The 219,087-nt window shown below is 64.8% G+C and carries 197 protein-coding genes, 1 tRNA gene, 3 rRNA genes, 12 pseudogenes and 3 riboswitches (1 of these 216 cut by a window edge); of the genes and pseudogenes, 104 read left to right on the plus strand and 109 right to left on the minus strand.

Translation table 11 applies throughout. The features are described from left to right. Positions 1–1,667: the 5' portion of a vWA domain-containing protein gene (locus ACQCSV_RS18060; protein WP_426938901.1), read on the minus strand. 337 nt of this gene lie to the left of the window's left edge; only the first 1,667 of its 2,004 coding nucleotides appear in the window; its start codon is at positions 1,665–1,667; its stop codon lies beyond the left edge, outside the window. Between the two features lie 42 nt (positions 1,668–1,709). Next, positions 1,710–3,098 carry a sigma 54-interacting transcriptional regulator gene (locus tag ACQCSV_RS18065; RefSeq protein ID WP_354154430.1) on the minus strand — a complete coding sequence of 463 codons (1,389 nt, stop codon included), beginning with the start codon at positions 3,096–3,098 and terminating at the stop codon, positions 1,710–1,712. Positions 3,099–3,334: 236 nt separating this feature from the next. Here ACQCSV_RS18065 and ACQCSV_RS18070 point away from each other — a divergent pair, with 236 nt between their 5' ends. From ACQCSV_RS18070 to ACQCSV_RS18095, 6 genes are all read left to right on the plus strand, one after another. After that, the gene (locus ACQCSV_RS18070) at positions 3,335–3,928 is read left to right on the plus strand and encodes a TetR/AcrR family transcriptional regulator (protein WP_354154429.1); all 594 of its coding nucleotides are present in this window, start codon (positions 3,335–3,337) and stop codon (positions 3,926–3,928) included. A gap of 74 nt (positions 3,929–4,002) precedes the next feature. After that, complete coding sequence (locus ACQCSV_RS18075; RefSeq protein ID WP_426938902.1) at positions 4,003–5,541, plus strand: aldehyde dehydrogenase family protein; 1,539 nt, start codon at positions 4,003–4,005, stop codon at positions 5,539–5,541. Then, a complete protein-coding gene (locus ACQCSV_RS18080; RefSeq protein WP_354154428.1) occupies positions 5,542–7,197 on the plus strand; it encodes a GMC family oxidoreductase N-terminal domain-containing protein in 1,656 nt (551 codons plus the stop codon). A gap of 121 nt (positions 7,198–7,318) precedes the next feature. After that, the gene (locus ACQCSV_RS18085; protein ID WP_354154611.1) at positions 7,319–8,896 is read left to right on the plus strand and encodes an APC family permease; all 1,578 of its coding nucleotides are present in this window, start codon (positions 7,319–7,321) and stop codon (positions 8,894–8,896) included. A 145-nt stretch (positions 8,897–9,041) separates the two neighbouring features. Beyond that, positions 9,042–9,596: a hypothetical protein gene (locus tag ACQCSV_RS18090; protein WP_354154427.1), complete on the plus strand. Its 555-nt coding sequence runs from the start codon at positions 9,042–9,044 to the stop codon at positions 9,594–9,596. Then, on the plus strand, positions 9,593–12,424 hold the full coding sequence (locus ACQCSV_RS18095) for an ATP-binding cassette domain-containing protein (protein WP_354154426.1): 2,832 nt from the start codon (positions 9,593–9,595) through the stop codon (positions 12,422–12,424). The genes ACQCSV_RS18090 and ACQCSV_RS18095 overlap by 4 nt, the downstream gene beginning before the upstream one ends. On the opposite strand, the gene metH is transcribed toward ACQCSV_RS18095, so the two are convergent. From metH to ACQCSV_RS18115, 4 genes are all read right to left on the minus strand, one after another. Then, positions 12,414–16,064, minus strand: coding sequence for a methionine synthase (metH, locus tag ACQCSV_RS18100; protein ID WP_426938903.1), 3,651 nt, complete (start codon positions 16,062–16,064; stop codon positions 12,414–12,416). The two genes, ACQCSV_RS18095 and metH, sit on opposite strands and share 11 nt — an antisense overlap. A gap of 183 nt (positions 16,065–16,247) precedes the next feature. After that, complete coding sequence (locus ACQCSV_RS18105) at positions 16,248–16,541, minus strand: type II toxin-antitoxin system RelE family toxin (RefSeq protein ID WP_426938904.1); 294 nt, start codon at positions 16,539–16,541, stop codon at positions 16,248–16,250. Further along, a complete protein-coding gene (locus tag ACQCSV_RS18110) occupies positions 16,538–16,813 on the minus strand; it encodes a type II toxin-antitoxin system Phd/YefM family antitoxin (RefSeq protein WP_426938905.1) in 276 nt (91 codons plus the stop codon). Before ACQCSV_RS18110 ends, ACQCSV_RS18105 begins: the two co-directional genes overlap by 4 nt. Before the next feature lie 767 nt (positions 16,814–17,580). Further along, positions 17,581–18,243, minus strand: coding sequence for a GntR family transcriptional regulator (locus ACQCSV_RS18115; protein WP_426938906.1), 663 nt, complete (start codon positions 18,241–18,243; stop codon positions 17,581–17,583). A 186-nt stretch (positions 18,244–18,429) separates the two neighbouring features. Here ACQCSV_RS18115 and ACQCSV_RS18120 point away from each other — a divergent pair, with 186 nt between their 5' ends. The 8 genes from ACQCSV_RS18120 to ACQCSV_RS18155 all read left to right on the plus strand — a co-directional run bounded on the left by ACQCSV_RS18120 (position 18,430) and on the right by ACQCSV_RS18155 (position 25,494). Continuing rightward, positions 18,430–19,482 (plus strand): Rieske 2Fe-2S domain-containing protein, encoded by a 1,053-nt coding sequence (locus tag ACQCSV_RS18120; protein ID WP_426938907.1) that lies wholly within the window; start codon positions 18,430–18,432, stop codon positions 19,480–19,482. An 8-nt stretch (positions 19,483–19,490) separates the two neighbouring features. Further along, complete coding sequence (locus ACQCSV_RS18125; RefSeq protein ID WP_354156367.1) at positions 19,491–19,931, plus strand: hypothetical protein; 441 nt, start codon at positions 19,491–19,493, stop codon at positions 19,929–19,931. Between the two features lie 55 nt (positions 19,932–19,986). After that, positions 19,987–20,913, plus strand: coding sequence for an ABC transporter substrate-binding protein (locus tag ACQCSV_RS18130; RefSeq protein ID WP_426938908.1), 927 nt, complete (start codon positions 19,987–19,989; stop codon positions 20,911–20,913). A gap of 14 nt (positions 20,914–20,927) precedes the next feature. Next, positions 20,928–21,878, plus strand: a complete 951-nt coding sequence (locus ACQCSV_RS18135) for an amino acid ABC transporter permease (RefSeq protein ID WP_426938909.1) — start codon at positions 20,928–20,930, stop codon at positions 21,876–21,878. A 23-nt stretch (positions 21,879–21,901) separates the two neighbouring features. After that, positions 21,902–22,672, plus strand: a complete 771-nt coding sequence (locus ACQCSV_RS18140) for an amino acid ABC transporter ATP-binding protein (protein ID WP_426938910.1) — start codon at positions 21,902–21,904, stop codon at positions 22,670–22,672. Position 22,673: 1 nt separating this feature from the next. Beyond that, positions 22,674–23,633, plus strand: a complete 960-nt coding sequence (locus ACQCSV_RS18145) for a PDR/VanB family oxidoreductase (protein ID WP_354156371.1) — start codon at positions 22,674–22,676, stop codon at positions 23,631–23,633. A 68-nt stretch (positions 23,634–23,701) separates the two neighbouring features. Then, positions 23,702–24,472 carry an IclR family transcriptional regulator gene (locus ACQCSV_RS18150; protein ID WP_426938911.1) on the plus strand — a complete coding sequence of 257 codons (771 nt, stop codon included), beginning with the start codon at positions 23,702–23,704 and terminating at the stop codon, positions 24,470–24,472. A 455-nt stretch (positions 24,473–24,927) separates the two neighbouring features. Further along, entirely contained in the window at positions 24,928–25,494 is a 567-nt protein-coding gene (locus ACQCSV_RS18155) for a recombinase family protein (protein ID WP_426938912.1), read from the plus strand. Between the two features lie 30 nt (positions 25,495–25,524). Here ACQCSV_RS18155 and ACQCSV_RS18160 read toward each other — a convergent pair. Then, a pseudogene (locus ACQCSV_RS18160) lies at positions 25,525–25,671 on the minus strand (IS3 family transposase); the annotation flags it as partial. Between the two features lie 398 nt (positions 25,672–26,069). On the opposite strand from ACQCSV_RS18160, the gene ACQCSV_RS18165 reads away from it, so the two are divergent. The 6 genes and pseudogenes from ACQCSV_RS18165 to ACQCSV_RS18190 all read left to right on the plus strand — a co-directional run. Continuing rightward, positions 26,070–27,101: an alkaline phosphatase family protein gene (locus tag ACQCSV_RS18165; protein WP_354156389.1), complete on the plus strand. Its 1,032-nt coding sequence runs from the start codon at positions 26,070–26,072 to the stop codon at positions 27,099–27,101. Positions 27,102–27,882: 781 nt separating this feature from the next. Next, positions 27,883–28,749, plus strand: coding sequence for an alkaline phosphatase family protein (locus tag ACQCSV_RS18170; RefSeq protein WP_426938913.1), 867 nt, complete (start codon positions 27,883–27,885; stop codon positions 28,747–28,749). Between the two features lie 112 nt (positions 28,750–28,861). Then, positions 28,862–29,626 carry a glycoside hydrolase family 32 protein gene (locus ACQCSV_RS18175; protein ID WP_426938914.1) on the plus strand — a complete coding sequence of 255 codons (765 nt, stop codon included), beginning with the start codon at positions 28,862–28,864 and terminating at the stop codon, positions 29,624–29,626. A gap of 173 nt (positions 29,627–29,799) precedes the next feature. Further along, positions 29,800–30,000 (plus strand): GH32 C-terminal domain-containing protein, encoded by a 201-nt coding sequence (locus tag ACQCSV_RS18180; RefSeq protein ID WP_426939582.1) that lies wholly within the window; start codon positions 29,800–29,802, stop codon positions 29,998–30,000. Between the two features lie 99 nt (positions 30,001–30,099). After that, positions 30,100–30,977: pseudogene (locus ACQCSV_RS18185) on the plus strand (PfkB family carbohydrate kinase). A 23-nt stretch (positions 30,978–31,000) separates the two neighbouring features. Beyond that, positions 31,001–31,980, plus strand: a pseudogene (locus ACQCSV_RS18190) (IS3-like element ISAar46 family transposase); the annotation flags it as partial. A gap of 92 nt (positions 31,981–32,072) precedes the next feature. On the opposite strand, the gene ACQCSV_RS18195 reads toward ACQCSV_RS18190, so the two are convergent. The 3 genes from ACQCSV_RS18195 to ACQCSV_RS18205 all read right to left on the minus strand — a co-directional run bounded on the left by ACQCSV_RS18195 (position 32,073) and on the right by ACQCSV_RS18205 (position 35,280). Further along, positions 32,073–33,113, minus strand: a complete 1,041-nt coding sequence (locus tag ACQCSV_RS18195; RefSeq protein WP_426938915.1) for a tyrosine-type recombinase/integrase — start codon at positions 33,111–33,113, stop codon at positions 32,073–32,075. After that, positions 33,110–33,850, minus strand: coding sequence for a tyrosine-type recombinase/integrase (locus ACQCSV_RS18200; protein WP_426938916.1), 741 nt, complete (start codon positions 33,848–33,850; stop codon positions 33,110–33,112). The genes ACQCSV_RS18195 and ACQCSV_RS18200 overlap by 4 nt, the downstream gene beginning before the upstream one ends. Positions 33,851–34,065: 215 nt before the next feature. Beyond that, positions 34,066–35,280 carry a tyrosine-type recombinase/integrase gene (locus tag ACQCSV_RS18205; RefSeq protein WP_426938917.1) on the minus strand — a complete coding sequence of 405 codons (1,215 nt, stop codon included), beginning with the start codon at positions 35,278–35,280 and terminating at the stop codon, positions 34,066–34,068. A gap of 166 nt (positions 35,281–35,446) precedes the next feature. Here ACQCSV_RS18205 and ACQCSV_RS18210 point away from each other — a divergent pair. Together ACQCSV_RS18210 and ACQCSV_RS18215 are read left to right on the plus strand one after the other, a co-directional pair. Beyond that, positions 35,447–35,887 (plus strand): annotated as a pseudogene (locus tag ACQCSV_RS18210) (transposase); the annotation flags it as partial. Positions 35,888–35,908: 21 nt separating this feature from the next. Beyond that, the gene (locus ACQCSV_RS18215; RefSeq protein ID WP_426938918.1) at positions 35,909–36,109 is read left to right on the plus strand and encodes a hypothetical protein; all 201 of its coding nucleotides are present in this window, start codon (positions 35,909–35,911) and stop codon (positions 36,107–36,109) included. Between the two features lie 324 nt (positions 36,110–36,433). Here the strand turns inward: ACQCSV_RS18215 and ACQCSV_RS18220 are convergent, their stop codons facing one another. Then, positions 36,434–37,330: an ABC transporter ATP-binding protein gene (locus ACQCSV_RS18220; RefSeq protein ID WP_354156374.1), complete on the minus strand. Its 897-nt coding sequence runs from the start codon at positions 37,328–37,330 to the stop codon at positions 36,434–36,436. 151 nt (positions 37,331–37,481) lie between these two features. Beyond that, positions 37,482–38,558 (minus strand): annotated as a pseudogene (locus ACQCSV_RS18225) (amino acid permease); the annotation flags it as partial. A 30-nt stretch (positions 38,559–38,588) separates the two neighbouring features. Between ACQCSV_RS18225 and ACQCSV_RS18230 the strand changes: the two are divergent. After that, positions 38,589–39,347 (plus strand): SDR family oxidoreductase, encoded by a 759-nt coding sequence (locus tag ACQCSV_RS18230; RefSeq protein ID WP_354224562.1) that lies wholly within the window; start codon positions 38,589–38,591, stop codon positions 39,345–39,347. Further along, positions 39,344–40,459, plus strand: coding sequence for a threonine aldolase family protein (locus ACQCSV_RS18235; RefSeq protein WP_426938919.1), 1,116 nt, complete (start codon positions 39,344–39,346; stop codon positions 40,457–40,459). The genes ACQCSV_RS18230 and ACQCSV_RS18235 overlap by 4 nt, the downstream gene beginning before the upstream one ends. A gap of 144 nt (positions 40,460–40,603) precedes the next feature. On the opposite strand, the gene ACQCSV_RS18240 is transcribed toward ACQCSV_RS18235, so the two are convergent. After that, on the minus strand, positions 40,604–40,753 hold the full coding sequence (locus tag ACQCSV_RS18240) for a hypothetical protein (RefSeq protein WP_191080013.1): 150 nt from the start codon (positions 40,751–40,753) through the stop codon (positions 40,604–40,606). A 164-nt stretch (positions 40,754–40,917) separates the two neighbouring features. Between ACQCSV_RS18240 and ACQCSV_RS18245 the strand changes: the two genes are divergently transcribed. After that, positions 40,918–42,357 carry a GntR family transcriptional regulator gene (locus tag ACQCSV_RS18245; protein WP_426938920.1) on the plus strand — a complete coding sequence of 480 codons (1,440 nt, stop codon included), beginning with the start codon at positions 40,918–40,920 and terminating at the stop codon, positions 42,355–42,357. Positions 42,358–42,378: 21 nt separating this feature from the next. Here the strand turns inward: ACQCSV_RS18245 and ACQCSV_RS18250 are convergent, their stop codons facing one another. Then, positions 42,379–44,199 (minus strand): glycoside hydrolase family 15 protein, encoded by a 1,821-nt coding sequence (locus ACQCSV_RS18250; protein WP_426938921.1) that lies wholly within the window; start codon positions 44,197–44,199, stop codon positions 42,379–42,381. A 234-nt stretch (positions 44,200–44,433) separates the two neighbouring features. Here ACQCSV_RS18250 and ACQCSV_RS18255 point away from each other — a divergent pair, with 234 nt between their 5' ends. After that, a complete protein-coding gene (locus ACQCSV_RS18255; protein WP_354224564.1) occupies positions 44,434–44,583 on the plus strand; it encodes a hypothetical protein in 150 nt (49 codons plus the stop codon). 17 nt (positions 44,584–44,600) lie between these two features. Here the strand turns inward: ACQCSV_RS18255 and ACQCSV_RS18260 are convergent, their stop codons facing one another. Together ACQCSV_RS18260 and ACQCSV_RS18265 are read right to left on the minus strand one after the other, a co-directional pair. Further along, the gene (locus ACQCSV_RS18260; RefSeq protein ID WP_354224566.1) at positions 44,601–46,640 is read right to left on the minus strand and encodes an ABC transporter ATP-binding protein; all 2,040 of its coding nucleotides are present in this window, start codon (positions 46,638–46,640) and stop codon (positions 44,601–44,603) included. Further along, on the minus strand, positions 46,637–48,385 hold the full coding sequence (locus tag ACQCSV_RS18265; RefSeq protein WP_354224568.1) for an ABC transporter ATP-binding protein: 1,749 nt from the start codon (positions 48,383–48,385) through the stop codon (positions 46,637–46,639). The genes ACQCSV_RS18260 and ACQCSV_RS18265 overlap by 4 nt, the downstream gene beginning before the upstream one ends. On the opposite strand from ACQCSV_RS18265, the gene ACQCSV_RS18270 reads away from it, so the two are divergent. Beyond that, positions 48,314–48,760: a hypothetical protein gene (locus ACQCSV_RS18270; RefSeq protein ID WP_426939588.1), complete on the plus strand. Its 447-nt coding sequence runs from the start codon at positions 48,314–48,316 to the stop codon at positions 48,758–48,760. The genes ACQCSV_RS18265 and ACQCSV_RS18270 overlap by 72 nt on opposite strands. Before the next feature lie 588 nt (positions 48,761–49,348). Here the strand turns inward: ACQCSV_RS18270 and ACQCSV_RS18275 are convergent. After that, positions 49,349–49,474, minus strand: coding sequence for a hypothetical protein (locus ACQCSV_RS18275; protein WP_426939589.1), 126 nt, complete (start codon positions 49,472–49,474; stop codon positions 49,349–49,351). Between ACQCSV_RS18275 and ACQCSV_RS18280 the strand changes: the two are divergent. Next, positions 49,473–50,779 (plus strand): annotated as a pseudogene (locus tag ACQCSV_RS18280) (IS30 family transposase). The gene ACQCSV_RS18275 and the pseudogene ACQCSV_RS18280 overlap by 2 nt on opposite strands. A 364-nt stretch (positions 50,780–51,143) precedes the next feature. Then, positions 51,144–51,446 (plus strand): DUF4193 domain-containing protein, encoded by a 303-nt coding sequence (locus ACQCSV_RS18285; protein WP_282331931.1) that lies wholly within the window; start codon positions 51,144–51,146, stop codon positions 51,444–51,446. 63 nt (positions 51,447–51,509) lie between these two features. Here ACQCSV_RS18285 and ACQCSV_RS18290 read toward each other — a convergent pair whose 3' ends face one another. Beyond that, positions 51,510–51,839, minus strand: coding sequence for a hypothetical protein (locus tag ACQCSV_RS18290; RefSeq protein WP_354156384.1), 330 nt, complete (start codon positions 51,837–51,839; stop codon positions 51,510–51,512). A 230-nt stretch (positions 51,840–52,069) separates the two neighbouring features. Next, positions 52,070–52,333 (minus strand): GlsB/YeaQ/YmgE family stress response membrane protein, encoded by a 264-nt coding sequence (locus ACQCSV_RS18295; protein WP_354156385.1) that lies wholly within the window; start codon positions 52,331–52,333, stop codon positions 52,070–52,072. Between the two features lie 153 nt (positions 52,334–52,486). Here ACQCSV_RS18295 and ACQCSV_RS18300 point away from each other — a divergent pair, with 153 nt between their 5' ends. Continuing rightward, a complete protein-coding gene (locus tag ACQCSV_RS18300) occupies positions 52,487–52,660 on the plus strand; it encodes a CsbD family protein (protein WP_160675163.1) in 174 nt (57 codons plus the stop codon). 108 nt (positions 52,661–52,768) lie between these two features. Here ACQCSV_RS18300 and ACQCSV_RS18305 read toward each other — a convergent pair whose 3' ends face one another. The 5 genes from ACQCSV_RS18305 to ACQCSV_RS18325 form a co-directional block, all read right to left on the minus strand. After that, positions 52,769–53,464: a hypothetical protein gene (locus ACQCSV_RS18305; protein WP_354156387.1), complete on the minus strand. Its 696-nt coding sequence runs from the start codon at positions 53,462–53,464 to the stop codon at positions 52,769–52,771. A 164-nt stretch (positions 53,465–53,628) separates the two neighbouring features. Beyond that, the gene (locus tag ACQCSV_RS18310) at positions 53,629–55,383 is read right to left on the minus strand and encodes a thiamine pyrophosphate-dependent enzyme (protein WP_354156388.1); all 1,755 of its coding nucleotides are present in this window, start codon (positions 55,381–55,383) and stop codon (positions 53,629–53,631) included. A 55-nt stretch (positions 55,384–55,438) separates the two neighbouring features. Then, entirely contained in the window at positions 55,439–56,959 is a 1,521-nt protein-coding gene (locus tag ACQCSV_RS18315) for an amino acid permease (protein WP_426938922.1), read from the minus strand. Between the two features lie 72 nt (positions 56,960–57,031). Continuing rightward, positions 57,032–57,964: a glutaminase gene (locus ACQCSV_RS18320; RefSeq protein ID WP_426938923.1), complete on the minus strand. Its 933-nt coding sequence runs from the start codon at positions 57,962–57,964 to the stop codon at positions 57,032–57,034. Continuing rightward, entirely contained in the window at positions 57,961–59,559 is a 1,599-nt protein-coding gene (locus tag ACQCSV_RS18325) for a PucR family transcriptional regulator (protein ID WP_426938924.1), read from the minus strand. The genes ACQCSV_RS18320 and ACQCSV_RS18325 overlap by 4 nt, the downstream gene beginning before the upstream one ends. Positions 59,560–59,971: 412 nt before the next feature. Here ACQCSV_RS18325 and ACQCSV_RS18330 point away from each other — a divergent pair, with 412 nt between their 5' ends. Further along, positions 59,972–60,370, plus strand: coding sequence for a thioredoxin family protein (locus tag ACQCSV_RS18330; RefSeq protein WP_426938925.1), 399 nt, complete (start codon positions 59,972–59,974; stop codon positions 60,368–60,370). 15 nt (positions 60,371–60,385) lie between these two features. Beyond that, entirely contained in the window at positions 60,386–60,889 is a 504-nt protein-coding gene (locus tag ACQCSV_RS18335; RefSeq protein ID WP_426938926.1) for a cytochrome c biogenesis CcdA family protein, read from the plus strand. Here ACQCSV_RS18335 and ACQCSV_RS18340 read toward each other — a convergent pair. Then, positions 60,771–61,580 (minus strand): annotated as a pseudogene (locus ACQCSV_RS18340) (response regulator transcription factor); the annotation flags it as partial. The gene ACQCSV_RS18335 and the pseudogene ACQCSV_RS18340 overlap by 119 nt on opposite strands. 532 nt (positions 61,581–62,112) lie before the next feature. On the opposite strand from ACQCSV_RS18340, the gene ACQCSV_RS18345 reads away from it, so the two are divergent. Then, positions 62,113–63,105, plus strand: a complete 993-nt coding sequence (locus ACQCSV_RS18345; RefSeq protein ID WP_354155063.1) for a hypothetical protein — start codon at positions 62,113–62,115, stop codon at positions 63,103–63,105. Between the two features lie 80 nt (positions 63,106–63,185). Here ACQCSV_RS18345 and ACQCSV_RS18350 read toward each other — a convergent pair whose 3' ends face one another. Next, a complete protein-coding gene (locus ACQCSV_RS18350; RefSeq protein WP_354155064.1) occupies positions 63,186–63,350 on the minus strand; it encodes a hypothetical protein in 165 nt (54 codons plus the stop codon). A gap of 5 nt (positions 63,351–63,355) precedes the next feature. Continuing rightward, complete coding sequence (locus ACQCSV_RS18355) at positions 63,356–64,405, minus strand: glycosyltransferase family 2 protein (protein ID WP_354155065.1); 1,050 nt, start codon at positions 64,403–64,405, stop codon at positions 63,356–63,358. A gap of 466 nt (positions 64,406–64,871) precedes the next feature. Between ACQCSV_RS18355 and ACQCSV_RS18360 the strand changes: the two genes are divergently transcribed. Together ACQCSV_RS18360 and ACQCSV_RS18365 are read left to right on the plus strand one after the other, a co-directional pair. Next, on the plus strand, positions 64,872–65,345 hold the full coding sequence (locus ACQCSV_RS18360) for an ATP-binding protein (RefSeq protein ID WP_354155066.1): 474 nt from the start codon (positions 64,872–64,874) through the stop codon (positions 65,343–65,345). Positions 65,346–65,515: 170 nt separating this feature from the next. Beyond that, positions 65,516–65,650 (plus strand): hypothetical protein, encoded by a 135-nt coding sequence (locus ACQCSV_RS18365; protein WP_258524227.1) that lies wholly within the window; start codon positions 65,516–65,518, stop codon positions 65,648–65,650. A gap of 166 nt (positions 65,651–65,816) precedes the next feature. Here ACQCSV_RS18365 and ACQCSV_RS18370 read toward each other — a convergent pair whose 3' ends face one another. Both ACQCSV_RS18370 and ACQCSV_RS18375 read right to left on the minus strand, forming a co-directional pair. Further along, entirely contained in the window at positions 65,817–66,146 is a 330-nt protein-coding gene (locus ACQCSV_RS18370) for a hypothetical protein (RefSeq protein ID WP_354155067.1), read from the minus strand. 2 nt (positions 66,147–66,148) lie between these two features. Beyond that, the gene (locus ACQCSV_RS18375) at positions 66,149–66,463 is read right to left on the minus strand and encodes a hypothetical protein (protein WP_354155068.1); all 315 of its coding nucleotides are present in this window, start codon (positions 66,461–66,463) and stop codon (positions 66,149–66,151) included. A 402-nt stretch (positions 66,464–66,865) separates the two neighbouring features. Between ACQCSV_RS18375 and ACQCSV_RS18380 the strand changes: the two genes are divergently transcribed. Both ACQCSV_RS18380 and ACQCSV_RS18385 read left to right on the plus strand, forming a co-directional pair. Continuing rightward, positions 66,866–67,204 (plus strand): hypothetical protein, encoded by a 339-nt coding sequence (locus ACQCSV_RS18380; RefSeq protein ID WP_354155069.1) that lies wholly within the window; start codon positions 66,866–66,868, stop codon positions 67,202–67,204. Positions 67,205–67,437: 233 nt separating this feature from the next. Next, the gene (locus tag ACQCSV_RS18385) at positions 67,438–67,971 is read left to right on the plus strand and encodes a thymidylate kinase (RefSeq protein WP_354155070.1); all 534 of its coding nucleotides are present in this window, start codon (positions 67,438–67,440) and stop codon (positions 67,969–67,971) included. 60 nt (positions 67,972–68,031) lie between these two features. On the opposite strand, the gene ACQCSV_RS18390 is transcribed toward ACQCSV_RS18385, so the two are convergent. Beyond that, positions 68,032–68,430, minus strand: a complete 399-nt coding sequence (locus ACQCSV_RS18390; protein WP_354155071.1) for a cupin domain-containing protein — start codon at positions 68,428–68,430, stop codon at positions 68,032–68,034. A gap of 317 nt (positions 68,431–68,747) precedes the next feature. Between ACQCSV_RS18390 and bcp the strand changes: the two genes are divergently transcribed. Then, positions 68,748–69,227, plus strand: coding sequence for a thioredoxin-dependent thiol peroxidase (gene bcp / locus ACQCSV_RS18395; protein WP_354155072.1), 480 nt, complete (start codon positions 68,748–68,750; stop codon positions 69,225–69,227). 283 nt (positions 69,228–69,510) lie between these two features. Here bcp and ACQCSV_RS18400 read toward each other — a convergent pair whose 3' ends face one another. Further along, positions 69,511–69,912 carry a hypothetical protein gene (locus tag ACQCSV_RS18400; protein WP_354155073.1) on the minus strand — a complete coding sequence of 134 codons (402 nt, stop codon included), beginning with the start codon at positions 69,910–69,912 and terminating at the stop codon, positions 69,511–69,513. A gap of 223 nt (positions 69,913–70,135) precedes the next feature. Between ACQCSV_RS18400 and ACQCSV_RS18405 the strand changes: the two genes are divergently transcribed. From ACQCSV_RS18405 to ACQCSV_RS18420, 4 genes are read left to right on the plus strand one after another with little or no spacing between them, the layout of a single operon-like run. Next, on the plus strand, positions 70,136–71,260 hold the full coding sequence (locus ACQCSV_RS18405; RefSeq protein WP_354155074.1) for a SpoIIE family protein phosphatase: 1,125 nt from the start codon (positions 70,136–70,138) through the stop codon (positions 71,258–71,260). After that, positions 71,257–73,227, plus strand: coding sequence for a glycosyltransferase family 2 protein (locus ACQCSV_RS18410; RefSeq protein WP_354155075.1), 1,971 nt, complete (start codon positions 71,257–71,259; stop codon positions 73,225–73,227). The genes ACQCSV_RS18405 and ACQCSV_RS18410 overlap by 4 nt, the downstream gene beginning before the upstream one ends. Next, a complete protein-coding gene (locus ACQCSV_RS18415; protein ID WP_185261765.1) occupies positions 73,217–73,549 on the plus strand; it encodes an STAS domain-containing protein in 333 nt (110 codons plus the stop codon). Before ACQCSV_RS18410 ends, ACQCSV_RS18415 begins: the two co-directional genes overlap by 11 nt. Continuing rightward, positions 73,542–73,964: an ATP-binding protein gene (locus ACQCSV_RS18420; RefSeq protein WP_354155076.1), complete on the plus strand. Its 423-nt coding sequence runs from the start codon at positions 73,542–73,544 to the stop codon at positions 73,962–73,964. The genes ACQCSV_RS18415 and ACQCSV_RS18420 overlap by 8 nt, the downstream gene beginning before the upstream one ends. Here the strand turns inward: ACQCSV_RS18420 and ACQCSV_RS18425 are convergent, their stop codons facing one another. Beyond that, positions 73,965–75,200, minus strand: a complete 1,236-nt coding sequence (locus ACQCSV_RS18425) for a GAF domain-containing sensor histidine kinase (RefSeq protein WP_354224482.1) — start codon at positions 75,198–75,200, stop codon at positions 73,965–73,967. 166 nt (positions 75,201–75,366) lie between these two features. Between ACQCSV_RS18425 and ACQCSV_RS18430 the strand changes: the two genes are divergently transcribed. The 3 genes from ACQCSV_RS18430 (at position 75,367) to purM (ending at position 78,623) form a co-directional block, all read left to right on the plus strand. Next, positions 75,367–75,675: a hypothetical protein gene (locus ACQCSV_RS18430; protein WP_354155078.1), complete on the plus strand. Its 309-nt coding sequence runs from the start codon at positions 75,367–75,369 to the stop codon at positions 75,673–75,675. Between the two features lie 102 nt (positions 75,676–75,777). Further along, positions 75,778–77,466, plus strand: a complete 1,689-nt coding sequence (gene purF / locus ACQCSV_RS18435; RefSeq protein ID WP_354155079.1) for an amidophosphoribosyltransferase — start codon at positions 75,778–75,780, stop codon at positions 77,464–77,466. Continuing rightward, on the plus strand, positions 77,463–78,623 hold the full coding sequence (gene purM / locus ACQCSV_RS18440; RefSeq protein ID WP_354155080.1) for a phosphoribosylformylglycinamidine cyclo-ligase: 1,161 nt from the start codon (positions 77,463–77,465) through the stop codon (positions 78,621–78,623). Before purF ends, purM begins: the two co-directional genes overlap by 4 nt. Here purM and ACQCSV_RS18445 read toward each other — a convergent pair. Together ACQCSV_RS18445 and ACQCSV_RS18450 are read right to left on the minus strand one after the other, a co-directional pair. After that, positions 78,620–79,399 carry a VOC family protein gene (locus tag ACQCSV_RS18445; RefSeq protein WP_426938927.1) on the minus strand — a complete coding sequence of 260 codons (780 nt, stop codon included), beginning with the start codon at positions 79,397–79,399 and terminating at the stop codon, positions 78,620–78,622. The genes purM and ACQCSV_RS18445 overlap by 4 nt on opposite strands. Positions 79,400–79,633: 234 nt before the next feature. Next, a complete protein-coding gene (locus ACQCSV_RS18450) occupies positions 79,634–79,867 on the minus strand; it encodes a DUF3073 domain-containing protein (protein WP_185263854.1) in 234 nt (77 codons plus the stop codon). A 274-nt stretch (positions 79,868–80,141) separates the two neighbouring features. On the opposite strand from ACQCSV_RS18450, the gene ACQCSV_RS18455 reads away from it, so the two are divergent. After that, positions 80,142–80,783, plus strand: coding sequence for a septum formation family protein (locus tag ACQCSV_RS18455; RefSeq protein WP_426938928.1), 642 nt, complete (start codon positions 80,142–80,144; stop codon positions 80,781–80,783). Between the two features lie 29 nt (positions 80,784–80,812). Here ACQCSV_RS18455 and ACQCSV_RS18460 read toward each other — a convergent pair whose 3' ends face one another. From ACQCSV_RS18460 to ACQCSV_RS18485, 6 genes are all read right to left on the minus strand, one after another. Next, on the minus strand, positions 80,813–81,100 hold the full coding sequence (locus ACQCSV_RS18460) for a LapA family protein (RefSeq protein WP_426938929.1): 288 nt from the start codon (positions 81,098–81,100) through the stop codon (positions 80,813–80,815). A 336-nt stretch (positions 81,101–81,436) separates the two neighbouring features. Further along, a complete protein-coding gene (gene clpB, locus ACQCSV_RS18465; protein WP_426938930.1) occupies positions 81,437–84,094 on the minus strand; it encodes an ATP-dependent chaperone ClpB in 2,658 nt (885 codons plus the stop codon). Between the two features lie 207 nt (positions 84,095–84,301). Further along, positions 84,302–85,363 carry an ABC transporter ATP-binding protein gene (locus tag ACQCSV_RS18470; RefSeq protein WP_354155182.1) on the minus strand — a complete coding sequence of 354 codons (1,062 nt, stop codon included), beginning with the start codon at positions 85,361–85,363 and terminating at the stop codon, positions 84,302–84,304. Beyond that, positions 85,360–86,223: an ABC transporter permease gene (locus tag ACQCSV_RS18475; protein WP_354155085.1), complete on the minus strand. Its 864-nt coding sequence runs from the start codon at positions 86,221–86,223 to the stop codon at positions 85,360–85,362. Before ACQCSV_RS18475 ends, ACQCSV_RS18470 begins: the two co-directional genes overlap by 4 nt. Before the next feature lie 18 nt (positions 86,224–86,241). Then, positions 86,242–87,012 carry a molybdate ABC transporter substrate-binding protein gene (gene modA, locus ACQCSV_RS18480; RefSeq protein WP_354155183.1) on the minus strand — a complete coding sequence of 257 codons (771 nt, stop codon included), beginning with the start codon at positions 87,010–87,012 and terminating at the stop codon, positions 86,242–86,244. Positions 87,013–87,056: 44 nt separating this feature from the next. Continuing rightward, the gene (locus tag ACQCSV_RS18485) at positions 87,057–87,467 is read right to left on the minus strand and encodes a TOBE domain-containing protein (RefSeq protein ID WP_056341185.1); all 411 of its coding nucleotides are present in this window, start codon (positions 87,465–87,467) and stop codon (positions 87,057–87,059) included. 163 nt (positions 87,468–87,630) lie between these two features. On the opposite strand from ACQCSV_RS18485, the gene ACQCSV_RS18490 reads away from it, so the two are divergent. The 3 genes from ACQCSV_RS18490 (at position 87,631) to ACQCSV_RS18500 (ending at position 89,715) form a co-directional block, all read left to right on the plus strand. Further along, a complete protein-coding gene (locus ACQCSV_RS18490) occupies positions 87,631–88,257 on the plus strand; it encodes an FAD-binding oxidoreductase (RefSeq protein ID WP_354224491.1) in 627 nt (208 codons plus the stop codon). A gap of 230 nt (positions 88,258–88,487) precedes the next feature. Continuing rightward, a complete protein-coding gene (locus ACQCSV_RS18495; RefSeq protein ID WP_354155086.1) occupies positions 88,488–88,811 on the plus strand; it encodes a BBE domain-containing protein in 324 nt (107 codons plus the stop codon). A 34-nt stretch (positions 88,812–88,845) separates the two neighbouring features. Next, positions 88,846–89,715: a DUF4031 domain-containing protein gene (locus tag ACQCSV_RS18500; RefSeq protein WP_426938931.1), complete on the plus strand. Its 870-nt coding sequence runs from the start codon at positions 88,846–88,848 to the stop codon at positions 89,713–89,715. A gap of 11 nt (positions 89,716–89,726) precedes the next feature. On the opposite strand, the gene ACQCSV_RS18505 is transcribed toward ACQCSV_RS18500, so the two are convergent. The 3 genes from ACQCSV_RS18505 to ACQCSV_RS18515 form a co-directional block, all read right to left on the minus strand. Beyond that, complete coding sequence (locus ACQCSV_RS18505) at positions 89,727–90,713, minus strand: plastocyanin/azurin family copper-binding protein (RefSeq protein WP_354155088.1); 987 nt, start codon at positions 90,711–90,713, stop codon at positions 89,727–89,729. Positions 90,714–90,976: 263 nt separating this feature from the next. Continuing rightward, the gene (locus tag ACQCSV_RS18510) at positions 90,977–91,378 is read right to left on the minus strand and encodes a YccF domain-containing protein (protein WP_354155089.1); all 402 of its coding nucleotides are present in this window, start codon (positions 91,376–91,378) and stop codon (positions 90,977–90,979) included. A 21-nt stretch (positions 91,379–91,399) separates the two neighbouring features. Then, a complete protein-coding gene (locus ACQCSV_RS18515) occupies positions 91,400–91,999 on the minus strand; it encodes a phosphoribosylanthranilate isomerase (protein WP_354155090.1) in 600 nt (199 codons plus the stop codon). Between the two features lie 100 nt (positions 92,000–92,099). Here ACQCSV_RS18515 and ACQCSV_RS18520 point away from each other — a divergent pair, with 100 nt between their 5' ends. From ACQCSV_RS18520 to ACQCSV_RS18550, 7 genes are all read left to right on the plus strand, one after another. Beyond that, a complete protein-coding gene (locus tag ACQCSV_RS18520) occupies positions 92,100–92,741 on the plus strand; it encodes a HutD/Ves family protein (RefSeq protein ID WP_426938932.1) in 642 nt (213 codons plus the stop codon). A gap of 85 nt (positions 92,742–92,826) precedes the next feature. Next, positions 92,827–93,357 carry a ferritin gene (locus ACQCSV_RS18525; RefSeq protein ID WP_354155092.1) on the plus strand — a complete coding sequence of 177 codons (531 nt, stop codon included), beginning with the start codon at positions 92,827–92,829 and terminating at the stop codon, positions 93,355–93,357. A gap of 71 nt (positions 93,358–93,428) precedes the next feature. Further along, a riboswitch (guanidine-III (ykkC-III) riboswitch) is annotated at positions 93,429–93,493 on the plus strand. Positions 93,494–93,502: 9 nt separating this feature from the next. Then, entirely contained in the window at positions 93,503–93,826 is a 324-nt protein-coding gene (locus tag ACQCSV_RS18530; protein WP_354155093.1) for an SMR family transporter, read from the plus strand. Further along, positions 93,826–94,215: a multidrug efflux SMR transporter gene (locus ACQCSV_RS18535; RefSeq protein WP_354155094.1), complete on the plus strand. Its 390-nt coding sequence runs from the start codon at positions 93,826–93,828 to the stop codon at positions 94,213–94,215. Before ACQCSV_RS18530 ends, ACQCSV_RS18535 begins: the two co-directional genes overlap by 1 nt. A gap of 9 nt (positions 94,216–94,224) precedes the next feature. Next, positions 94,225–94,872, plus strand: coding sequence for a nucleoside/nucleotide kinase family protein (locus ACQCSV_RS18540; protein ID WP_354155095.1), 648 nt, complete (start codon positions 94,225–94,227; stop codon positions 94,870–94,872). Between the two features lie 73 nt (positions 94,873–94,945). After that, entirely contained in the window at positions 94,946–95,941 is a 996-nt protein-coding gene (locus ACQCSV_RS18545; protein WP_354155096.1) for an aldo/keto reductase, read from the plus strand. A 26-nt stretch (positions 95,942–95,967) separates the two neighbouring features. Then, positions 95,968–96,618, plus strand: a complete 651-nt coding sequence (locus tag ACQCSV_RS18550) for an MBL fold metallo-hydrolase (RefSeq protein ID WP_354155097.1) — start codon at positions 95,968–95,970, stop codon at positions 96,616–96,618. An 85-nt stretch (positions 96,619–96,703) separates the two neighbouring features. Here the strand turns inward: ACQCSV_RS18550 and ACQCSV_RS18555 are convergent, their stop codons facing one another. Continuing rightward, positions 96,704–98,626, minus strand: a complete 1,923-nt coding sequence (locus ACQCSV_RS18555; protein ID WP_426938933.1) for a DEAD/DEAH box helicase — start codon at positions 98,624–98,626, stop codon at positions 96,704–96,706. 339 nt (positions 98,627–98,965) lie between these two features. Between ACQCSV_RS18555 and ACQCSV_RS18560 the strand changes: the two genes are divergently transcribed. After that, positions 98,966–99,691, plus strand: coding sequence for an SAM-dependent methyltransferase (locus tag ACQCSV_RS18560; protein WP_426938934.1), 726 nt, complete (start codon positions 98,966–98,968; stop codon positions 99,689–99,691). A gap of 66 nt (positions 99,692–99,757) precedes the next feature. Here the strand turns inward: ACQCSV_RS18560 and ACQCSV_RS18565 are convergent, their stop codons facing one another. Both ACQCSV_RS18565 and ACQCSV_RS18570 read right to left on the minus strand, forming a co-directional pair. Beyond that, positions 99,758–101,134, minus strand: coding sequence for an MFS transporter (locus tag ACQCSV_RS18565; RefSeq protein WP_426938935.1), 1,377 nt, complete (start codon positions 101,132–101,134; stop codon positions 99,758–99,760). 1 nt (position 101,135) lies between these two features. Beyond that, positions 101,136–102,476: an MFS transporter gene (locus ACQCSV_RS18570; RefSeq protein WP_426938936.1), complete on the minus strand. Its 1,341-nt coding sequence runs from the start codon at positions 102,474–102,476 to the stop codon at positions 101,136–101,138. A gap of 153 nt (positions 102,477–102,629) precedes the next feature. Between ACQCSV_RS18570 and ACQCSV_RS18575 the strand changes: the two genes are divergently transcribed. Further along, positions 102,630–103,025 carry a hypothetical protein gene (locus tag ACQCSV_RS18575; RefSeq protein WP_354223724.1) on the plus strand — a complete coding sequence of 132 codons (396 nt, stop codon included), beginning with the start codon at positions 102,630–102,632 and terminating at the stop codon, positions 103,023–103,025. A 116-nt stretch (positions 103,026–103,141) separates the two neighbouring features. Next, positions 103,142–104,065: a tRNA (guanosine(46)-N7)-methyltransferase TrmB gene (trmB, locus tag ACQCSV_RS18580; protein WP_354155103.1), complete on the plus strand. Its 924-nt coding sequence runs from the start codon at positions 103,142–103,144 to the stop codon at positions 104,063–104,065. A 15-nt stretch (positions 104,066–104,080) separates the two neighbouring features. Here trmB and ACQCSV_RS18585 read toward each other — a convergent pair whose 3' ends face one another. From ACQCSV_RS18585 to ACQCSV_RS18595, 3 genes are all read right to left on the minus strand, one after another. Beyond that, on the minus strand, positions 104,081–104,479 hold the full coding sequence (locus tag ACQCSV_RS18585; protein ID WP_354155104.1) for a hypothetical protein: 399 nt from the start codon (positions 104,477–104,479) through the stop codon (positions 104,081–104,083). Positions 104,480–104,578: 99 nt separating this feature from the next. Next, entirely contained in the window at positions 104,579–105,055 is a 477-nt protein-coding gene (locus tag ACQCSV_RS18590; RefSeq protein ID WP_354155105.1) for a hypothetical protein, read from the minus strand. Then, a complete protein-coding gene (locus tag ACQCSV_RS18595) occupies positions 105,048–105,224 on the minus strand; it encodes a hypothetical protein (protein ID WP_354155106.1) in 177 nt (58 codons plus the stop codon). Before ACQCSV_RS18595 ends, ACQCSV_RS18590 begins: the two co-directional genes overlap by 8 nt. 266 nt (positions 105,225–105,490) lie before the next feature. Here ACQCSV_RS18595 and ACQCSV_RS18600 point away from each other — a divergent pair, with 266 nt between their 5' ends. Together ACQCSV_RS18600 and ACQCSV_RS18605 are read left to right on the plus strand one after the other, a co-directional pair. After that, the gene (locus ACQCSV_RS18600) at positions 105,491–106,357 is read left to right on the plus strand and encodes a DUF1206 domain-containing protein (protein ID WP_354155185.1); all 867 of its coding nucleotides are present in this window, start codon (positions 105,491–105,493) and stop codon (positions 106,355–106,357) included. Between the two features lie 30 nt (positions 106,358–106,387). After that, positions 106,388–106,579 (plus strand): annotated as a pseudogene (locus ACQCSV_RS18605) (SRPBCC family protein); the annotation flags it as partial. Positions 106,580–106,614: 35 nt separating this feature from the next. Here ACQCSV_RS18605 and ACQCSV_RS18610 read toward each other — a convergent pair. Both ACQCSV_RS18610 and ACQCSV_RS18615 read right to left on the minus strand, forming a co-directional pair. Continuing rightward, complete coding sequence (locus ACQCSV_RS18610; protein WP_426938937.1) at positions 106,615–107,280, minus strand: anti-sigma factor family protein; 666 nt, start codon at positions 107,278–107,280, stop codon at positions 106,615–106,617. Beyond that, a complete protein-coding gene (locus ACQCSV_RS18615) occupies positions 107,277–107,777 on the minus strand; it encodes a sigma-70 family RNA polymerase sigma factor (RefSeq protein ID WP_354155108.1) in 501 nt (166 codons plus the stop codon). The genes ACQCSV_RS18610 and ACQCSV_RS18615 overlap by 4 nt, the downstream gene beginning before the upstream one ends. Positions 107,778–107,987: 210 nt before the next feature. On the opposite strand from ACQCSV_RS18615, the gene ACQCSV_RS18620 reads away from it, so the two are divergent. Further along, the gene (locus tag ACQCSV_RS18620) at positions 107,988–108,527 is read left to right on the plus strand and encodes a hypothetical protein (protein ID WP_354155109.1); all 540 of its coding nucleotides are present in this window, start codon (positions 107,988–107,990) and stop codon (positions 108,525–108,527) included. Between the two features lie 42 nt (positions 108,528–108,569). Here the strand turns inward: ACQCSV_RS18620 and ACQCSV_RS18625 are convergent, their stop codons facing one another. The 4 genes from ACQCSV_RS18625 to ACQCSV_RS18640 all read right to left on the minus strand — a co-directional run bounded on the left by ACQCSV_RS18625 (position 108,570) and on the right by ACQCSV_RS18640 (position 111,653). After that, on the minus strand, positions 108,570–109,295 hold the full coding sequence (locus tag ACQCSV_RS18625; RefSeq protein ID WP_354155110.1) for a hypothetical protein: 726 nt from the start codon (positions 109,293–109,295) through the stop codon (positions 108,570–108,572). Continuing rightward, the gene (locus tag ACQCSV_RS18630; protein ID WP_426938938.1) at positions 109,288–109,866 is read right to left on the minus strand and encodes an RNA polymerase sigma factor; all 579 of its coding nucleotides are present in this window, start codon (positions 109,864–109,866) and stop codon (positions 109,288–109,290) included. The genes ACQCSV_RS18625 and ACQCSV_RS18630 overlap by 8 nt, the downstream gene beginning before the upstream one ends. Positions 109,867–110,021: 155 nt before the next feature. After that, entirely contained in the window at positions 110,022–110,666 is a 645-nt protein-coding gene (locus ACQCSV_RS18635; RefSeq protein ID WP_354155112.1) for a protein tyrosine phosphatase, read from the minus strand. A 135-nt stretch (positions 110,667–110,801) separates the two neighbouring features. Beyond that, positions 110,802–111,653, minus strand: coding sequence for a DMP19 family protein (locus ACQCSV_RS18640; RefSeq protein WP_354155113.1), 852 nt, complete (start codon positions 111,651–111,653; stop codon positions 110,802–110,804). Between the two features lie 192 nt (positions 111,654–111,845). Here ACQCSV_RS18640 and ACQCSV_RS18645 point away from each other — a divergent pair, with 192 nt between their 5' ends. After that, on the plus strand, positions 111,846–115,295 hold the full coding sequence (locus tag ACQCSV_RS18645; protein WP_354155114.1) for a DEAD/DEAH box helicase: 3,450 nt from the start codon (positions 111,846–111,848) through the stop codon (positions 115,293–115,295). A 25-nt stretch (positions 115,296–115,320) separates the two neighbouring features. Here the strand turns inward: ACQCSV_RS18645 and ACQCSV_RS18650 are convergent, their stop codons facing one another. Further along, the gene (locus ACQCSV_RS18650; protein ID WP_354155115.1) at positions 115,321–115,893 is read right to left on the minus strand and encodes an HNH endonuclease family protein; all 573 of its coding nucleotides are present in this window, start codon (positions 115,891–115,893) and stop codon (positions 115,321–115,323) included. Between the two features lie 291 nt (positions 115,894–116,184). Between ACQCSV_RS18650 and ACQCSV_RS18655 the strand changes: the two genes are divergently transcribed. The 3 genes from ACQCSV_RS18655 (at position 116,185) to ACQCSV_RS18665 (ending at position 118,764) form a co-directional block, all read left to right on the plus strand. Then, the gene (locus tag ACQCSV_RS18655; protein WP_426938939.1) at positions 116,185–117,807 is read left to right on the plus strand and encodes a DUF222 domain-containing protein; all 1,623 of its coding nucleotides are present in this window, start codon (positions 116,185–116,187) and stop codon (positions 117,805–117,807) included. A gap of 378 nt (positions 117,808–118,185) precedes the next feature. Further along, positions 118,186–118,596 carry a hypothetical protein gene (locus tag ACQCSV_RS18660; RefSeq protein ID WP_354155117.1) on the plus strand — a complete coding sequence of 137 codons (411 nt, stop codon included), beginning with the start codon at positions 118,186–118,188 and terminating at the stop codon, positions 118,594–118,596. A 36-nt stretch (positions 118,597–118,632) separates the two neighbouring features. Next, positions 118,633–118,764, plus strand: coding sequence for a hypothetical protein (locus ACQCSV_RS18665; RefSeq protein WP_354155118.1), 132 nt, complete (start codon positions 118,633–118,635; stop codon positions 118,762–118,764). 147 nt (positions 118,765–118,911) lie between these two features. Here the strand turns inward: ACQCSV_RS18665 and ACQCSV_RS18670 are convergent, their stop codons facing one another. Then, positions 118,912–120,201, minus strand: a complete 1,290-nt coding sequence (locus ACQCSV_RS18670; RefSeq protein WP_354155119.1) for an ammonium transporter — start codon at positions 120,199–120,201, stop codon at positions 118,912–118,914. Between the two features lie 339 nt (positions 120,202–120,540). After that, entirely contained in the window at positions 120,541–121,878 is a 1,338-nt protein-coding gene (gene gdhA / locus ACQCSV_RS18675; RefSeq protein ID WP_426938940.1) for an NADP-specific glutamate dehydrogenase, read from the minus strand. Positions 121,879–122,039: 161 nt separating this feature from the next. Between gdhA and ACQCSV_RS18680 the strand changes: the two genes are divergently transcribed. Continuing rightward, positions 122,040–122,897, plus strand: a complete 858-nt coding sequence (locus ACQCSV_RS18680) for a prephenate dehydratase (protein WP_354155121.1) — start codon at positions 122,040–122,042, stop codon at positions 122,895–122,897. Positions 122,898–122,909: 12 nt separating this feature from the next. On the opposite strand, the gene betT is transcribed toward ACQCSV_RS18680, so the two are convergent. The 9 genes from betT to ACQCSV_RS18725 form a co-directional block, all read right to left on the minus strand. After that, positions 122,910–125,201, minus strand: coding sequence for a choline BCCT transporter BetT (gene betT / locus ACQCSV_RS18685; protein ID WP_354155122.1), 2,292 nt, complete (start codon positions 125,199–125,201; stop codon positions 122,910–122,912). A gap of 62 nt (positions 125,202–125,263) precedes the next feature. After that, a complete protein-coding gene (locus tag ACQCSV_RS18690) occupies positions 125,264–127,219 on the minus strand; it encodes an FAD-binding monooxygenase (RefSeq protein ID WP_426938941.1) in 1,956 nt (651 codons plus the stop codon). 157 nt (positions 127,220–127,376) lie between these two features. After that, positions 127,377–127,748, minus strand: coding sequence for a hypothetical protein (locus ACQCSV_RS18695; protein ID WP_354155186.1), 372 nt, complete (start codon positions 127,746–127,748; stop codon positions 127,377–127,379). A 116-nt stretch (positions 127,749–127,864) separates the two neighbouring features. After that, positions 127,865–128,290, minus strand: coding sequence for a heat shock protein transcriptional repressor HspR (locus ACQCSV_RS18700; protein ID WP_256468729.1), 426 nt, complete (start codon positions 128,288–128,290; stop codon positions 127,865–127,867). Positions 128,291–128,305: 15 nt separating this feature from the next. Continuing rightward, positions 128,306–129,280, minus strand: coding sequence for a DnaJ C-terminal domain-containing protein (locus ACQCSV_RS18705; protein WP_354155124.1), 975 nt, complete (start codon positions 129,278–129,280; stop codon positions 128,306–128,308). A gap of 85 nt (positions 129,281–129,365) precedes the next feature. Beyond that, positions 129,366–130,052 (minus strand): nucleotide exchange factor GrpE, encoded by a 687-nt coding sequence (locus tag ACQCSV_RS18710; protein WP_354155125.1) that lies wholly within the window; start codon positions 130,050–130,052, stop codon positions 129,366–129,368. Positions 130,053–130,054: 2 nt separating this feature from the next. Next, a complete protein-coding gene (gene dnaK / locus ACQCSV_RS18715; RefSeq protein WP_282330488.1) occupies positions 130,055–131,926 on the minus strand; it encodes a molecular chaperone DnaK in 1,872 nt (623 codons plus the stop codon). A gap of 222 nt (positions 131,927–132,148) precedes the next feature. Next, the gene (locus ACQCSV_RS18720) at positions 132,149–132,508 is read right to left on the minus strand and encodes a hypothetical protein (protein WP_354155127.1); all 360 of its coding nucleotides are present in this window, start codon (positions 132,506–132,508) and stop codon (positions 132,149–132,151) included. A gap of 114 nt (positions 132,509–132,622) precedes the next feature. After that, positions 132,623–133,354, minus strand: coding sequence for a TetR/AcrR family transcriptional regulator (locus tag ACQCSV_RS18725; RefSeq protein WP_426938942.1), 732 nt, complete (start codon positions 133,352–133,354; stop codon positions 132,623–132,625). 126 nt (positions 133,355–133,480) lie between these two features. On the opposite strand from ACQCSV_RS18725, the gene ACQCSV_RS18730 reads away from it, so the two are divergent. Next, on the plus strand, positions 133,481–134,326 hold the full coding sequence (locus ACQCSV_RS18730; RefSeq protein ID WP_354223737.1) for an NAD-dependent epimerase/dehydratase family protein: 846 nt from the start codon (positions 133,481–133,483) through the stop codon (positions 134,324–134,326). A gap of 9 nt (positions 134,327–134,335) precedes the next feature. Here the strand turns inward: ACQCSV_RS18730 and ACQCSV_RS18735 are convergent, their stop codons facing one another. Continuing rightward, positions 134,336–136,552: an MMPL family transporter gene (locus ACQCSV_RS18735; RefSeq protein WP_426938943.1), complete on the minus strand. Its 2,217-nt coding sequence runs from the start codon at positions 136,550–136,552 to the stop codon at positions 134,336–134,338. Between the two features lie 188 nt (positions 136,553–136,740). On the opposite strand from ACQCSV_RS18735, the gene ACQCSV_RS18740 reads away from it, so the two are divergent. From ACQCSV_RS18740 to ACQCSV_RS18775, 8 genes and pseudogenes are all read left to right on the plus strand, one after another. Further along, positions 136,741–137,250 carry a MarR family winged helix-turn-helix transcriptional regulator gene (locus ACQCSV_RS18740; RefSeq protein WP_426938944.1) on the plus strand — a complete coding sequence of 170 codons (510 nt, stop codon included), beginning with the start codon at positions 136,741–136,743 and terminating at the stop codon, positions 137,248–137,250. A gap of 44 nt (positions 137,251–137,294) precedes the next feature. Continuing rightward, the gene (locus tag ACQCSV_RS18745; protein ID WP_354155131.1) at positions 137,295–138,116 is read left to right on the plus strand and encodes a methyltransferase domain-containing protein; all 822 of its coding nucleotides are present in this window, start codon (positions 137,295–137,297) and stop codon (positions 138,114–138,116) included. Positions 138,117–138,175: 59 nt separating this feature from the next. Continuing rightward, on the plus strand, positions 138,176–138,487 hold the full coding sequence (locus ACQCSV_RS18750) for a type II toxin-antitoxin system prevent-host-death family antitoxin (RefSeq protein ID WP_354155132.1): 312 nt from the start codon (positions 138,176–138,178) through the stop codon (positions 138,485–138,487). Further along, on the plus strand, positions 138,487–138,876 hold the full coding sequence (locus ACQCSV_RS18755; protein WP_354155187.1) for a type II toxin-antitoxin system VapC family toxin: 390 nt from the start codon (positions 138,487–138,489) through the stop codon (positions 138,874–138,876). The genes ACQCSV_RS18750 and ACQCSV_RS18755 overlap by 1 nt, the downstream gene beginning before the upstream one ends. Positions 138,877–138,917: 41 nt before the next feature. Then, complete coding sequence (locus ACQCSV_RS18760; RefSeq protein WP_354155133.1) at positions 138,918–139,541, plus strand: LysE family transporter; 624 nt, start codon at positions 138,918–138,920, stop codon at positions 139,539–139,541. Positions 139,542–139,543: 2 nt separating this feature from the next. After that, a pseudogene (locus tag ACQCSV_RS18765) lies at positions 139,544–139,666 on the plus strand (bile acid:sodium symporter family protein); the annotation flags it as partial. Between the two features lie 170 nt (positions 139,667–139,836). Further along, positions 139,837–141,225: an IS1182 family transposase gene (locus ACQCSV_RS18770; RefSeq protein ID WP_426939583.1), complete on the plus strand. Its 1,389-nt coding sequence runs from the start codon at positions 139,837–139,839 to the stop codon at positions 141,223–141,225. A 274-nt stretch (positions 141,226–141,499) separates the two neighbouring features. Beyond that, positions 141,500–143,581 (plus strand): chorismate-binding protein, encoded by a 2,082-nt coding sequence (locus ACQCSV_RS18775; RefSeq protein WP_426938945.1) that lies wholly within the window; start codon positions 141,500–141,502, stop codon positions 143,579–143,581. 22 nt (positions 143,582–143,603) lie between these two features. Here ACQCSV_RS18775 and cls read toward each other — a convergent pair whose 3' ends face one another. Next, the gene (gene cls, locus ACQCSV_RS18780; protein WP_426939584.1) at positions 143,604–145,076 is read right to left on the minus strand and encodes a cardiolipin synthase; all 1,473 of its coding nucleotides are present in this window, start codon (positions 145,074–145,076) and stop codon (positions 143,604–143,606) included. Positions 145,077–145,171: 95 nt separating this feature from the next. On the opposite strand from cls, the gene ACQCSV_RS18785 reads away from it, so the two are divergent. The 8 genes from ACQCSV_RS18785 (at position 145,172) to ACQCSV_RS18820 (ending at position 152,226) form a co-directional block, all read left to right on the plus strand. Continuing rightward, a complete protein-coding gene (locus ACQCSV_RS18785) occupies positions 145,172–146,113 on the plus strand; it encodes an aminodeoxychorismate lyase (RefSeq protein ID WP_354155135.1) in 942 nt (313 codons plus the stop codon). A 68-nt stretch (positions 146,114–146,181) separates the two neighbouring features. Further along, entirely contained in the window at positions 146,182–146,649 is a 468-nt protein-coding gene (locus ACQCSV_RS18790) for an NUDIX domain-containing protein (RefSeq protein ID WP_354155136.1), read from the plus strand. Positions 146,650–146,733: 84 nt separating this feature from the next. Further along, the gene (locus ACQCSV_RS18795) at positions 146,734–147,198 is read left to right on the plus strand and encodes a pyridoxamine 5'-phosphate oxidase family protein (RefSeq protein WP_426938946.1); all 465 of its coding nucleotides are present in this window, start codon (positions 146,734–146,736) and stop codon (positions 147,196–147,198) included. A gap of 19 nt (positions 147,199–147,217) precedes the next feature. Next, positions 147,218–148,483 carry an acetyl-CoA C-acyltransferase gene (locus tag ACQCSV_RS18800; RefSeq protein ID WP_354155138.1) on the plus strand — a complete coding sequence of 422 codons (1,266 nt, stop codon included), beginning with the start codon at positions 147,218–147,220 and terminating at the stop codon, positions 148,481–148,483. Positions 148,484–148,530: 47 nt separating this feature from the next. Beyond that, positions 148,531–150,114: a long-chain-fatty-acid--CoA ligase gene (locus tag ACQCSV_RS18805; RefSeq protein WP_426938947.1), complete on the plus strand. Its 1,584-nt coding sequence runs from the start codon at positions 148,531–148,533 to the stop codon at positions 150,112–150,114. A gap of 98 nt (positions 150,115–150,212) precedes the next feature. Then, positions 150,213–150,328: riboswitch (SAM riboswitch) on the plus strand. 13 nt (positions 150,329–150,341) lie between these two features. Beyond that, positions 150,342–150,611, plus strand: a complete 270-nt coding sequence (locus ACQCSV_RS18810) for a DUF1737 domain-containing protein (RefSeq protein WP_354155140.1) — start codon at positions 150,342–150,344, stop codon at positions 150,609–150,611. Beyond that, entirely contained in the window at positions 150,608–151,021 is a 414-nt protein-coding gene (locus ACQCSV_RS18815; RefSeq protein WP_426938948.1) for a rhodanese-like domain-containing protein, read from the plus strand. Before ACQCSV_RS18810 ends, ACQCSV_RS18815 begins: the two co-directional genes overlap by 4 nt. Then, positions 151,018–152,226, plus strand: coding sequence for an O-succinylhomoserine sulfhydrylase (locus ACQCSV_RS18820; protein ID WP_426938949.1), 1,209 nt, complete (start codon positions 151,018–151,020; stop codon positions 152,224–152,226). The genes ACQCSV_RS18815 and ACQCSV_RS18820 overlap by 4 nt, the downstream gene beginning before the upstream one ends. Before the next feature lie 18 nt (positions 152,227–152,244). Here the strand turns inward: ACQCSV_RS18820 and ACQCSV_RS18825 are convergent, their stop codons facing one another. Further along, entirely contained in the window at positions 152,245–153,147 is a 903-nt protein-coding gene (locus tag ACQCSV_RS18825; protein WP_426938950.1) for a LysR family transcriptional regulator ArgP, read from the minus strand. 70 nt (positions 153,148–153,217) lie between these two features. On the opposite strand from ACQCSV_RS18825, the gene ACQCSV_RS18830 reads away from it, so the two are divergent. Beyond that, complete coding sequence (locus ACQCSV_RS18830) at positions 153,218–153,841, plus strand: LysE/ArgO family amino acid transporter (RefSeq protein WP_426938951.1); 624 nt, start codon at positions 153,218–153,220, stop codon at positions 153,839–153,841. Positions 153,842–153,853: 12 nt separating this feature from the next. On the opposite strand, the gene ACQCSV_RS18835 is transcribed toward ACQCSV_RS18830, so the two are convergent. Then, the gene (locus ACQCSV_RS18835) at positions 153,854–154,075 is read right to left on the minus strand and encodes a hypothetical protein (RefSeq protein WP_426938952.1); all 222 of its coding nucleotides are present in this window, start codon (positions 154,073–154,075) and stop codon (positions 153,854–153,856) included. On the opposite strand from ACQCSV_RS18835, the gene ACQCSV_RS18840 reads away from it, so the two are divergent. Further along, on the plus strand, positions 154,061–154,615 hold the full coding sequence (locus tag ACQCSV_RS18840; protein WP_426938953.1) for a hypothetical protein: 555 nt from the start codon (positions 154,061–154,063) through the stop codon (positions 154,613–154,615). The two genes, ACQCSV_RS18835 and ACQCSV_RS18840, sit on opposite strands and share 15 nt — an antisense overlap. A gap of 45 nt (positions 154,616–154,660) precedes the next feature. On the opposite strand, the gene ACQCSV_RS18845 is transcribed toward ACQCSV_RS18840, so the two are convergent. From ACQCSV_RS18845 to ACQCSV_RS18865, 5 genes are all read right to left on the minus strand, one after another. Then, the gene (locus ACQCSV_RS18845; RefSeq protein ID WP_354155146.1) at positions 154,661–155,887 is read right to left on the minus strand and encodes a glutamate--cysteine ligase; all 1,227 of its coding nucleotides are present in this window, start codon (positions 155,885–155,887) and stop codon (positions 154,661–154,663) included. Between the two features lie 64 nt (positions 155,888–155,951). Beyond that, complete coding sequence (locus tag ACQCSV_RS18850; RefSeq protein ID WP_426938954.1) at positions 155,952–157,475, minus strand: UDP-N-acetylglucosamine 1-carboxyvinyltransferase; 1,524 nt, start codon at positions 157,473–157,475, stop codon at positions 155,952–155,954. Positions 157,476–157,609: 134 nt separating this feature from the next. Next, complete coding sequence (locus ACQCSV_RS18855; protein ID WP_426938955.1) at positions 157,610–158,404, minus strand: energy-coupling factor transporter transmembrane component T family protein; 795 nt, start codon at positions 158,402–158,404, stop codon at positions 157,610–157,612. After that, on the minus strand, positions 158,401–160,041 hold the full coding sequence (locus ACQCSV_RS18860) for an ABC transporter ATP-binding protein (RefSeq protein WP_354155149.1): 1,641 nt from the start codon (positions 160,039–160,041) through the stop codon (positions 158,401–158,403). Before ACQCSV_RS18860 ends, ACQCSV_RS18855 begins: the two co-directional genes overlap by 4 nt. Then, positions 160,041–160,691 (minus strand): ECF transporter S component, encoded by a 651-nt coding sequence (locus tag ACQCSV_RS18865; protein WP_426938956.1) that lies wholly within the window; start codon positions 160,689–160,691, stop codon positions 160,041–160,043. The genes ACQCSV_RS18860 and ACQCSV_RS18865 overlap by 1 nt, the downstream gene beginning before the upstream one ends. A gap of 64 nt (positions 160,692–160,755) precedes the next feature. Then, positions 160,756–160,897, minus strand: a riboswitch (TPP riboswitch). 56 nt (positions 160,898–160,953) lie between these two features. On the opposite strand from ACQCSV_RS18865, the gene ACQCSV_RS18870 reads away from it, so the two are divergent. Then, on the plus strand, positions 160,954–161,496 hold the full coding sequence (locus ACQCSV_RS18870) for a heme-degrading domain-containing protein (RefSeq protein ID WP_354155151.1): 543 nt from the start codon (positions 160,954–160,956) through the stop codon (positions 161,494–161,496). Between the two features lie 41 nt (positions 161,497–161,537). Further along, entirely contained in the window at positions 161,538–161,801 is a 264-nt protein-coding gene (locus tag ACQCSV_RS18875) for a DUF4235 domain-containing protein (RefSeq protein WP_282330513.1), read from the plus strand. A gap of 117 nt (positions 161,802–161,918) precedes the next feature. Here ACQCSV_RS18875 and mnhG read toward each other — a convergent pair whose 3' ends face one another. From mnhG to ACQCSV_RS18905, 6 genes are read right to left on the minus strand one after another with little or no spacing between them, the layout of a single operon-like run. Continuing rightward, a complete protein-coding gene (gene mnhG, locus ACQCSV_RS18880) occupies positions 161,919–162,341 on the minus strand; it encodes a monovalent cation/H(+) antiporter subunit G (RefSeq protein ID WP_354155152.1) in 423 nt (140 codons plus the stop codon). Beyond that, the gene (locus tag ACQCSV_RS18885) at positions 162,331–162,609 is read right to left on the minus strand and encodes a monovalent cation/H+ antiporter complex subunit F (RefSeq protein WP_111908152.1); all 279 of its coding nucleotides are present in this window, start codon (positions 162,607–162,609) and stop codon (positions 162,331–162,333) included. The genes mnhG and ACQCSV_RS18885 overlap by 11 nt, the downstream gene beginning before the upstream one ends. Then, positions 162,606–163,151, minus strand: a complete 546-nt coding sequence (locus tag ACQCSV_RS18890) for a Na+/H+ antiporter subunit E (RefSeq protein WP_354155153.1) — start codon at positions 163,149–163,151, stop codon at positions 162,606–162,608. Before ACQCSV_RS18890 ends, ACQCSV_RS18885 begins: the two co-directional genes overlap by 4 nt. Beyond that, a complete protein-coding gene (locus ACQCSV_RS18895) occupies positions 163,148–164,755 on the minus strand; it encodes a Na+/H+ antiporter subunit D (protein WP_354158817.1) in 1,608 nt (535 codons plus the stop codon). The genes ACQCSV_RS18890 and ACQCSV_RS18895 overlap by 4 nt, the downstream gene beginning before the upstream one ends. Continuing rightward, positions 164,752–165,345, minus strand: a complete 594-nt coding sequence (locus ACQCSV_RS18900) for a Na(+)/H(+) antiporter subunit C (protein WP_354155155.1) — start codon at positions 165,343–165,345, stop codon at positions 164,752–164,754. The genes ACQCSV_RS18895 and ACQCSV_RS18900 overlap by 4 nt, the downstream gene beginning before the upstream one ends. Next, positions 165,342–168,386, minus strand: a complete 3,045-nt coding sequence (locus tag ACQCSV_RS18905) for a Na+/H+ antiporter subunit A (RefSeq protein WP_426938957.1) — start codon at positions 168,384–168,386, stop codon at positions 165,342–165,344. Before ACQCSV_RS18905 ends, ACQCSV_RS18900 begins: the two co-directional genes overlap by 4 nt. Before the next feature lie 193 nt (positions 168,387–168,579). Between ACQCSV_RS18905 and ACQCSV_RS18910 the strand changes: the two genes are divergently transcribed. The 3 genes from ACQCSV_RS18910 to ACQCSV_RS18920 all read left to right on the plus strand — a co-directional run bounded on the left by ACQCSV_RS18910 (position 168,580) and on the right by ACQCSV_RS18920 (position 171,714). Next, on the plus strand, positions 168,580–169,983 hold the full coding sequence (locus tag ACQCSV_RS18910) for an MFS transporter (protein ID WP_354155157.1): 1,404 nt from the start codon (positions 168,580–168,582) through the stop codon (positions 169,981–169,983). Between the two features lie 61 nt (positions 169,984–170,044). Next, positions 170,045–170,527: a TrkA C-terminal domain-containing protein gene (locus ACQCSV_RS18915; RefSeq protein WP_354155158.1), complete on the plus strand. Its 483-nt coding sequence runs from the start codon at positions 170,045–170,047 to the stop codon at positions 170,525–170,527. Between the two features lie 5 nt (positions 170,528–170,532). Beyond that, a complete protein-coding gene (locus ACQCSV_RS18920) occupies positions 170,533–171,714 on the plus strand; it encodes a cation:proton antiporter (protein ID WP_426938958.1) in 1,182 nt (393 codons plus the stop codon). Between the two features lie 48 nt (positions 171,715–171,762). On the opposite strand, the gene dcd is transcribed toward ACQCSV_RS18920, so the two are convergent. Next, on the minus strand, positions 171,763–172,338 hold the full coding sequence (dcd, locus tag ACQCSV_RS18925; RefSeq protein ID WP_185261861.1) for a dCTP deaminase: 576 nt from the start codon (positions 172,336–172,338) through the stop codon (positions 171,763–171,765). A gap of 137 nt (positions 172,339–172,475) precedes the next feature. Here dcd and ACQCSV_RS18930 point away from each other — a divergent pair, with 137 nt between their 5' ends. Next, positions 172,476–174,200 carry a CAP domain-containing protein gene (locus ACQCSV_RS18930; RefSeq protein WP_426938959.1) on the plus strand — a complete coding sequence of 575 codons (1,725 nt, stop codon included), beginning with the start codon at positions 172,476–172,478 and terminating at the stop codon, positions 174,198–174,200. Positions 174,201–174,203: 3 nt separating this feature from the next. On the opposite strand, the gene ACQCSV_RS18935 is transcribed toward ACQCSV_RS18930, so the two are convergent. Further along, positions 174,204–174,647: an SRPBCC family protein gene (locus ACQCSV_RS18935; RefSeq protein ID WP_354155161.1), complete on the minus strand. Its 444-nt coding sequence runs from the start codon at positions 174,645–174,647 to the stop codon at positions 174,204–174,206. A gap of 249 nt (positions 174,648–174,896) precedes the next feature. Here ACQCSV_RS18935 and ACQCSV_RS18940 point away from each other — a divergent pair. Further along, positions 174,897–174,970 (plus strand) — tRNA-Gly (locus ACQCSV_RS18940). Positions 174,971–175,010: 40 nt separating this feature from the next. Here ACQCSV_RS18940 and ACQCSV_RS18945 read toward each other — a convergent pair. Beyond that, on the minus strand, positions 175,011–175,448 hold the full coding sequence (locus ACQCSV_RS18945) for a hypothetical protein (protein ID WP_426938960.1): 438 nt from the start codon (positions 175,446–175,448) through the stop codon (positions 175,011–175,013). A gap of 140 nt (positions 175,449–175,588) precedes the next feature. Here ACQCSV_RS18945 and ACQCSV_RS18950 point away from each other — a divergent pair, with 140 nt between their 5' ends. Next, positions 175,589–175,726 (plus strand): hypothetical protein, encoded by a 138-nt coding sequence (locus ACQCSV_RS18950; RefSeq protein ID WP_185261864.1) that lies wholly within the window; start codon positions 175,589–175,591, stop codon positions 175,724–175,726. Then, on the plus strand, positions 175,723–176,877 hold the full coding sequence (locus ACQCSV_RS18955; RefSeq protein ID WP_354155163.1) for a N(5)-(carboxyethyl)ornithine synthase: 1,155 nt from the start codon (positions 175,723–175,725) through the stop codon (positions 176,875–176,877). Before ACQCSV_RS18950 ends, ACQCSV_RS18955 begins: the two co-directional genes overlap by 4 nt. Positions 176,878–176,971: 94 nt before the next feature. Here the strand turns inward: ACQCSV_RS18955 and ACQCSV_RS18960 are convergent, their stop codons facing one another. Then, positions 176,972–178,348: an MFS transporter gene (locus ACQCSV_RS18960; protein ID WP_426938961.1), complete on the minus strand. Its 1,377-nt coding sequence runs from the start codon at positions 178,346–178,348 to the stop codon at positions 176,972–176,974. A gap of 161 nt (positions 178,349–178,509) precedes the next feature. Between ACQCSV_RS18960 and ACQCSV_RS18965 the strand changes: the two genes are divergently transcribed. Both ACQCSV_RS18965 and ACQCSV_RS18970 read left to right on the plus strand, forming a co-directional pair. After that, positions 178,510–179,364: a LysR substrate-binding domain-containing protein gene (locus tag ACQCSV_RS18965; RefSeq protein ID WP_354155165.1), complete on the plus strand. Its 855-nt coding sequence runs from the start codon at positions 178,510–178,512 to the stop codon at positions 179,362–179,364. Between the two features lie 157 nt (positions 179,365–179,521). Next, positions 179,522–179,839 carry a hypothetical protein gene (locus tag ACQCSV_RS18970; protein WP_354155166.1) on the plus strand — a complete coding sequence of 106 codons (318 nt, stop codon included), beginning with the start codon at positions 179,522–179,524 and terminating at the stop codon, positions 179,837–179,839. A gap of 152 nt (positions 179,840–179,991) precedes the next feature. Here the strand turns inward: ACQCSV_RS18970 and ACQCSV_RS18975 are convergent, their stop codons facing one another. Beyond that, entirely contained in the window at positions 179,992–183,510 is a 3,519-nt protein-coding gene (locus tag ACQCSV_RS18975; RefSeq protein ID WP_426938962.1) for a bifunctional proline dehydrogenase/L-glutamate gamma-semialdehyde dehydrogenase, read from the minus strand. Between the two features lie 303 nt (positions 183,511–183,813). Beyond that, on the minus strand, positions 183,814–185,277 hold the full coding sequence (locus ACQCSV_RS18980) for an amino acid permease (protein WP_354155168.1): 1,464 nt from the start codon (positions 185,275–185,277) through the stop codon (positions 183,814–183,816). A 153-nt stretch (positions 185,278–185,430) separates the two neighbouring features. Between ACQCSV_RS18980 and ACQCSV_RS18985 the strand changes: the two genes are divergently transcribed. The 3 genes and pseudogenes from ACQCSV_RS18985 to ACQCSV_RS18995 form a co-directional block, all read left to right on the plus strand. Continuing rightward, the gene (locus ACQCSV_RS18985) at positions 185,431–186,357 is read left to right on the plus strand and encodes a LysR substrate-binding domain-containing protein (RefSeq protein WP_354155169.1); all 927 of its coding nucleotides are present in this window, start codon (positions 185,431–185,433) and stop codon (positions 186,355–186,357) included. Positions 186,358–186,464: 107 nt separating this feature from the next. Next, complete coding sequence (gene panD, locus ACQCSV_RS18990; RefSeq protein WP_354155170.1) at positions 186,465–186,890, plus strand: aspartate 1-decarboxylase; 426 nt, start codon at positions 186,465–186,467, stop codon at positions 186,888–186,890. Between the two features lie 51 nt (positions 186,891–186,941). Further along, a pseudogene (locus tag ACQCSV_RS18995) lies at positions 186,942–187,443 on the plus strand (AEC family transporter); the annotation flags it as partial. Positions 187,444–187,474: 31 nt separating this feature from the next. Here the strand turns inward: ACQCSV_RS18995 and ACQCSV_RS19000 are convergent. The 10 genes and pseudogenes from ACQCSV_RS19000 to ACQCSV_RS19045 all read right to left on the minus strand — a co-directional run bounded on the left by ACQCSV_RS19000 (position 187,475) and on the right by ACQCSV_RS19045 (position 200,056). Beyond that, positions 187,475–187,675: a hypothetical protein gene (locus tag ACQCSV_RS19000; RefSeq protein ID WP_426938963.1), complete on the minus strand. Its 201-nt coding sequence runs from the start codon at positions 187,673–187,675 to the stop codon at positions 187,475–187,477. Between the two features lie 2 nt (positions 187,676–187,677). Beyond that, positions 187,678–190,319: pseudogene (locus ACQCSV_RS19005) on the minus strand (trehalase-like domain-containing protein). A 182-nt stretch (positions 190,320–190,501) separates the two neighbouring features. Beyond that, complete coding sequence (locus ACQCSV_RS19010) at positions 190,502–192,607, minus strand: hypothetical protein (protein WP_426939585.1); 2,106 nt, start codon at positions 192,605–192,607, stop codon at positions 190,502–190,504. Between the two features lie 5 nt (positions 192,608–192,612). Beyond that, positions 192,613–193,698: a glycoside hydrolase family 130 protein gene (locus tag ACQCSV_RS19015; protein WP_426938964.1), complete on the minus strand. Its 1,086-nt coding sequence runs from the start codon at positions 193,696–193,698 to the stop codon at positions 192,613–192,615. A gap of 3 nt (positions 193,699–193,701) precedes the next feature. After that, entirely contained in the window at positions 193,702–194,457 is a 756-nt protein-coding gene (locus ACQCSV_RS19020; RefSeq protein ID WP_354155190.1) for a carbohydrate ABC transporter permease, read from the minus strand. 178 nt (positions 194,458–194,635) lie between these two features. After that, the gene (locus ACQCSV_RS19025) at positions 194,636–195,601 is read right to left on the minus strand and encodes a sugar ABC transporter permease (RefSeq protein WP_354223747.1); all 966 of its coding nucleotides are present in this window, start codon (positions 195,599–195,601) and stop codon (positions 194,636–194,638) included. An 11-nt stretch (positions 195,602–195,612) separates the two neighbouring features. After that, the gene (locus tag ACQCSV_RS19030) at positions 195,613–196,923 is read right to left on the minus strand and encodes a sugar ABC transporter substrate-binding protein (RefSeq protein WP_354155173.1); all 1,311 of its coding nucleotides are present in this window, start codon (positions 196,921–196,923) and stop codon (positions 195,613–195,615) included. 62 nt (positions 196,924–196,985) lie between these two features. After that, positions 196,986–198,035: a LacI family DNA-binding transcriptional regulator gene (locus ACQCSV_RS19035; RefSeq protein ID WP_426938965.1), complete on the minus strand. Its 1,050-nt coding sequence runs from the start codon at positions 198,033–198,035 to the stop codon at positions 196,986–196,988. A 255-nt stretch (positions 198,036–198,290) separates the two neighbouring features. Beyond that, positions 198,291–199,280 (minus strand): LLM class flavin-dependent oxidoreductase, encoded by a 990-nt coding sequence (locus ACQCSV_RS19040; RefSeq protein ID WP_354155175.1) that lies wholly within the window; start codon positions 199,278–199,280, stop codon positions 198,291–198,293. 185 nt (positions 199,281–199,465) lie between these two features. Beyond that, positions 199,466–200,056, minus strand: coding sequence for a hypothetical protein (locus ACQCSV_RS19045; RefSeq protein ID WP_354223749.1), 591 nt, complete (start codon positions 200,054–200,056; stop codon positions 199,466–199,468). Positions 200,057–200,275: 219 nt separating this feature from the next. Between ACQCSV_RS19045 and ACQCSV_RS19050 the strand changes: the two genes are divergently transcribed. Continuing rightward, positions 200,276–202,003 (plus strand): helicase HerA-like domain-containing protein, encoded by a 1,728-nt coding sequence (locus ACQCSV_RS19050; protein ID WP_426938966.1) that lies wholly within the window; start codon positions 200,276–200,278, stop codon positions 202,001–202,003. 129 nt (positions 202,004–202,132) lie between these two features. Continuing rightward, on the plus strand, positions 202,133–203,125 hold the full coding sequence (locus ACQCSV_RS19055) for a hypothetical protein (RefSeq protein ID WP_354155178.1): 993 nt from the start codon (positions 202,133–202,135) through the stop codon (positions 203,123–203,125). Between the two features lie 101 nt (positions 203,126–203,226). On the opposite strand, the gene ACQCSV_RS19060 is transcribed toward ACQCSV_RS19055, so the two are convergent. The 6 genes from ACQCSV_RS19060 to ACQCSV_RS19085 all read right to left on the minus strand — a co-directional run bounded on the left by ACQCSV_RS19060 (position 203,227) and on the right by ACQCSV_RS19085 (position 213,886). Beyond that, positions 203,227–205,278: an NHL domain-containing thioredoxin family protein gene (locus ACQCSV_RS19060; protein ID WP_426938967.1), complete on the minus strand. Its 2,052-nt coding sequence runs from the start codon at positions 205,276–205,278 to the stop codon at positions 203,227–203,229. Further along, positions 205,278–207,431: a cytochrome c oxidase assembly protein gene (locus ACQCSV_RS19065; protein ID WP_354223753.1), complete on the minus strand. Its 2,154-nt coding sequence runs from the start codon at positions 207,429–207,431 to the stop codon at positions 205,278–205,280. Before ACQCSV_RS19065 ends, ACQCSV_RS19060 begins: the two co-directional genes overlap by 1 nt. A 102-nt stretch (positions 207,432–207,533) precedes the next feature. After that, positions 207,534–207,821, minus strand: a complete 288-nt coding sequence (locus tag ACQCSV_RS19070; protein ID WP_056341443.1) for an HU family DNA-binding protein — start codon at positions 207,819–207,821, stop codon at positions 207,534–207,536. A 492-nt stretch (positions 207,822–208,313) separates the two neighbouring features. Next, positions 208,314–208,430, minus strand: a 5S ribosomal RNA gene (rrf, locus tag ACQCSV_RS19075). Between the two features lie 237 nt (positions 208,431–208,667). Next, positions 208,668–211,815 (minus strand): 23S ribosomal RNA (locus ACQCSV_RS19080). A gap of 548 nt (positions 211,816–212,363) precedes the next feature. Continuing rightward, positions 212,364–213,886: ribosomal RNA gene (locus tag ACQCSV_RS19085) — 16S ribosomal RNA — on the minus strand. Together the 16S, 23S and 5S rRNA genes form the textbook arrangement of a ribosomal RNA operon. 63 nt (positions 213,887–213,949) lie before the next feature. On the opposite strand from ACQCSV_RS19085, the gene ACQCSV_RS19090 reads away from it, so the two are divergent. After that, the gene (locus tag ACQCSV_RS19090; protein WP_426938968.1) at positions 213,950–214,306 is read left to right on the plus strand and encodes a hypothetical protein; all 357 of its coding nucleotides are present in this window, start codon (positions 213,950–213,952) and stop codon (positions 214,304–214,306) included. Between the two features lie 288 nt (positions 214,307–214,594). Here ACQCSV_RS19090 and ACQCSV_RS19095 read toward each other — a convergent pair whose 3' ends face one another. The 3 genes and pseudogenes from ACQCSV_RS19095 to ACQCSV_RS19105 all read right to left on the minus strand — a co-directional run bounded on the left by ACQCSV_RS19095 (position 214,595) and on the right by ACQCSV_RS19105 (position 216,128). Further along, positions 214,595–215,029, minus strand: a complete 435-nt coding sequence (locus ACQCSV_RS19095) for a class I SAM-dependent methyltransferase (RefSeq protein ID WP_354156525.1) — start codon at positions 215,027–215,029, stop codon at positions 214,595–214,597. Between the two features lie 279 nt (positions 215,030–215,308). Next, positions 215,309–215,670 (minus strand): annotated as a pseudogene (locus tag ACQCSV_RS19100) (ISL3 family transposase); the annotation flags it as partial. Positions 215,671–215,915: 245 nt separating this feature from the next. After that, positions 215,916–216,128 (minus strand): hypothetical protein, encoded by a 213-nt coding sequence (locus ACQCSV_RS19105; RefSeq protein WP_354224852.1) that lies wholly within the window; start codon positions 216,126–216,128, stop codon positions 215,916–215,918. Positions 216,129–216,142: 14 nt separating this feature from the next. Between ACQCSV_RS19105 and ACQCSV_RS19110 the strand changes: the two genes are divergently transcribed. Beyond that, the gene (locus tag ACQCSV_RS19110; RefSeq protein WP_354224854.1) at positions 216,143–216,274 is read left to right on the plus strand and encodes a hypothetical protein; all 132 of its coding nucleotides are present in this window, start codon (positions 216,143–216,145) and stop codon (positions 216,272–216,274) included. Positions 216,275–216,361: 87 nt separating this feature from the next. On the opposite strand, the gene ACQCSV_RS19115 is transcribed toward ACQCSV_RS19110, so the two are convergent. Both ACQCSV_RS19115 and ACQCSV_RS19120 read right to left on the minus strand, forming a co-directional pair. Next, the gene (locus tag ACQCSV_RS19115; RefSeq protein WP_426938969.1) at positions 216,362–217,105 is read right to left on the minus strand and encodes a putative transposase; all 744 of its coding nucleotides are present in this window, start codon (positions 217,103–217,105) and stop codon (positions 216,362–216,364) included. Continuing rightward, complete coding sequence (locus tag ACQCSV_RS19120; protein ID WP_426938970.1) at positions 216,990–218,603, minus strand: putative transposase; 1,614 nt, start codon at positions 218,601–218,603, stop codon at positions 216,990–216,992. The genes ACQCSV_RS19115 and ACQCSV_RS19120 overlap by 116 nt, the downstream gene beginning before the upstream one ends. Positions 218,604–219,087: the final 484 nt, after the last annotated feature.

Genomic DNA, 219,087 nt, shown 5'->3' on the forward strand with positions numbered 1-219,087 from the left:
GGGTGCTTGCGGAAGAACCGGCCGGCCAGCAGTAAACCGTGGTGCAGATTGGTTCCCTTGCTCTGGAAGGGCGGCAAGGCGGTGAGCTCGCCAATGTCCATGGGCTGCGCGTAACGGCCGAACGTGATCAGCTGCAGCCGGTCGCCGCGGAAGCGCGTTGTAATGAGGTGGTGCAGGGCGAGCGCGGTTCGTTTCATGGGCACCCAGCGTCCTTGGGCGGCCATCGAGAAGGACACGTCCACGAGCAGGACCACGGCGGCCTGGGTGCGCGCCTCAGTTTCCGCCACCTCAATGTCGTCCGCGGCGAGGCGCAGCCCGCTGCCCGGGTCTCCGCCGTCGGCAATCGTCCGGCGGATCGCGTTGGTGATGGTCCGCGTAACGTCCCACGGCTCGGCGTCACCGAACTCCCACGGGCGGCTGGAGCCGGTCTGCTCCCCCGCTGCCCCGGCAACGCGCGTGTCCCGGCGCCCCTGCCGGCTGGAGAGTCGCTTCGCCGTATCCCGCAGCAGCGCCCGCCCGAGCCGCCGCATAGACTGCGGTGACAACCGGAGATCGCCGTCCGCCCCGCGTTGGAGGTACCCGCCGTCGTGCATTGCGCGCTCAATCTCCGCAAGGGTGCGTGCCGTCACGGCGGCATCCTGCCCGAGCTGGCGGGCGAGCGCGTCGAGGTCCAGGTCGTCCAGGCTGGATCCGTTGTAGGACTGGGAGAGCTGCTCGGACAGCTCGTCCAGCTCGGCGAGGTCCTGCAGCATACCCGTGCCGTCGCCCAGGCCGAGCCCCTCCTCGCCCTCGAAGCGTTCGGAGCCGGTCCAGTCCTCGCCGGGGCGCAGAGCGCGCAGGTTGTCGTCGAGTTGGCCGAGCTGGGCCATGAGTTGGGGCGAGCCGAACGCCTGGGCGGAGAGGTTCATCAGCTCCTCCCGCTGCTCCTTGGACATGGATTGCAGCATCCGCTGGGCTGCGGCCGCGCGCTGGGCGAGTGCGTCGATCAGATCCTCGACGGACTGTGGACTCTCGGGAAAGTGGTGGCCGTGTTTGGCCATGAAGTTCTGGAAGTCCGTGTCGGTGTCCTCGCCGCGCCGGTGTTTGTCGAGGAGCCCGTTGAGGTCCTGCAGCATCTCGTTGACGGCCGCACGGTCCTCATCGGTGGCGTTCTCCAGCGCCTGCTTCATGCCGGCGAACCGCTGGTCAAGGACCTCGCGGCCCAGCAGGTCCTTGATCCGCTCGTAGGCTTCCCGGGCCGTGCTCGACTGCCAGTCATAGGAGGCCAGTTCGTTGACCGCTGCAGCCGTGGACCGGGGCAGGTTCTGCAGCTGCATCTCCCGGAGGGCGCGGTCGGTGTTGTCCATCATGGCGTCGCGGGCCAGCTGTTTGCGTTCCTCCAGCACCGCGGTGTCCAGCAGTTTCTGGACTTCGTTCAGGGTGCCGTCCAGCTTGTGCCGGCCCAGGAGGTCCTTGCGGCGCTGCTGGACGCGGCCGGCGAGGTCGTCCAGGCCTTCGCGGCTGCGGCCGCCGCGGCGCAGGTACTCCTGGAGGGCGTGCCGGGGTGAGTAGCCGGCCATGACGTCCTCGGCCACGGCGTCCAGCGCTTCCGCCAGGTCCACCGGCGGCGCGAGCGGATCCGGCCCGCCCCTGTACCGGCTGTACCTGGACCGGTTGTGAACGCTCATGGCCCTCCTGTCCTCAAGCTTTCGAACTACGCGAGGTAGCTTTTAGCCGTAAACCGTCGCCTCGTCGTCGGACTCCTTGGCGATCCGCCGTGCGAGGTAGAGGCCTTCCAAGGCCAGTTCGACGGCGGCGGCTCGCTGCCCGTCGTTCGTCGCCCCCAGGCGCTCACTGATGTCGTCGTAGAGGCGGGAGCCGTTGAGCGACGGGAGGTTGTCCAGGAACTCCCGCGCGGTGACCAGTTCCCCGGTGGTCACCGTGGTGTGGCCGTCGAGCGCGGCCACAAGCTGCCCCATGTCGATGCCATGGAAGTGCGCCCGCACAGCTTCCGCGGTGGCCATGCGCAGGAGATGGTCCAGAATCTCCTGTTCACGCCCTTCCTCACCGGACTCGAACTCAATCTTGCCGCCAAGGACTTCCACCGCCGCGTCCAGGTCGATGATCCGGGCCACGGCCTCATCCTCGCCGCGCACACTGGCCCGGCGAAGGGCTGCCGCGGCGACGGTTTCGGCGCCCGCGATGGCGAAGCGTGCGGACACCCCGGAGGTCTGGTTGATCGCCGGGGACTGCCGCAGCGCCCGGGTGTAACGGGCCAGGATCTCGAGGATGACGGGCGGGACGCCGGCCACCAGCTGCCCCTCCTGCTTGATGACGGCCACCTCGTCGTCAAGCTCCAGGGGGTAGTGGGTGCGGATCTCGGCGCCGAAGCGGTCCCGCAGCGGCGTGATGATCCGGCCGCGGTTCGTGTAATCCTCGGGGTTGGCGGACGCGACCACGAGGACGTCCAACGGCAGGCGCAGCACGTAGCCGCGGATCTGGATGTCGCGTTCCTCCATCACGTTCAGCATCGAAACCTGGATGCGCTCGGCGAGGTCGGGCAGCTCGTTGATGGCTATGATTCCGCGGTTTGAACGCGGGACCAGGCCGTAGTGGATGGTTTCCGGGTCCCCGAGGCGTCGGCCCTCGGCCACGCGCATCGGGTCGATGTCCCCGATCAGGTCGGCGACGGAGGTGTCCGGCGTCGCGAGCTTTTCGACGTACCGTTCGGAGCGGTGGCGCCAGGCCACCCGCAGCCGGTCCCCTTCGGTGAGGACGCGGGCACGGGATTGCTCGGTGATGGGTTCGTACGGGTGTTCGTTGAGTTCCGATTCCTCGATCACCGGCGACCACTCGTCCAGCAGCCCGGCCAGGGTGCGCAGCAGCCGGGTCTTGCCCTGCCCCCGTTCGCCGAGCAGGACGATGTCGTGGCCGGCGAGCAGGGCCCGCTCGAGCTGGGGCAGGACGGTCCGGCTGAAACCGAACATCCCGGGCCAGGGATCGGTGCCGGCGGCGAGCGCGGCGAGCAGGTTGTCGCGGATTTCGCGGCGCAGGTCCTTGTGCACGTGGCCGGAGGCACGCAGTTCACCAACGGTGAAGATATCGGGGCGATCACTCACTCCTCTACGGTAGACCTCTACAGGGCGGGGATCGAGAGATTTGTCCAGATTCCCTGCTCTCAGGCCGCTGTGCGTCTTACGCTTGATCCTGATGACTGCAGCCATGCCGCCGGAATCGCCGGCACCTCCTTCGGGTCCGGCTGGCACCCCCGCTTCTTTTGGTGCGCCACGGGGAGACCCCGGTCATGCGGCCCCTGAAAGTGCACTTGGTAGGGCTTAGGCAATAGTCTGGCCAGATGGGGACCAAGGCCGTGAACACCGGCGAACAGATGGACAGACAGTCGCGTATTCTCGAGGCGGCGCTGGATCTGCTGTCCCGCCACGGCATCTCGGGTGTGAGCATGCGGGCTGTGGCCCGCGAAGCTGGCGTCGCGCTTGGCCTGGTGAACTACTACTACGACGACAAGACGAGCCTGATACGGGCTGCCCTGCGCCGGGTCGACGAGCACGACCTTCTGCTGGTGGCGCCGGACCCGTCGTCAGGCCCGGAGGAACAGTTGCGCCAGGCCCTGCGGCGAGTGGCAGCCGCTGACCTGCTGACCACCCGTTATCTGTCCCTGCGCCTCCACCTTTGGGCCCTGGCCCAGGCGGACGAGGGCTATGCCCAGATCAACGCCGAGGCCTTCGACCGCTATCTCGACGGCCTCGCTGCACTGGTTTCCAACGCCCTACCCGGCCTCTCCTGGGAGGCCTGCCGGGAGCGGGCGGCCGACATTGTGGTCATCCAAAACGGCATGTGGCTGACGGCGCTTCTCGGCGTTGATGAGGCCTCCATCCAGAGAAGTATCGCCCGCACGGAACAGATCGCCTTCGCGCCGCTTAAGGAGTAGGCCCGCCACGTAGCATTGAACGAGTGTTCAAAAAAGTATTGAACACTCGTTCAATGTCAGCTACTGTCCTTCCTATGACTTACGCCACACCCCTTCGGGACGTCCCCCACACCAAAAAAACTGAAACAGCCTCCACCCTGTTCATCAACGGTGCTTGGGAGGCAGCCGCCTCGGTCGCTGTCCGCGAAATCCGAAACCCCGCCGACGGCGAACTGGTAGCCACGGTCTCGGAGGCCGGCCGGGAGGATGCGGAACGCGCCATTGCCGCAGCCCGTGCAGCCTTCGACTCCGGAACCTGGTCGAACATCCCGGCCCCCGAGCGCGGCACCTTCCTCCTGAAAGTCGCCGCCGGACTGCGCGAACGCCGGGAAAAGTTCGCCCGCGCCGAGTCGCTGGACACCGGCAAGCGCATGGTCGAAAGCCGCATCGACATGGACGATATTGCCGCCTGCTTCGAGTACTTCGGCAGGCTCGCCGGGCAGCAGGCGGGCCGCATGGTCGACGCCGGGAACCCCGCCGTCGTCAGCAAAATCGTCTACGAACCCGTTGGCGTCTGCGGCCTGATCACGCCGTGGAACTACCCCCTGCTCCAGGCGGCGTGGAAGATCGCGCCCGCACTGGCCGCCGGCTGCACGTTCGTCCTCAAGCCCTCCGAGCTGACCCCGTCCACAGCCATCCTGGCCATGCAACTGCTTCAGGACCTCGGCCTGCCGGACGGCGTCGCCAACCTCGTGACCGGCGCCGGCGCGGAGGCGGGCGCACCGCTCTCGGAACACCCAGCCGTCGACCTCGTGTCCTTCACCGGCGGGCTGGAAACCGGCAAGCGCATCGCGGCGGCCGCCGCCGGCACCGTCAAGAAGGTGGCCCTGGAGCTTGGCGGCAAGAACCCCAACGTGGTGTTCGCGGACGCGGACTTCGATGCCGCCGTCGACAATGCCCTGAATGGCGCGTTCGTCCACTCCGGGCAGGTCTGCTCCGCCGGGGCGCGGCTGGTGGTGGAGGAATCGATTGCCGAACGCTTCGTGGACGAGCTGGTCCGGCGTGCCCGGGACGTCCGGCTCGGCGGGCCATTCGATGACGCGGCAGAAACCGGCCCGCTGATTTCGGGGGCCCACCGCGACAAAGTCCACGCCTACGTTCAGCGCGGCATCCAGGAGGGTGCTCGGCTGCGGACCGGCGGCGCGGCGCCGCAAGGAGAAAAATACGACGGCGGGTTCTACTACCAGCCCACCATCCTGGACCGGGTGGAAAGAGGCATGTCCGTGGTCATCGACGAGGCGTTCGGCCCGGTGGTGACGGTGGAAACGTTCCGCACCGAGGACGAAGCGGTAGCTACCGCCAACGACACCATCTATGGCCTGGCCGGCGCAGTCTGGACCCAGGACGCCGGCAAGGCGCAGCGCGTGGCATCCCGGCTGCGGCACGGCACGGTCTGGATCAACGACTACCACCCCTACCTCCCCCAGGCCGAGTGGGGCGGCTTCGGGCAGTCCGGCGTCGGCCGCGAGCTTGGCCCCACAGGGCTGGCCGAATACCAGGAAGCCAAGCACATCTACCAGAACACCAGCCCGCAGGTGACCGGCTGGTTCGCCGACCACGGCAAGGAGAACTAGATGCACTACGACACCATCGACGACGCCACCGAGCGTGGGTTCGACTACATCGTCATCGGCGGCGGATCCGCAGGTGCCGCCGTCGCCGCCCGGCTGAGCGAGGATCCGGACGTCACCGTGGCCCTCGTGGAGGCCGGCCCGGATGACCGCAACCTGCCCGAAATCCTGCAACTGGACCGCTGGATGGAACTGCTCGAATCCGGCTACGACTGGGACTACCCGGTGGAACCGCAGGAAAACGGCAACTCCTTCATGCGCCACGCCCGTGCCAAGGTGATGGGCGGCTGCTCGAGCCACAACTCCTGCATCGCCTTCTGGGCACCGCGCGAGGACCTGGACGAGTGGGAGTCAAAGCACGGCGCCACCGGCTGGAACGCCGATGCCGCCTGGCGCCTCTACAAGCGGCTGGAAACCAACGAGGACGCCGGCCCGGACGCACCCCACCACGGGGACTCCGGACCCGTGCACCTGATGAACGTGCCCCCGGTGGACCCTGCCGGCGTCGCGCTTCTGGACGCCTGCGAACAGACGGGCATTCCCCGTGCGAAGTTCAACACCGGAACCACCGTGACCAACGGGGCCAACTTCTTCCAGATCAACCGTCGCGCGGACGGCACCCGGGCCTCCAGCTCGGTCTCCTACATCCATCCCATCATCGACCGCGAAAACTTCACCCTGCTCACGGGCCTCCGCGCCCGCCAGCTGGTGTTCGACGCGGACAAGCGCTGCACCGGCGTGGACGTGGTGGACTCCGCCTTCGGCCGGACCCACCGGCTCTCCGCCCACCGCGAGGTCATTCTGTCCACCGGCGCCATCGACTCCCCCAAGCTGCTGATGCTCTCCGGGATCGGCCCGGCAGCCCACCTGGCTCAGCACGGCATCGAGGTGCTGGTGGACTCCCCCGGCGTGGGCGAAAACCTGCAGGACCACCCCGAAGGCGTGGTCCAGTTCGAGGCTAGACAGCCCATGGTGCAGACCTCCACCCAGTGGTGGGAGATCGGCATCTTCACCCCCACCGAGGAGGGCCTGGACCGCCCGGACCTGATGATGCACTACGGTTCGGTTCCGTTCGACATGAACACCCTGCGGTACGGCTACCCGACCACCGAGAACGGCTTTTCCCTCACCCCGAACGTCACGCACGCCCGCTCCCGCGGCACCGTCAGGCTGCGCAGCCGCGATTTCCGCGACAAGCCCATGGTGGATCCGCGCTATTTCACGGATCCCGACGGCCACGATATGCGGGTCATGGTGGCCGGCATCCGCAAGGCGCGCGAAATCGCCGCCCAGCCCGCCATGGCCGAATGGACCGGCCGCGAGCTATCGCCCGGCGTCGAGGCGCAGACGGACGAGGAGCTGCGGGAGTACATCCGCAAGACCCACAACACCGTGTACCACCCGGTGGGTACGGTCCGGATGGGGCCGCCCGACGACGGGATGTCACCGCTGGATCCCGAGCTGCGGGTCAAGGGCGTCACCGGCCTGCGCGTGGCGGATGCCTCCGTGATGCCTGAACACGTCACCGTCAATCCCAACATCACCGTCATGATGATCGGCGAGCGTTGTGCTGATTTGATTCGGGCCGACCTCATCCGCGCCGGCCACACCGATGGCGCTGTAAGGGAAGGGGTGGAGCTCAGCCCGTCCTTCGCCTGAGAGGCGAACTCTGGAGGCTTTTTGATCCCGCGTCCAATGGTGGCCGCGGGGTGCATCGTCGTACTTTTCTGACATAGGAGTTCACATTTTGGAACCCAGCAAGAGTATTGATTCAAGCGGCATGGACGAATTTGGCTACACCCAGACCCTGGACCGGAGCATCGGCAAGTTTGCCAGCTTCGCCGCAGGTGTCAGCTACATCTCCATCCTCACCGGCGTCTTCCAACTGTTCTACTTTGGTTTTTCCATGGCCGGACCGGCGTACGCCTGGTCCTGGCCCATCGTCTTCGTCGGCCAGCTGATGGTGGCGCTGTGTTTTGCCGAACTGGCGGGCCGGTACCCCGTCGCCGGGTCGGTGTACAACTGGGCCAAGCGGCTCTCGTCCGGGACCTCGTCCTGGCTGGCCGGCTGGCTGCTGATGCTGTCCTCCATCATGGCGCTCGGGTCAGTGGCGCTGGCCCTGCAGCTCACCCTGCCGCAGCTCTGGTCCGGCTTCCAGTTCGTCGGTGACGGCACCGGTCCCTACGACTTCGCCATGAACGGCGTGGTGCTGGCCACCATCATGATCACCATCTCCACGCTCATCAACGCGTTCGGCGTGAAGCTGATGACCAGGATCAACAGCATCGGCGTCTTCGTAGAGCTGACCGCGGCCGTGCTGCTGATCCTGGCGCTGGGCTGGCACGTGGTGCGGGGCCCCGAGGTCTTCTTCGACACCGCCGGCTTCGGCGAGGGCCACGACCTGGGCTTCTTCGGCGTCTTCCTGATCGGCGCCATGGCGTCCGGCTACGTCATGTACGGCTTCGACACCGCCAGCTCCCTCGGCGAGGAAACGAAGGACCCCAAGCGCACGGCACCCAAGGCCATCCTGCGCGCCGTCACGGCCTCGTTCGTGCTGGGCGGGCTGATTCTGTTCTTCGGCATCTTGGCCGCACCGGACCTGAACGACCCCCTGGTGGGATCTGCCGACGGCGGCCTCCAGTACATCGTGCTCTCCGTCCTCGGCGGGCCTTTCGGCAAGGCCTTCCTGGCATGCATCGTGGTGGCCGTTGTGGTCTGCACCCTGGCTGTCCACGCTGCCGCCATCCGCATGATGTTCGCCATGGCCCGGGACAACAACCTGCCGTTCAGCCGGCAGCTCAGCAAGGTGGACCCGGTCCGCAGGACCCCCAAGGTCGCGGCGATCGTGATCGGTGTCATCGCCGTCATCCCGCTGCTGGTCAACGTCACGCAGCCTGCCATCTTTACCATTCTGTCCAGCATCAGCATCGTCCTGATCTACCTGTCCTACCTCCTGGTCACGGTTCCCCTGCTGCGGAAGCGGCTCCTGAAGCAGTGGCCGCTGCGGGATGAACAGTCCGAATCCGGGTTCACAACAGGCAAATGGGGACTGCCGGTGAACATCGTGGCGGTCCTCTGGGGCGGGGCCATGACGGTGAATCTGGTGTGGCCCCGCCCGGAGATCTACAACTCGGTGCCGCCCTTCGAGTGGTACCTGCAGTGGGGCGGGGTGATATTCGTGGCCGCCGTGATCATTGGCGGGACCCTGCTCTACCGCCTGAAGATCCGCCACCAGACCGGGGTGCTGGCCGAGCACGCCGCGGCAGTCGCAGCGCATCCGTCGTCGGCGGGCGCCGTGCCGCACGAAGCCCCGGAGGATGCCCTAAAAGTCAAGGTAGCCGCGTCGGAAGCGCAGTAACGCCCAGCAGCAAGGCCGACGACGGCACTCACGTGAGTGCCGTCGTCGGCCTTTTGTGCCGGTGGCCCCCGCGCATATGAGTGACCTAACGTCACACAACGTGACGGCCTCCGGATCCGGACAAGCAACGCCCTACCCTTGAAGCGTGACTTTGACTACGATCCGCACCGCCGCCGCGAGCTCCCTCGCCGCCGCCGGTCTCCTGTTTACCCTCGCCGCCTGTTCCGCACCGGCCGCGACCCAGCCAACCACCGCTGCCCCCACGACGACGGCAACGGCCTCACCCAGCGCCTCTGGACCCTGCGCGGGCGTGAAGGTCATCGTCGATTCGGGCGCCCTGAAGCAGGCTGCTGCCGATACCTCCGTGTGCGTGGCTGTGGACGCGGCGACTCCCGTTTCCAAGGTGCTCGACGAGGCTAAGGTGAAAACCGTGGGCACTACCGACTACCCCAATGAACTGGTGTGCCGTGTGAATGGTGTGCCCGCCGCAGACTTCGACATCACCCACAAGGGCGGCACGTACCGGGAAGAGTGCGGCAAGATGCCCGCCGCCTTCGCCTACTGGTCTCTCTGGGTTAAGCCGGCCACCGGCGACTGGGCCTACGCGCAGGAAGGCCTCGCCACCCTCCAGGTAAGCCCGGGTGAGAGCCTGGAACTGCTGTACACGCTCGACGGCGAACCGGCCGCACCGGCAGCATGACCTTTCGACCCGCGCCGTTACGCGCAGCGGCGGCTCTGGCCGTCGTCTTCATCGCGGCGCGGGTCATCTACCGCATCCTTTTCAACGGGGCGGGCATTGGCGAACCGGTCCTGCTCGACCTGCCGGCGGTTCGGCTGCCTGCCCCCTACGCGCATGTGGTCTTCCTCGGTCCGGTCACCGGATCTGGCCTGTGGCAGGCGGTCCTGTCCGCCCTGCCGATTGCCGGGATGTTCCTCGCTTTCGGTCTGCTCAACGCCTGGGTAGATGTGGCCCGCGGCTTTGTCCACCTGGCCCGCCGCGGTCCCATGCAGGGCCTGGCCCGGACGCTTGTGGTGGCGTGGGCGGCGCTCCCGGCACTCTCCGACGCCGTGACCTCCGTCCGCCTGGCGTTCCGGTTGCGGGGCGAACGCTTCGGACCGCGCGCCCTAGTGCCCGTGCTCGAGCGCACCCTGGAGCACGCCAGCCGGGTTGCCGCGGCCCTGGAGCTGCGCGGGTTCGGGAGCCGGGCAGCACACCAATCCGCGCAAGGTACCGAAGCGCCGGTTACCGTCCGGGACGCAGAATTCCGCATCGGTGATGCGCAGGTGCGCGTTGCTGGTTTCACGCCGTCCAGCGGGTCCATAACGGTCATTACCGGGCCGACGGGCTCCGGCAAGTCCACCATCCTGCGGGGCATCGCCGGCCTCCTCTCACACGTTGACGGTGGAGAAATTGCCGGCACGGTGCTCGTCGCCGGAACGGACCGTGCCACCACGCCGCCGCGCGATACCGCCCGCCTCATCGGCGTCGTCCTGCAGAATCCCCGCGCCGCCTTCGCCTCCACCCGGGTCCGGGACGAAATCTCCCTGGCCCTTGAGCTGCGCTGTGTGGCTTCCGGTACCGCCAAGGCCAGGGTCCTGGAGGTCGCCGAGCGGATCGGTGTGACGGCGCTGCTGGACCGCACCATCAGCACCCTCTCCGCGGGTGAGGCAACGCTCGTAGCCATCGCCGCCGCAGTGGTGGAGCATCCGGCCCTGCTTTTGGTGGACGAGCCCCTGGCCGACCTTGACACCGCAGCACGCACACACGTTATCGCCGTGCTCCACGCCCTCGCCCGGGACGCCGGTGTCTGCGTCATCGTGGCGGAGCACCGGGCCGCGCCGCTCGTCCCGGTTGCCGGCTCCTGGTGGACCATTGACGACGGCGCCCTGGTACCCGGTGCCGCGCCGTCCGCTTCCCCGACGGTTGGGCACCCTACGCCGGCGCCGCCGGCGGAGCACACGCCTGTGCTGACGGCGGCAAACCTTGCGGTGCACCGCAAGGGCAAGCCGCTCGTGCTGGATGCGTCCCTGACCCTGCACCGCGGCGAAGTGGTGGCCTTGGTGGGGCCGAACGGGGCCGGGAAGTCGTCCCTCCTGGTGGCGCTCGCCCTCGGTGAAGGGACGGTTCGTCAAGGGACGGTCGACGGCGGCCGCGTCGCCCTCGTGCCGGACGCCTCGGACGACCTTTTCACGAGGGATACGGTGGCAGCAGAGCTCCACGCCGCCGAACGGCGCCAGACTCGCCGAAAGCACGTCGGGCACCCTGCGCCTGGCTCCGCGGCGTCACACCTGGCCCGCTTGCGGGGAGACGTCCGGATGCCCATTGGGCACGAGCATCCCCGGGACCTCTCTGCCGGGGAGCGCAGGATCCTGGCCATCGCGCTGCAGACCATGGACAATCCTCAAGTGCTCCTGATCGATGAACCCACCCGCGGACTCGATCCTGCCGCGCGCACCGCAGTCTCGGCGGCGCTGCGGGCCGCAGCGGACTCCGGTGCGGCGGTCCTGATCGCCACGCACGACCACGACTTTGCCCACGGCCTCGGCGCCCGGATCCTCCCGATGCGTGACGGCGTCGTGCCCTCCGTGGTGGCCGAAGTCCCGGAACCGCACCTACCGCTTCCCCGGCAAGCAGGTGCAAGACCAAAACCACGGGTCATCGAACCAGACATCCAGAGCGCGGCCAGACAGCACCGCATCCGGATGCCGCGCGGCGTTGAGCTCCCTGTCCTCGCCGCGGCCAACCTTCTTGCCCTCGCCGCGTTCTGCTGGCCGCTGCTCGCGGCGGCCTTCCCGGAGGATGCAGCCGCGGCCCTCCCCTACGCGGCGCTGGCCATCGCGCCGCTCGCTGCCGTCGCCGTCGTTGTGTCCATGGATGGCTCGGTCCGCTCCGCACACACGGTGGCGCTGCTCGGCGTCCTGGCCGCCGTAGGTTCCGCAGTTCGGGTGGCGAGCACCGGCGTCGGGGGCGTGGAGGCAGTCTTCATCCTGCTGGTCCTGGCCGGCCGGGCGTTCGGTGCCCGTTTCGGCATGCTCCTCGGCGCCGCCACCATCGCCCTCTCAAGCGCACTGTGGGGTGGCATCGGGCCCTGGACACCGTTCCAGATCTTCGCCTGTGCGTGGGTGGGCGCCGGGGCCGGCCTGCTCCCGCGCCGGGTGCGCGGGAAAGCAGAACTGTGGATGCTGGCCGGCTACGGCGCCGTGGCGTCTTACCTGTTCGGCCTGCTCACCAACCTGTGGTTCTGGCCCTTCGCGGTCGGTGCCGGCACGGGCATCTCCTACGTGCCCGGCGCGTCGCTGGGGACCAATATGAGCAGCTTCCTGCTCTACTCGCTGGTGACCTCGACGGCGGGCTGGGACACCCTGCGTGCCATCACCACCATCGTCGGAATCGCCGTGGTGGGGCGGGCCATTCTTGCCGCCCTGCGGCGGGTGAAGCCGGTCTCCAGCGCGGTTTCTGGACCCGGCGGGCAAGCCGGGCAGGCTCAATCCGACCAGGCCAAAGACCGGCTTCAACCTACACCTTGAAGTACTTCGCCTCCGGGTGGTGGAACACAAACGCGTCGGTGGACTGTTCGGGGTGCAGCATCAGCTCATCGCTCAGGACCACGCCCATCCTTTCGGGCTTCAGCAGCTCCGTCACCTTCCGGCGGTCCTCCATGTCCGGGCACGCAGGGTATCCGAGTGAGAACCGCGCACCACGGTAGTCGAGCTTGAACAGGCCGGCCTTGTCCTTCGGCTCCTCGGCCGCGAATCCCAGCTCCGAGCGGATGCGTGCATGCCAGAACTCCGCGAGCGCCTCGGTGAGCTGCATGACCAGGCCGTTGAGCTCGTAGTAGTCGCGGTAGTGGTTCCCGGCGAACAGCTCGGACGTCACCTCCTCGATCTTTGAACCGGCGGTGACCAGCTGCACCGGCAGGACGTCCACCTGCCCCGTCTCGCGCGAGCGCACAAAGTCGGCCAGGCACAGGTGCCGGTCGCGGCGCTGGCGCGGGAAGTCGAACCGCAGCCGCTCGGTGCCGATCGGACCGCCGGAACCACCGTCGGGGGCGAGCAGCCCCGCGGTGCCGAGGACGCCGTCGTGATCCTCCCCGTGGTGCAGCACCACCACCTGTTCCCCCTCGGAGACCACCGGGAAATAGCCGTAGGCGACGGACGCATCAAGCATGCCCTCGCCGAGGATGCGGTCCAGCCAGTACCGCAGGCGCGGCCGGCCCTCGCGCTCCACCAGTTCCTCGTAAGATGCGCCGTCATCGCCGCGGCCGGGCTTGAGCCCCCACTGCCCCATGAAGGTGGCGCGCTCGTCGAGCATGGCGGCGTAGTCGTGGAGTGCCACGCCGCGCACAATGCGCGTGCCCCAGAACGGCGGCGCGGGCACGAGGTTGTTGGCGGCCACGTCGGACCGGCCGGGCATTGCCTCCGGTTCGGTCACCGTGAACTTCGGGCCGCCTTTATGGATCCGCTTCTTCAGCGGCGGAAGGCCGACGGCGTCCGGGTCAGCGCCGCGGGCCACCTGCACCAGCGGTTCCATGAGGGCCAGGCCCTCAAAGGCGTCCTTGGCGTACCTGACGGTTCCTTCGAACTGCTCCGCCAGGTCCTGCTCCACGTAGGCGCGGGTCAGGGCTGCGCCGCCGAGGATGATGGGCCACTTCTTCGCCAAGCCGCGGGACTGGAGTTCCGCCAGGTTTTCTTTCATCACCACGGTGGACTTCACCAGCAGGCCGGACATGCCGATCACGTCGGCATTGTGCTCCTGCGCTGCGGCCATGATCTCGGCGATCCCCTGCTTGATGCCGATGTTGATGACTTTGTAGCCGTTGTTGGTGAGGATGATGTCCACCAGGTTCTTGCCGATGTCGTGCACATCGCCGCGCACGGTGGCGATCACCATGGTGCCCTTGCCCGAGGAATCCGATTTCTCCATGTGCGGCTCGAGCAGGGCCACCGCGTTCTTCATCACCTCGGCGGACTGCAGCACGAACGGCAGCTGCATCTCGCCGGCTCCGAAGCGCTCGCCCACCACCTTCATGCCCTCAAGCAGGTAGTCGTTGATGATGCCGAGCGGGGTCATGCCCTCGCCGCGAGCCAGGTCCAGGTCTCCTTCGAGGCCCTTGCCTTCGCCGTCGATGATGCGCCGCCCCAGGCGTTCGCCGGTGGGCAGCGCCGCAAGTTCTGCCGCGCGCTGGTCTTTCAGCGCCGCGGTGTCGACGCCGGCGAACAGGTCCAGCATGCTGTTCAGGGGGTCGTACGTGATGTTGCCGTCGGCGTCGTATTCGCGGCGGTCCCAGATGAGGTCCAGGGCAACTTTGCGCTGTTCTTCCGGCAGGGAGGCGAGCGGAACGATTTTTGCGGCGTCGATGATGCCGCTGGTCAGGCCGGCCTGCACGGCCTCGTGCAGGAACACCGAGTTCAGGGCCATGCGCGCTGCCGGGTTCAGGCCGAAGGACACGTTCGACACGCCGAGGGTGGTCTGGATGCCGGGATATTTCGTGGTGATCTGGCGGATGGCCTCGATGGTTTCGATTCCGTCCCGGCGGGTCTCTTCCTGGCCGGTGGCGATGGGGAAGGTCAGGGCGTCCACGATGATGTCCTCGACGCGCATCCCCCATTCGCCCACCAGGGCGTCGACGAGGCGCGAGGCGATGGCCACCTTGCCTTCAGTGGTGCGTGCCTGGCCCTGTTCATCGATGGTCAGCGCGATCACGGCGGCGCCGTGTTCCTTCACCAACGGCATGATGCGCGCGAAGCGGCTGTTGGGGCCGTCGCCGTCCTCGTAGTTGACGGAGTTGACCACCGGGCGTCCGCCGATGTGTTCGAGCCCGGCCTGCAGCACGGGCGGTTCGGTGGAGTCGATGACGAGCGGGAGCGTGGAGGCCGACGCGAACCGTGAGACGATCTCCTTGATGTCGGCCACGCCGTCGCGCCCCACATAGTCGATGCAGACGTCGAGCAGGTGCGCGCCAACACGGACCTGTCCGCGGGCAATATCAACGCAGTCATCCCAGCGCTCTTCGAGCATCGCCTGGCGGAACGCCTTCGAACCGTTCGCGTTGGTGCGCTCGCCGATGGCGAGGTACGCGGATTCCTGGTCGAAATTCACGTGGTGGTAGAGGGAAGCGATGCCGGCTTCCCGCTCGGTGGGAACGCGGCCGCCGTCGGCGCCCCTGCCGCCACTGGTGACGGCGCCGCTGGCGCGGAAGGGCGCAAGACGTTCGACGACGGCGGCCATGTGCTCCGGCGTCGTACCGCAGCAGCCGCCCACCAGGCCCAGACCGAATTCGCGCACGAACTGCTCGTGCGCGGTGGCGAGTTCGCTGGGTGAGAGCGGGTAGTGCGCGCCGTTAGGACCGAGCACCGGGAGGCCGGCGTTGGGCATGCAGGCGATCGCGACGGAGGACTGCTTGGAGAGGTGGCGGAGGTGCTCGCTCATCTCGTCCGGCCCGGTGGCGCAGTTCAGGCCGATGGCGTCGACGCCGAGCGGCTCGAGCGCGGTGAGCGCGGCGCCGATTTCGGAGCCCATCAGCATGGTTCCGGTGGTTTCGACGGTCACCTCGACGAAGATGGGGAGTCGGATACCGCGGGTGACGATGGCCTGCTTGCAGCCATTGACCGCGGCTTTGGTCTGCAGGAGGTCCTGGCTGGTCTCGATGAGGAAAGCGTCCGCGCCGCCGTCGATGAGGCCCTCGGCCTGCAGCGCGAAGGTCTGCTTGAGGTAGTCGTAGCTGGTGTGGCCCAGGCTGGGGAGCTTGGTGCCCGGCCCCATCGAGCCGAGGACCCAGCGCATGCGGCCGTCTGTTGCTTCTGCCGCTTCTGCGCGCTCGCGGGCAATTTCTGCGCCTTTGCGGGCGAGCTCTTCGATGCGGTCGTCGATGCCGTAATCGGAGAGGTTGGACCAGTTGGCGCCGAAGGTGTTGGTTTCCACGGCGTCGATGCCGGTGGCGAAGTACGCGTCGTGGATGTCCGCGAGGACATCGGGCCGCGTGGCGTTGAGGATTTCGTTGCAGCCTTCGAGCCCCAGGAAGTCTGTTTCGAGCGAGAGGTCCCGGCCCTGCAGCATGGTGCCCATCGCGCCATCGGCAATGACTACCCTTTGGTTTACTGCGTCCAGAAGCACCTGGGCGCGGACGGGGCGGGGGACGGACTCAATATCAAGCGCAAAACGAGGCATCTAAACAGATTACGGGTGTGGTCCGAACATTGCGCCGTGTTTCCGTGTACTACGACGGCGGGCGGTCGCCTCGCTAGGACCTTCGGCAGCGCCCGTGAGTTAACGCATAACGCCGATAACGGTCGCTTCGTCGGCCTGAGCTGGGGGAGAAGCGTCCTATTGGCACATTTCCTTGAAGTTCGGCTAACGCGGTTTGTATACGTCGGATCGGTGTTCGATGCGGTCAAGGTACAGGATGTGCGTTTCGGTGTCGAGGGTGAACAGGACCCTGTAGTCTCCTCGGCGTGCGGTGCGCAGGCCGGGCAGTACGTTCGTGAGGGGCTTACTGAGCCGGCGAGGATTATCCGCCAGGACACCGGTGACAAATTCGACGATTGCGGCGGCAGCCTTCTCCGGCAGCCGACGAAATCCCTTCAGCGCAGGGCTGGTGACTTCGATTTTCCATGGCCCTGGCGCGTTGGATGGTTCCTCGGTCACCTCGGCGGCAGTCCAAACTCACGGCGCAGGTCATCGGCGCTGACCGTGCTGCCTTCGGCGATGTCGCGTCGCGCCTGGGCCAGGTCTTCCCGAATGCCCGGCTGCGAGAGCCAGTGGATAGTTTCCTGCAGTGACTCCAGGTCGTCGGCGGACATCAGCACCGCTGAGGGGTGCCCGTGGCGGGTGATCTGGATGATCTCATGCGTCTTGTCTGCTTCCTCTACAAGCGCGGAAAGCTTGTCCTTGGCTTCGCTGAGCGGTACCGTTCTCATGGTTCAAATATAGCCTGAAGTTCGGCTAATCACTAGCCTGACTTTTAGCCGATAATAACGATTATTTCAATTAAATTAGTTGAAGCGTAAACTTTCAAGAAATTGCGTTCTGTTCTGTCGCAGTTTTGTTGGCAAAATCTCCACATACTTGGCAATCTACGGTTCCGCTACTTTGTCTCAATTAAGGTGGCAACATGGGGCCTTGAGGTCGTTGCCGCCGAATGCCACGGATTCCGCGCTCGTGTTGGGTCGTTTTGAGACCGGGAACTTCGACGCGTCGCTGCTGGGAGCGCTAAGCCTTCGTCGAAAGAGCGCCCTTGGAGCGATGAAGCGCCAGGTCGGATACACGTGGCGGCTGTCCGAGCTGATGGCCTCCCGGGGCCTCCACAACAACACCGACCTCATCCCTCTGCTCGCCGAGCGCGGAATCATTCTGTCCAGCCCCAGGTCTACCGCATCGTCAATCAGCAGCCCGAACAGGGCCTCTGCAGGTCATCGCAGCGATCTGCGACGTCGTCTCCAGGCGATCCGAAGACTTCATCACCGTCAACGCCGCCGATGTCCGGGCCCGCAAGACCGGAACCGCCAACTCCCCCAACGCCGAGGACCTCAATCGCGAGGGCTTCGTTTCTTCTCGCTGGAGTCTGTCACTAACGAAGTCTGGGATTCCGTTACTGAGGCGCCAATGGAGGTGATGGACACCCCCACTGGCCCGTGCTGCGCTGGTTCAGTGGGCACCAATCCACTATCGAGGCGTCCTTTTGCCCTCAAAGCTCAACAGGACTTTGTTCACGATTAGGATCGGTTACGTCATGGCAATGGCGCAGGAGCTCAATTGCCCGGTTGGCGTCCTTAGCCCTGAGGGCGTCGAGAATTTGACGATGGTCGTCCACGACCTTGTTTTGGTAGTCCGCGCCCTGGCGGTAGGTCATGGTAATGCGCTTCTGTATCGGGTGATTCCAGACTGAGGTGAGCACGCTAAGCAGGAAGCTGTTTCCCGCCTGCTCCACAAGGGCGATGTGAAAGGCCTGACCAAGCCGGAAAAGCTCGAGGTTATCGGACGGGTCAATGAGCGCGGTCTCTTCGGTGAGGCTGCTCATGCGCAGCAACTGCTGCGGAGTGTAGTGGCCGCAGGCGCGCTGCACCGCCAATGCTTCGAGGGCGTAGCGGACGTCGAAGACATCTGAAATCTCGGTCTCGTCAAGCTGGTTGATGATGTACCCGCGGCCTGGAACAAGGGTCGTAAGCCCTTCCAGGGTCAAGCGGGTCAGGACGTCACGCACCGGGGTCCGCGACACCCCATACTGGGCGGCAACCTGCTCCTGCACCAAGGCCGTGCCGGACGGAATCCGGCCGGTGGCGATATCAGCCGTAATGAGCTCATAGACCTTCTCGGCCAAAGGCCTGAGATCTTTCGGTTGTACGGTCATGGCCACCCCTCCTTTCAGTTTCTGCAATTTTGGCACGAACTCCGCGCCGGCCAAGCCGTCCACTCGTGTGCGCGAGCCAACCTCGACTAACGGCGGACGCAATCTTGCAGGGCTTTAGGAAACTACTTGACCTGCATCACACCTCTGAATACAGTGTATACAGATCAATTTCTAGGAGGAACAAAGATGTTCGTATTGAATACCTGGTACGTAGCTGGGTGGTCCGCCGATGTGTCGCGCAAACCGATTCGCCGGGTGATCTGCACACAGCCCATCGTGCTTTTCCGGACCCAGGACAACGAAGCGGTGGCACTGGCCGACCGTTGCGCACACCGGGCCTTTCCACTTTCTGAAGGACGAACCGTCGGCGACTCGGTGGAATGCGGTTATCACGGCTTCGCGTACGGGCCCGACGGTGCCTGCACCCGTGTCCCTGCGCAGACCTCCATTCCGGAGCGGGCCCGCGTCCGCAAATACCCTGTCGTGGAAAAGGACGGCTGGGTCTGGGTCTGGACTGGGGAGGCCGAACTTGCAGATCCGGCGCTGGTTCCGGACACACATTGGATGGCAGACCCTGAGTGGGCCACTGTCACGCACTCCTACCACTTCAAGTGCCGGGCAGATCTGATCCACGACAACTTGCTTGACCTGACCCACGAGTCCTTTCTGCACCAGACGACCGTCGGTGATGACTACATCTACGAGCACGGGATCACTGTTGAAGTTGAGGGGGCCGTTGTAAGCGTGGACCGCCTGATGCCTTCCGTTGTTGCACCTCCGCTCTACGCGGAGACAATGGAGGCACGCGGCCTGTTCGACCGCTTCCATTGCACCGAATTCTTCGTTCCTAATCTGCACGTTTTGCATTCAGGCATTACTGGCGAGGGCAGGCCCCGGGAAGAGGGATACCTGATCAAGGTGCTCAATGGCATCACGCCTATTGACGAGCACAACACCTGGTACTACTACGCCTTCAGCCGCAACTTCGCCGTCGATAATGCACAGGCTACGGAGGATCTCCGCATCGGGCTGGCTACCGTCCTGGACGAGGACGCGGCAGCACTCGAGGCCCAGGAAATAGGCATGAGCACCAGGCCGGCCGGTGAGCATGACGTGCTCATCGCCCAGGACGGAGGCGTGGCGAAGGCCCGGAGGATCCTTGCAGCCTTGCTCCGAAAGGAGCAACAGGCACTTCCGGCCAACCCCACCCGCGTGCCTGCCGCTGTGGGAAGGGACTAGGCATGTGGATGCTGATCAGGGCCAATGATTTCGGCGCCGCGAGAGCGCCCTCCGGGGCCCGCATCCTGGCGGCCAACCCTGACTCGGCCGAGCGCGGAGACCCTTGGCGCTGGGCCGTGGAACTCGATGAGTCAACTCCACAAGCGGATCCAGCTGTGACCGTGAACGATGACCATGTCTCATACCGAAGCACCCGCTATGACGGCAATTTCACCGGCGTCCTCCGCCGGGATGCCGGTGAACAGATCGTTCTGGCCGCACTTTCGGGGGAAGCCCTCGTCGCCGCGGAGGACGGACCCTGGAAACGGTGGCTCCGGACGGGCGACACCTTCATCGTCGAAGGTGAAGACCCGGAAGCAATACGTCTTTCCCTGACCGCCGGCGAATCAGCCGTGCAGGTCATCACTCTCTCCCCCACTCGCGCCAAAGTTCTCCGTTGGGTTCCCTGACCCACCGTAAGACTCGTTTTGATCTCAGTACGTTTCAGCGTCGAAAGGTATTACCTTGAGCAATTCCCTTAGTCCGTTTCTCCTGACCGGAGTTCTCCTCGTGGCCCTGTCCGCCACCTCCTGCGCGGCGGTATCGGACGCCTCCCCGCAAAGCACCGGGAAAGCCTCAGCCGTCGCCACTTCACCGGCACTCCCCGTCGATGAGAAAGCACGTGAACTTCTTCCCGAGAATATCCGCGCCGCCGGGGTGCTGCGCGTTGCATCAGACCCCACCTATGCCCCTTTTGAGTACTTCGACACGGACAACAAAACCATGATCGGCTGGGACGTCGATTTCACCGATGCTGTAGGGGCGACCCTGGGACTGAAAATCGAACACGTGCCCGCAACTTTCGACACCATTCTTCCCGGACTGGCCTCCGGCAAGTACGACATGGCGGCGTCCTTCTTCTCCGTAACCCCCGAACGGGAAAAGATCGTTGACTTTGTCCAGTACATCAACAGTGGATCCGGCGTCGCTGTCCTTAACGGGAACCCTCACAAGATCACCATGGACCCCGTGACGATGTGCGGCAGAACCATCGCCGGCCAGAAGGGCTCCATCCAGTCCATGGAAATCCTGCCGGCATTCTCCACCAAATGCACCGATGCGGGCCACGAACCTGTCAACATCCAGAACTTCCCCTCCCAGTCCGACGCCAACCTGGCCCTCGTCTCAGGGAGAGTCGACGGCGTCGCGGCTGACAGCGTCACCCTCGCCTACCAAGCCAAAGAAGCCAACGGGAAGTTCGAACTCGCCAAGGGTGAGGATTACCAGCCCGAGCCCATCGGGCTGGCCCTGAACAAGAACTCCGGGCTCAAGGCAGCGGTCACGGAGGCTGTACGGGACGTGCTCAATAGCGATCACTACCAGGCCATCAGCGAAAAATGGGGCGTCCCGGACAGCGTCCTAGTGCGCGCTGACGTCTTGGCTGCGAAGTAAACAGGAATCCCGACATGACAACCACCACGCCCCGCTTGGCAGCAGGTAGAACCGGCGACCAATTTACGGTCGTCAAGGCAAAACACCCCGGTCGCTGGGTCTCGGCGCTCATCATCGCAATCATCGCCGGGCTGCTCCTGGAATCGGTGCTGACGAACCCCAATTTCGGATGGGACGTCGTCGCAGCGTATCTCTCTGAAGCGTCCATCCTTCGCGGCATTCTGGTCACCCTTGAACTGACCGTCATCAGTATGGTCATCGGGACGATCCTGGGCGTCGTTTTCGCTGTCATGCGACTCTCACCCAACCCGGTGGTCCAGGCTGCAGCGTTCGCCTACGTCAGCTTCTTCCGCGGTACACCTGTCCTCGTGCAGCTGCTTTTCTGGTTCAACCTCGCCGCGCTGTACCCGGTCATTTCCCTGGGCATCCCGGGGCTGCACCTGGACGCTAACCAGCTCATCACCCCCCTCACCGCGGCTATCCTGGGTCTTGGCCTCAACCAGGGCGCTTACATGTCCGAAATCGTCCGGGCGGGCATACTCTCGGTCGACAACGGCCAGATAGAAGCCGCCGAAGCCTTGGGCATCACCCGTATGCAGACCATCCGCAGGATCGTCTTGCCGCAAGCCATGCGGGTCATCATCCCCCCTACCGGCAATGAGACCATCGGGATGCTCAAGTCCACCTCACTGGTCAGCGTCATTTCAGTGCCGGAACTTCTCTACTCGTCTCAAGTCATCTACGCCCGAACCTTTGAAACCATACCGATGCTGATCGTCGCGAGCCTCTGGTACCTCCTCATCACCTCGGTCCTGACCATTGGCCAGTACTACCTCGAACGCAGGTTCGCCCGCGGCAACCAACGCAATCTTCCTCCCACACCGCTTCAACAGCTCCGCAGATTCTTCCGCACCCACGACGCCCTGTCCTTGAAGGGCCCAACCTTGAAAGGCGGCCCGCGATGACGGTCCAGGCAACGCCCACGCCGATGGTCAAGGCAAATTCAATCTCCAAAAGCTACGGCAGCAATGACGTGCTCAAAGGGATCGACATGGAAGTCGCGCAAGGCGAGGTCGTCTGCCTCATCGGTCCCTCAGGCTCCGGGAAGAGCACCTTCCTGCGCTGCATCAACCACCTCGAAACCGTTGACGGCGGCCGCATGTGGGTCGATGGAACCATCGTCGGCTACGACCTCAAAGGCACGAAACTCCACGAACAGAACCACCGCGATATATGCCGCCAACGCATGGACATCGGCATGGTCTTCCAGCAGTTCAACCTCTTCCCTCACATGACCGTGCTCGAAAACCTGATCGAGGCACCCCGCGTCGTCAGAAGAGAGAAGAAGAGCACAGCCACCGCGCGTGCTCTCGCGCTGCTCGAAAAGGTAGGCCTCAGCGACAAAGCAAACGCGTATCCGCGACAGCTTTCCGGCGGACAGCAGCAGCGCGTCGCTATCGCCCGCGCACTCTGCATGGAGCCAAAGCTCATGCTGTTTGATGAACCAACCTCTGCCCTTGATCCGGAACTGGTCGGCGAAGTCCTGAAAGTCATGAAAGACCTCGCGCTGTCAGGCATGACCATGATCGTCGTGACCCATGAAATGAACTTCGCCCGTGACGTCGCAGACCGTGTCGTATTTATGGCCGACGGCCGGGTCGTGGAACAGGGCCCGGCCCGCGAGGTGATCACCACCCCCACCAATGAACGGACCAAAGCATTTCTTGCATCCGTCACTGCGGAAAAGGTTGAGAACTGAGATGGAGAACGACCGCTTCTTCGATGTGCTGGTCCATTCGGTGGATCAGCTGTCCGACAAGGTAGTTTCACTAACCCTGACGCACCCGTTGAAGGGAGAACTGCCCGCATGGGAACCGGGCGCCCATATCGATGTCCTCCTTCCCAATGGAATACTTCGCCAGTACTCCCTCTGCTCCACACCAGAAGAAACACACGAATGGCGTATTGCTGTGCTCCGGGAAACGCACGGGCGCGGCGGTTCGGCATTCGTGCACGACGAACTGAAACCAGGCACAAAGCTCCAGGTCCGGGAAACAAGAAACAACTTCCCGCTGCGCCCCGCCGAACGGTACCTGTTCGTCGCGGGGGGCATCGGCATCACACCGATCCTTCCAATGGTCTGGTCCGCCCTGAAAAAAGACGTTCCCTGGGAACTGCTCTACCTAGGTCGCAACCGCAGCTCCATGGCGTTTCTCCAAGAGGTCGCGGCGCTCGGAGACCGTGCCACGATCCATACCAGCGAGGAACTCGGGGCGTTTCCCCTCAATTACCTGGTCAATCACCTTGAGGACGGAACCGGGGTCTACGCATGTGGCCCACAGAAACTTCTCGACGCGCTCGAAACCGCCTCACAGACATGGGCAGACCCCTCCACTTTCCACTGCGAACGGTTCTCCCTCGATCCCACTGCCCCACGCACACGGCCAGATACTGACTCCTCCTTCATCGTTGAGTTGGCCGACGGAACGGAGGTACCAGTTCCAAACGAGTCATCCGTCCTGGAGGCCCTTGAAGCGGCCGGCATCAACCCGCCGAACTCCTGCCGCGAGGGCATCTGCGGCACATGCGAAACCCCTGTGATCCAGGGAAGCATCGACCATCGAGACACGTTGCTGTCGCCACAGGAGCATGAAAAAAGCGCCACCATGATGATTTGCGTCTCCCGCTGCAACAGCCCTCGCCTCATTTTGGACCTATAAGCGACGCACCGGAACCTACCCAATACGGGAAACACTGTCGTCGCAGCCAACAACACAAGAGAAGACCCATGACACTAAACGCAGCCGACAGGATCAAGGGCCGCGAAGGCAAAACAGTATCCAAAGTCCCCGGTTCAGAGAACACACTCCGCATACTCAGGCATCTCGCCTCTAAGAGGTCACCAATGCTCGCCTCTAGGATCGGCAAAGAGTTGGACATACCCCGCTCCAGCATCTACGACCTACTCCGCGTCATGGAGGAAAACGGATTCGTCCAACACCTCCGCGAAGAAGGTCGCTTCGGACTGGGGCCTGCCGCACTCGAAATCGGCTCCGCCTATTCCCACCACCAAGCACTGACCAGCGCCGGCAGGCCTTTGCTCGCATCCTTGGGCAAAGCGACGGGCGAAAGCGCACATCTGGCCGTACTCGTCACCGATGTCGGAGTGCAGCTGCCCAGCCATCTGACAGCCAGCGGCCGTGCCATTCTTGCTGCCGCACCAAGAGCGCATGTCCGGGCACTTTATCCCAATGCCGCGGCCTTCAGCTGCCGCCACGTGGCAGAAGAGTCATCGATCACGAAATACGTGACACTGTCCTCCCACCTCGATCATGTGCGCCAGCGAGGCTATGCCACAGAATCCGGCCAGGTCACACCTGGATTCGGGTCCATAGCGGCTGCCGTGAAGGACGACCACGGCTGGCCTACAGCCGCGGTCTCAGTGACGTTCATCGAAAAGGATTTTGCGCAAGATTTACGGCCACAATTGGCGCAGATGGTCAAGGATGCCGCGAATAGACTCTCCCGCCACATCCATGGAAACAGAACTGCAGACTAAGAAGCCATCCACCCACGATCCCGCCGGCTTCACCACCCGCCGTCAGGGCTGCTAACTCGGGAAACGACCGAAGGATCCCGAGATGCCTCTCAAAAGTCCGCCTGAACTGCCAACCCCTCTCGTACGGCCGGGCGAACAATCCGACCGTCTACAACGAAGGTACAAAAAATGATTCAAGCGACGCCCATGCATCCATCTGAGGCAACGCTCCTTGCAGAGCGGCCCACGCAACGAATAATGAACAGAGCTGAGGCGCTGGAAGCACTTTCGATGCCGGCACCAACGGGCCTTCCCGCATAAGTGGTCCCGGACCTTCGCGAGTAGGACCAACAGCACGTCCTGCGGGTCACGTCCAGTTAGGGCACACCCCAATCTGACGACGGGCGGCCGGGTTATTGACTTCCTTGTAAGGACGGGTCTAGAACTCAACTTCACAGCGAAGGGTTGGAACGACAGTGGCCGGACAGCGGATCGGGTATGTGCGCGTGAGCACGCTGGACCAGAACGAGAAGCGCCAGCTCGATGGCCAGGTCCTTGACCGGGTCTTCACGGACAAGGCCTCGGGTAGGGACACCACCAGACCGGAACTTACGGAATTACTGCGGTTCGCCCGCGACGGGAACACCGTCGTGCTGCGCAGCATGGACCGCCTCGCCCGCAACCTCGATGACCTGCGTGCGCTCGTCCAAGGCCTCACACGCAAAGGGGTGCGGGTGGAATTCGTCAAAGAGAGCCTGGTCTTCACCGGGGAGGACTCCCCCATGGCCAACCTCATGCGGTCCGTCATGGGTGCCTTCGCTGAATTTGAACGCTCCCTCATCAGGGAGCGGCAGCGGGAAGGTACCGCATTGGCCAAGCAGCGCGGCGCCTATAAAGGGCGGAAAAAGACCCTCACGCCGGAACGAGCGGACGAACTGGTTCAGCGCGCCGGCAGCGGCGTTCCGAAAGCAGTTCTTGCCCGTGATTATTGGATCAGCCGCGAGACGGTTTATCATTACCTGCGCCACGCCAAGCTGGAGTGAACCGCTTGTCCTGTCTCAATTTAGTTGGCCACGTTGACGTGGGGAAATGCCATGTTTCTTTTGCAGCAGCGAGAAGAACGATTCCATCGCGGCGTTGTCTACGCACCGACCCTGCCCATCGATTCTGTTGGGGCCGTGGTGGCGGAGTGATTCGACGAAGCGACGAGAGCGGAACTGGCCGTATTCAACCGGTCGAAGCAACAGTTGCTTTTGGGACTGAGTTTAGCTGGCCCCAACTCGTGCGCAACGTACCCTGCTTCGCTCCCGATATGACCCGGCACGAAAGGGCTGCTTCGGATCCCTTGCACCCCTTCAAAGCTGCTTCCGATCGCAGGGCAGGTACCCGGTCGTGACGGGGTACCGGTGAAGTCCCCGACGAAGAACCGGATTCACGGTGAACTCCCAGCACTTACCCTGCCAGTGGCCTGCTTCCTTATGAGACTGTTTACTATCGGCTAGTCCTGCATCCCGTCCACTAGGAGGGCCCCATCAACGTCCACGCCCCGTCGGGCAGCGCCGCGGGGAAAAAAATGCGGTCCCGGTGTCACGCGCGTGGGACCTTCCTCTCTCTGGCCATGCTTGTGGCAGCCTTGGTTGCTTGCCAGCCCTCACAACCCATCACAATCACCCCGGCCCGGCTTGCAGGCACGCCCGGGCATGTTTTTGTCATCAACCTCGAGAACAAGGGCTACGACCAGGTGTGGGGCACGGGATCGCCAGCCCCCTACCTGGCCAGGACGCTGCGGCAGCAGGGTGTGCTGCTGAGCAGCTATTACGGGATCGCGCACCACTCGCTGCCGAACTATTTGGCGCAGGTTTCAGGGCAGCCGCCCAACAGAAGTACCATGCAGGATTGTCAGACCTATTCTGCCTTTAGCCCTTCGGGCACCGACTCCCGGGGACGACTGCTGGGCAGCGGGTGCGTCTTTCCGGAAAATGTCCCCACCTTGGCCGGACAGCTCACGTCCGCCGGACGATCGTGGCGGGGTTACATGGAAGACATGTCCTCGCCCTGCCAGCACCCGATGCTTGGTGCTGCCGACACGCACCAGAACGCCACTGCAGGCGACCAGTACGCGACCCGCCACAACCCCTTCGTCTATTTCCGTTCCATCACCGCATCTCCGGACTGCACCACCCACGTGGTGAATTTGTCCGCCCTGCAGCAGGACCTGAAGACAGTAGACACCACCCCGAACCTTTCTTACATCACCCCGAACCTGTGCCACGACGGACACGACAACCCCTGCGCGGACGGGACCTCCGGCGGCCTGGGCGTCGCCGATTACTGGCTCCGTGACCAGGTCCCCACGGTTTTGGCCTCTCCCGCATTCCAAAAAGACGGGATGCTCGTGATCACCTTTGACGAGACCGACGGCGGCACCACCGGCCCTCCGGTCGGGGTCACCGGGGGGACGGGCGGGGGGAAGGTCGGTGCACTGGTCATCTCCCCGTTCGCTCCGGCGGGTGCGACCTCGGACCGGCCCTACAACCACTACAGCCTGCTCGCGAGCATCGAAGATTTCTTCTCACTCCCCCGCCTCGCCGGTGCTGCCGAGCCAGGCGTTAACACTTTCAGTGCGGATGTTTACCAGAGCGGAAAATAGCCCATGGCCATAGAGCCACACCCCGGGACGCCAGCTCAGCAGGGCGCGGCCAGGGCGCCCGCACGACAACGGTCGGTGATGCGGGGGCGCCGGGTCCTGGCATCCGCCCTGGCCGTGGTCATCCCGTTGCTGCGTACAGTCATGAGCGGTCAGATCCGGCCCGTGATCGCTTCCCAGGACCAGAGGTACGGTATTTCGAAGATCAAGATCCCGATGCAGAACGGGGTTCCCACGGTCTGCCTCCCCGACCCCGCCCACGGAGGTTGCGCCCAGCCCTTCCACAACGCGGCAGACAGTAACGTCGGTGCCCCCACAGTTATGCGGATAAAATCGCAGACATCAACAACGGCCAGTAGGGCATTTACACCTGCCCTGCTGGTGCTTGCGGGTCCAGAAGCCTACGACGAAATCGCAGCCGTTAAGGTTCCAGCGTGGCGCCCGGTATGCCATAGTGTCAGAACGGCCAGCACACGGGCGGGCTTCAGGTCCACATTTTCCAGCCGCCGAAATCCTGGTCGGAGAGTAGTCCTCTGGGGTGAATGGAGCACAGCAGGTGATGTTTTCCTTTCAAGCTAGGCCCAGGGCCAGCACAGGAGTCTCTCGTCGGCTCGCCCATGGCGTTGGGCTGCTGCTCCTGGCTCTGGTCACGGTTTCAGCCTGCCAGCCCCAAGCGGGACCGGTGCAGCCCACAGCTCCGGCCCCAACTGCCCAGACGCAGAGCAGCCCAGCGACGGCGACCCCTACACACAGACCCACGCTGACACCGCAGCCCGCCAATGGTATGTGCGGAGCAACCGGACCGGCACCGGCACAGTACCAGCACGTCATCTGGATCACCTTTGAGAATCTGACACTGCAGCACGCCCAGCAGAGGATGCCGTACTTCAATGGCACCGTAGTGAAGAACTGTGGACTCGCCACCAACTTCACGACCGAGCTGCACCCGTCCCTGCCAAATTACATCGCCATGACCTCCGGCTCGACCCAAGGCATCACCGGGGACTCATCGGGCATGTTGAGTGCGGACAACATCTACAACCAGGTCAAGCAGTCCGGGCGGCAGTGGCGGAACTACGCCTTCGGGATGCCCTTCAACTGTGCCCACAACGACAGCGCCAACAAAATCTACACGGCGCACCATCAGGCACCAAACTACTACTCGAATATCGCCGAGGACTGCGCCAACTGGGATGTTCCGGTCGGAAGCCAGAACTTGGTCACCGACACCAAGGACGTGATCAATTCACCCCTGGCCACAGCCTTGGATACCGACACCCTGCCAGCCTTTGCCACTCTCGGTCCAACCGATGACGGCGGATGTTCCTCCTGCGGCGGCGAAGTTGACCCCGGGCCCGGCGACCTGTTCCTGCAGCGCTGGATACCCAAGATCACCAGCAGCGCGGCCTACAAGGCAGGTACCGTACTGGTGTACGTGACCTGGGATGAGCCGGAGGACTTCACTACTATCCCTTCCCCCCAGGTCGTCGCTACAGCCGTGATCGCCCCGACCATCCCGGCTGGGACAACGTCAGGTACAGCGTTCAACCACTACTCGATGCTCCGTGACACGGAGGACGTCCTGGGCATCACCAACCACCTGGGGAACGCGGCCACCGCACCGTCCATGCGGAGCGCCCTCGGCTACTAAGTAAAAATCCCCGGCGTGCCCGGTCCTTCGGGGCCTGACATTGCTATGTCAGGATGGCGCTAGATGCCTTGTCATCGACGAACGGAACACCGCCGGATACGGCGAGAATGCTGTGATAGCCCTCGTAACGCAGGCACCCCAAGGCCGCCAAGCCCAATACCTCTGGTATTCGACTGACCGTGGGCGCTCATTCCAACCCGATGGCACAGCCCCGGTACTGCCGAACCCAGGTGTGCAGGACTTCCGCGACCCAAAGGTAATCTGGGACGCCGACCGGGGGCAGTGGTTCATGGTCAACGCCGAAGGGCAGAAGCTTGGCTTCTACACATCTCCCAACCTGCGTTCATGGCAGCGCGTCGGCGAATTCGTCCGCACGGATCTAGGGCTGCTTGAGTGCCCCGACCTATTCCGCATGACCGTAGACGACGGTACTTCCCACTGGATCCTTGGCACCAGCGCCAACGGCAAAAGCCGGGGCCTGCCGGCAACCTACGCGTATTGGACAGGGGCCTTCAGCGGCACCACCTTTACTCCCGACCATGCCGAACCGGAATGGCTCGACTACGGCTATGACTTCTACGGAGCAGTGACCTATCCCCATCACGACGCCTCCGGTGCAGAGGATGCCACCCTACGCAGGGCGCTCGGATGGGCGAACTTCTGGGACTACCCCCACAACACACCGACCCTCGCGACCGACGCGTACAACGGCGATGACATGATCGTGCGCGACATCCGCCTCAAGAAGGGAAGCGGAAGCTACCACCTCGTCTCAGCCCCCACAGCCGGCCTGGACAACCACGTCAAGCGCAGCCACCGCCTTGGTGACGTCGCTGTAACGGGCACCCATGACCTCGATATCTGGCCTATGACCTGAACTGTGAGCTGGCATGGGACCCGGCCACACCGCCCGCCAACATCGGTCTCGAGATATGCCGTGCAGCCGGCGGGGGCCGGCACGTCGCCGCCGGTGCGTTCCTCCGCGGCCCTTTCGCGTACCTCAACCGGAGACCCACCATCAACCCAACCGGCGGCGAAAGCCAGACGCCGATCGATCCCGCGGCAGGGCGCCTCACACTCCGTGTCCTGGTGGACCGCACAAGCGTCGAAATGTTCGTAGGAGACGGACGAGTCGTGCACTCACACCGGGTGTTCCCCCTTGAAGGGGACAACGGCATCCGTCTCTACGCACATGAAGGAACTGCCACTTTCCGCAACCTCACGATCAACGAAATCAAAGCGGCGCCTTAGCCCGACCCGAAACGTTCCCGGCAGGTCATTTTGCCGCGGCCACCGGCCAGCAGAATGACCTGCCCGCTCCCCCTACCATCACCTGCCCGAGAGACAAACATGGAAAACCTCAAAGCAGCACGGCATGACGCCCAACAGCCCCTAGATGTCGTCGTTGTCGGAGAATCGCTGATCGATGTGGTCACCACCCCGAACAGCCAGGTGGAGCATCCCGGCGGATCGCCCGCCAACGTCGCCTACGGCCTCGGGCTCCTGGGCGTCACCACGGGCCTACTCACGGCCATCGCACCCGATGCACGGGGAACATCGATAGAAGACCACCTCCGCCGGGCAGGAGTAACTCTCCTGCCTGGATCAAAATCCCTCGCCCGCACGGCAACAGCCACAGCAACCCTTGGACCCGACGGGTCCGCCGCATACGACTTCGACATCTACTGGGACCTGCCACCGGCAACGCCGACCTCTTTCCCAAAATTCTCCACACAGGTTCCATAGCCACCTTCCTGAACCCCGGTGCCAGTGCTGTCAAAGCCCTGCTCGAACAAGCCCATGAGCATTGCCTCATCACCTACGACCCGAACATCAGGCCATCCCTGCTTGGCAGCCAGGCCGAAGCGAAATCAACCTTCGAAAAACTCGTCTCCCTGACCGACGTCGTCAAACTCAGCGACGAGGACGCCCACTGGCTCTACCCCGGGAACACACTGGAGGAAACCGCGGACCATATCCTCCGACTGGGCACCGGGCTGACTGTGATAACCAAGGGGGCCGAAGGCTCCCAATTCACGTCCTCCGCCGCAAGCATCACCATCCCTGCAGTCAAAGCCACGGTCGCGGACACCATAGGCGCCGGAGACTCCTACATGGCCGCACCCCTACGTGTCAGGCTGGAACGGTACCAGGGGCTCGTAGCAAGTCCGTTTAATCGCGTGGGGCGAGAGCCAGGAATCCAGTCATCATGTCCAGTCCAGTTTTGAGTGCAGTACGCGAAGATAGTGCTGTGAGTAGTAGTAGTAGTAGTAGTAGTAGTAGTTCTGGGCCGCGGGCCGGCGGGCCGCGGCCTCGCCGGTCATTCACCCCGGCCCAGAAGCTCGAGTTCTTGGCGGCATATGAGAATGCCTGCGAGAGCAATGAGGGTGGTGCTTTCCTGCGCACAGAGGGCCTGTACTCGTCGCAGATGACCGAATGGAGGCGGCTGAGGGACGCCGGCGTCCTGGCCGGAAAGAAGGCCGGGGAATCGATCGGGAAACTCTCGGCGGACCAGGCCGAGAACGCGCGTTTGCGCCGCCAGTTAGAGGTGAGCGAGAGCCGGTTGAAGAAGACCGAGGCAGCCCTGGACCTGATGGGAAAACTACAGGCGTTCTTAGAGAGCGCCTCAGAGGATATGCCGGACGAGCCCCGATCCAAGAAACGCTGATGGCAACGTACCGGTCGATGCTGGAACTGAAGATTCCATCACGCCGGGCGGCGGCATTGACCGGCGTTTCCAGGACGACCGCGAACCGCAAACCGGCACCGCCGCGGGACCACCATGCGGTGTTGCCGCAGAACAAGCTCAGCGCCGCTGAGCGGGCGGAGATCCTGGCCGCGCTGAACTCGCTGGAGTTCGTGGACCTGGCACCCATGCAGGTCTATACGAAGCTGCTGGACGAGGGAATCTATCTGGGATCCCTGTCGACCTTCTATCGTGTGCTGGAGGAAAACAAGCAGGTCAAAGAACGCCGCCGGCTGGCTAAGCACCCGCCCCGGACGGTTCCTGAACTGGTCGCCACCGCCCCGGGGCAGGTGTTCACGTGGGATATTACAAAGCTTGCGGGCCCGGTCAGGGGCAAGTACTTCGACTGCTACATGATGATCGATATCCATTCCAGATTCATAGTCGGCGCGCACGTCCACGCCACCGAATCCGGGGCGCTGGCGGTGGAAATGATGAAGGGAATCTTCGGAATCCACGGCATCCCCCAGGTCGTGCACGCGGATTATGCCGAGGAAAACGCTAAGCCGAGGAACTGTGTTGTGGGCCGTGCTACTCGGGGAATCGGGATTCTTTCTTCGGCTTAGCATTTTTGAGGTTACCGGAGCGTGTAGAGGATTTGTAGTCTTTCTTCGCTGAGCCATTCGGTGTCAGCGTGGCTGATTCCGGGGGTTGCGGCGTTCATGGCTTTCGTCATCATGTCCAGGGTGGCAAAGGCGTAGAAGGCCGAGGTGGTGCTCATGCTTTCGTGTCCGAGCAGTTGCATGATGATCGGCAGCGGAATCCCTTGCTTGTAGAGGTCCATGGCCTTGGTCTTGCGCAGCATGTGGCAATTTAGCTTGTCCGGAATTGACGGACAGGATCCCCGCGCGATTTCCCCGGCCTTCTTGAGGATCGCCGAGACACTGTCTTCCGAGAGCCTGGTAGGTTCCCCGAAATGGGTGCTGTTGAACAGCGGGCGCGTGGCCGGCAGGCTCGCCCGCCGGGAATGAAACTCCTCCAGATAGACCTGCAGGTGCTCGACCGTTTTATCGCCCAGGGGGACGACGCGGCTCTTGTTCCCTTTACCGGTCAGCGTCAGGTGCGCCGACCGTGCCAGCTGCAGGTCCCCGAGGGTCAGACCGGTGATTTCACTGACGCGTGCCGCGGACTCGTAGAGGAGTATCAGGAGCATGCGGTTGCGCCGCGACTTCACGCTTGCGCCGGTGAAGGCCGCAAGGATCGCCGCGGTTTCGTGCTGCTCCAAGTATTCGATGGGCTTCTTCGCCACGGCTGGGGCCTTGAGTGTCTTGGCCGCATCATGCAACGCCACCAACCGAAGGTCCTCTTGGGAGGCGTAGCGCAGGAACGCCCTGATCGCGGTCAGACGCAGACCCAGGGTTTTTGGCTGATAGTTTTTGCTCTCCCGCATCCAGATCAGCCAGCCCTTGAGGAAGCGTCGTTCGAAGTGGTCAAAGCCGATGTCCTCGTGCTGGATATGCTGCTCGGTGACGAGGTAGTCCACGAAGCACTCCAATGAGATCCGGTAGGCTTCGATGGTTTTTGGGGACAGGTCCCTGACTTTGGGCATGTATTCGTGCAAATAGTTACGCGCGTATCCCCAGAAGTTCGGGGTATCGCTGCTGGTGTCTCGTTTCATTCGAATCCCACCTCAGGCAGTATCTTCTGGCCTTCACGGACGATGTCGGCGTAGCCGCCCATGAAATCCGCGGATGTATGGATGTAGTAATAGGTGCTGTCTAGCGACGCGTGGCCCATGTACCGGGCCAGGTAGGGCAGCATGGCATTGACGTCAACGCCTTCGGCCATCCACCGCTCGATGTTGGCATAGGCATAGTGATGTCTCAGGTCATAGGGCCTCGGTTGCTTCCCTTCAAGGGGCCGCGGCAGCCGGGCCTGGTCCCAGATCCTGGTGAACATCACCCCAACGGATACCGGGTCTACCGGGTTGCCGGTGGAGGAAGCGAAGAATGCGGCTCGTTTTTTGCCCAGGGTCCGCTCCAACGCCCGATCGCATTCAGCCAGGATGCCAACGACCTGATCGGTGATCGGAAGCTGGCGGCTGCGGTTGCCCTTGGACCAGCGCACGTCGATGAACCTTTCATCAAGGTTCACATCGTTTACTGCCAGGCGGCGCACCTCGCAGGTGCGCAGCCCGCACGAATGCATGAGGGCGAAGAACGCGAGCCCCTGCCACTTCCATGGCGAGATGCTTTCCAACCGTGCCGCGGCATCGAAGAACCTGCTGACTTCTTCGTGCGAGAACAGATACGGCTGGATGCGGATGCGTTTGCTCTTCCACTGATCCGATAACACGTACGCATTCTCGTTGCCGTTGATGCGCTCCCAGCGCCCGAAGTCTCTGATGTATGACATCCACGACCGGCAGGAATTCGGCCGGCCCGAAAGCCTTGAGGTGACCCATCCTTCAAGGGCGGACCGGTCAAAATTCTGCAGGCCGTGGTCTGTGCAGTAGCGATCGAAATTCTTCAAATACCACAGCCGGGATGCGCAATGAATGCCCATGCTTTCCTTGAAGCCAAGGAAACGTTCAAGATCGGGCGCGAACACACTGGTGAACCTGGGCCCGTTCACCGGATGACTCCTTGCCGGATCGGGAGCGGGAGCACGCACGCGCGCATATGCTCGGTGTCAGTACTCAAATAGACGTCGGTGGAATCAGGGCTTGAATGGCCCAAAACCGCCGATATCGTTGGCAGCGGTGTCCCTGCACGCAGGAGCTTGGAGGCCGCATTGTGGCGTAGCAACCTTGTCCCCACCCTTGTACGTTCCAACCCTGCTGTTTTGAACACCCGCGCGGTCACTCGATAAATCGCCGCGTGGCCCGCCAGTTCAGTATGGGGCGCCACCACACGCAAAAACACGTGCTCGTCCACAACGTTCGGCCGCTCACCAAGGACGTACTCTGCAAGTTTCCCCGCGATCGCAGGAGGCAACGGCATTGTCAGCGGATTGCTGGTCTTCTGTTGGACGATCCCGACCGTCCGCCCTCGCCAGTCGATGTCCTGCAAACGCAGGGAAACAAGATCACACGCCCTCAGGCCGGTCACCAGCGCCAGCAGTGTGATCGCTGCGTCACGTGCGGAAACTTGCCCATTCATGCAGGCTTGAACAACAATTTCTTCTTCGTCGTTGCCCAGCAAGGGAACGATGCCGTGGTGACGTTTCACCCCGGCCATTTTCAGTGCATTGAGCAGGTCGACACGTTGGGTGAAGTTCAGGAACGGACGGAAACTCGTGACCGCAGACCACAACGCAGTTTTCGCCCAGCGATCGCTCAATGATTCCAGGAACCCAAATACACTGGCCCCGTCGGCCTCCTGAAGGGACATGATTCCGTTGGCCTCCAAATAGAGGAGGTAATCGCACGCGGCACGACTGTAAGCGCTCTGGGTGGCCACTGCCAGACCGCGCTGCTCCATCTCCGCCGACCACGCAGCCAAGAGCACGGTGAAATCCTTTGACTGCGGAACAACCCGACCACCGCCGTGCCTTTTCGCCGAAAGGTCCACCTGCCCGGTGAACACGTAGGAGTCGAAGACTCCAGCCAAGCGGGCAAAGTCCGCACGCGGCCTCGGACTGAATACCTTTCCAGTGCGTGGGTCTGCAGTCATCACGGCAAAGTCGGCACCTAACGCAGGCGAATATTCTTCACCACGATCTTGAGCGAGTATTTCCAACCACCGAATTGCGTTGCGGTACTGGACAATCGTTAGCTTCGCATGGCCGTCGGCTTCCAACGCAGCAACAACCCGCTCGCCAATCTCTCTGACCTTCGTATCCATGACATTCCCCTTTCACCGGGTCTATGGATACGACGACGGTAACCCCGCAATGAGTCCCCAGCACTAAGCCGAAGAAAGAATCCCGATTCCCCGAGTAGCACGGCCCACAACACAGTTCCTCGGCTTAGCGTTTTCCTCGGCATAATCCGCGTTAAGCCGAATTCGGCTTAACGCGGACCGTGGAACGTCCATGACATCCAAAACCGTCGCCGCGCTGCTCTCGGATCTGGAAGTCACCCGATCCCATTCCAGACCCCGGGTGAGCAATGACAATCCCTACAGCGAGGCGCTGTTCAAGACGCTGAAATACGGTCCGGAATTCCCCGAACGCTTCGCCTCAGTCCACGATGCCGGCGCATTTATCAGCGGGTTCGTGGACTGGTATAACCATCATCACCAGCACTCCGGCATCGGCTTCCACACGCCCGCCAATGTCCATTACGGCCACGCCTCCACCGTGGCCAAGGAACGCTCTGCAACCCTCGCTGCAGCCCGCGCGAGACACCCCGAACGCTTCACCAAGAAAACAGATCCCAAAATCCTCGCACTCCCAGGACCAGCCTGGATCAACCAGCCAAAGGAAATCACCGAACAGTCAGCCGCCTAACTCCCACTGGTACCGCTCAGCTTGAAAAATTCCGCACTGATCCTGGGCCTCCTCACCCGCGGCACAGAAGGCTTCGCCCCCGCAGTCCTGGAGCAACTGGGACGCACCGCAGCCGCAGCAGCGGCCATTACTGTACAACGAGCCGGAGCAAACCCGCCGACTCTGGACGAATTGAAATCTGCAGTCGAAGCACCCACGCCCCGGTCCCACGCAATCGCATAAAGTCGCGGATTCGCACATCGGAATAAGCTCGATGGTTAGCCTTGCTGAGCTACACCCCAGCCTGACGTCAGGCGGTCATTTCAAACACCGTCGGGATAGGGTCCAAAAGCTGGTTCCCGTACGCCCCCAGCGGACACTCTTGAATCTCAATCTGACACAGGCCACGGAACGCCTGACTATCTGGCTGGAACTTGCCAGTCTTAAGTTTGATGATGACGTAACGCGAGTTAATCGCATGTGAACGAGAAGCAGGCCGACGCGGAAGCGGTCGGTGTGATCATCTGCGCGCTGCTATACCTCCGCCACCGGGGCCGCGAACTCCTCCTACAGCCGCGCATACGCCCCACCCGCAGCCAGCAATGAAGCGTGCGTCCCCTGGTCCACGATCTGCCCGGCCTCCATCACGAGGTCGGCGTCGCGGATGGTGGATAGGCGGTGCGCGATCACGAAGCTCGTCCGGTCGGACCGCAGCGCACGCATGGCTTTCTGCACCAGCACCTCGGTCCGGGTATCCACCGAAGATGTCACCTCATCGAGAATCAGCACCGAATGCCGTGCCAGAAACGCCCGGGCAAGGGCCAGGAGCTGTTTCTCGCCCGCGGAGACATTGGCACCCTCATCCTCCAGCACGTGTCGTACCCCTCGGGCAGCGAGTGCACGAACCGGTCCGCGTACGTCGCCCGCGCCGCCTCCAATATCTCGGCCTCGGTAGCCCCGGGCCGGCCGTAGGCGATGTTGTCCCGGACGGTCCCGGCCGAACAGCCACGTATCCTGCAGCACCATCCCCAGCCGCGAGCGCAGCTCGTGCCGCGGCACCGAGGTGACGTCCACGCCGTCGAGCGTTATACGCCCCGCGTCCAGCTCGTAGAACCGCATGATCAGGTTCACCAGCGTGGTCTTCCCCGCCCCGGCGGGCCCAACAATCGCCACCGTCTGCCCCGGCTCCGCCACCAGAGACAGCGAAGAGATCAGCGGTTTGTCCGGCGAATACGAGAAGGACATGTCCTCGAACACCAGCCACCCCCGTCCGAAACCATGGGACGAAGAAACACCCCCAGCAGGATCCGGCAACTCCTCGTCCTCGTCCAACAACGAGAACACCCGCTCCGCCGACGCCACCCCGGACTGCAGCAGGTTCGCCATGGACCCCAACTGCGCCAGCGGCATGGTGAACTGCGCCCCGAAGCTCGGTGCCTTCCCGGCACGGCTCCTCCTGCGCATCTCGTTCGGCCCGGTGGCGCAGTTCAGGACGATGGCGTCAAGGTCGAGCGGCTCGACGGCGGTGACTGCGGGGCTGATCTCGGAGCTACTGACCTGGGGGAGGAGCGAAGCCGGGTGCTGTTCTCACCCGGCTTCCCTCGTTCTGGCCTAGTTACTGGGTGGCGGCCCTCAGTTCTTCCTCGACGTCCTTAGGTGCGGTGAGATCCATCTCGAGCAGCGGCACTACTTTGGACTTGGTGATGTGGCGGTGACCCAGCCATAGAACGACGAAGACTGGCAACCCGATGTAGGAGGAAAGCACCTCCACGGACCGTCCGGCAAGCACAGCCTCGTAATTCTGTCCCGCGATGACCAGTATGAGCAGGGCGAAGGCCAACAGCGGGCCAATGGGGAACAGGGACGCTTTGTACGGCAGGTCGCTGACCCTGTTTCCCTGGGCCAGGAAACCGCGCCTGAAACGGTAGTGGGAGACCGCGATTCCCGCCCAGACAATGAAGCCGCATAGGCCCGACATGTTCAGCAGCCAGGAGTAGGCTGCACCCTGCCCGACGATCGCGGAGAGGAACCCGAAGAGTCCCACGGCCGCCGTCGCGAGCAACGCCGCGATCGGCACACCACGCGCATTGGTTCGGCCGAAGATCTTCGGGGCCATGCCGTCATGGGCCATGGCGTAAAGCATCCGAGTGGAGGCATATAGTCCGGAGTTGCCCGCGGACAGGATTGCGGTCAGGATCACGGCGTTCATCAAGGCCGCTGCGAAGGCGATTCCGGCGCGAGAGAAGACCAGGGCAAAGGGCGATGATGCAATTTCGGACTCACCGGAGGCCAGCAGGCTCGGATCGGTGAACGGAATGAGGCAGCCGATGATAAAGATGGCGCCAATGTAGAAAAGCATGATGCGCCAGAAGACAGTGCGGATTGCCTTCGGCACCTCGCGGCGCGGGTTCTTCGCTTCGCCGGCGGCGACTCCTACGAGCTCTGTGCCCTGGAAGGAGAACCCGGCAACCATGAAGACCGAGATGATCGAGACCCACCCCCCGTGGAACACGTCATCGCGGTTTTGCCAGTTGCTCAGTCCCGGAGAGTTATCCCCGAGGATGCCGAAAATCATCAGCACGCCGGCGATCAGGAAGAGTACCACTGCGCTGACCTTGATCAGTGAGAGCCAGAACTCCGACTCACCAAAGGACTTGGCCGAGAGGGCATTGAGCCCGGTCACCGGGCAGAGCCCTGTGAAGACTGAGGGCGAGGCGGGCGCATGAGCCAGGACCTCTCGGAGCGTACGGTCGTCGTCGCCGGTTCGACAAGCGCCGCAGGCGTCGCGGTAGTCCATGCCCTCTCGCAAGCAGGGGCACGCGTGGCCGCCGTCGACATCCTTGAGGACCGGGTGCAGGAGCTCGCGGTGGCATACAACAACGTCACGGGCTATGTCTGCAACCTCGCGGACCTGCAAGCCGTTGAGGACTTGGCGACGTCTGTCCGGAACGATCTGGGTCCAGTGGACGGCCTGATCCATCTTGTAGGAGGGTGGCGAGGCGGCACCGGAATTACAGGCCAGACGGATGAAGACTGGGACTTCCTGCACACCAGCGTCCTCACCACACTGAGGAACACCAGCCGCGCCTTTTACGACGATTTGGCTGCCTCCCCTGCAGGTCGCCTGGCCGTCGTTTCCGCACAGTCCGCCTCAACGCCGACAGCGGGCGGCGCCGCTTATGCCGCCGTCAAGTCCGCCGCCGAGGCATGGACCCTGGCCGTGGCCGACGGATTCCGGCACCTGCAGGGAGGAAATGAAAGCCCCCACTCCGCTCAGCACTCAGCCGCCTTGGTCTTCGTCGTCAAGGCTCTGGTCGATGACCGGATGCGCGCAGCCCAGCCGGAACGGAAATTTCCGGGCTACACCGATGTCAGTGTCCTTGCCGACGCTGTACAGCGGATCTTCGATCTGGAGGCAGAACAGATCAACGGGCAGCGCTTGCCCCTCACGGCCGGCCACCTCGCGGGTGCACCGGCATGAGCGTCAGCGTTGATACAAAAGCAGGCGTCCCACAGGTACCGGCGAGGCGCCTGCACGACCCGGCCTACCGGGGCTTCGCCTCGGATAACTACGCCGGGGCTCACGCCGAAATCATCGAAGCAGTTCAGGCAGCCAACGAAGGCCACGTCACCGCATACGGCGAAGATGTCTACACAGCAGCACTTCAAGTAGTCATCAAGTCCCACTTCGGGGCAGCTGCTACCGCATATCCGGTCTTCAATGGGACAGGGGCCAACGTCCTTGCCCTGCAAGCACTGCTCCCGCGTTGGGGCGCTGTCATCTGCGCAGCAACAGCGCATATCAATACCGACGAAAACGGCGCCCCGGAACGGATTGGCGGAATAAAGCTCCTCCCTGTCCCCACACCGGATGGCAAACTCACCCCGGAATTGATCGACGCCGAAGCCTGGGGGTGGGGAGACGAGCATCGGGCGCAGCCGCTGGTCGTATCGATCACCCAGACCACCGAACTGGGCACCTGCTACACGCCGGAAGAAATCCAACGGATCGCTGAACACGTCCATGCGAAGGGAATGAAACTGCACCTGGACGGAGCAAGGCTGGCCAACGCTGCAGCACATCTCGGGCTTCCTTTGCGGGCATTCACCACCGACGTCGGTGTCGACATCCTGTCTTTTGGCGGCACCAAAAACGGGCTGTTGTGCGGCGAAGCCGTTATCTGGCTCAGCTCACAGTCCGACCCAGGCATGAGCTACCTGCGCAAGATGAACATGCAGCTGGCCTCAAAGATGCGTTTCGTCTCTGCGCAACTCGTAGCCCTGCTAACGGATGGGTTGTGGCTGCGGTCCGCCTGTCAGGCCAACGAAATGGCTCAAATTCTCGGCAAAGGAATCTCGGCCATTGACGGCGTCTCGCTGACGCAACCAACTCAGTCCAATGGCGTCTTTGCCGTCCTTCCAACCGGGGCAGCGGTGAAGGTCCGGGAGTCCTTCCGCTTCTATGACTGGGACCAGGCACGCGGGGAAGTCCGGTTTATGTGCTCTTGGGACACCACCGAGACCGACGTCCACTCTCTCGTTGCTGCAGTGAAGGCTGCCGTAGGCTCTCCAGCTTCACAACGAAACGCCTAAGTAAGGAGAGTTAACGGCCATCCAGGGGTCAGCAGCTATTTCTCGCTTGCGGACACATCGAAGGTTGCTGCACGACGGGTGGAAGGGCCATGCGGTGCTTCAGCCTCTGACAGGCTGAGCTGCCAGGTTGGTCACGCGCCCAATCTAGTGGTGGGTGCCGCGCCTGCTGCGGGGCAGGCAGGTGAAGAAGGAGGGCTGCTCAACGGGCGCAAGCGGGACCACAAGCCACTGGCCTCCGTAGAACTCCACGTACGAGTCTGAAGGGCAACCTGCATAGGCTTCTTCACGTGTCATGCCGATCATTCCTTTCAAAACCCGGTTGGGGAGACGTCTGCATCTCTCATGTTCTTCTACAAGTCTTAGACCTTTAAGGTTACATGTCAATAGACATTTGAAGTTAAAGGTTAGAGAATGAAGATGGCGTCCGCCGGGCACGCCTGACGAAGGAGCAACCGTCCATGACCACGTGGAGAGAGCAGCTCGCCTTCGCCCCCTTGGCCACCTTTGACCGGGGGGAAGAGGTGGGGAGGCGCCTCAGGTACGCCATCGAACTGGGAGTGCTTGAAGACGGGACCCAGCTGCCCAGCGAAAACGAGCTGGCAGCCAGGATGGGCGTCTCGACACTGACTCTTCGCGCGGCGCTGGCCGACCTGCGCGGGCGCGGCTTGCTCGAGACGCGTCGCGGCAAGGGCGGCGGAAGCTTCGTCAAAGCCAGCACCGGCGACATCATCAAAGCGGAGCGTGAGTCACTCATGGCCTACTCTCTTGACGATTTGCGCGACATCCGTGACTACTGGGTCTTCCTGGCGGGCTCGGCAGCAGCAGCCGCAGCGGAGCGGAGCGGGAGGCTCTCCCTTGGGCGCCTGGCATCGATGGCCGTGAAGATTGAAGAAGCTGAGGATTCTGCGCAGGCCATCCGAGACGACAGCAGGTTTCACATCGAGCTTGCCGCCAGCTCCGGTTCCGTGCGGCTCACGCGCGAGGAAATGGCGATGCAAGCCGAGGTCGGGCCGCTGGTCTGGGCAGCCCCTGCCGGATACGGCAATGCGGCAGCAGAACATGCGTCTATCGTGGAGGCAATTCGGTCCGGAGACGGGATGCTTGCCCGGGCTCTGGCCGAGGAGCATGTCCGTTCGGATATGAACCGGGTACTCGATTTGCGAATGAGCGTCGATACATCCCGCGAAGAATCCTTTCCTGACCCCGGCAAGGAAGAACGCGAACTGGCCTTGATCGGATCCTTCACCGAGCTTCTGGCAGATACGGCCTCAGCTTCGATCCGTTCGATCGAACACGCGGTGCACGTTCAGCTCAGCTCTAAACGGCAGGGAGACAGCTCTGACCTGGACGCAATCTACGACGCTTCGCGACAGACTCTTGAGGGAGCCGTTCCACTCTTGTACGGAGCGGGCTTCCTGCCTGACGTCTCATTCGGCCCTGCGGGCGCGGCCTGGTGCCACGCCCCGTCTGGACCCCAGTCACTTCAGCGGCTCGTGATCGACTGGGACCTCTATGAAGGCGGTACCGCAACGTGGCGCCCCGAGGACTACGGCGACGGAGCCGTCCACATCAGCCATGCGTACCTGGATGCCAACGGGAGCAACGAAAACATCGTCACCTTCAGCAAGGCCGTTTTCGTGGGGGAACAAATGGTCGGGATCGTCGCTGCGGATGTACTGGTCCGGGGAATCCAGAGCCAGCTCGAACCGCACCTCCGGGCCTTATCCCCGAATACGTGCCTCGTCGACCAGAACGATGTGATCATCGCAACCAACACCGGCCGCTTCATGGGGGGAATCTACTCACCCGCGCAATACGCCGGGAAGCAGATCGACCTCCACGCCATGCCCTGGAGACTCTTCGTGGGCACCCCTACCCCCGGCTCCCCAGGAGAATGAGGCACCCCCCACGAGGAGCCACTAAACGAGAGCGTCGACGGCAAGACTGAGGCGGTCAACCCCGTGCATGGCATCTGCCGCCCGGACCAGGGTCAGGTGCGAGAAGGCTTGCGGAAAGTTCCCCGCCATCCTATCCTCGTCCGTTGCGTACTCCTCGCTCAGCAGACCAAGCTCGTTGGCAAACCCCACAAGCCTGTCCATCAAGACCTTTGCCTCGGGTTGGCGACCGGTGCGCGCGTACTGCTCCACAAGCCAGAAGGAGCAGGCGAGGAAAGGATGTTCACCCGGTTCCAAGCCGTCAACGCCGCTCTCTGTCCGGTAGCGCAGCAAAAGGCCGTCGTCAGTCAGGAGTTCCTGTTCCAGCCGTTTGACTGTGCTGAGCATGTGCTCGTCGTTGTAGGGAAGAAACCCGACCTGGGGCATAACGAGCAGGGCCGCATCTGTTTGCGTTCCGCCATAGGTCTGCGTGAAGGAATTGATGCTCCGGTTGAAGCCCTGCCGCATGATCTCTTCCCGTAAACGGTCCCGGAGTTTCTCCCACTTTGTGGCATCGCCAGGCAGTCCGTGGACCTGTATGGCCCGGATCCCGCTGTTGAAGGCAGCCCACATCATCACGCGCGAGTGCGTGAAGTACTGCGCGGCGCCGCGCATCTCCCACAGGCCGAAGTCCTTGTCATCGATATGTTTTTCGACAAATCCCAGGAGCGCGTTCTGAAGGGCCCAGGAGAAATGGTCTTCCTTACCTCCGGCCATCCGCAGCCGTTCCAATGCCACCATCACTTCGCCAACAACATCAGCCTGGAACTGCGAGACTGCGGCGTTTCCAATACGCACAGGCTTGGAGTTTTCGTAGCCGGGGAGGTGGGCCAGTTCGCGTTCAGGGAGTTCCCGTTCTCCTCCCACCCCGTACATGATCTGCATCTGCTCAGGATCGCCAGCGAGGGCCCGAAGAAGCCAGTTGCGCCACTGCAGCGCCTCCGTTTCGTAGCCATGGGTCAGCATTGATTCCAGTGTCAGAGCCGCATCGCGCAGCCAGCAATACCGGTAATCCCAGTTCCGCGGCCCGCCGAAATCCTCGGGGAGGGAAGTTGTGGGCGCCGCGACGATGCCGCCCGTTTCAAAGTGCGTCAGTGCCCGCAGCACCAGCAACGAACGCTTGACCGCACCGCCATAAACGCCGTCCTGCCGGCAGTGGCTTCCCCAGCGGCTCCAATAGTCGGTGGCTTCTTCGAGTGCCGCATCAACGTCAGTGGCTGGGGGCAAGGGGCGGTGCGAGGGGAACCACGTCAGTTCGAAATCAAGCTCCTCACCCTTCGACACGACGAATTCTCCCTCGTGCCCGTGCGCGTGGGCATGCGGAAGATGAGGCCCCCTCAGTGCGAGGGCATCCGGACCGGCCATCGCCAACAGGACCGGTGCCGCCGTCGGCTCGTGGTCGCGAACCCGGCTCATCCAGGGAAGAACCGTTGAATATCCTGGCCGGATCCGAAGTTCCTGGCGCATTTTTACGCTGCCTTCCACACCGGTCACGCGGCGAACAAGGGAAGATCCGCTGTCCCCCAGCGGCATGAAATCGGTGACAATTACGGATCCGCTGCCGGTCTTCCAGATGGTTTGCAGCACAAAGGTGGAGTCAATGTAGCGCCGGTCGACAACGGCAGCGCCGGCTTCGCTGGGCGCCAGCAGCCAGTGGCCGTGCTCATCGGTGCCCAGGATTCGGCTAAACACGGACGGCGAGTCGAAACGGGGGAAACAGAGCCAGTCCACGCTGCCATCCCGGGAGATGAGAGGCCCAGTCTGAAGGTCCGATAACAGCGCATAGTCCTCGATGGGGGAAGCCATGCTCCACTCAATCACAATTTTTTCATCCGGGTGAGGCCCGACCGCACGCGTTCAGCTGTCGTACCGGCCCGCCCACAAAGCCACCTACCAAAAGGGGTGGTTCAAACCGTCCGGAATCAGCGTTTCGCCTACCTGCCGATAACGGGACGATGGATGGCAAGCCCACCTCCGGCGAAAGAAGAAGAGCAGTTCCCATCCCACCAACGCATTACCTAACGGGAAAGACTGAGCGACATGACACGAGAAGAAGCCTACGCACGGTGCCCCTCGGATTCGTATGTGGAATTTTATGGCGGCCAGTGGCTGGTTGTCCCACTCGCACCCGTCCAGCAGCCTGTCTTTTTCACGTGCCTGCCCGGCGAACGCCGCAGCACCCGCCATTGATCGCAAGGGCAGAAGCCCTAAACCTCCGCCACCGGAGCCGCGAACTGGGCCTCATACAGCCGCGCGTACGCCCCGCCGGCGGCCAACAGTGAAGCGTGCGTGCCCTGCTCCACGATCTGCCCGGCCTCCATCACCAGGATGAGGTCGGCGTCGCGGATCGTGGACAGGCGGTGCGCAATCACAAAAGAAGTACGGTCGCTCCGCAGCGCACGCATCGCCTTCTGCACCAGCACCTCAGTCCGGGTATCCACCGACGACGTCGCCTCATCCAGGATCAGCACCGACGGCCGGGCCAGGAAGGCCCGCGCAATCGTCAGCAACTGCTTCTCCCCCGCGGACACATTCGAGCCTTCATCCTCCAGCACAGTGTCGTACCCCTCGGGCAGCGAATGCACGAACCGGTCCACATACGTCGCCCGCGCCGCCTCCAGAATCTCGGCCTCGGTAGCCCCTGGCCGGCCGTAGGCGATGTTGTCCCGGATGGTCCCGCCGAACAGCCACGTATCCTGCAGCACCATGCCCAGCCGCGAGCGCAGCTCGTGCCGCGGCACCGAGGTGACGTCCACGCCGTCGAGCGTTATCCGTCCCGCATCCAGCTCGTAGAACCGCATCATCAGGTTCACCAAGGTGGTCTTGCCCGCCCCGGTCGGCCCCACAATCGCGACCGTCTGCCCCGGCTCCGCCACCAACGAAAGCGAAGAGATCAGCGGCTTGTCCGGCGAGTAGGAGAACGAAACGTCCTCAAACACCAGCCGCCCCCGCCCAAATACAGGCTCAGCAGAAGGCGCAGGCTCAGCAGACTCCTCGTCCTCATCCAACAACGAGAACACCCGCTCCGCCGACGCCACCCCGGACTGCAGCAGGTTCGCCATGGACCCCAACTGCGCCAGCGGCATAGTGAACTGCCTCGAGTACTGGATGAATGCCTGCACATCGCCCAGCTGCATGGCCCCGGACGCGACCTGCAGGCCGCCCACCACCGCAATCCCCACATACACCAGGTTCCCAATGAACGTCATGGCCGGCATGATCAGACCCGAAATGAACTGCGCACCGAAACTCGCGTCGTACAGCTCCACATTCTTCTGCCGGAACCGCTCCTCCACCTCACGCTGCCGGCCGAAAACCTTCACCAGCGCATGCCCGGTGTACGTCTCCTCGATCTGCCCGTTCAGCTCCCCCGTGTGCTTCCACTGCGCCACAAACAGCTTCTGCGAGCGCTTGGCGATCAGCGCCGTGATCCCCAGCGTCAGCGGAATGGTGACCAGCGCGATCAGCGCCAGCGTGGGCGAGAGGATCACCATCATCACCAGCACACCCACCACGGTCAGCACCGATGTGACCGCCTGGCTGATGGACTGCTGCAGGCTCTGTGAGACGTTGTCCACGTCGTTGGTCACCCGGCTCAGCAGCTCACCGCGCTGGATCGAATCGAAATACCGCAACGGCAGCCGGTGGATCTTTGCCTCGATCTCCCCGCGCAGCCCGAACACCGTCCGCTGCACCACCCCATTCAGCACGTACGCCTGCACCCACATAAACGCCGACGCCAGCACGTACAGCACCAGCGCCCACAGCAGCACACTGGACAGCGCCGCGAAGTCGATTCCGGTGCCCGGGGTCAGCGCCATGGGCGTGAGCATGTCCGCCCGCTGGTTCTCCCCCGCGGCCCGCAGCTGCGCGATCAGTTGCTCCTTGCTCACCCCGGCGGGCAGCTGCCGGGACACCACCCCGGCGAAAATCAGGTTGGTGCCCTCCCCCAGCAGCCGCGGCCCGATCACCGAGAGCGTCACGCTGGCCACGCCCATCACCAGAACCAGCAGCAACCACGCCCGCTCCGGCCGCAGCGTGCCCACCAACCGCCTGGCCGACGGCCCGAAGTTCATCGCCTTCTCTGCCGGGACGTTCATCCCCGCGAACGGTCCGCCGCGTCCCGGTCCGCCCGCCGGACGCGGAATGCGTACGACGTCGGCAGTGGCTGTTTTGGAGGCCGCCGCGGTTCCGCCGGGGGCTGCTGTGTGGGAAGCGCCCGACGTCGGCCGCTGCGGCGCGCTCATACCGTCTCCTCCGCTGCCAGCTGGGAGGAGACAATCTCCCGGTACGTCTCGGAGTCCTCCAGCAGCTCTCCATGCGTCCCGCGCGCAACGATTCTGCCGTCGTCGAGCACTAAGATCTGGTCCGCATCCACGATGCTGGACACCCGCTGAGCGATGATCACCAGGGTGGCGCCCGCCGTGTTGCGCTTGAGCGCCTGCCGCAGCCGGGCGTCGGTGCCGGTGTCCAGTGAGGAGAACGAGTCGTCAAAAATATACAGTTCGGGCCGTTTCACCAGTGCACGGGCGATGGCCAGCCGCTGCCGCTGCCCACCGGAGACGTTGGTGCCGCCCTGGGAAATGGGTGCATCCAGGCCGCCCTCCATCTCCTCCACGAAGTCCCTCGCCTGCGCAATCTCAAGGGCGGACCAGCACTCGTCCTCGGTGGCATCCGGTTTGCCGTACTGCAGATTGCTGCGGACGGTGCCGGTGAACAGGTAAGGCCGCTGCGGCACCAACCCGATGTGCCCCCACAGCAGGTCCGGGTGCAGCTCGCGCACATCCACCCCGTCCACCCGGACCGAGCCGGTGGTGGCGTCGAACAGCCGCGGCATGAGGTTCACCAGGGTGGTCTTGCCGGCACCGGTGCTGCCGATGATCGCCGTCGTCTGCCCTGCCTTCGCGGTGAAGCTGAGCCCGGACAGGACAGGCTGATCGGCACCCGGGTAGGCGAATCCGACGTCGCGCATTTCCAGCTGCCCGCGGCGGTGCCCGTCGGACGACACCGCACTCCTGAGCGGACTCTTCGGCGGCCGGACGCTCGACTCGGTGCCCAGCACCTCGCCGATCCGGTCCGCCGAGACAGCGGCGCGCGGGATCATCACCGCCATGAACGTGGCCATCATGACAGACATCAGGATTTGCATCAGGTAGCTCAGAAACGCGATGAGCGTGCCCACCTGCATGGAGCCGTCCTCGATCCGGAACGAGCCGAACCAGATCACGGCTACGGACGAGACGTTCAGCACCAGCATCACCACGGGAAACGCGAGCGCCATCAGCCGGCCGGCACGCAGCGCGGTGTCCGTGACGTCCTCGTTTGCCTGGGCGAAGCGGGCGCTCTCGATGTCCTCCCGGACGAACGCGCGCACCACCCGGATGCCGGTGAGCTGCTCCCGGAGCACGCGGTTTACGGTGTCAATCCGGACCTGCATCTTCCGGAACAGCGGCACCATCCGGCTGATGATCAGGCCCACCCCGATCATCAGCACGGGCACGGCGACGGCGATCAGCCAGGACAGCTGCACGTCCTGCCGGACGGCCATGATTACGCCCCCGATGGCGAGCATGGGCGCGGCCACCATCATGGTGGCGGCCATCAGCACCAGCTGCTGGACCTGTTGGACGTCGTTCGTGGAGCGGGTGATCAGGCTGGGCGCGCCGAACTTGGTCACTTCCTGTTCAGAAAACTCCCCCACCCGGGTGAAGATGGCCCCGCGCAGATCCCGGCCCACCCCCATGGCCGCCTTCGCCCCGAAGTACACGGCAATCACAGCGCAGATGATCTGCAGCAGCGTAATCGCCAGCATCAGGCCGCCCAGGCTGAGGATGACGCCGGTGTCCCCCTTGGCCACGCCCTCATCAATGATGTCCGCGTTCAGCGTGGGTAGGTACAACGACGCGATGGATTGCGCCAGTTGAAAAATCACGACGGCGATCAGCAGTTGCCGGTGCGGCCGCAGGTATTCAACAAGCAGTTTCCAGAGCAATGCGGCTCCAAAGGTTCTGTCCCGATGGAATGTTTAGCTACGGGTGGTGCGAAGGTCAGTTTACGTCCGGAGGCTGGGATAAAGCCCGGCAGCTTGGAAAAAATTCGGCCGGTTCTCCCAAAGCGTATTCGCCTTGCCGGTTGGAGCGCCGCCGTCAGGCTGTCCGGGAACTACTCGTCGATGTCCTCAGCCCGGACTCCGCTGCGACGCCAGATCGCCTGCCACCTCTACGACCTTTTCAGCTGGCACTCCGGCGGCCAAGGCGGCAGCAATCTGCACATCGCACGCGGCTTTTGCCTGGTCAAGGCATTCAGCGGCCTCGACCTCGCCGACGCGGGTGGTCACTGCGGCCAGCAACGCGTCGTGGAGGGCTAAGAGGTCAGCGGCCGCCTTTTTGGCAGCGGGTGACGCCAGCTCGTGTTCGCCGTAAAGTGTCCAATCAACCTGGGCGATGGACAGAGGCGGGGTGTTTGAATCAATGAACGGCGAGTTCTAGCGATCGTTGCAACACCCCCGAAAATCGGGAGTTGCAACACCCATGGAATTACCATCGAAAAATAGTTCGTCCTTAAAGAAAAAATCTCCTTCAACGGTGGAACAATCGGCTGCAGCCGGTGCGTCGGTGAAGCGTCGTCAGCAGTCACACACCCCTACGCAAAAGCAGGATTTCCTGTCCGCCGTGGAGCGGTTGGGAAGCGTCGCCGACGCGGCCAAGGAGCTCGGCATCAACCGGAGCACTTGCCAGAAGTGGGCCAACGCTGCCGGGATCAGGCCTCAGCGCCGATACACGCAGGCGGACAAAGACCAGTTCTATGCCGTTCTGGACCGGACCGGCAACATCGCCGAGGCGGCCCTGGAATTGGGAGTGAACATCAGCACGGCGCACAATTGGGCCGGCAAGGTCAATCCAGCGACCAGGAAGCCACGGAACACCCGATCAATGAATGCCGGGCGGCCGCAACGCTACTCACCGGCGGTGGTTGAGGAGTTCCTGACCCTGTTGCGGAACGTCGGCAGCGTCAGCGCGGTGGCGAAGCAGTTGGGTCTGAACCTATCCACCTGTTCGAACTGGGCGAAGGATGCTGGCATGGCCTCCACCTGTCTGCGCCGCCCCTCCGCGAAACAGCTTCACTACCTTCGTCTTCGCGAAGAAGGAGCCGGCCGCAGGGACGCCGCCCGCACCGTTGGCGCCAGCAAACAGAGCTCCTACCAATGGGACCGGCAACAGACTGCAAAGGACACGGCCGCAACCGAGGATCATGCCGTGGATCTGCCGTATAAACAGGAAGTGATAACGACATTCGCGGAACCTTCGACCCTGCTGCAACGGCGACGGAGCCGCCAGCCTCAGCGACGGCGCCCGTACCCACCGCGGTGGCGTTGGAAGCTCTGGAGCGGGCCATCAGCGCCCGCTACCTGTCCCTGCAGGAGCGGGAGAGGATCGCGGACCTGCGCTCCCACGGGACCTCGATGCAGGACATCGGCAGGGCATTGGGCCGGTCCGTGGGCACCATTAGCCGGGAGATCAGACGCAACAGCCACCCCGTGCTCGGCTACCAGCCCTACGGCGCTCATCGGGCCGCGACCGCGGCCAGGGCACGGCCCAAAGACAGTAAGCTGGCAGAGCCCGGGGAGCTGCATGACTATGTGAAAATCAAGCTCCTCACACACTGGTCCCCGGAACAGATTTCAAAGCTGTTGATCAAGGAATTCCCCGATGACGAGCAGATGCGCGTGAGCCCCGAAACGATCTACCAGGCCCTCTACTTTCAGGCCCGCGGCGGACTAAAACGCGAAGTCAAAGAAGCACTGCGCACCGGGCGGACACGCCGGAAAAAACACAAGAACCCCGAGGAGCGCACCAGTCGTTTCCGGGACCCGATGATCAACATCTCCGAACGCCCCGCAGAGGTCCAGGACCGCGCCGTCCCAGGCCACTGGGAGGGGGATCTAATAACCGGAGCCTACAACCAGTCGGCGATCGCAACCCTGGTCGAACGCACCACCCGCTACGTGATGCTCGTGCACCTGCCCCTCGATCACACCGCCGAATCAGTCCGCGACGGGCTGATCAAGACCATGTCCACGCTACCGGCGCACCTGCGCGGATCCCTCACCTGGGACCAAGGCGCGGAAATGGCCAAACACAAGGCCTTCAGCATCGCCACCGACATGGACGTCTACTTCTGCGACCCCGCCAGCCCCTGGCAGCGCGGATCCAACGAAAACACCAACGGGCTCCTTCGCCAGTACTTCCCCAAAGGCACCGACCTGAACGCCTACGGACCCGAAGACCTCGAACACGTCGCCCAGGAACTCAACGGACGGCCACGCAAAACACTGGACTGGGACACCCCAGCCGAGCGTCTTCGTGATTTACTGATAGCCAGCTAACCACGGGTGTTGCAACGACCCCTAGAATTCAAGAACGGGTCCACGGGTCGGCCTTCTACGACTGGCTAAGCAAGGCTCCCGGTCGCTGAGCGGAATCAGGTCTCTGAGGACCACCAGACTGAACAAGTCTGTCTACTAATTCAGAGACTACACAGGAGCCTACGAAATACGAAGCGTGGGCGGTGACACCAAGCGGATTGCTGCCCTGGCATGGGGTGTCGCGGGGAATGCACCGGCGCGGTCTGACGTTACAGCACGGCCCTTACGTCGTCCGGGCCTTTGACGCGGGAACAACGGCGCAGTGGTGTACGTTGCAGTCTCGTCAGACACATCGTAGAAGCATCAGAAATGAGAAGCACCCAAAGTGGCAACCGATTACGACGAAGTTCGTTCCGACGTCAAGGAAACCCAAGACCGTTCCCTGGAGGCATTACAGTCTGCGAACGCCCCGGACGCCCGCAGCGTCGTCAATGAACTGGACGAAGCGGATGCATTCGATGAGGGCCTGACTCCCGGGGGAGAGATCGTCTCCGAGGAGCTCATCGTTCAGGTCATTCCCCAGGCCGCGGACGAGTTCACCTGCTATTCCTGTTTCCTCGTCCGGCACCGGTCTCAACTCGCCCGCGAAAGCAACGGCCACTCATACTGCATCGAGTGCGAGGGGTAGGGCATCCATCCTCAGGGCGCACTATCCGACAGCAGACCATCAGGGTGAGATTGCTGTTGCGGCTCACGCTGCCTGAGTAGCCATAACCGCCAGGGGCGCCGCGTTGTCAGGGGCAAGGATGGTCAGCCTGTAATCGGACTGGAGCGGATCGACGCGGGCAGGCAGATGGTGGGACCGCGAGCAGGCGCGCAGTTCTTCCAACGCGTCGGGCTCGATGCAGGCCCGGGTCATATCGAGTTCCAAGGCCATGCCCGTGGTGAGGGAGTTGGCGCGCTTCATGACGGCATACAGGCCGTGCACGCTTTTTGATGTCACATGGCCCTGCGCGGCTACCTGGGCCGTTGCACAGTCGAGGTCCACCCGGACCAGCACCCGAAGCTTGTCTGTTGTCACGAAAATTCTCCGCTCTAAGTTGGGTGCCACAACGCTGTGGCGCCCCGGACAACCATAGACCAAATGTGATCCAGGCAACACACCTGCAGATATTGGTGTTTTGCCACGCTCCGCCCCGGGACGCGGGAGCGGCGTGCGCAGAGAGTGCCTGTACGGCAGGTGAAGGGGACGGCGATCCCCGGAAAACAGCAATGGGACGTTATGTGCTTCCCGGGGCATGGCCGCACGGGTCAGGCGTGGCTCCTGCGGGTCACCGCCCCGAAGATTCCCAGGACGATCAAAGCCCCAAGAATGGCCAGCAGCCAAGTCCTCAGGTCGAAAAATTCCGCCAGGCCACCGCCGAAGATCAGCGAGCCGATCCATCCTCCGAGGATCGCTCCGACGACGCCAAGAACCATCGTGACCAGCCAGCCCCCGCCTTGCCGGCCGGGGAGTATGGCCTTGGCGATGGCTCCTGCAATCAGGCCGAGCAAGAGAAATCCGAGAATTCCCATGACGCACTTCCTTCCAAAGGACCACCAGCGTCGCCGTGACGCCATAGCAAGATTTTAATCAGCATGCTTAGCATCTGGCAAGGATTCGATTTACGATTAAATAGTGAGCCGCAGGCAGCCCGCCAGCGGCAACCAACCTGAGGAAGTGACACTGTGGGTTTGGACGACAAGATCGAGAACACCGCCGAGAAGCTTGGCGGCAAGGGTAAGGAAGTCGCCGGCGAAGCCAAAGGCGATCCGGGCCTGAAAGCCGAAGGCAAAAGCGACCAGGCAAAAGCAGACCTGAAACAGGCCGGCGAGAAGGTCAAAGACGCCTTCAAGGAATAATCCACCTCAACCAGGGAAGGGTGCGGCGCGACCACGGGCGGCACCCTCCCGCGTTGACCGTGTTGATCCCTCGCGCGGACATCCTTAGCCTGCTCCATCCTGTGGGTGCTATTGGCCGAGCAGGGACACGGCGTGGGCGATGACGAGCGCCAGCAGCACGAAGCCGCCGAAGGCTTCGAGGCCCATGAGTGATTTTGCCCGGGCAGAGAGGGGCATCGTGTCCGTGGGGCTGAAGGCCATGGAATTAGAGAGCGAGAAGTAGACGTAGTCAATGAACGACGCCGTCCAGCCGCTCTTTACCGAAGACCTGGCGGCAACTTCCTTGACGGCGTCGTGGTCTTCGTCCTGGGGGAACCGGAAGTCTGCCTGGGGCAGCTCGTGGCGTGGGGTGTGCCGGCGGGACACAGGGCCGCCCCTGTCCAGTTCCCAATAGACCAGCGCAAAGGCGATGACGTTCGTTACCCAAACCTGAAGCGTGGCGAGCAGAAGGTTTGGACCGTCGGTGTTGTCAGGGCCTGCGAGGGCGATGACCAGCTGCACCAGGGCAGCCTCATTCGCTGCGACCAGCAGCAGTGCCTGGCCTACGGAAAGATGCCTCGACCAGCGCGTTTGGCGCGTGAGGCGGCGGGGATTCAGGACAATAAGCGGGATCAGGAGGCCCAGCCCGACGATGACAACCGCGTAGCGAACGCCCGGCAGGAATGCTGTGGGCAATGTCGCGTACAGGCTCAGGGCAACAAGCAGGCCAACGACGGCAGGCCAGCGGTGCTCAGCGTGGGCCTGTTGTCCGTTGTAGGTCGTCATAATCAGGAGTGTAGGCACGGTTCCGCACAACATCTGCTCCGACTCACCGCACGTACGTCGTGCCGTCACGGAGGCATGACTAACCCGACGGGTGTGACCCGGATCGGAGAGCAGCGATCGACGGCGGGATGTCCCGCCGTCGACCGCTGCTCTCTCAGGTCGGCTCAGTAGGCCTTAACCCGCTGTTCGACGATGAGATGGATGAGGGCGAAGACGCCGTCCCCGTCGATTGCCGCCAGGGCGGCGTCCAATGCCGCCGGAACCTCACAGTCCTCGGTGACAGTGATCCCAAAACCGCCGAAGGCCCTGGCCATCAGGCCGAAGTCCGGATTCTTCAGCTGGGTCCCGGAGACGCGCGAGGGATAGTGGCGCTCCTGGTGGGTACGGATGGTGCCGTATTCCTGGTTGTCCATAACGATCACCAGCGGCGTGGCCCCGTACTGGGCCGCGGTGGCCAGCTCCTGGCCGTTCATGAGGAACTCCCCGTCTCCGGCGATGGTGACCACGCGGCGCCGGGGTTCGGCCAGCGATGCCGCGATGGCCGAGGGTACGGAATAGCCCATGGAGCCGTTGCGGGCACTGATCATGGAGGCGTAACGGCGGGTAGGAAAGTAGCGGTGGGCCCAGTTGGTGTGCTCCCCCGCACCGAACGTCACCAGTGAATCCTCGGGCAGCCTTGGCACCAGGTTCGCCATCAAAGTGTCCATCCTCGCCTGCCCCGCTGCCGGCGCCGCTGGCGGTAGCGCGGCGAACCGCTCCTGCTCGCCCCGCATCCGGCTTGTCCACGCTTTCCACTCGTCCTTCGCCGGCAAGTCAATCCCCACAATGTCGCGGACAAAGGCCTCGGGCTTGGCCAGGATCTGCCGAGAAACGGGTCCCGACCGGCCACGGAGTGAGGAGTCGGCTGTGACAAGGAAGTTCTTTTTGTTCCAGTCCTGCCGGCAGACGAATCCGTCCGTAATCACGTCGCCCGGCACCGTCCCCACAAACACCAGCAGGTCGGTTTCCTCCAGCAGGTCGTAGGTGGGGCGGGGGCGGCCGTAACCAATCGGGCCCACGTAGGACGGGGAATCGAAGGAGACCGTTCCCTGCGTCCGCCATTCAGCGGCAGCCGGGATATGGTGCCGTTCCAGCCATCCGGTCAGCTGGTCAGCCGCCTCCTGCGTCCAGTCGTTGCCGCCGGTGACAAAGAGCGGCTTGGTGGATTCCGCCAGCGCAGCCTCCAGCGCGGCGGCATCGGTGCTGCTCAAGCCACCGGCTGCCACCGGAATGGCGGGGTGCAGCACCGGGTCAATCTGCTGCCGGATGATGTCCTCCGGCAGGCCCACCACCACCGGGCCCGGCCGCCCGCTCATGGCCGCAAACATCGCCTCGGCCACGATCTCGGACGCCCGCTCCGCATGGTCAAGGACCATAACGCGCTTCGCCCCCGTATCAAACCAGGCCTTGATATCGAACTCCTGGAACGCCTCACGGTCCCGATGCGCGAAGGGGATCAGGCCGACGAACAGCAGCATGGGGGTGGAGTCCTGCCATGCGGTGTGCAGCCCCACATGCGCGTTGGCCGCGCCGGGACCCCGGGTCACCATCGCTATGCCTGGGCGCTGGTGCATCTTGCCGTCGGCCTCGGCCATGTAGGCGGCGCCGCCCTCGTGCCGGCAGACGATTGTTTCAATATCCGAGTTGTGCAGTCCGTCCAGGACGTCCAGGAAGCTCTCGCCGGGAACCACATAGGTGCGCTCCACACCATGGGCCACGAGCGAATCAACTATCACGTGCCCGGCTGATTTCAGTGCCGGGCCGTTGCCGGCGTGAAGCTCCTCCGAAGGGCGTGCCAGCCGGGAGACTTGCCCGGAATTCCCGACGGCGGCGGGCTGGGTGTGGGATGCGGTCAGGATTGCTTGGGTTTCCGGTGTCATGGGCTTTCTTTGGCTGTTTGGGCTGGTTTGGCGTTCGTAGTGGATGGTGCGCGCTTTACCTGAAGGTCTCCGCGGGCGGGTTGGCGATGACGGGGGCTGTGCCTGTGAATCCGTCGCGGGTTTCGGCGATCTCGCGGATTCGTTGCCGGCAGGCGTACCAGCCGAATACCATCAGCACGCAGGCGATGGCCGTGACGAGCATGGTGAGCGGGGATTCGATGAACACCATGACCAGCACGCCCGCCAGGAACAGCAGTGAAAGGTAGCCGGTGTACGGGGCGCCGAACATCCGGAAGGACGGGCGCTGGAGCCAGCCTTTGTTCGCCCAGCGTTGTAGCTGGATTTGGCAGAGCACGATGGTTGCCCAGGTCATGACGATGCCCACGGATGCGACGTTCAGCACGATCTCGAAGGCCTCCGCTGGCACCAGGTAGTTCAGCGGGACGCCTAGGAGGGACACGCCGGCGGTGATGGCGATGCCGCCGTAGGGGACCCCGGCTTTGTTCATCCGGCCTGCGAACTTTGGGGCGGAGCCGTTCACGGACATGGAGCGTAGGATGCGGCCGGTGGAATATAGGCCGGCGTTGAGGGAGGAGAGCGCGGCGGTGAGGACCACCAGGTTCATGATGACGTCCACGCCTTGGATGCCGATGGAGCCGAAGAACGTCACGAACGGGCTGACGCCCTTTTCGTAGGAGGTGTATGGCAGCAGGAGGGCGAGCAGGATGACGGAGCCGACGTAGAAGACGGCGATCCGGAAGACCACGGAGTTGATGGCCTTGGGCATGATTTTTTCGGGGTTCTTGGTCTCGCCGGCGGCGGTGCCCACGAGTTCGATGGAGGCGTAGGCGAACAGGACGCCCTGCATCAGGATGATCATGGGGAGCAGGCCGTTGGGGAAGACGCCGCCGTTGTCCGAGAGCAGGCTCAGGCCCACCGGCTGGCCGTCCACGGGGGTGCCGAAGATGACGAAGTAGGTGCCTACCACGAGGAAGACCACCAGGGCGGCGACCTTGATCAGGGCGAACCAGAACTCGAGCTCACCGAACACCTTGACGGAGACGAGGTTCAGGGCGAGGACCACCACGAGGGCGATCAGGGCCCAGGCCCATTGCGGGACCTCGGCCATCCAGGGGATGTAGTGGCCGAAGAAGTTCATGTAGAGCGCGGCGGCGGTGATGTCCACGATGGTGGTGGTGGCCCAGTTGATCCAGTAGAACCAGCCGGAAACGAACGCGGCCTTCTCGCCGAAGAATTCCCGGGCGTAGGAGACAAACGAGCCCGAGGAGGGGCGGTGCAGGACCAGTTCGCCCAGGGCGCGCAGGATAAGGAACGCGAAGAAGCCGCAGACGGCGTAGGCGATGACCAGCGACGGGCCGGCGGCGTTGAGGCGGCCGCCGGCGCCCAGGAACAGGCCGGTGCCGATCGCGCCGCCGATGGCGATCATCTGGATCTGCCGCGGTTTGAGGTTCTTGTGGTAACCCTTGTCCTCCGCGTGCAGCGCCGATTCAGAGGCGTGCGCGTGACCGCCGTCGGCCTGTTGCAGTACAACCTCGTCATTGGGGTTGATGGGCATGGTTGATCCTTTCGATACGGAGAAGATCCTGCTGGGTTGGGAAGAAGTTTGTAGGGGCGTGCAACCTGGGGTCTAAAAAACGGACCAGCCGGTGCGGTCGGAAAGGTCTGCGAGAGCCGCGGTGCCGGCCAGGGAGTTTCCCTTGGCGTCCAGCCGCGGGCTCCAGACGCAAATGGCGCATTCACCTGGAACGATGACCAGGATCCCGCCGCCCACACCGCTTTTCCCGGGGAGGCCCACGCGGTAGGCGAATTCTCCCGCGGCGTCGTACATGCCGCATGTCAGCATGATGGAGCCGATGCGTTTCGCATCACTGGGGGACACGACGGTTCCGCGCGCTCCCCGGCCGTCCCGGGCGAGGAAGAGTCCGGCTTTGGCGAGTTCCACGCAGGTCATCATGATGGAGCATTGGCGGACGTAGTTTTCCACCACGGATTCCGCGGCCTGCCTCAGGTTGCCGAAGCCCTTCAGGAAGTGCGCCAACGCCAGGTTGCGGCTGCTGCTGGAAAGCTCGCTGGCTGCCGCCGCCTCATCGATGAAGGGCCCTGTGCTGCCCGCCTGGTCGGTGAGGAACCGCAACACCTGGGTGGCGGCGTCGGACGTTTCTTCCATCAGGTGATCGGTAACCACCAAGGCACCGGCGTTGATGAAAGGGTTCCGCGGGATGCCGTGCTCCAGTTCCAGCTGGACCAGGGAGTTAAACGAGGTGCCGGATGGTTCGCGCAGCACGCGGGACCACAGTGTTCCTGAGCTGTCGCCTCGAAGCGCCATTGCCAGTGTGAACACCTTGGAGATGCTCTGGATGGAAAAAGGGACGTCGGCATCGCCGGAACGGAACACCTTACCGGAAGTGGTGGCGACGGCGATCCCGAACCTGTCGAAGGGTACCGCTGCCAGGAGGGGGATGTTGGCCGGGACAGAACCGGTTTCCTGCTGTGGCCTGTGGCTGCAGACGATGTCGTCCAGTATCCGGTCCAACGGCGGCGCTTTGAGTGCTGTGGTCATTTCCTGCCCAGTTGTTCTTTAGGTGTGCCGGCCCATTCCTGGACATGGAGCAGGGCCACCAGCGAGTCCCTCGGGTTGCCGAAGTTCAAGCCGGTCGCCCGGGATGCCTTGCTGATCCGGTAATAGACGGTGTTCTTGTGCAGCCCCATCCTGCTGGCGCATTCGGCAACATCGAGCGAGGCTTCGAAGTACGCGTGCAGGCTTTCCGCGAGTTCAGCGTCCTGCCGCAGTAGTGCGTAAAGACTGCGGTGGCGGAACGTGGAGGACGTGAAATTCTGAACCGCCTCGCGGAAGAGGATCTCTCCCTCGAAGTCGTCCACCGTGGCAACGCCCCTGTCCGAAGACGTGCCAACACAACTCAACAGGGCCTCGGTGATCCGGGTGGTCGAGTGCAGGGACAGCAGGTCCGGGACTACCGGGCCGACGGCTGCGAACGGGCTGATGCCGAGGTGCTTACCGGCATCCCGGACGATGGACTCGGCCAGGCTCCGCAGCCCGGGCTCCGCGGCGGTTGACTGCAGGCCAGGAACAATGACGGCGGTGTCACCCTTGAACTGGCCCACGACGGCGGACGCTTTGTAGGCGGCCGCGTGGATGGACGCCAGATTGGCGAGTTCGCCGTGCTTGAGTGCTGCGTCGTCGGCTTGGGCTTCGGAGTCGGGCATTCCTATCAGGATCAGTGCGGCCGGGCGCCCAGCTGAGATCTTCTCGCTGTAAGCACTGGCAGCGGCTTCCGCCGAGCCTGACAGGATCCGCACAATGCGGTCCTCGCGCATGTGCACAGACTGCTGGTTGCGGTGCCGGATGAGCTCTGCGGAGGCCCGAGCAACAGATCCTTTCAGCACATAGTCAACGTCGGGGCCGAAGCCGTCCCCGGTTTCCTGCAGCCAGATGTAGCCCATGATCCGGTCCCCGGCGAACAGTGTGACGGCCACCCGTTCCCGCAGCCCGTCCTGGGGCCGGGCCGGTACCCGCACCGGCAGCCGGGTCCTATGCAGTTCACGGTAGGCGCCCAGGTCCTTCAGCAGCAGCTCGTATATACGCGGACCTCGCCGGGCCAGGATGGAGGCCTTGCGCAGTTCGTCGATGTCGTTCGAAACGGTGGAGTATGCCAGGACCTTGTTGGCGGCGTCTTCGATGACCACGTGGCTGGAGGTGAGCCGAGCGGTGGTCTGGGCGATGGCAAACAAGTCCTCTTCCAGCAGCGTCAGCACTTCGCGCTGGTAGCTGCGCGGCTGGATGCGGTCCTTGGCAATGGACAGCAGCCGGTCCCAGTCAGCCCCCGGATCCACCAGGAGTAGGCCTGTGCCGGCATCGCGGAGCAGTTCCTGGGCTTCGGTGAGCTCTTCAAGCCTTCCCTTGACGGCGATCACTGGCGGAGGGTTCTTAAGGAGCCGCCGCAACGCGGGCAAAGCCGAGCGGCCGCGGACGCCGATCAGCAGGACAAAGGCCGCGCCGCCGTCGGACGTTTCATCATCCGCATCCACTATCAGGAACCGTTCGATCGCAGAGCTACCGGCGGCAGGCCGGAGGATGAGGCTGGCGAAACCCAGCGGGAGATCCGAGAGAATATCGTCCACCGTAACCGCTGCCATGGGCTTCCTTCTGCGTCGATCTGGTCGGACGGCTCTGTCCGGTAACTTCATGCTATCGAGGCGCGCTCGCCCAAAATATGGAAGAGAACCCAAATGAAGTGGCAGCTTTTCGGTTGGCGGACCAAGTTTTTACGGCGCATTGCCCTGTATGGGCGCCGGCGCGGTAGGTCAGTGCGAGATTGCGGGTGGCGGTGCTGCGCCACGCAGTCGGCTGTCCGGGCGCCTATTTGGGTGTTCGTGTCCAGCGGGTGGCCCTGGATGATCTGTTGCCAGCTGCTGACCCCTGACCGCCCGCCGTTGTGTGTGCTGGGACACAGAAGCCTGGCCAGGGCCTTGCTACGCTAGGGCAGAAGACGGCGGAACCTTCCGCCGTCGCTCGAAGGTGCACCTGTGAAAAAGCCGCTTCTGTCCGTTGCGTTGGCGGGCGCCCTGGGCGCCTCGTCCTGCGGCGCACCAGGCAGCACCACTACCGGCCGGTCCGCCGTCGGCGAAATCACCGCAGCGCAGCTTCACCACATACACCCCCGAGGCTGTATCTTCGGCGTCGGAGTCGGAGAAGGTCATCCTGTTCTTCCACGCCACCTGGTGCTCCACCTGCAAGCTGCTCGCCTCCGACATCGAGGCAAATGCCGCCAGCATCCCCGCCGGCGTCAAGATCCTTAAAGTGGACTACGACTCCGAGACCGCGCTCAAACAAAAATACGGCGTGACCCTCCAGCACACCCTCGTGCAGGTGAAGCCGGACGGCTCGCAGATCGCCAAGTGGAGCCTGAGCCGGGATCTGAATGCCCTTGTCAAGGAGATCCGCTAGCGCCGGCGGTACGTCATGGAACTCCTGCCGCTCGCGTTCCTCGCCGGCATCCTCACCGTCCTCTCCCCCTGTGTCCTGCCGCTGCTGCCGGTGGTCCTCGCCGGTTCCGCTGCCGAGTCGAACCGCCGGGCGCCGTACATCATCATCGCCAGCCTGGCCGTCTCAGCGGTGCTCTTCACCCTGCTGATCAAGGCCACTACCGTGCTGCTGGGGGTTCCCAGTGACGCGTGGCTGATTATCTCCGGGGCGTGGCCGGTGGCCCGGATGCCGCGGTGGTCTATGACCCGCGGACGGGGTAGCGTCGCGGGTCAAAACGCTGCTATGGCACCAACTGCCCGGTTGTCAGGTGATCCCCGATGTGCGCGGGAGCTGACGGCAAGGAAGGCAAACGTGGGAACGCCATCCGGTACCCCACTCCACGCACGGTCTCGATCCAACGCGGAGACCGGGAACTGTCACCGAGCCGCTTACGAAGGTTGCCGAGGTGGACTTCGACGGCGCGCTCCTCACCGGCCGTAACGAAAGAGCCGGTGTTGTACGGCTCATTCCGGAGCCGGCGGACCAGGTCCGCCTTGGTCTGCACCACTCGTCCGTTCTCCATCAGGACAAGAAGAAGGTCAAACTGCGTACGCGTCAAATCCAACGGCACCCCATGGATGGCCGTGGACCGTGAGCCTTCGTGCAGGGTCAGGCCATTGTGCTCAAAATCGCACAGGAGGGCCGTGCCGGTGGGGAGAAGTGGAGCGTCGGAGACGGCGGCGGGCACGGCTTGAGGAGCACGTTGCTGCACCGCCTGCGGAGCGTGAACCGGGGCCGTGACGCCCGCCGTGGAATTCAGCGAACGCGGGCGCCGGAGCATCGCCGCGATCCGGGCACGCAGCTCCCGCGGACGGAACGGTTTCGTGAGATAGTCATCTGCGCCGGCCTCGAAGCCCATCAGTGCATCGGCCTCCTCTACCCGGCCGGAGACGATGATGAGGTACGCGTCGCTGAACGTCCGGATCCGGCGCGCAGCTTCGATCCCGTCGAAGTCCGGGAGGCCGACGTCCATAGTCACAATGACGGGGTCGTGCTCCCGCACAGTCTCCACGCCTTCCGTCCCCGAGGATGTTGCGAAGACGGAAAAGCCAGACTGCTGGAGCACCTGCTCGAGGGATTCCCTGACGTCGTCGTCGTCTTCGACCACAACTGCGATGCCCCGTTCTACCATCCCTGCTCCCCATAAATTTTCGCTGCTGCGTCCACGCAAGATTTGCCCCGTAACGGAGCCCCGCGACGTGCCGGACAGAGCCAGCATGTGGCTGCGTCCTTGGAACTGGAACCCGGCAAACCCTCCAAGGTATTCCATGTGCAATTCGTCGTCACTAGCCATGTGGATTGGCTTGTCAATAACTATTAACCATAACGCGCAGAATATTGAGCCTACACACTGCTATTGCCTTCTTTTGAGGACTGAGGACACCTTGCCAAATTCTTGAGCTTGAGCAAATACTGAGCATTTCTTGATTAGTTGATTTACGCCAGGCCATCCGCCGGGACCTATTGCTTTCTGTTGCTGATGTGACTGATGATCATCGTGTGCTCAAAGGGGGCGCAGGATTGTCACTAAGAACGAGACGTCAGGGGCACGCATGGCTTCTTTTCGGTTACCCGTTTCACGTTCCGCACAACCACTCAGGCCGCTCAGGCCGCTCAGGCCGCTGGCTATGATAGCGGCCGCGGGCTTGGCATTGTTGGCAAGCATGCCAGCCGCGCAAGCAGCGGATGCCATTTCCCCTGATCCCGGCCCCGCCGGAAGCTTCTCCTGGAAGGGCTTCAACTGGGAAAAGCGCTTCTGGGGCGGGGCTCCTCAGTACAACGGGCTTTTTGCCGCAGCGAATGTGGTCGATCCCGACTCCAACGGGCATGTCACGCTGAAGCTAACCAACCCTTCCGGAGACGCGCCGGTGGGGGCTGAATTCCAGTCCACCCGCAAAGGCTTCGGCTATGGCACCTACAGCACCACGGTGGAGAAGAACCTCAGTCTGCTGCAGAAAGAGGTGGTGTGGGGGTGCCTGTTCACTTACGATCCCCTCGCCGAGCCCGGCTATAACGAAATCGACCTTTGCGAGGCGTCTGCCTGGGGCGGAGGTGCCGCCTACGGCCAGTCATGGCCGGTGGGACAGGGCCACGGATATTGGTTCGACGCTACCAAAGCGCCCGGCGAAGGCAACAACACCGTGGTCTTTGACGTGACGGCCAGCCCCATAACCACGCATCGGATGGTGTGGGAGCCGGGCAAGCTGACCTTCGAAACCTACGCTGGCGAGGGCTTTGGCGGCACCCTCCTGAAGCGGACGGTCCTGCAGGGCTCCACCGTGCCGGTGCCGGCCAAGGAGCAGCTCCACTTTAACCTCTGGGTCACCGGCGGTGGAGGTGGGGACCCCGCCCACGTGAAACCGGAATCGGTCAAGGTCCGGGACTTCTCCTTCGTCCCGGCGGCCGCAGCCTTGGCTATTGCGCCTTCGTCGGCCATCAAGCTCTCAGCCACAACTTCCAAGACGAAGGGCGTTAACACCACAACACTGAAGTGGGCCGGTGCCACGGGCGATTACGTGACGCTCTGGATCAACGGCGTCCGGAAATCCGTGCCTAACACCAGCAGCTTTGCCAACCAGTTCAAAGGCGGCAACACCACCACCTACAAGGTGTGCGACACCGCCGGATGCTCCAGCATCCTGAGCGTCGTCACCTGACTACGTCCGGACCAAGCATAGGCCCAGGAAATCCGGATGTCCTGGGCCTATGCTCGTTTTTTGGCTCCTGCGACAGAACGCTAGGACTTATCGCCGCGAACGGGAACAATCCGTTTGATGGCCAGACCCAATGCCATGAGGGCAAAAGCTGCCAGTGCAAACCAGAAAATATCACCCGCACCGGTCATGGCGAGGGTTCCGGAACCCATTCCGGCTGCGGCCGGAGCTGCTGGGTTGTTATACATAGTTGTTACCAGGCTTTCTTTTTGTTGAGGGCTGCGTCCAGGTACGCCTTCGCATGGACCACCTGCAGGAACAGGTCGATCACCAGCTCGTACATGGTGGCGGCCGCGAGCATGTATTTCCATCCGCGCAGCCGGACCGTGACCACACGTTCGATCACGAAGACACCGGTCACGGCCAGCCAGAACGGCTGAATGTTCAGCCCGGCACCCGTGCCCAGTGCAAACGCCACCGTGCCGAAGTAGGCCAGTGTTACCAGAACGCCCACCAAGGCCAGGATCTGCCGGCCCCAGTACGGGCGCGTTACCCGGGTCCAGCCGTACTGCACGCAGTTCTCCACCGCGCCGCGCTTCCACCGGAGCCGCTGTGCCCACAGTTCGCGCCAGGTCGGCATCACCTCGGTCACCAGATTGCAGTCAGCGGGGGATTTGATCCGGTACCGCAGGGTCAGCAGGGCAAACGAGAGTTCGTTGTCTTCGGTCAGGACTGAGGTGTCGTACACCCCGCCGCGGCCATTGCCCGGCGGCAGCGACCCGTCCAGCCTGGCCGCGATGACATCGCGGAGCGTACGCGCCCGGAACAGTGCCGCGGTGCCCGTGACCACCAGGCACTTGCCCTTGAGCCGCTTCACGTCGCGGGCATACCGCGCATATTCGTTGCGCTGCAGGTGCCCGACGAACCCGCCGCCGTGACCGCCGCGGAAGACGCCGCCAACGGCGCCCAGCCGGGAATCGCGACGCAAGTGGGCCACTGCCCGTTCCACAAAGTCGTGGGCCAGTTGGGAATCGGCGTCCTGGATGAGGATCAGGTCTTCGGGACCGGCGCCGGGCAGGAGCCCGTCCAGGGCGAAGTTCAGGGCACCCGCCTTCTTGTCTGTATTGCCCTCGGTGGGCAGGACTTCGGCACCCTCGGCGAGGGCTATCGCCTCCGTGGCATCAGTGCAGTTATCTGCCACCACGATCACTCTGTCCGGGCGGCGGCTCTGCGACTTTAAGGAATTCAGCGTTGCACCGATCCCCGCCGCCTCATTGTGCGCCGGAATCAGGACCGTAATCACGGAAATGCGGGCAAAGACTTGGTCGCAATAATGGCCGGTATTTTCGGATAAGGCGGGTGAATAATTTCATGAAATTGTGACATGGCACGCATTAGCTTATTAATCTCCACATAAAAGGGTCATCGAATCCTGCTGTGCTTTGACTCTTCCAAGGGAAACGCAATCCAGCTGCAGAGAACCGGCAACGAAAGTACAAGCTTTGGTAAAGAAGATCTCAACGCGGCCGGGCTTAGCGCTGTCGGTGCTGAGAAGGCGCAGGTGGCACTGAGCTGCCGCCAGCCGTCGGACGTGCCGCTCCTCTTTTCGCAGGTGCTACCCAGGACCATCCGCCGCCTTGGAGCAAAACGACGACGATCTGTCGGGAAAATTTTGATCCAATCTTGAGCCAACCCTTCGCAACCCATGCATTTGGCGGTCCACGCTGGAGCTAGCAACACAAGAGGACAGCGGGGAAGCAGGAAGATTCATGGGGAACGAATCAGCTCTGGGCGAGGTCGACGCGGTGGGAGGAGTGATTACTGATCACCACCCACTCGACTTGCACACATTGGGGCTGGCCGGTTGCATTGACCGGTTGACCGGGCCTCTCCGTCAGCAAGGAACGACAGTCCGCTGGGATACTCCGCACTGGGGCATCGAGATCCCGGCGGACTGTGCGTCCCTCCTCTACCAATCGGCGCGCGAAGCGTTGAGTAACGCCTTCAAGTACGCCGGCGCCGGCGAGCTCACCGTCCAGCTGGCGGCCGTCGGCCACGGCATCCGTCTGGTGGTGTCCGACGACGGCACGGGCTTTGACTGCGAACTCGCGTTAAGCGGCAAGAACCACGGCTACGGGCTGCGGCTGATGTCGGTGGCCGTGCACGAGGCCGGCGGCACCGTCAGCGTGTCTTCGAAGCCAGGGCAGGGCACCACCGTCACAGTAACCCTGCCCTTGGACTGACGCCCCTACCGCGCCGTAGAGCCTTGAAGGATGAAGCCGGCACAATTCGTCCCCAGTCCAGCACAGAACAGGTGCTGCGGCCAGAGCTCTGGAATGGTTATTGACACCCCGCTTCGAGAGGCGCTGAATGATGATTAAGGCACATTCCACACCCCACGGGAGCGGTTGACATGAAGGAAAAGCCAGTAGTGGCCCAGCGCATCCACAGCGAGGCTCCGGCCGAAGGGGACGAGACTGCGGATCCCACGGACATCCGCATGCACTCGCAGGAGCCCGCCGAGGGCGCCGACACCGACGAAGACTAGCCGCCCTCCCCCTCTGGCCCACGCGCCCCGGCCACCACACGCCGTCGTACGCGGTATCAGCAGGCGCGGCATCAGCTGCCCGGCCCCGCACCAGCTGCTCTGCCCCGCACGAGCGGTGCTGCCCCACACCGTCCATGCGGGGCAGCACCGTCCTTACCGAAGCGGCCTAGTCCCTGGCTGGCACCAGCACCACTTCGTGGGGACTTGTCGGCCGCATGAACTGCGCATTCACGGCAGCCAGCGTGTTCCCGAACCGCGCCACCGTGGTGGGTACATCGAAAGCGGGGCTGGTGATGGTGTCTTCGATCTCGCCGGAGGACAGATCCCCGGAGAGCCTGATGCGGACGATCTGGTTCAGGAAGTTCTGCACCGCCCAGACTGTGTGGCCACGGACCAGGATGCCGTCAACATTCGGTACATCCACGCCGTCGATCCTCGCGCTTTCACCCGTGTACGGGTCCACGGTATAGAGGGACTTGTTGTTCGAATGAGCCACAATCAGTACCCGGCCGCCGGTCCGCTCAGTTCCAGTGTCTCAACGGTACCCAGCTCGCCGCGCCTGCCCACCGGGAGGAAGTAGAGCTCTCCGGCAGCGGAATTCGTGAACCAGGCGCCATCCCGGGTGAGCGTGACGTCGTTGATGAAACCAGGAGCGAGCGTGAAATCCTCAGCAGGCTCGCCCGATTCCGTGTTGTACACGAAGGCCTTGCCGGTGGCGCCGCCCGCTAGAAACAGCAGATCGTTGCGGGTATCGGCCTTCATCCCGACGGCGGCCCTGGGCTGCGAATCAAAGTCCGATACGTCGATGAACAACCGCGCTTTGTCTTGGCGGATGTCGCCGCGGTAAATGTCTCCAAGGGCCAGGTCGCCGGCGTAGAAGGTGGTTCCGCTGCCGGCGGCGACGCAGACGCCGGGAGGACAGGTGCCAACACCTCCATGAGCAGAATGAACCCAATGGCGGTACGGCGTTGTAATTTTGCTGAATTCTGGGTTGTGCGGGCCATGATTCTTCCTTGAATTAGGGTGATCCGCACGGGCCAACCTGCGGCAGGGCCGCACGATCGTAATGCCAGTTTATGCACCCCGGGAACCGGCCCGCCAGAGTCAAAAGCCCCCTCCTTGCGCGGTCACACTCCGCCCTCCGGAGCCCCGGGACCGGCAAGCTGCCACGGTCTCTGCTTACAATCGAAACCTCAATCAACTACTGAGGGACCCATGAAGAAACTCGCCACCGCCCTGATCGCTGCCGGCCTCGTACTTTCCGCTTCTGCATGCACAACGCCCACCAAACTTTCCACCCCCGAAACCTGCGACCGCGTCAAGGCTGTCCTGGCGAACCCCGCGAACAACGTGGGCAAGACCGGCCTGGTGCGTCTCGCCAACCAGATCCGGCCTATCGAAGTTGTTGCATCGGATGACCTCAAGCCTGCGCTCGGATCCATCATCGAGTTCACCGACGAGTCCGCCAAGGAAGCCCCGGACGAGGCCAAGCTCGCCGAGTTGGAGTCGAAGTACCAGGAAGCTGGCGCCGCCTTCACGAAGCACTGCCGCTAAGACGCCTCCTGAGTTAACGTTCGACGGCGGCCGGTTGGCCGCCGTCGTCGGCTTATCCGTGATCGGCTTCGGGCAGCGGCTCGCCCTCGAACCACGGCACTGATCCCCAGCCCCCCTGGTGTGGCTGCCGGCCCTTGCACGTGCCGCCCGGTAGCCAGTTTGATGTGACCTCGCCCTCATGATGGGACGTTCACGCGGCCCTTTCCGTTAAACCATTGGCGAAAGGAGGCCATGTGCTCATTGTCTTAACCGGAATCGACGGATCAGGAAAATCGACGGCCGCCCGCGCCTTGGTCGATGCGGCGCAGGCTGACGGCAAAAACGCCCTGCCGCTCAGCAACCACGCCGGCAGGCGGAGCATGTCCGTGCTGGGCAAACGGCTGGGCATCCGCTGGCCGCGGCGCCTTGCCGACATTGTGGAGACCAACCTTCGCGTGGCCAACGTACTCATATCCCATGCCTGGGCCAGCCGTTCTGACGGACTGGTAGTGATGGACCGGCACCTCCACTGCCAGCTCGCGCAGCGAACAGCCAAAGGCCTGCCGCGCGGCCGCCTGGTCCCCTGGCTGATGTCGTCGCTGCCGGAACCTGACGCCGTGGTGCAGCTGACTGACCTGGCGGATCTGCGCGATGCCTACCGTGCCATGCCGGAATACCCGGGCTTCGTCCAGCTCGCCGCAGACAGCACGCCGGAAGGGGTTGTGGCCGGGCTCAAGCGGATCGTGCACCAGCGGATGTCGCGCGCAGAGACTCCTGTGGCTGTTTAGGCCACAGGCCAGCGAGGCCTAGTACAGCTCAGACCCGCTCCGACTCCGACGAATACCGGCTCAGATCAGCGCGTGCAGTCCCCTGCTCCGCGGCCGGCCGAAGGACGCCGTACCCAGGAACTCAATGGCGACGAACGGCTCGGACCCAACCACCCACTCATCATGCCCGGGAGGCAGCGCATAGGTGTCGTGGGCATGGATGGTGGACCTCACGCCGTCGGACGTTTGAATCTCCAGACTGCCGGAGACACAGTAGCCGAGGTGATTGTGCTCGCAGAAGTCCGTCAGCTCCATAGGCTTGGCGGACTCGGACCAGCGCCAGCCGGGAGCGAGGATAAGGCGGGCCACGGAGTAGTCATCGACCGTGACGAGATCGAACTCGGCCTTATCCGGACACCGCTTTTTGTCCGGAATATCAAAGGACTTAACGGCCAGAGCTCTGATGAAATTTGCGGTCATGGGGACACAGCCTAGGGATCATTTTCGGCGGGCGCTTAGGGCTGGGACCAAGCGGTTGTGAGTGGATGCCGGCAGGCGGCTACGGAGTGCGGCGACGAAGTGCGGAGACCAACAAGGTGCATCTCTAACCGTATCCATAAGGCGCCTCAAGTCAATGGACCGCCCGTACCTTCGCGGAGCCGAACGGGGTCCCCTGCACAGGTCCCGGCCCTGGACCAGCCGGAATACTTCAGATGACGCCGGAGTTGTTGTTTAAACTGGAAAGCCGATTCACTGGTTTCCTGTCTCTTGCCATCAGACTCTCCCGAAGGAACGCCGTGAGCCCCCAACTGACCATCAAACTTCAGCCAGGTACCCAGGCCCCCGATTTCACGCTGCAGGACGCCGAGGGCACCGAAACCTCTCTGGCCACGTACCGCGGCAAGAACGTCATCGTGTATTTCTACCCGGAGGCGGCAACCCTCGGCTGCACCACCGAGGCCTGCGATTTCCGCGACAGCCTCTCATCCCTGCAGGGCTCCGGCTATGAAGTCCTGGGCATCTCCCCCGACGCCCCGGGGAAGCTGGCCGATTTCACCGGCGACTTCAACCTGACTTTCCCGCTGCTCTCCGACGAGGACCACGCAGTTGCCCTGGCCTACGGCGCGTGGGGCGAGAAGCTGGTCAACGGCGAGATCGTCGAAGGCCTGGTCCGCTCCACCGTGGTGGTGGACCCCGACGGCAACGTGGCGCTGGCGCAGTACCAGGTTAAGGCGCAGGGCCACGTCGCTGCCCTGCGCGAGTCCCTGGGGGTCTAATCTGACTGGGCACAGCTAGCCCAGCAATCGGGAGTCAGGCATGGCGATCGAAGACCGTCCGGGGACGCTGTTCGAGGATGTCAAAACGCTGGCTGGCCCTGAGCGGCCCAATGCCAACGTCTGCTGCTCTTTGAGAAGCCGGGTTCGTCAAAGCAGCCGGTACGCATGCGGGACCTGCTGACGCAGCCTGCGCTTCATCAGGGTTTCTTCCGCCAGTTACTTGGCCAGTCGTTGTCTATGAACCATAAGGCCAGCAGCATCGCGTCCATGGTCATAAGCCCAGCTAAGAGGTAGGCCCACCCTGTGTACCAATGCACGGCAATCTCCTGACCTGGTATCCCCCAGCCACTTGATTGTCCTCCAGTGTGGCACGGAACGGGTCAGCAGGGAACGGCTGCTTCGTGAGGGCAACCAGACGGCCGTGAAGTTCGGTTTCGCGGTTCAGGAGGCGGGTCAGCAGTTCGACCTTGTCCGAGAGCTCGATGCCAACCGCCAGCCGGTCCCCGGGCCAGCTCGAGGCCTCCCAAGACTCACCCAGGGCCTGGGCCAGCGAGCGGGACAGTGAGCGGAGCCGCCAGAAATGGCTCAGGTAGTGAACGGTGCTGCGCGAGCGGCGGCCCTGCTTCAAGAGCCGCCACGAACGCGCCAGCCTGCCCGGCAGCCTGACGGATTCCGTTGCTTCCATAACTCCTGCACCGTCCTCCGGCAGTCCGCGTTTTCCTTCGTCGTTTGTCCTTCGAGTGTGTCCACGGAGCCTCAAGGACCCATCAAGGGCAGGCAAGTTTTCCGGCAAGACCGGGCCACGCCATGGCCGCCAGCCCCGGATTGCCCGGGGCCTGACCGACTTCCAGCCCCCTTGTCATATCTATGACATGCTTCACCGGCCCTAATACTGTAGAAGTAGAGTCATGCCTTCCATGCCCGAACCGCGCCGTGCCGTCGTGATCGAGGACGATCCGGACATCCGGGGCCTACTTGTGCGGATCCTCGTCAAGCAGGGTTTCGAGGTCACCCAGGCCGAGGCCGGGTTGCCCGGAGTGGAGGAAGTCCGCCGCGCCAAGCCTGATCTGATCACGCTGGACCTGAACCTGCCCGACATGGACGGGCTGGAAGTCTGCAAGCTCCTGCGTGAATTCTCCGATGCGTTCATCGTGATGCTCACCGCCCGCGCCGACGAACTGGATATGCTCACGGGCCTGGACAACGGCGCCGATGACTACATCAGCAAACCGTTCAGCCCGCGCGAACTCCAGTCCAGGATCAACGCCCTGTTCCGCCGTCGGCAGCCGTCCGCGGCGGAGACGGCCGCTGAATCAGCCGCGGCGAGCGAACTGGAACGCGCTACCGAGGTCCAGCAAAGCCTGCTGCCCCAGGAGGACGTCCGGGTGGATGGGTACGACGTCGCCGGCGTATTCCGCCCCTCCCGCAGCGTGGGAGGTGACTTCTACGACTGGTACAGCACGCCCGAGGGCCTGCACCTGACGTTCGCCGATGCCATGGGCAAGGGCATGGGCGCGGCCCTCATCGCGGCCACCGTCCGGGCCGTGATGCGGTCCACCGGGCGGCGCCAGGACCTGCACGCCGCCTTCGCCTCCGCCAGCACCACAATCGCGGCGGACCTGGATTCCTCCAACTCGTTTGTCACCCTCTTCCACGCCCGCCTGGACGCCGCCTCCGGCGTCGTCAGCTATGTCGACGCCGGCCACGGACTGGCGCTGCATGTCACCGCAGAGGGGTCGGCGCGCCGTCTTCCCAGCGGCGGCCCGCCCGTGGGCGCCTGGGCGGGGTCCGTGTGGCCGCAATCCGCCGTTGACCTGGCCCCGGGCGACTCCTTGGTGGTGGTCAGCGACGGCGTACTGGACGTCTTCGACTCGGTGGAGCAGTTCGCCGAGTCAGTACTCGCCGCCGCTAACGACCAGGTTTCCGCGCAATCCGCCTGTGACGCCATCCTGGCGCTGGCGCCTGCTGAAACTGCCGAGGACGATGTCACCGTCGTGGTGGTCCGCCGCCTGTCCGAGCCAGCAACCGCATGACCCGCTTCTGGACCCGCCTGGTAGTGGTTCTGACCGTCGTCCTCGGGCTGAACTACGTGTGCTGGCGCTGGGCGGCGTCGCTGAACTGGGATGCCTGGTGGATTGCGGTGCCCCTGGTGGTGGCCGAGACCTACAGCCTCATCGACGTAATGCTGTTCGGTATGACCGTGTGGCACCTCAAGATCCGAAAGGGAGCACCCGCCCCGCCGCACGATGCCACCGTCGATGTCTTCATCACCACATACAACGAAGACCTGGACATGGTCATGACCACGGCACTGGCGGCCCAAAAGATCCGACACCCGCACAGCACCTGGATTCTTGACGACGGCGCCCGCCCCGAGCTGAAGGCCCTGGCCGAAGAGCACGGGCTGGGTTATGTGACCCGCAGTGACGCCTGGACCGCCAACGTGCCGCGGCACGCCAAGGCCGGCAACTTGAACAACGCCCTGATGGTCACCCACGGTGAATTCCTGCTGATCCTGGACGCGGACCAGATCCCCGAGCCGGACATCCTGGAAAAAACCCTGGGCTATTTCAACAACCGCCGGGTGGCCCTGGTCCAGACGCCGCAGTACTTCAGCAACGTGCCCGCCCACGATCCACTCGGCAGCCAGGCGCCGCTGTTCTACGGCCCCATCCAGCAGGGCAAGGACGGCTGGAACGCGGCGTTCTTCTGCGGCTCCAACGCCATCCTCCGGCGCGAAGCCCTGATGCAGCTGGGCCTGATGGGCTACGTCAAGGAGACCGAAAAAAGCATCCGCCGCGCCCTCACGGCCTCCCGCTCCGCCATCCGCCAGGCGCGCAAATCCGCGGACACCAACACCCCGCTCGTGGCCGAGGTGCTGGACGAGGTGGAGGCAGCCACGCTGGAAGCCCAGGCCCAGCTGGCGGCCGGCGAAGCCATGAGTGAGATCACCTACCGGGTCCGCCGCCGCGTGGATGCGGCCGTGCAGACGCTGGTCCAGGCCGACATGTCCGCTCTGCAGGCCGACCTTGAAGAGATCGCCGCCATGGAACTCGCCCATGTGGGTGCCGCCGGCGTCCCGGTGGTGGCCGACGACGCCGTCCAGCGTATGTCTGCCCGCGACTGGTCGCCGCTGGGCGCGCTGGAATCCGTTCAGGCAGTCCTGGACGCCCTGAACGTGGAGCGGAACGATGAAGCGCAGCCGGTCATGCCACTGGCCACCATCTCCGTCACCGAGGACATGGCCACGGCCATGCGCATCCATGCCATGGGCTGGGAAAGCGTCTACCACCACGAGATCCTGGCCTACGGCCTGGCGCCCGAGGACCTCAAGACCATGCTGACCCAGCGCCTCCGGTGGGCACAGGGAACCATGCAGGTGCTGCTCCGCGAGAACCCGCTGGTGCAGAAAGGCCTGAAGATCGGCCAGCGCCTGATGTACTTCGCCACCATGTGGACCTACCTCAGCGGGTACGCGGCGGTCATCTACTTCGCCGCCCCCATCATCTACCTGCTGCTGGGTGTCCTGCCGGTGTCCAGCCTCAGCTGGGACTTCTTCCTGCGGTTCATCCCGTTTATGGTCGCCAACCAACTGCTGTTCGCGGTGGCCGGCCGCGGAATCCCCACCTGGCGCGGGCAGCAGTACAGCCTCGCGCTGTTCCCCACCTGGATCAAGGCGTGTTCGACGGCGGCCCGGAACGTGTGGTTCGGCCGCCCTCTCGGGTTCGCCGTCACCCCCAAAGCCCGCCAGACCGGCGGCCCCAGCTGGAGCCTCATCCGGCCCCAGATTGTGGTGAGTGTGCTGCTGGCGGTGGCCTCCGTGGTCGGGATTATCCGGTTGGCCACGGGACTGGCCGAGCCGCTTGGCACACTGGTGAACGTGGCCTGGGTTATTTTTGACCTGGTGGTCATGAGCATCCTGGTCCGGGCCGTTTTGTACAAGGGCTACGAACCCGCTGTGGACGTTGATGCAGGAGAGAGGAAATCCGATGGAGTTTAGTTACGAGGTCAAGGATTCGTACGCGGAGGTCAAGGCGGACGGACGGCTGAATATGGTGTCGGCGCCCAAACTGCGCGAATTCGTCACCGACGTGATCGCCGGGGGCTCGTCGCGGATCGTGGTGAACCTGGAGAACACGGCGTTTATGGATTCCTCGGGACTGGGCGCGCTGATCGGCTGCCTGAAGGCCGCCCGCCAGGCCGGCGGAGACCTACGCATCGCGGCCGTTCAGCCGCAGGTGAAGATGGTCCTGGAGCTGACCAGCATGGACCGGGTGCTGACGTCCTACGCCTCGGCTGACGAAGCGTTCGGCAATGACTGATGTCCTGGCCCGGCGGAGTTTCCGGGGATTGTCCACGGCCGAGGCCATCGACTCCGTCCACAACGAGCTGGACAAGCTCTGGGAGGACGCCCCGTTCGTCCAGGCCATGGACCAGATGACCTTCACAACGGCGGTGGTCGAATCTGCGTCCAACATCGTCCAGCACGCGCATCCGGCGGCGGCCAAACCAGTGGAGCTCGGGGTGGACATCAGCGTGCGCTCCACGCAGCTGCAAGCCAGGGTCAGCGCCTACCACGCCAAGCCTCCGTTCGGCCCCCTGGAACCGGGAACGGCCGACGACGACGCGGAGTCCGGCCGCGGCCTTGCGCTCATCGAGGCGCTGGTCACCACCGTGACGTTCGAACGGCAGGACGGCACCAACACATGGGTCCTCACGAGGACATCACAGAGTTAGCTAAGCGGCGATCCAGACGGAAACGGTGGTGCCGCCGCCCGGCGTTTCGCTGATCCGCAGCTCACCCCCGTGGGCCTTGGCGATGCGCCGGCATGTGGCCAGGCCAAGCCCTGACCCGGGACCGTCCCCGGCCCGCTGCAGCCGGACCAGCGGTTCCATTGCGCGCTGCCTGTCTGCCGCTTCGATCCCTTTGCCGTTGTCCGCCACCGACACGGCCGTTCCCGTCTCGCCAGTCACCGCGCTGATGCTGATGTGCAGGGCATGTTCGGGGCTCCGGTAGTTCAGGGAGTTGGCAATGAGGTTCTGAAGCAGGGTCCGTATTTGCGCCCGGTCGGCCACGAGCTCGGCGTCGTCGCAGTGTATGCCGATGGTGCCGCCCAGGGACTGGCCCAGGTCACCGGCAGCCTCGGCGGTGAGGGCAAGCAGCGAGAACCGCTCCCGGAAGAGCTGCCCTCCCACCGTGGAGTAGTCCAGGACGTCCTTCAGGGTGGCCTGCATGCGGCGCCCGCTGCCGGCGATCCGCGAAAAGTATTCAGCGGCGGCGCTCCCTTGCGGAATATCGGGGTCATCCTCGGCAAGCTCGACGTACCCCAGGATGGTGGTCAGCGGAATGCGGAGGTCGTGGCTGACCCGGCCCGCAAAGTCGCCCAGTGCGGTGTTGCTGCGTCGCAGTTCCGCCAGCGCGTCGTTCAGCTGCAGGGTGCGGTGCTGGAGTTCCAGCAGCTCCACAACCTGTTGGGCGAGAACCTCGAGCATCGCAATCTGCGCGGCCTGCGGGCTGGCCGCATCATCGGAGAAAACGCAAAGCGAGCCTAGGACCAAGCCGGAGGCAGTCTGCAGCGGAACCGAAGCATAGAAGCGGACCTTGGCGATCTCGCCCGTGACAAAGGGGTTCCCGGCGAACCTCGGGTCCTGGGAAGCATCGCGGACAACCGTGGTGGTCCTGCGGAGGAAGACCTGGGCGCACATTGAGTCCTCGCGGCTGCAAACCTTGGCGTCCACGCCGAAGGCCGCAATCTGGATTTGCTGGCCCTCGGTAATGACATTGACCACACTGTAGGGAACAGCGCAAAGCCGGGCTGCCAGCTGGACCAGGTTATCCAGCGCCTTGGCGGCTTCTGCGTCGGGGAGCGAGGGGGCTTCGCCAGCCTCTGCGGGCACCAGCCCGTATTCCCTCAAACCGGTTGTCCTGGCCGACTCCGCGGCTTCGTGGCTGTACGTGACTGCGCCGTTCATGCTCTCCTGTCCCCACTGTGATCAGCACTTTCATCAGCGCTGCTACCGGTCCCTCGGCTGATGATATCCGTCCGCCCGGATGCTCCGTCATTCCCAGCTCCGTTCCGCCGCCGTTTTAGCAGCGACAAGTGAGAGAGCAACTGCAATGGTGGGTAGGCTTGAGGGCATGGCTTTTGAAGAAACCCCCGCTGAACGCCGCGAGGTCACCGTCCGCCGGGCACCGAAATATGTGCCGTTCCTCATCCTCGGCGCCCTGGTGGGCGCAGCGGTGGCTGCCGCCGTCGCGTACGGGCTCCCCGGCGACGAATCCTTTGAGCGAGGCTCAGTGTTCGGCTTCTTCCTGATCATGTTCGGCGCCGTCGGCGCGGTGTTGGGCGCCGTGGCGGCCCTGCTGCTGGACCGGCGGAGCGTCAAGCGGCAGAAACGCGCCATCGTCGAAGCTGTCCCGGATTCAGAGCCCGACGACGGCGCGTAGCCCTGGGCATGACACAGCCAGCAGCTCTGCCGCCCGGCCCGCGGTCCGGTCACAATGGCCGCGGCGGAAAAGTCTTACCTCATCTCATGAGATAATCGACCAGTGGCACGCGGCGATGGAAAACTTTCTCATGATCTTCTCCCTGGCGAAAAGGGACCTCAGGACGCTTGTGGCGTTTTCGGGGTCTGGGCGCCAGGTGAAGAAGTAGCAAAACTCACCTATTACGGGCTGTATGCATTGCAGCACCGCGGTCAGGAGTCGGCTGGTATAGCTACCAGTGACGGCAAGCGGATCAACGTCTACAAGGACATGGGGCTAGTTTCCCAGGTCTTCGACGAGACTACGCTGAACACCCTGACCGGGCACCTGGCGGTGGGACACTGCCGCTACTCCACCACCGGAGCCAGCCATTGGGCCAACGCCCAGCCCACCCTCGGCGCCACCAGCACCGGCACGGTTGCCCTGGCGCACAACGGCAACCTGACCAACACGGCCGAACTCAACGCCATGATCCTGGAACGCAACGGCGGCCAGCTCAGCGGCGAAATGAAGCAGGGCAACACCTCGGACACTGCCCTGGTCACAGCACTCCTCGAAGGCGAACCGGGCAAGACCCTCGAACAGACGGCCATGGAGCTGCTGCCGAAGATCAAGGGCGGCTTCTGCTTCGTGTTTATGGACGAAGGCACCCTCTACGCGGCACGCGACACCTACGGCATCCGCCCGCTGGTCCTGGGCCGGCTGGAGCGCGGCTGGGTAGTCGCATCCGAGCAGTCCGCCCTGGCCACCGTGGGCGCCAGCTTCATCCGCGAAATCGAGCCGGGCGAATTCATCGCCATCGACGAGGACGGCGTGCGTTCCAAGCGCTTCGCGGAGGCGACGCCGGCCGGCTGCGTTTTCGAATACGTCTACCTCGCCCGTCCGGACGCCGCCATCGCGGGACGCTCCGTGTACGAGTCCCGTGTTGAGATGGGCCGCCAGCTGGCCCGCGAAAACACCCAGGACGCAGACATCGTCATCCCGGTTCCCGAGTCCGGTACCCCAGCCGCCGTGGGTTACGCCGAGGAATCAGGCATTCCCTTCGCGCACGGCTTCGTCAAGAACTCCTACGTGGGCCGCACGTTCATCCAGCCCTCGCAGACCCTGCGCCAGCTGGGCATCCGGCTAAAGCTGAACGCCCTCGAGTCCGTGATCCGCGGCAAGCGTGTAGTTGTGGTGGATGACTCGATCGTCCGCGGCAACACCCAGCGCGCCATCGTCCGGATGCTCCGCGAGGCCGGCGCCGCGTCCGTCCACATCAAGATTTCCTCCCCGCCGGTCAAATGGCCGTGCTTCTACGGCATCGACTTCGCCTCCCGGGCCGAGCTGATTGCCAACGGCGCCACCATCGAGGAAATCTCCCAGGCCATCGGCGCCGATTCCCTCGCGTACATCTCCGAAGACGGCATGATCAACGCGACCATGCAGCCGCGGGAACGCCTATGCACCGCCTGCTTCACCGGCCAGTACCCCATCACGCTTCCGGGCGCGGACAAACTGGGCAAGAACCTGCTGGAGCGCACGGACCTCGGCGGCCTCACGCCGTCGCCCTCTGCCCTCCCCGGCGCAACGGCCGCACTGACGGTCTCCTCGATTGACGACGAGGAGGCCCCGGCGGAGAAGGCCGGCGCCACCGGCTGCGATCCGGGACCGGACGCCGAGTTCGAGAACCTGCTCACCGAAGAAGACCACGTGCCCGCGATCCACCACGTAGCCACCACCCCCGGCGCTGACAAGAAAGAGTCCGTATGACTTCCGCAACCCCCGCCGCCGGCAACAGCCCGCTGATCCCTGCAGGCATCACCTACGCCTCCGCCGGTGTTGACGTTGAAGCCGGCGACCGCGCCGTGGAACTGATGAAGGGTGCCGTGAAGGCCACCCACAATTCGTCCGTGATCGGCGGTGTGGGCGGCTTCGCCGGCCTGTACGACGTCTCGCGCCTGCTGACTTACAAGCGCCCGCTGCTGGCCACGTCCACCGACGGCGTGGGCACCAAGGTTGCCATCGCCCAGGCCATGGACATCCACGACACCATCGGTTTTGACCTGGTGGGCATGGTGGTTGACGACATCGTTGTGGTGGGCGCCGAGCCGCTCTTTATGACCGACTACATCGCCTGCGGCAAGGTTGTCCCGGAGCGCATCGCGGACATTGTCCGTGGCATCGCCGCGGCCTGCTCCGTCGCCGGTACCGCCCTGGTGGGCGGCGAAACAGCCGAGCACCCCGGCCTGCTGGGCGAGCACGAATACGATGTTGCCGGTGCCGCCACCGGCGTTGTTGAGGCTTCCGACCTGTTGGGCCCGGACCGCGTCCGCGCCGGCGATGTTGTGATCGGCATGGCCTCCTCCGGCCTGCACTCCAACGGCTACTCCCTGGTCCGCCGCGTCATCAACCACGCCGGCTGGGCACTGGACCGCCAGGTCTCCGAACTTGGCCGCACGCTGGGCGAGGAACTGCTGGAACCCACCCGCGTCTACGCTGCAGACTGCCTGGACTTGGCCCGCGCCTTCCCGGTGAACAGCGCCAACGCCGTGCACGGCTTCAGCCACGTCACCGGCGGTGGCCTGGCCGCCAACCTGGCCCGCGTCCTGCCGCAGGGCCTCGTGGCAACCGTGGACCGCGCCACCTGGGAGCTGCCAGCCATCTTCAAGCTGGTCTCCGAGCTGGGCAACGTGCCGCTGGCCGACCTGGAGCGCACCCTGAACCTCGGCGTGGGCATGGTGGCCATCGTGTCCGCCGAAGCTGCCGACGCCGCCGTGGCCCGCCTCAACGACCGCGGCGTGCCGTCCTGGATCATGGGCACCGTCACCGCGGACTCGGATTCCATCCTCAAGACCGGTCCGGACTACGTCCAGGGCGCCAAGGGCGTGGACGGCGGCGCCGTCCGGTTGGTCAACGCGTACGCCTAAACCTCGAGCAGGCTGAACACCCCGCCCTGCGGGTCCTTGAGGGTGGCCGTGGCGCCGGGCGTATCGTCGTCATCCGGCTCCGGTGCGATCAGGACTTCCGCCCCCGCCGCCACGGCCTTCCGCACGGCATCGGCCACGTCGGTGACACCGAAGTAGATTTGCCACCTGGCAGGCGCCTCGGCCGCGACGATCCCGGCCACCTCCGCACCGTTCACCATCAGCGTGCTGTACGTGCCGCCGTCCTCCTGGGGATACTCGGTCACCTCGTGGCCGAACAGCTGCTGGAAGAACCCGACGGCGGCCCGCGGTTCCGGCGTCAGCAGTTCCGTCCAGGACAGTGCACCGGCCTCGTTGTACCGGCCGGAGCCTGTGTGCGTCCCGGGCTGCCACACGCCGGTGGTCCCGCCGCCGGGAGGATCCACAAAAACCATCACGCCGGTGTCCGCCACTTCCTCAGGGCCGAACTGCACTGCACCCCCCGCGTGCGGGACTTCTTCAGCCAGCGCACCTGCATCCTCGGCCGCGAAGTAGATGTTCCATTGGGCATGCGTACCGAGTGATTCCTGGTGCGGTTTCTGCGGGGCCACCACGGCCACGAGGTCCTCCCCCACAAACGCCTGGGCAAAGCTACTGCCATCGGGCGTGGGCAGGTCCTTGAAGGTCCACCCGAACACCGCTGCGTAGAAGGCCTTGGCTGCTTCCACGTCCCGGGTCTGGACATCAGCCCAGCACGGTTCACCGTGGCGGTAGCTGGGGGATGAGGAGTTTCCTGGCATGGGAGGTCCTTTCGCGGGCGGCACAGCGCATCAACGACTCCAGTCAACACCAAAAAGCCCGCCCCCGGCACCGGGTTTCGGCGCAGGCAACGGGCCTGATAACTGAGGCCAGCACCGCGGGTCCGCCTGGATCCGGGTGCTGAAAAGAAGTGCTGTACTCACGAACAAATGCGGCGTCCGAACGTACTGCAGTGTCGCGGCCGGGCGCCTTGCGGCGGGACCGGCGTGCGGCAGCTAGCCGATCCGACGGGTGTCTACCTCGTCGTCGTCTTCTTCCAAATCATCCGCGTACTTATCCACATAAGCCGAATAGTCCGGTTCAACCGGGTCATTCGCGAAATGGCTCGTGGCACGACCATCAGGACCTTTGAGCTCACGCTGAAGGGCCGAATAGTCAGTGTTCGGGGAATAGTACTTAATATCCCGAGCCTGCTTGGTAGCTTTTGCCTTTTGACGGCCGCGCCCCATGGCGTGACCCCCTTTTGTACTCGGACCGGAGGTGGTCACCTTGGCTATCGGTGAGGCCCCGGAATGTTTGGTCAATTTGTCGTAACACCTAGATTACATGCTTTCCGCGCCCGGTGCTGCCTTCCCCATGCGCGTGGACGACATGTCGGGTACCCTTACGGCCGCGATGCGCAGCGTTCCCGGCTTTTTTGTTGGATAGAGTCTCTTCATCAGATGCCGATCCGGTTCACGGTGTGTGCGGCATCCCGAGGCGAAACACAGGAGGGGTATCCGGATGGACAACCAGGAATTACGTTCCGTCCCGCCCAAACCCGGCGCTCCGCCCACCGCGGAGTTGCCGCAGGAGGCGGTCGCGGCACCTGCAACGGAGCCCTCACCCCAGAAGCGCCGGCGGGGCGCGTCAACATTCCTGAAGGCTCTCTTTGTGGCGGTTCTGCTCGGCGTGGCTGGGGGCCTGGTGTGGCTCGCAGTCTGGCTGGATTCCGGGGCGCCCGAGACGTCTGGCGACGGCGGCTCCGGGATCGTGGAAATCCTGCCCACTCCGCTTGCCACCCCGCTCCGGCTCCCCCGTGAGGGTGTGGGGCCGCCGGACTACCGTCTGGGCGACTGTTTCAAGGATTTTGAGCCCGCGGCGTTGCGGTCAACGGTAGTGGCCTGCGATACCGGCCACTCTGCCCAGCTCGTCGCCGTCTTCCGCTACCCCGCCGTCGGCTCCTATCCTGGCCGGGAGGCCCTCGCGGCCAAGGCCCTGGAAGCCTGCCAGGCAGCCAGGCTGGCGCCAGCAGCCAACGAGTACACGTTGAACTTCCAGCGGGCCTACCCCAGTAGCACCAGCTGGGAATCGGGAGACCGGCGCGTGGACTGCTACGTCACCGCCGACGGCGGAAACGTCATCAACGCCAGCGTGCTGCCCTAAAATTGTGGGAATGGTCGTCGTTTTCGGCGTCAAAGACCGGGTTTAGATTCGGGCCGGCCTGCTGCCTCATGTCCCGGCGTAGCTGGCGGCCGGCCGGGCGCGTGGCGCCGTTGGCTTCTCAGCTGGAGGATCCGGGTTGCTCCGGCGATTGCGACGAGAATTCCGCCCGCCACTGCCGCGATGAACAGCGCCATACCCAGAGAAAGCTCGCCGGCAACCCCAAGATAACGCACGGTCACGCGATCCTGGTTCTGCAGAATGAAGATGATCAGCAACACCAAAAGGACCAGCCCTGCGCTGACCGCAACCCAGATCATCCCGGCCCGTGTCACATCCGCTTCCCCGGCCCTGTCCTGAGATGGTTTCCGGGGAGAACGTTTTGGCTTGGAAGGCGCAGGTACCGGACCCGAGGCGGGGCGCGGCCCGGTTGACGGAGTCGACGCTGGATCAGCAGCCACGTTTTTTCATCCCCTATACCCGAAGCAATCCGTCCGTGCCGGACGGATATATCACAGGGTACTCCTCCACCAGGCCCGCGTCCCCTCCCGGTATTGGCCCGGCAGGGCTCAGAGGCTGTCCTGGCAAACGTCAGGGGTGCCGTCCTGGTCGGTTTACCCAGGACGAGCGCCAGGCTGAAACAGTGAGCCGGAGCCCTATTCCTTCCTCCGCACCACCAGTCCTGAGCCGGCGGGAGCACCGCCGTCGGGCCCTGCGAGCGACTCCAGCCCTTCGACGGTGAGTTCGTCGACGTCGGCCGCGGTGTCCACGAGCACGGTGTCACCGTCCGTGATGTCGCCGGACAGGATGGCCCTGGCCAGTCGGTCGCCGATCTCGCGCTGGACGAGCCGGCGCAGCGGCCGGGCACCGTACGCGGAGTCGAAGCCGGACATGGCCAGCCAGGCCCGGGCGCCGTCGGTCACCTCGAGGGTCAGGCGGCGCTCGTACAGACGCCTGCCGAGCTCTGCCACCTGCAGTTCCACGATCTCTGCCAGCTCCTCTACGGTCAGGGCTTCAAACAGCACAATCTCGTCCAGCCGGTTCAGAAACTCGGGCTTGAAGGACGCGTTGACCGTGGTCATGACCGCGGCGCGCTTGGCCTGTGCATCCAGAGACTGGTCCACCAGGAACTGGCTGCCAAGGTTGGACGTCAGCACCAGGATGGCGTTGCGGAAGTCCACGGTACGGCCCTGGCCATCAGTGAGGCGGCCGTCGTCGAGCACCTGCAAGAGGATGTCAAAGACCTCCGGATGTGCCTTTTCCACCTCATCCAGCAGGACAACGGAGTACGGACGACGGCGGACGGCCTCGGTCAGCTGGCCGCCCTCCTCATAGCCGACGTACCCCGGAGGGGCGCCCACCAGCCGCGCCACCGAGTGCTTCTCGCCGTACTCGGACATGTCGATCCGCACCATGGCGCGTTCGTCGTCGAACAGGAAATCCGCGAGTGCCTTGGCCAGCTCGGTCTTGCCCACGCCCGTGGGCCCCAGGAACAGGAACGAACCCGTGGGACGATTGGGATCGCTGATACCGGCCCGCGCACGGCGGACGGCATCCGAGACCGCGGCCACAGCCTTGGACTGGCCGATCAGGCGCTTACCCAGCTCCTGCTCCATGTGGAGCAGCTTCTGGCTCTCGCCCTGCAGCATGCGCCCGGCAGGAATGCCGGTCCACGCGGAAATGACCTCAGCGATGTCGTCGGCGGTGACCCCGTCAGCCACCATCTGGGCAGGCTTTTCCGTCACGGCTTCTTCGGCCGCGGCGGCCGCGTTCAGCTCCCGCTCCACCTCCGGAATCTCGCCGTACAGGATCCGCGACGCAGTCTCCAGATCGCCTTCGCGCGCGGCCTTGTCGTAGGTGGAGCGGAGCTCATCGAGCTTCGCCTTCAGGTCGCCCACACGGTTGAGTCCGGCCCTTTCGGCTGCCCAGCGGGCATTCAGCGCGTCCAGCTCTTCACTCTTGTCCGCTTTGTCCGCGCGGAGAGCCGCCAGGCGCTCCACGGACGCCGCATCCTTCTCGTTCGCGAGCGCCAGTTCCTCCATGGTGAGCCGGTCCACGGCACGGCGCAGTTGATCGATCTCCTCCGGCGCGGAGTCGATCTCCATCCGCAGCCGCGAGGCGGCCTCGTCCACCAGGTCAATGGCCTTGTCCGGCAGCTGACGGCCGGAAATGTAGCGGTTGGACAGGGTGGCGGCGGCCACCAGCGCGGAGTCTGCGATGGTGACCTTGTGGTGAGCCTCGTAGCGCTCCTTGAGGCCGCGGAGAATACCGATGGTGTCTTCCACACTGGGCTCGCCCACGTACACCTGCTGGAACCGGCGCTCCAGGGCCGGGTCCTTCTCGATGTTCTCGCGGTACTCATCCAGCGTGGTGGCGCCGATCAGCCGCAGCTCCCCGCGGGCCAGCATGGGCTTGAGCATGTTGCCCGCATCCATCGAGGACTCCCCCGTGGCACCAGCACCCACCACCGTGTGAATCTCGTCGATGAAGGTGACAATCTGGCCGTCCGAATTCTTGATCTCCTCCAGCACGGCCTTGAGGCGCTCCTCGAACTCGCCGCGGTACTTCGCCCCGGCCACCATGGAGGCGAGGTCCAGGGCAATCAGCGTCTTGCCCCGCAGACTTTCCGGGACATCGCCCGCTACGATCCGCTGGGCGAGCCCTTCGACGACGGCGGTCTTGCCCACGCCGGGCTCACCGATGATGACGGGGTTGTTTTTGGTGCGGCGGCTCAGCACCTGGATGATGCGCCGGATCTCGGTGTCGCGCCCGATCACCGGGTCCAGCTTGCCCGCACGCGCCATCGCGGTGAGGTCCGTGCCGAACCGTTCCAGCGACTGGAACGTGTTTTCCGGGTCCGGGGTGGTGACCTTACGGTCGCCGCGGACACCCGGCAGGGCGGCGAGCAGCGCTTCATGGGAGGCGCCGGCGTCGCGCATTAACCGCCCGACGGCGTCACTCCCGGCAGAGAGCCCCAGCAGCAGCACTTCGGTGGAGACATAGGTATCGCCCAGCCTGTCGGCCTCGTTTTTGGCGTTCTGGATGGCCTGCAGCGCGGGCCGGGACAGCTGGGCCTGCTGCGTGGAGCCGCCCGAAGTTGCCGGCAGCGCCTTGATGGCGCCGCTCGCCTGCACGCTGACAGCATCCGGGTCTGCGCCCGTAGCCCGGAGAAGCGCGACGGCGACGCCCTCCCTCTGATCCATCAGGGCTTTGAGCAGGTGGGCGGGTTCCACCTGGGGATTTCCTGCCGTGGAGGCGTTCATGGCTGCTGCCGAAAGAGCCTCCTGGCTCTTGGTGGTGAATTTGACGTCCAAAGAGAGCTCCTTCCGGGTATACGCATGTGCGCTAAGTTGAGTCTACTACGCTCAACTTTGAGGATGTGCCCTCTACGCCCCATGTTTGCCGACGGCGAACTCCCTGTCCAGAGCTGCCCGCCACCGGCAGGAGATCGATTCCCGGCACCCTCCCGCAGTTGCCCAGGCCCGCCAGCAGCGCAAGTACCCGCGTGGATTCCCGCCCCTTCAGCCCGGGTAGATGGCGACGGCGCCCGCCTTGATCACGAAGTACACCTGCATGCCCGGTGCCAACCCGAGATCGACAGACGCCGCCGGGGTGATGTCCGCGCTCAGCTGCCCGGCCTCCCCGGCGCGGAGCCGGATCCCGTCCCCGTGCGGCTCCAGGTCGGTGATGGTCACGGCAAAGGAGTTCCGCGGACTGCCATGCGCCTCGCTGGGGAAAACGGAAACGGCCGACGGCGGGAAAACAGCCACGCCCGGCTGCCCGGTGGGGAGCGGGGCGGCTGAGTCGTGGTGTCCATAGAGGTTGAGGCCGCCAGCCTGGAGACCGTGTTCGGTGATGTGGCCGGCCACAAAGTTGAGCCCGGCAAGCCCGGCCGCGAACCGGCTGCGCGGGCGCTGGAGGACTTCGCGGGTTGGGCCTTCCTCGCTGATGCGCCCGTCTTCGAGGATGACCACACGGTCGGCCAGCATCAGGGCATCGAGGACGTCATGCGTGATAATGATGGCGCGGCGGCCAGCCAGCACGCGTTTAAGCAGGCGCCGCAGAAGCGGCGCGGCGTGGATATCAAGGGCCGCCATCGGTTCATCCAGGAGCAGGAGCCCGGGGTCCGCGGCAAGCGCCCGGGCCACGGCAACGCGCTGCGCCTGGCCGCCGGAGAGCTCGGCCGGGCGCCGCGCCTGCAGGTCCGTCGCCTCGACCTCCCCGAGCCACCTCAGGGCGGTCTCCCGGGCGGCCTGCTTTGAAGCCCCCGCACTCCGGGGCCCAAAGGCCACGTTCTCCAGCACGCTCAGGTGCGGGAACAGCAGCGGTTCCTGGGCCAGGAGGGCCGTGCCGCGCCGGTGGGGAGCCGTCCACCGGCCGCGGCCGGCGTTGAGGTTAAACAGGGTCCTGCCGTCCAGTTCGGCAGAGCCCGAGTCCGGGTAGAGCAGGCCCGCGATGACGTTCAGCAGCGTGGATTTGCCCGCGCCGTTGGCCCCCATAACGGCCACCGTTTCGGCCGCGCCCAGCTCGAGGGAGACGTCGAACCCGCGGCCAGCCACGGCGGCCTGAACCGAGAACGTCACCGGACCGCACCGCCCGCCGCGGCCGCCGTCGTCGTACGTGCGCCGCTGGGTGCGGACGCCCATTGAGCGGCGCGGGGGCTGCGGTACGCGAGTGCCACCACGGCCACCGCCACGGCTACGAGGACCAGGGAAAGCGCGACGGCGGCATCGGCGTCCGTTTCCCGCTGCAGGTAGATTTCCAACGGCAGGGTCCGGGTCACCCCCTGCAGGCTGCCGGCGAACGTGAGAGTGGCACCGAATTCGCCCAGGCTGCGGGCGAAGGACAGCACCGCGCCGGACGCGAGTCCCGGCAACACGAGCGGGAGGGTGACCCTGCGGAGCACCGTGGTGGGGCCGGCGCCGAGCGTCGCGGCCACCGCCTCGTACCGGTTCCCGGCGGTCCGCAAGGCACCTTCGAGGCTGACCACCAGGAACGGCAGTGCCACAAACGTCTGGGCCAGGATGACCGCCGTCGTCGAAAAAGCGATCTGCAGGCCTGCCACTTCCAACGTCCGGCCCAGCAGCCCCTGCCGCCCGAAGGTGTAAAGCAGCGCAATGCCGCCCACCACCGGCGGAAGGACCAGCGGGAGCAGGACCAATGAGCGGAGGAAGCGCTGGCCGGGGAAGCTGCCGCGGGCCAGGACCAGGGCGAGCGGAATGCCCAGGACGATGCACAGGACGGTGCTGGCCGCGGATGTGCGCAGGCTCAGCCCAAGGGCCTGCAGCGAGGCTTCCGACGTGATCAGCGGGATGAACTGGGCCCAGTTGACTTTGGCCACCATGGCCGCCAGCGGCAGCACCACGAACAGGCCGCCGGCGGCCGCGAGGACGTAAATCCAGCGCGGCACACCGCCGTACCCGCTGTTCCTGGCCTGTTTCATGGTCTCCTTGTGGGCGGTTTACTTACGGGGCCCGAAGCCGGCCGTGGTGAGGGTTTTCTGCCCGTCGGCGCCGGTCACCATGGCGATGAAGGCTGCCGCCAGTTCCTTGTTCCGGCTCGAGCCTACTGTGGCGATGGGATAGGTATTGACAGCCTTGCCGGATTCGTCGAACGGGATTCCCATAACCTTGTCGCCGGCGCCTTTGACGTCGGTGACGTAGACCAGCCCGGCGTCGGCCTCGCCCGAGGTGACCTTGCCCAGGACGTCTGTCACCGATGACTCCTCGCTGACCGGAGCGAGGGTCACGCCCGCGGCCTTTTCCACGGTATCCGCTGCGGCCCCGCACGGAACCTGGCTGGCACAAACAACCACCTTGACGCCCGGCCTGGCGAGGTCGGCGAAGGACGCGATCAACGCCGGATTGGACGGCGGGACGGCGATCTCCAGGACGTTGGTGGCGAAGTTCTTCGCGGCCCCGTCCAGGAGCTTGGCATCGGCCAGTTTGGTCATGTTCTTGGTGTCGGCGGAGGCAAAAACATCGGCCGGTGCGCCCTGGGTGATCTGGGTGACCAGGTCCGAGGAGCCGGCGAAGCTCAACACGATCTTGGTGCCGGGGTTCTTCGCCTCGAAGTCGCTGGCCAGCTGGGTGAACGTGGCCTTGAGCGACGCGGCCGCGAAGACGGTGATCGTCCCGGACACCTGGCCGGTGGCGCCCAGGGACTGCGGGGCGGCGGGCTGCGAGGCCGTGGGCGTCGTGGAAGCGGGTGCGCACGCGGCCAGGCCCAGCATGAGGGCGGCCGTGATGACGACGGTTCTGGCGTGTGTGCGGGTGCTCAAATGATGCTCTTTCCATGCGGGGTTTCGATGATGACTGTTGTTGCCTTGACCACCGCGGTAGCCACGGAGCCCAGTTCCAGGCCCAGGTCGCGGACGGCTTCGCTGCTCATCAGCGAAACCACCCGGAACGGCCCGCACTGGAGTTCCACCTGTGCCATGACTTTGTCCGCAGTGATCCCCGTGACCAGGCCAACAAACCTGTTGCGGGCCGAACTTCCTGAACGGTGCGGGTCCTCGGGAAGCTGCGCAAGCTTCTGGGCATGCCTTGCCAGTTCCAGTCCGTCGACGGCCAGCCGGCCGGCGTCGTCCTTCACCGGGGTGAGGCTGCCGTTCTCTGTCCAGCGCCGGACAGTGTCGTCACTGACGCCGAGGAACCGGGCTGCTTCGGATACGCGAATAGTGGGCATTTCATGATCTTAGTCCGCATTTGCGGGTTTCCTTAGTAATTTTCGCCGTGAATCAGAATATGAAGCCTACGCCGGTTTCGCTCCCGCTCGAGGGTTCACTAGGGCTGCCTATGGAAGGTGCCGGGCCGAAGTCCTACGCTACGGACGGGAACACTCCCTCGCCATTGCCGTCCGTGCCGGCGGCCACTCAGTGGCCGGAATGTCCATGAACAACGACGGTCTGGTAATCGATGTCCGGCCCATGAAGTCAATCGACGTGGACCCGGAATCCGGCATCGTCACAGCCGGGGCGGGCGCCACTTGGGGCGAGTTCGACCGCGCCACCCAGGAGCACGCCCTGGCCGTCACCGGCGGGCGGGCCTCCACCACCGGCGTCGCCGGCTTCACCCTGGGCGGCGGATCCGGGTGGCTGGAGCGCTCCTTCGGGTTCGCGTGCGACAGTCTTGTCTCCGTGGACCTGGTGACGGCCGACGGCGAGCGCGTCACCGCCAGCGCCCGGGAAAACCCCGAACTCTTCTGGGCCCTCCATGGCGGAGGCGGCAATTTCGGAGTTCCCACATCTTTCACGTTCCAGGCACACCGGCTCGGCCCGGTGGTCCACGCAGGGATATGGCTGTGGCCCGGCGAAGAGGTCATGGACGTCTCCCTCGCGTACCGGGACCTGGCCCTCGCAGCACCCGATGGCGTCGGATTGGGGCTGTTGTACATGACCGCTCCGCCGGAGCCGTTTGTGCCTGAGCATCTGGTGGGAAAAAATGGCCGTCGCCATTGGCTACGTCTACGCGGGTGAGCCCGAGGAGGGCTTCGAGCACGCGCGGCCGTTCCGCGAGCTCGGGCCTGCAGTGGACCTCGTGGCCGACACCCCGTACGCCGAATTCCAGTCCTCCCTGGATGATCCGCCGGACCATTACAACTACTGGAGCGCCGACTACCACGACGAACTTCCCGATGCAGCTCTAGACCTCTTGTTGAGTCGGCCCGCAACCTCCCCGACGCCACGTCCCAGCAGCTCATCGCCCGGTGGGGCGGCGCCGTCGGCGGGAACGCGGGGCAGCCACGCCCCTGATCAACCGGAACGCGGCCTGGGTAAGCCATCCCTACGGCATCTCGCCAACACCCGAGGAAGGCCAGCTGGCCAAGGCCTGGGTGAAGGACTTCCGCGGCAAGATTGCGCCCTATGCCACGGGCGGGGTGTGGCTCAATTTCATCGGCAACGAAGGCCAGGAGCGCACCCGTGCCGCGTTCGGCAACGGGAACTACGCGCGGCTGGCCCTGGTCAAGCGGGACGTCGATCCCCAGAACATCTTCCAGGGAAACCAGAACATCCTGCCGGCCGGCTCCTGACCGGTTCCGCGGAGCGCCGCACTAGACTTCCTCCATGGCGATTTACCTGGATCCGCCGCTGTGGCCGGCCCACGGCACGCATTTTTCGCACCTGATCTCGGACACCTCACTGGCTGAGCTGCACGCCTTCGCCGCTGCAGCGGGCATAGCGGACCGGGCGTTCGACGGCGACCACTACGACGTCGCCGAGCGCCGGTTCGACGACCTCGTCGCCGCGGGCGCCGTCCCGGTTGAGGCCCGGATCCTTGTCCGCAAACTCATCGCCAGCGGGCTGCGCATCCCGGCCCGGCAGCGCAACAAGTCCCTCAAGGTGCCGCTGCTGAACCGCTGGGAAGCCATCATGCCCGGCCACGATGCCCTCTTCTTGGACCTGCTGGACCGCTGGAGCGAGGACCATCGCCGGTATCACGGCTGCACGCACCTGCTGGCAGTTCTGGAGGCCTTGGACCTGCTGGCCCACCTTGCCGATCCGCCGCGGACAGTGCTGCTCGCAGCCTGGTTCCACGATGCCGTCTACCGCGGAGTCGCCGGCCAGGACGAGGAGGAATCGGCCCGGCTCGCCGAGGAGCGCCTCGCGGATGCGGGGCTCCCTCCGTCCGAGATCGACGAGGTGGCGCGGCTAGTGCGGCTGACGTCGGACCACCGCCCGGAACCAGGGGACGACGACGGCGCCCTCCTCTGCGACGCGGACCTGTCAGTCCTCGGCGGCGAACCTGAGCCCTACGCCCGGTATGTGGCCGCCGTCCGGGAAGACTACGCGCACATCGGCGACGCCGACTTCGCAGCCGGCCGCGCCGCCGTCGTACGTCACCTGCTGGGCCTGGACCCGCTCTTCCACAGCGAGCGCGCACGGGAACTATGGCTTGATGCGGCCCTCCGGAACCTGCAGGGCGAACTGGCCTGATGGGCACCGCCTCAATCTACGACTCTGACCTGACCCACCATGCCCATGAAGTCATGCAGTGCGCAGATGTATTTGTAGGTGCCAGCCTTGGTGAACTTGACCGTGAAAGTCGAGCCCGGGGCAGGTGCCGGGGGCATGATTCCCGAGTTGAGATCGCCGCCGCTGAAATCACCTGGAGTGCCTGAAAGGACAAAAATGTTCGCCGGTTCAGTGCCGAACGTGACCGTGTGCGGTGCACCCATTCCGGTGTTGCTGAACACCACTTCATCTCCCACGTGCACTGTCACCTTCGGCCGGACGAAGCGCATGACCATCGCAATACCGTCGTCGCCGCCTGCCAGCACCAGGTGGTTACTGGCCTGCCTGGCCAAGGAGGCGTCCAGTTGGCGTCCGTCCCGGAGGATGGAACGCTCCTGCGCCCTTGACGATTTATCGTAGTCCGCCTGGGTATGGGGGTATGCCGATCCTTCTTCCTGGACGTGAACAGTCCCCTTCATCGCCATGCCGTGAACCAGGCACCAGTACGTGAAGTCGCCTTCCTGAGGGAACGTCAGGGTGTAGCTTGTCGCGACAGGAAAACCGGGGACCGCAACGTTGGACAAAAGACCCGAGTTGTAATAGGAGGTCCCGTCGTAGCTGTGGGGATCCGGACGCGGACCCTGAGGAAACAATTCAGCGGAATTGGACGGATCGAATGGCTGCGTGGACTCAAGCGATTGGTCCTGAGCCAGGAACGTCACCGTGTGGATCTCGGCGGCGTTCGCCTGCCAGTTGATGGTGTCGCCCTCATTGACAACAATGTCCGAGGGCAGGAAAGCCATGCCTTGGATTTCGTGGTCGCTGGACTCGGAACCGACTTGCACCGTCCAGGAGCGGGGGGTCCAGGTGGATGCGCCGGCAGGCCCGACGGCGGCCGCTGGCACAGCAAGGGCAACGGCGGCTGCAAGGATTAACGGTAGTTTGCGGAATCTGGTGTGAATGCCCTGAATATGTTTCATCGCATTGCTCTCTTTTTGAACCGTGTTCGGCCATAGCTGGCCGATAGGTCACTGTGACCGGTTCACCCCAGCCGGGAGAACTCCCAAACTGGTCACTGTTGCTCGGCGCAGGGAACCAGTCCTCGCGCCGGAAATGCACCCCCAGATGGTGCGCGGCGGGTTTCAATATTGATCCCGGCGCCATCACTTTCGCGTATTAATGGCGAAATCGCGGAGGCGGGACGCAGTTATTACCATCCTCCTCCGCCAACATTTTGTCGAGGTCAGCGGTAGCCGGTCACGAACGGCCTGTTGGTGGGCACGATCTGCTTTCCCAACGGCATGAGGCACACAGGGATGAGCTTGAGGTTGGCGATGGCCAGCGGGATGCCGATAATGGTGACCGCCATGGCAAAGGCCGTAACCACGTGGCCGATCGCGATCCAGATGCCGGCCACCACCAGCCAGATGACATTCCCCAGGAGCGAGAACACACCCGTTCCGCCCGGTTTGTCCACCACCATGCGCCCGAACGGCCAGAGCGTGTATGCCGCAATCCGGAACGACGCGATGCCCCACGGAATGGTGACGATCAGCAGGCAGCAAATGATGCCCGCCAGGAAGTAGCCCAGGGCAAGCCAAAGTCCGCCGAATACCAGCCAGATGATGTTGAGCAGAGTCTTCATCTGTCCATTGTGCCCTGTGCCTCAGCCCTTGGCGGCCTTCACAAAGGCTCGGATTTTCTCCAGGTCCTTCACTCCGCGGGAAACCTCGACGCCGGAGGAAACGTCCACGCCCCACGCGCCTGAGGCGGCGGTGGCGTGCGCCACGGTATCCGGGTTCAGTCCGCCGGCCAAAAGCCACTTGCGGTCCTGGAGCGCCGTCACGTCCACCATGGAGGCGTAGTCCCAGGCCTGTCCGGACCCGGGGACGGCGGCGTCAATCAACAGGAGTTCCTCGCCCCAGTCGGCGAACGCGTCCGCTGTGGCTGCCATGGTGACGGCCCTGATCAGCTTCATGCCGGCGTCGTGCACTGTGGCGACGTCTTCCGGAGTGAGGTCTGCATGGAGTTGGACCCACTCGAGTCCGGCGGCTCGTGCGATGGCAAGGGCATCGGCGACAGGTTCATGCCGGAAAACGCCGACGGCAAGTACCCCTTCCGGCACGTCGGCCAGCAGCGCGGAAACCTGCGACGGCGAGACCACCCGCGGGCTCGCGGTGAGGACAAACCCGACGGCGTCCGCACCGGCCTGCACGGCTTCACGGACGGATTCGGGCGTACTGAGGCCACACACTTTGACGAACATTCCGGGCTCCTTCAGGCTGTCTTCGCGTAGTCCCCCGGAGGACACTAGCAGGGATTGGTGCGTGCGCCGATGGGGGCCGTCAACAAACTAGGCTGGTCCGATGGAGATCATCCGCTTCGCAGAACTCAGGTCCGAACCGTGGCGCAACGGCGGCGGGGTGACCCGGGAGCTTGCCAGCCACCCGAAGGCCGACTCGGCGCAGGACGGCGCCTGGGACTGGCGCGTCAGCATCGCCGACGTCAGCAAGGCCGGGGATTTCTCGGCGTTCCCGGGCATGGAACGCGTGCTGACCGTGATCGACGGCGAACTCCTCCTTCTCACCGTGGACGGCGACGAACACCCGCTGGAAAAGTACCGGCCCTTCAGGTTCTCCGGCGAAGCTGCCGCGCACGGAGCCCTGCCCACCGGGGACATCCGCGACCTGAACGTCATCACCCGGACGGGTTCGTTCAAAGGCTTCACATCCATCATCGAGCTCTCCAAGAAGCGCGCGCACCCGGTATTTGAGGGCCAGCTAGGTGTGCTGCTGCAGGGCCAGGCCACCGCCAGCGCCGGCAACCTCAGCGTCAGTGCAGAAGCTGCGGTCGCCGCGGAAGCCGACGGCGACGAAGCCGCCCCGGCACCCATGGAGCCCGAGGCACTCAACCGGTATGACGCCGTCGTCGGCTCCGATACCGGGACCCCCGAAATCCTGGGTCGCGGTTTCCTGGCAGTGGTTTCGATCGACCGCGCGACTGCCTGATCCAGCGCTGCAGGCTAGCCTCGCCTTCGTTATCTGAGCCTTTCCACACTGGTCAGTGGCGCGCGGCGCTCCTAGACTCGGGGCTATGACCACCACACCCTTCAATGCTCTTCTGTCCACCCAGATCGGCAACGAGTTCGCGGCCTCGCAGCAGTACATTGCCGTGGCCACCTGGTTCGCCAACCAGGACCTCCCGCAGCTGGCCCGCTACTTCTACCGGCAGTCGGTGGAGGAGCGGAACCACGCCATGATGATGGTGCAGTACATGCTTGACCGCGACATTGAGTTCACCATCCCGGGCGTCCCCACCGTGCGCAACGACTTCTCCTCCGTGACCGAGCCGCTGGCCCTGGCGCTGGAGCAGGAGAAGGAAGTGACGGCCTCGATCGAGGCGCTCTTCCGTGCTGCCCGCACCGAGGACGACGCCCTGGGCGAGCAGTTCATGCTCTGGTTCCTCAAGGAGCAGGTGGAAGAGGTCGCCTCTATGACCACCCTTCTGAACATCGCCGAGCGCGCGGACAACTTTTTCGACATCGAGAACTTCATCGCCCGCGAAACCGTTGGCAACGCGGGCCGCGACTCCTCCGCCCCGGAAGCTGCCGGCGGCGCTCTCTAAAGTTCTGCCCCGCCCGGCGGTGAGGTTGGCCACCAACCCGGCACCCGCCGTAGGGCCTTGCTAAGCTGGAATCAAGGCTCCGCACAGGGCCTCCGGACGACGGTTCAGTACCCGGCACGCGACAAGACTGGCCAAAGGATCTGTCATGTCGTGGTTAATTCTCATTCTTTCCGGAGCGCTGGAAGCCGTCTGGGCCGCAGCCCTGCACCGGACCTTCCAGGCCTCCGGCCGGCGCCGGCTCGCACCCGCCCTCCTCTTCCTGGTCTCCGTCCTCGCCAGCATGGCCGGCCTCGCCCTCGCCATGCAGTCCATCCCCACCGGCACCGCCTACGCGGTATGGGTAGGCGTGGGCGTGGTGCTGACCTCCGCCTACGCGATCATCACCAAGGCTGAACCCCCGACGACGGCCCGCCTCCTGCTGCTCACCGGCATCGCCGCGTGCGTGGTTGGCCTCAAGGTCGTGGCGTAATGACAAAGCGTTCCGCCGCCTGGCTGATGCTCCTCGCCTCCGCCGTACTGGAAGCCGTCTGGGCCACCGCCCTGGGCAATTCCGATGGATTCACCCACCTGCTGCCCACCTTGGTCTTCGCCGTCACGGCCACCCTCAGCATGATCGGCCTCGGCCTGGCCATCCGCAGCATCCCGCTCGGCACCGCCTACGCCGTTTGGGTGGGGATCGGGGCGGCCCTGACGGTGGGCTGGGCGATGGCCACCGGCGTCGAACCCTTCAGCATCCTGAAAGTGCTGTTCATCGCCGGGATTGTGGGCTGCGCGGCGGGATTGAAGTCGCTGCCGGCTTCACCTGCTGCCGTCCAGTCGGTGCGCGGGAAGCCGGGGGAGAGCCGGCGGCCGGTTTAGGCTTTTGCCATGGACTCCCCTGAAGTACGGCAGGCACTCGCCGCCCTGAGGCACAGACTCGACGGCGGCCGGCGGATTCTTTTGGGCATCACGGGCGCGCCCGGCTCCGGCAAGTCCACGTTCGCGGCCCGACTACAGCGGGAGTTCGGCCCGGAGCTCGCCGTGGTGGTGCCGATGGATGGCTTTCATCTGGGCAACGCGATCATCGACGGCACTCCGCTACGGCAGCGCAAAGGAGCAATCGACACATTCGACGTCGGCGGCTACCTCGCGCTGTTACAGCGGCTCGCGCGCCGGGATGAGGCAGTGGTGTACGCGCCCGAGTTCCGTCGCGCATTGGACGAACCGGTGGCTGCGTCCATCGCTGTCCAGGCTTCCGTGCCGCTGGTAATCACCGAAGGAAACTACCTGCTGGCGGAAACGCCCGAATGGAAGGAGGTCCGGGCGCAGCTGGATGAAGTCTGGTTCATGGACACCCCGCCCCCGCTGCGGCTGGCCCGGCTGGTGGACCGGCACGTGGTATTCGGAATGGAGCGAACCGCGGCGGAAGCGTGGGCGACCGGCCCGGATGAGGCCAACGCTGTGATGATCGCGGCCACGCGCCAGGGCGCCGACCGGATCATCCCGTGGGGCCAGGACGCCGGCCAGGAATACTGAGGCAAGGGTCAGGGTTCTTGGCTGGGAAACGTGTCTGCAAACCACATGAGTCCACAACGAATGGAGAGCGCTCATGACTGCACCATCGGTACACCTCGGCGACGGCCTCAACGTCAGCCCGCTCGGCTTCGGCGGCATGGCCCTGACTCCGGTCTACGGCGAGGTTGACCCGCACGAGGCCCTCAAAACCCTGCATCATGCCGTGGATGCCGGCGTCAGCTTCATTGACACCGCGGACATCTACGGCGGAGGCAGCAACGAGCAACTCATCGCGCAGCTGCTCAAGGAGCGCCGGGGCGAAGTGCAGCTCGCCACCAAGTTTTCACTGGTGGGCTCACCTGCCGATGGCTACACGGACATCCGGGGAGATGCCGCCTACATCCGGCAGGCTGTCGACGCCAGCCTGAAGCGGCTTGGCACGGACGTGATCGACCTCTACTACATGCACCGCCGTGACCTCCGCGTTCCGATTGTGGAAACCGTGGAGGCCATGGCGGGGCTGGTGCAGCAAGGCAAGGTCAAACACCTTGGCCTGTCAGAGGTGACCGCGCAGGAGCTGGCCGACGCCCACTCCGTGCACCCCATCGCCGCGGTCCAAAGTGAATGGTCGATCTGGAGCCGCGACGTGGAACGCAACGTGGTTCCGGCCGCGGCCGGCCTGGGCGTGGGCTTTGTGCCGTATTCGCCACTGGGCCGGGGATTCCTCACCGGCACAGTTGACGCTGCGACTTTGGGAGCCAACGACTTCCGACGCCGGATCCCGCGCTTCGCCGCGGACGCCGCCGATGCCAACCAGGGAGTGGTTGCCACCGTGCGGACGGTCGCAGCTGAGCTGTCCGCTACCCCCGCCCAGGTTGCACTGGCGTGGCTGTTGGAGCAGGGCAAACGGCTGGGACTGGCCGTGGTCCCCATCCCCGGCACGCGCAAAACGCACCGGATTGACGAGAACCTGGGCGCCCTGTCCCTGGACCTGACCCGGGCGCAACTGGAGGCGCTGGACCAGGCCGCGGACGCCGTCGTCGGCTCCCGCTCGGCGGACCCCAGCTGGGTGTCCCAGGGCCGTGAATAACCACGGCCGTGAATAGACTGAAGCCCATGGACACGCTCATTCACGACCTACGCCACATCACCATCCGCAGCATCTCCGTAAGCGAGATGAACAACAACGTGTATCTGCTGACCGCGAAGGCCAGCGGTGCACAGCTGCTGATCGATGCGGCGGACGATCTTCCGGCCATCCAGGCGATGCTGGCGGACTCGGCCGCGGATACTGCGGCTGAACCCAAGCTGGCACTCATCGCCACCACGCACCAGCACTGGGACCATGTCCGCGCACTGCCGGCGTTGGTGGAAGCGACGGGCGCACCCACAGCGGCTGGAACGGACGACGCCGAGGCGCTGCCGGTACCCGTGGACCGGTCCCTGGAGCACGGGGATACCTGCGCCGTGGACGGCTTCGAGCTCACCGCCGTGCACCTGCGCGGCCACACCCCGGGATCCATCGCCTTTGTGTACCAGGACCCGGACGGGCCTGCCCATATTTTCAGCGGCGACTCGTTGTTTCCGGGCGGCGTGGGCAACACCCAGAAAGATCCGGCGCGGTTCACGTCCCTGCTGGACGACGTCAACGCGCGGTTGTTCGAGGCCTACCCAGACGACACAGTGGTGCACCCGGGCCATGGCAGCCCCACCACCCTGGGCGTGGAACGCCCGCATCTCGGGGAGTGGCGCGCCCGCGGTTGGTAGGGCTTACGGCGATCGAGCCTACGTAAGGGTTTCGCTCCCCAACCGCCCGGTGGTTGAGCGGGGAGCGAAACCGAGGTAGTGCTGACTAGCGGCTGCGGCGTTCGTTCGAGGCCGGAGCCGACGCGCGGCGAGGACCGCTGCGTGCCGGACGGCCACTGCCGCCACCGTTACCGGCGTACGAGCCACCGGACGTGCCGCCGGTGTTGGAGGACCAGACAGCCTTGTTGCCGCCGTTGCCCGCGTTGCCGCCGTTGCCCGTGGAGGCTCCGGCGCGCTGACCGGATCCACCCGTACGGGCTCCTGCGCCGGCGCCCGCAGTGCGGGCTCCGGCTGCGCGCTGGCCCGTTGCCGGACGTCCGCCGCGCTGTCCGCCGGTGGCAGCCGGGCGGCCCGTGCCGCCACGGGGAGCATCGCTGCGGGTAACGCGTGAATCTGCACGGCCGCCAGAACCGCGGCCAGCCGCTGCACGGCCACCTGCTGCGGGGACGTCGTTGCGGTGCGTGGAGCCGGTGGCCCCGTGGCCGCGGGAGTTGCGGCGAGCAGAAGCTGCCGCAATGGCGCGGTCCTCGTTCTGCTCAGCTACACGGTCAAATGCTGCGCGTGCCTCGGTGCGGCCTTCATAGGCAACAGCGCGGCGCTCGGCGCGGGGAAGATCGGAGCGCGTCGGCTCAGCGGAGACGCGTCCACGTCCACCACGGCCGCCACGGCCACCGGCGGTGGGCCCTTCCTGGCTGCGGCGGGCGCGCTTGCGCTCGGCGTTGGCACCCGTGGAGGTGCCGCCACCCTGCTGTGCAGACTTCTTGGCGAGAAGAGCGGCACGGGTGCGCGGATCGATCTTGTCTGCCATTTCGCCCACGAGTTCGGCAACCAACGGGGAGTTGGCCGTGACGCGCTCGAAGTTGACCTCGACGCCGGCAGCCTTCATCAGCTTCTTGACGTCGGACTGCTGCTCCGGGAGGGTCAGCGTGACAACAGTGCCATCCGAACCTGCGCGGGCCGTACGGCCTGAGCGGTGGAGGTATGCCTTGTGCTCTGTGGGCGGATCCACGTGGATTACCAGTTCGACGTCGTCCACGTGGACGCCGCGGGCCGCGACGTCGGTGGCTACCAGGACGCGGACGTCACCGGAGGAAAACTCGGCCAGGTTGCGGTCACGGGCGTTCTGCGAGAGGTTGCCGTGCAGATCGACGGCGGGGATCCCGGCGTCGGTCAGGGTTTTGGCCAGCTTGCGGGCGTGGTGCTTGGTCCGCATGAAGAGGACGCGGCGGCCGGCGCCGGAGGCGAGCTCGAAGATCAGCTGCTTCTTGACGGTCTGGTCGTTGACCACCAGGACGTGGTGCTCCATGGTGGTCACGGCGGCCTGTGACTCGTCTACCGCGTGGGTCAGCGGGTTGGACAGGTAACGCTGGACGATCTTGTCCACGCCGTTGTCCAGGGTCGCCGAGAACAGCAGGCGCTGGCCCTGGCTGGGGGTCATGTCCATGAGCTTTTTGACCACCGGGAGGAAGCCGAGGTCGGCCATGTGGTCGGCCTCGTCCAGGACGGTGATCTCGACGCCTTCGAGGGTCAGGATGCGCTGGCGGATCAGGTCCTCCAGGCGGCCCGGGCAGGCGATGACGATGTCGACGCCGGCGCGCAGTGCCTTTTCCTGGCGGGCCTGGGAGATGCCGCCGTAGATCACGGTGGTGGTCAGGCCCATGGCCTTGGCCATCGGCTCGATGGTGGCGTTGATCTGGGTGGCCAGCTCGCGGGTCGGTGCGAGGACCAGGCCCATGGGGCGGCCGGGCTTGCGGAAGTGCTTGGCTTCCCGCTCAGCGAGTCTTGCTACAAGCGGGATGGCGAAAGCGATGGTCTTGCCGGAGCCGGTGCGGCCGCGGCCCAGGACGTCGCGTCCGGCCAGGGTGTCCGGGAGGGTCTTGACCTGGATGGGGAACGGCTCAACAATTCCCTGGGCTGTGAGGGTGTCGGCAAGTTCTTTGGGCGTGCCGAGGGCAGCAAAAGTAGTCATATATTCAAGGTCTTTCAGGCGGTATCCATGCGGATATCGGCCCCCGATGCCGGTTGGCTCAAGGGTTTCGCCGAAGAAAAGTCAGGTGATCAACCGTGCTGCTGCCCAATTCAGGGCGGCGGCTGGGACCAAATGGAACGCGTTCATCGACGCAGGATGTGCCTCTCACATGAAAAAACCCGCTTCCCAAATAAAGGGACTCCGATTTAAGGAGCAAGCGGGCATCACTGCACATCAAGTCCCATAAGCGTACCATCCCCGAGCCTGGGCCTCTTTCAAGTACGTCGCTCAGAGGCTGCGGTCGTTGCCTTCAGAGCCCGGCAGGCGCAGGCTTGAGGCATGACTGAACAGGGTGCGGACCACCACCACACCACGGACGACGGCGGCACCCGGCTGGGGGATGAACCGCAGCGCAGTGCCGCCGAGGCGTGGGACGAAAGGTACCGGAGCAAGCCGAAATTCTGGAGCGGGAAACCCAACCCGCAACTGGTCCGCGAAGGCGCGGGACTGAGGCCGGGCAAGGCCCTGGACCTGGGCTGCGGCGAAGGGGCCGACGCCATCTGGCTGGCCCAGCAGGGCTGGACCGTCACCGCCGTCGACGTTTCCGCCGTCGCCCTGGAAAGGGCGCTGGTCCACGAAAAGGCAGCCCTGGACCGTGAAAGTGTGCACGCCGAAGGAGCCGGTGAAATTCCCAGCCGCATCCACTGGAAACAGTGTGATCTGGAGGAGTGGCAGCCCGCGGCAACCTTCGATCTGGTGTCCTCCCAGTTCCTGCATTCCCCGCATCTGGCGTGGCAGGGTCCGCTGCGGACGGCGGCTGCGGCGGTCAAGCCGGGCGGCACGCTGCTGATCGTGGGCCACCATCCGCACCGCCTGCCGCCGTGGGGAAACCACACCAAGCCGGAGATGTTCTACACCCCGGCGCAGCTCGTGGCGGAGCTCAGCTTGGACTCGCCGGACTGGCAGTTGGAGGTCAACACCACGCGAGAGCGGGCAGCGTCAGGTCCGGACGGCGAGGAAGCCATCATCGGCGACACCGTACTCCGCGCCACCCGGCTTGCTTGAGTTTTTGTCCAGATAAAGCGCCTTCGCCAGGCATTGGACGGCATTATGTGGACAAAAACTCCGGGGTTAGCGCGAAACCCGCGGCGCCACCGCAACCGCGGCGACGGCCACCACTGCCGTCAGTGCGAAAACCCCCGCGAACGATTCCGCCGTCGTCGTAAACGCGGCGAACACGATGCCCGTGGCGGCGAGCGCCAGCGCCCCGCCCAGTGAGTCCGAAATGGACATTGCCGAGCTGTTGAAGCCTTGGTTTTCCTTACTGGACATGGCAAGCGTCATCACGCTGAGCCGCGGATACAGCAACCCCATGCCGCCGCCGGCGAAGAGCCAGCCGGAAATTGCGACGGCGGCAGGCCAGTGGAGTGCCGACGTCGCCAACGTGAGGAGGATGGCCCCAAGCACCAGCGCTGAGCCGATGCGCACGGCCACGCGGTGCTGCAGCCGGGCGCCGAGGCGGCCCTGGATGGCGGCAGCGGCGGCCCACGACAACGCGCCTCCCGTGAGCGCCAGGCCGGCGAACGTCGGCGGGAACTGGTATTCCTCGATCAACAGGTACGGCAAGTAAACTTCGGCGCCGAAAAACGCGGCAGACGCCAGTCCGCGGGTCAGGATCACGCTGGGCAGGCCGCGGCGGGCGAGCAGTGTTCCGCGGGGTACCAGCGGACGTACGGCTACGAGGGCAATCGCGACGGCGGCCGCAGCCAGGAGTGCCGGCGCGGCGGTGAAGCCCGCGATTCTGACTCCGGCGGAGAGGTTCAGTCCCAGTACAGCGAGCGCGGCGAGCGCTGCCCACGCGAGCCGACCCAGCGCCCAGGGCGGGACTGGGGCCTGCTCAGAGGGCCGGTCAATGCCGCGGAGCACCGGAACGATCATCACCACAGCGGGAACCACCAGCCCTACCACGCCCAGGAACACCCAGTGCCAGCTCAGGACTTCCGCCACGATGCCGGCCGCGAACGGGCCAACCAGGGACGGGATCACCCAGGCGGCGGAGAAGGCAGCGAAGATCCCGGGGTGCAGGACGGCCGGGTAGACGCGGGCCACCACCACGTAGAGCGCAACAGTCAGAGCACCGCCACCGAGCCCCTGCACCAGGCGGCCGGCAACCAGAATGGGCATGGAAACGGCCGTGCCCGCGATGATCAGGCCCAGCACGAACAGGGCAACTGAGGCATACAGCGGGACGGTTGGCCCGCGGCGGTCCGACCAGTTTCCGGCCGCCACCGTGCCGATCACGCCGGTTGCCAGCGGACCGGCGAACGCAAGGGCATACAGGCTGGCGCCGTCGAGTTCACGGCTGACGACGGGCATGATGGTGGTCACCGCGAGCGATTCGAACGCCGCGAGGAACACGAGGGCACACGAGCCGATGGTCACCCACAAGTACGGTCGCTGCAGGATCCCTGCCGTAGGGTCTGTCGTTGGGAGGGTGGAGTCGCGCATGTTATCGGCGCGGCTGGGTGGAGTCGCCGATGTAGCGGTTCCGGCCCGCTCGGTAGCCGAACACCGCGGCCAGCGAACCGACCACCAGGAACAGCACCCCGGCTGCGGTGAACGATCCCGTGGCCTGGTGCAGCTGGCCCACCATCAGCGTGCCGGTGGAACCCAGCCCGTAGCCCACGCCCTGCATCATCCCGGACAGGTGCGCGGCGGTGTGCCCGTCGCGGGTCCGCAGCATGATCATGGTCAGGGCCACCGCGGTGAGGCTTCCCTGCCCCAGTCCCAGCAGCCCGGTCCACGCCCAGATGAGTTCCAGGGGTCCGAAGATGCTCAGAGAAAACCCGCCGCCGGTCATCAGCGCCACCACCACAGCGATGGCGCGCTGGTCACGGAATCCCGCCGCCAGCGCCGGGGCAAACAGCGAGCCCAGCATCTGGAGCACGATCGAAAGCGAAACCATCAGTCCGGCCGTTCCGCCGTCCACGCCGCGTTCGCGCAGGATCGGCGCCAGCCATGCAAAGACGCTGAAGGACATCATGGCCTGCAGCACCATGAAGATAGTCACCTGCCACGCCACCGCCGAACGCCACACATTGATGCCGAGGTGGCCGTCCTGGTGCCGGACAGGGTGCTGGCGCAGCGCCACCGGCAGGAACAGCAAAAGTACGACGGCGGCAGGAACCGCCCAGAACCACAGCGCCGAGGTCCACTCCCCCGTCGCCGTGAAGACCGGGTAGGTAAAGCCGGCTCCGAGGGCGGCCGACGCGCAGATGGCCGTGGTGTACAGCCCGCCCATGAGGCCCAACCGGTGCGGGAAATCACGCTTCACCAGCCCCGGAAGTAGGACGTTGCACAAGGCGATGGCGGCACCGCAGGCAGCAGTTCCCGCCAGCAAGGTAGGCAGATGGCCGGCACCGGGCACCAGGCCGCCGATGTCCGCGGGCCGCAGCAGCAGCCCTGCCGTGAGTACTGCCATGGCACCAAGCAGGACGCGTTCGGCGCCGAACCGACGGGCCAGGACAGGGGCCAGCGGTGCGAAGACGCCCAGGAGCGTCACGGGCACGGTGGTGAGCACCACGACGGCCCAGCCCGGCAGGCCGGCGTCGGAGGTGATCTCCGGAAGAACCGCCGCGAAACTGGAGAAAACCGTGCGGAGGTTCAGCCCGATAAGCACCAGGCAGAGGCCCAAGTATGCCAGGGCACGGCGGCTGCTCTGGGGGCTTTCCGGACCGCCTCCCGACTGGCCCGGAAGGCGCGTAGGGGCTGCTGGGGGGATGTCGTCGATTTCGGCGTCGACCAGCAGTCCAGGCACGTCAACGTTGTCAGCACGGGTCACGGGGACCATTCTGTCACCACGTTGTCTTGGCCTGTGCTCACCCGCCCACGCTAAGTACACGGAGTGTTATCCACATAGGCCGGAAAAGGGCTGGCGGCCCGGCTGAGGCGAACTTACTTTGGGAACACACGCAGTGTCCAGCCACAACATTCTGGAGAAACCATGAGCCTCGCACCATTGCAGGATCCGTCCGTTGCGCCCGGCCCGGCCGCGGCAAAAGCCCACGGCAGCGGCGAAGGCACAGCCAGCCTCGTCTTCAGCTTGGTTGCGCCCGCCAGCATTTTTTTGACCGGTCCGCTCAGCCGTGTGGCAGTACTCTACTCCGGCCCTTCTGACGGCGCGGGGAGACTGGATGTGTCTGCTCCGTGGGTGCTGTGGAGTTACCCGGTGATATTTACCCTGCTGGCAGTGACGCTCGGCGTCGTTTCACTCCGCGTATTCGCGCGCCGATCCACCGGCTGGCGGGCGGGCGTGGCTGCTTTGTGGATATCGGCGGCCGAGGTTGCGGTGGGTCTGCTGCTCGTGCTCAGGAACGGGGATTTCATGATCCTGCCGTAGGTTCCGTGATGCTTTCTGAAGTAGCCGGGCAACCGTTCTGACCTTCCAACGCCTAGGGTGCTAGGCACGCGGGCTGGGCCCAGGCCGCCGGCGCGCTCCCGGGTATTCTGGAAGGGATGAGTGAATCCCCAGAATCCCCCCAGCCTCCGCATGTACCGCGCCCGGTGACGCCCGGAACGCAGGCGTCTTTCGGCACTTACGGCGGCAGGCCCGTGAGCTTCGTGCGCCGCGGTACCCGTCTCCAGGGACGCCGCCAGACGGCGTGGGAAGAGCACGCGGACCGGTGGGCGCTGGACGTGCCCCGGCACGTCGCCAACACCTCGGTCCACCCGGATTACACGTTCGACGCCGAGGCCGAGTTCGGCCGCAAGGCACCGCTCATCGTGGAAATCGGGTCCGGACTGGGCGATGCCATCTGCCACGCGGCCGAGGAGAACCCGGGCACGGACTTCCTGGCCGTGGAGGTCTATACGCCGGGCCTGGCCAACACCATCATCAAGATCAACAGCCGCGGGCTGAACAACGTCCGGGTGGTGGAAGCCAACGCGCCCGAGGTCCTCGCCACCATGCTGCCGGCCGGTTCCGTAAGCGAACTGTGGGTGTTTTTCCCCGACCCCTGGCACAAGTCACGGCACCACAAGCGCCGACTCATCCAGCCGGAGTTTGCCGAACTGGCAGCACGGGCACTCACCAAGGACGGCCTGTGGCGGGTCGCCACGGACTGGTCCAACTACGCCGTCCACGTCCGCGACGTCCTTGCGGACTCGCCGGACTTCGAAAACCTCCACACCGGCGAGCGCCATGGACCGGAAAGCCCGCTCACCCAGGTGTGGCAATCCGGCGTCGAAACCATAGTGGGCGGAGCGCCCGTCCGCGAGGGCCGGGCGCCTGTAAGCACCGCACACACCGGCCCCAACGAGGGCGTGGACGAAGCGGGCGGCTGGGCCCCCCGCTTCGAAGGCCGGATCCGCACCAGTTTCGAGGCGAAGGCCCACGAGGCCGGCCGGCTGATCTTCGACCTCTGCTACCGCCGGCGCTGAGCGCCGGAACCGGTGTCAGCTCACGCTGGTGGAAGCGACGATCTCCGTGAGCATCCCCAGCCGCGGCTCGATCTCCGGGCAGACGCCCACGGTGGCCGCGACCCTAGCCTCGCCCGCCGGATCCGTGGACCCAACCACGACGGCGTACGAGGACTTGCCGGGAATGTTCAGTTCGCCTTCGGTGAGGACGGTCCTGGCGCGGTCTTCAAGGTAGAAGCCTGACATCAGGTGTGCCCAGCCGTTGGCCTGCGCGGCCCCGGTCACGGAGGTGTCGTCCTTGATGACCGTCAGCAGGACGCCGCCCAGCAGGCCATATTGCTCGGTGTTCGGCCCGGCGGCCGAGTCCTCCAGCACCTGGGTGTGCTCGGGGAAGTCTGCCGTGAATCCCAGCGGGGACTCGATATGCACTGACATGGTTGCTCCTTAGCGGTAAGTCTTGGCTGGGCTGGTTTGCACGTGCGGATCCGGCATGGGACGTCAGAGCTTCTCGAGCTTGGTGTCGTTCGGGACCTTTTAGTACGTGGACACGTTGGTGGTTGCCTTGTTCTCGGTTTTGACCTCCACCTCGCCGGCCTTGAGGTCAATGCCGAACTCGTTGGACGCTGTCACCACGTGGTTCGCCTGGACGGTGGCGGAGCCTGCCTCGTAGAGCTTGGCGGCGTCCTGGCCGGCGGCAACCGAGTCTCCCAACGCCACGTTGCGCATGTAGCTGTCGATCACGGCCGCGTTCTCCGGCGAGTATTCGACAGCGTCAAGGGAGGCCTTGCCACTCTCCGTGTAGACGGGAGTTTCTGTCTTGGCGAGTTCACGGAGGTGGTCGCTGGCCTGGTCCTGGGCGGACTGGGGAATGCCGCCGTCCATCCGCATGAGGTCATCGGCGAACGGGCCGTTCTCGTCTTCGCCTTCGATCAGGCACTTCCGGTCCTCCTCGGAGAGGCCGGCCCACCACCTGGCCTGCTCTTCCGGGCTGGCCTTGAGCATGTCATCCACGCCCTTGCTTCAGCTCCTGGCGGTGGGCCTCAGCCGCTGCCGCCCGCTCCAGGCTGGGGCGGTGGTTGCCCGACCAGTCCTGCCGGAACAGCTCATCATCGGCGCCCTTCCACGGCGCGGACTGGATCTGGCCCTGCAGGGAGCTGGCCCGGCTGCTGAGCAGCGCCACCGCCTTGTCAACAGCCTTCGCCAGCTCCCGAAGCTGACTGACGTCCGCGCCTAAAAAGTCATAGTGGCTCCCCCGGAGAGTTATTAGAGTTAGATCAATCGCTGGATATATCGTTGCACGGCAATAAGTCTCCCGCGATGGGGATCACTACCCATAGCAGGAGCACCCACCCCTCACCAGGTCCGGGACGGAACTGGGCGCGCGGATCGGGACTGTTCGCGGGTCGCCAAGCGTGGCACGATTGGGCTTGTGCAGGGGGCACACAAATATGCGCCTCTGCGGCGCCGGCAGAAGGAACCGCCATCAAAAGAGAACTCAGGCAGGCCGCCGATGCGGCGGAGGATGTCACAAATTCACGCACGTTGGAACTGTTCGCGCGGGCAGGGTTCGCAGCCAGCGGTGTCCTGCACTTCCTGGTAGGCCTCATCGCCATCCGACTCGCCATGGGCGGCGGCGGAAGCGCCGACTTCAGCGGCGCCGTGTCAGAGCTCGCCAGCCAGCCCGCCGGGCCGTTCCTACTCTGGGCAAGCTTTGCCGCCTGCGCCGCCCTTGCACTGTGGCAGACCAGCGATGCCATCTTCGACTACAACGGACTGCCGACGAAGAAAAAGGCTGGCAAGAAGGCCCAGGCAGCAGCACAGGCCGTCGTGTACGCCGGCTTGGCCCTGACGCTTGTCTCCTTTGCCATGGGAACTGGTTCCGGCGGTGACAACCAGAAGTCCGTGAGCGACTTCACCGCGACCGTGATGAAGGCACCCGGCGGTGTGGCACTCCTGGTCCTGGTGGGGGTGGGAATTGCCGTCACCGGGGTGATCTATGGCATCCGTGGCATCAAGAAGTCCTTCGAGAAGCACCTGAAGATGCCTACGGATCCCCGGGCCCGCACCGCCGTCAGCGTGCTGGGCGTGACAGGGTACGTTGCCAAGGGGACTGTCTTGTTCCTCACCGGACTCCTCATCACGATCGCCACCCTGCGCGCGCACCCGGAGGAATCAACGGGCCTTGACGGCGGGCTCAAGGCGCTACGGGAGCAGCCCTTCGGCGTTTACCTGCTTGCGGCGGTGGGCGCCGGACTGATCTGCTACGGCATCTACATGGTGGTCAGGGCGCGCCTTGCCAAGATGAACCAGTAGGGCACCAGTTCACCCCGGCTAGGGGGGGCCATGCCCCAGGTACGCGCCGAACGCCACATCCGCCTCGATCCGGAGACAGTCTTTGCCCTGTCCCAGACCACCGGTGCGTTCCGGCTCAAATGGGACCCGTTCATCTCCGCCCAAGGTTTCCTGAACAGCGCAACATCCGCCGGAAAGGGCGTCCGGACGCGGACCGTGTCCCGCCTGGGCCTGGTGATGGTGAGAGCCCTCCACGCACAGTAATCCTGGCCAGGGGATTACGGCACCGTGATGGTAGCAACGGCCTGCTGGGTTTCATCCCGCAGTTCCAGGCTGGCGATGCTGGCCAGCTGTACGGGCGTGGCGCCCGTAACCTTCACCCTCCCGCTGGGCGTTGCGGTCCAAGCACAGGCCCGGTCCTCGCCGCCGTTGCGGTCCCGGATCCAGAGCGAGAGGGTTCCGTCCAGCGGCAGTTTGCTGCCGTTCACGGCCAGCTCGGTGCCCCATGTTTTCTTGGCAAGGTCGATGCTGAACTGCAGGCCATTGCCGGACTGGACCGAATAGCTGGCGTCCGGCGCCGGCGGCCGGCTGAGCAGCGGCGCCGCGGCCAGGCCCAAGGCGAGGCACGCGGCGGCGACGGCGCCCACCAGCGCCGCCCACCGCCGTTGTAATTTGCGACGGCGGGTGGCCAGTTCATCGAGGACCGTGAGGGGCACTGAACTGGCTGGCTCAGGGGCCACCCCGGGGCGGGCACCCGCGGTCAGCGCCACCGCGTCCGGGACCGGCAGCGCGTCCAACAGGGCCGGCAGGCTTTCGAACTCGGCGAGTTCGGTCCGGCAATCCGCACAGGACTCGAGGTGGGCTTCGAAACGTTGCGAATCCGCGGGGTCAAGCCCACCGAGCACATAGGCGCCCATCAAGTGATGCAGCTGAGAATCGGTCACCGTTCCACTCCCATTTCATCCAGGATGATCCGCAGCGCCCTGACCGCGTAGTAGGCGCGGGACTTCACGGTTCCGCTAGGGATGTTCAGCTGCACGGCGGCCTCGTTGACGGTGAAACGGCGGTAGTGGAGTGCAACAAGGACATCGCGGTGTTCGGCGCTGAGCCTGACCAGCGCCTCCTCCATAAGCACGCGGTTGAGGAGTTCATCCACGCGTTCAACGGCTTGGGAGGGATCAGCGAGGTCGCGTTCCATCACTTCGGCCGGGCGCCGTTGGGCTTTGCGGTAGTTGTCGATCATGATGTTCCGGGCGGTCCGGAACAGGTAGCTGCGCAAGCTTCCGGTGATGTCCGGGGTCTGCTGCCAGACGCGCAGCACGGTCTCCTGAACCACGTCCTCCGCCAGCTGTGGGTCACGCGATGCGCTGAGGACAAAGCGGCGCAACGCTGCGCCGTGTTCGCGGTAGATCGCCGCCACCACGTCCTCATCCAGCGGCATGCCTCCCCCTCCTGTCCCTGGTTCCCGTCCCGTCACTGTACATTTCGGCTGATACGACGTCCCCCGTACGCAAAAGGTTCACTGGCCGTGGTCCCCGGGAACCGGCGCCGGAAACAGGGGAGCTGGTTCTTGAACCATTCTTCACCCTGGCGCGTCGTACCGGTTAGTCCCCGGTGATCCACCACCGGGCCCCCGTCCAGGAGCGTTCACATGAAAAAGCATCGACGCACAGGTTTTGCCGCAATGGCCCTCATGGCCGCACTCTCTGGCTGCGCTGGCAGCCCGGGAACCAGTACAACAACGGGGGCGCCCACGCCGTCGGCCACGAGTCCCGCAGCCACATCCGCCGCCCCGCCGACTGGCACCCCCACCGCAGCGGCCGCCGTCGACCTCAGGGCAGCGTCCTCCAGCGCCGGCAACATCGTGGTTGATTCCGCTGGCATGAGCCTGTACTTCTTCACCAAGGATGTGAAGGACTCCGGCACGAGCGCCTGCACCGGAGCGTGCCTCACCGCGTGGCCACCGCTCCTCACCACCGCGGCCAAGCCCGCCGCTGAAGGCGTCACCGGCACGCTTGGGACCATCACGACGCCGGCCGGGGCCAAGCAGGTGACCCTGAACGGGATGCCGCTGTACTACTACCAGAAAGACGCGAAGCCCGGCGACATCCTGGGACAGGGCGTCAACGGCGTCTGGAATCTGGCCACGCCGGCCGGGGAAATGATCCAGACAGCGTCGTCAGGCTACTGAGCGTCCCGGCGCTTACGGATGGGCAGCTTGCGGATGGGCAGCCTACGGATGGACGCGGGGCAGCGGGACTGGAGGCGAAGGCGGCAGAGGCAGGGCCGGGGGCTGCCCCTCGCCGTTCAGCGGTCCACCCGGCACACCGGGCACACCGGGCACGACGGTTTCCGGCAGGGATGGATCTGGCAGGGGCACTGACGGCGCTGAACCCGAGGGGGCGGGAGTCTGCTGCGTGGCCTGGCCGGACACGGATCCCGGAGCAGCCGGAACCGGCGCAGTGACAGCCGGCCCGGTGGGCCCTACGGCAGGGACGCCGGGCTGGACCGGTCCCGGAGTTTCCGCCGGCGCGGGGGCAGGCCCGCCGCCAACGGTGGACACAAAAGATGTGACTGCATGGTTGACCTGGCCAATGGAATCCCTGATCCCCTGGTCGGAGGCAACGGCAACGGCGCCGCCGGCCGCCAGCGAGACGGCAACGGACAGTGTGGTGAGGGTGAACCTGCGCTTGGCCCGACGGCGGGCGGCTAGCTCGTCGGTTGCCGCGGCGGGTTCGCCCGTTGCCCCCGGAGCGTCCGCGGCAGCAGTCCGGGTCACGGCGGGCATCATGAGCGCGGCAACGGCAGCGGAGGGCACCGGCTGCTCGCCTGCGAGCGCACGGAGTTCCAGCAGGGCGGGGCGGAGGGCGCCGTCGTCGTCGAACCCTGCCTCTAGCAGCAGCCGGCCAACAGAGGCGTCGTCGCGGGAACCGTTGCGTGTGCCTGCGGTATCACTCATGATCTGCCTGGTTTCTTCTAAGAGTCTGGTCCTTGAGGTTTTGCATCGCCCTGCGTTGGAGCTGCTTGATGGCACCCTGTGACTTGCCCATGATGCCGGCCACCTGTTCGATGGATAAGTCCGCCACCACCCGCAGTGCCAGGACCTCGCGGTGGTCATCGGCGAGGCCTTCCAGCAGGTCAGTCGCGCCGCCGCTGTGGCCTAACGCGTGGTCTTCCGCGGATGCCGTGCTGCGCCCGTCCTGCAGGGGGTCGTACGGGGTGAAGTCGGGCCGTCGTTCAACCCGCCGGTAGTAATCCACCATCCGGGCGTGCGCGATGGAAAAAACCAACGCCTTGGCACCCTGCAGCCCGCCGGTCAGCTCACCAATCTTCGGGAAAAACGCCAGGAATACGTCCTGGGTGACAGCCTCGGGATCGTCCACGCCGCGGGCCTTGAGGTAGCCCTGGACCGCGCCGGCAAAGGTTCGATAGACAGCGCCGAAGAGCACAGCCGGATCAGCACCGGCAGTGTCTGCAAATGTATCTATGTCTACTTCGGCCAAAGTGTCCAGCACCAGTGGCTCCTCCATCCCGGGCAGCGGACTCGCTCATCCCGGTATTCGGCGCGGTGTGCTCCGCTGCTATCGGTCGGCTGCTGTCGGTCAGCGATCTTGTTGCCAAGTGGACTGCGGGAATCCGGGCCGTCCGGAGCGGGTTCCCGCAGTCCACACTAGCTGAGCAGGTCCTAGCGGTTCGAAACGGCGGGAGCGCCTACAACGTGGCCCGGCACGGCCGGAACAGCAGGAACGGCGGGAACGGCAGTCACGCCGTCGACACCCGGAACTGCCGGCACGGCGGGGACTGCAGGCACTGCGGGCAGTTCGGGGCGCTCAGCCTTTACGGCGACGGAACCCTCGCCGGAAGCGTCGGCGTCAGCGGAACCGGCACCCTTCGCAACAACATCGGCGCAGAAGGCGTCAACGTTGCCTTCGCCCTCGGCGGCGATGACCAGCGAGGAGAAGCCTTCGGAGGACGCGTTCAGTCCACCGTGTGTGAAGGCGGTGCAGAGGCCAAAGGCTGCGGCACCAGCGGCGTCCACTGCGGTGTCGGCGGCGGCGGAGGCGTTGGCCCCGGCTGCGACCTCATCGCCGGAGACTGTTGCTTCGCCGGTCACTGCTGCATCGCCTGAGGCGTTTGCGGAGGCGGACTCGGTGGCGTCAGCGGCCAGCTTCGGGGCCGGGGCGCCGAGCAGTTCGTGGGCGGTCTGCTGCGCGTCGGACGGAAGGGCACCGGAAACGGCCGCAACGCCGGTTCCACCGACGGCCAGGGTGCCCGCGGCGAGAACTCCGGCGGCGATTTTGCTGGTGGCGAGAACAGTGAACAACGACATATGACACTCCAAAACCTAGAGAACAATTCAGATCCGGCTCCGTGAGGAACCCTTCACCCCCTACATCGCTGGCCGGACCGGGAAAGTTACGGCGCCTCCAAAAATTCTTCCCGGCCCGGGACTGTGGTGGGGCTCCTACGCGTCGATCATCTCGTCGTCGTCCGCTTCCTCGAACTCAACGGCGGCGACGATTTCCTTGGTCTCCGGGTTGATCATGAACGCCTCTTCGTCATCCTCCACCATGATGAAGTCGCCGTGGTCCGTGGTGAAGTGCCAGGCCAGCGTCTTCTCGCCGTCGTGCATGTAGTTGGGGTCGCCCATGGTGATCTTCTGCAGCGTGTAGCCGGCGATGTCGCAGAGTTCGCGGATGATGACCTCAAAATCCGGGGCGTCCTCCAGCGCTTCCTCGTCGGCCGCCGCCTGGCGCTCCTCGAGGTTGGGGATGAGCGCAACCTGACGCTCGATGTACGCGTCAAGCTCCTCGTCGTCGAGCACCAGCAGGCCCTCCTGGCGCAGGAGCCAGGCGGCGTTGAGGGCGGTGATGTTTTCAGTTTCGAACAGTTCCTCGAACTCGCCGTCGAGCTCTTCGATGGTGCGCACGGCGTCGGTGGACTCTTCCTCGGCGTCCAGGTCCCCGTCGAGGTAGCGCTCTTCGTCTTCCTCGGATAGGGCATCAAACGCCGCAACGGTCCGGTTGAACAGCTCCAGGTGGGCGGTGGCGCCCATGCCGGCGAGGCCCTCGCGGATGAGCGGGTCCACCTCGTCGCGGTCCGCGGTGAACACGTACTGGGCGAAACCGCCCTCCAGGGACTGCGTGACGTAGAAGTCCCCGTAGTAGCTGCCGAGCGCCGCGGGCGCGATCTCGCCGGCGTCGAGCAGTTTCCCGTACATGGCGTTCACCACGTACACGTTGGCGTCTACGACCTCCTCGCTGCCTGCATCGATGCTGGCCTTGGTCAGGACGACAGGGTTCTGGCTCATGGTCATGGGATTCCTCACTGCTGAATGCTTCGGTGCTGCTCAGGACACTTTCACGCTACGTCGGCGGGGGCGCCGGTGTGTTGAGGCGGAAGTGAACGTCAGGCGAAGTTTCAGGCTCCCGCCGGGCGAACTAAGATGAAGCAGATAACCTCCGATCGGACACGGCACCCCCGTGGCCAGCTGAAAGTAGCGCGCACCATGCCATCCCAACCGGACGAGAGTGCGGCACTGGCAATACAGACCCCCGCCATTAACGACCGCTCCCTCGCGGCCGGATTGGCGTATGCCATGGGCAGCCGGGTTTCCGGAATGTCGTTCGACGCCGCCACCGGGCTGATGCTGGGCAAGGTCCGGGGAGGCGCCGACGTCCCGTACTCCACCACGGCCAAGCTGGTCCGGAAATCGGGCGGTTGGAGCTGCACCGTGGGCGTGTGCAGCTGCCCTGTCCGCAAGGACTGCAAGCACGTCGCCGCGCTGCTGTTCGCCGCCGAGGACAACCCGGCCATCCGCGTCCAGCTCCTGGCCCCCGCTGAAGTTTCCCGGCTTTCCCGCCAGTCCGTCAGCCTGGACCTGGCCGACTGGGAGCAGGCCCTGAGCCCGCTCATCTCCCAGCCTGGCATCACCCAGTCCATCAGCGGCATCCCGCTGGCCCTCCAGTTCGAGATCGAGGAACCGGCGCCGCACTTCTCCTACACAGGCCGCCGCGATCCGCTCCGGAGCGTGCGCCAGCTTAAGGCCCGGCCCGTGATCATGGGCGCCAAGGGCAAGTGGATCCGCGGCGACGTCTCCTGGAACACCCTGAGCTACCTGAACTTCCGCCGCGAATGCAACGAGGCCCACATCGAGTGGATGCAGGCATTCCTGGCCGCACACACCGCCGCCGCCAACCGGGTTCACAACTCCTCCGCGCTGTGGCTGGGCCTGAACACGTTCGCCGGGAAGAACATGTGGAGCCTGCTCGCCGACGCCAGAAAGATCGGCCTCGCGCTGGTTCACAGCCGCGGCACTGAGCCGGTGCGGCTCGCGGAGTCCCCCGCCGCCGTCGGGCTTAATTTGAGCCGGTACGGCCACGAACCTGCGGCGGGGCAGTCCCAAAATGAAGCAGCCGACGACGGCGGGCTGGAGCTTGCGCCCACCATCACCGTTGAGGGGGAAGGCGTTGATCCGGCGTCGGTGGGGACCATTGGCCGCCCCGCGCACGGCGTCTTCCTGACCACCGGCGGGGAGGCATTGCCAGGTGTTTCAGCGGACAACGTGATCACGCTGGCCCCGCTGGAAAACGGGCTGAGCGAGGAACTGCTGACGTTCGTGACGGCCGGCAGCACCCTGCACATTCCGGCGAAGGACGAGACGCGTTTCCTCACCGGCTTCTACCCGAAGCTCAAGCAGGCCGCCCGGGTCACTGCGACGGACGAGTCGGTGGCGCTGCCCGCCCTGGCCCTCCCCACCCTCTCCCTGCTGGCCAACTATGGCGCGGACCACCGGGTCAGGTTGCACTGGGAATGGCACTACAAGTCCGGGAACCTGGTCACGGCCCAACCGCTGTGGCGGCACCCCGGCGACCACGGCTACCGTGACGACACCGCCGAGGCCCGCATCCTGGAGGGCATCGGCCAGCCGTGGAACGTTGTTCCGGCCCTGGGCGAATCGGCGTCCGGCGGCTGGGGCACGCCGCGCCTGTCCGCGTCTGCCGAACTCAGCGGCTTGGACACGCTGGCGTTCACCGAGGACGTCCTCCCCGAGCTCCGGAACACGCCGGACGTTTCAGTGGATACTGCCGGGGACATCGCCGACTACCGCGAGGCCGAGGAAGCCCCGGTGGTTTCCATCTCCACCAAGGCCACGGAACAGCGCGACTGGTTCGACCTTGGCATCCAGATTTCACTCGAGGGCCAGCCGGTGTCGTTCGCGGCCGTGTTCTCCGCTCTGGCGGCGGGCCAGACCAAAATGCTCCTGCCCAGCGGCGCCTACTTCTCGCTGGACCTCCCGGAACTGCACCAGTTGCGCGCCCTCATTGAGGAAGCACGCTCGCTGCAGGACAACAAGGACGCCCCGCTGCAGATCAGCCGCTTCCAGGCCGGGCTCTGGGACGAGCTCGCGCAGCTTGGCATCGTGGATGAGCAGGCCGCTGCCTGGCGTGAGGCCGTGGGCGGTCTGCTCGAAGGCGGGATCAACGGGCTGCCGCTGCCTCCCTCGCTGAATGCGGAGCTGCGGCCGTACCAGCTGGAAGGCTTCAACTGGCTCAGCTTCCTGTACCGGCACAGCCTGGGTGGGATCCTCGCGGACGACATGGGTCTTGGCAAGACCGTGCAGGCACTCGCCCTGATGTGCGCCGCGAAGGAGCAGGCTGCGTCTGTGTCTGAGGGTGCTGATTCTGTCGGGGCGCCAATTCCAGCGCCCGACGGCGGGACTCCCTTTTTGGTGGTGGCCCCCACCAGCGTCGTGGGTAACTGGGCGGCGGAAGCCGCACGCTTCGCTCCCGGCCTCACGGTTCGTATCGTGAGCGAAACGTTCGCCAAAAACAGCCAGGACGCGGCCGTTGAACTCGCCGGCGCGGACATCGTGATCACGTCCTACGCGCTGTTCCGGATCGACTACGATTCCTACGCCTCCAAGACCTGGGCCGGGCTGGTGCTCGACGAGGCCCAGTTCGTGAAGAACCACCAGTCCAAGGCCTACCAGTGCGCCCGGAAGCTGCCCGCGGCGTTCAAGCTGGCGATCACCGGCACGCCCCTGGAAAACAACCTCATGGAGTTCTGGGCGCTGACGTCCATCGTGGCGCCGGGCCTGTTCTCCAGCCCCAAGCGGTTCGCCGAGTACTACCAGAAGCCTGTGGAAAAAAACGGCGACAAGGGGCAGCTGGACAAGCTCCGCCGACGGGTCCGTCCGCTGATGATGCGCCGCACCAAGGACCAGGTCATCCAGGACCTGCCGCCCAAGCAGGAGCAGATCCTGGAGGTGGTGCTGAACCCGCGCCACCAGAAGGTCTACCAGACGCACCTGCAGCGCGAACGGCAAAAGATCCTGGGCCTGATCGAGGACGTGAACAAGAACCGCTTCACCATCTTCCAGTCCCTGACCCTGCTGCGCCAGCTCAGCCTGGACGCGTCGCTGGTGGACCCGTCGCTGTCCGGCGTCCGCTCTTCGAAGCTCGACGTGCTGTTTGAGCAGCTGGAGGATCTGGTTGCGGAGGGCCACCGGGCGCTGATCTTCAGCCAGTTCACCGGCTTCCTGGGCAAGGTCCGCGAGCGTCTTGTGGAGGAGAAGATCGAGTTCTGCTACCTCGACGGCGGCACCCGCAACCGCACCGACGTGGTCAACGAATTCAAGAACGGCAGCGCTCCGGTGTTCCTGATCTCGCTGAAGGCCGGCGGTTTTGGCCTGAACCTGACCGAGGCCGACTACGTGTTCCTGCTGGATCCCTGGTGGAACCCCGCGTCCGAGGCGCAGGCCGTGGACCGGACGCACCGGATCGGGCAGGCGCGGAACGTGATGGTCTACCGGCTCGTCGCCAAGGACACGATCGAGGAAAAGGTCATGGCATTGAAGGCCCGGAAGTCACAGCTGTTCGCGGACGTCATGGAAGGCGACGCCTTGTCCAGCGGGTCTATCACGGCCGAGGACCTCGCGGGCCTGTTCAAGGACTGATCTCTCGTTCGCGTCCCGGGGCCGTCTAACTGCAGGCTGTCAGGATACCTGCTATCGCGTCGTGCTCGGCCTGAGTGACCCACAGGCTGTAGTTGGCCTTCACAGCGGTCTGGCGGGCGACGTATTCGCACCGGAACGCCTTGTTTGGCGGGAGCCAGGTGGCCGCATCCTTGTCGCCCTTGGCGCTGTTGGCAGGCCCGTCGGCAGCCATGAGGTTCAGGGGATCGTTGGCCAGCTGCCTGCGCTGTTCGGCGCTGAGCTGCTGGGCGCCCTTCTGCCAGGCGTCGCTGAGGGCGATGACGTGGTCGATCTGGACGGCGGAGCTGGTGGTATTGCCGCGGACAAAGTTGATGGTTGTGCCAGTGTACTTATCGGACAGGGTACCGGTGGCAACGACGCAGTTCTGTGTGCCGGGTTTGAACGTCTCACCGTCGAGGTCCCTGGCGAGGATGTCGTTTCGGGTGTCGCAGCCGTTCCGGTCGACGTCGGCCCAGGCGGGGCCGAATTCCTCGCGGCTGTAGCCGGTCTTGGGGGCACGTCCCTTCACCGCGATGGTTTCCAGTTGGGCGAGGGCCGTTGCCACGTCGGCTGGGCTCACAGATGATTCGCCGGAGTTGCCCGCCGGCGGTGCTTCCCTGACAGCTTCGGCCACCTTGTTTGCCGCCTGCGTTGCGGCCTGGGCTGCGGCGTCACAACCGGCGAGGGCGGTGGAGAGAAGCAGAGCGGTGAACAGAGTCAGTGCTTTGGCAGCGGCGGAGCGGTTGATGGTTAGGTCCTTCTGGAGTGCGGTGGAGGTGAATACGCTACTGGCGCGGGGCGTTCTGCTCTGTCATGCCGGGGTGTGGAGTCTGTCACCCTAAATGTCGTACCCCCTCGACATGATGGAGGTATGGACAACACGGCAGCGGCAGAGATTCTGGAGACCATCGCGGCCTCTGCTCTGCGTATGGTCGGGGTGCTTCGAGGGACGGCCGCGGATCCGGCCGCTGACCTGGCCGCGGGCTCGGCCGCCAGCCCGGCTGCAACTGGTCCGGCTGATGCCCCTTCAGTCAGTGGTTCATCCGCCTTGGGTGGGGACCAGGCTCGCTGGCAGGCTGAGGTGTGCCTGACAGTCCTGACCGGAGCTGTTGGGATGGAAGCCATGGTCGCTGCCGTAAAGGTCCATGCCGCCAGCGGTTACGACGACGCCGCCCAGACCATCGCGGGCCCCATCAATTCCCCTCAGGAGCAGACCGCCCAGGACATGGGCATCGTGGCCGAGGTCGCCTGCGCCCTGACCGTCAGCGAACGCGCGGGTGACGCGCTGCTGGGCGAAGCACACCGTCTGACTACCGCTCTGCCACTGACCCTCGCCGCCTTGGAAGCAGGGGCCATTTCGTGGCAGCACGCACGGATAATGATTGACGAAACACTCAACCTGGATCCCGCCGGCGCGGCCGCGTTGGAAGCGCATTTCCTGGACCCGGACGCGCCCAACCCGGCGAGGGGTGGCCCGGCGGGGGAGATGATCCCGTCCCGGTTCCGCGCCAAAGCCCGGACCTGGCGCGAACGCCACCACCCGGACAGCATCGAAAAACGCCACACCCGCAGCGCGGCGGACCGGCGGCTTGAGTACTCCCCGGACCGGGACGCCATGGCCTGGCTCTCCGCCTACCGCCCGGCCGATCAGGCCTCCGGGATCTGGGACCGCGCCACCACCGCCGCCCGCGCGCTGCAGGGCCCCACGGAGTCCAGGACCCTCACCCAGCTCCGCGCCGACAGCGCCTCGGCTTGGCTTCTGGGCGGGCAAGCCGATCTGATCCCGTCACCCAAGGCCCAGGTCCTCGTGACCGTGCCGGTGTTTGCACTGATGGGCCTGACTGATGAACCCGCGATACTCGATGGGTACGGGCCCATCCCGCCGTCCATGGCCCGCGCCCTGGTGGCCGACGGCGCCGATTCGTTCCACCGGGTCCTGACCGACCCCCGCGATGGAGCACCGCTGGAAATCGGCCGGGACAGCTACCGGGTCCCCAAAGCCATGCGCCAATGGCTCCGCCTTCGGGACGGCAAATGCCCCTTCCCCGGCTGCAGCAACCAGTCCCTGGACAACGAAGCCGACCACCTCCTCGCCTGGCACCAGGGCGGAACCACCGGGATCAGCAATCTCGGTCAGCCTTGCCCCAAACACCACCGGCTCAAACACACCACACCCTGGAAACCCACCACGGCGAGCTCCACCGAACCGCCCGGCTGGATTTCTCCCATAGGCCGCCACTACGCCAGCGAACACCCCGACTGGGAACCACCCATCTGGCCAAACCAGATACTGAACCAACTCCCCCGTAAGGAACCTGGCCCTGCCCTGCCCGAAAGCCATCTGCCGGCAGACCCAGAGCCGGAGCGGAAATGGCTGCGCCGCCTCCAAGAACCAGAGCCGGCACCTTTCCCGTCCGTACCCGACTTCCTCTGGCTGACACAACAGCCTGGTGCCGGTGGGGCACCTCCAGTCCCTTGCGTTAGCATTGGCTGAGCCCTGTCGTGCAGCCGGGAAGCAGCTGCGGGAAAGCACTTTCCCTCATGTGCTGCATGGAATTCTGACTTCGCATCGACTCGGAGATTCCCGTGCGCACCGAAGCCACCGCTTCAGATTCAATCCGTGAACCTGCAGCATCCAGCGTCCCGCCACTCAGCGCGGATGCCCTCAGGACTCCCTACCGGGATCCCATCTGGGACGGCCCCACGGATTCCGTCCTGGTGCCCAACCACCTGACCGGCGACTGGGTGCTTTTCTACACGCAGCGACGGGCCACGGAAACGGAGCTGACCGGCGTCGAGTGGGTCCGCGGCACGGCCATTGGAGTGGCCCGCTCATCCGACGGCGGACTCACTTGGGCGTATCACGGAAACCTTGGACGGACTGGTTCCGCCGGAAATCGAACTGCCTGCCACCTTGTGGGCGCCCGACGTCGTCCGGATCGGCGGCCAGTGGATCATGTACCTGACAGTCCTCGGCGGCATCCGCACGGACTGGACCGGCACCGCATCCATTGTCCAGCTCGCCAGCCGGAACCTGGTTACCTGGGAATACTTGGGTGCCATCGACCTGGACTCGCCGCGCGTCATCGATGCCGCCTTCGCCCTTAGCGGGGATGGCCAATACGGGCTCTGGTACAAGGACGAGGCCCGCGGTTCAAACACGTACAGTGCGGTAACCAGCACGCCTGCCGAACCGACGTCGTGGATTCTTGAAGGACTGGCGATTCCGGGGCGCCCCACGAGGGACCCAAGGTGTTCAGGCTTGGAGGCCGGTCTTGGATGATCGTGGACGAATGGCGCGGGCAGGCATGCGGACGTTGTGCCGCTGGACGCAGCGGCGGACGGCGAGGATATTGACGCCATGGAAGCAGACCCGAAGACACACCTCAGCCACGTCCGGGCGGCCGTCCTGGAAGTTCACAACGGCGACCTGGTGTGTATTGACGCCTGACGGCACGACAAAAGGCCGAACTGCGGAACCATAAGCCAGCGGCTGCTGGCACCGGTCCCGATGTTCGGCCCTTGGCCGGGCTCGCGCCGGGCGGCGCCAATGGGCGCCGCCAAGGCATATCTATTTGAGTTCAGGCCCCACTGGTTATCAGGCCCGCTGCGGTGACCCCAGCTCTACCGGGTCTTCATCACTGAGGTAAGCAAGTTCCGAGTGGGCTGCTATGTCGATGCCGCGGAGTTCGTCTTCGGGCTTGATTCGCAGGCCGACGATGCGATCGAGAATCTTGGCCAGGATCCAGGTCACGCTGAACGAGTAAACTAGAACGGCAACCGTGGCCACCGCCTGGATACCCAGTTGTTCAAGACCGCCGCCATAGAAGAGGCCACTCACTCCGTTCGGAGCCGCATCCGTGGCGAACAGGCCGATCAGCAGGGTGCCGATGATGCCGCCCACGAGGTGGACGCCAACAACGTCGAGCGAGTCGTCGTAACCCAGGCGGAACTTCAGTTCAATGGCGAGGGAGCATACGGCACCGGCGATCGCGCCGATGGCCAGTGCACCCAGCGGGCTGACCGCACCACAGGCAGGCGTAATGGCAACCAGGGCCGAAATCAGGCCGGATGCCGCGCCCATGCTTGTGGCCGCGCCGTGGCGGATCCGCTCAACGAGCGCCCAGGCGAGGAGCCCGGCCGACGCTGCCACCGCGGTGTTCAGGAACACGACGGAGGCGGACTGCCCGGCCGAGAGTGCTGAGCCTGCGTTGAAGCCGAACCAGCCCACCCAGAGCAGTCCCGCACCAACGAGCACAAGCGGCCGGCTGTGCGGCTTGGTGTGTTCCATCTTGGGCCAGCCGGAGCTCTTGCCGAGCACGAGTGCCAGTGCAAGCGCCGCGGCGCCGGCGTTCATGTGCACGGCGGTTCCACCGGCGAAGTCGATTGCCTTGATGCCGCTTGCGATCCAGCCGCCCGTGACGCTGCCGTCAGCAGAGGAGAACGCGAACACCCAGTGTGCGATGGGGAAGTAGACGATGGTTGCCCAGATTCCGGCAAACAGCATCCAGGCGCCGAACTTCATACGTCCGGCCGCCGCTCCCGCAACCAGGGCCGTAGTGACACAGGCGAAGAACAGTTGGAAGGCGGCGAACAGGACCACCGGAATGGAGGCTGCCTCGTCTGCGGCGAGCAGCTGTCCCATGCCCGGGAATTCCGTGATGTCCCCGATGAGTCCGAGGCCGCCCACGGAGTTTCCGAAGGCCATGGAATAACCGAAGAGCGCCCAGAGCACCGCCACCAGGCTCGCCCCGCCAAAGCACATCATCATCATGTTGAGAATGCGACGAGACCCCACCATGCCCCCGTAAAACAGGGCAAGGGCAGGGATCATCATGCAGACCAGCGCTGAGCTGGCCAGAATCCAAGCAACATTTCCCGAATCCATGGGAAACCCCTTTCGTGATGCGAAGAGAGAACGGAAATTGCCCGTCAGAGCCGCTCCGGAGGACGGACGCGGAGTCAGTACCACGTTCATCGGAAGGCAGCTATTGCCGTCTGGTTCCAACTGTATGGCTGCAGTTCCGCGATGGGTTTCTGGCTGGTTAAATCGACGTTTCACTCACGGGCACGCCAGTTTCACAGGCCACTCAAACGAACTTTGGATACAGGGAATTCCGGGACCGCAGCATGTAAACAACTCCGTGCCCGGATGAGGCAACAACGCAAACGGCCACCGACCCTTGCCGGGTCGGTGGCCGCTATGAGCGTCAGTGTGGGGTGTCCGCTAGATAAGCCCCTGCGCCAGCATGGCGTCAGCCACCTTGACGAAGCCGCCGATGTTGGCGCCCAGCACGTAGTTGCCGGGGTCGCCATACTCGTCCGCGGTTGACGCACAGCGGTGGTGGATGCCCACCATGATCTCGGTGAGCCGCTGTTCCGTGTGCTCGAAGGACCAGGAATCGCGGCTGGCATTCTGTTGCATCTCAAGCGCCGACGTCGCCACGCCGCCTGCGTTCGCGGCCTTGCCCGGCCCGAACAGCACACCGGCATCCTGGAACACCGAGACTGCGTCACGGGTGGAGGGCATATTGGCGCCTTCGCCGACCGCCACGAGGCCATTGCGGACTAAGCGCGCGGCAGCATCGCCGTCGAGCTCGTTCTGCGTGGCGCACGGCAACGCCACCGTGGCGTCGACTTCCCACACCGAGCCCGCTTCCACATAGGAAACGCCGGGGCGGCGCACGGCGTAATCCTTGAGTCGTCCGCGTTCAACTTCCTTCACCTCACGAAGAAGCGCGACGTCGATGCCCGCCTCATCCACGATGTAGCCGGAGGAGTCGGAGCAAGCCACCACGCTGGCGCCGAGCGTCTGCGCCTTGGCAATGGCGTTAATGGCCACGTTGCCCGAACCAGACACCACCACGCGCTGCCCGTCGAAGGACGAGCCACGGGTTTTCAGCATCTCCTGGGTGAAGATGACAGTGCCATAGCCGGTGGCCTCGGGCCGCACCAGGGAACCGCCCCAGGACGTGCCCTTGCCGGTGAGGACTCCGGATTCGTAGCGGTTGGTGATCCGCTTGTACTGCCCAAAGAGGTACCCGATTTCACGGCCGCCGACGCCGATATCACCGGCCGGTACATCGGTGTACTCGCCGATGTGCCGGTAGAGCTCGGTCATGAACGACTGGCAGAACCGCATCACTTCGGCATCGCTGCGGCCGCGTGGATCGAAATCCGAGCCGCCCTTGCCGCCGCCGATGGGCATGCCGGTGAGGGCGTTCTTGAAGATCTGCTCGAAGCCCAGGAACTTCACAATGCCCAGGTAGACAGAGGGGTGGAAGCGCAGGCCGCCCTTGTAGGGGCCGAGTGCGGAGTTGAATTCGACCCGGAAGCCGCGGTTGATCTGCACGCGGCCGGAGTCGTCGGTCCACGGAACGCGGAAGATGATCTGGCGTTCGGGCTCGCAAAGCCGCTCCAGGATGGCGGCTTCAAGGAACTCGGGGTGCCGGTCGTGGACGGGGCCAAGGCTTTCAAAAACCTCGGTCACCGCCTGGTGGAATTCAGCTTCCCCGGGGTTCCGCGCCAGTACCGTATTCCGGATAGCCTCAAGCCGAGCGTCCACGCCGCCTCCTCAAATTCATTGAATATTCAACTCAGCATGGTACCAATGATTGCCATTACTGAGCTTTCAGTCGCGGTCGCAATCGACTTCTGCGCCCGAATGGGGGCATTACTGCGGGCGGGTTTGGGCGGGTAGGCACCTGCCGTGAAACCATACGGAGCATGGCCCAGAAGATTGCGTACCAGGGTGAGCCCGGCGCCAACTCCAATATCGCGTGCATGCAGATGTTCCCCCAGCTGGAAAGCGTTCCCTCGGCCAGCTTCGAGGACGCCTTCGAGTTGGTCTCCAGCGGCGAGGCGGAACTGGCAATGATTCCGATTGAGAACTCGATCGCCGGCCGGGTGGCGGACATCCACATCCTGCTCCCCCAGTCGCACCTGCAGATCGTGGGCGAGTTCTTCCTGCCCATCCACTTTGACCTGCTGGGCATTCCGGGCAGCACCATCGAGGCCGCCACCGAGGTCCACAGCCACATCCACGCCCTGGGCCAGTGCCGCCGCCTGATCCGTGAGGCCGGGCTGCGTCCGGTCATCGCCGGGGACACTGCCGGCTCCGCCCGGGAGGTCCGGGAATGGAACGACCCCACCAAGCTGTCCCTCGCTCCCCCGCTCGCAGCCGAGATCTACGGCCTCGAGGTGCTGGCATCACGGGTCGAGGATGACCCGTCCAACACCACCCGCTTTGTGGTCTTGGCGCGGGAGAAGGAACTGCCCACCCGGGATGAGCTGCCCGGACCGGCGGTGACCAGCTTTGTGTTCCGCGTCCGGAACGTCCCGTCGGCGCTGTTCAAGGCCCTGGGCGGGTTCGCCACGAACGGCGTCAACATGACGCGGCTGGAGAGCTACATGGTGGGCGACGAATTCGCCGCCACGATGTTCATGGTGGACGTCGAAGGCCACCCCGAGGACGTGCCGTTGCGCCTGGCCCTTGAGGAGCTGGACTTCTTCACCGCCGAAGTCCGAATCCTGGGCGTCTATCCCGCTGCCGAATTCCGGACCGCGCAAACGGTCACTCCCTGATCCCGGGCCGCGTCACTTCCTGGCGCGGCCGTCCGCGCTGTCGCCGTCTCCTGCGGGCTCAACCTCCGCAGCGTCCACATCCGCAGGCTCAACCCGCTTGATGGAGCCCGTGGCCGGCGCTGCCGGAGGGGTGAGCACGGAAGCGTAGTCATGCTGGTTCGAGTAGGTCAGGAAGCCCAGGTGGGCCTCGTAACGGTCCAGGACGTCGTCGATCATTTGCTGGTGCGTTACGCCCATCAGGTCGTAGCCCTCGGAGCCAGTCTGGGCGAAGACTTCCACGCGATAGTAGACGTCGGTTTCACGGGACATGCGCCCGCCGAATATAGGCACCGGGGCTTCCACGGCCTGGACCTGATACAGGAAGTCGCGGTGGTCCGGGATGGTGACCAAAAGCGCGTAGCTGGAGATGCCGGGGTGTTCGTTCGCGACGATGTCCAAGGTGGCGGGGTGTCCCTGAGCAATGAATTCCCCAACCAGTTCCGCCAGGGCTGGTTGTGCGGTGCCTTCCATAAACAGAGCCACCTCTTTCTTCGACGGGTAGGACCGTATCCCTGCCAGCCGCTGGCGCCAGGTGCGGTCCCTCACGTGGCCTCCGTGCACCGCCATTGCCTGCCTGCGCAGCACCTGGCCCTCACGCTCTGCCCGCTCCATCCGCAGTGCCTTGGAGAAGGAAGCCATCACCAGCCAGGCGATGATCGTCACCGGCAGGGCGAAGATCAGCGTCGCGTACTCCATGGTGGTCACGCCGCCAGCCACCAGCATCGCGATGGTCAGCACCGCCGTGAGCGCTGCCCAGAAGATGCGCAGCCATTTGGCCCCATCCTGGGAAGGATCCGGGATGGTGGAGGAGAAATTGGACATCACCATGGCGCCGGAGTTGGCGCTGGTGACATAGAACAGTACTCCGGACAACGTCCCCAACCCGATCAGGAAACCGGCGCCCGGGAACATACCCAACAGCGCATACCAGCCCTGTTCCGGGCTGTCGATGGCCAGCTGAGCGAACTCGGTATTCCCGCTGAGGACCTCGTGCAGGGCGCTGTTGCCGAAGATGCTCACGATCAGGAAGTCACACAGCACCGGGGCGGTGATGGCTGCGATGACGAACTCCCGCAGCGTCCGCCCGCGTGAGATACGGGCTAGGAACAGGCCCACAAACGGCCCCCAGGCAAGCCAGAACGCCCAGAAGAACAACGTCCAGCCAGCCATCCACTCCGAGCCGCCCTCCTCGTACGCAAAGGTCTGCAGGGTGCGGTCGGGCAGGGTGAAGATGAACCGGCCGATGTTCTCCACCAACGAGTTGAGCAGGAAGGAGGTCTGGCCGGTCACCAGGATGTAAAGCAGCATGGCCGCGGAGCTCCAGATATTCAACTCGGAAATCCAGCGGATCCCTTTGTCAACCCCCGACGTGCACGCCGCGATCGTCAGGACGACGGCAACAATCACCAACGCGATCTGCAGGGCCAGGCCTTGCTCCAGGCCGAACAATAAGGCGAAACCGACATTCAGCAACACCACGCCGATCCCCATGGACGTGGCCACGCCGAAGACAGTGCCGACGAGGGTGACGATGTCGATCGCGTCGCCGATCCCGCCCCGGACCCGCTTGCCCAGCAACGGATACAGGGCCGCCCTGATGGACAGCGGCATGCCCCAGCGGTAAGCGAAGTACCCCATGGCCATACCGAGGAGCGCATACATGGCCCAGCCGGCCACGCCATAGTGGAACATGGTCCACACCACGGCGTCCTCGGCCGCCGCCGGCGTCTGTCCCTGGCCCGCCGGCGGGTTCATATACTGGCTAATGGGCCCGGTCACCGAGAAGAAAAGCATGTCGATGCCCACACCGGCCGCGAACAGCATGGCCACCCACGTGAAAAGCTTGTACTGCGGGCGGGAGTGGTCCGGACCGAGCCGGACCGAGCCTTCCTTGGACAGTGCCACCCACAGCACAAACCCGATCACCACGGTGACGGTGAGGACGTAAAACCAGCCGAGGCTCTCCGCGACCCAGGCCACCACCGTCTTCATGGTGCCGGCCGCACCCGTCGGCGTGAGCACCGCCCAGACAGAGAAGGCGATGATGATGGCTGAGGCGATGATGAAGACGCGCCAGTTGACTCTGGGCCCGCGGTCCTGAATGAGTTCGGCGGGCGCCTCGCTCAGTTCCTGACTGGAGACGGGAGGGCGGTTTTGGAAGTCGGGGCCGTTGTGCCGCCGGTCCGTGCCGCCGAGTTGGGTGCGCGGGATCAGCTTCTTCGGTGACCCGTCCTGGGTGTGACGCGCGTCTCCTTGTTCGGCCATGAAATCCCATGCTAGTCTACGGTCCGAATCGAGTCAGCGATTCGGGATCGATGCCCCGCCGGTCATGCCTCCTGGGACGGCTCTCCCTTCTCACGGAGCGGTAGCAGCGGGGCGAAAAACGCAGCGAGTTCCGCCGTCGCGCCCAACGGCAGGACGTTGGCCACGTACTGGTCCGGCCGCACCACCACCACTACGCCGCCGCGGTCCAGTCCGCGGAGCTCGAAAATGTCAGCTGCGGGATCGGTGGCGTAGACCTTCTCGTAGTCCGTCAGCTGGAACGGCCCGACTGACGGCTTGAACACTGCGGGGACAGCACCGATATCAACGTTCGTATGGTCCTGCTGGTAGACGACCTTCACGTCGAACCACGCGTCCCGGTCAGCGCCCGACGGCGTCGCGGCCAGCGGCGATTCGGGCGAGTTCGCGATCCACTCGGCAAAGTCAGTGGCGGACGAGGGCGGCGCCTGCTTCCCCGCCGTCGGCTGTTCCGTGGGCGATGTCGCCGCATCGGGTGCTGCCGCGTCGGAGAAGACGTAGATGCGCCACCGGCCGTCCGCCGTGGCGTGGTGCCCGAGATGCATCGGGTTGCCGTCGCACACCCGCACCACTGGCGCGGACTTGAACCGCTTGCCGACGGGGAAGCCCGCGGCCAGGTGCTGGTGCACCGGTTCCGCGGTGACCATGGACGGGGTGTACTGGGTCATGAAGCCCGCGGGGAACTCGGCCGTGCTGACGTAGAAGTCCTCAAGCTCGGACGGGTTCGCAAACTCCTCGGGCTTCTTCGCCATCATGGTGGACCACTCTTTGTCGAAGTCGATCAGGTTCTTCGCCACCACCTGGCGCTCCGCCGAGTAGGTGGCCAGCAGGCTTGCCGGGCTGCGGCCCTCAAGCACGTGTCCGAGCTTCCAGCCGAGGTTGAAGCCATCCTGCAGGGAGACATTCATGCCTTGGCCGGCCTTGGCGCTGTGCGTGTGGCACGCATCGCCGGTGATAAACACGCGGGGCGTGCGCGTCCCGCGTTGGTCCGGCAGGACGTCGTCGAACCTGTCGGTGAGGCGGTGGGCGACCTCATACACGCTGTGCCAGGCGACGTTGCGGACGTCCAGGGTGTACGGGTGCAGGATGGTGTTAGCGTGGCCGATGATCTGCTCAATAGTGGTGCGGCGCACCGCCCCGTGGTCCTCCGGCACGACCTCGCCGAGGTCAACGTACATGCGGAAGAGGTGCCCGCCTTCGCGTGGGATCAGCAGGATGCTGCCGCCGGTACCGGACTGGATGGCGCATTTTGTGCGGATGTCGGGGAAGTCGGTGACGGCGAGGACGTCCATGACTCCCCACGCGTGATGGGCCTGGTCGCCGGCCATGGTGCAGCCGATCGATTCGCGCACCTTGCTGCGGGCGCCGTCCGCGCCGACGACGTACCTGGCGCGGACCACCCGCACCTGGCCCTCCTCAGGGCCTGAACTGTGGACGAGCCTCACTGTGACGGGGTAGTCGCCGTCGCCAATTTCGAGGCTGCGGAATTCATAGCCGTAGTCGGGCGACATCCGTGCTGGCGCGTTGGCCATGTATTCGGCGAAGTAGTCCAGCACACGGGCCTGGTTGACGATCAGGTGCGGGAACTCGCTGATGCCTGTGGGGTCGTCCGGCGTGCGGGCCGCGCGGGCGATCCGGGAATGGTCGGCGGGGTCCGGTTTCCAGAACGCCATTTCGGTGATGCGGTACGCCTCAGCGATGATGCGCTCCGCGAAACCGAACGCCTGGAAGGTCTCGACGCTGCGGGCCTGGATTCCGTCCGCCTGGCCGATGACAAGGCGCCCGGGGCGGCGCTCCACGATGCGCGTCGTAATGCCGGGGAACCGGGAAAGCTGGGCCGCACTGAGCATGCCTGCGGGGCCCGTGCCGACGATGAGCACGTCCACTTCGTCGGGAAGTTCGGCAGTGCGGTCCAGACCGACGCCGGATGCTGACTGGACCCGCGGGTCACCGGATACGTAACCGTGGTGGTGGAACTGCACAGGCTTTCCTCACTTCGTTGTGTGGCTGGCAGGCATTGAGTTCGATAATAGAACTCAATATTCTATATATGAATCCTGCCCCAAAGTGGAAGTCTACGCGGCCGTGATGCACGCCACAACCTGCCCGTGCGGTGGTGGGCCGGGACCGGCGGAGCCGCTACCCCATCGCCGGCGCTACCGACGTTCCGGAACTGAGCTGTCGGCGGGCCCAGCGGGCGAGTTTCTTGCCCTTGCCCTTCCACCAGTTATCCTCGTCCTTGTCGTGGTGCAGGCGGAAGATGATCGCCACCATCACGAACATCGACATGCCAACATCCATCCAGGACCAGGCCAGCGCGTCGATCAGCACGCTCATGCCAGCGGAGATGATGGACGGAACAGCCAGCGTCCGGAAGACCGTGCTGGCCACATAGCGCCGGTGCGACCTCGGCACGGACAGCGCCCGCACCATGTCAAAGCACACGCACACCACCACGACGGTCTGACCGATGGCAAGCAGTATCAGCCCAACACTGGACCCTGCGAACATAACGACTGATGAACCAAACACGCGAAAACCCCCAGAGGCTCGAACCTGCGCTGTGAGACCCAGCTGAGGTTCCATTCAAGCCAGCGGAGGCGGTCCGGTCACGAGTAGTGGGTACTCTAGTTTCCCAATGCCCTGGGCCGCCAGACCACCACGGCCTGGGATCGGGCGCGGGGTCGCTGGCCGCGGGCCAGGCTCACCACGTCGCCGGCGGCACCAGCCGCGAAGATCCGCGAATCAAGGGGATCACGACGGCGGCCCAGCTCCTCGGTCAGTTCGCTCACCCTGCGCTGGAGCGCGGCCACCTGGTTTTCGAGCTCAAGAATGCGCTTGATGCCTTCGAGTGAGACGCCTTCGTGGGACAGACGCTGGACTTCGCGCAGCATGTTGATGTCCCGCTGCGAGTAGCGGCGCGACTTCCCCGGCGCCCGGCTGGGCGAGACAATGCCCAGCCGGTCATACTGCCGGAGCGTCTGCGGGTGCATATCCGCCAGTTCAGCCGCGACGGAGATCACGAAGATCGGCTGGTCGGCGCTGATGTCCACGGTTTGCTCCGTTGCTTAGAGCCGGGCCTTGGCGGCCAGGCCCTCACGGACATCGGCGTCTGCGGTGGCTTCGGCAAAGGCCTTCACGGCTGCTTCGGCTTCCTTGTTCAGGTTCTTCGGAACCGCGACGTCGATGGTCACCAGGAGATCGCCGGTTACCTTGGAGGTCTTCACTCCGTGGCCTTTGACCCGGAGCGTTCGGCCCGAGGGCGTGCCGGCCGGAACGCGGACCTTCACGGTCTCGCCGTCGATCGTGGGGACCTGGATGTCGGCGCCCAAAGCAGCTTCCGGGAAGGTGACCGGGACATGGATGCGGAGGTTGTCGCCGTCGCGCGTGTAAAACTCGTGGGGCTTGACGGACACAGCCACCATCAGGTCGCCGTTGCCGGCAGGCCCTGGCTGGCCCTTGCCACGGACGCGCACTTTCTGGCCGTCCTTGATGCCGGCGGGAACGCGGACGTCAATGACGTCACCGCTGGGTTCGCGCAGGCCGATGGTGGTGCCACGGATGGACCCGGAGAAGGAAATGCTGGTGGTCGCTGTACGGTCGGCACCCTTCGAAGGCGGACGCTGGAAGCCGGTCTGGCCGCCGAACCCGCCGCCGCCAAACAGGTCCGCGAACTCGGGCGGGATGCCGCCTGACCGGTTGAACCCGCTGGGCTGACGCCCTTGGCCGCCGGTGAACAAGCCGCCGAACATGTCCTCGAAGCCGCCGTTGCCGCCGCCGGCCCCGCCGGGAGCGAACCTGGCGCCGCCGCCCATGGCCCGGATGGCGTCATACTGCTGGCGCTCATCCGGATCAGATAACACCGAGTAGGCCTCGGAGATGTCCTTGAATTTCTTCTCCGACGCAGCGTCCCCTGAGTTTGTATCCGGGTGGTGCTGGCGGGCAAGTTTCCGGTACGCCTTCTTGATGTCGGCGTCGGAAGCGTCCTTGGCGATACCAAGGATCGCGTAAAAGTCCTTGTCCACCCAATCCTGGCTAGCCAATGGCGTTTCCTTTCAAAAGGTTATGGGGCGGTGGTTGAGCTTGCCGAAACCCTGGGTTTCGACAAGCTCAACCACCGGAGTAATGCTAGGCCGGGACGGCCACAATCACCTGTGCTGCGCGAAGCACGCGGTCCCCTGACTTGTAGCCGGAGCGGAGCACCTGGCTGACGGTGTCAACCTCGATGTCTTCGCCGGGCTGCTGGATGAGGGCCTCGTGGATCGTGGGATCGAACTCCACTCCGGTCTCGTCAATGCGGACCAGGCCGTACGTCTTCAGCGCGTTCTCCAATTTGGTGGCGATCGCGGCGAACGGGCCGCCGGTCAGGTCACCGTGCTGGCGGGCGGCATCGACGTCGTCAAGTACCGGAAGCAGGGAGTTCAGGACGCCGATGACGGCCATCTCTCCTGCCACGGCCCGGTCGCGCTCAACGCGCTTGCGGTAGTTGACGTATTCAGCCTGGAGCCGGAGAAGATCGTTCTTCATCTCGGCGGCTTCAGCCTGTCCTGCACCCTGTGCCACCGATTCCTCGGCCGGCACCTCGATGCCGTTGAGGATTTCCTCGGCCTGGGCGAGTGCATCGCCGTCACTGTCCACAGGCTCGCCCACCGGGGACTCGCCTGCCGGCGCGTCAGCGGGCTGCTCACCCTCCGGGTGCCGGGCCTGCCCCGTCACCGGATCAACCTTGCGGTTGTCCCGGATGACCGGCTCCTGGTGGCCGCTGCCTTGGTTTGGTGAAGAGTTGTGCTCTTCCTCGTTACCGTGGTGCGGCATGGCTACTTCTTCGCTTCGTCTTCGTCGATGATCTCGGCGTCGACAATGTCCTCGTCAGCGGCCTTATCCCCACCGGCGGGAGTACCCTCGGCACCTGCGGCACCGGTGGCACCGTCCGGCGAACCGGCCTGGGCGTAGATGGCTTCGCCGAGCTTCGTCTGGGAAGCCTGGAGCTTCTCGAACGCGGTCTTCACGGCTGCGTCGTCGGTGCCTTCAAGGGCCTTCTTGAGCTCGTCGACGTCGGCTTGGACCTCGGTCTTGACCTCTTCAGGCAGCTTGTCGGCGTTGTCGGCGATCAACTTGTCCACGGAGTAGGCGAGCTGCTCGGCGGTGTTGCGGGTGTCGGTCGCCTCGCGGCGGGCCTTGTCCTCGGCTGCGTGCTCCTCGGCGTCCTTGACCATGCGCTCAATGTCTTCCTTGGAGAGCGCCGTGCCACCGGTGATGGTCATGGACTGTTCCTTGCCGGTGCCCTTATCCTTCGCGGAGACGTGGACAATGCCGTTGGCATCGATGTCGAACGTGACCTCGACCTGCGGGACACCGCGCGGAGCCGGCGCGATGCCGGTCAGCTCGAACGTGCCCAGCGGCTTGTTGTCCCGGGTGAACTCGCGCTCGCCCTGGAAGACCTGGATGGCCACGGACGGCTGGTTGTCATCAGCCGTGGTGAAGGTCTCGGACCGCTTGGTGGGGATGGCGGTGTTGCGCTCGATCAAGTGCGTCATGACGCCGCCCTTGGTTTCGATGCCGAGAGACAGTGGAGTGACGTCGATCAGCAGGACGTCCTTGCGCTCGCCCTTCAGAACGCCGGCCTGGAGTGCTGCGCCAACGGCCACAACTTCATCCGGGTTGACACCCTTGTTCGGCTCCTTGCCGCCGGCCAGTTCCTTGACCAGGTCGTAGACAGCGGGCATACGGGTGGATCCGCCAACGAGGACGATGTGGTCGATCTCGGAAAGCTTGATGCCGGCTTCCTTGATGACGTCGTGGAACGGCTTCTTGGTGCGCTCCAGCAGGTCCTTGGTGAGCTCCTGGAACTTGGCGCGGGTGAGCTGCTCGTCGAGGTGCACCGGGCCGTCGGGGGTGACGGAGAGGTACTGAAGCGAGACGTTGGTGCTGCTGGAAGAAGAGAGTTCCTTCTTGGCCTGCTCAGCGGCTTCGCGGAGGCGCTGCAGGGCGATCTTGTCCTTGGACAGGTCCATGCCCTTGACCTTGAGCTGGTTCAGCAGGTAATCCACAACGCGCTGGTCCCAGTCGTCGCCGCCGAGGCGGTTGTCGCCTGCGGTCGAGCGGACCTGGATGGTGGAGAAGTTGTCTTCATCCTTGCCCACTTCGAGCAGGGAGACGTCGAACGTGCCGCCGCCGAGGTCGAAGACCAGGATGAGCTCGTCTTCCTTGCCCTTGTCCAGGCCATAGGCCAGCGCAGCCGCGGTTGGCTCGTTGACAATGCGCAGGACGTTGAGGCCCGCGATTTCGCCGGCTTCCTTGGTGGCCTGGCGCTCGGCGTCGTTGAAGTAGGCGGGAACGGTGATCACGGCGTCGGTGACCTTCTCGCCGAGGTAGGACTCGGCGTCGTTCTTAAGCTTCATGAGCACACGGGCGGAGATTTCCTGCGCGGTGTACTTCTTGTCATCGATGCCAACGGACCAGTCAGTGCCCATGTGGCGCTTGACGGAGGCGATGGTGCGATCGATGTTGTTGACGGCCTGGCGCTTGGCGATCTCGCCGACCAGGACTTCGCCGGACTTGGAGAATGCAACGACGGACGGCGTGGTGCGGCCACCCTCGGCGTTGGCAATTACGGTGGGCTCGCCACCTTCGAGAACGGAGACGACGGAGTTAGTGGTTCCGAGGTCGATACCTACTGCACGTGACATGTGTTGCTTCCTTCTTTTCCTTGGAAACTTGCTGGCGCTCGAGTGTTGAGCGTTCTGCACTCAACTTTACTCAGGGCGCAAGCGATGTCAATCCAAGGTTGAGCGGACTCCGCTCAACCTTGGATTGTTGGGTCACGGCATCTTCGGGCTATCCCCTGATTTCCAGGGTTTTTATGTCGAAATTCCGCTTCCCTGGCGGTAGTACGCTGTGCGTGAACGGCACTACGGCTTCTTGTCTTCGTCCACTTCCACCTCGCGGGCGCTGTCAACAGAGCCGGCATTGCCGTAGTCGCCTTCGGGATAGTCGCCTTCCTCGTTTTGATTCTCGGCGCCGCCCGCCGTGCCGGCTTCGCCGTAGTCGCCTTCCGGATAGTCACCCTCCTCGGGCCGGCTCCCCGTGCCGCCGACGCCAGCCTCGCCGTAATCGCCTTCCGAATAGTCACCCTCCTCGGGCTGGCTCCCCGTGCCGCCGACGCCAGCCTCGCCGAAGTCGGCCTCCTCATACTGGTCACCTTCGCCCTCCATACCGGGTTCGGTGCTGCCCTTGCGGCGTTCTTCTTCAGGTGCGGTGTTCTCACTCATGACGTGATCTCTCCTTTGAGTTCCGCGTCCATCCGGGCGCATTTGGAGTCTACTCAGCCCAGGCGGCGCGAAACAGGGGTGGCCGCAGACGCCAGGGCGTACTGCGGGTTTCCGTCAGGCGCCGAGCCCGGCAATCCCCGCGAGGACGGTGAGGTGGTGTTCAAAGAGTTCGTCGCGGGCACGGAAGGTGTCCGCCCCGTACTGGCCAAAGACCTCGAAGCTCACCGTTCCAAAGAGTGAAGTCCACACGAGCGTTCCGTTTGCCACAACTTCGTTCGGCACGGCGAGCCCGAGTCCCGCGCGGATCGCTTCCAGGTCGGCAGCCAAGACGGAAGGCACGACGGCGGTGCGTACCGCCGTCGTTATCTTGCCCGCCCGGTACGCACTGTCGAGAATGCCGACCAGGCTGTAGATCACGCGCGTGCCGGGCGTCGTGGTCTGGCCGGCGGGCGCCCGGTAGCCGGGCACCGGGCTGCCGAACAGGAGTCCGTAGCGCGCGGGCTCCCGCAGCGCCCAGGTCCTGACGGCCCGGCCGAGTGCCTTGAACCTGCCATCAAAGTCGCGCTCCGGCAACGCGTTCACGGCAGCATCCACGGCGTCGCAGAGCTCGCTGTAGGCGTCCACCAGAAGCAGCGTGAGGAGCTCGTCACGGTTGGCCACGTAACGGTAGACAGCGGAGGAGACAACGCCCAAGTCCCTCGCCACGGCGCGGAGCGACAGGGATGCCGCGCCGTGGATTGCCAAGTGCTCCCGACCCAGCCGGACGATGTCGGCAATCGTCTGGGCCCGTGCGCGCTCCCGCGGTGTCCGAAGGGTGGTTTCCGCGTCCGCGGCAGGGTCATTCATTTGTCCAGCATCGCATAAAGCAGAGCAGTGTCAACAATTGAGAGCAGCGCTCTTGACAGCCTCTGAATGAAGGTGCACGCTACTGGGAGAGCGGTGCTCTCTATTAGAAGTCCATGAGGAGAAGTCATGACCGATGTCAACGTTGTTACCGGAGCCGGCCCCGTGGGTTGGACGGTCGCTGAACAGCTCGCAGGCCAAGGAAGAAACGTCAGGATCCTCACGCGCTCCGGCGGCGGCCCCGAGCATCCGCTGGTTGAACGTGTGAAAGCGGACGTCCAGGATGCCGCCCATGTACCAGCGGCCGAGCAAACGGTGCTGGCCGCTGCAGGCGAGGCGGGCGCCGTCGTTGTCTTCCCCGAAAGCCTTTACTCGTACAGCGAGCCGCACCGAGCTATGACAGAAGCGGGTCCGCGGACCGCCGAGGGCGGCAAGCGGGGTGTCCGGACCAAACTCCTGGAGGCGCGGGACGCCTCTCCGACCAATACCGTCAGCGTGGTTGCCGGCGATTTCTTTGGCCCACGGGTGCGAACCTCACATGCCGGCGAGCGCATGGTCCCCGCCGTGCTGGCCGGCAAGAAGGTGTGGGTCATCGGGAGCGCGGACCAGCCCCATTCGTTCACGTTCGTTCCGGACCTGGCGGCGGCTATGATCCATGCCGCGGGGACGCCGGCGCGGTGGAACAAGGTGTGGCACGCGCCCACCGGGCCGGCAGTACCACAGCGGCAGTTGGCCACAGCGTTCACGGAAGCCGGCGGTGCGGCGTCGCCCACGTTGGGAGCCATCCCGGGTTGGGCACTCCGGGCCATGGGTGCCTTCTCGAAGGATCTCCGGGAGCTCGCCGAAACCCTCTACCAGTTCGATCAGCCGTTCGTGATGGACTCCGCGGCGAGCCAGGCCGCCTCAGGCCTGCGTCCGACCCCCCTTGCCGAGGCAGCCGCGGCCACGGTGGCCTGGTGGCGCGCGCAGGCCTGAGGCTTGTGCTTACCGGCGGCCGGCACCCTCTGACGCGGGATGAAGATCGGGCTCCACCGGGCCAACATCCCGCCGCACCCCCACATCCAGCTCCGGCCGGCCCAGCTTGCCGGGCCACCAGATGCGCGGGCCGATGTCGTATGCGAGCGCGGGGACCAAAAGCGAGCGCACCAGCACGGTGTCCAGGAGCACGCCGAACGCCACAATGAAGGCGAGCTGCACCAGGAACATGATGGGGATGACGCCCAGTGCGGCGAACGTGGCAGCCAGCACCACGCCGGCTGAGGTGATCACTCCGCCCGTGACGCCGAGTCCGCGCAGGATGCCCGGCCGCGTCCCGTGCTTCAACGACTCCTCCCTCACCCGGCTCATCAGGAAGATGTTGTAGTCCACGCCCAGGGCCACCAGGAACACAAACCCAAACAGCGGCACGGTGGCGTCGGCGCCGGGGAATCCGAGCAGGCTGTTGAAGACCACAGCCGAGACGCCCATGGCTGCCCCGTAAGACAACACCACGGAGAGCACCAACAGCACCGGCGCCACCATGGAGCGAAGCAGCAGCATCAGGATGAACAGAATGACCACCAGCACGATGGGGATAATGATCACCAGGTCGCGCTGGGCAGTGATGTTGGTGTCCAGGGCCGTGGCGGTCACACCGCCAACCAAAGCGCCGGCGTCGACCGTTTTTACGTCCTGGCGCAGCGCCTTGACCGAGTCCTCCGCCTCACTGGAATCCGCGGCGTAGTTAAGCGTGGCGTTGATCAGCACCTTGCCGTCGTGGACGTCGGGAGCGCTGGTAGTCCCGGGGGCGCCGGTGATCGGCACCCCGCCTTCAGCCAGGAGGTAGGCGTCCCCCACGCCGTCGGCCGCTTTGACCTTTGCCAGCGCCTCATCGGCTTTGCTTTCGTCCGCAATGACGACGGCGGGGCTGCCGCTGCCGGCGTCGAAATGCCGCGCCAGCGCGTCCTGGCCGTCCACCGCATTGGATGCGGTGAGAATGACGTCGGTCTGCGGCACGCCGTTGGCCTTCAGCTGCAGCACGCCGGCCGAAGCCACCACCAGGAGGAGGACCGATGCTACCCAGACCGTGCGCGGGCGGCGGGAAACCTGCGAACCGGTGGCCCGCCAGATGCCCTTCTGCCCCTCCAGGCCGGTGACCAGTTCGGGCTCACGCTCGCCCGCCGGAGCCAGCTTGGGGCGGAACGGCCAGAACGCAGCCCGGCCGAGGAGCGCCATCAGAGCGGGCAGGAAGGTCAGCGCGGCGAACAGCGAGCAGAGGATGCCAGCGGCCGCAACAGGGCCCAGTGCCTTGTTGGAGTTCAGGTCCGAGAACAGCAGGCAGAGCAGGGCAATGATGACGGTGGCGCCGGATGCCAGGATCGGCTCGAACGACGCCTTCCACGCCCTCAGCACGGCTGCGGTCCGGTTGCGCGTGTGGGTAAGGGCCTCCCGGAACCTCGCCACGTACAGCAGCGCATAGTCCGTGGCCGCGCCGATCACCAGGATGGACAGGATGCCCTGGCTCTGGCCGCTCAACTGGATCCAGCCGAGCTTGGCCATGCCGAAAACGAGCAGAATGGCGGCGCACAACGCAAAGACCGAGGTGAGCAACACGGCGAGGGGCAGGAGAAGCGAGCGGTAGACGATGAGCAGGATCAGGAACACCGCACCGAGTGCCACCAGGAGCAGGATGCCGTCGATCCCGGCGAAGGCGCTGACCAGGTCTGCGGTCAGGCCCGCGGGGCCGGTGACGAAGGTCTGCATGCCTTCAGGGGCGGAATCTGCCAAAAAGTCCCGCAACTCCTGGACGGATTCCTTCAGCTCACCGGTGGACCCGATCGGAACGATGAACTGGACCGCTTTCCCGTCTTCCGAAGGGATGGGTCCGATCACAGCGCTGCCTGGTTCGAGGCCCTCCAGTCCCGTTTTCAGGGATGCCAGTTTGCCAAGCGCCGCGGGGCTTATGGCGTCGCGGTTCTCGATGACGATAACGGCCGGCACTTGGTCTGAATCACGGAACTTCGCCTGCCAGTCCTGCGCTGCGGTGGCTTCGGCGCTGCCCGGCAGGAAGGAAGCCTGGTCATTGGAGGAGACCTCGTCGAGGCGCCCGAAGGTGGGTCCGCCCACCCCGGCGATGGCCAGCCACGTAAGCACCAATAAAACGGGAAGGAGCCAGCGAAGCCAGAACGGTACCCTCGCGCTGTGCTGGGGACTTGATTTCATGATTCCTGCTTCGCTCGGGGTGGCTGCGGTACACTTGATTCCATCCTAGAGTATCTCCACCATGGAGATAAATACTTTGGTTGGGTTTCCTGTTTGAACGACGCATCTGGCATCGCTGCAGTAATATCCGTCAGGGCACCAGACAGGCTCACGGGCACAGGCAGGCAAGCGAGCGTAGGAGGCGGAACATGACGGACGAATCGTTCCAGCGCCCACCGAACTCGGCACCCTTCGCCCTGGTCCGCCTGCTCCAGGACTTCACGCTGGAGGCCAACCGCTACGTGGACACCGCTGGCGGCCGCAACGACATGCACCGGACGGACCTCAATGCGCTGGCGGCGATCATGCGGCACACCGCCAAGGGCCTGGTGGTCACGCCGGGCATCCTGCGCAAGGAACTCAACCTCAGCTCCCCCGCCACCACCGCCCTCATCGACCGGCTGGACAGTTCGGGGCACGTGGTCAGGGAGCGTCTCGGCCCGGACCGGCGGCAGGTCCAGCTCCGCATGACACCGAAGGCGTTCCGGGACGGCAGTGCCATGTTCATGCCGCTGTCGCGCCACATGGGTACCGCCATGGCGGACTTCTCGCCCGCCGAACTGGAGCTCGTCACGCGGTTCATGACCGCCATGGTGGACGCCACCGTCGCGGCCCGTGAGGATACGGCCAGCGGCGGCCCTGCCGCCCCAGCCAAGTAGGAAGGTTCCGTCCGTTTTCCACTGCGGAGGGGTAGCGTTTCACTATGAGTGCGCAGCAGCCTGACGACGACGATGTGTACACGCACGGCCACCACGATTCTGTGGTCCGCGCCCACGCCTCCAGGACCGCGGAGAATTCCGCGGCCTTTGTCATTCCGCACCTCACGCCCGGGGTTTCAGTGCTCGACGTCGGCTGCGGCCCGGGGAGCATCACCTGCGATTTCGCCGGGCTGGTATCGCCCGGGAAGGTCACCGGCCTGGACCGGTCGCCGGACATCATCGCCCAGGCCACGGCATTGGCCGCCGAGCGCGGCGTGGCCAATGCGGAGTTCCTGGCCGGCAACATCTATGACCTCGATTTCGAGGATGAAACCTTCGACGTCGTCCATGCCCACCAAGTGCTCCAGCACCTCACCGACCCGGTGGAGGCGTTGCGCGAGATGCGCCGGGTGGCGAAACCGGGCGGCATTGTGGCAGTCCGCGACGCCGATTTCCACGGCATGAGCTGGTACCCCGCCGTCCCTGAACTGGACGAGTGGATGGACCTGTACCAGCGGATCGCACGACGCAACGGGGCCGAGCCCGACGCCGGCCGCCGGCTCGTGTCCTGGGCACAGTCCGCAGGCTTCACCAACGTGGCGCCCACCAGCAGCAACTGGCTGTATGCCACCGGGCAACAGCGGAGATGGCAGGCCAGGGTCTGGGGCGAACGAGTGCTGCATTCGGCCTTCGCGGAGCAGGCCCTTGAGTACGGCTTCGCAAATCCAGCGGACCTGGCCCGGATTTCGGCCGGCTGGCACCGCTGGGGATCCACCGACGACGGCTGGTTCCTCATCCCAAACGGTGAGGTCATCGCCCGGGCGTGATTTCCACATAGGGATCACAACGCCTATCCACCCCGCTCTGGCCGCCATAACGTCGGCATATGAGCCATTACGGAGAGAACGAATACTGGGCGGAGCCTTACACCGCCGAGGTTGACCAACTAGACTTGGTCAACATGGGACAATATAACGTCCAAGAGGCAAAAACGCGCCTGTCTGAGCTGTTGAACCTCGTTGAAAACGGCGAGGATGTGGTCATTGCCAAGGCAGGCCGCCCGGTGGCCCGGCTGGTGAAAATCGAGCGCCCCCACAAACGCGAACTGGGCTTCCTGGCGCCCCTTCAGATCCCTGACGGGTTCTACGAACCGTGGACCGACGAGGAAATGGGTGAAGTGACAGGTGGCGATCATTGATGCGCCTGCTCCTGGACACCCATGTTTTCCTGTGGGCTCTCGCTGAACCCAAGAAACTGTCCACCAAAGCCAGGAACGCCATCACCAAGCTTGAGAACTCGGTCTTCGTGTCGCCCATGACCGCATACGAGCTGTCGTACAAACACCATCAAGGCAAGCTGCCGTCGGGGGCAGCGATAGTGGCAAGCTTCGGGCGGCAGGTGGCCCACCTGTACGCCTCAGAGCTGGCCATCTCCGCTCCGCATGCGTTGGCCGCCGGTCAGCTGGACTGGGAACACAAGGACCCCTTTGACCGGACCCTGGCTGCGCAAGCCATGGTGGAAGGATTGACGCTGGTGACGGCAGATCAGGAGCTTCACGCCTTTGAGCCCGTGACCACACTGTGGTGAGGGCGGCATTCTTGTGGTGCTGACCGCACTAAACTTGGCAGGTGCAATTCTCCCTTTGGCTCGCCCTCGCCGGCGCCGGTGTCCTGATCAGTTTCACGCCGGGCGCCGGTGCCATCAACACCATGAGCAACTCGCTGACGTCCGGGTTCAGCCGCTCCATCTGGGGAATCCTTGGCCAGCAGGCAGCGCTGGTTGTCCACGTGGTGATCGTGGCGTTGGGCGTCGGCGTGCTGGTGGCCAGCTCCCCGGTGGCCTTCAACGTGATCCGCTACGCCGGCGCCGCTTACCTGGTGTACTTGGGTATCCGCCAGTTCCTGAGCAAACCGGAACTGGACCAGGAACAAGCCGCCGCCCTCCGGAATGAGCCCGCCTGGTCAATGTTCCGGCGCGGCCTCTGGGTCAACCTGCTCAATCCGAAGGCCATCGTTTTCTTCCTCGCGTTTATGCCACAGTTCATCCGCCCGGAACAGCCCCTCCTGCCCCAGTACCTTGTGCTCACGGCCACCGTGGTGGTGATCGACATCCTGGTGATGTGGTTCTTCTTCGCTTTTGCCGCCAAATCCTTCCAGCGCTTCACGCAAAACGCCCGCGGCCAGAAGATCCTCAGCCGGATCTTCGGGGTGCTCTTTGTGGCGGTGGGAATTCTCCTCGCCCTGATCCACTAGGCCTGGCCACCGCGCATTTCACACCGCTGGCCGCACTGCCGTCCGCCGTTTTTTCGCTCTGGCACAACATCTCCGGCGCTATTGTGGCGGCCTGGTTGGCGCGGCGCCCGCTGCGGGACGACTAGGTGCGTGGGTCAGAAATGACAGGCCCTAATTCTTAAAACGCCGACAGAATAACCATGTCCTCGTAGGGGCGGCTGGGAGAATCGTGGGCATGGATACCGGTTCTTCCGCGCAGGATGGTTTGTTCGACGAGTCTCTGGTCGAGCGGGTCGAGCAGCCCACCGATGTGCCCATGGATGCCAACGCCGGGGCCAGGAAACGCTTCAAGGCGTTCGAGCCCGATGCGGTGATGCTGGTCCCGCCGTCGCTGGAGGAATGGTTGCCCCAGGGCCATCTGGCCCGGTTCATTGGTGAGCTTGTTGACGGGGAGCTGGATCTGACCCGGTTCCATGCCTCCTATGCCAAGGCGAAGGGCCAGCCGCCGTATGATCCGCGGTTGATGCTGCGGATCGTGCTTTACGGGTACTGCGTCGGGGTGCGGTCCTCGCGGGAACTGGAAAAAGCCTGCACGGACGTCGTCGCGTTCCGCTGGCTGGCCGCCCAGCAGGCCCCGGACTTCCGCTCGATCGCCCGGTTCCGCGAACGCCACCTCGCGGCGTTGGCCAACGTGTTCCTCCAGGCACTGGAACTCTGCCGGGCCGCGGGCATGGTCTCGTTGGGCCATGTGGCACTGGACGGGACGAAGGTCCGGGCCAACGCCTCCCGGCACAAGGCCATGAGCTATGCCCGGCTGAGCGCGAAGCAGAAGGTGTTGGCCGATGAGATCAGCGACCTGATGGCGGAGGCCAAGACCGTGGACGCGGCCGAGGACGCCCGCTTCGGGCCGGGCAAACGCGGCGATGAGCTGCCCGCCGAACTGGCCAACCGGGCCCGGCGCGCCGCCGCGATGGCCGCCGCCCGGGAATCCATCGAAGCCGAAGCCGCGGAGAAGGCCCGCCGTGAGGCCGAGGCGAAGGCCCGGGACCGTGGGGACGATGACGAGGATGTCGCCGGGAAGGGAGATGCCGCCGCGTCGGCGGCGGAACCGAAACCCACGGCGCAACGGAACTTTACCGACCCTGACGCGAGGATCATGAAGACCGCGGACGGTTCCTACCACTACTGCTACAACGGGCAGGCCGTCGTTGATAAAGATCATCAGGTCATCGTGGCCACGGAGCTGAACAACACCCCGGTGGACGTGCAGCAACTGATCCCGATGGTCAAGAACGCCCAGAACACCCTGGCGGCCATGCCCGCGAAGTGGAGCGCCGATGCCGGGTACTGCTCGGCGGCGAACCTCGAACACGTCAAAGACCTTGAAGCCGATGGCGCCACGGAGTTCTTCATCTCCACCCGGCGGATGAAACACGGACGCCCGGTCCCCGAATCACCCAGGGGCAGGATCCCGGCGAACGCGACACCGGCCGAACGGATGGCCCGGAAACTGAAAACGAAGAAGGGCCAGGCGGTCTACGCCCGGCGCAAAGCCATCGTGGAACCGGTCTTCGGACAGATCAACACCCGGCAAGGCAAACATGTCCTGCTTCGCGGGCTCGAGAAGGCAGCCGGGGAATGGAAGCTGATAGCCGGCTGCCACAACCTGCTCAAACTCTTCAGTTACCGCACCGCCACCGCCTGAACCCGACCGGGGACGGCGCCCCGGGATCGAACCGCGCCCCGCATGAGCCTTCCAGCCCATTCCTTCCGCGAGAATGCCAAAAGGCCGGCCCCTTTCCAAGACAAGGAAACCGGCCTCGGGCCGTTACGGCTCAAACCTGAGGAACCCTCAAACAATTACCGACCCACGCACCTAGCAGGAGCTGCCTGGAGGCAGCAAGCGCGCACGTCTGCACGGTCCTCGGCCAGGCGGCGCCGCGACAGCGGCTGATGCAGCAGCAGGTACGCTCTATTTCATGACCCCCGCACCTGTGATCATCGCCATTGACGGGCGATCCGGCGCAGGCAAAACCACTCTGGCCATCGAACTCGCCGCGCAGCTACGGAACCATCACAAAGTCGCGCTGTTCCACCTTGAAGATATCTACCCGGGCTGGAATGGCCTCACCGCGGGCATCGAGCGCTACGTTTCCACCGTGCTCACACCCTTGAGCCGCGCCGAGCCCGCCACCTGGACCAGCTGGGACTGGGACAGGCATTACGACGGCGACACCCGGGTCACGCTGCCCGCCGAGATCGTGATCATTGAGGGAGTGGGGGCGGCCGCCGCCGACGCCAGGCCCATGCTCAGCGCTGTCATCTGGGCGGACGCGCCGGACGACATCCGCCGGAAGCGGGCCTTGGACCGCGACGGCGGGACGTATGAGCCGTTTTGGGACCAATGGGCCGAGCAGGAGAACTCGTGGCTCGCCGCCGACGACGTCCGCCGCCAAGCCGATATCCGCGTCCGCAACAATGCCGATGGTTCCGCCACCGCCGACGTCATGCAGGCCCTCGTGTACCTGCCCGCCCTCGGACCGGCGCTTGTTCCCGAGCTTGCCGCCCGCCGCGGCCTCAGGCTGCGTGCAGAACGGCTGGTCGCCAGGCCTGACGCCGCCGTACTCTTCGAGAACCTGTTCGGCGGCTCAGCGAACGCCGTCTGGCTGGACTCCTCCAACGCCGGCATCGCCAACGCAGACACCGAGCGCAACCGCTTCAGCATCCTCGCGGACGACGGCGGAACTTACGGCCAGGCGGTCACGCACCGGTCCGGCGAAAGCGTGATCACGGCAGGCTCCGCCACGGCGCGCGTGCCGGGACCGTTCTTCCGCTGGCTGGACACCGTCTGGGGACGCCGGGCGGTCCGCACTCCGGAGGGCTACCCGGGCGACTTCACCCTGGGCTGGCTGGGCTGCCTGGGCTATGAGCTCAAACGCGAAACCGGAGGGACGGACGTAGCGGCGCCGACTCCCGACGCGGCCCTGATCTTCGCGGGCCGCGCCGTCGTTCTGGACCACGTTGAAGGAACGGCCTGGCTCCTTGCACTGGAAGCGCCCGACGCCGACGGCTGGCTGGCCGACGCCCGCGCCGCCGTCGCCGGCTCCGCAAGCACCCCGGGCTCTGGCGCTCAAAGCTCGCACCCCGGCGGCAGCAACGTCGTCGTGCGTTCCGTTGGGCCCGCATTCAGCAGCCGCGACACGGAGCGCTCCTACCTGGCCAAAATCGAAGCCGCCCAGTACGAAATCCATGAGGGCAACTCCTACGAGGTGTGCCTGACCACCACGCTCACGGCCCGGCTGCCCGCCGCCGCGGCCGCCCCCTGGCCCACGTACCTCGCGCTGCGGCGGAAGAACCCGGCGCCGTTCGCCAGCTACCTGCGGTTCGGCGGGCTGACGGTGGCCAGTACGTCGCCTGAGCGGTTCCTGAGGATAACGTCCGACGGCGGCATGCGCGCCGAACCGATCAAGGGCACCCGCCGCCGGGGTGCTGATCCGGAGCGCGACAGGCAGCTGCGGGAGGACCTGGCGGCCTCGCTGAAGGACCGTGCGGAAAACATCATGATTGTGGACCTGCTGCGGAACGACCTTAGCCACTTCGCTGAGCCCGGATCGGTGACAGTCAGCAGGCTGTGCGAGATCGAAAGCTACGCCACCGTGCACCAGATGGTCAGTACTATCGATGGGCAGCTCGTGCCCGGAGCGCCGCGAGCCGAGGCGGTGGCCGCATGTTTCCCTGCCGGCTCCATGACCGGCGCCCCGAAAATCAGCACCATGGCAATCCTGGACCGGTTGGAGGAAGGCCCGCGGGGCCTGTATTCCGGCGCGATCGGCTACTTTTCGCTCAACGGGGCCACGGACCTGGCGGTGGCGATCCGTACTCTGGTCACCACGGCGCAGCCCGGTGGTGACGGCGGCGGACAAGGGGCGACGGCGGAACTCACCCTCGGCATCGGCGGCGCCATCACTGCCGACTCGGTACCTGGCGAGGAGTACGACGAAATCCGGGTGAAGGCGCACGGTGTGCTGTCCGCGCTGGGCGCGGACTTTCCCACCGGCTAGGCAGCCCTGGTGACTTGCAGGCTTACTGGACGGTAGCCGTCAGCCGGGCCACGTTGTCGATGTACCGGGCGGCCAAGGGGCGCTGGACCCAGTCCTCGAGCATGAGCTCCTTCGAAATGTCCCGGTATGTGTCTTCCACCGCGCGCATGTTGTTCACGATTTCCGCGCCGAGCAGCATCACCGAGACCTCCATGTTCAGCGAGAAGGAGCGCATGTCCATGTTGCTGGAGCCCAGGACCGCCACTTCGTCGTCGATGGTGAAGTGCTTGGCGTGGAGCACAAAGGGCGCTTTGTAGAGGTAGATCCGGACACCTGCCTCCAGCAGCGCCTCGTAATAGGAGCGCTGGGCGTGATGGACCAGGAACTGATCGCCCTTCTCGGAGACGAACAACTCCACGTCCACGCCCCGCTGGGCCGCTGTGGTGATGGCGTAGAGCAGGGAATCGTCGGGCACAAAATACGGGCTGCAGATGGAGATCCGGTGCTGCGCAGAATAGATCAGGGTGTTGAAGAGACGCAGGTTGTTTTCGGTGATGAACCCGGGGCCGCTCGGCACCACCTGGGCTGTGACGTTGCCCGGTTCGGGGTTGGCCGGGAGCTGCAGCTGATGTTCCAGCGACTCGTCGGTTTCGCTCAGCCAGTCCGTGGCGAAAACGACGTTGAGTGTGGTGACGATCGGTCCGCGCAGGCAGGCCATCAGCTCCACCCATTCGCGGCCGGCTTTGCGGTGTTTGGGGTTGTTGTAGGAAGGCTCGATCAGGTTCTGCGACCCCGTGAAGGCGAGTTCGCCGTCGATCACCATGATCTTCCGGTGGTTGCGGAGGTCCGGGCGGCGCCACTGGCCGTGGGTCGGCAGCAGCGGGAGCATCCGCTTCCACTGGATCTTCCCGGCCCTCAGCCGCTTGAGGAAGTTGCGGTAACCCTTGACCCGGAGCGTGCCGATGTGGTCGAACAGCACCCTGACTTCCACGCCGCGCTCGGCGGCCTCCTCGAGTGCGGTCAGCAGGTCATCGGTGATGTGGTCCGTACTCATGATGTAGAACTCGGCGTTAACGAAGTTCTTGGCCTTGCGCACCGCCTCGGTCATGGCCAGGATCGAGTCCGGATAGCCGGGAATGAGGTCCACGGAATTGCCGTCCACCATGGGGAGGGAGCCGAGCCGCCGGTTCAGTTCCCCGGCCGACTTCACCCATTCGGGCCCGGGATACTCACTGACGACGTCGGCGAGCGCCGAGATGCCGGACCGCACCCGGGTGTTGATGATCTCCTGCTGCTGGCGGCGGCGCCTGGAGAGCTTGAAGTTTCCGAACAGCAGGAAAAGGACCAGCCCCAGGAACGGCACAAAGAAGATTCCCAGCAGCCAGGCCATGGCCGTGGTGGGGCGCCTGTTGCCGGGGATGATGCCGATGGCCAGGACCCGGATTACCAGGTCGGCGAGGCTGAGCACCACCACCAACCACGCGGGGGCGGTACCGGCAAGAGAAATTGGCCACAGCACTGGAATACCCCCGGATTGCGCGCACCCGCGGACCGGTTCCGGCGGGGCAATGACCACAGCTTAGCCGCGGTGGGCCCTACTAAGCTGGAGCCATGACTTCTCCTGCGCCCGTGGTGCTCGTTTTCCTTGACCCCGCGTTCCCGGACGGCCGGCTGGCCGACGCTTCACAGCCCCAGCTGATGGCCACGGACCAGGGCGCCACTCGCGGCGATGGCGTGTTCGAATCCATGCTCGCGGTGGGCGGCGCCGTCCGGAAGCTCCAGGCTCATCTGGACCGGCTGGCGGGGTCGGCCCAGGCCCTTGACCTGGCGATCCCGGCTCAGGCCGTGTGGCGGGCAGCCATCTCCACTGGCGTCGCGGAGCGCCGCACCCAACACCCTGCTCCCTCGCCAGATGAGGACGAGGTGGTGGTGAAACTCTTGGTTACCCGTGGCCCGGACGGCGCGGAGTCCCCTACGTGCTGGGTTCAGATCTCCCCGGTGGGCGCCCTCGGCCGCCGCCAGCGCGAAACCGGGATCGACGTCATCCTCCTGGACCGCGGCTACGACAGCGACGTGGCTGAGCGTGCCCCGTGGCTGCTGCTGGGCGCCAAGACCCTGTCCTATGCCACGAACATGGCCGCCCTGCGGTACGCCCACAAACAGGGCGCCGAGGACGTCATCTTCACGTCCTCAGACGGCCGGGTCCTGGAGGGTCCCACGTCCACTGTGCTGCTGGCACATGTGGAAACCTCCGACGACGGCGCCGGCGCCACCCGCACGGTGCGCCGGCTCATCACCCCGCAGCTGGACAGCGGGATCCTCCCCGGGACCTCCCAGGGTGCCCTTTTCGCGGCGGCCAAGGCGGCCGGGTGGGAGCTCGGGTATGGTCCGCTGGAACCGCAGGACCTGCTGGATGCCGACGCCGTATGGCTGATTTCCAGCATCAGGCTGCTCGCACCGGTGAACCACATTGACGGCAAGGAAGTGGGAACGCCTGCCGTACAGAAGCAGCTGACGGCAGAACTCAACGCATTGCTTGCCGGGGTTCAGTAGTTCGTTGGGATTCAACAGTTTTCCGGGATGCAGCAGTTTTCCGGCGTTCAGCAGGAGGGCCTGAGGCCATGGCGGTTCGCAGTGCGGGGATCCTGCTGTACCGGCGGGGAGCAGACGGGCTGGACGTATGGATAGCGCACATGGGCGGACCGTTCTGGGCGCGCAAACAGACCCAGTCGTGGTCCGTTCCCAAGGGCGAATACCTTCCCGATGAGGAACCCCTGGTGGCCGCCCTTCGGGAATTCGCCGAAGAGATCGGCACGCCGCCGCCGGCCGTTGACTACTTCGAACTGGGCGCCTTCCGGCAATCGTCCGGAAAGATCATTACGGTGTTTGCGGCTGAGTCTGACTTCCAGCCGGATGGGATTGTGAGCAACACATTTCCGCTGGAGTGGCCCAGAGGATCCGGCATCATCCAGGACTTTCCCGAGGTGGACGACGCCCGGTGGGTGACGGAAACCGATGCCCGCGGCAAGCTGGTCAAGGGCCAGCTTCCGATCCTGGACGCGCTGCTGGAGCGTCTTGAACGGCACTGAATTGATCCGCCCCAGACCCGGGCCGGGTACTGACGGGCGGAACTGCCCTTTTGGTCCGTCGCGCAGGTCCGTATGGTTTGGTGCATGAACTCTCACACGGAGCCGACCAACACATTGACGTTCGACGAATGCTGGGAGTTGCTGGCCGATGACATGCTGGGGCGCCTGGCCCTGGTAGTGGACGGCCATCCGGAGATCTTTCCGGTCAACTACGTGCTGGACCGCAGGAGCATTGTCTTCCGCAGCGCCGGTGGCGCCAAACTCTGGGGCGCCCAGGCGGACCGTCCCGCGGCGCTGGAGATCGATGGATACGATCCCCGCACGGAGATCGCCTGGAGCGTGGTGGCGCGCGGAGACACCGCCGTGATCGAGGCCCAGGCCGAGAAGGACGCCGTTGACGCCCTGCATCTGGAGCCCTGGCAGCCCGGGCCCAAGGAATACTACATCCGGCTGACGCCACTCGCGCTGACCGGCCGCCGCTTCCAGGTCACCAAACCGGACGTCTGGAACACCCGGTTGTCGGACCGCCGTCGTGCTTCCTTCGAGTAGCGCGGGCGACAGGCACCCCATGAGCCACGATTCTCACATCCCCGTCATCCTGGGCGGCGCACGGACCCCCTTCGGCAAGTTCCGCGGCAGCCTGTCCGGGCTCACCTCCAGCGAACTGGGTGCCCACGCCATCCGGAACGCACTGGAACGGTCCGGGGTGGCGCCGGAACAGATCCAGGCCGTCATCGTGGGGCAGGTTATCCAGGCGGGCGCTGGTCAGGGACCCGCCCGGCAGGCCAGCCTCGCCGCCGGCATCGGCTGGGATGTGCCCACCGTGACCATCAACAAACTGTGCCTGTCCGGGCTGACCGCCGTGATCGATGCCGCCCGGATGATCCGCGCCGGCGAGGCTGATTTCATTGTGGCGGCAGGCCAGGAATCCATGACCAACGCCCCGCACCTGCTGCCCCGGCTCCGCGGCGGCGTCGCGATCGGTGACGCGCCGCTGCTGGATTCGCTGAACTTTGACGGCCTGCAGGACCCCGTCTCAGGTGAACTGATGGGCTCCGCCACCGACGCCGGGAACGTCCGCCTGGGCATCAGCCGCGAGGACCAGGACGCCGTGGCCGCCCTTTCGCACCAACGGGCGGAGGCCGCCCGGGCGGCCGGCATCCTGGCTGAGGAAATCGCTCCGTTGGAGGTCCGGCAGCGGCGGGGACCCGCCGTCGTGATTAATTCCGACGAGGGCATCCGCGCCGGCACCACAATCGAGACGCTGGCGGCACTGAAGCCCGCCTTCTCCAAGGATCCGGCCGCCACCATCACCGCCGGTTCTGCCTCCCCGCTGTCCGACGGCGCGGCCGCCGTGGTAGTGGCCAGCAAGGCAGCAGCGGAAGCGGCCGGCCTCAGCTGGATCGCGGAAATCGGCAGCCACGGCCAGACCGCCGGACCGGACGGTTCCCTGCATTCCCAGCCGTCCCGCGCCATTGAGCGGGCCCTGAAACTTGAAGGGATGACCATTGACGACGTGGACCTGATTGAGATCAATGAAGCCTTCGCCTCGGTGGTACTGCAGTCCGCCACGGACCTGGGGATCGACGCGGACAGGATCAACGCCGACGGCGGCGCCATCGCCCTGGGCCACCCGGTGGGCGCCTCGGGGGCGCGTCTGGTCCTGCATCAGGCACTCGCGCTGAACCGGCGCGGCGGCGGGACAGGCGTGGTTGCGTTGTGCGGCGGCGGCGGCCAGGGCGACGCCCTGATCCTCAAAGCCCGACCCACACCCCTCCTCCAAAGCAACGCGGGGTCACTTAACGCCCATGCGGAGGCTTTGGACGGGCGCTAAGTGACCCCGCGTTGCTGTCAACCACTCCACTAGCCAGACAGGACACCATGAACACTTCACCTACCGCCGAAGAGGGTTTCGGGACCATCTCTGTTGCCGCAATCCTGGCTGAATCAGCCGCCCGCTTCCCGGACTCCGCGGCCCTCGTGGTGGGCGAGGAGCGGGTGACCTACAGCGAACTCTGGGAACAGACGCGCGCGTATGCCGGTGCGTTGCGGGACCGTGGCGTGGGGCACGCCAGCCGCGTGGCCCTGCTGATGCCCAATATTGCTGATTTCGCCCGGGTCTACTACGCGGTCCTCGCGCTGGGCGGCGTGGTGGTGCCGTTGCATGCGCTGCTGAAGGGCAAGGAGATCGAGTACATGCTGCGCGACAGCGGCGCGCAGCTGCTCGTCTGCGCCGGACCGCTCCTTGAGGAAGGTGCCAAAGGCGCCGCGGCCGCGGGCATCGACGTCGTCACCGTCCTGGTGCCGGAGGGGACCGAAGGCGCTGCCCGGCTGGAGACCGAAGCGGCAGGAGCCGAGCCCATCAGCACCTGGCTGCCGCTGCGGCCCTTCGAGACGGCCACGATTCTGTACACATCCGGGACCACCGGCAAGCCCAAGGGCGCCTTGGGCAGCCACTTCGCCCTTGTGGAACAGACCAATACGCTGCTGACCAGCACGTTTGACCTCCGCCGCGGTGACGTCATCTTCGGCGGACTGCCGATGTTCCACACCTTCGGCCAGACGTGCGTCCTCAACACCGGGCTGCGGGCGGGGGCCACCATCGTGATGCTGCCCAAGTTCCGCGGGGACGCAGCCCTGGATGCCCTCGCCCGGCACAACATCAATGTCTTCTTCGGCGTGCCCACCATGTACATCGCCATGCTCGAAGCCGCCCGCACCAACACCGGCCGGTCCAACGCCCTGCGCTACTGCATCTCCGGCGGCGCGTCCCTGCCGGTGGCGGTGATGGACAGGTTCAAGACGGAATTCGGCTCGGACATTTACGAAGGCTACGGCCTGACCGAGACGTCCCCGGTTGCCACCTTCAACCATGTAGGCAAAGCGCCGCGGCCCGGAACGGTCGGCCAGGCCATTTGGGGAGTCCAGGTGGAGATCGCCCGCGCGGACGTCCAAGATGCCATCGAACTGCTGCCCACGGGCGAGTTAGGCGAGCTGGTGGTCCGGGGGCACAACCTCTTCACGGGCTACCTCAACCGGCCCGAAGCCACCGCCGAGGCTGTGGTGGACGGCTGGTTCCGGACCGGCGACCTGGGCACCAAGGACGGGGACGGCTACCTCCGGATCCTGGACCGGAAGAAGGAGATGATCATCCGGAACGGCTTCAACGTCTACCCGCGCGAGGTAGAGGAAGTCCTCAGCCGGCACGAGGCAGTCCTGAGCGTTGCCGTCTATGGCGTCCCCGACGAAACCCATGGGCAGGAGGTGGCGGCCGCCGTCGTCCTCAATCCGGGCAGCAGCGCCACCGTTGATGAGTTGCGGGACTTCGCCGCCGCGGAATTGGCGGCCTATAAGTATCCGCGGATCATTACCCTAGTCACCGAATTCCCCACCGGCCCCAGCGGCAAGGTCCTCAAGCGCGAACTCACCGCCCGGTACAGCGCCGCCCATACTCCAACAGGGTGATCAGGCGGGAATGATGCGGGACAGGAAACACGCGTTGGTTACGGAACATGACGACGGCGGCGGTGCGGCGGGGCGGGGCGAGTGTTACGTTTTTCGGGAGTAATGAGAACCGGCGCCAAGCCCTGACTGGCCGGTCGGCAACCCTCCCTTTCGCGGCGGGGTGCCTCAGGTGAATACTCGGCATATCGACCCATTCGAGCTGCAAGCGTGAAAGAAGGAGTTCCGTCGTGCCTAACGCCCCCGCCCCTGACCCTGCCCCCGAAGAAAAACTGTCGTACCGGCTTGTCACCGGGCCGGACGACAGGTCTTTCTGTGAACGGATTTCCACTGCCCTGGCCGAAGGGTATGTCCTGCACGGCAGCCCCGCCGCCACGTTCAACGGCACCAGCGTGATTGTTGCGCAGGCACTGATCCTCCCGGCAGCCATCGCAACGGCGGACGCCGCCGTGGCCACCGCCGTTGAAGACCTCGATTTCGACGGCGAGGGCCACGCATGAGCTACGCCGGAGACCTCACCCCGCACGAAGCCTGGGCCAAGCTGGAGCAGGGCGCCATTATGGTGGACGTACGGACCGAAGGCGAATGGGCCCACATCGGCATCCCCGACACCAAGGCCACGGACCACGATCCCCTGTTCATCCCGTGGACCTTCCCCGGCGGCATCCCCAACCCGGATTTCATCACCGACCTGACACAGCAGGCACCGGAGGACGACGGCGCCGAACTGGTGTTCCTCTGCCGCTCGGGCCAGCGCTCCATCGCCGCCGCCATCGCCGCGACGCAGGCCGGCTTCACCGCTTACAACGTCCTTGAGGGTTTCGAAGGCGAGACGGACCGCTACGGCGAGCGCACCGTCAACGGCTGGAAGAACCGCGGCCTCCCCACCAACCTGGGAATAGCCAAGTGACCTTCAACCCAGACGCCGCCGGCTGGAGCGCCGAAACGCAGGCCGTCCGCGGCGGGCTGGACCGCACCAACTTCCAGGAGACCACCGAGCCGGTCTTCCTGAACTCCGGCTTCGTCTACGAGTCCGCTGCCGCCGCCGAGCGCGCCTTCACCGGCGAGGACGAACGCTTCGTCTACTCCCGGTACGGCAACCCGTCCGTGGCCACCTTCCAGGAACGCCTTCGCCTGCTCGAAGGCACCGAAGCGTGCTTTGCGACGGCATCTGGGATGTCAGCGGTCTTCACCGCCCTGGGCGCCCTGCTGGCGGCCGGGGACCGGGTGGTTGCCGCGCGTTCACTGTTCGGTTCCTGCTTTGTGATCCTGAACGAGATCCTGCCGCGCTGGGGCGTGGAAACCGTGTTCGTTGACGGCCCGGACCTCGAACAGTGGGCTGCTGCGCTGTCGGAACCCACCACCGCAGTGTTCTTCGAATCGCCATCCAACCCGATGCAGGAAATCGTGGACATCGCTGCGGTCAGCGAACTGGCGCACGCCGCCGGGGCCACCGTCGTCGTCGACAACGTCTTCGCCACTCCCCTGCTGCAGCGCTGCGGCCAGCTGGGCGCGGACGTGATTGTGTACTCCGGCACCAAGCACATCGACGGCCAGGGACGCGTCCTGGGCGGAGCCATCCTGGGCACCAAGGATTTCATTGACGGCCCGGTCAAGCAGCTCATGCGGCACACCGGCCCGGCCCTCTCCGCGTTCAATGCCTGGGTGCTGACCAAAGGCCTGGAGACCATGGCGCTGCGCGTGAATCACTCCTCCGCGTCCGCGCTGCGGCTGGCCAAATGGCTCGAAAAGCAGCCGGCAGTCAGCTGGGTTAAGTACCCGCTGCTCAAGTCCCACCCGCAGTACGAACTTGCCGCCAAGCAGATGAAGGCCGGCGGCACCGTCCTCACGCTGGAACTTGCGACGACGGGTGGCCGCTCGGGCAAAGAAGCCGCCTTTGCGCTGCTGGACGCCTTGCGGATCATCGACATCTCCAACAACCTGGGCGATTCCAAGTCCCTCATCACCCATCCGGCCACCACCACGCACCGCGCCATGGGTCCCGAAGGCCGCGCCGCCATCGGGCTCAGCGACGGTGTGGTGCGGCTGTCCGTGGGCCTGGAGGACGTGGACGACCTCATTGGCGACCTGGAGCAGGCCTTGAAGCACATCTGACGGCAGGCGGCGGCCGGTTCAGGCGCCTGGCTGGCGCAGCTCCCGGGAGGCCGTCTCCCGGACGGCGGCCGTCAGCTGGTTGAGCACCGGGGAGTCGATTTTCCAGCGCTGCCAGTACAAGGACACGTCAACGGGGCTCGCGGAGGCCAGCTCCACGAGGGCGCCGCTGCGGAGGTCTGCCAGGCACTGTTGCTCCGGCAGCAGCCCCCATCCCAGTCCCAGCCGGATGGCCTGGGCGAACTCGGCCGACGACGGCACATAGTGCCGCGGTGCGGTCAGTTCCGCGCCGGTCCTCGTGCGGAAGAACCCGTCCTGCAGGTCATCCTTTCGGTCAAAGTCCACCACCGGGGCGTGGCTCCCTGCAACAAGTTCCGGCCCTTCGGGCCACCAGCGCCGGAGGTAGCCGGGACTTGCCACCGCACGGTACCGCAGGGAACCCAGCGCTTCCACGCTGCAGCCCTGAACCGGTTCCGGCGTTGCGGTAACCGCGGCCATCACCGATCCCGTCCGCAGGAGCTGGGTGGAATGCTGTTCATCCTCCCTGCGGAGTTCGAAGCAAGCGCCGAGGTCTGGCGGAAGACTTGCCAAGGCAGGCATGAACCAGGTGGAGAGTGAGTCCGCGTTCACCACCAAGGGGATGGGCGCCGTCGGCCGGTCACGGCTCGCCCCTAGCTCCTGCTGGGCGTCCCATTCGAGCTGCCGGACCTGCCTGGCGAACCGCAGGATGGCTTCCCCGGCAGTTGTGGGCCGGACGGGGTTGGTGCGCTGCAACAGGATCTGGCCGGCCGCGTCCTCCATCGCCTTGAGCCGTTGGGAAATTGCCGACGGCGTGACGTACAGGCTCCGCGCCGCCGCCTCAAGCGTCCCCTCGTCCACCACCGCCGCGAAAGTCCGGAGCTGCTCAAACTGGAACATCTTCATTAGATTTCCTTAATAGAGCTAAGAATATTTAGCTGGAGTAATCCTACGTCCGGCCCGTACGTTGGAGGATATGGATCTGACTGCACTTATAGGCCCCACCGCGCTGGGCTTCAGCACGGGCCTCGCCCTGATCGTGGCCATCGGCAGCCAGAACGCCTTCGTGCTCCGGCAGGGCATCCGCGGCGAGCATGTGGCCGCCGTCGTCCTAATCTGCAGCGTCTCCGATGCGCTACTCATCGCTGCGGGCATCGCCGGAGTGGGCGCGCTGCTCCAGTCGAGCCCCGTGATCGTGGACGTGGTCCGGTTTGCCGGAGCCGCCTTCCTGGTGGGCTACGGCATCTTGGCCGCGCGCCGGGCACTGCGTCCGGGGGCGTTGACGGCATCGGCGCGCCAGCCCGCCGTCGGCCTCGGCGCCGCCCTCAGCACGGTGCTGGCCCTGACCTGGCTCAACCCGCACGTCTACCTGGACACCGTGCTGCTGCTCGGATCGGTGGCCAACCAGCAGGCGCACGATGTGCGATGGTGGTTCGGTGCCGGGGCCATAGCCGCCAGCATCGCCTGGTTCAGCGCGCTGGGATTCGGTGCCAGGGTCCTCCGGCCTTTCTTCGCGCGGCCCGCCTCGTGGCGCATCCTGGACGGGCTCGTCACTGCGGTTATGCTCACGCTGGGTGTGCGCCTGGCTGTCGGTGCGTGACGTCCATGTTCCTTAGCGCGCACGGACACTGACGTTGACCTTGGAGACGGTGCGGCGTAACTTCATGGTCACCACCGCGATGTCGCTGGGCCAACGCATCCGCCGGACCGAAAGCCAGCCATGAATGGAAACCAGCAAGTGCACGGCAACAAGCCATTTCAAAAGGCCGGAGCCGTCATCGTCGCGGCGGGCACTTGCTGGGGACTGGGGATTTCGTTCGTGGGGAACGTGCATGCCACCCGCGACCCGGCCACCAGGCTGGCCATGCTGGAGCGCCACCGAGGCCTCTGGATAGCCGGACAATTCCTGGCAGCCGCCGGAACCATGGCCGTTCCCGTTGGATTCGTCCGGTTCGCCCAATCCGTCCGGCCGGGCCCCGCCAACGGCCTCGCCAGGACGCTGGCTGCCGCCGCAGCCGCCGCCCTGCTCGCCGGCGCGCCCTTGTTTGTGGTGGCCCTTGCGAACCGCGCAACGGACCTGGAGAGGTTCGCCTATCGGCGGGGCTCAAACTGGACATTCCTTACATACTCAGGGCTGCATATCGGCGGGCTCGCGGCCCTGGGGGCGGGACTCCTGCTATTGCCGCTGAAACCCTGGACCGGCATCACGGCGGCCGCCAGCGCACCGGTCTTCGCTGCCATCCTGGCTGGCACCAAGGACATTCCGCCGTTCGCCTTCTACCTGGTGGAAACCGCTGTGGGTGTCCAGCTGATGCGCTACGTGGAACCCCCGGCTCCCGCCGAGGACAACACGGACGCACTCCCCCGGCGTTGATGCTGAGGCCGGCGCGAACTGCGTCAGGGGAACGTTCAGGAGAGCTCAGGACTGGCGCACCCGCAGCAGCTCAGGGGCCTCGTCCTCCGCCAGCAACCCGGAGGTGCCGCGTATCGTTACTTCCACGGCGTGGGCAACCACGGCCCCCAGCCCGCCGTCGTCGGGTCCTGTTTTTTCCATTGCTGCGTCCCGGACCCTGCGCTGTTCGTTTGAGCCGGTGCCGCGGGCAATGATGTCCTCAACACCTTGCCGGGCCAAGGCGAGCTCGTCCTGCTCGGCGAGGACAGGCGCCAGATAATCAACCAAAGACCGTACGACGTCGACTGCGGGCGCCGGCCGGAAGGTCCCGAAATCCAGCAGCTCACCGCTCATGCCGCTGCTGCTCGCCTGCCACGCCGCCATCCGCAGCAGCACCGTGGGCACCGGGGCGGGATCCACGCCGGCGCGCCAATCGCGGCTCGCCGATTCGACCAGGGCCCGGACCAACACCGCAATCAGGGCAGCATCCTCGGCACGGAGGCAGACATCGGCCACCCGGACCTCTACGGTGGGGTGGTTCCGGGACACGCGCGCGTCGAAGTAGATCATGCCTTCGTCCAACAGCACGCCGCTGTCCAGCAGGCGCGTTACCACCCGCCGATATGCGGAATATGTCGTGAAAATTGCCGAGGGGCCGGACGTGGGCCAGCGGTTCCAGGCCTGGGTGCGGTAACTCTCGAATCCCGTGCGCACCCCGTTCCAGAACGGCGAGTTGGCGCTCAGGGCTGTGAGGACGGCAAGCTTGTCCCGGATCCGGTCCAGCACCGCCACGCCCTCGTCCTTGGACTCGATGAAAGTGTGAACGTGGAAACCGCAGGTCAGCTGCTCCTGCGCAGTCAGGCCGAAGCGTTCCAGCATCCGGGCATAGCGGGGGTCCGGGGTGGTGTGGCTGGCCAGGCCAAACGGAGAGGTGGCCAGCGCGGCCACCCTTGCCCCGTTTTTGGCCGCCGCCTGGTCCGCCAGCAGCCGGCCGGCCCGGATCTGCGGCAGCAGTTCTGCGTACTCGAGGCAGGGCCGGGTTTGGGTCTCGATCTGCTCAAGCTTCAGCTCGGCAGTCAGGCCTGTCCCGTCGTCGTGCGCGGTTTGGTCCGTACCTGCCATCACATAGTGGCGCTCCGGGGCGTCGTCGGCAGCCATCCGGCGGCCGGACAGCATCGCATCTGCCAGGGCAAGCGGCTCCCCCGTGTCCGGATCAACGATCAGGAGCTCTTCCTCGACGCCGAATGTGCGCATGCTTATATTGTGCGGCAACGGGCAAGGCCGTGGCAGTCCTGGAGTCGGCGGATTCTGCCGAGCGTCAGTCCTGGAAGTACTCCACCTTGGCGCCGATGGTGTTGAGCCGTTCCGCCAGGTCCTCGTAGCCTCGCTCGATCACGTAGATGTTCCGCAGCTCCGACACTCCCCGTGCCGCGAGCATTGCCAGCAGCAGGCAGGCGGCGGGGCGGAGTGCCGGCGGGCAGCCCACCTCGGCGGCCCGCCACTTCGTAGGGCCATTGACGTAGATCCGGTGCGGGTCCAGCAGCTGCACCTGGGCGCCGAGCCGGTTGAGTTCGGTGAGATAGATGGCCCGGTTCTCGTAGACCCAGTCATGGATCATGGTCTGGCCATGGGCGTTGGCGGCAATGACCGCGAAGAACGGCAAGTTGTCGATGTTCAGGCCGGGGAACGGCATCGGGTGGATCTTGTCCTCCGGAGCCCGCAACTCGGACGGTTTGGTAGTCACATCCACCAGCCGGGTGCGGCCGTTGCGCGCCACGTACTCACCGGAAATCTCCAGCTGCTGGCCCATCTGCTCCAGCGTGGCCAGTTCGATCTCCATGAACTCGATGGGGACGCGACGGATGGTCACCTCTGAGTTGGTGACGATGCCGGCGGTGATGAGGCTCATGGCCTCGATGGGATCCTCGGACGGGAAATATTCAATGTCGACGTCGATGAGCGGCTGCCCGGTGATCTTCAGGGTGGTGGTGCCCACGCCGTCGATCTTCACCCCCAGCATCTCGAGGTAGAAGCAGAGGTCCTGGACCATGTAGTTGGGGCTGGCGTTGCGGATGACGGTGGTGCCGCGGCGGTGCGCCGCTGCCATGATTGCGTTCTCGGTGACGGTGTCTCCGCGCTCCGTCAGCACAAAGGAGCGGTCATGGGTGTCCGCCGGCGGAGCCTGGACGGCGTAGAAACCGGCCGTGGCTTCCACTGAGAGCCCGAACTGGCGCAGCGCCTGCATATGCGGTTCAACGGTGCGCGTGCCCAGATCGCACCCGCCCGCATACGGCAAGCGGTATTCCGCGGATTCGTCCAGGAGCGGACCCAGGAGCATGATCACGCTGCGTGTGCGCCGCGCGGCGTCCACATCCATGGCGTCAAGGTCCAGGACGGCCGGGCGGCGGAGCTGGAGGTCTGTGTCGTTGAGCCACGTGCATTCGACACCGATGCTGGTCAGAACCTCGACGATTCGGTTCACCTCTTCAATCCGGGCGAGGCGGCGCAGGACGGTGGTGCCGCGGTTGATCAGGCTGGCGCACAGCAGCGCAACACCGGCGTTTTTGCTGCTGTTCACATCCACCGCCCCGGACAGGGTGCGGCCGCCCTCAATCCGCAGGTGCGTCATCTGTGGTTTGCCCACTTTGACGATGCTGCGGTCCAGAATTCCTTCGAGCCGCTGGATCATCTTCAGGCTCAGGTTCTGCTTGCCCTGCTCCATCCGGGCGACGGCGCTTTGGCTGGTTCCCAGCGCGCCCGCGAGCTGGCCCTGGGTCCAGCCTTTCTCGGTCCGGGCGTCCCTGAGTGTGGCGGCGATATGCTCGGCGGTTTTCTGAATCATATACAAGAAATATCACAAATGAGCTAATGCCAGAGTATTTGGCTCTCAAGTCACGGCGCGGCGGCAGAAATACCCGCCCCATGCGATATTCGATACACCGCACACTGCAGGCAGGACGCCCCCGCAGGATCGAGCTAACGCCAGACGAAGTTCCAGGTCCCCATCGCGGCCGCGGCAACCACGGCCGCCGCCGCGATCAGCACTCCTCCCGCCAGCACCCAGGCGTCCAGCGCCGAATAGGTGGATTCCCGGGCCCACGTCCGCTGCCCGGTGCCAAAACCGCGCGCTTCCATGGTGACGGCCAGACGGGATGCGCGGCGGATGGCCTGGACCAGGAGCCCAAAGCTCTGCCCGAGGGTAGCCCGCAGCCGTTGCAGCAGGGTGCCCTGCGAGCCCACCCCGCGGGCCCGCCGCGCCATGCCGATGGTCTGCCACTCCTCGGCCAAAAGTCCCACCAGGCGCATCGCGGCCAGCGTGCCGAGGACAAACCGGTGCGGCAACCGGGCTCGCTGTGCCAGCGCATCCGCGAGGTCAGTGGGGTCTGTGCACGTCATAAGGAGGATCGCCGGCAGTGCTATCGCGAGGCCGCGCAGCATGAAGCCAATTCCCAGCTGCAGGGAGCCTTCGCTGATGGACCAGATCCCGACGTCGAGCAGTACAGCGCCGCTATCGGCCGCGACGATCGCTGTGCTCCAGCCGCCCAGGGCTGCCGCGATGATGAGCGGCCAGCCGCGCTGCCACAACAGGCGCAGGGTAAGGCCAGCCAGCGGTAAGAGCGCCAGTTCCGCCGCAATCGCCACCGAGGCGGACACCCAGTCGATGGAGAGCGCCAGCACCAGCGTGATGAGGAAAACGACGGCGAACTTGGCCAACGGGTTGGCGCGCGTCAGCGGTGCCTGGTTGCCGCGGAGAGTCAGGGCATCCCTCATGCCGCACCCGCTTCCTGGCGGGCGCCGCCGCGTGAGGCCGGGCCAAGCCGCAGTTCGGCCCCGCCCAGGACGGCGCTGAATTCCTGGTCGTGGGTCACGGAAACTACGGAGGTCCCGGCGTCCAGCAGTTCGGAAAGGAACGATGCGAGCTCGGCCCAGGTGTTGGCGTCCTGGCCGAACGTCGGCTCGTCCAGCACCAGCACACGCGGGTGGGCCGCCAGGACGGTGGCCACCGACAGGCGCCGCTTTTCGCCGCCGGACAGTGTGTACGGATTGGCTTCCACCAGGTGCGTCAGGCGCAGCCGTTCCAGCAGCTCTTCGACCCGCTCCTCGCCATGGCCCAGATGCCGCGGACCGAACATCAGTTCGTCCAGCACCCGGCCGGTAACGAACTGGTGCTCGGGCTCCTGGAACACGGTTCCGATGCGGGAAATCAGTTGGTGGGCTTTCCATTTGAACGGATCGATCCCGGCGCCCGCGGAAAGCTCGACGGCGGCAGCCACCTTCCCGGCCACCGGCGCCAGCAATCCGGCGAGCGTCAGCGCAAACGTTGACTTCCCGGCGCCGTTGGGCCCCGTGATGGTGAGTGCGTGGCCGGAACGGACCTGGGCTGTGATGCCCTGCTGCACCGGCACCGGTGGGATGGTCCGGAAGCCGCGGCGCCGCGGACGCTCACGGGAGACTGCCAGGTCCGCGGCGGCCAGCAGCAGCTCACCGGAGCCTGCGGACGCGCGGCTCCGGGTTGCCGGAACATACCCCGGCACCCAGACGCCCGCACCGATCAGCATGTCCCGTGCGTCCGCGAGCACCTGATCCGGCGGCCCGTCCAGGAGGACAGCGGATGTAGCGGCCAAACTTCCTGCGGAGCCCGCAGCGGAGCCCGGCTGGAGCACCACAATCCGGTCAACCAGGTCCTTCCAGACGGACACGCGGTGTTCCACCACAACGAGTGTGGCGCCGGTTTTGTCCAGGCAGCGGCCCACAGCGTCCCGGACTTCCAGCACGCCGGCGGGATCCAGGTTCGCGGTGGGCTCATCCAGCAGGATCAGCCCGGGCCGCATCGCGAGGATCCCGGCCAGCGCCAGACGCTGTTTCTGTCCGCCGGACAGAGCCGACGTCGGGTGGTCCAGCGGGAGCCCGGCGGCACCTGGCCCGCCGTCGGCGTCCACACCAGTGCCATTGGCGTTCAAAACAGCGCCGGCCCCGGTACTTCGCAGCCCGACGTCGTCGAGCGCTTCATGGACGCGCCGCCAGATCTCGTCCCGTGGAACGGCGAGGTTCTCGGCGCCGAAGGCGACGTCGTCACCCAGGCGCGACAGAACTACCTGCGTTTCGGGGTCTTGCTGCATCAGGCCTGAGCGGCCGCGCTGCCCGCGGGGAACCACCCCGTCGATCAGCAGCGAACCGGTTTCGTCGGCGTCGTCTCCTTCATCCCCCAGCACCCCCGCGAGCGCGTGCAGCAGCGTTGACTTGCCCGCGCCCGACGGGCCCAGCAGCAGCACCCGCTCGCCGGGAGCGATGTCGAGGTCGAGCCCATGGACGGCGGGGGCGGAACGGCCGGCATGCCGCCAGCCCCAGCCACGGGCGGATACCGTGGCGGGGCGCACTCCGGAAGCGCCGGCGTCGGAAGCGGTCATCAGTTGAAGGCGGGCTCCGACGCTGCCTTCCGGGACGCGAACGAGCTCAGCACACCGGTCTTGGCCAGGCCGCGCGTGGCGATCCAGGACAGCGCGCCCGCAATCACCGCGCCGGAGATGGTGCAGAACACGATGTAGGCGAGCTTGTCGCCCGGCTCGTAGGCGATATTCCAGCCCCACGGCAGAAACGAGTCGTTGAGGCCGCAGAACAGCCCCGCCCCGGCACCGGCAAGTAGAGCGGCGATGAGGTTGTATTTCTGGTGCAGGGAGGATTTGAACCGGAAGTTGCCGTACACCAGCAGGAAGAACACCAGTTCGGCGCCCAGGCCCTGGAGGAGTCCGGAGATCAGCACCGTGGCGCCGTACTGCGAGCCCATGATGAGTTCGCCGGTGGCGGCCACAGTTTCGCAGAAGAGCGCCGCGCCGGGTTTGCGGATGATGAGCATGCCCAGCACTGCCGGGATCATCCAGCCGCCGGCGATCAGGCCGGTCAGCGGGGGGTAAACGGCATTCATCGGTGCGGAAACGATGCCGGCGGCTTGGGACCACGCCCAGAAGATCACGCCGCCGGTGATGGCGATGAGCGCCGCCACCACGATGTCCACAACACGCCAGGTATTGCCGGTCTTTTTGAATGCTGCAGTTGTCATATTGTCCTCCTGAGGAACAGGAGGGGAAAGTGCCCCGGTAAGCGGCGCTGCCGCCGTTGCCGGACCCTTCGAGAACTCGACTCCCTTGCGCCGGTACTAACCGGATCAGGTTCGAGGGTCTGCGGCTGTCCGCACTCTCAGCGCCGGCCTGCGGGTCCCTGGCAATGCCAGTGATGTCCGACGGCGGCGCTCCCCTGTCGTAATAAATCTGCCCTGATGGGCGTGCTCCAGTTTACACCGCGGGCGGGGTAGATTGTGGGCCATGACTGCCAACAACCCGACTGTGACTGCGTTCAATCCCGATGCGACGGTGCCCCAGCCGGCGGGGCTGCTGGAGGCCCTGATCGCCCGCATCGAGGGCGAGGTCAGCGAGCTGCAGTTTCCCCATTTCACCAGGGATGATTCCCTCAACCTGGGGCTGCTGCTGGTGGAGCTCGGCAAATCGCGCCAGCTGCCTATCGCGATCGACATCACGAAGGGTGACCAGGTCCTTTTCCATGTTGCCCTGGACGGGGCCACCCCCGACAACGAGCACTGGATCCGGGCGAAGCAGCGCACCGCCGCCAGGTATGAGATCCCGTCGTTGCTGGTGGGCCTCCGCGGCCGGCTGCACGGCGGCCGGATCGAGGACCACGGCTGGTACGACGAAACCGTCTACGCGGCCCACGGCGGCTGCTTCCCGGTCTACGTCACCGGCGTGGGTGCCGTAGCCACGGTGACGGTCTCGGGCCTGCCCCAACAGCAGGACCATGATCTCGTGGTGGAGGCCCTGCGGGAGATTCTGGAGTCGATGCGGCCGGGTTAGGCTAAAGGCAGTCCCGGATCCGCTCACAAGGAGTTCAACGAATGAACCTGTTCATCAAGCTGCTCGGCACTGCAATCAGCCTCGGCGCCGGATTCGTCGGCACCAAGATGGTCAATACCGTGTGGGAAAAGTCCACGGGCCGGAAGCCTCCCACCGGCAAGGATGAAGACACCCCCACGAGCCTCCGCTCGGCGCTGACGTTCGCGCTTATTTCGGCCTCGGTCAGCACCATCATCCAGGTGCTGGCCAACCGCGGCACACAGCGGGCCATTACCCGCTTCGCCAAGTCCCAGGACATCGTCTAAGCGCACCACCAACCCATGAGTTTTTGTCCAGCTAAAGGCCTCCAACCGGCACTGACGCCGTGTTATCTGGACAAAAACTCGCGCGCGGGGCGGAACACTAGCATCGACGAATGAGGCTCAGCCCCGCCGGCCGCCGTCGTCCGCTTCATCCCGGGAGGAGTCATCCCGGGCGGATTGTGCCGCCTTCTGAACCACGGCGTCGAGTTCATCGGAGCTGAGCAGCTCGCGGTGCAGGTGCTTGGTGCGGTACCCGGCGCGGCCCACCATGTGGGCAGAAACCGGCACGGTCAGCAGCTGGAAAATCCAGGCCACGAGCAGCGCGGGCCACACCCACCAGGTGCGCATCTGCAGGCCGATGGCCGCAAGGAGCAGGAACAGCCCCAGCACCTGGGGCTTGGTGGCCGCGTGCATGCGGCTGAGCAGGTCCGGAAAGCGGAGCAGTCCGACGGCGGCGGCGAGGGACATGAGGGCACCCACCAGCAGGAACACCGCCGACACGGTATCGATGACGTTATCAACCACGCCGGCCTCAGGATTCATTGGCTTGCTCCCGACGGTCGGCCACAAAGCGCGCAACTGTCACTGACCCGATGAAGCCGACAATGGACAGCGCCACCAGCAGCATCAGGTTGTTCAGGTGCCGGTTGACGGCCATATCGATACACAGGGCCGCGCCGAGGATCGCAAGCAGGACGTCGGAGGCCAGCACCCTGTCCAGCAGCGACGGGCCGCGGGAGATCCTGATGATGGCTCCCGCCGCTGCCAGCGAAAGAATGACTGCCGTAACAGCCAGAACGGTCTGCATCATGCTGCGGCCTCCTGCCGGATTGCTTCGAGTTCTTCGCGGGAACCCATGATCCTGATCAGGTCCGCCTCGATCGAGCGGACTTCCCTGCGCAGGTTCGCGACCTCTTCCGGGCTGCTGACGTTGAGCCCGTGGAGGTACAAGGTGGACGTTGACCGGTCCACTTCCACCACCAGGGAGCCCGGGATCAGGGAGATCACATGCCCGGTGGCGGTGACCATGAGGTCCTGGTGGCTCCGCAACGGCACTGCGACGACGGAGCTGATGACCCGGGGGCCGCGGACAGCCGCCAAGTACATGACCTCAACGCTCGCTGCCGCCACCCTGCCCAGGAAACGCAGGGCAAATGGCACGGCGTGAAGAATGTTGAAGCGGCCGCTGACTTCTACCGGCGGCAGGTAGAACATCCGGGCCACGAGCACGGCCAGCAACGCGCCGAACAGCAGGTTGCCGGGGCTGAGGTCCTGCCACAGGGCGCCCCAGACGATCACCAGCCATACCAGCAGGGGCAGTTCCTGGCGCAGGGAAATCCGCCGGCGGCTCATTTGCCTCCTCCGTCTTTCAGGGCCATCGGGGGAACCTGCGTGTCCTCGCCCAGAACGGCCTGAATGTAGGCGGATCTGTCCAGCATTTCGTGGGCGGCCTGGTCCGAGACGGTGAACAACGGGCCGGCGAAGACCGTCAGTGACACGCCCAGCGCCACCAGGCCCAGCGTTGAACCCACCATGGTCCGGGGCAGCAGCGTGACGTTCTTGCGGCCGGCCCGGCTGCCGGTGTCCGAATCCTCGGGCGCGGCCAGCAAGACGGGGTCCGGGTGCTCGGCGTCCGAGGGCTTGCGCCAGAACGCGCGGTTCCAGACCCGTGCGACAGCCAGCAGGGTCAGGAGGCTGGTGACCACGCCGCCGATCACCAGGGCGTAGGCCAGCGGCGTGCCCAGTTCGATGCCCGCCTGGATGAGCCCCACCTTCCCCAGGAACCCGGAGAACGGCGGGATCCCGGCCAGGTTCATGGCGGGGATAAAGAACAGCAGGGCCAGCATGGGTGACAGCTTGGCCAGGCCTGCCAACCTGTCCACGGAAGAGCTGCCGCCACGGCGTTCGATCAGGCCCGTGACCATGAAAAGGCTGGTCTGAATGGTGATGTGGTGGGCCACGTAGAACACGGCGGCGCCAAGCCCGGCCACCGAGGACATAGCCAGCCCAAACACCATGTATCCGATGTGACTCACCAGGGTGAAAGACAACAGACGTTTGATGTCGCTTTGCGCCAATGCGCCAAGGATTCCCACCACCATGGTCAGCAGCGCCGCCACCATCAGCGGAGTGTTCAGGCTGTCCCCCGGGAAGAGGAGGGTCTCCGTGCGCACCATCGCGTAGACCCCGACTTTGGTCAGCAGGCCGGCGAATACCGCGGTGACCGGCGCGGGCGCCGTGGGGTAGGAGTCAGGCAGCCAGAAGGAGAGCGGGAACACGGCCGCTTTGATGCCGAAGGCCACCAGGAGCATCACGTGCAGCAGGGTCCGGGTTCCCCCGTCCAGGTCCGCGAGCTTAATGGCGAGGTCGGCCATGTTCACGGTTCCGGTGGCGCCGTAGACCATGGCGATGGAGATCAGGAACAGCACCGAGGACACCACGGAGACCACCACGTACGTGACACCGGCGCGGATGCGCGGGCCGGTTCCGCCCAACGTCATCAGCACATAGCTTGCCGTCAGCAGGATCTCGAAACCGACGTACAGGTTGAACAGGTCACCGGACAGGAACGCGTTGGAGACCCCGGCTACGAGGATCAGGTAGGTGGGGTGGAAGATCGACACCGGCGCGTCGTGGTCGCCGTCGGCCATGCCCTGCCCGGTGGCATAGACCAGCACGGCGAGGCTGATGGCCGACGACACCACGAGCATGAGGGACGAGAACTGGTCCACCACCATCGTGATGCCCCACGGCGGTAGCCAGCCACCGATGTTCACGGCGGCGGTTCCGCCGTCCCACACGGAGCCCAGCAGCAGGCACTCCAGCACGAGCGTCAGGGACAGCACCCCGATGCTCACCGCGCGCTGGGCGCGGGAGTGCCGGATCAGGAGGAAGGCCAGGGCAGCACCGAGGATGGGAAGAACGACGGCGAGCGGGGCAAAGCTTGCGATGTTCACTTCACACCTCCTTCGGGACCAGGGGTTACGTTCTGCGAGCCGGGTTGCTCTTCAGCGGCGGCATCCGCGGCAGGAATCTCCTTGGCCCCGACCGTGACGGAACCGCCGGACGCTTCCGGGCGCTCCGCCGTCGGGGGGTGGTCTGAGACGGCGCCCCCGTCGCTGCCGAGCATGGTCAGGGGAAACTCGGACGTTTCGGCTGGGATAGGGGCATCATCCTCGGCATCGAAGCGGGGCGTCTCGGCGACGCGGAGGTCCTCGACGTCGTCCTGGATCTCATCCTGGCGGGCCAGGACCCACGTGCGGTAAATGATGCCGAGCATAAAGGCCGTCACGGCGAAGGAGATCACGATCGACGTGAGGATCAGCGCCTGCGGAAGGGGGTCCGAGTACTCCTGGGCGGCGGTGTCCTTGTTGTACAGCGGCGCCAGCCCGGCATAGCCACCGGTGGCCAGGATTAGCAGGTTGGTGGCGTTGGCCAACAGCATCAGTCCCAACAGCACCCGGGTGAGGCTGCGTTCCAGGATCAGGTAGATGCCGCACGCATACAGGGCGCCCATGACGGTCAGCAGAGTCAGGTTGACGCTCATCCTTGGTCCGTAGCGGGGGCGCCGGCGGGGACGCCCACGGGCTCCTGCACCTGGGCAGCGGCAGGGTCGTGGTCGGTTGGCAGGTCTTCGGCAGGAGCAGTCCGCTGCTCTTCGAAGTGTTCGTCGATCTCGGAGCCCAAGCTCCGCAGAACGTCCAGCACCAGGCCGATCACCACGATGTACACGCCGATGTCGAAAATGGTGGACGTGACGAACTTGATGTCCCCGAACACCGGAAGCCAGAGTTCAATGATGGCCGTCTGCAATACCTGGCCGCCCAGCAGCAGCGGCACCACACCGGACGCCGCCGCCGTAGCGAGCCCGATCCCCAGCAGCGTCCCGGCGCCGACCGGGGTGGCCTCGCGCAGTTCGAACCGGCCACCGGCCAGGTACCGGATGGCCAAGGCAAGCCCGGCAGTCAAACCGCCGGCGAATCCGCCGCCGGGCAGGTTATGGCCGGCCAGGAGAAGGTAGAGCGAGAAGATGATCAGGGAGTGGAAGATCAGCCGGGTGACCACTTCAAAGATAATGGAGCGCCGTTCCGGTGCCAGGGTGCGCCCCGCCACGATCCAGGCCTCCCGGGCCGACGCTGCGAATTTGCGGCTGATGGCCAGAGCTGCTGCGTCCCGCGACCCGGGATCCACCGCAACCTGGCGGCCAACGCTGCCCTCGGCAATGGTGTCAGGGACCCTGCTCCGGTCTCCACGGTCGCGGACGAAGATAAGGCTGGCCACACCTGTGGCGGCCAGGGCCAGGACGGATATTTCACCGAAGGTGTCCCAGGCTCGGATGTCCACCAGGGTCACGTTGACGATGTTCAGCCCGCCGCCGCCTTCATAGGCGAGGCGCGGGAACTCCCGAGACACCGGGACAGCCACCCGGGCGCCCATGGCGTGAATGGCGGCGAAGACCATGGTGACTCCGAACGCAGCCCCGATGATCACGCGGATCACCCGGTACTTGCCGCCGGTCCGGTCGCGGAGTTCGGCCGGCAGGCTGCGCATGGCCAGGACAAAGGCCACCAGGATGATGGTTTCCACAAGTACCTGGGTGAGGGCCAGATCCGGTGCGCCCTGGAGCGCGAACATCAGGGCGATCCCGTACCCGGTCACTGACACCATCAGCACAGCGAGGAACCGTTTGTTGGCCTTAACCGCGGCCAAAGCGCCGATCACAATCCCTGCCCCGACCACCGGCTGCAGCGGCGAGTAAGGGTCGATGAAGTACAGGTTGTCGGGAAGCGGCTTGCCCGCCAGCAGCATGGCCGTCAGCGGCAGGACGAATGCCACGGTGAGGATCACGGCGAGGTAGAAGTACAGCGAACCACGCTGCGTGCGGCCCGTGATCCAGACGGCGGTGTCATCCAGGGCGCCGATGGTGAGCTGGTAGATGCGGTCGCCGTCGATCCAGCTGGGCACGCGGGACTGCGCGCGGGCCACCAGGGTTCGTCCGAAGTACATCGCCAGACCCAGCGCGAACGTGAGGGCCGTCAGTCCCAGGGATGCCGTGAAACCGTGCCACAGCGCAAGGTGGCCTGCCTGCTCGGCCGGTGTGCCGGCGTCGGACGCGGTGGAGGCGAACAGCGCCGCGTAGGGCTGGACCCAGGCGTCCACCGGCGCCGGCCAGAGGCCGGAGACGATGCTCAGGAGGCTGAGGAGGGCCGGGGCCGCCAGGAAGGAAGGCCTGACCGCCTTGAACGTGGTCCGCTCAATACCCGGCTTCACCGCGAACGCTCCCCACATAAAGCGGGCACTGTAAGCGAACGTGAGAATGGACCCAATGACAATGCCCACGAGCACCACCATGCTCCAGGCCTCGCCGTCGGATGCATGGTGGACAAAGGCTTCCACAACGGGTTCCTTGGCCACGAACCCTGCGAGCAGCGGGACACCGGCCATCGAGGCGGCTCCGATGCCGGCCACAATTCCGAGCGCGCGGGACTGCCGGAACACGCCGGACAGCTGGCGGACATCCCGGGTCCCCGCCTGCTGGTCGATGATGCCAACCACCAGGAAGAGGGTGGCCTTGAAAAGTCCGTGGGCGAGGAGCATCGCGAGCCCTGCTAGGGCTGCATCCGGCGTGCCCAGGCCCGCGACCATGGTCAGGAACCCCAGCTGGCTGACGGTGCCGTAGGCCAGGATGAGTTTGATGTCGGTCTGCCGGAGGGCCCGGTAGCCGCCAACCAGCATGGTGGCCAGGCCCAGCCCCAGCACAATGGACTGCCAGTACGTGGTGTCGGAAAACCCCGGGGCGAGCCGCGCCACCAGGTAAATCCCGGCCTTCACCATCGCCGCGGCGTGGAGGTATGCGCTCACCGGGGTGGGAGCCGCCATGGCTCCGGGAAGCCAGAAGTGGAAGGGAACCAGGGCGGACTTACTAATGGCGCCCGTCAGGATGAGTACGACGGCGGCAGCAACGGTTGCGCCCGAAGGTCCGCTCACCAGGGTGGGAGCCTGCGCCAGAACCGCCGAAATCCGGTAGGTTCCGGCGCTCTGCCCCAGCATGATCAGCCCCACCAGCATGGCCAGTCCGCCCGCGGTGGTGACCATCAGGGCCTGCAGCGCCGAACGCCGGGCCGCCAGCCTGGTCCGGGCGAAGCCAATCAGCAGGTAGGACAGGATGGTGGTGAGTTCCCAGAAGATGAACATCAGAAGAAGGTCGTCAGCGATCACCAGGCCGAACATCACTCCGGCGAATGCGAGGAATTGGGCGCCGAAGCCGCCGAGGTCCTGGTCCTTGGGGCTGAAGTACCGCGCGGAATATACAAGCGCCAAGGCGCCCACGCCCAGGATAAGGAGCGACATCACCCAGGCGAGGGGATCGAGCCGGAAGGCGAATTCAAGATCCAGCCCGGGAATCCACGGGAAGACTTCCGAGACCGCGCCGGCGTCCGAGTACACGGCGCCGTGCTGGAACAGCAGCCAGACGAACGCAGCAGAGGGCACAGCCGCCAGCGCGTAGAAAGCGTTGCGCCCCCACACCCTGAAGAGAAACGGCGCCACGGCGGCCACCGCAAAGTGCACGGCAAGAACTGTGATCACTGGTATCTCCGCAATGTCAGGGATTCAATCGTCAAAAAGTCAGGGCAGGCGGTTCATGTGTCAGGTTCGGTGGCCACAGTTTAGCAAGGCAGCCCTGACAGTTCCCCGGACCGGACCACGCCGCCCTGGAATTTCCCCGGTGCCCGGCGTACCATCACCGCCCTGTTCGCCACGGGCGGATACGATTCAGGCTATGAACACCGCCAGCGCTCCTGAGGCCATGCAGCCGTCAACGGAACTCGCGTCCGAAACCCACGCCACCAGCAAGGGCCGGGTGCTCGCCTGGGCCGCCTGGGACTGGGGTTCGGCGGCCTTCAACGCAGTCATGACCACCTTCGTCTTCACCGTCTACCTCACCTCCAACGCCTTCGGTGGCGAAGACCAGGCTTCTGCCGTTCTTGGCAGTGCACTGGCCATTGCGGGGATCGCCATCGCGCTGCTTGCTCCGGTGACCGGGCAGCGCTCGGACAACGGAGGCCGCCGGAAGCTGTGGCTTGGGGTCAACACGGCCGCCGTGGCCATCCTGACGGGCCTGTGCTTCTTTGTCTTCCCTCGGCCGGAGTTCCTTCTGCTGGGCGTTTCCCTCATCGCGCTGGGGAATGTGTTTTTTGAGTTCGCCGGCGTCAACTACAACGCCATGTTGGCCCAGATCTCCACTCCGAAAAACATCGGCAAGGTCAGCGGATTCGGCTGGGGCATGGGCTACCTGGGCGGCATTGTGGCATTGCTGATTGTGCTGCAGCTCTTTGTGCAGCCGAGCTTCGACTGGTTCGGCGCCTCCACCGAGGACAGCCTGAACATCCGGCTGGTAGCTGTGTTCTCCGCCCTGTGGTTCTTCATCTTCGCCCTGCCGGTGCTGTTCGCTGTCCCTGAACTCCCGCGGCCGGAGCGGGCCCAACCCCTGGGACTCCTGGCCTCCTACCGCCTGCTGTTCCGGCGGATCAAGGCAATCTATGCCACCAGTCCGCACACCATCTATTTCCTCCTGGCCAGCGCCGTCTTCCGCGACGGCCTCGCGGCCGTGTTCACGTTCGGCGGCATCATCGCGGCCGGCACGTTCGGCTTCGAATTATCCGAAGTCATCTTCTTCGCCATCTTCGGGAACGTGGTGGCGGCCGTGGGGGCGGTCATCGGCGGGTTCCTGGACGACCGGGCGGGGCCCAAGGCCGTCATTGTGGGTTCCCTCGTGGGGCTGCTGATCGCAGGGACCATGATCCTGGTCCTCGGTAACGGGGACTACATCTTCTTTGGCGCGGCGTGGGCAGGCAGCACTACGTTCTGGGTCTTCGGACTGTTCCTGTGCCTGTTTGTGGGGCCCGCCCAGTCCTCGTCGCGGGCGTACCTGGCCCGGCTGGCACCCCACGGCGAGTCCGGCGAGCTGTTCGGCCTCTACGCCACCACCGGCCGCGCCGTCAGCTTCCTGGCTCCGGCGCTGTTCACCCTGTGCATCGTGCTGGCCACTCCGTTGGTAGCGCCCGGCGAGGCCCAGCGCTGGGGCATCCTCGGCATCACGGTGGTGCTGCTCGCCGGCCTGCTGGTTCTGCTCCCGGTGAAGTCGCCGGACAAGACCGCCATCGCCGTCGTTCCCGTGTCCTAGCACCCCCGCCGCCCTGCGCACACCCAACCGAAAACCGTTTGTGGAGACTAGGCTGGGTTGTATGAACGTGGACGAGACTGACCTCCCCGGCCTGGGCCGTCGGAAGGACTTCATGACCGCTTCCGGCCGCCGAATCGGCGTGGTGGAGCTGCGGGAGGGCACGATGGAACTCATCGTTTCCACCTGGGATGATCCCGACACCTGCCAGGCGTCGATTCCCCTGACCGGGGATGAGGCCGCCGCCCTGGGTAACCTCCTGGGCGGGCAGCACCTGGCTATGAAACTGACTGAAGAGCACAAGGAGATTCCGGGCATCGTGACCCGGCAGTTCTCCATCGCTCCGGAATCGCCGTTCCAGAACCAGCCCATGGGAAAGGCCTGCATCCGCACCCGCTGCGGAGTCTCGATCGTGGCGATCATGCGTGAAGGAGAGGTGCTCCCGTCGCCGGGACCCGACGTCGTCCTTCACTCCGGTGACCTCCTGGTCGCAGTGGGAACGCAAGAAGGCCTCGATTCGGCGGCCGACATCCTGCGCAACGGCTGAGCGCCATGGACCCGATGGCCCTGACCCTCATTGAACTGGGGGCCGTTGTGTTCTGCCTTGGCCTCCTGGCCAGGCTGGCCGGACGGATCGGAATGTCGCCCATCCCGCTCTACCTCGTTGGCGGACTCGCCTTCGGCGCAGGCGGCGCGGTCAAGCTCGAAGGCATGCAGGAATTCGCACATCTCTCCGGCGAAATCGGCGTGATCCTGCTGCTGCTTATGCTCGGTTTGGAATATACGGCTGCCGAGCTCTTCACCGGTCTGCGTAGGTCCTGGCAGGCCGGTGTTCTTGACCTGGTGCTGAATTTCATCCCGGGCGCGGGGCTGGCGCTGCTGCTTGGCTGGGGCCTGGTGGGCGCGATGGTCATGGGCGGTGTCACGTATATATCGTCCTCCGGGATCGCGGCCAAGGTCATCACGGACCTGGGCCGGATCGGTAACCGCGAGACCCCCGTGGTGCTGTCCATCCTGGTGTTTGAGGACCTGGCCATGGCCGTGTACCTGCCGATCCTGACCGCAACCCTTGCCGGCGTCGGCTTCCTGGGCGGGCTCACTACCGTGGGAATCTCCCTGGCAGTGGTCACCGTGGTGTTGATGGTGGCTCTCCGCCACGGCCACCGGGTATCCCAGGCCGTGCACAGCGAAAATTCCGAAGTCTTCCTGCTTAATCTCCTCGGCGCTGCACTGCTGGTGGCTGGCGTAGCATCCGCCCTGCAGGTTTCGGCCGCAGTGGGCGCGTTTATGTTGGGCATCGCCATTTCGGGGGCCACCGCCCACAGCGCCACCCGGATCCTGGAACCGCTGCGGGATCTCTTTGCAGCCATCTTCTTTGTGGCCTTCGGGCTCAACACCGACCCGACCACCATCCCGCCGGTGTTCGGGTGGGCCCTGATCCTGGCGGTCATCACAGCCACCACCAAGATGCTCACAGGCATCTGGGCCGCCAAGCGGGCCGGCATTGCCCGCCCGGGGCGCTTCCGTGCCGGCGCCGCCCTGATTGCGCGCGGCGAGTTCTCCATCGTGATCGCCGGGCTGGCCGTGGCGTCAGGCGTGGTCCCGGACGAGCTCGCCGCCCTGGCAACCGCCTACGTGCTGATCATGGCCATCCTCGGGCCACTGGCAGCGCGCTATGTGGAACCGGCGCTCAAGGCTTTCGGTGGATCGGTCCGGTTGCCCGCAAAGGCGTAGGCCCCGGCCCAACCACGCACCCGGCGCCTCACCCCTCGCTGAAGCGGCTCAGACCTCGGTGCGGTGGAAGTTCAGGTGGCTTCGGCTGGCTGTTGGCCCGCGCTGGCCCTGGTAGCGGTTGCCGTATTCGCCCGAGCCGTATGGGAACTCAGCTGCAGAGGTCAGCCGGAAGAAACACAGCTGGCCGATCTTCATGCCGGGCCAGAGCTTGATGGGCAGCGTGGCCATGTTGGAGAGCTCCAGCGTGACGTGGCCGGAAAATCCCGGATCAATAAACCCTGCGGTGGAGTGGGTCAGCAGGCCCAGGCGGCCCAGCGAGGATTTGCCTTCCAGCCGCGCAGCAATATCGTCAGGCAGCGTGACAGTCTCGTAGGTGGAGCCCAGCACAAACTCGCCGGGGTGCAGGATGAACGGCTCTCCGCTCTCCACTTCCACCAGCCGGGTCAGCTCAGGCTGCTCTTCCGCTGGATCGATATGCGCGTACTTGTGGTTGTCGAAGAGTCGGAAAAACCGGTCGATCCGGACGTCCACGGACGACGGCTGGACCATCTCGGGATCGTACGGTTCGAGGACGATCCGTTGGGAGTTTAGTTCGGCACGAATGTCGCGGTCAGAGATCAGCACCGTCCCAAATTACTATGTGTTGTCCACAGCGCACACTTTTTCGTTGTTGCTGTTGCCTACTGGGGCTAATGTTGCCTCAGAATGACACCGCCGGATGGTCTCCCGGTTGGTACAACTGAACTGATCTGGGGTTGGTTTTGAATAAATTTGCGGCGCCCGCCGTTGTGGCGATGCTATGTGCGCTCGCGCTGGTGTCCCCGGCCGCCGGCATGTATTCCGGCCCACCAGTGGATGGTCCGTCGGTCCAGGTGGGTGCCCTGGGGCCGCGCACGGTCAAGTTGGGCCCGGCGGGAACAGCGGACGACGGCGGCGCACCCGACGTTGGAACCGGCACCGGTTCCCTACTCGCCCCAGCCGTGGAACCGGTGATCACACCGGCCTCGCCCGCCGGAGAACTCGCCGCAACGGCGACCGCTGCGGCAGCGGCTGCACCCGTGACCACCACCACCGAAGCAATCGCGCCCGAGCCGCCTTCCATCCCACCGCTTTGGGCCCCCGACTCTGAACTTGCCAACAACACAACCGGGACTTCCACGCTGCAGGCTCTGGCCCCCCCGGTCCCCGCAACCGAGTCCCTCACTCCCGGATCGCTTGGCACCGAGGCCTTGGTGCCGGACAGCAACACGGGCGCCATCCTCACGGTTTTCAACGAAATCAATAAGTACCGGGTGGCCAATAGCCTGGCCCCGGTCAAGTACCACCCCACGGTCGCCGGCATGTCGCAGGAGTGGTCCGACAGCATCGCATCCCGCGAAGTCATTGAACACCGCGCCAGCTTCTGGACCGACCCCCGCGCCCTGAACCCCAACAACGGCGCGGGTGAGGTCATTGCCATCCGCACGGACCGCAACGCGGCACAGCTAGTGGAGTGGTGGAAAAACTCGCCAGGCCACAACGCCATGCTGCTCGATCCGCGGTTCAACGTCATGGGCGCTGGGATCTCCTACACGAACAGCCAGTACACCATCTGGGGCGTGGTGAACTTCTTCGGCTACACCACCCTCCCCGCCGGCACAGTCACCTCCCCCGGAGGCAGCTCCGCCGGCGGGGGCGCGTTCCCCGCCCCAGCGCCAACCCTGTGCGATCCCGCCGTCAAACACATGCCGCCCACCCTGGACCTGACCAGCGCCGCCATGAACAGTGCAGCTGATCTGGTGACCATCAACGCCTCAGGCCAGCTCATCAACCGCCCCTCCACAGGGAACGGGACCTTTGGTGCTGCCAAGGTCATCGGTTCCGGATTCGGAACGGCCAAGGAGGTGTTCACCACGGACTGGGACCGCGACGGCGCCTATGACCTCCTGACCCAGTGGAACGACGGCCGGCTGACGCTGCACCGGGGGATCGCCACCGGGGGGTTCCAATCCTCGTTCACGCTGGGCTCAGGCGGCTGGGAAACCATGACGCTGGCCGTGGGCGGCTGGTGTGCCAACAACCGGCTTCCCCAGCTGGTGGCCCTGGATACCGCCGGCACCGTGTTCCTCTATCCGAACGTGGGCCTGGCCGACATGTCCACGCGCACCCAGATTGCCACCGGCGTATCGGCCAGGAAGCTCGCCATGGTGGATTATGACGCCGACGGTTTCCAGGATCTCCTGGCCATAAAGTCAGACGGCGGTGTGCTGCTTTACCGCGGAGCTGGCACTCCGGTGCCACGCGCCGAAGCCCGCCTTACCGTCATCACCGGCTGGACCGATGTCACGGGAATCCGTCCGCTGCGTGACGTGACAGCCCTGAACTCCACGGGGGTGGCACTGCGCCGGGCCAATGACGTGGTGCAGTACTGGAACCTGAGCACCGGAACGCTGGCGTCGCCGTCGAACATCACCGGAAGCTGGGCAGGCCAGCGGCTGGCGCAGTAGCCCTTAGGCCGCCGACCGCACTTCCAGGACATCCTTGAGCCGCGCGAGCTGGGACACTTCGGCCTTGATGGCGCGCTGGATGCGGGTGTTCATCAGGCCCAGGAGGCTCTTGGGCTGGTATTCGAGGGCGAATCTGACCCTTGTGCCGGCCGGTTCGGTGCTGAGGTAGTAGCCGCCGGAGTGCTGCGACGGTCCGGAGATCACCCGGAACTGGATCTCGGCGCCAGGCCTGGCCTGCGTTATTTCAAAGTCGGCGGAGACGGTCCGGCCTGACCGGCCCGTGGTGGCCTGGCGGTAGACGGCTCCCTTGGTCCCGGCGGCACCGGACACCAAGCTGATGCTGCGGATGCCCCTGCGCCATTGCGGAAGGTTCATGCCGTCCACCAGGAACGTGTACACACTCATTGCGTCGCACCGGATAAGCACCTCGTGCTCTGCAAATGCCATGGGAGTCCTTAGTTAGCGCGGTCGGTGGTAGCCCGCACCACCCCCATGACACCGCAGCTAACGGGTTCAGAGTAGCCACTCGGCCCGTCCCGGACCTAGCCACCGATGGCGCCGTTATTGAAGAGTTACTGGATGACGCGGCGGGTAGCGCCCATCCCGGCGGACACGCACGCGGTGCGCGGCCACGGTTGCGGACGCTGGATCGCATCTGCGCTAAGCTAAGTTCTGCCCCGCTCAAAACGGGGCGATGCGGCTGTAGCTCAATGGTAGAGCGCTAGCTTCCCAAGCTTGATACGCGGGTCCGATTCCCGTCAGCCGCTCCACAATCTTCGAATCATGGTTTTCGCCGCGCCGCAGCGAGTTCTAGCTGCTCCGGGCCTTCCTGATGTCCCGTTCCACGGCCTTCTTCAGCGTCGCAAGCCTGGCCGCCTCCTGTTTCCGATAGGCGCCCTCCTTGACCCCGGAAAACATGTGCCCGATTCCTTTGGGAACGTACTGCGCAGTCACGGTCAGCCGGGTGCTGTCCGCCACGGGATACACCACGCACGAACAGGTGATGGTTTCCGTACGGGTTTGGTGCGTTTCGGTCCAGGAACGGTCCGCCACCAGGTTGTCGACATGGAGCACCACGCCCTCCTGGCCGGTAACTGCCGAGCGGGCCTGGACGTCCACGCAGAACGCGTAGACCTCCGGCCGGCCACAGGCGACAAGGACCGTACTCTCAATCGTGATGGTTCCCATGATGCTGTACCCGTACTTCCGCAGGCCTGCCCGGCACAGTGCCCAGAGCGCTATTTTCACACCGGGAACCCTCGGGCACAATGCTTGGCGCGCCGGCGGGTCGGTTCGAACTTTTGTCCGGTCATCCTCCGGTGGCCGTTAGGCCCTGCGGTGTATCGTCAGAAGTCAGGAACCTCTTCGGTTCCGCTACAGGAGCAATCATGGCTGACAAGTCCCCGCGTCAAGCAGCATCCAAAAAAGCCGGCAAGTCCATCAAGGAAAAGCGTGCCGACAAGCGGGCCGCCGGAGCCCCGGCCACCTCCCTGGACGTTACGTCCAAGGCCGCAAAAAAGAAGTGAGTGGCAAACAGAGCCACCTGACCCTGGGCGTCCTGGCCTCCACGCGGAAACCGGACGAACGCCGCCTCCCCATCCACCCCCTGCATTTCGAGCGGATCGCGCCGGAACTACGCCAGCGCATCATCCTGGAGCAGGGCTACGGCGAGCGCTTCGGCGTCTCGGATGACCACCTCGGAACCTTGGTGGGCAAAATGGCCACCAAGGAATCGCTGCTGGCGGAGGCCGACGTCGTCCTCCTGCCCAAGCCGCAGCCGGAGGATCTCGCGGAACTGCGGGACGGCCAGATCCTCTGGGGCTGGCCGCACTGTGTCCAGGACCGTGCCATCACGCAACTGGCCATCGACAAGAAGCTCACGCTGATTGCCTTCGAAGCGATGAACCACTGGGCGAGTGACGGCGGTTTTGGGCTTCACGTGTTCCACAAGAACAACGAGCTGGCCGGGTACTGCTCCGTACTTCACGCGCTCTCGCTCACCGGATCCACCGGGGACTACGGCCGCCGGCTCAGTGCCGTGGTGATTGGCTTCGGTGCCACCGCCCGCGGCGCCGTGACCGCGCTGAACGCGCACGGCATCCACGATGTCCAGGTGCTCACCAACCGGGGAGTCGCCGCGGTCGGCGCCCCGATCCACTCGGTCAACATCGTCCAGTTTGATCACGACGACAAGGCCCCCTTCCTCAGCCAGGTCATCACGGAGCGGGGCCGGGTTCCGCTGGCGCCGTTCCTGGCCGAAAGCGACATCGTGGTCAACTGCACGCTGCAGGACCCGAACAATCCGCTGACGTACCTGCGGACTGAGGATCTCTCGGCGTTCAGCCCGGGCAGCCTTGTGGTCGATGTGTCCTGCGACGAGGGCATGGGCTTCAGCTGGGCCCGCTCCACCACGTTCGCCGAACCGATGTTCACCATCGGCGACCACATCAACTACTACGCGGTGGACCACAGCCCGTCCTACCTCTGGAATTCCTCCAGTTGGGAGATCAGCCAGGCCCTGCTGCCGTTCCTTGAGACGGTCATCGGCGGCCCCGCCGAGTGGGACGGGGACGAAACCATTTCCCGCGCCATCGAAATCCGCGAGGGCGTGGTCCTCAACAAGGACGTACTGGAGTTCCAGCGGCGCGAAGCCGAGTACCCGCACCTGCCCGCCTAGGCGGCGCTAAGGGGCCGCTGCGCCTACACCGCGGCCCCTGAGGCTCGGCCCTTTAAATTCAGGCCTTCTACGCCTGGCTTCTTACGCAGGATTCTTACGCGGCAGCCTCACGGCTGATGATCCGCAGCGGGTGGCGGCGGTCCTTAAGGTCCACCCTGAGTGCCAGCGCGCCCTTTCGGGCCAGAACGACGCCGACAGTCGCCGCGGCGAGCGCCGGCACCCCGCCGGAGACCATGAGTGCCACGTGCGGGTCCACGTGCTCCGCGATCCAGCCGAGCATGGGCCCGCCGATGGCCTGGCCGCCGATCAGCACCATGATGTACAGGCTCATGACCCGGCCCCGGATGCCCATGTTGGAGCTGATCTGGACCAGCTGGTTTGAACCGGTCAGGAACATCAGGCACCAGAATCCGGACAGGACCATCACCACGCTGAACCACGCCATGGACGGCGCCAGCGCGGCCAGGCACAGCATCAGGCCGTACATTCCGGCGCAGAACACCACGGAGCGGAGCCGCAGCTGGCGGCGCCGGGTGGACGCGACAGCACCGGCCAACGCTCCGAGTGCCACCAGTGCGTTCAGCAGGCCATAGCCGCCGGCACCGACGTCGTACACGTGGTCCGCGAAGGCGGCGAGCAGGACGGGCAGGCTCATGGCGAAGACGGAGATGAAGCCGGCCATCAGCCACGGCCAGTAGATGCTGGGTTTGCTGAGCGCGTACTGCAGCCCCTCACGCAGCATGCCCTTTTTCTTGGGGGCGGGAGCGCTGAGGAACAGCTGGTCCTTGCGCAGGAGCAGCAGCATGGTGACCGTGGAGCAGCACGCCAGCGCATTCGCGGCGAAGGCCCAGCCTGCGCCGACGGCAGTGAGCAGCAGTCCAGCCAGCGCCGGGCCGATCAGGCCGCCCAGTTGGAACGTGGTGGAGTTGACGCTGATGGCGTTTCGCAGGTACCTGGGACCTACCAGCTCGTTGACGAACACTTGGCGGGCGGGCTGATCCAGTACCGTGACCAGGCCCAGCAGCAGCGCGATGACGTAGACGTGCCACACTTCGATGACGCCGGTGAGGGCAAGCACCGCGAGTGCCGCCGCGAGCACCGCGGCCAAGCTCTGGCAAAGGATGAGGATCCTGCGCTTGGCGAACCGGTCCGCCATCATGCCGCCCCAGGGACCCAGAAGCAGCGACGGCATGAACTGCAGAGCCACCGTGATGCCCACGGCGGTGACGGAACCGGACAGTTCCAGCACCAGCCAGTCCTGGGCGATCCGCTGCATCCAGAGGGCGATGACCGCGACAAAGTGCCCGATCGCGAAGATGCGGAAATTGGGGACCCGCAGGGAGATAAACGTGTGCCGCCAGGGAAGGTGTTCACTGACGACGGCGATGGGTTGGGTTTGGATGGAAGCGGCGGAGGCGGAGTCGATGACGGGCTGGCTGACGGTTGCCGACGTTGGCGGTGGGGGTGCCACAGGGATGTCCTCAGGGAAGCGGGCGGACTGGGATGCTTCCCACGCTAGGCTGGTCCCAGGTGATTATGTAGCCCTATCGCGTCTATAACTACCATTAGAAAACGTAATGTCTCCCACTCTGACGTGGGTGAACAGCCGGCCCGGCAGCCAAGGAGTCCATCGTGTTCGAACCCGCCCAGCTCCGCTCCTTCCTTGCTGTGGCCGAGACGCTCAGTTTCACCAAGGCAGCGGAACGCCTGGGCCTGGCACAGCCCACAGTCAGCCAGCACGTCCGCAAGCTGGAGACGGCCGCCAAACGCATCCTCGTCAGCAGGGACACGCGCGATGTCCGGCTCACGGACAACGGGGACGCGATGGCCGGCTTCGCACGCACCATCCTTGCGGCCCACGATGCCGCCACCCGGTACTTCTCCGGCTCGGCCATGCGGGGTAGGCTGCGTTTCGGCACGGCAGATGACCTGGCCATCACCGGCCTCCCCCGGATCCTTCGTGAGTTCCGGCAGGTCTATCCACAGATCAACCTGGAGCTCACCGTTGGCCAGAGCGACCAGCTGTACAAGAAACTCAACGCGGGCCAGCTGGACCTGGTGTTTGTGAAGTGGGTGGCCGGCGTCAAGGACGGCACAGTGGTCCAGCACGACACCTTTTCCTGGGTGGGACTGGACCAGACGTCCCTGGAGCCCGGGGATCCCGTACCCCTGATCGCCTACCCCTCCCCCAGCCTTAGCCGGAAACTGGCCATCGATGCGCTGGAATCAAGCGGCCGGACCTGGCGGATCACGTGCACCACCCGGCAGATCAGCGGCGTCCTGGCGGCACTCCGGGCAGGCATCGGCGTTGCCGTGATGCCGACGTCGCTGGTTCCCGAAGACCTGAAAATCATCACCCGCCGGTTCGACCTGCCACCGGTGGGCGACGTCGATTTCACCCTCATCCGCAACCCGCTGGCCAACGCCGAGGTGATTGATGCGCTGACGCAGGCCATCCTCGGACGGACGCTCAAAAAGTCGGTCTGACCGAATTGGCCGCAGGATTCAGGGCTGGAAACGAACCATTGAAGTAAAAGTCCGCCTCCTCTATGCTGGATTATCCATGGGGTCAAGCAGTGGCCGGTTCAACACTACGAGTGCGCCCTGTAGCCCATGATGCGGACGCACTCGGGATAGGCAGCCAATGACGACAGCCGAGAATACCCATTTACATACGGTATATACCCCCCAGCGGCACAGCACTGCACGGCCGCTGGTCACCCATCATTCCAGCCACAACACCGGCATTTCCCGGGCCGCCGAGTACATCGGCAAGCCTACATGCGACAAGTGCGGCACGGATGAGTTCATTTACCTCGAGTCCTACATTCCGCCGGTGTACCGGCGTGACGGGGCGGTCAGGACACTGGGCGAAGTCGCCTACACCTGCACCCGTTGCGAAAATTTCTCCGCCCACAATGTTCCTGCATCGTGGACTCCCCCAGGCTGGTATCTGGGCTAATTACCAACGGTCTCCAGGCTCGCCCCGGCGCAGCCACCTGATCATCACTCAACCCTTCACCAGCGAAGGCCCGGCAACCGCCCAAAAGCGGCCACCGGGCCTTTTCGTGTTTGTCGGGTCTTAGTCCGCCCGGGATCCGGCCTGGACCAGCCCTAGATCAGCGACGCCGAGAGGTGGTTCGGGGTGCCGAACCGGTGGGCCGTGATGCTGATGGCCTGCTCGTGCAAGAACGGCAACAGCTCCACCCGTCCGGCCTCGGTGACCGCGTGGGCGTAGATCGCCAGGTCCGGACGCCCGTCCGTGGCCTCGGCGAGGGCGGTGGCGTCACCGCGGATCAGGCGGATCCGCGCCCCTGACAGTTTGCCCGCAGCGGCAAGGCGTGCCGCCGAAGCCAGCCAGCCGGCGTCGGACTCTACGGTGACGTTGATGTCCAGCCCGGTGAATACGGCACGCAACTGGGCGGGAAGTTCGACGGCGGCGGAAACCGTGAGGGCCGAACCGGCCAGTACGCCGGCCGCCACGGTCCGCGCCAGGTGGGCCAGCGGGGCACCCTCGGAGAGCCGCACGGTGACCGGCAGCGCCCGATAGCGGAAGATGTTCCGCTCCGCATTGATCCCGGAAACGTCCTTGGCGTTGCCGAACTCATCGGCCCAGGCCTGTGCGTCGGAGGCCAGGGAACGTTGCAGCGTCCCGAGTTCGCCCGGCTGCAGGGCGCCTGCGGCGGCGTTCAGGATACGGCCGACGCCGGCGTTGGTGATCGGGGCGTCAGCAGTGCTGGCTGTGCTGGTCCAGTCACCGAGGCCGGCAAGGTAGTTCGGCCCACCGGCTTTGGTCCCGGCCCCGACGGCGGATTTCTTCCAGCCGCCGAACGGCTGGCGCTGCACGATGGCGCCGGTGATGCCGCGGTTCACATAGAGGTTTCCGGCCTGGATAGAGTCCAGCCAGGTGCCGAGCTCGTCCGGGTCCAGCGCGTGCAAGCCGGCGGTGAGGCCGTACTCCACCTGGTTCTGGATCTCGATGGCCTCCTCCAGCGTGTCAGCGGTCATGACGCCCAGGACCGGTCCGAAGAATTCAGTGAGGTGGAAGTAGGACCCGCGGCGCACGCCGTAGCGCACGCCCGGGCTCCAGAGACGGCCCGTTTCGTCCAGCTTGCACGGTTCCACAGCCCAGGTTTCGCCCTCGCCGAGGGTGGTGAGGGCGTTGAGCAGCTTGCCGTTTGCGGGCTCGATGATGGGGCCCATCTGGCTGGTGGGGTCCTGCGGGTAGCCCACCTTCAGCGAGGTGACGGCATCAACCAGCTGGTTATGGAACCGCTTCGATTTAGCAACAGTGCCCACCAGGATCACCAAGGACGCGGCGGAGCACTTCTGGCCAGCGTGCCCGAACGCGGAATACGCGACGTCCTTCGCGGCCAGGTCCAGGTCCGCACTCGGCGTGACGATGATGGCGTTCTTGCCGCTCGTCTCGGCCAGCAGCGGCAAGTCCTTGCGGAAGGAGCGGAACAGCTCGGCGGTCTCGTAGCCGCCGGTGAGGATCACGCGGTCCACGGCGGAGTGCGAGATCAGCTGCTGACCGAGCTCACGCTCGCCGAGCTGGACCATGGTCAGCACGTCGCGCGGGACGCCGGCTTCCCACAGTGCCTCGACCATCACGGCACCGCTGCGGCGGGCCTGCTTGGCGGGTTTGATCACGACGGCGGAGCCGGCGGCGAGTGCCGCGAGGGTGGACCCTGCCGGGATGGCGACCGGGAAGTTCCACGGCGGGGTCACCACGGTGAGCTTGGCCGGGACGAACGTGGCGCCGTCGACCTTTTCCAGCTTCCGGGCGGACTCGGCGTAGTAGTGGGCAAAGTCCACAGCTTCGCTGACCTCGGGATCGCCCTGGTCGATGGTTTTGCCGGTTTCGCTGGCCATGACCTCCAGGAGGTCGGCGCGGCGGGCTTCGAGGACGTCGCCGGCGCGGTGCAGTATCCTGGCGCGCTCGTCGCCGGTCAGGGCACCCCAGGCCTTGCCCTTCTCGACGGCGGTGGCGATGACGGCGTTCAGGGTCGCCTCGTCGTTGATCGTGGCGGCCTCGACGGCGGCGTTGCCCAGCATGGAGCCTGCCATTCGGCCCAGGATGGCACGGCCCCAATCGCGGTTGGCGGGCAGCGACGGATCGGTGTCGGCGGTATTCTCGAACGAGTCGTGCGGCATCGGCGCGGCCGGGAGGGCGCGGTTCTGCCGGCGGTTCGGGCCCGGGACCTCGCCGTCGAGCGCGGCGAGGGAGGCGAGGAAGCGCTGCTTCTCACGCTCGAAAAGGGATTCGTTCTCGCTGAGTTCGAACACCGCAGACATGAAGTTGTCCTGGCTGGCGCCCTCTTCGAGGCGGCGGATCAGGTAGGCGATGGCGACGTCGAACTCGGCGGGGTGCACCACGGGGGTGTAGAGCAGGAGCGATCCGACGTCCTTCTTGACAGCTTCAGCCTGGCCCTGCGCCATGCCCAGCAGCATCTCGAATTCGATGCCGGATTCCACGCCACGCTGCTTGGCGAGCAGCCAGGCGAACGCGATGTCGAAGAGGTTGTGGCCGGCCACGCCGATCCGGATGTTGCTGATCCGGTCCGGGTGCAGCGAGTAGTTGATGACGCGCTTGTAGTTGGTGTCCGAGTCCTGCTTAGTGTGCCAGGTGGCCAGCGGCCAGTCGTGCAGCGAGGCTTCCACCTGTTCCATCGGCAGGTTGGCGCCCTTGACCACGCGGACCTTGATGGCAGCGCCGCCGTTGGCGCGGCGCTCTGCGGCCCAGCCCTGGAGGCGGATCATGGCGGCGAGGGCATCCGGGAGGTAGGCCTGCAGCACAATTCCGGCCTCGAGGTTCTTGAACTCGGGCTTGTCCAAAATCCTGGTAAAGACCGCGATGGTCATGTCCAGGTCCTTGTATTCCTCCATGTCCAGGTTGATGAACTTGGCGTTCTTCCCGGGTCCGGCGAAGGAGGCGGCCTTGGCGAACAGCGGCGTGAGCTTCTCAACGACGTGCTCCACGGCCTCATCAAAGGCCCAGGCGGAGTGCGGGGCTACGGTGGAGGAGACCTTGATGGAGACGTAGTCCACGTCCGGGCGGGCAAGGAGCGTGTGGGTTCCCGCCAGCCGGCGGGACGCCTCGTGTTCGCCCAGGACGGCCTCGCCGAGGAGGTTCACGTTGAGCTTGATGCCGTCCTTGCGGATCTTGGCGATGGCCGGGCCCAGCTTGGCGTCGGTGGCGTCAACGATCAGGTGGCCCACCATCTCGCGGAGCACACGGCGGGCGATCGGGATGACTACCTGAGGAAGGACCGGGGCCATGGTGCCGCCGAGGCGGACGGCGCTGCGCATGTACCAGGGCAGGAACGCCGGGACCATGGGCGCCAATGCGGCGAGGTTGCGGGCAGCCACGTGGAGGTCCTCCGGGCGGACCACGCCGTCCACGAAGCCCACGGTGAAGTCCAGGCCGTTCGGATCCTTCAGCACACCGGCTAGCTGTTCAGCGGAGGCATCCACGGGGACCTTGGCGGCTTCCGTCAACCAGTGGCGCACCAGCCCGATTGCTTCCCCGGCCAAGGCCTGGGCTTCGGGCACGTGGGACGTGGCTGCAACGGCCGGTTCGGTGGCCGTTTTCCCGGTGAAGACGCCGGGCTCCGTTGAAATGTTGGTCATATCTAACACTCGTTCTTTCCGTTGGTGAGGTGGCTCTTTCCATCAGTATGATCTTCCGATCACGTAAGATAAAGCGACGTTTTCTGAGCAATACAGGTTAGAAAAATCGATGCTTTGGATTGCCGTCCTAACGGTCAGGAAATAGCCGCATTTTGGGCAAGCCTCTCGCGCTTAACGAAGGATTTTGGGCAACCCCCTCTCACTTCCTGAAAACGGACGAACCCTCCCCCACAGGACGTGAGAGAGGGTTTATCGTTCGCGCCCCGAAAGTGAAAGAGCGAGGGTTGGGCGGGGAGGCCGGGGTCAGCCGAGGGGCCGGTGCATTTCCACGGCTTCCTCGTGCCGGGGACTATTAGGGTTCATCAGCGAGTGCTTGCGGCCGTAGCCGAAGTAGATGACCAGGCCAATGACGAGCCAGACGACGAAGCGCGCCCAGGTCTCCCAGTGCAGCTGGAACATGAGGAACGCAGAGGCGAGCACACCGAAAGCGGGAATGACCGGCATCAGCGGCAGGCGGAAGGTGCGCGGGGCGTCCGGCTTCTTATAGCGGAACACGATAACTGAGAAGCAGACGACGACGAACGCGGCCAGAATGCCGATGTTCGTGAGGTCCGCGACAGCCTTGATGGGGAACACCCCGGCCAGCAGTGCGGAGGAGACGCCGGCAATCCAGGTGACGCGCTGCGGCGTACCGTGCCTGTCCGTTTTGGCGAACCAGCCGGGCAAGAGGCCATCGCGGCTCATGGAGAACCAGACGCGTGTGACACCAAGGAGGAAGGTCAGCATCACCGTGAGGATGGACAGCACTGCGAAGACGGAAATGATGGTGGCAATAACGGGCAGGCCCACCCCAGTGAACGCGGAAGCGAAGCCGGCCTTGGGGTCGATGTCCTTGTAGTTCTGCATGCCGGTCAGGACGAGAGTGGCTGCGACATACAGAAGCATGGCGATGATCAGGGACAGGACGATGGCCTTGGGCATGTGCTTCTTGCCGTCCGTGGCTTCCTCGGCCGCCGTACTCATGGCGTCGTAGCCAAACACCGCAAAGAACACTGTTGCCGATCCCGCCAGGACCGGCCCAAACCCGCTGGGCATAAACGGGTTGTAGTTGTTGGTATCGATGTAGAAGATGCCGAGCCCGATGATAAAGAGGATCAGGACAACCTTGATGGCTACTGCAAAGAGTTCGAACCGGCCGAATGCTTTAGTACCACGGGACAGAATCCAAGTCACCAGCAGGCAGACCAGGATGGCGGGAAGGTTGACGATGCCGCCCTTGCCCTCATCCGCCGTCGAGGTCATCCACACAGGCAAATGGATGCCGATGCCGGACAGGAACGCCTCAAGGTAACCGGAGATGCCAATGGCCACTACGGCAACGATCGCTATGTATTCCAGCAGCAGGTCCCAGCCGATGAACCAGCCGATCACCTCGCCCAGCGCAACATAACCGTAGGTGTAGGCCGAGCCCGCCCGAGGGATCATGCCGGCGAATTCCGCGTAGGACAGCGCGGCCGCCGCGCTGGCGAGGCCGGCGATCAGGAAGGAAAACAGCACCGCCGGGCCGACGCCGGGGTTGTCTCCGCTACCGGCAGCCACCAGCCCGGCCAGGGAGAAAATACCGACGCCGATGATCCCGCCCACGCCGATGGCCGTCAGCTGCCAGAGCCCGAGGCTCTTGAACAATCCGCTGTGTTTATTCTCTTCTTCGATGTCGTCAATGGGCTTGCGTCTCATGATCGACTGGGTCATATCTTTAGGGCTCATCAGGTACTCCTGCGTGGGGTGCGGCCCCATCGCGGCGCCCCGGAAGAGGCTGTGACAGGGGTAACTCAGGTACACCAGTATGCAATCGCAATTGCGTTAGATAAAGTGACTACTTCTAACCAATATCCATTAGATTCATCAAGGAATGTGGCTATGCTCGATGTCCGTCGCCTGCGGCTTCTCCGCGAACTGAAGATCCGGGGCACCCTGGCGGAGGTGGCGGAGGCACTGCAGTACAGCCCGTCGTCGGTCTCCCAGCAGCTGGCCCTGCTGGAAAAGGAAGTTGGCGTCGAGCTGCTCCGGAAAACGGGGCGCCGCGTGCAGCTGACGCCCCAGGCCGAAGTCCTGGTGGCCCACACCGCCCAGCTGCTCGAAACCATGGAGCAGGCGGAGGCGGACCTGGCGGCCTCGCTGACCACTGTCACGGGAACGGTCCGTATTGCGGTGTTCCAGTCCGCGGCCCTGGCGTTGATGCCGGACACGCTCACGCGGATGACGGCGGAGTATCCGGAGGTCCGGATCGAAATGATCCAGCGCGAACCCGAAACAGCCCTTCACGAGACGTGGGCACGCGACTTTGACCTGGTCATCGCCGAACAGTATCCGGGCCACGCCGCCCCGCGGTACCCGGAACTGGACCGCATCAAGCTGACCACTGACGCGATCCGGCTGGCCGTTCCGCCGGCGGACTCCAGCCGGCCGCCCATTACGTCGCTCGAAGATACTGCCGCGCTGCCCTGGGTGATGGAGCCCCGCGGCGCAGCCTCCCGGCACTGGGCGGAGCAGGCCTGCCGGAGTGCCGGATTCGAGCCCGATGTGCGCTTCGAAACAGCGGACCTGCAGGCGCAGATCCGGCTGATTGAGTCCGGAAATGCCGTGGGGCTGATGCCGGACCTCGTCTGGACGGGACGGAGCACCACCGCCCGACTGCTGGATCTGCCGGGGCATCCGCGCAGGACGGTGTTCACGTCGGTGCGCCGCTCCAGCGCGCAGCGGCCCGCCATTCTCGCCGCCCGCGAGACGCTGGCAGCCACCGCCATCTCAGTAGCAACGACGGACGACGGCGGCGCGTCCGGGTAGGTGCCGGCCCGCCAGGTCGCTTGCCCGGCGGGCCGTCGGACAGCCTCCGATGCCATGTTCACTACGTCACAGCGCGATCCGAGAGCCGGCGCTAGACTGGGCGGGTTATGAATCGCACAATGTTCAAGTCCAAAATCCACCGGGCCACCGTCACACACGCCGACCTGCACTACGTAGGATCGGTCACCGTTGACCTGGACCTGCTGGACGCTGCCGATATCCTTCCCGGTGAGCTCGTGGCCATCGTTGACGTGACCAACGGTGCGCGCCTGGAGACCTACACCATCGCCGGCGAGCGCGGCTCCGGTGTCATCGGCATCAACGGGGCAGCAGCCCACCTGATGCACGAGAACGATATTGTCATCCTCATCACCTATGCCCAGATGAACGCGGAAGAGGCCCATGCCTACACCCCGAAGGTCATCCATGTGGATAAGGACAACAAGATTGCACAGATCGGTAGCGACCCCGCTGAGTGCCACACCCCGGGCCTGATGCGCCCGCCGTTCGCCCTTAACAACGCCGCCCTGTAGCCGGAGCGTGAGTCCGGGCAGGCACCGCCGCCGCAGCTCCGGAGGCTTTTCTTGGTAGGCGTGCTGCAGGGCTTCTTTGTTGTCTGGTTCATCATCATGGTGGGCTGGTTGGTTTGTGGGCCGCCAACGGATCCTCGGTGACAACGCCCACCAGGTCCTCAGCGGCCTGACTTTCTTTGTGGCCAGCCCGGCCCTGCTCTTCGAGACCCTCAGCAAGGCTCAGCTGGGGGACGTCTTTGCGGAACCGCTGCTGGTCACGGCGGTGTCCGCGGTCTGCACCGCCCTTGTCTTCTTCAGCATCGTGAAGTTCGTCCTGAAGCGCGCGTTGCCGGAAGCGCTGATGTCCTCGATGGCCGCCTCCCTGGCCAACTCCGCGAACCTTGGCATCCCCATCGCCGTCTACGTCCTGGGCGACGCCAGCTACGTGGCGCCGCTGCTGATCTTCCAGCTGGCCTTCTTCACGCCGGTTTTCCTGATGATCCTGGACGCCAGCACCAGCTCGCACCGCACCACGCCCTGGGGATTCATCCTGATGATCCTGCGGAACCCGATGCCTTCAAACTTGTGGTCCACCCGGCCATTGCCTACGTTTTGCCCGCTTCGCCTTGGGTGTCGAAGGCCAGGCGTTGTTCGCGGCCGTGGTGGGCCGGATCCTCGCGGACCTGGCCACGGGGACCCGGCCCGCCCCCGCAGATCTTCTCCGCGGCCCGCGGACACCACGGCCCGTAGCGCGAACGGACAGTTGAGGCCCTCCCCGGCAGGGCCTCAACTGTCCGTTCGCGCAAGGTTACGGCCTCTTGACCTCCGGCCTGTGCCTGTCCAGGATTCGGGCGCAGCGGATGAACCCCAGGTGCGAGTAGGCCTGCGGGTGGTTTCCCAGGTGTGTCTCCGTGCTGGGATCGTATTCCTCGGGCAGCAGGCCGGTGGGGCCGAAGAGGTTCACCAGCTGGTCGAACAGGTCCCAGGCCTCCTCGATCCTGCCCACCGCAACGTAGGCCTCAATCAACCAGGTGGTGCAGATGTGGAAGCCGCCCTCCAAACCCGGCAGGCCGTCGTCGTACCTGTACCGGAACACGGTGGGGCCCACCCGCAGTTCCCGTTCCACGGCGGTGACGGTGTCCAGGAACCGCTGGTCCGTGACATCCAGCAGGCCGGAAAGACCGATGTGCAGGACGGCTGCGTCCAGGTCGGGGCTGTCGTAGGCCACCGTGTAGGACGCGGCCGAGTCATCCCAGCCTTCGCGCAGGACTTCTTCGCGGATGGTCCGGGCCATGGGTTCCCACGACGGGTCCGGCGCCCTGCCGTTCCGGGCAGCGGTCCGGAGTGCGCGGTCCAGCGTCACCCAGCACATCACCTTTGTGTAGACGTGGTGCCGCGGCGGGCGCCGGGCTTCCCAGATGCCGTGGTCCGGCTCGTGCCACCGGGCCAGGACGGCCGCCGCCATCTGCACCAGCAGGTCCCAGTGGTCATCCTCGAGGACACCATTTCGTGAGCTGACGCTGTCGATCAGTTCGGCCACCGGACCGAAGACATCCAGCTGGACTTGGTGGTCCGCGGCGTTGCCGATCCGGACCGGCCGGGAACCCGCATACCCGGGCAGACTGTCAATGACGGCCTCCGTGGACAGGGGCGCGCCCCCGTCACCGAGTACAACGGATGCAACCATTCCGGGCCCGGCGCGTGCTCAAGGATCCGGCCCAGCCAGCTGAGGAACCCAGCCGCCTCCGCCGTGGATCCCAGGTCCACCAGAGCGTTCACGGTCATGGACCCGTCCCGCAGCCAGCAGTAGCGGTAATCCCAGTTCCGTGTGCCGCCGATTCCTTCGGGCAGGGACGTGGTGGGCGCGGCCAGTACGGCACCCGTGGGCTCGTGCACAAGGGCGCGGAGAACCAGGGCTGAGCGGCGGACCAGCGATGGCTTCACAGAGGGCAGCTCCAGTTCCTGCACCCAGCGGCGGGAGTGGAGCGCCACCCCTGCCCGCCGGTCGGTCTCCCCGCCGGGGTGCACCTGCGCAGGTTCGGTGTCGCCGCAGCGCAGGTTGAGGACCACCGGGCCGTCCTGGAGGTTGACCGAAGCGGTGGCCGTGGCGTGGAGGCCGTCCGAGGTGATGGTGAAACTGACGCCCGTGGCAAAAAGGAAAATGGGATCGGAGGTTCCCACCACATGGAGTTCGTCGCCGCGGGCTTCCATACTGAACGGCGCGTTGGCGTAGTCCGGCCGGGGTGCGAAAACGATCTTGGCGCCACCGGTGCCGGAGAGCACCCGGACCAGGCTGGTGATCCCTTCCGGTGCCGGCTCCAGGTAGTCCGTGACGGTCACGTCCGCCCAGCGCGTCTCAACAATCATGGTGCTGTCCACGTAGCGCTGGCCCAGAACTTGCGAGGACTTGAGCGGCTCCACGGAGAAGTGCCCGGCGGCGTCCCCGCCCAGGATGTGGGCGAACAGCGACCCTGAATCCGGGAGCGGGTGGCTCATCCAGCAGACCTTGGCATCCGGAGTGACCAACGCGGTGGAGGATCCGTTGCCGATCATCGTGTGCCGCTCGAGCCCCACTGCGTCCTCGCCGAAAAGCCAGGCCCGCCGCAGCTCGAACAGGAGGGCCAGGATGCGGGCGAAGGATTCCGGGTCGCGCAGCCGGTGGAAAGCACGGGTCTCCCCCTGCCCCACGCGCAACCCCAGGTCAGGGCCGCGGAGCGTAGCGATGGCCAGTTCGTCGCTGTAGGCGTCCCCGGCGTACAGCGCCGCACTGGCACCCAGCCGGGACCGGAGGTTTTCCAGGGCGTCAGCCTTGGCCGGTTCCGTTACCGAGAGGTCCAGGACCGAACCGTCCACAATGAAGAACAGCCCATGCGCTCTGGCGATCTCCCGCGCCGTTTCCGTCACCACCTGCACCACGTCGGGCGAGGCCGGCCGGGTGTGCACGGACACGGCCACCGGCTTCCGCTCGATCCAGATGCCCTCCTGGTATCCCACGGCCTCAGTCAGGGCTGTGCTTACCGTGTGGAGAGTGGCTTCGGTGGCGAGGTCCTGGCTGTGGGCGAAGGCCATGTCCGACTCCGCGCCGTGTGATCCGATGAGATGCACCTCCGCGGGCAGCCGCGACACTGCGGCCAGGTCACGCAGCGAGCGCCCCGAGATAACGGCGGCATGCGTGTTGGGCAGGGCGGCCAGGGCGCGGAGCGCGATCGCAGCGCTCCCCAGGGGAAGGGTCTCGGTGGAGATTCCCTCCGCGTCGCACAGTGTTCCGCCGTAGTTGCAGGCCACCAGCAGCCCGGGGACGCGGGCCAGGACTTTCAGTTCGGCCAGGAGGGTGGGCGTGAAGCCTTCGTCCGCCAGGTCCGACTGGATGAACGTCCGCAGCAGCCCCAGCGGCAGCGATCGGGTCAGCAGGGCGGAATCCGCCACGCTTTGGTTCAACGGCGTAGCCATGCGTGCACTCCTTAAGCAGGGCCTGGCCCGGGAAGGCCGGAGGGGGCAGTTTAATTGTCCGCCCGGACGATTTCCTCCGAAAGTCCCACTTATTGCGGCTGTGTAAAAGTCCGACGGCGGACCTCCCTTCCGCCGCCGGCCCTGCGTCACGTCGTGTCACGCCGACCGGCCGGCGGTCAGGGTCACCCGGCGGTCAGTGTCACCATCGTGAAGCCGCCCGGCGCCACCGTGACGCGTCCGGACGTGGTGCCGGCGTTGTCCTTGGAGCCCTTGACGGGCTGGCCGGCGGAGTCGTACTGGCGCTGGACCAGCACAAACCCTTCCGGCACGCTCACTTTCTGGACCGTGGTGGTTTTGGCCGCGCTGACGTACAGCGTGGAGTCGCCGCCGGAACCGGAGACGGACACCGTGGAGATCAGCGGCTGGACTAGGAGTGCGTCCAGTGCGGCGTGGCCGTCGCTGCCGGCGGCGACCGAGGTCAGGCCGGCAGCGAGGGCCCGCCGCAGGGTGAACGGGATGAGGATGCCGGGTGCGTCGGTGATGCCCTGCGCCCCTGCCCCGCCGTTGGCCGTGGTGCCCAGCGGGCCCTTGGCCGAGGTCCAGGTGGTGGTGCCCGCGGGCGCAATCGCCTGGTTCACGATGGGGAAGATGTTGCTGGGCTGGTCGGCCGCGGGCATCGGAATGGTGAGGGTGCCCCCCGCCTTCAGGTCCACGTAGGCGCCGCCGGAAATGTTGGCTTCACCGGTCCAGGACGACGGCGGCCGCACCACCATACCGGCCCCCGTGATGGTGCCCGCCTCGGCTTCCACCACGCTGAGCCCGTTGGTCCCTTCGGTCACGCTGATCCCCAAGGTCTTGGCCCGGAGTTCCGGGTCTGAGTCGAGGGCCAGCATCGTGAGGAGGGCGTGGACGGTGGATTCGGCGCCGGAGTTGGGGTTAATCCGGCCGTCCGTTTCGATCCCGTCGATGGCCGCGCCTGTGGCCGGGTTGTAGGCGGGGGCGCCGTTGGGGTTGGCGCCGAAGAACCAGCCCGCGGCGATGGCGGCCACGTCCAGCAGGCCCGGGGCATCAGCGGCTTCCGCCGTCGCCACCAGGCTTTGGACGCGGGAGTCCACGCCGTACGCGATCTGGGCTTCGCCGGGAGCGGGGCTCCACGCGTTGTCCGGTCCGCCCGCAGCGAGCAGCTGCGGCGTGAACTGCGCGGTGTCCTTCACGGCTGCCGTCAGCAGGTCGGGCCGGTTCAGGACAGTGGATGCGATGGCCACAGCGGCCGGGGCCATGCCGCCCCACGCATGCCAGAGGCTTTGGGACTTGTTCCACGGCATGATCGCGCCGAACGGCCATTGGGTGGCCGAGCCGGAAGACATCGCGGCCACACCCTCGCTCAGCCGGGACAGCGCCGTGGTGGCCACGGCATCGGACGGAACGGTCTCCACATAGGCGGCCAGCCCCAGCACCGCCTCGGCGGAGGCATCCGCGCCGCCGGCGATGAGCCAGGCCGGAACCTGGACGCCGTCGGCTGTGTCGAACGTGCCGTACTTGGCCAGGGACTGGCGGTTCAGTGCGCCCAGGGAAAGGTGCAGCCGGTCCTGCAGGAACGCGGCGAACTCCGGATCGGTCTCGGCAAACCCTGCGAAGCCTTCGCCCAGGGCCCAGACCGTGCGGGCCAGCCAGTAGGATTCCGCGGAGTCGGACGGGTCCGGCAGTTCCACGGGAGTGGCGCTGGGGTTCAGGCTGCCGTCCGCCTGCTGCCAGAGGATGACGTTGCCGGCGTTCGGGCCGGAAACTGTCTGCAGGTAGGTGAGCGTCCGAAGGTTCTGGAAGGCGTGCTCCTTGCTCGCCAGGTCCCCTGTCTGTTTCCAGTGCCGCAGGTACACCACGGCGGTGCGGGCGATGTCGTCCGCGTTGTAGGCGCCCTGGGTCCAGTCGCCCGTGACCGGGTCCAGATTCCCGCCGCCCACGCGGTCATAACTGCCGTCGTCGTTCCTGTCGGCGTAGGTCCACGGCGCTTCGGCCTCTGGGTCCTGCTCCAGCCGGTAGGTGGTGTGCCCGGTCACCGGAGCCAGCGGAACCGTGTCCAGTAGGAAGTCCAGGTGGTCCAGGTTGGTCAGGCTGCCGCCGTCGGCCAATTCAGGCGACAGGACAGGCGCCGCGGGTGCCGTTACAGCACTGGAGGACGACGGCGGCGCGGCAGGGGCCGCCGTGACGGCACTGGCCTGCAGCGAAACAGCCAGCAGGGAAACGGCCACCGCCGTCACCACCGGCCGCGTGCCCTTCGGTGAAAGCATCACCGTCAGACCCGGTCCAGTTTGGCCACACCGATTTTGGAGTCGGCCATCCCGTAGAACACAAACAGCTGGTCGCCGATTTTCTCAATCGCGGTGGGGAACACCACGTTTGGCACGATCCCGGAAATCTCGTCCTCGGTTTCCGGGGCCAGGAGCGGCTTGTCACTGCGGGCAATCACCTGGGACGGGTCATCCGCGGACAGGATCATGGCCGCCGCGGTGTAGTTGACGTTCTGCTGCTGCTCGAAGGCAGACGCGGCCATCTTGCCGGCCACGCCGTGGTGGATCAGGAGCCAGCCTTCGTCCACGCGGATGGGGGGCGGGCCGCCACCGATCTTCAGTTCCTCAAAGGGAAACTCGCTGAGGGCCACCAGCCGGTGCTTGCCCATGTGCACCAGGTTGCGCAGATCGCGCTCCACGTCGGCCACAGACACGTAAGAGATCCAGATGCCGGGACGGATGTCCGTGACGCCGGCGGGCAGGTGCTCGCCTTCGCCGGGACGGATCCAGCCCAGGTCCCACATGGGGCGGTGCAGCATGGCGTAGGAGGGCACGCCGTCGGGGTCGTTCACCGGCTCCGGGAAGAACACCGCATCCTTGTTGGGAAACAGGTTCAGGTCCATGGAGAGATCGGCCTGATACTCGAAGAAGCACGGGCCCAGCCGCTCCCAGTTCCGGAGGTCCTCAGAGTGGGCGAAGGCGAGGCGGGGTCCCAGCGGGCCATACGCCACGTAGGTCATGAGGTGCTTGCCAAGGGCGGGCACCCAGGTGGTGCGCGGATCCTCGGTGCCGGCGTTGTTCATGCCGCGTTCCCACCCCTCGTCCGGGGACAGGACCACGCCCTCGCGTTCCACGCCGGTGGGCACGCCCTCCTCGTTGATGACCACCTTGGCGAGGCCCACGCGGGACACGTTGCCCGTGGCCACAAGCCGCGGCAGCAGGTACAGCTCGCCGTCCGGGCCGCGGCCGCTGGCGGGGTTGAGGACGCCCTCGGCCTCGAAGTCGTTGCCGGGTTCGGGGGTCATGATGACGCCGGCACGGGTGAGGGTGAAGGGGACAGTGGGGAGTGCAGAAGTGTGAGGGGAAGTCATGGATTAGCCCTTTACGCTGGAACCGATATTGGTGGAAATGAACTGGCGCTGGAAGAAAATGAACAGCGCGACGGCGGGGGCCGCCAGGACGCAGGCACCGGCAAGGATGGCACCGAACGGGTTGGACGCCGTGGCGGCCACGTTGGAGATGTAGTTGGCCAGGGAAACAGCCAGCGGCTGGATGGCCTGGTCCTTGGTGACCAGGAACGGCCAGAGGAACTCGTTCCAGGGCCCGATGAAGGTCAGGAGGATGGCCGTGACGATGGCCGGCCGGACCAGGGGGATGGCGATCTGCCACAGGATCCGCAGCTCCGACGCTCCGTCAATGCGGGCGGCCTCGAACAAGGTCGAGGGAAGCTGGAGGAAGTACTGGCGGAAAACAAACACCGCGGTGGAGTTGATGGCGAAGGGCAGGATCATTCCGAGGTAGGTGTCGGCCAGGCCGTAGTCGCGAACGATCATGACGTACAGCGGAATCTGAAGCAGTTGGAACGGGATCATCTGCACAACCAGCATCAGGCCGAACACGGCTCCGCGGCCCCGGAACTGCATCCGGGCGAGCGCGTAGCCCACCAAGAGGCCGAAGACCACGGTAAAAAGGATCACGCCGCCGGTGAAGATCCCGGAATTGACCAGGCCCTTCAGCAGGTTGATGGAGCCGTTGATGTTGACATAGTTCTCACCCGTGAGGTTTCCGGGGTTCGGGAACGCCCCGCCCACGGAGGTGTCCGGGGAGGTCTGCAGCGATCCGATGAACATGTAATAGAAGGGAAAAAGGAAGACAAAGGCGCCCACTGCGAGCAACAGGAAGCTGCCCACACCGAGGTTAAGGCGTTTTTCGACGCCCGAGTCGGGACGCAGGGCGGCTGCCGATTGTTCCGGACGGCTGCTGGCGCCGTCGTCGTTTTTGGCATTTTGTTCGTTGGTGACAGACACGTCAGTCCTCCGTTCCGCCGACAAGGCGTTTCTGGATCAGGGCAATCAGCAGGACGCCAATCACCAGGACCACGCCCAGTGCGGACGCAACGTCAGGGTTCCCCTGCAGGATGCCCTTCTGATACATGAGGAACACCGGCGACGTCGACGCGCCGTCGGGGCCGCCGCCTCCGGTCAGGAGGTACGGCTCGGTAAACAGGTTCGCGCCGGTGATGGTGGCCAGCAGCGTGACCAGGACACTGGCGGACCGGACGCCCGGAACGGTGATGTTCCAGAACTGGACCCATTTGTTCCCGCCGTCCACGGCCGCCGATTCATACAGCTCATCGGGGATGTTCTGCAGGGCGGCCAGGTAAAGCAGGATGAAGAATCCCAGCTGTTTCCAGGTGACATAGAACGCGACTGTGGGCATGGCCAGCCAGGAGTTTGTCAGCCACGACGGGTTCGGGGCCAAGGGCCCCAACACGGCGTTGACCAGTCCGTTCTGCTGGAACAGGAACAGCCATACTCCGACGACGGCGACGCTGGCCGTCACGTACGGGACGTAGTAGCTGACCCGGAAGAAGGTCTTCAACTTCGTCACCCGGTTCAGGGCGTTGGCCAGCACCAGCGAGAGGATCACCGTCAGGGGAACATTGATGACCAGGAAGACGCCGATATTGGCGAAGGAGCGCAGGACGGCGGGATCTGTCAGGACGGTGACGTAGTTGTCCAGGCCCACGAACGGCCGGTCCACCTTGACATGGGGCGCCGTGAAGAAGAAGTCGTGAAGCGAGATATAGACGGCGTAGCCCAGCGGGTAGGCCAGGACAGCAAAGATGTAGATGACGTAGGGAGCGCTGAACAGCAAGCCCAGCGGCTGACTGCCCAGGAAGTTTTTGCGCTTCCTGGGTGCCAGCCGCCGGTCCGCCGTCCCACCAACCGGTTTCCCCGTGACGGGGTTGCCTTCAGAGGAGCGGAGTGACATTGGGGGTCACGCTACTTCTGGGCTACCAGTTGGTTGATCTTGTCCGCAGCACCTTGGAATGAGGAGTCGATGGCTTCGTTGCCGAAGATCACTGACTTGGACCAGGCGGTGCGGAAGGTCTGCCAGACCTCCACCGAGTTGGCGATGTTGGGAACCTCCACCGTGCGGGCGGCTTCGTCGGCAAACTGCTTGTAGGCGGGGTTCTGGGTGAAGTAGTCAGCGTAGGCCGTGGTCAGGTCCTTGCGCATGGGCATCTGGCCGGTCCCGATCAGCAGCTTGCCGTCCTGCTCCATGCTTGTGGCGAACTTCATGACCTCCCAGGCAGTGCCCTGGTTCTGGCAGGCGCTGTACATGGCCACGTTCTTGGCATCCGAGAATGTGGAGGTCGCCAGCTTGGCAGTGGCAGCAGGGACCGGAACGGCGCCCCAGTTGACCTTGCCCTTGTAGGCTGCGATGGCCCAGGGTCCTGCCAGCGACATGGCGGCCTTACCTTCCAGGAAGGAATCACCCTGGTAGACCTCCTTGGAAGCTAGGTTCTCCTTGTAGAGCGTCTGGAACATGGCGGCTACCTGTTTGCCCTTGTCACTGTTGAAGGTGGCTTTGCCATCCTTCACCAGCGGGGTGCCGTCCGTGTTGGCTGCGTAGAAGGAATAGAAATCAAACCAGGCCTGGAAGAAGTCGCTGGCCGGTGAGGGCCAGAGGGCGTTGGGAGCTGCACCGGTCTTCACGATGGTCCGTGCCGCGTCCAGCAGTTCGGCCTGCGTCCCGAGCTTCGGGTTTGCCGGATCCAGCCCGGCCTTGGCGAAGAGGTCCTTGTTGTAGAAGAGGACCACGGGGTTGGACTTCCAGGGCAGTTGGTAGATCTTGCCGTCCGCGGACTTGTACTGGTCAGCGAGGTCTCCGGTGCGGTCCTTGATGTATTGGAGTCCGTCGGGGAAGCTGTCCAAAGCCACCAGGCCGCCCTGCTTCTGGAACTGGGGCACGGCCACGGGGGCCGTGTTGAAGACCAGGCAGGGCGCATTTCCGGCGGTAATGGCAGCGCCGATCACTTCCTCGGAACTCTTGCCGGCCGGGATCTCCTGCGCGTCGATCTTTTGATCCGCGTGCGCGGAGTTCCAGGATTCCACCATGGCCTTGCCCCACTTCACCTCGAACTCGTTGTTGGAGTACCAGATCTTGATGGGGCCCTTGGCGGTCGTGGGAGAGCTGGAGCCACCGCCGTCGCCACCCCCGCCGCTGCTGCCACAGGCTGCCAGGCCCGCCCCCATTACGGTCAGGGCGGCCACTGACAATATCCGCGTGGCTTTGGTAAAGCGCTTCATTGCGACTCCTTGGTACTGGTCCCGGTGGGGATCTGCTACTGGTTGGTGTGCTTTATTGCTTGCTATGGGGATTGCTGGGGGACTGGCTTGGTGGTTGCGGATGGGGCGGGGCCGGTGGAGGCGCGGATCAGCAGGGAAGGTGCCTGCAGTTCCGTATCCTGGCCGGAGTGCGTGCCGTTGAGCTGGTCCAGGAGGGCCTGCGCAGCAACTCTGCCCCAGCGCATGGGGTCAGTGGCGATCGTGGTGAGGGGCGGGTTGAGGTACTGCGTGAACTCGGCATTGTCGTAACCGGTGATGGACAGATCTCCCGGGACGCTCAGGCCCTGGGCCTGGGCGAAGGACTGGCCGGACGTCGCCATGAGGTCGTTCGCGTAGACAATCGCGGTGGGCCGGGACGGCTGGCGGAGCAGTTCCGCGGTGGCGGCCACTCCCCCGGCCGCCGTGAAATTTGCTTCGGCGAACAGATCCGCTGCGAGGCCGGCAGCAGCCATGGCCGCTTCCCAGGCCTGGCGGCGGCTGCGGCCGTGGATGTATTCCTGGGCGCCGCCCACGTGACCGATCCGGACGTGCCCCAGGGCGAGCAGATGTTCGACGGCGGCCGTGATGCCGTCCGTGTCATCCATGGACACCGCCGGGAACGGTGAGTCCGCATCCGGCCTGTTAAGCGTCACGGCCGGCAGCTTGAGCTCGCGCAGCAGGCCGATCCGGGAATCGTTGTGCCGCACATCGGTCAGGATCACGCCGTCCACGCGGCCGCCGTCGGCCAGTTTGCGGTAGGCCCGCTCTTCGGCACCGGGGGCGGTGGCAACGCTCAGGACCAGCGTGTAATCGTGCTCGGCGAGGGTGGTTTCGATGCCCGCAATGAACGCCGGGAAGAAAGGGTCCGTGCCGAGGAGCTTGGGATCGCGGGCCACCACCAGGCCCAAGGCGTACGCCTTCGCGGAGGACAGTCCCTTGGCGCGGAGGCTCGGCTTCCAGCCAAGCTCTTTGGCGACCTGGAGGATCCGGCCCCGGGTGGCGTCGCTGACGCCGGGCTGGTTGTTCAGCGCATAAGAGACAGCACCTTTGCTGACGCCGGCCGCGTGGGCGACGTCGCTAATGGTTACTGCCATGATGTGGGGCCCTTCGGGTTTCGGGTCCCGTGACTCACGCCACTGAACCGGTTCAGTAGCTCTACTTAACCGGTTCAGTAGAACAATGTCAAGGGCCCGGCGGACCTACGGATACGAATCGCGTCACGCAGGGCACGCTTTTGGACCACGACGGCGGCGCCCGCCGCGTGATTCCGGGGGACCCCGCCGTCGGGCCTTCCAAAAGGTGCGTGGCGTGACACGGTAAAGTCACCGCTCGCTGGTGGCTGCCCGGGACTAGACACGGGCCAGCCCGGCACCCTCCGCGAGCAGCTCCACGGAGCGGATTCTGGCCTCGGTGCCGGTGTTCTGGTGCGCCACGATCAGTTCGTCGGCGCCGGAGTGCTTGGCGAACCCGTCCAGGTAGTCGAGCACCACATCCGGGGTTCCGATGGCCGAGTACGTCATCATCTGCGAGACGTGCTGGCCCTGTGGAGAGTCCAGGATCATGTCCGCTTCGTCGTCGGAGAACTCGCGCCCGCCGCCGAAGAACAGCGAGACACGGGCGCGCAGGGTGGCCCGGAAAGCCGCCTGCGCTTCGGCAGCGGTATCGGCGGCAACCACGTTGACGCCGGCGATCACGTGCGGGGTGTCCAGCTGGGCCGACGGCTTGAATTCGCTGCGGTAGACCGCCACGGCATCCTGCAGGGCGTTGGGCGCGAAATGCGAGGCGAAAGCGTACGGGAGGCCCAGCTGGGCAGCCAGGCGCGCGCCGAAAAGCGATGAACCCAGAATGTACAGCGGGACGTTGGTGCCCTTGCCGGGGGTGGCCTCCACGCCCTGGATCCGCGTGGGACCGGTCAGGTAGCCCTGCAGCTCCAGGACGTCCTGCGGGAAAGTGTCCGCGGACATGGGGTCCCGGCGCAGCGCGCGCATGGTGTTCTGGTCGCTGCCGGGGGCGCGGCCCAGGCCAAGGTCGATCCGGCCGGGGTGCAACGTTTCCAGGGTGCCGAACTGCTCGGCTATGGTCAGCGGCGAGTGGTTGGGCAGCATAACGCCGCCGGCACCCAGCCTGATGGTCTTGGTGTGGGCGGCCACGTGGGCGATCAGCACGCTTGTGGCCGACGACGCGATCGCGGACATGTTGTGGTGCTCGGCGTACCAGATCCGCCGGTAGCCAAGCTCCTCGGCACGCTGCGCCATGGCCACGCTGCCCGCGAAACTTTCCGCCGCCGTCTGGCCTTTGCCGATAGTTGCCAGATCAAGGATGGAGAGGGGAAGCGTCACGTCGGTGCCGGCCTTTCAATGCTTTTCGTAGGGTGGCCGGCCGGGTCGCGGCGGGCGCACAGTGGACAACGACGGCGGCGCCCGGGATATTTCTGCCGGTATTAAACCAACGCGGGGTCACATCGCGCCCATCCTGGAGGACTTTATAGGCGCGATGTGACCCCGCGTTGGGTTGGACTCACGAATCAGACGGCGCAACCCCCAAGGGCGATTGATGAATCAACGGCTGCGATCTGCTTCTGAACGTCCCCGAGCCTGGCCTGGAGGGCGGTGACAACATCCTTCTGTGCTTTGACTGCGTCGTTGCTCGGCTTCTTCTGGCCCTGGAGTTCCCGAAGCTTCGTCTGCGCCGCTGTAACCTGCCCGTCGAGAGTGGTCAGTTGCGATTGCAGGGACGCCAGGTTTGCCTCTGCGGCGCTGATTTCCCCGTTGAGCTGGTTGAGCTGGCTCAGCAGCGGAGTCACGCGTGTCTGCAGGGCCAGTACTTCCGCTTCTTTGGCGGTGATCTGGGCGTTGACGTTGGCCAGGTCGGCTACGAATTTGTCTGCGATCTGGTTGAGCGCGGCGATCTCGCTGGTCTTTGCCGTCACGGCACTGTTGGCCCCATCGACTGCAGCCTGAAGGCCGGGAAGCTGGCTCTGCAGGGCTGCGAGCTCAGTCTTCTTCGCTTCCACTGCGGATTCGGCCGCGGCCTGGGCCTGTTGGGCGTCGGCCAGGACGGACTTCCGTGCATCCAGGACGGCCTGCTGGTCGGTGATGTACAACCGCAGCAGCAAGTCGCCGCGTGAGGGCAGATTTTGATGAGGCGATGGGCATTTCTAGCTCCTGAGACCGTAGGGGCAGCCAGCTCCGGCTGCAACACAGTTCCCAGCGTATTTTGGGCATCCTCCCCGGCACACGCGTAGTGGTCACCTGTCTTTTTGGCGTGAGTACTCGTTTTTTGAGGGGAATCGCCGGGCCACTACTCGCTTCGGCGGCCCCGCTAAGCTAGCGGCATGGACAACAAAACCACTGCCGAGAAGCTCGCCACCATCCAGAAGGGCTACACCCTGGAAGGTGCCACCATCGAGTTGGGCGCCGCCATTGTTGACGGCGAACTCCACAAGGAAGCCCAGGTCCGCCTGCCGCTGGCCATGATGAACAGGCATGGACTGGTGGCCGGCGCCACCGGCACCGGCAAGACCGTCACGCTGCACATGATGGCCGAGCAGCTGTCCACAGCCGGGGTTCCCGTGTTTCTCGCGGACATCAAGGGCGATCTTTCCGGCCTGGCCACGGCGGCCGCCGGCAGCGAGAAGCTGAAGGCGCGCACCGACAGCATCGGCCAGGCCTGGGCCGGCAAAACGTTCCCGGTGGAGTTCCTGGCCCTGGGCGGCGACGGCAACGGCATTCCGGTCCGTGCCACCATCACCTCGTTTGGCCCCATCCTGCTCTCGCGCGTGATGGAGCTAAACGACACCCAGGAGTCCAGCCTGCAGCTGGTCTTCCACTTTGCGGACAAAAACAACCTCGAGCTGATCGACCTCAAGGACCTTCGCGCGGTCATCCAGTTCCTCACCTCGGACGAAGGCAAGGACGAGCTGGAGGAACTGGGCGGCCTGTCCAAGGCCACCGCCGGCGTCATCCTGCGCGAACTGGTGAACCTGGAAGCACAGGGCCTGGAACGGTTCTTCGGCGAGCCTGAGTTCGACACGGCCGAGCTGCTCCGGACCGCACCGGACGGGCGCGGGGTTATCACCTGCCTGGAGCTGCCCACGCTGCAGACCAAGCCGATGCTGTTCTCCACCTTCCTGATGTGGCTGCTGGCGGACCTGTTCGAGGACCTCCCCGAAGCCGGCGACCTGGACAAGCCCAAACTTGTGTTCTTCCTCGACGAGGCCCACCTGCTGTTCAACGGCGCATCCAAGGCATTCCTGAACGCCATCACCACCACTGTCCGGCTGATCCGTTCCAAAGGCGTGGGGATCTTCTTCGTCACCCAGACCCCCAAAGACGTCCCCGCCGATGTCCTGGGCCAGCTGGCCAACCGGATCCAGCACGCTCTCCGCGCCTTCACGCCCGAGGACGCCAAGGCCCTGAAGGCCACCGTGTCCACGTTCCCGGTCAGCGACTACGACCTTGAGGAAACCCTCACGTCCGCGGGGATCGGCGAGGCCGTCATTACCGTTATGAATGAGAAGGGTGCGCCGACGCCGGTTGCCCACACACGCCTGCGCGCCCCGGAATCCGTCATGGGTCCGAGCACCGAGGAACTCGTCAAAAGCACGGTGGCCGGGTCAGCGCTGCTCGCCAAGTACGGAACCGCCGTGGACAACGTCTCCGCGTACGAGAAGCTCACCGGCAAGACCGCGACTCCAACCGGCGGAGCCGCCCCGGGTCAGCCTCCGGCTCCGAGGGCTTCCGGGCTGTCACGTCCGGGCCAGGCCGGTTCGGGCCAGGCCGACGTCGACGCCGAGGCCCGCAGGATCGAGGAGGAAATCCTGGGTCGGCCCAGCAGCCGGCCCGCGCCGGTGCCCGATCGTGGCGCCGGCACTGATGCGCCCTCGCGGCGTGCACCGGAGCCTGCGGCCCCTGCCAGCGGCGGCATGGCGGGAGACCTCGCCGGAGTACTCGGCGGGGCCCTGGGCGGCGGGTTGAAGAGCATGGCCCGTTCCCTGGGTACGCAGCTTGGCCGGGAACTGCTCCGCGGCGTTTTCGGCACCTCGTCCCGGCGCCGCCGGTAGCAAAAACCGGACGATGTCCGCCCTGGCTTTCCCGCCGTCGGGCGTCAGGAAAGCCGCCGCCCCCTGCTACACGGGGCGGCGGCAACACCTGTGTTCAGCGGGCTTGCAGGTAACGTAAGGGAAGTGCAGATGAGTCAGGCGTTGGTGAGGATGGCAGCAGCGTGGCTGCTTGGCCTCATGCTTGCCGTGGCCGCGGCCATCGTTGGGGTCAACGTGGTGAACAATACGGTGGCCAGTCCACAGCAGCCTGTCCGGGAATACCTGGACGCCCTGCACGAGGGCGACGGCGGCAAGGCGCTGGGCCTGTTGCGGGCCACGGTGCCGCCCAGCAATGCCGCCATGCTCGACGGCACAGCACTGCAGACGGCCGCTTCCCGCCTGGCGAACATCACCATCGGCGATGCCGAAGAACGCTCAGGAAACCAGGTCGTGGTACCCGTGCAATACACGATCGATGGCAGCAGGCTTCACACTGAGTTCCTGCTGGAGAAGACCGGCACCGAATGGCTGTTCTTTAATACGTGGGCGTTTGTGCAGTCGCGGCTGCCCACAGTGGGCCTGACGGCAGTGAACGCCAGCGAAGCCAACCTCAACGGCGTCCCGGTGAACATGCCCCAGGGCAGAAATTCATTCGCCGTGTTCTACCCGGGCGAATACGAGGCATCCCTGAATGGTGAATACTTCGCTGCTCCCGCCACGCGCGCCACGGTGACGTCCCGCGATGTCCCGGTGGCTCCCTTGAACCTGCTGACCGAGGCCACCGACCAGCTGCGGAAGGACGTTGGTGCGAAGGTACAGGAGTTTCTGGACACCTGCGCCGCCGAAGCCGTGAAACAGCAAAAGCTTCAGCCGGACTGCCCGTTCTACTTCGCCAGCAACAACAATGTGGACGACGGCACCATCAAGTGGACCATCACGAAGTACCCGGAGATTTCCATCGAGCCCTTCGATGGCCGCTGGGTGATTGCACCCCTCGACGGGAAGGCCAAGGTGGAGGCGGTCCAGCAGAGTTCCTTCACCGGCGCATGGTTCCCGCTCAACGAGGAGGTGGACTTCAGCTTCACCACCCGCCTGGACGTCGCCGGCGACACCATCAGGGTCACCCCGCTGCTGAGCTACTAGCCCGGCGCCGTTGGCCCGGCTGCCGCGAGACGCAAAAGGCTGCCTCCCGTGACACGAGATCCTGGGAGGCAGCCTTTTCGCCTAAAGCACGACGACGGTGATCAGTCCATTCCGCGCAGGTCCAGGACCAACTCGGTGTCGCCGTCGTCCGTCAGGAGAACCGGGATGCCCCAGTCCTGCTGGTACAAGTGGCAGGCGGCGTGGTCCGGAATCTCACCGTCCGCATCCTCCGGGCCGTCGCAGGCGGCGGCACGGGCGGTGATGTGCAGGACGCCTTCCGGAATGCCGGAAGCCAGCTCCAGTGTCCGGAGCAGACCCACCGAGGTCCCACCGCCGGACACAAGCAGCTCCGGTGGGGTGGAGGAGATCTTCAGCTGCGTGGGGTCTCCCCAGCGGTCGTCGAGCTTCTGCCCCGTGGGCGCGCTGAAACGCACGGTCAGCTCGAGCAGCCCGGGGGCTACCGGGCTCTTGGGCCGTTGGGTCTGCGAGGCGCCCTCGTCAACCTGCTGGGCTTCCTTGGGGATGGGCACGTAGACCAGCTGATGCCTGTTGGCCTCCACCACTACCAGCAGCGGTTCGGAGCCTGCGGCGTGCGTGTGGTCCACAATCACGTCGGAGGGTTCCGAGAGTCCGCGGGCCAGTGTGGACACGGTCCCTGCGGCGGGATCGTAGCGCCGCACGGCACCGTTGTACGTGTCGGCGATGGCAATGGAGCCGTCAGGCAGGACAGTGACGCCGAGGGGATGCTGGAGGCGTGCCTCGGACGCGGGGCCGTCGCGGAAGCCGAAGTCGAACAGGCCCTTGCCCACGGCTGTCTCCACGGTGACCGTGCCGCCGTCGTCAATGATCAGTTTGCGGAGGGCTGACGTTTCGGAGTCCGCCACCCAGATGTTGCCGTCGGCGTCCTCGGCCAGTCCGGACGGCTGCGCGAACCAGGCTTCGTGGGCAGGGCCGTCCAGCAGGCCCTCCAGTCCGTTGCCGGCAATAATTGCCACTGCGCCGGTGACGGGCTCGAAGCTGAAGATCTGGTGCGTGCCGGCCATGGCGATCACCACAGCGTTGAGCCTGGTGGACCAGACAACGTCCCAGGGCGAGCTGAGGGACACTTCCAGCGGATGCTCGGTGAGCTGGCCCGTAAACCCGGCCGCGTCTTCGTCCACCCGCGCGGGGCCGGTTTCCAGCAGTCGCTGCACGCCGTTGCCAACAATCGTCGTGGCGTTGCCGCCCGTGAGCGAGAGTCCCCTGAGCCGGTGGTTGACGGAGTCTGCAATGACGACGTCGTATCCCGCCTTCGCTGCCACCTCTTCCGGAAGCAGCACCAGGCCCTGCGGTTCGTTGAACCGTGCGGTCGTTTGGACCGAGTCGACGGCGGCGGCCGGGCCGTCAGCGTGGCCCCTGGCCCCGGAGCCGTAAGTGCGCAGCACCGTCTGGAAGTCGTTGCCCAGCTCCACAAGACGGTGGTGGCCCGTGTCGGTTACCAGCCAGGAACCCCCGGTGGCGGTGTCCGCGGCAGCCGGAGTCCCGCCGTCGGACGTTCGCTGCCCAGCTGAACCCTGCGCGCCTGAACCGGTTCCCGCTGAACCGCGTCCCGCCGGCAGGAACAGTGCCTTGCCGGGGAAGCGCAGCGTGCCCGAGGTGGCTTCCGGCGCCACGTAAGGGCCGGAGCCGCGGTGGATCGTGCCCTTGGCCTCGTGCTCGGCGATCAGTTCGGGGATGAGCACGGCCAGGCCGTCAGCGTGGCCTTCACCGGACAGGTGCGCCACGATGTAGCCCTCGGGGTCGATGACCACCAGCGTGGGCCAGGCGCGCGCGGTGTACGCCTTCCAGGTCTCCAGCTCGGGATCGTCCAGGACGGGGTGGTGGATCTCGTAGCGTTCCACGGCGGCGGCCAGCGCCACGGGATCTGCTTCGTGCTCGAACTTGGGTGAGTGCACGCCAACGGTGACCAGGACGTCGGAGTACTGTTCCTCGAGCGGGCGCAGCTCATCGATGACGTGCAGGCAGTTGATGCAGCAGAAAGTCCAGAAGTCGAGCAGCACGATCTTGCCGCGCAGGGCTTCGAGGTCCAGCGATTTGCCGCCCGTGTTGAGCCAGTTACGGCCAACCAGTTCGGAGGCGCGGACCCGGAGTTGGGTACGTACGGTTTCACTCATCAGCGGCCTTCCAGCTTTGAGTTGCGTTCAGCCAATCTGGCATCACGTTCAGCCAATTTGGCAAACATATCGTTGTAAGCAGTGAGATCGGCGTCGTTATTCCTGTCGGCCGCCCGATCGGTCCGTTTGGACTCCCTGGCATCGGACCGGGACCACATGATCGCGACGCCGATGGCCACCAGGAGGGTGGGCACTTCGCCGATGCCCCAGGCCACGGCCCCGCCCATTTGCTGGTCCAGGAGAGCGGACGGCCCCCAGGCACGGCCAAGGTTGCCGAAGTAGTCGGCCGCCAGCAGGCTGGTGCCGCCCATGATCGCGACGCCGAAGAACGCGTGGAAGCCCATGGTCGCCAGCAGCAGCAGCAGGCGCATGGGATATGCTGCGCGGCGGGGCAACGGGTCCGTGCCTATCATGCTCAGGATGAAAATGTAACCCGTGAGCGAGAAGTGCACGATCATGATCTCGTGGCCCACGTGCTCCCGCATGGCAAAGCCGAACGCGTCCGAGTAGTAGAACAGCACGATCGAGCCAGCGAAATTTGCCGCGGCGAAGAGCGGGTGCGTGACCAGTTGGGAGAACTTGGAGTGGATGAACACGAGAAGCCACTCGCGGGCCCCCCGGGTACCGTCGCCGCGTGCAGGCAAGGCCCGCAGTGCCAGCGTCACCGGGGCTCCGAGCACCAGGAAGATGGGGGCCACCATGGTCAATGCCATGTGGTCCACCATGTGCGCGGAGAACAGGATCCTGCCATAGACCGACGGCGGCCCGGACGTGATGTAGGTCAGCACCAGGAGCCCGATCACCCAGTTCACGGTGCGGAACCACTGCCACTTGTCGCCGCGTCGGAACACCTTGGCAACGCCCAGGAAGTAGGCAACCAGCCCGAAGAGCACCACGGCAACCCAGAGCCAGTCAAAGCGCCACTCCGTCAGCCAGCGTTCCGGCGTCAGTTCAAGCGGCAACTCGTAGCCGGTGATGATGAAGGCCGGCGAGGCATCGGGTGCAAACGTGGTGGGCTGCGGCGGGGCCGATCGGCTCAGGGCGACGGCGACACCTGAGGTGGCACCCATAATCAGGAGTTCCACAAGTACCAGCTGCCACAGCACACGGCGCGAGGATATTGCCGAGCCTTTGCGGCCCAGCTGCGGGATGACCCATTGCCGGTGCATCAAACCGATGCCGCCCAGGACTACGGCGGCCGCCGACTTCGCAAGGATCAGTTGGCCGTAGGGGGAACCAAGGAGGTCACCCCAGTTGGTGATGCGGATGCTGGCATTGATAACGCCGGAGGCAAAGACAAGCACGAACGCGAAGCCGGCCAGGGAGGAGAAACGCCGCAGCGTCGGTTCGGTGATGTCGGCGGCGGTCCCGGGTCTCGAACCGGCCAGGATTCCGGACAGCAGCGCCAGGACAATAATGCCGCCAACCCAGGCGCTGACGCCCACGAGGTGCAGGCCGAGGGAGTTGATGGCGCCTTCGTGGTCCGACGAGCTGGAGGAGTGGCCGATCAGCGCGGCAGGAACCAGTCCCGCCAGCGCCAGGATCAGCGTGAGCGCAAGGCCGCCAAGGGACCTGACGCCAAACAACGCGGTAGTCACCACGGCCGCGATGATGGTCACGGTCAGCCATGCCCGGCCGGTATCGATGTCCGTCATGAAATACACCAAGGCGCGGGTGAATTCGGCGTCCCCGCCGACCGCTTGGCCTGCAACGTCTGAGTAGGTGAGGACCAGTACGGCCACCGCAGACAGCGTCCAGGCAGCACCCGCCGCGGCGGCAATGGCCAGGCTCCGGGCGAAGGCCGGGTGTTCCGGAGCGTCCCCATGCTGCTGGTTTCGGGACCGGGGCCCGGCAGACCTTGGCAGGATACCGACGGCGAAGATCAGTGCGCCGATAACTGTCGCCAGTGCCACGTTGTGGATGGCCTTGCTGACGGGAAGCCCCCATCGGACCAGGGCTCCGGGGTCAGAGACCTCACGGGCCGCAGCCGCGCCGGAGAAAAGGAGTGCCGCCACCAGCCCCAGGAAGAGGGCAGCGAGGCCCGCGAGCTGCCACGGCCGGGAAATCCCCAAGACGCCGCCACCCCGGGCCGAGACGCCCCCGACGGGGCCTGGCTGGGGTGCTGCGGGACGGGATTTTGCTGCAGAAGACACGTATCCATTGTCCGCTACCGGTGCCCGCGCGGCGAATCGGCTTAAAGCAAAGGAGCGGCAACCCTTAGGTTGCCGCTCCTTTGCTGGTGTTGCTGAAGAAGACTACTTCTTCTTGGCGACTGCAGCCTTCAGCTTGGAGCCGGCGGTCAGCTTGACGCTGTGGCCTGCTGCGATCTGGATGGTCTCGCCGGTCTGCGGGTTGCGGCCGGTGCGTGCTGCACGGTCGGTGCGCTCAACTGCGAGCCAGCCCGGGATGGTGATCTTCTCGCCAGCGGCGACGGAAGTCTCGAATACCTCGAACAGTGCATCGAGGACGGAGTTGACGGCTGCCTGGCTGGTGCCGGCCTTGCCTGCTACCTCTGAAACAAGTTCACTACGGTTCTTAGCCATTGATGTCCTCCTGGACGGTCACGATTTCTGGAGCCTGAACGCGGCATGCGTGCAAGCCACTCTTCGAAAACTTACCAGCTTGGGCCCGCGAGGACCGCAAATTCCGCGTGTTTCCGCGACTTTTTGACTGAAATCACCGGTTTTCCGCGGAATTGTGGTGGAACTGCGGGGGAATTGCGCCCACAGCGGACGGTCCTGCAGTTCCTGCAGTGTTCCGGGGGACCCACTATCAGTTCCTGCAGCGTTCAGTCGGACGCTCTGCCAGTTCGCGTGGTGGGTTGTGCAGTGTACGATGCCGGCGGGTTGGGTGGGGTGCCGACCGGGGCTTGCTGCGTGTGGTGGGTGGGGTGTCGGATTTCATTGCCGGGCGGGGTTCTGTGTGCCGGCTGGCGGGTGTTTGTGGTCTTGGGCGGGTGGTTTTTGGGGGTTGGGTGGTTAACGTGGGAGAACCCCCCAACCTGGTGGTTGGGGGGTTCTCGACCTGTAATGATGTTCCGGCGGTGACCTACTCTCCCACACCCTCCCGGGTGCAGTACCATCGGCGCTGTGGGTCTTAGCTTCCGGGTTCGGAATGGGACCGGGCGTTTCCCCCACGCTATGACCGCCGTAACCCTTTTACCCGTCACACCCCGAGGGGGTGTGTGGGAAATCAGTGGTTACAACATGCTTTGCTGCAACTTTTGGTTGCAGGTGTGGTGTTGTTATTATGTTGTGTTTTTTGTTCCCTGCAACGAACCCGTGTCGGGTTTGTTGTTTGGGAACCACATAGTGGACGCAAGCAGTCTTGTTATCTTCGTACCAGTGCTTGGTGTGAACGTCTTTTGAATGCCGTTCACGCATTGGTGTGTGGTGTAAGTTATCGGCCTATTAGTACCGGTCAGCTTCACGAGTCGTTAGTCCTCGCTTCCACATCCGGCCTATCAACCCAGTGGTCTGGCTGGGGGCCTCTCACACACAAGGTGTATGGAAATCTCATCTCGAAGCGAGCTTCCCGCTTAGATGCTTTCAGCGGTTATCCCATCCGAACGTAGCTAATCAGCGGTGCACTTGGCAGTACAACTGACACACCAGAGGTTCGTCCGTCCCGGTCCTCTCGTACTAAGGACAGCCCTTCTCAAATTTCCTGCGCGCGCAGCGGATAGGGACCGAACTGTCTCACGACGTTCTAAACCCAGCTCGCGTACCGCTTTAATGGGCGAACAGCCCAACCCTTGGGACCTACTCCAGCCCCAGGATGCGACGAGCCGACATCGAGGTGCCAAACCATGCCGTCGATATGGACTCTTGGGCAAGATCAGCCTGTTATCCCCGAGGTACCTTTTATCCGTTGAGCGACGGCCATTCCACAATGTACCGCCGGATCACTAGTCCCGACTTTCGTCCCTGCTCGAGATGTCTCTCTCACAGTCAAGCTCCCTTGTGCACTTACACTCGACACCTGATTGCCAACCAGGCTGAGGGAACCTTTGGGCGCCTCCGTTACTTTTTAGGAGGCAACCGCCCCAGTTAAACTACCCATCAGGCACTGTCCCTGACCCGGATTACGGGCCGAAGTTAGATGTCCAAAGTGACCAGAGTGGTATTTCAACGATGACTCCACCCGAACTGGCGTCCGGGCTTCAACGTCTCCCACCTATCCTACACAAGCCACTCCGAACACCAATACCAAACTATAGTAAAGGTCTCGGGGTCTTTCCGTCCTGCTGCGCGTAACGAGCATCTTTACTCGTACTGCAATTTCGCCGAGTTTATGGTTGAGACAGCGGGGAAGTCGTTACTCCATTCGTGCAGGTCGGAACTTACCCGACAAGGAATTTCGCTACCTTAGGATGGTTATAGTTACCACCGCCGTTTACTGGGGCTTGAATTCTCAGCTTCGCCGTGAGGCTAACCGGTCCTCTTAACCTTCCAGCACCGGGCAGGAGTCAGTCCGTATACATCGTCTTGCGACTTCGCACGGACCTGTGTTTTTAGTAAACAGTCGCTTCCCCCTGGTCTCTGCGGCCCCGATCCCCTCCCACCAGCATGTGGTGTTCAAGGTTGGGGCCCCCCTTCTCCCGAAGTTACGGGGGCATTTTGCCGAGTTCCTTAACCATAATTCTCTCGATCGCCTTAGTATTCTCTACCTGATCACCTGTGTCGGTTTGGGGTACGGGCGGCTAAAACCTCGCGTCGATGCTTTTCTCGGCAGCATAGGATCACCAAATCCCCCCGTGAGGGGGTCCCATCAGATCTCAGGCATCATGAACAGCGGATTTGCCTACCGTTCGCCCTACATCCTTAGACCGGGACAACCATCGCCCGGCTTGGCTACCTTCCTGCGTCACACCTGTTAATACGCTTGCCTCCCAGGATCAGGTCCCGCGCTCCACCAAAACCCACATCACCCCAAAAGGGTGGGCGGGCAGGTATCGGGCGGTTAGTATCCCCTGTTCAACATGGACGGTTTTTCGCCGGTACGGGAATATCAACCCGTTGTCCATCGACTACGCCTGTCGGCCTCGCCTTAGGTCCCGACTTACCCAGGGCAGATTAGCTTGACCCTGGAACCCTTGATCATTCGGCGGACGGGTTTCTCACCCGTCTTTCGCTACTCATGCCTGCATTCTCACTCGTGTAGGCTCCACCGCTGGTTTACACCGCGACTTCACTGCCCACACGACGCTCCCCTACCACTCCAGACGCCTGAACCAACCCACAAGGGGCGGCTTAGCTAATATCTGAAATCCACAACTTCGGCGGTGTACTTGAGCCCCGCTACATTGTCGGCGCGGAATCACTTGACCAGTGAGCTATTACGCACTCTTTTAAGGATGGCTGCTTCTAAGCCAACCTCCTGGTTGTCTTCGCAACTCCACATCCTTTCCCACTTAGCACACGCTTAGGGGCCTTAGTTGGTGGTCTGGGCTGTTTCCCTCTCGACTATGAAGCTTATCCCCCACAGTCTCACTGCTGCGCTCTCACTTACCGGCATTCGGAGTTTGGCTGACGTCAGTAACCTTGTAGGGCCCATTAGCCATCCAGTAGCTCTACCTCCAGCAAGAAACACGCAACGCTGCACCTAAATGCATTTCGGGGAGAACCAGCTATCACGAAGTTTGATTGGCCTTTCACCCCTACCCACAGCTCATCCCCTCCATTTTCAACTGAAGTGGGTTCGGTCCTCCACGACGTCTTACCGTCGCTTCAACCTGGCCATGGGTAGATCACTTCGCTTCGGGTCTAGATCACGCCACTGCAACGCCCTATTCAGACTCGCTTTCGCTACGGCTTCCCCACACGGGTTAACCTCGCGACGTAACACTAACTCGCAGGCTCATTCTTCAAAAGGCACGCCGTCACACCCATACAGACAAGCTGCAGATGCTCCGACGGATTGTAAGCACACGGTTTCAGGTACTGTTTCACTCCCCTCCCGGGGTACTTTTCACCTTTCCCTCACGGTACTGGTCCGCTATCGGTCATTAGGGAGTATTTAGGCTTATCAGGTGGTCCTGACAGATTCACACGGGATTTCTCGGGCCCCGTGCTACTTGGGATACTCTCCAGGCGGCACAAAACATTTCGGTTACGGGGCTCACACCCTCTCTGGCCGGCCTTTCAAGACCGTTCACCTATGCCTGCACATCACACCTCACCAGTCCGGCAGAACTGATACGGAAAGTCCCACAACCCCGCCCATGCAACGCCCGCCGGCTATCACACATGGAACGGTTTAGCCTGATCCGCGTTCGCTCGCCACTACTAACGGAATCACTATTGTTTTCTCTTCCTGCGGGTACTGAGATGTTTCACTTCCCCGCGTTCCCTCCACACACCCTATGTGTTCAGATGCGGGTCACCAGGCAGATCGCTCCCCTGGCGGGGTTTCCCCATTCGGAGACCCTGGGATCAAAGTCCGGTTATCGACTCCCCCAGGCTTATCGCAGATTCCTACGTCCTTCTTCGGCTCCTAATGCCAAGGCATCCACCGTGTGCTCTTAAAAACTTGACCACAAAAGATCAAAACGCTAATTTTCGAGAGAACCACGAAAACCACCCGGACACCACCACCACAACCCCAAAAGGCCACAGCAACAGACGCCCGGACAGATCCAGGTTCATATATTCTTGGAAATTGCTTCTTATAAAAGATGCTCGCGTCCACTATGTAGTTCTCAAACAACAACCCCAAACCACACACCCCACACACAACCCCAAAAGGTCAACCGTGCGATCGATGCAGCCAGGAAACCAGAAACAAACAAACCCGACAAAACACACCACAACCCAAAAGGCCGCAGCACATCCCACCGGCCCTGTTGCCTCAGGACCCAACAGTGTGCCAAACACTAAACCACCCACCCCCAACCCACACCGTTCCAGGACACCCTCAAGAGGACATCCGTACTAGGCAAGGAAAGAAACAAGCAGCCGCTATCCGTTGATATTCCACCCTTGAGCACCCGCCGCAGAACAATCGTCTGCGCAACGGGCATATACTCCTGACAACCCCACCACACGGACAGTACATCCGGCGCGGTGGCTGTAGGTGCTCCTTAGAAAGGAGGTGATCCAGCCGCACCTTCCGGTACGGCTACCTTGTTACGACTTAGTCCCAATCGCCAGTCCCACCTTCGACAGCTCCCTCCCACAAGGGGTTAGGCCACCGGCTTCGGGTGTTACCAACTTTCGTGACTTGACGGGCGGTGTGTACAAGGCCCGGGAACGTATTCACCGCAGCGTTGCTGATCTGCGATTACTAGCGACTCCGACTTCATGGGGTCGAGTTGCAGACCCCAATCCGAACTGAGACCGGCTTTTTGGGATTAGCTCCACCTCACAGTATCGCAACCCTTTGTACCGGCCATTGTAGCATGCGTGAAGCCCAAGACATAAGGGGCATGATGATTTGACGTCGTCCCCACCTTCCTCCGAGTTGACCCCGGCAGTCTCCTATGAGTCCCCGCCATAACGCGCTGGCAACATAGAACGAGGGTTGCGCTCGTTGCGGGACTTAACCCAACATCTCACGACACGAGCTGACGACAACCATGCACCACCTGTAAACCGACCGCAAGCGGGGCACCTGTTTCCAGGTATTACCGGTTCATGTCAAGCCTTGGTAAGGTTCTTCGCGTTGCATCGAATTAATCCGCATGCTCCGCCGCTTGTGCGGGCCCCCGTCAATTCCTTTGAGTTTTAGCCTTGCGGCCGTACTCCCCAGGCGGGGCACTTAATGCGTTAGCTACGGCGCGGAAAACGTGGAATGTCCCCCACACCTAGTGCCCAACGTTTACGGCATGGACTACCAGGGTATCTAATCCTGTTCGCTCCCCATGCTTTCGCTCCTCAGCGTCAGTTAATGCCCAGAGACCTGCCTTCGCCATCGGTGTTCCTCCTGATATCTGCGCATTTCACCGCTACACCAGGAATTCAGTCTCCCCTACATCACTCTAGTCTGCCCGTACCCACCGCAGATCCGGAGTTGAGCCCCGGACTTTCACGGCAGACGCGACAAACCGCCTACGAGCTCTTTACGCCCAATAATTCCGGATAACGCTTGCGCCCTACGTATTACCGCGGCTGCTGGCACGTAGTTAGCCGGCGCTTCTTCTGCAGGTACCGTCACTTTCGCTTCTTCCCTACTGAAAGAGGTTTACAACCCGAAGGCCGTCATCCCTCACGCGGCGTCGCTGCATCAGGCTTTCGCCCATTGTGCAATATTCCCCACTGCTGCCTCCCGTAGGAGTCTGGGCCGTGTCTCAGTCCCAGTGTGGCCGGTCACCCTCTCAGGCCGGCTACCCGTCGTCGCCTTGGTGAGCCATTACCTCACCAACAAGCTGATAGGCCGCGAGTCCATCCAAAACCACAATAAAGCTTTCCACCCCCCACCATGCGATGAGGAGTCATATCCGGTATTAGACCCAGTTTCCCAGGCTTATCCCAGAGTTAAGGGCAGGTTACTCACGTGTTACTCACCCGTTCGCCACTAATCCCCCCACAAGTGAGGTTCATCGTTCGACTTGCATGTGTTAAGCACGCCGCCAGCGTTCATCCTGAGCCAGGATCAAACTCTCCGTTGAAGTAAAACAAAAACGAACACAACCAACACCCCCGGAAATAACGGAAGAAGAAAGCTGCAAAATTTGAAACCAGCTGTAAAAACCAAACCCAATCCACGGGGTGGACAGGCCTGGCCAAAACAACCAATCAATAAAACAATTGGTATCAACAAACTTGGCACACTATTGAGTTCTCAAACAACAGACACACCCGGCACCACCACAACCAAACAAACGGCCGTGGATCGCTCCGGAGCAACTTTTCAAACTTACCCGGTTTCCCGCCCCGATGCAAATCCATATTCCAGGACCCACACCAGCAGAAAACACATCCCCACCAAACAAAGGCGCCCAAAAGAACAACCAACATTTGGTCTTGAATTAGGGGGTTTGGCCGCCCGCGGTAACCAGCTCTTCGCTGTTCCCCTCGCGGCGACTTAGAAAACAATACACCCACCCAACCCCCACCGCAAATCCACCCCCACCGGCCCCTATGCCTCCAGAATCCGCGTCGTGGCGGGGAATCCGGAGGGCTCACCGGGGTCCGGTACAGTATTCGGCCAAAACGGGCTTGTGTTCACTGGATCACATCAAGCGGGGAATGGCCAGCAGCCGGGACCGCAAAGGCTGTGGTGTCTCCGGTGCCAGCTCGGAACGTCTGCCTTGTTGTAGGTTCGCCCTATCATGCGCCTGTGCGCATCCCCGTTGGCCAGGTCTCCTAAGAACGGCTCAGGCATGAGCGCTGATAGCGGTATGCGGCCGATACCCGGGATCAGTTTGCTTCTGATGCAAGATGGTTTCGAAGCCGGCGGCACAGAGCATCATGGTCAGTGCCGCCACGGGCCAGGAGTATGCAGGCGATACAACGTCTGGAAATCTCGCGATTTCGTAGCCTTCAAACAGACCTAGCAGGAGAAGCCCGCAAGGAGTCAGGCGCCGTGCCAGCTCCCGGAGAATGGAGGGAACCTGGTCGGGTGCAAAGTGGATTAGCGAGTACCAAGCCAGGATGCCGGATGCATATCCTTCGGGAACCCCGAGACTCGTGAGGGAGGCGACGCGGAACGGGATGCCGGGGAAGGATGCCTCTGCTTGCTTGATGAACGCCGACACCAAATCGATTCCTTCGACCGCCGCCCCTTGGTCCGCGAGGAACTTGGTCCAAATGGCCGGGCCCGCATCCTACATCCAGCACGGGCCCCACCAGAGGTGCGACCCAGTCAGCTACGAGCTTCAGATCAGCTGGATGAGAGGACTCCACCGACCCACATCTGGCTGTGTAATCGGCAGCTCTCTTTAAGTACGCGGTCTCAACCTCTGCGTCCGTCATGCAGCCACCTTACGGTGGGCAGCAGGAATCGATGCTTCCGGCAAGAGTTTGCCTCTTCGCGTGAGGTGCCTCTACAGGCAGGTGCGGCCGCGGTAGCCATGGATGACCTGCTGGACCCCCTCACGGATCGGGGTGAGGTCGATCACCGCGGTGACGTACTTGCCACCACGCCTGGTGTGGCGCCACACGTACCCGAAGTCGATACACCGGTGCCGGCGCATCGTGTCATTGAGGACCTTGGGACAAGCGACCAACGGCTTGTGCGCCAACTCCCGGGTCACCTTGTCCGTGCAATGCTCTCAAGCCAGCAACGTCGGCACCGCCGGTCGATCGAATCGCGGGGGCTCGACGAACCGACCGCCAGCACCGCGCGATCGGGCTCGAGCCGCTGCCCGGTGACCTTCAGACGCAACTCGTCGAGCGGACAGAACGTGTTCAGATCAGGGGGTAGCGTCGAGTACGTCGAGGTTTCCTGGATAGAAGGCGTAGGAACCTCCATCAATTGGAGCCTCGCGCCGGTCACGATCCTGTCGAAGTGATCCATGACTGAAGCTCCCTCGCGGGCACGTACTTTAAAATGCGATCTCAGACGGCACCGCTTGAGCAGGTTCTTTGGGCCGGCCGCGACGCTCCACCTTGACCACATGCCGGGCGCCGGAGCCATAATCGGTCTGGGCACCAAAGCGGTGCCGCAGAGAAGAGCCGGCGGATGGTGCCGCCGGCTCAGAGGAGTCCACGAATGACGAAGAACCTGATCTCGTTCCCCGGTGAGGCCATGGTATGCCCGAGGACGACTTGGAGGCGGTAGTCGAAGCCTCGCATGCCGTCATCGACGAGGCCAAAGCGGCGGGCGTGTACGTCTTCGGCGGCGGGATCGATGAGGGCGTAGACCCGGTGCTCGTGGCCGGCTACGGCACCGTCACCATACGGTCGCATACCCAGGCCACAAGGTGCCCAACGGCCGGTACACAGTACTCGAGCTGCCCTCGCGGGCAGCGGCACTCCAATGGGCCGCGAAGATCGCCGTCGCCTGCCGCTGCCCGCAAGAGCTCCGGCAGTTCCAGTACGACCCGGCCAGCTGACGAGGGCAACCCCAGTCAGAGTCGTCCGTGCGTCGCGCGCCCATTATGAAAGTGTGCAGCAGCGCCCAGGACTCTGGACATAGCGTTTTAATTGTTGGCTGACGTTTCTTTGTTTTTGATCTCGAATCGCAGAATTCGGTCGGTGCCGGGGTAGCGGGTTTCGGTGGTGTTGAGGTGGGTGCAGAGTTCGCTGATCGCGGTGGTTGCCCGTTGGGTGGGGAGCGGGTCGAGGCGGATTGTGAGGTAGCCGTCGATGCGGGGGTCGATGTCTCCGCTGCCGGTGAGGACCTGACGGATCAGGGTGTGGGCTTCGTCCTCGCCGCGGGCGTAGCCGGTGTTGGTCCGGACCTCCCTCGCCAGCGTTGATGCGGTGTTGAACGCGGCCATCCGGATCGCATGGCTGAGCAGTTTCGTCTCGCTCTCCAGGACCCGCTGGCCCGGGGCGATCTCGCCGAGCGGAACCCGGGCAGGGATCCCCTTGTGGGCTGCCTGCGCGGCCTCGAGGGCGGTTTCGGCGCTGAGCAGGTCCGCGGTGATTTTGTTGTGCATGGTGTTGGTGATCAGGACAGTGTGTGTTCCTGGCGGCGGTGTCCGGGCCGCGAGCATCGCCGCGTCGGTGTCGGCCAGGGTCTTCTCGTACCGGGTCCTGGCGGCGAGGACCTGCTGGTAGGCCTTGCGTTTTGCCGGGTTCGGCACCGAGCGTTCCGGATCATCGTCAGTGGATGTGTAGGCGTCGTGGGAATCGAGGGCGAAGCGGATCCGGGCGTAGCGGAAGTAGTTTTCCTGCCGCCACCTGGCGCCCATCCGGTAGATGATTTCCCCGGCGGTCATCTCGGTGTTGGTGGTGAGGATGTGGATCTGCCGCACCCTGCCGCCGGGGGTGTTGACCTGGCGGGACAGCTGGCGCATCGGAAACACTTCCCCGGTAGTGCCTACCGGCACCTCCACGGCAGTGTCGGCCGCGCTCCCAGGCACGGGTTTGTCCGTGCCCGTCGGTGTGGGCGACCTCGGTGAACAGGGATGCCGGAACGTCTTCGGTGGTGCCCTTGCGCCAGGTCAGCACATCAAATTTGTTCTCTGCCATGTGCTTGAACAGGGCCGGGGACCAGCCTCCCCGGTCGAAACCGACCAGGACCCGGCGGTCATCGCCGATGATGGTGCGCAGGGTTGGCAGGAGCCGGCGCAGTTCCCCGGTCAGCGCGGCCCCGGGCTCGGCCATGACCACCAGGACCGGCGCGCCGGCAGCGTCGGCGACCCAGGTCTCCTCGGTCGCCGGGACGGGGAACTTCAACCGGGTCGAATGGACCTTCCCGATCTTCCTGGTGCCCTGGTAGGCGCGGACATGTCCGTCAACGTAGAGCACCGCGGCCAGATCCCCACCTCCTTCGTTGCTGCCGTTGAGGTGCCTGGCAGCCATCGCGGTGAGCAGCTCCCCGGCCTTGCCTCTGCTGGCCAGCGCGGCGGTTTTGCGGCGGAGGGTTTTCACTTCCGGGGCGCGGTCCAGGCCGAGGACCCGGCCCAGGGCTGCCGGGTCGATCCGGGTGATCCCTTCGGCGCGTGGTTCCCCGGCCAGGGCCTGGAACACGGCGCCGGTCAGGATGGTCTCCAACCCGTAAAACCCGTTCGGCAGCGCCCCGAAGGTCTCCTTCGCGCACTCCAAAAGTCCCGTGGTCTGCAGGGCGGGCAGGGCCAGCAACAGCCCGGCCAACGGCACACGGGCCGCGGGGGTGAACACCGGTGCCGCGCACTCCACCAACCCGGCCCGGGCCCAGGCCCGCTCTCCGGACCGGTCCACCGGTGCCGGCAGCACCGGCAACCCGGCTGCCGGTGCTGCTGCTTCAGATGTGGCGAGCGGATCAAGCTTCACCGGTTCCGGACCGGTGGGCACCGGCATGGCCAGTGTCCGTCGCACGCTGAATTCGGAGACGCCCACCTTTGCTCCAATCGCCCGCAGCGACAGTCCGGTCGCCCGCAAGGCACGGATTTCGGACATCTTCGGTTCCGTCAGCCGGCTGGGCCCCTTCGGACCAGGCTTCTCCGGGGCCAGACCCAACACCCCTTCCGCGGCCAGGACCTGACGCCACCGCCACAAGGTGATCGCATCAACACCGAACGCGGCAGCGATCCCGGCGACCGAAGCGGCTTTGATGTCCGCCAGTTTCGCCGCCGCGAACCGGCGGGTCGCGATGTCCTTCTCGTCCCAGGCGTAGGAGAGTTCCCCATGAACGAACACGCGCCCACCCGTGGCATCCTCCAGCAGTGACGCCGCGAGCCCTATCGGCACCGCTCCGGCATACATTGCTTGAGGAAAAGGCAGTTGGGCAGTCATCACGCTCATCATGCCACCCCTCCAAAACCGAACAATCTATTACTTAGATTCTATCGCAAGAGAAGGAGGATTAACAGCCGTACCCATAACAAAAACACCGGAATCCTGCGGAAGTCAGTCGAACACCATCACCCCATGTCCAGAGTCCTGGCGCCAGGGCTGGTGACCTCGACCGACGACACCTCGATGGCCTACTCGTCGATCGGAGTCGCTCGACCTCTGCCTTACGTCGGAGGCCAGCTCAGCCATCTCGAGCTGAGTTGGGAGCTGTCGGAGGAGCGGGCCTTCTACGAGCGCCTTGCCGAGGGTTGTCGGCTCGTACGATTACGACACTGTTGGATGCCGGCGGGTTGGGTGGGGTGCCGACCGGGGCTTGCTGCGTGGCGTGGGTGGGGTGTCGGATTTCATTGCCGGGCGGGGTTCTGTGTGCCGGCTGGCGGGTGTTTGTGGTCTTGGGCGGGTGGTTTTTGGGGGTTGGGTGGTT

It is taken from the genome of Pseudarthrobacter sp. S3, assembly GCF_050156905.1.
Classification (GTDB): domain Bacteria; phylum Actinomycetota; class Actinomycetes; order Actinomycetales; family Micrococcaceae; genus Arthrobacter.

Excerpts from the sequence above, each read along its gene's own strand:
- ACQCSV_RS18070 (WP_354154429.1), top strand. The coding sequence starts at position 3,335 with ATGGGGACCAAGGCCGTGAACACCGGCGAACAGATGGACAGACAGTCG.
- ACQCSV_RS18075 (WP_426938902.1), top strand. The coding sequence starts at position 4,003 with ATGACTTACGCCACACCCCTTCGGGACGTCCCCCACACCAAAAAAACT.
- ACQCSV_RS18080 (WP_354154428.1), top strand. The coding sequence starts at position 5,542 with ATGCACTACGACACCATCGACGACGCCACCGAGCGTGGGTTCGACTAC.
- ACQCSV_RS18085 (WP_354154611.1), top strand. The coding sequence starts at position 7,319 with ATGGACGAATTTGGCTACACCCAGACCCTGGACCGGAGCATCGGCAAG.
- ACQCSV_RS18095 (WP_354154426.1), top strand. The coding sequence starts at position 9,593 with ATGACCTTTCGACCCGCGCCGTTACGCGCAGCGGCGGCTCTGGCCGTC.
- metH (WP_426938903.1), bottom strand. The coding sequence starts at position 16,064 with ATGCCTCGTTTTGCGCTTGATATTGAGTCCGTCCCCCGCCCCGTCCGC.
- ACQCSV_RS18110 (WP_426938905.1), bottom strand. The coding sequence starts at position 16,813 with ATGAGAACGGTACCGCTCAGCGAAGCCAAGGACAAGCTTTCCGCGCTT.
- ACQCSV_RS18115 (WP_426938906.1), bottom strand. The coding sequence starts at position 18,243 with ATGACCGTACAACCGAAAGATCTCAGGCCTTTGGCCGAGAAGGTCTAT.
- ACQCSV_RS18120 (WP_426938907.1), top strand. The coding sequence starts at position 18,430 with ATGTTCGTATTGAATACCTGGTACGTAGCTGGGTGGTCCGCCGATGTG.
- ACQCSV_RS18125 (WP_354156367.1), top strand. The coding sequence starts at position 19,491 with ATGCTGATCAGGGCCAATGATTTCGGCGCCGCGAGAGCGCCCTCCGGG.
- ACQCSV_RS18135 (WP_426938909.1), top strand. The coding sequence starts at position 20,928 with ATGACAACCACCACGCCCCGCTTGGCAGCAGGTAGAACCGGCGACCAA.
- ACQCSV_RS18140 (WP_426938910.1), top strand. The coding sequence starts at position 21,902 with ATGGTCAAGGCAAATTCAATCTCCAAAAGCTACGGCAGCAATGACGTG.
- ACQCSV_RS18145 (WP_354156371.1), top strand. The coding sequence starts at position 22,674 with ATGGAGAACGACCGCTTCTTCGATGTGCTGGTCCATTCGGTGGATCAG.
- ACQCSV_RS18150 (WP_426938911.1), top strand. The coding sequence starts at position 23,702 with ATGACACTAAACGCAGCCGACAGGATCAAGGGCCGCGAAGGCAAAACA.
- ACQCSV_RS18165 (WP_354156389.1), top strand. The coding sequence starts at position 26,070 with ATGCTTGTGGCAGCCTTGGTTGCTTGCCAGCCCTCACAACCCATCACA.
- ACQCSV_RS18170 (WP_426938913.1), top strand. The coding sequence starts at position 27,883 with ATGTGCGGAGCAACCGGACCGGCACCGGCACAGTACCAGCACGTCATC.
- ACQCSV_RS18195 (WP_426938915.1), bottom strand. The coding sequence starts at position 33,113 with ATGAAACGAGACACCAGCAGCGATACCCCGAACTTCTGGGGATACGCG.
- ACQCSV_RS18200 (WP_426938916.1), bottom strand. The coding sequence starts at position 33,850 with ATGTCATACATCAGAGACTTCGGGCGCTGGGAGCGCATCAACGGCAAC.
- ACQCSV_RS18205 (WP_426938917.1), bottom strand. The coding sequence starts at position 35,280 with ATGGATACGAAGGTCAGAGAGATTGGCGAGCGGGTTGTTGCTGCGTTG.
- ACQCSV_RS18220 (WP_354156374.1), bottom strand. The coding sequence starts at position 37,330 with ATGCGCAGGAGGAGCCGTGCCGGGAAGGCACCGAGCTTCGGGGCGCAG.
- ACQCSV_RS18230 (WP_354224562.1), top strand. The coding sequence starts at position 38,589 with ATGAGCCAGGACCTCTCGGAGCGTACGGTCGTCGTCGCCGGTTCGACA.
- ACQCSV_RS18235 (WP_426938919.1), top strand. The coding sequence starts at position 39,344 with ATGAGCGTCAGCGTTGATACAAAAGCAGGCGTCCCACAGGTACCGGCG.
- ACQCSV_RS18240 (WP_191080013.1), bottom strand. The coding sequence starts at position 40,753 with ATGACACGTGAAGAAGCCTATGCAGGTTGCCCTTCAGACTCGTACGTG.
- ACQCSV_RS18245 (WP_426938920.1), top strand. The coding sequence starts at position 40,918 with ATGACCACGTGGAGAGAGCAGCTCGCCTTCGCCCCCTTGGCCACCTTT.
- ACQCSV_RS18250 (WP_426938921.1), bottom strand. The coding sequence starts at position 44,199 with ATGGCTTCCCCCATCGAGGACTATGCGCTGTTATCGGACCTTCAGACT.
- ACQCSV_RS18255 (WP_354224564.1), top strand. The coding sequence starts at position 44,434 with ATGACACGAGAAGAAGCCTACGCACGGTGCCCCTCGGATTCGTATGTG.
- ACQCSV_RS18260 (WP_354224566.1), bottom strand. The coding sequence starts at position 46,640 with ATGAGCGCGCCGCAGCGGCCGACGTCGGGCGCTTCCCACACAGCAGCC.
- ACQCSV_RS18275 (WP_426939589.1), bottom strand. The coding sequence starts at position 49,474 with ATGCCAGCATCCTTCGCCCAGTTCGAACAGGTGGATAGGTTCAGACCC.
- ACQCSV_RS18295 (WP_354156385.1), bottom strand. The coding sequence starts at position 52,333 with ATGGGAATTCTCGGATTTCTCTTGCTCGGCCTGATTGCAGGAGCCATC.
- ACQCSV_RS18305 (WP_354156387.1), bottom strand. The coding sequence starts at position 53,464 with ATGACGACCTACAACGGACAACAGGCCCACGCTGAGCACCGCTGGCCT.
- ACQCSV_RS18310 (WP_354156388.1), bottom strand. The coding sequence starts at position 55,383 with ATGACACCGGAAACCCAAGCAATCCTGACCGCATCCCACACCCAGCCC.
- ACQCSV_RS18315 (WP_426938922.1), bottom strand. The coding sequence starts at position 56,959 with ATGCCCATCAACCCCAATGACGAGGTTGTACTGCAACAGGCCGACGGC.
- ACQCSV_RS18320 (WP_426938923.1), bottom strand. The coding sequence starts at position 57,964 with ATGACCACAGCACTCAAAGCGCCGCCGTTGGACCGGATACTGGACGAC.
- ACQCSV_RS18325 (WP_426938924.1), bottom strand. The coding sequence starts at position 59,559 with ATGGCAGCGGTTACGGTGGACGATATTCTCTCGGATCTCCCGCTGGGT.
- ACQCSV_RS18335 (WP_426938926.1), top strand. The coding sequence starts at position 60,386 with ATGGAACTCCTGCCGCTCGCGTTCCTCGCCGGCATCCTCACCGTCCTC.
- ACQCSV_RS18345 (WP_354155063.1), top strand. The coding sequence starts at position 62,113 with ATGCCAGCCGCGCAAGCAGCGGATGCCATTTCCCCTGATCCCGGCCCC.
- ACQCSV_RS18350 (WP_354155064.1), bottom strand. The coding sequence starts at position 63,350 with ATGTATAACAACCCAGCAGCTCCGGCCGCAGCCGGAATGGGTTCCGGA.
- ACQCSV_RS18360 (WP_354155066.1), top strand. The coding sequence starts at position 64,872 with ATGGGGAACGAATCAGCTCTGGGCGAGGTCGACGCGGTGGGAGGAGTG.
- ACQCSV_RS18365 (WP_258524227.1), top strand. The coding sequence starts at position 65,516 with ATGAAGGAAAAGCCAGTAGTGGCCCAGCGCATCCACAGCGAGGCTCCG.
- ACQCSV_RS18380 (WP_354155069.1), top strand. The coding sequence starts at position 66,866 with ATGAAGAAACTCGCCACCGCCCTGATCGCTGCCGGCCTCGTACTTTCC.
- ACQCSV_RS18390 (WP_354155071.1), bottom strand. The coding sequence starts at position 68,430 with ATGACCGCAAATTTCATCAGAGCTCTGGCCGTTAAGTCCTTTGATATT.
- ACQCSV_RS18400 (WP_354155073.1), bottom strand. The coding sequence starts at position 69,912 with ATGGAAGCAACGGAATCCGTCAGGCTGCCGGGCAGGCTGGCGCGTTCG.
- ACQCSV_RS18405 (WP_354155074.1), top strand. The coding sequence starts at position 70,136 with ATGCCTTCCATGCCCGAACCGCGCCGTGCCGTCGTGATCGAGGACGAT.
- ACQCSV_RS18410 (WP_354155075.1), top strand. The coding sequence starts at position 71,257 with ATGACCCGCTTCTGGACCCGCCTGGTAGTGGTTCTGACCGTCGTCCTC.
- ACQCSV_RS18415 (WP_185261765.1), top strand. The coding sequence starts at position 73,217 with ATGGAGTTTAGTTACGAGGTCAAGGATTCGTACGCGGAGGTCAAGGCG.
- ACQCSV_RS18420 (WP_354155076.1), top strand. The coding sequence starts at position 73,542 with ATGACTGATGTCCTGGCCCGGCGGAGTTTCCGGGGATTGTCCACGGCC.
- ACQCSV_RS18425 (WP_354224482.1), bottom strand. The coding sequence starts at position 75,200 with ATGAACGGCGCAGTCACGTACAGCCACGAAGCCGCGGAGTCGGCCAGG.
- ACQCSV_RS18430 (WP_354155078.1), top strand. The coding sequence starts at position 75,367 with ATGGCTTTTGAAGAAACCCCCGCTGAACGCCGCGAGGTCACCGTCCGC.
- purM (WP_354155080.1), top strand. The coding sequence starts at position 77,463 with ATGACTTCCGCAACCCCCGCCGCCGGCAACAGCCCGCTGATCCCTGCA.
- ACQCSV_RS18445 (WP_426938927.1), bottom strand. The coding sequence starts at position 79,399 with ATGCCAGGAAACTCCTCATCCCCCAGCTACCGCCACGGTGAACCGTGC.
- ACQCSV_RS18450 (WP_185263854.1), bottom strand. The coding sequence starts at position 79,867 with ATGGGGCGCGGCCGTCAAAAGGCAAAAGCTACCAAGCAGGCTCGGGAT.
- ACQCSV_RS18455 (WP_426938928.1), top strand. The coding sequence starts at position 80,142 with ATGGACAACCAGGAATTACGTTCCGTCCCGCCCAAACCCGGCGCTCCG.
- ACQCSV_RS18460 (WP_426938929.1), bottom strand. The coding sequence starts at position 81,100 with ATGATCTGGGTTGCGGTCAGCGCAGGGCTGGTCCTTTTGGTGTTGCTG.
- ACQCSV_RS18475 (WP_354155085.1), bottom strand. The coding sequence starts at position 86,223 with ATGAAACAGGCCAGGAACAGCGGGTACGGCGGTGTGCCGCGCTGGATT.
- modA (WP_354155183.1), bottom strand. The coding sequence starts at position 87,012 with ATGCTGGGCCTGGCCGCGTGCGCACCCGCTTCCACGACGCCCACGGCC.
- ACQCSV_RS18485 (WP_056341185.1), bottom strand. The coding sequence starts at position 87,467 with ATGCCCACTATTCGCGTATCCGAAGCAGCCCGGTTCCTCGGCGTCAGT.
- ACQCSV_RS18500 (WP_426938931.1), top strand. The coding sequence starts at position 88,846 with ATGGCGATTTACCTGGATCCGCCGCTGTGGCCGGCCCACGGCACGCAT.
- ACQCSV_RS18505 (WP_354155088.1), bottom strand. The coding sequence starts at position 90,713 with ATGAAACATATTCAGGGCATTCACACCAGATTCCGCAAACTACCGTTA.
- ACQCSV_RS18510 (WP_354155089.1), bottom strand. The coding sequence starts at position 91,378 with ATGAAGACTCTGCTCAACATCATCTGGCTGGTATTCGGCGGACTTTGG.
- ACQCSV_RS18515 (WP_354155090.1), bottom strand. The coding sequence starts at position 91,999 with ATGTTCGTCAAAGTGTGTGGCCTCAGTACGCCCGAATCCGTCCGTGAA.
- ACQCSV_RS18520 (WP_426938932.1), top strand. The coding sequence starts at position 92,100 with ATGGAGATCATCCGCTTCGCAGAACTCAGGTCCGAACCGTGGCGCAAC.
- ACQCSV_RS18525 (WP_354155092.1), top strand. The coding sequence starts at position 92,827 with ATGACCACCACACCCTTCAATGCTCTTCTGTCCACCCAGATCGGCAAC.
- ACQCSV_RS18530 (WP_354155093.1), top strand. The coding sequence starts at position 93,503 with ATGTCGTGGTTAATTCTCATTCTTTCCGGAGCGCTGGAAGCCGTCTGG.
- ACQCSV_RS18535 (WP_354155094.1), top strand. The coding sequence starts at position 93,826 with ATGACAAAGCGTTCCGCCGCCTGGCTGATGCTCCTCGCCTCCGCCGTA.
- ACQCSV_RS18540 (WP_354155095.1), top strand. The coding sequence starts at position 94,225 with ATGGACTCCCCTGAAGTACGGCAGGCACTCGCCGCCCTGAGGCACAGA.
- ACQCSV_RS18545 (WP_354155096.1), top strand. The coding sequence starts at position 94,946 with ATGACTGCACCATCGGTACACCTCGGCGACGGCCTCAACGTCAGCCCG.
- ACQCSV_RS18550 (WP_354155097.1), top strand. The coding sequence starts at position 95,968 with ATGGACACGCTCATTCACGACCTACGCCACATCACCATCCGCAGCATC.
- ACQCSV_RS18555 (WP_426938933.1), bottom strand. The coding sequence starts at position 98,626 with ATGACTACTTTTGCTGCCCTCGGCACGCCCAAAGAACTTGCCGACACC.
- ACQCSV_RS18560 (WP_426938934.1), top strand. The coding sequence starts at position 98,966 with ATGACTGAACAGGGTGCGGACCACCACCACACCACGGACGACGGCGGC.
- ACQCSV_RS18565 (WP_426938935.1), bottom strand. The coding sequence starts at position 101,134 with ATGCGCGACTCCACCCTCCCAACGACAGACCCTACGGCAGGGATCCTG.
- ACQCSV_RS18570 (WP_426938936.1), bottom strand. The coding sequence starts at position 102,476 with ATGGTCCCCGTGACCCGTGCTGACAACGTTGACGTGCCTGGACTGCTG.
- ACQCSV_RS18575 (WP_354223724.1), top strand. The coding sequence starts at position 102,630 with ATGAGCCTCGCACCATTGCAGGATCCGTCCGTTGCGCCCGGCCCGGCC.
- trmB (WP_354155103.1), top strand. The coding sequence starts at position 103,142 with ATGAGTGAATCCCCAGAATCCCCCCAGCCTCCGCATGTACCGCGCCCG.
- ACQCSV_RS18585 (WP_354155104.1), bottom strand. The coding sequence starts at position 104,479 with ATGTCAGTGCATATCGAGTCCCCGCTGGGATTCACGGCAGACTTCCCC.
- ACQCSV_RS18615 (WP_354155108.1), bottom strand. The coding sequence starts at position 107,777 with ATGCCGCTGGATGAGGACGTGGTGGCGGCGATCTACCGCGAACACGGC.
- ACQCSV_RS18620 (WP_354155109.1), top strand. The coding sequence starts at position 107,988 with ATGAAAAAGCATCGACGCACAGGTTTTGCCGCAATGGCCCTCATGGCC.
- ACQCSV_RS18625 (WP_354155110.1), bottom strand. The coding sequence starts at position 109,295 with ATGAGTGATACCGCAGGCACACGCAACGGTTCCCGCGACGACGCCTCT.
- ACQCSV_RS18630 (WP_426938938.1), bottom strand. The coding sequence starts at position 109,866 with ATGGAGGAGCCACTGGTGCTGGACACTTTGGCCGAAGTAGACATAGAT.
- ACQCSV_RS18635 (WP_354155112.1), bottom strand. The coding sequence starts at position 110,666 with ATGTCGTTGTTCACTGTTCTCGCCACCAGCAAAATCGCCGCCGGAGTT.
- ACQCSV_RS18640 (WP_354155113.1), bottom strand. The coding sequence starts at position 111,653 with ATGACCATGAGCCAGAACCCTGTCGTCCTGACCAAGGCCAGCATCGAT.
- ACQCSV_RS18645 (WP_354155114.1), top strand. The coding sequence starts at position 111,846 with ATGCCATCCCAACCGGACGAGAGTGCGGCACTGGCAATACAGACCCCC.
- ACQCSV_RS18655 (WP_426938939.1), top strand. The coding sequence starts at position 116,185 with ATGGACAACACGGCAGCGGCAGAGATTCTGGAGACCATCGCGGCCTCT.
- ACQCSV_RS18670 (WP_354155119.1), bottom strand. The coding sequence starts at position 120,201 with ATGGATTCGGGAAATGTTGCTTGGATTCTGGCCAGCTCAGCGCTGGTC.
- ACQCSV_RS18680 (WP_354155121.1), top strand. The coding sequence starts at position 122,040 with ATGGCCCAGAAGATTGCGTACCAGGGTGAGCCCGGCGCCAACTCCAAT.
- betT (WP_354155122.1), bottom strand. The coding sequence starts at position 125,201 with ATGGCCGAACAAGGAGACGCGCGTCACACCCAGGACGGGTCACCGAAG.
- ACQCSV_RS18695 (WP_354155186.1), bottom strand. The coding sequence starts at position 127,748 with ATGTTCGCAGGGTCCAGTGTTGGGCTGATACTGCTTGCCATCGGTCAG.
- ACQCSV_RS18710 (WP_354155125.1), bottom strand. The coding sequence starts at position 130,052 with ATGCCGCACCACGGTAACGAGGAAGAGCACAACTCTTCACCAAACCAA.
- dnaK (WP_282330488.1), bottom strand. The coding sequence starts at position 131,926 with ATGTCACGTGCAGTAGGTATCGACCTCGGAACCACTAACTCCGTCGTC.
- ACQCSV_RS18720 (WP_354155127.1), bottom strand. The coding sequence starts at position 132,508 with ATGAGTGAGAACACCGCACCTGAAGAAGAACGCCGCAAGGGCAGCACC.
- ACQCSV_RS18725 (WP_426938942.1), bottom strand. The coding sequence starts at position 133,354 with ATGAATGACCCTGCCGCGGACGCGGAAACCACCCTTCGGACACCGCGG.
- ACQCSV_RS18730 (WP_354223737.1), top strand. The coding sequence starts at position 133,481 with ATGACCGATGTCAACGTTGTTACCGGAGCCGGCCCCGTGGGTTGGACG.
- ACQCSV_RS18735 (WP_426938943.1), bottom strand. The coding sequence starts at position 136,552 with ATGAAATCAAGTCCCCAGCACAGCGCGAGGGTACCGTTCTGGCTTCGC.
- ACQCSV_RS18740 (WP_426938944.1), top strand. The coding sequence starts at position 136,741 with ATGACGGACGAATCGTTCCAGCGCCCACCGAACTCGGCACCCTTCGCC.
- ACQCSV_RS18745 (WP_354155131.1), top strand. The coding sequence starts at position 137,295 with ATGAGTGCGCAGCAGCCTGACGACGACGATGTGTACACGCACGGCCAC.
- ACQCSV_RS18750 (WP_354155132.1), top strand. The coding sequence starts at position 138,176 with ATGAGCCATTACGGAGAGAACGAATACTGGGCGGAGCCTTACACCGCC.
- ACQCSV_RS18755 (WP_354155187.1), top strand. The coding sequence starts at position 138,487 with ATGCGCCTGCTCCTGGACACCCATGTTTTCCTGTGGGCTCTCGCTGAA.
- ACQCSV_RS18770 (WP_426939583.1), top strand. The coding sequence starts at position 139,837 with ATGGATGCCAACGCCGGGGCCAGGAAACGCTTCAAGGCGTTCGAGCCC.
- ACQCSV_RS18775 (WP_426938945.1), top strand. The coding sequence starts at position 141,500 with ATGACCCCCGCACCTGTGATCATCGCCATTGACGGGCGATCCGGCGCA.
- ACQCSV_RS18785 (WP_354155135.1), top strand. The coding sequence starts at position 145,172 with ATGACTTCTCCTGCGCCCGTGGTGCTCGTTTTCCTTGACCCCGCGTTC.
- ACQCSV_RS18790 (WP_354155136.1), top strand. The coding sequence starts at position 146,182 with ATGGCGGTTCGCAGTGCGGGGATCCTGCTGTACCGGCGGGGAGCAGAC.
- ACQCSV_RS18795 (WP_426938946.1), top strand. The coding sequence starts at position 146,734 with ATGAACTCTCACACGGAGCCGACCAACACATTGACGTTCGACGAATGC.
- ACQCSV_RS18800 (WP_354155138.1), top strand. The coding sequence starts at position 147,218 with ATGAGCCACGATTCTCACATCCCCGTCATCCTGGGCGGCGCACGGACC.
- ACQCSV_RS18805 (WP_426938947.1), top strand. The coding sequence starts at position 148,531 with ATGAACACTTCACCTACCGCCGAAGAGGGTTTCGGGACCATCTCTGTT.
- ACQCSV_RS18815 (WP_426938948.1), top strand. The coding sequence starts at position 150,608 with ATGAGCTACGCCGGAGACCTCACCCCGCACGAAGCCTGGGCCAAGCTG.
- ACQCSV_RS18825 (WP_426938950.1), bottom strand. The coding sequence starts at position 153,147 with ATGAAGATGTTCCAGTTTGAGCAGCTCCGGACTTTCGCGGCGGTGGTG.
- ACQCSV_RS18830 (WP_426938951.1), top strand. The coding sequence starts at position 153,218 with ATGGATCTGACTGCACTTATAGGCCCCACCGCGCTGGGCTTCAGCACG.
- ACQCSV_RS18835 (WP_426938952.1), bottom strand. The coding sequence starts at position 154,075 with ATGCACGTTCCCCACGAACGAAATCCCCAGTCCCCAGCAAGTGCCCGC.
- ACQCSV_RS18845 (WP_354155146.1), bottom strand. The coding sequence starts at position 155,887 with ATGCGCACATTCGGCGTCGAGGAAGAGCTCCTGATCGTTGATCCGGAC.
- ACQCSV_RS18850 (WP_426938954.1), bottom strand. The coding sequence starts at position 157,475 with ATGATTCAGAAAACCGCCGAGCATATCGCCGCCACACTCAGGGACGCC.
- ACQCSV_RS18855 (WP_426938955.1), bottom strand. The coding sequence starts at position 158,404 with ATGAGGGATGCCCTGACTCTCCGCGGCAACCAGGCACCGCTGACGCGC.
- ACQCSV_RS18860 (WP_354155149.1), bottom strand. The coding sequence starts at position 160,041 with ATGACCGCTTCCGACGCCGGCGCTTCCGGAGTGCGCCCCGCCACGGTA.
- ACQCSV_RS18865 (WP_426938956.1), bottom strand. The coding sequence starts at position 160,691 with ATGACAACTGCAGCATTCAAAAAGACCGGCAATACCTGGCGTGTTGTG.
- ACQCSV_RS18870 (WP_354155151.1), top strand. The coding sequence starts at position 160,954 with ATGACTGCCAACAACCCGACTGTGACTGCGTTCAATCCCGATGCGACG.
- ACQCSV_RS18875 (WP_282330513.1), top strand. The coding sequence starts at position 161,538 with ATGAACCTGTTCATCAAGCTGCTCGGCACTGCAATCAGCCTCGGCGCC.
- mnhG (WP_354155152.1), bottom strand. The coding sequence starts at position 162,341 with ATGAATCCTGAGGCCGGCGTGGTTGATAACGTCATCGATACCGTGTCG.
- ACQCSV_RS18885 (WP_111908152.1), bottom strand. The coding sequence starts at position 162,609 with ATGATGCAGACCGTTCTGGCTGTTACGGCAGTCATTCTTTCGCTGGCA.
- ACQCSV_RS18890 (WP_354155153.1), bottom strand. The coding sequence starts at position 163,151 with ATGAGCCGCCGGCGGATTTCCCTGCGCCAGGAACTGCCCCTGCTGGTA.
- ACQCSV_RS18900 (WP_354155155.1), bottom strand. The coding sequence starts at position 165,345 with ATGAGCGTCAACCTGACTCTGCTGACCGTCATGGGCGCCCTGTATGCG.
- ACQCSV_RS18910 (WP_354155157.1), top strand. The coding sequence starts at position 168,580 with ATGAACACCGCCAGCGCTCCTGAGGCCATGCAGCCGTCAACGGAACTC.
- ACQCSV_RS18915 (WP_354155158.1), top strand. The coding sequence starts at position 170,045 with ATGAACGTGGACGAGACTGACCTCCCCGGCCTGGGCCGTCGGAAGGAC.
- ACQCSV_RS18920 (WP_426938958.1), top strand. The coding sequence starts at position 170,533 with ATGGACCCGATGGCCCTGACCCTCATTGAACTGGGGGCCGTTGTGTTC.
- ACQCSV_RS18935 (WP_354155161.1), bottom strand. The coding sequence starts at position 174,647 with ATGGCATTTGCAGAGCACGAGGTGCTTATCCGGTGCGACGCAATGAGT.
- ACQCSV_RS18950 (WP_185261864.1), top strand. The coding sequence starts at position 175,589 with ATGGCTGACAAGTCCCCGCGTCAAGCAGCATCCAAAAAAGCCGGCAAG.
- ACQCSV_RS18970 (WP_354155166.1), top strand. The coding sequence starts at position 179,522 with ATGACGACAGCCGAGAATACCCATTTACATACGGTATATACCCCCCAG.
- ACQCSV_RS18975 (WP_426938962.1), bottom strand. The coding sequence starts at position 183,510 with ATGACCAACATTTCAACGGAGCCCGGCGTCTTCACCGGGAAAACGGCC.
- ACQCSV_RS18980 (WP_354155168.1), bottom strand. The coding sequence starts at position 185,277 with ATGAGCCCTAAAGATATGACCCAGTCGATCATGAGACGCAAGCCCATT.
- ACQCSV_RS18985 (WP_354155169.1), top strand. The coding sequence starts at position 185,431 with ATGCTCGATGTCCGTCGCCTGCGGCTTCTCCGCGAACTGAAGATCCGG.
- panD (WP_354155170.1), top strand. The coding sequence starts at position 186,465 with ATGAATCGCACAATGTTCAAGTCCAAAATCCACCGGGCCACCGTCACA.
- ACQCSV_RS19010 (WP_426939585.1), bottom strand. The coding sequence starts at position 192,607 with ATGCTTTCACCGAAGGGCACGCGGCCGGTGGTGACGGCGGTGGCCGTT.
- ACQCSV_RS19015 (WP_426938964.1), bottom strand. The coding sequence starts at position 193,698 with ATGACTTCCCCTCACACTTCTGCACTCCCCACTGTCCCCTTCACCCTC.
- ACQCSV_RS19020 (WP_354155190.1), bottom strand. The coding sequence starts at position 194,457 with ATGTTCATCGGATCGCTGCAGACCTCCCCGGACACCTCCGTGGGCGGG.
- ACQCSV_RS19025 (WP_354223747.1), bottom strand. The coding sequence starts at position 195,601 with ATGTCACTCCGCTCCTCTGAAGGCAACCCCGTCACGGGGAAACCGGTT.
- ACQCSV_RS19030 (WP_354155173.1), bottom strand. The coding sequence starts at position 196,923 with ATGAAGCGCTTTACCAAAGCCACGCGGATATTGTCAGTGGCCGCCCTG.
- ACQCSV_RS19035 (WP_426938965.1), bottom strand. The coding sequence starts at position 198,035 with ATGGCAGTAACCATTAGCGACGTCGCCCACGCGGCCGGCGTCAGCAAA.
- ACQCSV_RS19050 (WP_426938966.1), top strand. The coding sequence starts at position 200,276 with ATGGACAACAAAACCACTGCCGAGAAGCTCGCCACCATCCAGAAGGGC.
- ACQCSV_RS19055 (WP_354155178.1), top strand. The coding sequence starts at position 202,133 with ATGAGTCAGGCGTTGGTGAGGATGGCAGCAGCGTGGCTGCTTGGCCTC.
- ACQCSV_RS19060 (WP_426938967.1), bottom strand. The coding sequence starts at position 205,278 with ATGAGTGAAACCGTACGTACCCAACTCCGGGTCCGCGCCTCCGAACTG.
- ACQCSV_RS19070 (WP_056341443.1), bottom strand. The coding sequence starts at position 207,821 with ATGGCTAAGAACCGTAGTGAACTTGTTTCAGAGGTAGCAGGCAAGGCC.
- ACQCSV_RS19105 (WP_354224852.1), bottom strand. The coding sequence starts at position 216,128 with ATGCGACCGTATGGTGACGGTGCCGTAGCCGGCCACGAGCACCGGGTC.
- ACQCSV_RS19115 (WP_426938969.1), bottom strand. The coding sequence starts at position 217,105 with ATGACCGCCGGGGAAATCATCTACCGGATGGGCGCCAGGTGGCGGCAG.
- ACQCSV_RS19120 (WP_426938970.1), bottom strand. The coding sequence starts at position 218,603 with ATGACTGCCCAACTGCCTTTTCCTCAAGCAATGTATGCCGGAGCGGTG.